Source organism: Terribacillus sp. JSM ZJ617, assembly GCF_044383785.1.
Taxonomy (GTDB): Bacteria; Bacillota; Bacilli; order Bacillales; family Amphibacillaceae; genus Terribacillus.
The window spans coordinates 518,543-748,305 of record NZ_JBISEQ010000002.1 but is presented as its reverse complement, the minus strand read 5'-3'; the positions used below and the strand labels follow the sequence as shown (position 1 = coordinate 748,305).

Here is a 229,763-nt window from a genome sequence, read left to right as displayed (position 1 = left end):
CGACAAGACCTGGAATCCGTGCTCTGAGAGACAGCTGCGGACTAGACGGCGTTGTAACAGAAGAAGATATCGGCTTCAAAATCGGGCCGCGTATCAATGCGGTTGGACGGTTGCAGGATGCTGACCTCGCTGTCGAATTGCTGTTGGCAGCTTCGTACGAGGAAGCCGCTGAAATGGCAGAGGAAATCCAATCTCTCAACACAGAACGACAAAATATCGTTGCCAAAATAGCAAAAGAAGCGGAAGCGATGGTCAGAGAACAGTCAGAGGAAGACAGCAGCCATGTCATCATCGTTGCAAAGGAAGGCTGGAACGAAGGTGTACTTGGGATTGTGGCCTCGAAACTAGTCAGAACCTTCGACCGGCCGGCGATTGTGCTCGCGATTCATCCGGAAAAAGGTACGGCGAAAGGTTCTGCCCGAAGTATTGATGCTTTTGATTTGTTCCACCATTGTATGCAGGTTCGGAATCACTTCATCGCTTTCGGGGGACATGCCCAAGCGGCCGGGATGACATTAGAGCTGGAACAATTGGATAAACTGCGAAAAGCTTTGAATCAAATGGCAGCAGAATCGCTTTCAGCGGAAGATTTCAAACAAACGCTTGCGATCGACTTGTCGGTTACAGTGGAAGATGTTTCAATCGATTTGATCCGGGACATGGCTCAGCTCTCGCCTTTTGGAATGCAAAATCCAAAGCCGCTTGTGAAGCTTACTTCACCAATGCGGGAAGTAAAGCTCATCGGAGCAAATAAAAACCATCTCAAGTTCGTATTTGCAGAGGAAAGCGTGCAGTTAGACGGTGTATGCTTTGGTCAGGGAGATCTTTACCCATTCCTCACTCCGGCAGATGATCTGGAAGTTGTCGGGGAATTGTCTATCAATGAATGGAATGGCAGACAAAAACCGCAAATCTTGATTGAAGATATCGCAATTCGCTCTTGGCAGCTATTTGATCATAGAGGCAGCAAGCAGCTGAAGAAGGCTGTTCAAATCAAAAACGAAGAAGAGACAGCTGTGGTGCGATTCCGGCCGAATACGGATTTAAGCTGGCTGTCTGATCAGATTCGTGTTTTGGATTTTGAAACAGAAGGCCTTGCAAATGCGGCAGGCAATATCAGGGCTGTCATATTCGCTGATATGCCTCGACGTATGACGGATATCACGTATGTCTTGCAGCATATACAGCCAGATTTGATATATGCGTGCTATGATGTGAAAGAGAACGCCTACTTACAAGGTTTTCCAGATCGTGATCAATTCAAAGTGTTCTATGCGATTCTGCTAAAGCAGAAGACTATGATGTACAGCCAGCTAGTGGATTATCTGAAAAACAGCCGAGGATGGAGTCCTGAAAGGACCAAGTTTATTTCCGACGTGTTTTTTGAGCTGGAATTTGTTAAACTAGATAAGGATCAAATTTCAATCAACCCAAATCCTTCCAAGCGTGATCTGGCTGACTCTGAGGTCTACCAGGGATTGAAGGAAGCGATAGAAGTCGAGAAGATCTTATATTATTCCGGCTATAAAGAATTGAAAGCGTGGCTGGAACGCGTACTTGAACGCGGGGAAGTTATCGAGGAGGAAGCAGTAAATGGATTATAAAAAATATATTACAGTCGTAGAGGACTGGCCGAAACCAGGTATCCGATTCAAGGATATCACTACTTTGATGGATAATGGTCCGGCTTATAAATCAGCGGTAAATGAAATCGTGGAATTCGCTAAAGATAAAAATGTGGACTTGATCGTCGGTCCAGAAGCGCGCGGCTTCATCGTAGGCTGCCCGGTATCGTATGCGCTGGATATCGGCTTCGCCCCTGTCCGTAAGGAAGGCAAGCTTCCTCGTGAAGTTATCAAAGTCGCTTATGGACTTGAGTATGGTGAGAATGTACTTACAATCCATAAAGATGCTATCAAACCAGGTCAGCGCGTCCTTATTACAGATGACTTGCTGGCAACTGGCGGTACAATCGAAGCAACAATCAAGCTTGTTGAGGAATTAGGCGGTATTGTTGTCGGATGTGCGTTCTTCGTGGAATTGTCATATCTAGACGGCAGAGATAAGCTGGATGGCTATGAAGTACTTACATTGACTAGCTACGAATAATATTGAACAGAACAGGAGTGCCTCATTCGGGGCACTCTTTGTTTCATTTTAAGAAACAGATACTTGTCGAATAGATTGGATATTTGTTAAGCTTATAAAAATAACATGTGACAGTTCAGAACCCTCGTCGCTTATGCAGACGATGAGAAGGAGTTTAATTAAAGAGATGCCAAAGGAAAAAGTTCTCACGGCCGAAGAGGTCATACAAGAAGCAGCACGATATCTGTCGGACGAGCATATCGATTTTATCCGGAAAGCGTATGAGTTCGCCGAAAAAGCGCATGAAGGACAATTCCGCCGTTCCGGTGAAGCTTATATCATTCATCCTGTTCAAGTGGCCGGAATCCTTGTTCATCTGGAACTCGATGCCGAAACGATTGCAGGCGGCTTCCTGCACGATGTAGTAGAGGATACACCTGTTACGGTCGAAGAGTTGGAAGCAGCTTTTAATGCCGAAGTAGCAATGCTCGTAGATGGTGTTTCCAAGCTTGGAAAAATTAAATACAAATCAAAACAGGCACAGCAAGCTGAAAATCACCGGAAGATGTTCGTTGCAATGGCAAAGGATATTCGGGTCATCCTGATTAAGCTTGCTGACCGTTTGCATAATATGCGTACACTGAAGCATCTGTCACCTGAAAAGCAGCGCCGGATTTCTAATGAGACACTCGAAATCTTTGCACCGCTTGCACACAGACTCGGAATCAGTACGATCAAGTGGGAACTCGAGGATACCGCACTTCGCTATATGAATCCTCAGCAGTATTATCGAATCGTCCACCTTATGAAGCAAAAGCGCGATGAACGGGAAAGCTACATCGGTGACGTGATGGATCAAATCCGCAGTCAGCTTAGTGATATAAACATCGATGCTGATATATTCGGACGGCCGAAACACTTGTACAGTATTTACCGGAAGATGGAGTATCAGCATAAGCAGTTCAATGAAATCTATGACCTGCTTGCGGTTCGAGTCATTGTGAAAAGCATCAAAGACTGTTATGCCGTTCTTGGCGTAATTCATACATGCTGGAAACCGATGCCGGGCAGATTCAAGGATTATATTGCGATGCCAAAGCTTAACCTTTACCAATCCTTGCATACGACTGTCATCGGGCCAAAGGGCGATCCGCTCGAGGTACAGATCCGTACGGAAGAAATGCATGAGATAGCAGAATACGGTATCGCAGCTCATTGGGCGTATAAAGAAGGCAAACAGCTAAACACGAGCACGCAGAAGAAATCATTTGAAGAAAAGCTGACATGGTTCCGTGAGATTCTTGATTTCCAGAATGAATCCGAAAATGCGGAGGAGTTCATGGAATCGCTTAAACTCGATCTTTTTAGTGACATGGTTTATGTGTTCACACCAAAAGGTGATGTTATCGAACTTCCTTCAGGTTCCGTTCCGATTGATTTCGCTTATCGAGTTCATACAGAAGTAGGCAATCATACAGTTGGCGCCAAGATCAACGGTAAGATGGAACCGCTTGAGTATAAACTGAAAAATGGCGATATAGTGGAGATGATGACTTCCAAGCACTCTTACGGGCCTTCCCAGGACTGGGTCAAGCTTGCCCAGACAACTCATGCACGTAATAAAATAAAACAGTTCTTCAAGAAGCAGCGCCGGGAAGAGAATGTGGCAAAAGGCAAGGAGCTAGTGGAAGAAGAAGTAAAACAGTCTGGCTTCGATATGAAGCTTGTATTTACTCCGGATAACCTTCGCAAGGTAGTCGAGAAATTCAACTTCACGTCCGAGGAAGATATGTATGCAGCTGTCGGTTATCAAGGTATCACAGCAGCGCAAATTACGACTAGACTAACTGAGAGCCTGCGCCGTCAGTACGAAAAAGAAGAAGTGATGGAGAAAACGATTGAAACAGCGAAGATGGCAAGTGCGTCCAAATCCGCTGCCTCAAGCCGTAAGCGGGATTCCGGGGTGCGTGTCGAGGGTGTGGATAATATGCTTGTCCGTCTTTCCAAATGCTGCAACCCTGTACCGGGTGACGAAATTATCGGCTATATAACGAAGGGAAGGGGAGTCTCTGTCCATCGTTCCGACTGTCCGAATATGCAGACAGAAGATGCACAGACGCGTAAGCTGCATGTCGACTGGGAAAACAATGCCACCATTTCCAAGCAATATCATGTGGATTTGGAGATAACAGCCTTTGATAGACATGGATTGATGAATGAAGTACTGCAAGCTGTCAATGAGACCCGCACACAAATTACTGCTGTCGATGGCAAGTCCGACCGGAATAAGCTGGCAACAATCCATCTGACAATTTTGATTCATAATATCGGTCATCTCCGTAAAATCGTAGAGCGGATCAAACAAATTAAAGATATTTATACAGTTACGAGAATGCTGCAATAGAGAAATGAGGCGCAAGAGATGAAAGTAGTAGCACAGCTCGCAAAAGAAGCCAGCGTCACTGTACGTGAAGAGATTATCGGGAAAATCGGCAAAGGCTTCATGCTGCTTGTAGGCATCACACATGAGGATACGGAGGCGGATCTTGATTATATCGTGAATAAGCTGATTCACCTTCGCGTCTTCGAAGATGCTGACGGAAAGATGAATGAGTCGCTCCTTCAAATCGGCGGTGAAGTTTTATCTATTTCCCAATTCACATTGTATGCTGATACACGGAAGGGACGCCGGCCCAGCTTCACTGACGCAGCAAAGCCGGATATTGCCATGAAGCTTTATGAACAATTTAATCAAAAGCTTATCGAAGCAGGCATTCACGTGGAAACTGGGGAATTCGGTGCGCATATGGACGTACAGCTCATCAATGAAGGCCCGATTACCATTATCTTGGACAGTGCAGATCGACCGAACAAGGAAGCATAATGCTTTCTTGTTTTTTTGTATAAAGAATGGTTGAACCGAGAATACTAGTTGTAAATCCGAAAAAGGTGTGATCAGCTTGCGTAGCAGTGATGCACAGCAGCGTGTATTCGCCGCAGCCCGGCTGGATGCCGTCCGGCTTCGAGGTGAACCAGCTTCTATGATCGACGATCCGGTTATACCGAACTTCATAGGATCACCAAACAGTATGGAACGAAAAAAATTACAAGAACGACTAAAACAATCTTGACAATCTTTCTTACAAACATGTACTATTATTACAATCTAAAGAAACCGGAAATCCGATGAGGGAAAGAGTAAGTCGAAATCACTGTGACCAGAGATCAGGCGTCATTGGCTGTAAGCGCCTGGCACAGCTTCGAACTGAAAGACATTCCTTAGGATCACTGTCGAACAACGCAGTAGACAGTGACGTAGCAGGCGTTAACTGACCAAGGTGGGATACAGCTGTATCCAACTAGGGTGGCAACGCGGGAAAAACTCCCGTCCCTTGTGTTATAAGGGACGGGGGTTTTTTGTCGTTATTTTTGGAATCCGGGGATTGGGTCATTAGTCGAGGAGGTTTATCACATGGATATGAAAGCGCCAAGAGGTACACAGGATATCTTACCTGGTACATCAGAAAAGTGGCAGTATGCTGAAAAAGTACTGACAGATCTGGCAAGCAAATTCAACTACAAAGAAATCAGGGTGCCGATTTTCGAACACACGGAGCTGTTCCTTCGCGGTGTAGGGGAAACAACGGATATCGTACAGAAAGAAATGTACACATTCAAGGATAAAGGGGACCGCAGCTTGACGCTTAGACCAGAAGGAACGGCATCCGTCGTTCGCGCTTTTGTGCAAAACAAGCTATACGGTCAGCCGGAACAACCGACGAAGCTATTTTATTATGGACCGATGTTCCGCTACGAGCGACCGCAGCAAGGTCGCATGCGCCAGTTCGTTCAATTCGGTGTCGAAGCCTTGGGAAGTGAAGATCCGGCAATCGATGCGGAAGTAATCAGCTTGGCTATGAGCGGCTATCAGCAGTTAGGTTTGAAATCATTGAAACTGATCATCAACACGCTCGGAGACAAAGAAAGCCGTGATGCACACCGCACCGCTTTGATTGATCATTTCACACCTGTCAAAGAAGAGCTCTGCAGTGACTGTCAGAACCGTCTGGAAAAGAACCCATTGCGTATTCTTGATTGTAAGAAGGACCGGGAGCACCCGAAAGTAAAAAGCGCACCATCCATCCATGATTTTCTTAATGACGAATCCAAAGCATACTTTGACGCTGTTAAAGCAAACTTGGATGCAATCGGCATTCCTTATGAAGTAGATCCGAATCTTGTCAGAGGCCTGGATTATTACAACCACACAGCATTTGAAATCATGAGTAATGCAGAAGGCTTCGGTGCCCTTACGACGCTTACGGGCGGTGGCCGTTATAATGGTCTTGTCGAAGAAGTTGGCGGTCCATCCACACCAGGTATTGGCTATGCACTAAGTATTGAACGTCTATTGTTTGCATTAGAGGCAGAAGGTATCGAATTGCCTGTTAAGACTGGAACAGATGTTTACGTCGTAGCACTTGGTGAAGAAGCTGTCCAAAAAGAAGCTGCAAGACTGACATATCAGCTGCGCTTAGCTGGTGTGACAACAGATAAGGATTATCTTGGCAAGAAAATGAAGGGCCAGTTCAAAGCTGCTGATCGCCAGCAGGCGAAGTTTGTTGTTGTTCTCGGTGAGGATGAGCTGGAGAAAGGCGTCATCTCCTTGCGTAATATGCAGGAAGGACAGCAGACTGAAGTAGCAATCAAGGAATCTGTTGATACAATCAAACAACAGCTGGATGGAGGAAAAGCGGATGAGTGAAAGACAAAAGGCAGGCCTGCTGCGAACGAGCCATGCAGGCGAAACAGTAACAATCAAAGGGTGGGTACAGAAACGGCGTGACCTGGGCGGATTGATTTTTGCTGATATCCGGGATCGTTCCGGAATCGTGCAAGTCGTTTTCAACCCTGATGTATCCAAAGAAGCATTAGAAACTGCTGAACAAATCCGCTCAGAATTCGTTGTGAGTGTTACTGGTAAAGTCGTAGAGCGCGAGGATGCTACGAAAAATCCAAACATGGCAACTGGTGAAATCGAAATTGTTGCAGAAGAAATCAGTATCTTGAACAAAGCGAAGAGTCCGGCATTCCAAATCGAGGATGATGTGGATGCATCCGAGGATGTCCGCTTGAAATACCGCTATCTGGATTTGCGGAGAAAACCGCTGCAGGAGACATTCCGTCTTCGCCATCAGGCAACGCAAGCGATCCGCAATTTCTTGAACGAAGAAGAATTCTATGAGATGGAAACGCCGATTCTGACAAAAAGCACACCAGAAGGAGCGCGCGACTATCTTGTACCAAGCCGTGTGCACCCAGGTGAGTTCTATGCGCTTCCGCAATCTCCGCAGTTATTCAAACAGCTGCTCATGATTTCAGGCTTCGAGAAGTATTATCAGATCGCTCGCTGTTTCCGTGATGAAGATTTACGTGCGGACCGTCAGCCGGAGTTCACTCAAATCGATATCGAGACTTCATTCATGTCCACAGAAGATATCATCGGCATGACAGAACGTATGATGAAGCGTGTCATGAAAGAAGTGAAGGACGTTGAAGTTCAGGTGCCATTCCCGCGCCTGCCTTACGCAGAAGCAATGGAACGCTTCGGCTCTGATAAGCCAGATACACGTTTTGGGCTTGAATTGGTGGATGTACGAGAAGCAGTGAAGTCTGCTGACTTCAAAGTATTCCAAGATGCAATCCAAAACGGCGGCCGTGTCAGTGCAATCAACGTGAAAGGACAGGCGGCGAACTTCTCTCGTAAAGATATCGATGCATTGACTGACTTTGTTAAGATATATGGTGCAAAAGGACTTGCATGGGTCAAAGCAGAAGCCGACGGTTCTTTGAAAGGACCAATTGCGAAATTCCTTGACGAAACTGTCCAAGGCCAGCTGAAGGACGTTCTTTCTGCTGAAGCAGGTGACTTGCTGGTATTCGTTGCTGATAAGACGAAAGTGGTCTTTGATAGCTTAGGAGCATTACGGAATAAACTTGGTCGTGAGCTTGGACTTATCGATGAAACCAAGTTCAACTTCCTTTGGGTGACAGATTGGCCTTTATTTGAATACGACGAAGAAGAGGGCCGTTATTATGCAGCGCATCATCCATTCACGATGCCAGCGGCAGCTGATATCGATAAGCTGGAAACAGATCCTTCTTCTGTCAAAGCAGAAGCGTATGACATTGTCCTTAATGGCTATGAACTGGGAGGCGGCTCGCAGCGTATCTACCAAATGGATCTGCAAAACCGGATGTTCGAAGTGCTTGGCTTCACGAAGGAAGAAGCACAGGAACAATTCGGATTCCTGCTGGATGCTTTGGAATCAGGAGCTCCTCCACACGGCGGAATTGCACTTGGTTATGACCGTTTCATCATGCTGCTATCCAACAGCACGAACCTTCGGGATACAATCCTATTCCCGAAAACTGCTTCTGCGACCGATCCATTGACAGATGCTCCAGATCCAGTAAGCAAAAAGCAGCTGGATGAGCTGTATTTGGATATCCAAAAAAAATCAGCAGGGCAGGAAGCATAATAGGCAGACTTTCCAGTTGAAAACTCTGTTTATCCATGCTAATATAGTTTCATAAACAAATAGCAATCCTGATGTGTACGTTCTTCATATGTTTTGACCGATTACAATGAAGTACGGGAGCCCGAAAGTCTTCGTGCGGCATGCAAGCCTCCATAGAGTGGACGCATAAAGTGCGAATCAGGGCACCCACCTGCGGAGAGCGGGTTCAAAACTTCAATAGGACGGCACGATCGGGATTGCTATTTTCCGTTAAAAATGAACAAAGCAGCACACACCCTACTGGGGTATGTGCTGCTTTTTATTTAGCAACTTGTTCCAAGTTTCCGTTTTTGTCCATCCGAAAAGCCGGAGGAGCAAAAGCATCCTGGTCGTCGAAGATAACCATTTTCCTAGCACGATCCATGATCTGGATGAGCACCTGATAATCAGCTTTCATCGTTTTCAGCTGATTTTTCAAGCTCTCGCATTCTTCTGTAAGCTTTTCGTTTACTTGACGGAGATTATGGTTCTCCGCTTCCAGCTGGTGTATGGTATGCCGGCTTGTTTCACTAGTTTGATAACCTTGCTCCAAAGATTGCAGATAGCCGATTACTTGAGACAGATTCAGTTCAGCCGTTTGCTCGCTGCTGTCATTCTCTGTTTCGGTATGTTCACCGACTATGAATGTCTCTTGTGCAATTTCTGCTTCGAAGCGGGCTGTTTCTTCATCCATTGTAATTGGGAAAGCCTGTTGTGTGTCCATCACGGACATTACCGGTACTGGCTGATGAACGGGTGCAGCAGCTGGCTTTTGTGCTCTTTGTTCTGCGCGCTTTTTCTCCTTGCGCTGGCGCTTGGCAATTGCAACGGCCTGTTCATAGCGATTGCGGATTTCTGCGTTCCATCGGAAACCGCAAGCTGCTGAGGTGCGATTCAGTTTGTCGCCTACTTCATCGAAGGCTCTCAGCTGCGTGCTTCCTTCCCGAATATGCCGAAGTACGGTTTCGGCGAGCAGTAAGTCGTCTTCATGACTCCATGCATCTTGTCTTACTTTAACCATATGGGCTAACACTCCATTTCTTATCTGTTAATCTACAAACATAGAAAGTAATAAAAACTGTTAGCCACATTGTTGCCACAGACTGCTGCCCGTATACCTGTAACCTTATTTTCTTTTTGTTACGCGTTCATAGACTTGTTTGAGAGCTTGTTCAAACTTGCCGGTGTCAGTTGGTTCGTAATACCTTCTGTTCTTAAGAAGGTCAGGTAAGTATTGCTGCTCTACCCAAGCTCCTGGATAATCATGCGGGTATTGGTATCCGACTCCGCGGCCCATGTGTTTAGCCCCTTGATAATGGGCATCTTTCAGATGAGCAGGAACCTCGCCGACTTTGCCTGAACGTATATCCGACAGCGCAGCATTGATGCCTTTGTACGCGCTGTTTGATTTAGGAGATAAACAGAGTTCTACGATTGCATTTGCCAAAGGAATACGTGCTTCCGGGAAGCCTACGCGTTCAGCTGCCTCTACTGCTGCTAAAGCTCTGGGACCGGCTTGCGGATTGGCGAGTCCAATATCTTCATAGGCACATACAATCATCCGGCGGCCGATGCTGTCGAGATCTCCTGCTTCAATCAAACGAGCCAGATAATGTAAAGCTGCATTGACGTCGCTGCCGCGAATGGATTTTTGAAAAGCACTAAGTACATCATAATGGGCATCACCATCTTTATCATGAGAAAAGCTTTTCTTCTGCATGCAAGCTTCTGCTACTTCCAAATCAATGTGGACAGTCCCATCTTGTGCCGGTGTAGAGTAAGCGGCAAGCTCCAGCCCATTCAACGCTGCCCGCAAATCTCCTCCTGATGCACTTGCAAAATGCTCCAATGCTTCTTTCGTTATATCCAGCTGCATGCTGCGCAGCCCTTGTTCAGAATCATCCACTGCGCGCCCGAGTGCCTCTTTTACATCTGCTGGTTCCAGACTGTTCAGTTCGAACAGATGAGATCTGCTTCGGATTGCCGGATTTATAGAATGATAGGGATTACTCGTTGTGCACCCGATCAATGTAATCAAATTACTCTCGACATGCGGAAGAAGGAAATCCTGCTTCGCTTTATCAAGACGATGAACTTCATCCAGTATGAGAACGAGCTGGCCGCTCATCTTCGCTTCCTCTACCGCGATTTCCATATCCTTTTTCTTGTCCACTACCGCATTCAGCAGCTTGTACCGGATCTGGACGCTGGAAGCAAGCGCGATGGCCATCGACGTTTTCCCCGTACCTGGAGGACCGTAAAGGATCATCGAACTCAAACGGTCCGCCTCCACCATCCGCCGGATCATCTTACCTTCACCGACGAGATGTTTTTGGCCGATGATCTGGCTGATATCCTTCGGCCGCATGCGATATGCTAATGGTTGTCTGGCCATATTTATTCCTCCATCCTGTTTCTGCTTGTCTTAGCGTATCCAGCGACCGGGGAAAATGCAAGCCACTTGCTATCCATGTTATAATATTTTCTGGTATAATAATCGTTATTGTTTTGAAATCCGAACATTACTGAGGCAGTTATGAGGAGTTTTAAGAGATGAAAATATCGACTAAAGGACGATATGGATTAACTATCATGATCGCATTAGGAAAGCATTATGGAGAAGGACCAGTCTCCTTGAAGACCATTGCGACTGAAAATAAATTGTCCGAGCATTATTTGGAGCAGCTCGCTGCACCGCTTAGGAATGCCTGTCTGGTCAAAAGTATCCGTGGCGCCAAGGGCGGCTATATGCTCGCATCAGCCCCATCAGAGATTACGGCCGGCGATATCATCCGTACGCTGGAAGGTCCGATCACACCTGTTGAGGGGATCGAAGAGGAGGAGCCGGCGAAGCAGCAGCTTTGGCTGCGCATCCGCGATGCCGTCAGGGACGTATTGGATACGACAACTTTAGAGGATCTATGCCGTCATGGAGATGATGAGAGCCAGGATCCGTATATGTTCTATATTTAATGGAGGCAAGCAGTTATGAAACCAATCTATCTTGATCACGCGGCAACATCTCCAATGCACCCGGATGTCATCCAGGCGATGATTCCGGTCATGGAGGGCACATTCGGCAATCCTTCCAGTGTTCATGCATTGGGAAGGGAAGCACGCCATATCGTGGATGTTGCACGTGAGAAGGTTGCAGCAAGTATCGGTGCAACAGATAAACAGATCATCTTCACGAGCGGGGGCACAGAGGCGGATAATATGGCACTCATCGGTGTGGCGAATGCTTGCCGTGAACAAGGTAAGCATATTATTACGACTGCAATCGAGCATCATGCTACACTACATGCAGCCAACTATCTGGAAAGTCAAGGCTTCGAGGTGACATACCTGCCTGCTGATGCGTCTGGAGCAATTAAGCTTGCCGATCTGCAAGCAGCACTACGACCGGACACGATACTTGTCTCTGTGATGATGATCAATAATGAAACAGGTGTCATGCAGCCAATCCAAGCGATTGGTGATCTGCTACAATCCCATCCTGCTTACTTCCATACAGATGCTGTCCAAGCCTATGGAACCGAGGAGATTGATGTCCATATGCTCGGAGTTGATCTTTTGAGTGTATCGGCGCATAAAATCAACGGACCAAAGGGAATAGGCGCTTTGTATGCAGCCGATGGTGTGCGTATCAAACCAATCACCTATGGCGGGGAGCAGGAGCGCAAACGCCGTGCGGGAACAGAAAATGTCGCCTCCATCGTCGGTTTTGGCAAAGCAGCAGAATTGGCAATGCAAAAAAGAACGGAACGTAAAGCAGCGTATCAGCTGCTTCAAGATACGTTCATTTCTGAATTGAAGCTTTCAGGAATCGACTTTTTCATCAATGGAGAGGCAGGTCAGCGATCCGCTGGGATAGTCAATATCAGTTTTCCGGGAACGAATGTAGAATCTCTGCTGATGAACTTCGACTTATCCGGTGTTACTGTATCAAGCGGCAGTGCGTGTACAGCAGGCTCCGTCGATCCGTCGCATGTTCTGAAAACGATGTACGGTGAAGATGACCGTGTTACAAACAGTATCCGTTTCAGTTTCGGATATGGCAACACAGCTGAATCCGTCGCAGAGGCTGCCCAGACAGTCGCTGCTATTATAAAACGACTAACAAAAGGAAAGGAGTGACAAAGATGAAAGAAAACAAAGATATTCGTGTCGTCGTCGGTATGAGCGGCGGTGTCGATTCTTCCGTTGCTGCCCTTTTGCTCAAACAGCAAGGGTACGACGTAGTCGGCATCTTCATGAAAAACTGGGATGATACGGATGAAAATGGCTTCTGTACCGCTACAGAAGATTTCGAAGATGTTAAAAAAGTTGCTAACCAAATTGGTATTCCATATTACGGGGTGAACTTCGAAAAGCAGTATTGGGATAAAGTATTCACATACTTTCTTGAGGAATATAAAGCTGGCCGTACGCCTAACCCAGATGTAATGTGCAACAAAGAAATCAAATTCAAAGCTTTCATGGATCACGCGATGTCTCTTGGAGCCGACTATTTGGCTACAGGACATTATGCGCAAGTCGAAGAGCGTGACGGCAAAACTGTTATGCTCCGCGGTCTGGATGAAAACAAAGACCAAACGTATTTCCTGAACCAGCTGACAGAATCAACTCTTTCTAAAGTTATGTTCCCGTTAGGCGGAATGGACAAGAAAGAAGTGCGCCGTATTGCAGCTGAGAACAATCTTGCAACTGCGACGAAGAAAGATTCCACTGGTATCTGCTTCATTGGTGAGCGTAATTTCAAAAGCTTCTTAAGCGAGTACCTGCCTGCACAGCCTGGTGTCATGTCCACATTGGATGGGGTTGTGAAAGGGAAACATGACGGTCTCATGTATTATACGATCGGACAGCGTCAAGGTCTTGGTATCGGCGGCGAAGGCGAACCATGGTTCGTTGTCGGAAAGAACCTGAAAGAAAACATTCTTTATGTGGAACAAGGCTTCGATCATGACAGTCTGTACTCCGATGCCTTGATTGCTACTGAGATGAGCTGGGTTTCCGAAACAGAACTAGCAGAACCGATTACGGTAACGGCTAAATTCCGTTACCGTCAAAAAGACAGCAAAGTGACGGTAACACCGATCGGTGAAAACAAAGTACGTGTCGATTTCCATGAACCGCAGCGCGCAATAACACCAGGACAAGCAGTCGTCTTCTATGATGAGGATGTATGTCTTGGCGGCGGTACGATCGATGATATCATCAAGAACGAACAACAGCTTGAATACGTCGGTTAAAACAGAAACCCTTGTCTTATGGCAAGGGTTTCCCTTACATAGAGGAGTGAAAGAATGGATCATATTAAATCAGGAATAGAAGCTTTGCAGAAGCAGGATTTAGAGGGAGCTGCCAAGCATTTTAATATTGCTATCGAAGAAAACCCAAACGATCCAGTTGGATATGTCAATTTTGGCAATTTGCTGATGCGGATGAATGATTTAGAGAAAGCAGAACGCTTCTTCCGCCGTGCCATTGAGCTTGATGAGAGAGCTGCAACTGCTTATTACGGTCTGGGGAGTATGTATTACACTGGTGAAATGTATGAGAAAGCAATTCAGCAGCTGATGGAAGCAGTGAAGCTCGGCCTGGATGAAGGGGATGTTCATTATCTCCTTGGTATGTCCTTACAGCAGTCTGGACAGGAAAAGCTTGCACTTCCTTATTTGCAGCGTGCCGCAGAGCTTGAGGATCGCGATGCTGCTATCGTTTTCCAGTACGGATTGGCACTTGCAACCGCAGGGGAAATCGATACCGCACAACAAGTGCTGCTTGACCTGCTGGAATGGAGTCCAAAGCATAGTGATGCCCTTTATAATGTAGGTGTAGCGTATTTGTATCAGCAGCAGTTTGAACAAGCGCTCGCATATATGGATAAAGCGCTCGAAGCACAGCCTGATCATGAGATGGCCATGCACGGAAAGGCGCAAATAGAACTGATTATGGAGCAAATCGAGAACGAAGAGTAAGGAGTACAGGCGTATGGAATATGGGGAGACTGCCGAAAGCCCAAAAGGCTTTGTGAAAGGTGAATTATTGCATACGATTTTCCGGAAAGAAGAAGAACAGTTTTCCATTATCCGGATCAAGGTATTGGAAACCAACGAGACGATCGAAGAAAAGGATATCGTCATCAAAGGATATATCGGAGAACTGGACCAAGGCGAGCCTTATCTGTTTTATGGTTCGATGGTCAGTCATAAACGATTCGGTGAACAGTATGAAGTGACGGAGTACAAGCGGTATGTACCCGAAACGAAGGACGGGCTCATCCAATACCTATCCAGTGATCTGTTTTATGGAATTGGAAAGCGGATTGCGGAGAGAATTGTAGCGAAGCTGGGTGAAAATGCGATAGCGGATGTTCTATCGAATCCGGATTTGCTGGATGGTATCCAAGGACTGAACGATGAGAAGAAGGAGCGCTTCCTCCACGACCTTCGTACACATCAAGGCTTCGACCACGTGATGGTGCATCTGTCGAAGTACGGCATCGGGCTGAAGCTTGCACAGAAAATCTATAAAGTATACCGGGATGAAGCAATCAAAGTATTGGAGAAGGATCCGTACCAATATGTATTTGATATTGAGGGATTTGGTTTCCACCGGGCGGATGAAGCTGCTCGAAAGAATAACCTGGCGATGGACCATGACAGCCGGCTACAAGCCGCATGCTTGATGGTGCTGCAAGACAGCATGCAGGCAGGTCATGTTTATTTGCCGAATGAAGAAGTGCTAAAACAGGCCGCAGTCCTACTTCGCAGTGCGCAATTCGGTATTAGTGCAGACCAAATCGAAGAACAGCTTGGTGTTTTGCATGCACAGAAAAAGGTTGTCAAACAGGAAGATCGTGTTTACCATCCGATGCTTTACTTTGCGGAAACTGGTTTTTGCAGCCATATGCAGCGCTTAACGGAAAAAGATACTGAGACGGAAATTGTTCAGGCAGAGCTCCTGAAGATAATTGGCAAGCTTGAGGAAGCGGAAACGATCAGTTACGGGAAAGAACAGTTCGAAGCAATCGAGCAGGCGCTGCAATCGAAGGTGATGATCTTGACCGGGGGACCTGGAACAGGTAAAACGACGGTTATCAAAGGATTCATCAAAGCGTATGCGGAAATACACGAACTTTCGCTTGATCCAAAGGACTATAAAGATAAAGATGAGAGTTATCCATTCGTCTTGACTGCTCCAACCGGACGTGCGGCTAAGCGGATGCATGAGTCAACGAATATTCCGGCCAGCACGATCCACCGGTTGTTGGGTTGGGACGGTAACGACTCATTCGAGCGGGATGAAGATAATCCGCTAGCTGGAAGGCTGCTGATCGTCGATGAATTTTCCATGGTCGATATTTGGCTGGCAAACAGATTGTTCAAAGCTATTCCGGATGATATGCAAGTACTGCTTGTCGGAGATGAAGATCAGTTGCCTTCAGTTGGTCCTGGGCAGGTACTGTCGGATTTACTTCGTTCAGAGGCTGTACCGCGTGTGATGCTGAAAGATGTGTATCGACAGAAAGAAGGCTCCAAAATCATCACGATTGCCCATGCTATCAAGAACGGGACATTATCACAAGAACAACTGGAAAAGGACAAGGATTTCAACTTCATTCCTTGCCGGGAGCATCAAGTGGTAGATGTCATCACTCAGATTGTTGGCCGTGCCGTCGAAAAAGGCTGGGATATGCGTGATGTCCAGCTGCTGGCTCCGATGTATCGTTCGCAGGCAGGTATTCATGAATTGAATAAGCAGCTGCAGCAGCTGGTCAATCCCAAGGACAAGCAGAAGCGGGAGATGGCAGCAAAAGACGTTATTTTCCGAAAGGGTGACAAGGTCATCCAGCTTGTCAATGATCCGGAAGAAGGTGTCTTCAATGGAGACATTGGAGAAGTTGTCGCTTTGTTCCGCGAAGAAGAAAATGTCGAGCAGAAGGAGCAGCTTGTCGTTGCATTCGAGGAGAAGGAAGTCGTCTACGAAAGCAAGGATTTATCGAATTTGATGCATGCGTATTGTATCTCGATCCATAAATCCCAGGGCAGTGAATTTCCAATCGTTATTTTGCCTGTCGTGCCAGGATATCGCAGAATGCTCCGCAAAAATCTGTTGTACACGGGGATTACGAGGGCACAGCGTTCTTTGATTCTAGTTGGGGAAAAACAGGCATTTCTGCAAGGAATTCAAACAGAAGATACGAACCAGCGCTATACTTCCCTCGTGGAACATCTGGGTGGCTTCCACGAAGCAGGGGATGACATCGATCGGATGCTGCGTGAGGCAGAAGCAGAGCAGGAAGATATCTCTCCATACGATTTCATGTAGTATATACAAGGAAATAATTGGACATTCTAACATGTAAAAAGGATTTGGAGTGATCCAACATGTTGAAATGTCCGAATTGCAGCAGCAAAGATATCGGAAAGATAGGACCGGAACAATATTATTGCTGGGGCTGTTTTATTGAATTGTCGTATAAAGATGAGATGCTCTCCCTGCATCAAGTAGAGGAAGATGGCTCGTTGAGTTCCCTTGATGATTTGTTCACAGATGAAGAACGGAAATGCGACGGCGCATCATTCTAGTAATATGAAAGAGGCATCCCGTCTTTATCGTGTTCTTCTTTGGATGGTGACGATAGTCGTCGCCTTGCTGCTTTGTTTTCTGCTGATCAAGCTATACCCATTTTATCGTTCATTTCTCCTATTTTTAGGCGGACTATTCCTGCCTTTCATCATTGCAGGTTTGATTGCTTATTTGCTTCATCCGATCATCGATTTTCTTGCATCGTGGCGACTGCCGCGCTGGCTGTCCATTTTGGTTATATATACGCTGTTTTTTGGTCTTACTGGATTCCTGCTGTACAAAGGCTTCCCGGTATTGATCAGCCAGGTAAAGGAATTCAGTCATAATTTGCCGGCATTGACACAGCGCTATGATCATTATGTGCAATTCATGTATGAACGGACAGCGTTCCTGCCGGAAACTGTGCATGATCAAATGGACGCTGTTTTACGCGGCTTGGAACAGCGTGCAGAAGTATTTCTAAAAGATCTCTTGCATATATGGAATAAGCTGCCGCAAGTAGTCATTTTTCTTGTCGTTACACCAGTCATCGTTTTTTATATGCTGAAAGATACGGATAAAATTGGCAATGCTGGTCTCTCGCTGCTGCCGCGCCGTTACCGCAGCAGAGTTAAAAGCTTAGTGCTGCGTATAGATAATAATCTAGGCTACTATATTCGCGGAGTCCTGCTTGTGAGCTGCATTGTCAGTCTTTTGACTTGGACTGCATTCACGCTGATCAAACTGCCATATTCCTTGGTGCTCGCTTTATTGGTAGGAGCAACGAACATCATCCCATACTTCGGTCCGATCATTGGGGCAGTTCCTGCTATACTCGTCGGCATAACTATCAGTCCGAAAACGGCTCTCCTTGCTGGAATAATGGTTTTTATCATTCAATTGATAGAAGGGAACCTGCTTTCTCCCTTCATCGTCGGAAAAAGCATCCATATCCATCCGCTTCTGATCATTTTTGCTTTACTAGTAGGCGGGGAGCTTGGGGGTATAATCGGTATGATCGCTGCTGTTCCTTGTCTGACGATAATCAAAGCCTGCTTGGATACAGCAAAGGAGACGGATGTTTGACAAAATCCGCTTTTTTATCTATACTAACGCTTAGATTTATAGCGAAAAGCGATGAAGGTACAAGTACATGACGTCCTTTTATTAAGAGAGGAGATTCCTTGGCTGGAAGAATCTCCATAAAAGTGTGATGGAAAGCTATACCGGAGCTCTGAGTTAATCCTTATCGGCTGCGCACCGTTATCCGCGTCTAAAGGTGATAGACCATTTTCCGGTCTATAATCAGGGTGGTACCGCGATCATACTCTCGTCCCTGCATATGGCAGGATCGGGAGTTTTTTGTGTGTTTACATAATAAAGGAGGCATTTTTATGGAAAGATTAACGTCTGCTGAAGTAAGACAGAAATTCCTCGATTTCTTCAAGGAGAAAGGACATAGTGTCGAGCCGAGTGCTTCACTTGTGCCGATAGAAGATCCTTCGTTGCTATGGATCAACAGTGGCGTAGCAACACTGAAGAAATATTTTGATGGCCGAGTTGTGCCAGAGAATCCGCGTATCGTGAATGCCCAGAAAAGCATCCGTACAAATGATATTGAGAATGTAGGCTTTACTGCCCGCCATCATACGTTTTTCGAAATGCTTGGAAACTTCTCGATCGGAGACTATTTCAAGAAGGAAGCAATCCTTTGGGCATGGGAGTTCCTAACAGATAAAAAGTGGATTGGTTTTGATCCGGAACGTCTATCTGTAACGGTTCACCCGGAAGATGAAGAAGCGTATCAAATGTGGCGAGATCTTGTTAAATTGCCGGAAGAGCGTATCATCCGTACAGAAGAAAACTTCTGGGATATCGGAGAAGGCCCGAGTGGTCCGAACTCTGAGATTTTCTATGATCGCGGAGAAGAATACGGCAACGATTCATCTGACCCAGAGCTTTATCCAGGCGGTGAAAATGAGCGCTATCTGGAAATCTGGAACCTTGTATTCAGTCAATTCAATCATAATCCGGATCACACATACACACCGCTTCCGAAACAGAACATCGATACAGGGATGGGTCTGGAGCGTATGGTTTGTGTCATTCAGGATACGAAGACGAACTTCGAAACAGATCTTTTCATGCCAATCATCGAGAAGACAGCGACGTTTGCGACAAAAGCGTATGGTGAGACAGCAGCAGACGATACGGCATTTAAAGTTATTGCCGATCATATCCGGACTGTATCCTTCGCTATCAGTGATGGCGCGCTTCCTTCCAACGAAGGTCGCGGCTATGTACTACGCCGTCTGATCCGTCGCGCAGTACGCTATGCGAAGAACATCGGTATTGAAAAGCCGTTCATGAAACAGCTAGTACCGGTCGTTGGTGATATCATGGATGCCTTCTACCCGCAAATACTCGAAAAACGTGAATTTATCGAGACAGTCATTCAGACAGAAGAAGAGCGTTTCCATGAAACGCTTGCGGATGGTCTGACTATCCTGAACCGGATCGTAGCAGAAGAAAAGGAGAAAGGCAGCAATGTCTTCCCTGGAACCGAAGTATTCCGTCTCTATGATACGTATGGCTTCCCGAAAGAGCTGACAGAGGAATATGTCAGTGAAGAAGGCTTCACAATCGATGAAGCAGGTTTCGAAGAAGAAATGAAGCAGCAGCGTGAACGTGCGCGTGATGCACGCCAGAAAGTGAACAGCATGCACGTGCAGGATAGCGTTTTGCAGGAAGTGGAAGCAGAAAGCACCTATGTCGGTTATGATCGTACAGAAACAGATACAGCTATCCTTGCGATTGTAAAAGATAAGCAGCTTGCTGATGTAGCGGTTGAGGGAGACGAAATTTTCTTCATCCTGGAAGAAACGCCATTCTACGCAGAAAGCGGCGGACAAGTAGCCGATGAGGGCTGGGTGACGACCGAGACAGCGACAGTATTCGTACAAGCAGTCAAGAAAGCGCCAAAAGGACAAAATCTGCATCAAGCAGTAGTAAAGCAAGGACAGATTCAAGTGAAGGAAATCGTCCATGCAAAGGTTGATACAAGCAGACGTCAGCACGTAGTAAAGAACCATACTGCTACGCATCTATTGCATCAGGCTCTAAAGGATGTATTAGGTACACATGTCAACCAGGCAGGATCTTTAGTTGCGCCTGATCGTCTTCGATTCGACTTCTCTCATTTCAATGCGGTCACAAAAGAAGAATTGGAAAAGATAGAGGAAATCGTCAACGGAAAAATCTGGGATGAACTTGCTGTCAGCACGTCTTATCAAAGCTTAAGCGATGCGAAAGAGATGGGCGCGATGGCGCTGTTCGGTGAGAAATACGGTGATGTTGTACGTGTCGTTCAAATCGGTGATTACAGCCTGGAGCTATGTGGCGGTGTACATGTTCGAAACACGTCCCAAATCGGCCTATTCAAGATTGTTTCCGAAAGCGGTATTGGTGCTGGCACGCGCCGAATCGAAGCAGTCACTTCAAAAGAAGCTTACAGGTTCACACAGCAGCAGCAGCAGATTCTTTCACAAGCTGCAGCAGAACTAAAAACATCAAACGAACAAGTACCTTCCCGAATTGAAGCGTTATTTGCGGATCTTAAGGAAGTTCAGCGTGAGCGCGACAGCCTGCGCAGCAAACTGTCCCAGCTCGAAGCTGGCAACATCTTGGATAAAGTAAAAGAAGTAAAAGGTGTTAAAGTGCTTGCAGAACAAGTGGATGTAGCAGATATGAACCAGCTGCGCGGTATGGTCGATGATCTGAAACAAAAGCTTGATAGCGGTGTTATCCTTCTGGCAGCAACAGCTGAAGGCAAGGTACAGCTGGCCGCTGGTGTATCCAAGGACTTGATCGGACGCGGTCTGCATGCAGGCAACCTGATTAAAGAAACTGCCAAACGCTGCGGCGGCGGCGGTGGCGGCCGTCCGGATATGGCGCAGGCTGGCGGTAAGAATCCGGAGCAGGTTCCTGATGCACTTGCATATGCGGCAGTTTATGTCGAAGAGCAGCTTTGATTTTCCAAATCCGACAGAAAAGTATATACTGAAAAAAAGACTGGCAATTTAAGCGAGGTGGCTTCACTTGAGTTCGATGGATAAAACGATGAAATTCAACTTTCCGGAAGAACCGATGGACGAGAATGTCCGGGAAGTACTAATGTCCGTATACGAAGCATTGCGGGAAAAAGGATACAATCCGATTAATCAGATTGTCGGCTATCTGCTGTCTGGGGACCCAGCTTATATTCCCCGGCATAAAGATGCCAGAAACCTGATCCGCCGCATGGAGCGGGATGAGATTGTGGAGCAACTGGTAAAATTTTATCTGGAACAGAATAAATCATGACTGACATACTAAAGACGATGGGATTGGATGTCGGATCCAAGACGATCGGTGTGGCAATCAGCGATGGACTTGGCTGGACGGCCCAGGGTCTGACTACAATCCATTGGAATGAAGCAGATTTTGAAACAGCAAGGAATGAATTGGAGCAGATCATTCAGCAGCATGATGTACAGAGAGCTGTCATTGGCTTGCCGAAGAATATGAATGGTACAATCGGTCCCAGGGGAGAGGCTTCACAAGTCTTCTCCCAATGGATCAATGAGGAATTCAAGATCGAAACAGTGCTTTGGGACGAGCGTCTGACGACGATGGCAGCTGAACGAGTACTGCTTGAAGCCGACCTCAGCCGTAAGAAACGCAAGAAAGTAATCGATAAGATGGCAGCAGTCATGATTCTGCAGGGCTTTCTGGATTCGAAACAATAAGGAGTGTAGCCATATGGCATTGGAAGAAAAAGAACGTATCATCATCCCGGACGAAAACGGGGAAGAACATTTATTCGAAGTCTTGTTCAATTTTGACGTGGATGAAACAGGACACTCATATATTGCGGTCGTACCGGCTGAACAAGCTGATGCGGACGATGAAGTCGAAGTGTTCGCTTTCCGCTATGAAGAAAAAGGCGATGACAAGGATCTGACATTATTCCAGATCGATACTGAGGAAGAATGGGAAATGGTCGAAGAAATGCTGAATACACTTACTGATGAGGAAGACGGCATCTAATTTGTAATAGGCAGTCCTCTCTTTCCGATAAGGCAGAGAGGATTTTTTCTTGCAGCTTTATCCGCATAAATTGTCGGACGGGTGGAGACCCGCTTGACGTTTGTTGTATAATAAGGCGGATAAAGGAGGAAAGATAGCTTGACTGCCTCGAATGATGATCTTTTTCAACAGAATCGGGACAGAAGAATGGAGGAAGCAAGCGTCGTGCGGAAAATAGTTTTAATGATCATATCCGTAATAATCGTACTTCTATTGATTGGTGCACTCGGAACCTTTATCTACGTGAATGCCAGTATGAAAGCTGTCGATTCAGACAATGATACAACACAGGTTGTCGAAGTTCCTATGGGAGCTACTGCTAGCTCAATCGGTAAATCCCTGGAGGAGCAAGGTCTGATTAAAAATGCTTTCATCTTCAGGCTGTATGTGAAGTTTTCTGGTGAAGCCAACTTCCGCGCGGGGAACTATGAGCTTTCCCCTTCCATGTCCATGCAGCAGGTCGTCGATGAATTGAACGATCCAGAGGCGGGGAATACCCCCTCTGCATCTGCTGCTGTTCCGGAAGGATCCGATATCGAGGAGATCAGCGTTATCCTGTCTGGGTCATTAGGAATAGACCAGCAGGCTTTCCTGGATAAGATGAAAGATGAAGCTTATATCAAACAGCTCATTAGTGAATATCCGGATTTTCTGACGGAGGATATCTTGAATAAAGATATACGTTATCCGCTTGAAGGATACTTATTTGCGGCTACTTATAACTTTACATCCTCAGATGACATCACTGTAGATAAGGTGGTTCATATGATGCTGGATAAGTCTCAGCAGATTATTTCACCATATTTGGATGGATTCAAACAAAAGAAATTGAGCGTGCATGAAGCGTTGACATTCGCTTCGCTTGTCGAGAACGAAGCAAGGAATGAAGATGAGCGGAAAAAGATTGCCGGAATCTTTTATAACCGTCTGGCAGACGATATGAGGCTGCAGACGGATCCTACTGTGCTGTATGCATTAGGAGAGCATAAATCCCGCGTGTATTACAAGGATTTGGAAGTGGATTCACCTTACAATACATATCAAATAAAAGGGCTTCCTGTCGGCCCGATAAGCAACTTCTCAGAGAATGCGCTCGAAGCCGTCGTCCAGCCGGAAGAATCCGATTATTTGTATTTCCTCGCCGGAGACGATGGAGAAATTTATTATGCACGGACATTCGATGAACATGAAGAATTGATTGAGAAGCATATGCACTTGGATGAGTAAGCAGGTAAAGTGAGGAATTAATATGTTACAAGCAATAATGGGTTACTTGGAAGAGCATGTGGAGGCTTCACCTGAATGGGCTAAGAAATTGGAGGAGCTTGCTGCAGAAGACCGTGTACCGATAATGGAGCCGCTTGGGATACAATTTTTGATGCAGCTGATTCGGCTTCATCAGCCAGACAAAATATTGGAAATCGGGACAGCAATCGGCTATTCAGCTCTAATGATGCGTCACGCGAAACCAGATGTCAGCATCGTGACCGTCGAACGTGATGACGTACGTTACGACCAGGCCGTCACCCATATCCAAGCGCAAGGCGCTCAGGATGAAATTTTGATCCTTAAAGGCGATGCATTCGATTTGGAAGAGACAATCAAAGCGCATGCGCCGTACGATTTTGTCTTCATCGATGCAGCCAAAGGGCAATATCAACGTTTCTTCGAAGCTTATAGCGAGATGCTCAGTGAGCGAGGTGTCATTGTCAGTGACAATGTTCTATTCAAAGGGTATGTGGCAGACGATAGTGAAGCTACACCACGCAAAGCTAATATCGCAAAGAAGATCCGAAAATATAACGACTGGTTATTCGAGCATGAAGCGTTCCACACGACGATCCTGCCGGTAGGCGATGGAGTAGCTGTCAGTGTGAAGAAGAAATGAACGAGGCAGTAGGAAGAGGAGTAGGAGCAATGGCAAAGAAACCTATCATTATCGGTGTTGCAGGAGGATCTGGATCAGGGAAGACGTCTGTTACAAGATCCATCTACAAACGGTTTACAGATAAGACAATTCTAGTGATCGAGCAGGACTCGTATTACAAGGATCAATCTCATCTTCCGTTCGAAAAACGTCTCAATACGAACTATGATCATCCATTCGCCTTCGATAATGAACTGCTAATGCAGCATTTACAGGCACTTGGTGAGCAGCAGGCGATAGAGAAGCCGATCTATGATTACAAGATCCATACACGTTCTGAAGAGACAATACCAGTTGAACCGAAGGACGTTATCATTCTGGAAGGAATACTGATCCTCGAGGACGAGCGACTGCGTGATATGATGGATATAAAGGTGTTCGTTGATACAGATGCAGATCTCCGGATCATCCGCCGTTTGCTGCGTGATATTAAGGAACGCGGACGGACAATTGATTCTGTTATCGAGCAGTATGTGAATGTAGTACGTCCGATGCATTTGCAATTCATCGAACCAACAAAGCGGTATGCAGATATTATCATTCCAGAAGGCGGAGAAAACCACGTAGCCATCGATTTGATGTCTGCGAAGATCGAAACGATTCTCTCCGGCCGCACTACATGACTCGTACAGATAAGTATTGAATTTTCGGCAGGAATCTGCCATAGTATGGAATATGCATGAAAACGCTATAGAAGTAAGCAAAGGGAAAGAATCTTTTAGAGCTCAAGGGGTGGTTGAATTGGCTACAGAAAAACAATATTACATGACAAATGAAGGTTTGGCGAAGCTTGAGGAGGAGTTGGAGTATCTAAAAACAACTCGTCGTCAAGAGGTTGTCGAGCGTATTAAAATCGCGCGCGGCTTCGGTGACTTGTCCGAGAACTCCGAATATGATGCGGCAAAAGACGAGCAAGCATTCGTCGAATCCAAAATCGCTACAACAGAAAACATGATCCGCAATGCAGTGATAATCGAAAGTGATACAGATAATCCTGATATGGTTGGAATGGGTAAAACCGTTACCTTCATTGAACTGCCTGACGGGGAAGAGGAAAGCTATACTATCGTCGGAAGTGCAGAAGCAGATCCGTTCGAAGGTAAAATCTCAAACGATTCTCCGATTGCAAAAAGCCTGATTGGCCATGAAGTCGGTGAAGAATTAAGTGTCTCCACACCAGGTGGCGACATCCAAGTCAAAATTACTAAAGTAGAATAGACATAAAACAAAAGCTGCTTCCGAATGATATGGAAGCAGCTTTTGTTATTGAGCCAGATGAATTGACTCTGCAGATGATTTCTCGAACGGGAAAAAGGGTATAAGCTTTTGCAGGATAAAACTTTCTTTGTCGAGTGCCAGCAGAAATGAAAAAACAACTTGTTCTTTCACACTAGTGAAAGACAAACAGCATTCTTCCGGTAAGAAGATTGAGAAGGTCTCGGCTTCCTTGTCGTAGCCGACATACTCGAACGATTCGTGCCCCCAAAGGTTCGTATCCATTCTTGTCACTTTCATCACGTTTATCTTCCTCCTCTTCCACAGGAATCATGATGACTGATCAAAGTAGTCCTACCTGCTTTTCTAATTTATATAGTTAGATATATATGCACAGAATCCTTCCGGTATGTCAAAATTAGAGATGCTTCAACAAAATCATCAAAAGAAAATGAGCTTATAATATGACTTTGGCTTCGCCTCAGTTCATAGTATAATAGAGACCAATGAGGAGGGATGAGCATGGCGGATGATAATCAGGATTTTTCCAGATTGAATAATAGAAACAGACGCAGAAAACCTAGGAAGTGGCTTAGTGTTGTCCTGGCAATTGCTGGTGTCGCCCTAGTCGTCGTGCTGCTCGTAGCAGTTTTAAATGATAAACCGGCAATGGAAAATCAAACAGCTGACGAACAGAATCAAAAATCCATCGCAGAACAACTCCAAGGCAATAATGATTCTAGCAATGGCGAAGATACAGAGCAAGCTGATGAAGAGAAGCAGGATGACGACGAGAAAGAAAAGGAAGACAAAAAAGAAGCTGAACCTTCAGATGATAATGTGAAGGAAGCGTATTCGAAGGACTGGGAGCCGGTAGGCACCGAGCAGTCCGGGACTCATACGACAACCTTTGAAAAAGGCACGCAGGACTGGAATGAAATGATGCAGGCCGTTGGAGGAGCAGTTGGACTGGATCCAGCCTCGATGACAGCTTGGTGGGTAGAGAACAATGGCAATGGCGGTAATGATGTCATTGCAACAGTCTCTGCAACTGATTCAGAAGAGACATTCCGTGTATTTGCAAGCTGGGTGGATGGAAAAGGCTGGCAGGCAACAAAAGTGGAAGTACTGAAAGAAAACGATAGGAAGAGTTAAAGGAGCAGGCAGAATGACAATCGGGATCATTGGAGCAATGGATGAAGAAGTAGCATTACTGAAAGAAACAATGGCAAACAAAAAAGAGGTCATTGCAGCAGGGTATGAAATCACGGAAGGCACACTATCTGACAAACCAGTTGTCCTGCTTAAATCGGGAATCGGAAAAGTGAATGCAGCACTCGCTGCATCTATGCTGATTGAACGATATGCACCGGAAGCAATCATCAACACTGGTTCAGCGGGCGGATTTGCTTCGAATCTGGAAGTAGGGGATATTGTCATCTCTGATTCGGTCGTTCACCATGACGTGGACGTAACAGCATTCGACTATGTTTATGGTCAAGTACCGCAAATGCCGCCAGCTTTCCAGGCAGATCAGGAGCTGGTTCAGCTAGCCAAGAGTGTTATCGATCAATTCCCTGATACGAACGCTGAAATCGGCCTTATTGCGACCGGCGATAGTTTTATGTCTGATCCAGAACGTGTAGCATTTGTCCGGGACAAGTTCCCAGCTATGCTGGCAGCGGAGATGGAGGCTGCTGCAGTGGCTCAGGTTTCGTATCACTACGAAACACCTTTTGTCATTGTACGGGCGTTGTCTGATATTGCAGGCAAGGAATCGTCTGTATCATTTGATGCTTTCCTTGACCAAGCTGCTCGCAATGCAGCGACATTGATCATGAAAATGGTTGAACGATACTAACACTTATGACAGCAATTACCAGGTAATTGCTGTCTTTTTTTGTGTTACAATGTTGCTAGATTGGAAGAGGAGGCGACAAGATGAATAAAAGACAACAGCAGTTGATTGACAAGATTGCAGATTATCGTCGTTTTGCATTGGCGCTTCTGATTCTTGGCAGTTATTTATACATTGGTTCGGTTATCAATGTTTATTTGGCACCTACAGACAAAGCAGATATCCTATTTGCTATGACTGGCGGATGCGTCATTACAAGCATACTGATCTGGTTTGCAATAGAAAGATGGAAAAAACAATTAGAAAGCTAAAAACTCCGGTATAAAACCGGAGTTTTTTTTAATCCCATATATTCTCCCAAGCATAAGCTCCTCCTACAAAAAGCAGGACAAGAAAGGCAGCAATAAGCACGCTGGTGCTTGTTCGCTGCTGATAATGACTGGGTGAGTAGCTGTTCGCATACATATTGGTAACCTCCTTCTTAACAGAATAGTAAGGTATAGCATATGCTTTTATGTGCGATGCTGTCGGTAGTATTCATGGAAAATTTTCATCAGTGCACGTTTTTCGATGCGGGAAACGTAGCTGCGGGAAATATTTAATTTTTTTGCAATTTCACGCTGTGTCATATCTTCTTCGTTATTAAGTCCATAGCGGCTGACTATTACTTCTTTTTCACGTCCATCCAGGATATCAATATATTCCTTTATTTTCTCGACTTCCATATTCAACTGGATATACTCAATGATATCCTCATTGTCTGCTTGGAGAATGTCGATAAGGCTGATTTCGTTACCCTCTTTATCCTGACCTATGGGATCATGCAGGGAAATATCCTTCTTGGTCTTCTTCAAGGCCCGTAGATGCATAAGGATTTCATTTTCGATACACCTAGCTGCGTATGTAGCGAGTTTTGTGCCTTTATCACTCGAATAGCTTTCGATCCCTTTAATCAGTCCGATTGTACCGATGGAAATGAGATCCTCCGAATCTTCGCCAGTGTTTTCGAATTTCTTTACGATGTGAGCAACCAGACGCAGGTTATGTTCAATTAACTTGTTACGGCTTGTTTCATCCCCTTGCTGCATCCTTTCGATATGCAATGCTTCTTCCTCGGGTGGGAGAGGCTGAGGGAATGCATGGTTCTTTACATAGGAAACGAAAAACATCGCTTCCTTTACTAGAAGTCCGATAGCACCAATAATACTCATTTCATTGCACCTCCTGTACACTCTCAAAGATTGCCTATACACTCACTTTATGTGAAGGAGTCTCAGAACGTGTCTGTCCAGAAGAAAAAGAAAAAGTGAATGCCCAAGGGCATTCACTTTGATTTTCGTTGCTGTTTTTGTCTTCGCTTTTCCCTATCGATTGCTTCCTGGTATTGATCCTTCAACGTTCCGTATGGTTTTGCTCCGCGAAGGTGAGCAGCCCTGGATATCAGATGACTTGCGACAGGGGCTGTGAGAAAGATGAACAGAACACCAAGGATTAATTTTCCGCTTATAATTCCGTACTCGGTGTAGTGGAAGATAAAAGCACCGATGAGAATTCCGGCAACACCAAGTGTAGAACCTTTACTCGCTGCGTGAAGCCTTGTATAAATATCAGGGAAGCGCAGAATACCAACAGATGCAGTGAACATGATAAATGTACCGCCTGACAGAAATACGATTACAAGGATATTCAGGATGATTTCAATCGTCTTCTGTATCAATTAAATCACCCTTTTCCAAATAGATTGCAATTGCTACTGTTCCTATAAATAGCAGGATTCCGATCAATAATACGATATCATTGAAGTTAGGTGTAATTAGGATGATAGCAAGCAAGGAAGCGAAAGCCATTATATTTACACCTATGGCATCCAAAGCGACAGCACGGTCAGCATTTGTCGGTCCTTTCATTACACGAATGATTAATAAGAGGATAGAGACACTTAGAGCTATCAGGCAAATGATAGAGACTATCTGAATAATATCAGCAAAATTATTTTGCAGTGCGCTCATCGTGTCACCTCCATGATGTGCTTCTCAAAGCTATTTTTGATGGCATGCACAGCATCTTTCATGTCAACGATATCCATGGCATGAATATAGAGCTCCTTTTTATCAGGTGAAACAGCCATAGTAACAGTACCGGGAGTAAGTGTGATCAGAGTTGCTAATAGGGTAATTTCCCAATCTGTTTTTAATTCTGTCTCGAGTGTAAAGATACCTGGGTTTATATCCAGGCGCCTTGCATAGACAAGTTTTGTGATTTCGAAATTGGAAAGAAAGAGCTCTTTAATAAATATCAGCGCCAACACCAGTATCTTGTATCCCCGCCATAAATAGAACGGACCTTTAAGGAAGCGGCGCAGCAGGAATAATAAGGCGATACCAACGATATAACCAGTTACGAATCCGGCAACACTATATGACTCCCCGAGGAACATCCACATGAAGGCAATCAATAGGTTTATACAGACTTGAAAAGCCATCTAACGCTCCCCCTTCAATACGAGATCGATATATTCCTGTGGATGAAGCAAATAGTCGGCAATTAGCTGAACGGTCGGCAGAATCGCTTCTGCTCCAACACCTAGGAATACTGTGAATAGCATCAAAAATCCAGCTGGTAATAGCCGACGTGTACTGTGACGTGTTTGTTGTGTTTTTGCTTCGCCCTCCCCCCAGAAAATGGAGATAAAAGCTCTAACGATCGAAAGCAATATAAGTAAGCTCGTGAGCAGCATAATGATAACAGTAACTGTTTCGCCTTTTTCGAAGGCACCTCTTACCAAAAGCAGCTTTCCGATGAACCCACTGAATGGCGGAACACCTGCGAGTACAAGACCGGCAAGGAAGAACATCCAGCCAAGGACAGGGTGTGAACGGATCATTCCGCCCATTTTGTTGATGTCCGAAGTGCCGGCTGCTGCTGCAATCGTACCAGCCAGCAAGAATAGCGCTGCCTTTACAATCATATCCTGCAGCAAATAATAGATGCTTCCGCTCAGACCATCATGATTGAAAATCCCGATTCCAACCAGCATGAACCCGATAGCAGGAATGATATTATAAGCAACAATCAATTTGATATTACGGGATGCCAAGGCCCCAATTACGCCGAACAGCATAGTCAGATTTCCGACCCATATGAACAGCTGATCCATAATTTCAGGCTGCTGATGGAAGATGAGCGTAAATGTACGGATGAGGGAATACACACCGACCTTCGTTAAAAGTGCTCCAAATAAAGCTGACACGACTGGGTTTGGAACGATGTAGGAGTGCGGCATCCAGTAATAGAGCGGAAATGCAGCACCCTTGGTCGCAAAGACAAAGAACAGCAGTATGGCAACCGTCGTGATTATGCCTGGCTGATCAGAGGCTGCTGCCCGTTCAGCCAGCTGCGCCATATTCACTGTACCCAGCACAGCATATATGTAGGAAACAGCGGTAACAAATAACATGGAAGAAAACAAATTGATCAGGACGTACTTGATCGATTCACGCAGCTGTACTTTCTTCCCTCCATGTGTAATCAAGGCATAAGATGCCATCAGCAGGACTTCAAAGAATACGAACAGGTTGAACAAATCCCCTGTTACAAAAGCCCCTGATACCCCAGTTACAAGTAAAAATACAAAGGTATAAAAATAGAAGCCTTCCTGTTCCTCCGAAACGGACGCTGGTGCATACCATACGACAGCTAGAAGAATGATGGAAGTGGTCAGAACAAGTAAAGTACTCAAAGGATCCAGTACAAGGATGATACCGTATGGAGCGATCCAATCTCCTGCTTCCAGAACAATACTGCCATCAAGTAGGACTCTGTAAAGGAGCAACCCCATTGTGATCAGATGGACGATTGCAAAGAGCATTGCCAATCGTCTAGTGAGCAGAATCCGGTTTTGGATGAATGCCAGCAGTATACCAGCTAAGAATGGAATCAATATTGGTAAAATAGCAAAATTAGTCATGATCATTACCTCTTAATTCTTCCATATTATCCGTGCCGTTCGTTTTTACTGCCCGATAAGCTAGGACAAGAAGCAGGCTGGTGACACCAAAGCTGATAACGATGGACGTCAGTATCAGTGCTTGCGGCAACGGATCGGTATAATTCTCCGTTCCTTCAGTAAGAACAGGAGCGGCACCACGCTTCAACTTGCCCATCGTCAAGATGAACAGGTGCGCAGCGTGTGACAGAAGGGCAGTCCCGATGATGATTCGGAGGAGCTGCCTCTGCAGCATGTTGTAAACCGCAAATCCGAAGAGGATGCCGGCTAGTACAATCATGATAATTTCCATCAGCGATCCCCTCCTTTTTGACGCAGTTTGATCAGGGAATAGATTCCCAAAGCTGCAATAGCCAGTACAGTGATTTCAAATAATGTATCCAATCCACGGAAATCGACAAGGATGACATTGACGATATTATCGCCGCCTCCCAGTTTGTAGGAATACTTGATAAAGTAATCCGAAATGCTAGGGGAGAGGCGCTGACTGTATGCAGCCAAGCCGACGAACATCATCATAAGGCCGCAAAGAGAAGCGATGATGATATTTGTGATTTTTTTGGACGTTTTCTCTTTTCTTTCTCGTTTCATTTCCGGCAAATGACGGAAGCACAGCAGGAACAAGACGACAGTGATTGTCTCGATACTAAGCTGTGTCAGTGCAAGATCAGGTGCTCGGAACAAGACAAACAAAATGGACAACCCGTATCCTACAACGCCCAAGATGATCACGGCAGTCAGCTTTTTCTGTGATACAGTGCTTCCGAAGGCTGCAGCGATCATGATAAATGCAACGGCCAGCTCTGGCAGGCTTTGAGGAAGCGAGACGGGCGAAGTATCAATATGTCGCAAATCAAAGGAGTTCGTTCCGAACAATATCAGTAAGGTTACAATCGAGATGACACTTATAATGATTGCATTATATTGTCGGATAGAGCCACTTACGATTCGGTCATTCAATCTTTTTGTTTGTTTTTCACTAGCTGACAGAAGCGATGCATAAACGATATTTCCAGATAACTTTCCTGGCAGGATGTTGTATAGAGCCATCCAATATTTCCTGGTGGCATAAAATACAATACCTAATACGACCACGATCAGAGACATGATAAATGGTGGCACAAAACCATGCCAGAAATGGATGGAATGTTCATTCATTGCTTCACCATAAACAGCATTCGCTGCTGGCTGAAGCAAATGACGGCTGAACCAATTCGGGAAGATACTGATCAATAGAACTCCCAAAACGAGCAGGACAGGTGTTGCCAGCATCCCGAATTTCGGATCATGGGCTTTTTCAGCAGTGGCTTTCTCTGCATTCCCCGTAAATGTACGAAAGTAGAAGTACATGCTGTACACAAATGTGAAGATACTGCCTGCAACAGCTGCATAAGGTACGATAGTAGCTAATACAGCTGCAAAGTCTGTTCCGAACGCACGGTCGGCTGTCAAATCCCAGGAGCTTGAAAAGAACTCCTCTTTACTATAAAAACCGTTTAGAATTGGCAGCGGCACACCAGCCATAGAGAAAGATGCCAGTATGCTGATTATTCCTGTAACTGGCATGAGCTTCCAAAGTCCGCCGAGCTTTCGGATATCCCGGGTCCCTGTTTCATGGTCGATAATGCCGACAGCCATGAACAAACTTCCTTTAAATGTTGCGTGATTGAGAATATGGAATATAGCAGCAAAGATGGCTGCTTCTGTTCCGTAGCCGATCATCGCCATAATCATGCCAAGCTGACTGATGGTGGAATAAGCTAATATCCCCTTGAGATCTGTCTGCCTGACTGCCATATAAGACCCCCAGAACAAAGTGACGAGACCGATTATAGATACTGCAATGAAAAATGCTTCGCTTTCTTTAAATACGGGAGTAAAGCGGAGCAAAAGGAATAGACCGGCTTTAACCATTGTAGCGGAATGCAAGTATGCACTAACCGGTGTCGGGGCTTCCATCGCATCTGGCAGCCAGATATGGAATGGAAACTGGGCAGATTTCGTACAGGCAGCCAACAGCAGCAGCACAATAATCATCGGGAACCAATCACTTGCAAGGATAAGGTCTCCCTGTGTCAATATCTCACGGATACTCGCAGACCCCGTAACCAAGTGTAGAAGCACCAATGCACCGAGTAACGAGAATCCACCTAGGAATGTGATCAGCATGGATTTCAGAGCGCCGTCTGTGGAAGCTTTTCTAGTGAACCAGAAACTGATCAAAAGGAAAGAAGATACAGAGGTGAGCTCCCAGAAGGTGTAAAGGGCATAAATGTTATCTGAAGTGACAATGCCGAGCATCGCTCCCATGAACAGAAGCAAATAAACATAGAAGGACCCTAGCCGTTCCTCTCGGTTAAGATAATAGATGGAATAAAAAGCTACAAGAGCACCGATACCGCTAATCAGCAAAGCAAAGAAAAGAGCCAGTCCATCAGTATAGAATGTTAAATCCAGTCCAAGTGACGGTATCCAGCTGTAACGATACAGTGTATCAGTTTCCCCGCTGACAAGCAGAACGAGAAAATATAGGAAGATGGAGAGCGATGTAGCGAACACCGCATATCCGGTATGTATCCTGTATTTGAATTTCGCGAAGAATGGGATGCACATAGCAATTATAAATGGCATCAGAATGGCAACGATCATATTATGGCAGTCCTCCTCTTTGATTTTGGCTCTTAAGAACTTCTTCTATTTTAAATAAGTGCTAAAAAATCCTATACCCAATTGTAAAGTAATTCAACCATACACTGCAACAGACACAGCTCCCTTTCAGAAAGAAAAAAGCCTTGCCGTAGCGGCAAGACTGAGGGAGACGATGTCTAGCTGGTATAACGGATCTTATGCGATAAGCCCCGTGACTGGATTTCTTTCTCTATTAGATGAATAAACTCTTGGCTCAAGTGGAGTTCGTTCGCCTTGTGGTAAGATTCGATCAGCAATTCATCAGACAGATGTTCCATCTTGCATTCCTCCTGATTGGAGATATCTTACTATCTTGCAGATCTTCTGTACGTGGGTTGGGGAGTTGAATAAGTTATTAATAATGTATCACGAAAAAAATAGGGGGACAAGACGATAGTTATCTACATAAAACTGTTCATAACCTGTAGATAAAGTGTTTATAAATATGCAGAATTGATTCATATTGCGGTTGGTTATGTGGACATAGTTATCCACAAGAAGAAGAATGTAGAGATTTGTCGAAAGGTTTTGCTTCTGATTTCTTGCCTATGGCATAAAGAAAGGTCGAAAAAAAGAGGAACAATGAAAGATTTTTTTGAAACCGTAGCAAAAATGTCTTATGATGGGTAAGTAACTGTTGAAGTGTACGAGATCGGAGGAAATCCACAATGCTAAAGAAGTTCTTGCCGAACGAGCATGTGAAAAGCATTTTTGATATAAAGCCAGAGAAATTGAAAGCGCAAGGAATCAAAGGTATCATTACGGATCTGGATAATACCCTTGTTGCATGGGATGTTGCAGATGCTACGCCGGAAGTGACCAATTGGTTCAAGGAAATGCGCGCACATGATATTAAAATTACGATTATATCTAATAATAATGAGCAACGAGTGAAACTGTTTTCTGAACCCTTAGAAATTCCTTTCGTCTATAGCGCAAGAAAGCCGCTGGGACGTGCCTTCAAGCAGGCTGTCAAGCAGATGAACCTCGAGAAGGGCGAGATTGTAATGATTGGTGATCAGCTCCTTACAGATGTATTAGGAGGCAATCTGGCTGGTTTCTATACGATAGTTGTGGTGCCAATCGTCAAAACAGACGGAAAAATCACCAGAATCAATCGGATGATCGAACGACGGATACTCAACTATTTCAGAAGAAAAGGAAAGATCACATGGGAGGAATGAATGTGGAAGAATTGATTTGCCAAGGCTGCGGAGCGCCGATTCAAACAGAAGACGCATCCTTGCCCGGTTATATCCCTGCTTCAGCACTAGGGAAAAATGATGAGGTCATCTGTAAGCGCTGCTTCCGGCTCAAGCATTACAATGAAGTCCAGGATGTTGCAGTGACGGACGATGACTTCTTTACGTTGATCAGCGAAATCAATAACAAAGATGGTATTGTCATTAAACTAGTTGATATATTCGATTTCAACGGGAGTTTCATTTCCAGCATCAAGCGGCTTGTAGGAGACAAACCGATTATCCTTGTTGGGAATAAAGTGGACCTTCTTCCGAAATCGACAAACCACGAACGTGTGAAACAGTGGCTGCGCGGGGCAGCTAAAGAGTATGGTATCCAGGTGGCGGATGTGCATTTGATTTCCGCAAAACGGGGTATCGGAATGGCGGAGCTGGAAGATAGCATCCAGGATTTGCGCGATGGACAAGATGTATACGTGGTCGGCAGTACGAATGTCGGCAAATCTACGTTCATCAATGCTTTGATTAAACATTCTACAGGCATAAATGATGCAATCACCACTTCATATTATCCTGGTACAACACTTGGATTTATTGATATCCCTCTGGATGATACAAGCTCCCTTTACGATACACCGGGAATTGTCAACCGCCAGCAGATTGCGCATTATGTGACGGAAAAAGACTTAAAAACCATCACACCTAATAAAGAAATCAAAGCTCGTATCTTCCAATTGAACGATATGCAGACATTATTTATTGGTGGTTTGGCACGAATCGATTTCGAAAAAGGGGAAAGACAGCCATTTGTCTGCTATTTTTCTAATGCGCTTGTTATCCATCGTACGAAGCTTGAGAATGCGGATGCGCTTTATGAGCGTCAAAAAGGGGAATTGCTCACACCTCCATATAAGGAGCAGCTTGAGAACTTTCCATCTTTCCGAAAATCAACATTCAGGATAAAAGATCAAAAAACGGATATCGTCATTCCAGGACTAGGATGGATAACGCTGTCAGGTGAACCTGCTTCAATTACAGTCCATACACCAGAAGGAGTGCCGGCAACGATCCGCAGATCATTAATCTAAGGGGGAACGAGAAAATGAGAATATTGAAGTTAGGCCTTATCGGCCATCCAGTGGAGCATTCTTTATCACCATGGATACATACACAATTCATGGAACAGGCTGGTATCGAAGGAGAATACAAGTTATATCCGATCGAACCAGGTGTTTTTGATGAAAAAATTACTGCATTAATGCAAAGCGGGATTGATGGCTTCAATATTACAGTTCCATATAAACAGCGCATCATTCCATTCCTTGATGAGCTCGATCCAGATGCAGCGAAAATCGGGGCTGTGAATACCGCAGTACGAAAGAACGGCAAATGGATCGGGTATAATACGGATGGAGCGGGCTATGTGCGTGCATTGGAACAAGTGATCCTCTCGAAAGACTCCTTGCATGTGCTTATGCTTGGCGCAGGGGGAGCTGCTCGCGGAATATACCGGGCACTGGTTGCTAAGGGTTTCCGCTATATCGATATCGCCAATCGCACTGTTTCCAAAGCTGAGCAGCTGCTTCAATTACAGGAACCGGAAACCATTACCGAGATTCTGTCTTACGAGGAAGCGCAACAGAAATTGGGCAGCTATGACATTATCATCCACACGTCCAGTGTGGGAATGAGCCCGCATGATCAAGAGCAGATCATGTCATTAGCCAACTTGAAGCCTGAAGCGGTGGTTAGTGATATCGTCTACAAACCGATTGAAACGATGCTGCTTCGCAGTGCCAAACAGCAGGGAGCCATTATTCATCATGGCCATAGCATGCTTTTATATCAAGCACAGTACGCATTTGAAATCTGGTCGGGACAGCAAGTCATGATCGGGGACTTATTGAATCAGCTGGAACAAAGATTAACGGAGGAATAATATGTTAACAGGTAAACAAAAAAGATATCTTCGCGCACAAGCGCATCATTTGAAACCAATTTTCCAGGTAGGGAAAATCGGTGTGAACGATAACATGCTCGTCCAAATCGGCGAAGCATTGGAAAAAAGGGAATTGATCAAAGTGAGTTTGCTTCAGAATTGTCTGGATGAGAAAGAGGACGTTGCTGCAGCAATCGAAGAGGGGACAGGTGCCTCTATCGTTCAAATCATCGGCAGTACAATCGTCCTTTATAGAGAATCAGAAGATAATAAACAGATCAAGCTGCCGTAAAGGAGTAAGACATGAAAAAAGTCGGATTATTGGGGGGGACATTCGATCCGCCCCATCTCGGACATTTGTTCATTGCGCAGGAAGTTCAGCACAGACTTGGACTGGATGAAGTCTGGTTCATTCCTGCCCACGAAGCACCGCATAAAGAAAAGTCCCATACCGATGCGGTTCTGCGTCTCGAGATGGTGCAGGCGGCTATTGCGGATAATCCTATTTTCCGTATGGATCCGATTGAGGTGGATCGTTTAGGTAAATCCTATACATTTGATACAATAAAACTGTTGCAGGAAATGCACCCGAATACTGCATTCCATTTCATCATCGGTGCTGATCTGGTGGAGAGTCTGCACACGTGGCATCGTATCGATGATTTAATTGAGATGCTGACATTCGTAGGCGTCGGCCGGCCTGGATATGAGCTGGTGACAACTTATCCTGTCACTTATGTCGATATACCGGAGCTTGAGATATCATCAACCATGATCCGGGAACGAGTCGAACAGGGAGCTCCAGTACACTATCTTATTTCAGGCGCAGTGTTCGATATAATAAAGGAGCAAAAGCTGTATGCAGAGAGATAAGGCATTAGCGATCGTTGAAAAACAATTAAAGAAACCACGGTATGATCATACTATCCGTGTAATGGATACAAGCATCAGGCTGGCCAAACAGTATGGTGCAGATGAAAAAAAAGCAGAACTAGCTGCTATTTTTCATGATTATGCGAAGTATCGGCCACTTGAGGAAATGAAACGCTGGATCTTATCAGAACAGCTGCCGAAAGACTTGCTGGATTATCACCATGAATTATGGCATGGTCCGGTAGGAGCGCTGATGGTAAAGCGCGAAGTCGGTATTAGCGACCCGGAGATACTGCATAGCATCACGGTACACACAACTGGATGTGTTGGTATGTCCGTACTTGATAAAGTAGTATTTCTTGCAGATTATATTGAACCAGGCCGTGCTTTTCCCGGCGTGGATGATGTACGTAAAATTAGTGAGAAGAATTTGGATAAAGCGTGCTGGATGGCTTCCCGGAATACGATCAATATGCTCGTCTCGTTAAACAGGAAAGTATACCCGGACACGTTCCATGCTTATAATGATTTATTAAACTCTACTGGAGGTAACACATAAATGGAAACTATTGATTTAGCACAAATAGCAGCAAATGCTGCAGATGCGGTAAGAGGGGAAGACGTTGTCCTATTGGAAATGAAAGAGGTCTCCTTGATTGCTGATTACTTCATGATTTGTCATGGAACGAGCGAACGCCAAGTGCAAGCTATCGCCAGAAGAATAAAAGAGAAAGCCGAAGAAGCTGGCGTGGAAGTGAAGCGTTTGGAAGGGTTGGAACAGTCAAGATGGGTGCTTGTCGATCTTGGAGATGTAGTTTGCCATGTATTCCACATCGATGAACGCAGATATTATAATTTAGAACGCCTGTGGGGAGATGCGCCGCAAGTGGAACCGGTATTCTCCCAAGAAAGCTGATGGCCGCATACGAGCGGCTTGCCGCCGTATATGAACGTCTGATGCAGGATGCGCCTTATGAGCCGTGGCAGCAATTCATGCAGCAAATATTCCAAAAGCATGCCCAGATCGAGATCAAAGAGATAGCAGACTTAGGCTGTGGAACAGGATATGTCACCAGACAGCTTGCAAACGCAGGCTATCAAATGACAGGGATTGATCAATCTGAAAATATGCTTGCCTATGCTGCTTCCCGTGATACGAATCAGCAAGTGCGCTGGATACAGCAGGATTTGCGGGAGCTGGAGTCGATTAAAGCGGATGCTGCAATCAGTATGTTTGATGTGGTCAACTATATAACGTCACCGGAAGATGTAAAGCAAGCTTTCTCCAGGGTATGGCAGATGCTTGCTCCTGGCGGTGTTTTCTTGTTCGATGTCCATAGCATACGCCATATGGAAGAGGACTTGGCCGGTGAGGTTTTTGCTGAAATTCATGATGACCTTTCTTACACGTGGTTCTGTGAAACCGGCGAAGAGAAAGGAGAGGTATTCCACGACCTCACTTTCTTTACAAAAGAAACTCACTCGGATAAATACGATCGTTTTGATGAATATCATCATCAGCGTACATATTCCATTGAAACGTATATCTCCTGGCTTGAGGAAGCAGGCTTCCAGGTGTCAGGGGTATACGGTGATTTTGATATAGAACGGACAGAGCAATTGGAAGAAGCAGATCGACTATTCTTTGCATGTTTGAAAAACCAGGAGGCATAATGCTGCTACCTGGTTTTTTTATGCAGGAAAAGCGGAGTATGTGTCGAAATGTTAGTTGTACAATCCCTTCTGAATTGCTTCCTTTTCTTCACGGAATTTGCGATGAGTTGCTTGGAATAATTGAGGAAACTGTTCTGTTGTTTCCTTCTCCAGCACTGCGATTCCTTCTCCTGTAATACCGCCTTTCACACAAACCTTTTTTATCAGTTCATCCAATGTATAGTGCCCGTTTGCCAAGAGAGTTCCTAGTCCGATCAGCATCTCCGAAGTTAAATGAGTGGCTTGTTCTTTGCTGATTGCTGTTTCCTCCACTGCGCCATCGATAAATCGCTGCGCAAGGTAGCTGAAGAAAGCCGGTCCGCAGGAAACAATATCTGAAGCTACTCTCGTTATATCCTCTGGAATATAAAGTGGATTAGAATAGCTGCTGACTAAATCGATCAGTGCGGCTTTATTACGATTTGACAGACTTGTTCCGAATGTCAGCAAAGTCGTTCCCGCTGCAGCTCTGTTCGTAATACTTGGGATGGCCCGTGCTACCTGACATGGTACAAGAACTTCGAGATCTTCAATGGAATACGGACTAGTGATGGAGACTAGTACTTGATCCGGCTTTAATATAGGGTGAAGCTCGTGACAGACACCAGGCAAGTGAGGCGGGCGCACACAGAGAAACAAAATATCAGCATATTCCGCAATGTGGCTAATGGAATCAGCCACATGGATGGATGGATAAGCTTCTTTCCACTTCGCAGTTTTTTCAGCAGAACGGTTTAAAATCATAATGTCTTCCTGGTTGATGGATCCGGAGTTTACCCACGTCTCCAGCAGCATACCTCCCATATTTCCAACTCCGATTATTCCCCATTTCGTCATTCTAAACTCCTCCTCTGCCCATTTTCTGCTTGTTGCCCATTTACGCTGTTATCAAACTTATGCTTTAACGATATAGATTATGAAAGGAGATTTATGGTGCAAATCGTCAAACAATATAGCTGGGCTATCATACTCGCTGCTGCAGTATGTGTGGTTTTAGTCATATGGATCCGGGAGCCTAAGGGTGATGCTGCTGTTCAGCAGCTTGAAGAACCTGAAAACCCTTCTGAGAATCAGTTGTTGCTTGCAGAAACACCAGCTGAAAAAGAGCCGGTGCCTGATCACAGGAAGTTTGTAGTAGATATAAAAGGAGAGGTTCAGAACCCCGGAGTATACGAGCTTGCTCCAGACAGCCGTGTGGAGCAGGCGATAGATGCAGCTGGCGGGCTGACAGATAAAGCGGAGGGGAGGAGTATCAATCTGGCCCAGCAAGTGGCAGATGAACAGGTTATTTATGTTGCGGCTATCGGAGAAGGAGCGGATTTACCAGCTCAATCTGCGGGGACGAATGCTTCATCGGACAAAATCAATATCAACCAAGCAGACAGCGAGGAACTGACGGAGTTGAACGGCATTGGGGAAGCAAAAGCGCAGGCTATCATTGCTTTCCGGGAGGAAAACGGTCCTTTCACTTCTATTGAGCAGCTTACAGAAGTACCCGGCATCGGGGAGAAATCATTAGAGAACATGAAGGAACAGATCAGCTTGTAGAGCTGTTGACGGATGAGAAGGGGGATTGTACACTTACTCTAGAAAAGGAAAGGTGGCGAAGCGTCATGGAACGAATCGCATGGAATCAATACTTTATGGCGCAAAGCCATTTGCTGGCATTGCGCAGCACCTGTCAGCGTCTGATGGTTGGTGCGACTGTAGTCCGAGATAAACGGATCATCGCCGGCGGTTATAATGGCAGTGTCACTGGCAGCAAGCACTGCGTCGATGAAGGTTGCTACGTAATCGATGGTCATTGCGTGCGGACAGTACACGCAGAAATGAATGCCCTCTTACAATGTGCGAAATTCGGTGTACCAACCGAAGGAGCTGAAATTTACGTTACACATTTTCCGTGCTTGCAATGCTGTAAAGCCTTAATTCAAGCTGGTATCAAAACTGTCTATTATGCGAATGATTACAAAAATCATCCTTATGCGGTAGATCTTTTTGCTGAAGCAGGTGTCAAGACGCAACAGGTAGAGCTTGATGCAGTTGTAGTGGATACGAAGCCGCAGGAAACTCAAAACCTGATGGAAAAAGTAGTGGAGAAGCTCAAGCAGCTGGACGATACCGAAAGTCTGCAGCTTGCTGAAGAAGCTGCTTCTCGTTATCAGCTTCCAACCAAAGAACGGATATGATCGGAAGATGGCATATTGTCGCGCTGGCAGCCCTTGGCGGGATGCTGGCGCATTCCTTACATTTCTCCATCTTGCTGCTAATAGTTGTTTGGCTATGCCTCATGTATTACACAAGGCGAATACAATTTACACTCCTGCTTCTGTCCTCGCTTGCTTCACTGTTATTTTTCGGCAACAGTATCCTCGGCCAAAAAACACCCCCTGAACTACCGCTGGATAAGCCAATTCAGCTCACCTCCGCTATATCAGATATCTCCGAAACAAATGAGCGGATTCAATTCACTGCAGAAGATCCTTCTGGTTCCCCTTCTATCCAAGTGACCTATTTCAAACAAGAAGCTAATGAAGTATTAACTGGTTTATCTGCAGGTGCTAAATGTGTCATCAAAGGCAGAATTATCCAGCCAGATCCAGCTACTAACCAAGGACAATTTGATTTTAAGCGTTATTTACGGCGGCAAGGTATTTTTTACGAAATAGAACTTCAAAATCTCCAGGATATCTCTTGTACTGGAACATCACGATTCAATCAGCTGTTAAAGGCGAGAACTGTGTTTTTAGAAAAAGCGGATAAGAACCTTGATTCTCATACCGCCGCATGGGTGCAGGCGATGATTGCTGGGAAAGACAGCAATTTGGATGAGGGGACGGTAGAGCTTTTCAATCGCTGGAGCTTGTCACATATCCTTGCCATCAGCGGCATGCATATCGCATTATTTTCTGCAATCCTCTTCTTCCTCTTCACAAAACTCCAGATTCTAACGATAGAGAAGACCTATTGGTTTTTATTTGTCTTTTTGGCTGTTTATCCCGTATTTGCAGGCGGGGAACCGTCGGTTTGGCGTTCTGCTTTAATGGTGATGCTCATCATGGTGCTGATGCGCTTTCGCATTAGGCTGCCTATCATCGATAGCATCAGTATCGTTTTCTTACTTTTACTTGTCCTCGACCCGCATTATCTATACCATATTGGTTTTCAATTTTCGTTTCTTGTCAGCTTGGCATTGCTTTTATCGGCCCGCCTTTACACTGGCTCTTTTATAAGTGCGCTGCTGGAAACAAGCCTTTTAAGCCAGCTCGTCATCCTTCCTCTGCAGGTCTCCCAATTCTACTTCTTGAATCCATTGTCTGTTTTAATGAATCTCTTTGCCATTCCGTTCTATACGTTTATTGCTATTCCTCTTTTGCTGTTAATAAGTATCCTGCTATACCCTTTGCCACAGTTTGCTGCTCTTCTAGGGGAGTGTTTTCGTTTTCTAAATGAATTATTGATCCGATTTATTGAATGGGTAGATGTTGCAGCTTTTTATCCTTGGGTAACAGGCAAGCTTCCAATTGGTATCTCTATAGTTTATTTTCTGATTCTTGTTCTATTTTGCTCAGCGTGGGAGAAAGGCAGGCGAAGGATTGCTCTTTGTTATGGTGCTTTACTTACAGCAGTTCCGCTTGCTGCAGCGCTGCTGCCTTATACGAGCAGTACAGGATATGTCACGATGCTCGATATCGGGCAAGGAGATGCATTTGTCATCGAATTACCTTATCGCAGAGGTGTTTATTTAATTGATGCAGCTGGCAGTGTCGGAACAGACTTTAAGCCGACTGATAAGAATTTCAAGCAGGTAATCAAACCATATTTGTATGAGCGGGGAATTGCCAAAGTCGATGGCATCTTTGCTTCGCATGCGGATCATGATCATATCGGGAGTATCGGTAAGCTGACAGAGGAATTTCATGTGGATTGGGTACGTACTTCTGTCTATTTTGACCGTTCAAAAGCAAAATCTTGGGATTCGGATATAAAGATATTACCTTGGAAAGCTGGAGAGATGATCCGTCTTCCGGGCTGGGAAATCCAGCTGCTGGCTCCTTCACGTGATAAAAAGGATCCCAACAAGAATTCGCTTGTCATGTATACGGTGCTGGGCGGAAAGAGCTGGCTTTTTACGGGTGATATTGGCAAAGAGGAGGAAAAGGAAATCATCCGGAGTTATCCGACTTTACGAGCGGATGTACTGAAGGTCGGACATCATGGCAGCAATACTTCGACTGATCCAGCGTTTCTCCAGCATGTGAAGCCGGAGACAGCGCTGGTTTCGGCTGGCCGGAACAACAGATATGGCCATCCGTCTCCAGAAGTTGTTGATGCATTGTCACAACAAAACATCCGTATCTGGCGTACAGATACGGATGGGGCGGTCGTCTATGCCTTCTCAGGGAAGACAGGCACATTTAGCCCGTTCCTCCCATAAGATACGGTAGTTATAAATGAGGCAAATGAACTTACCACAGGCAGCAGGTACTTACCTCGATTAGCAAGAGTTGTCACCAATAACTTGCATGATTAAGGATAACCTAGAGGTAAGAAAACACCGCTTCGCGTTACAGCCTCCGGAGCTGGATAACAAGAGCGTTCATATAGATTGGGGGGGAACGTATTATTGTTCTCCTCTGTTCCACCTTGCGTTAATTCCTATTTGCCGATACGATAAACAATAGGATTACGTAGGAGTGAGAACATGTCATATACTGACGCTTTAAAAGCAATCAAGAAAAAGGATTTTTCACCTATATACTTACTATATGGCACCGAGTCCTATTTCATGCAGGATATAAAGGAAAAAATAGAGAAACAATTCGCCCTTTCCGATGGAACGAATGTTTCCGTCTACGATTTGGAGGAAACCCCAATCCAGGAAGTTATTGCGGATGCAGAGGAATATCCTTTTTTCAGCGAACAAAAATTAATTCTCGCTTACAACCCTTTCTTCCTGAAAGCGAAGCCGGATAAGTCGGCAGTGGATCATCGTTTGGAAAGCCTGGAACAGTATGTAGAGAATCCAGCAGCTTGGACGACACTCGTTTTATTAGCTCCATATGAGAAGGTAGATGAGCGGAAGAAAATCATCAAGAGCATCAAAAAGACAGGGCAAGCTGTGGCTTGTCTGCCGGTAAAAGAGTGGGATTTGTCGGATTGGATCGTCACGTTAAGCAAAGAGCATCAAATTGTGCTGGAAGATGCAGTTGCTGATTTGCTCATCCAGGAGGCTGGAACAGATCTTTCCATGCTGCGCGGAGAGATCGAAAAGCTCGCACTTTATGCAGGCGAGGGAAGTACGGTAACCTTGGAGATGGCAGAATCACTTGTTTCCCATCAACAGACAAGCTCTGGATTAAAGCTGGTTGACAGCTTGATGGCGGGTGACTTAGCAAAGGCGATTTACATCTTTCATGATCTGATCAAGCTTAAGGAAGAGCCGATTGCATTGATAGCATTGCTTGCATCCCAATTCCGGACGATTTTACATGTCAAGCTTCTCAAGCATAAAGGATACAATCAAGCAAAGATGGCAGAAGTAACGAAGGTTCATCCATTCGTGATCAAGCTTGCATTGAAGCGGGAAGCAAACTTCTCGGAAGAAGAATTGAAACATATTCTGTTCTTAGCCGCTGAAACGGATGCGGATTTGAAGCAGGGACGTATGGAGAAGAACCTTGCCTTTGAACTGCTGCTTCAGCAGATAGTAACAATACGAAAAAAAGCCCGGATGGTTTAATAAACCGCCGGGCTTTTTTCTATTAAAAAACGATTCCCTTAAGGAATCGTTCTTCTAAAGCATATTATGCGCCAAGAGCGTTAACTTTTTTAGTCAAGTTAGACTTCTGACGGTTAGCTTTGTTGCGGTGGATGACACCACTTTGTGCAGCTTTATCAATTTTGCTTGAAGCTGTTAGAAGAGCTGTTTTAGCAGTAGCAGCATCGTTGTTGGAAACAGCAGTTTCCACGTGTTTCACTGCAGTACGCAAATCGCTTTTCAAAGCTTGGTTTCTTAGACGAGCATCGTTGTTTACACGAACGCGTTTAATCGCTGATTTAATATTTGCCATGTTTGATTCACCTCCGGCACATTTCATCTTACAACAAAAGCCATTGTACCAAAGCAGAGCGATGTTTTCAACAATTCTTTTCACTGATGGTGTCACTTTTCGTATGATTTGCTGTTAATCTGCTTATGCTAATGCTGACATTTGTGAAAAGTGGAGGGATGATTTTGATCAAGCAGCTGCAAGTACGGACGGATTTGGCTATCGAAGCAAAGGATCTTTATACATCGAGTGAACAGAAGCAGGGGACAGCAGCAGGTATTTCGGTAACAGAGAAAAAGACAGAAGGTATCACCGTCAATTATGTACAAGTAAATGAAGAAGGCGCAAAGCAGATCGGAAAGAAACCAGGCATCTATATTACGATTCATACCGAGGCAGTAAAGAATCAGGACACGAAACAGGAAGAGGAGACAGCACTTGTACTTGCGAAAGAACTGGAACAAATGCTGACTGAAAACAATATTCCTACTAATGCGACAGGTTTAATTGTCGGACTTGGAAACTGGAATGTGACACCGGATGCTTTGGGACCGGAAGTGATTGAGAAAATCATGGTCACCAACCATTTATTCAAGCTGCAGCCAGAATCAGTGGAGGAAGGCTATCGGCCGGTCAGTGCGGTATCACCTGGTGTGATGGGAACCACTGGTATTGAGACTAGCACCCTTATCCACGGAATAATTGAAAAAACGAAGCCGGACTTCGTCATAGCAGTAGATGCTTTGGCGGCTCGTTCGGTCAGTCGTGTGAATAGCACAATCCAATTATCCGACACAGGTATCCATCCAGGCTCGGGTGTTGGCAACAAAAGGAAAGAGCTGAGCAAAGATACGCTTGGTATTCCTGTTTTCAGTATTGGCGTTCCAACCGTCGTCGATGCGGTCACCATTACGAGTGACACAATCGATTATCTCTTCAAACACTTTGGGAGAGAATGGAAGGAAAAAGACAAGCCGTCAAAAGCACTTGTGCCGGCAGGGATGCGTTTTGGAAAAAAGGAACTAACAGAAGAAGATTTACCAAGTGAGGAACAGCGTCAGGCGGTCTTCGGGATGGTTGGCGGTCTTAGTGAAGGGGAGAAGCGTCAGTTGATCCATGAAGTGCTGACTCCTCTTGGGCATAATCTTATGGTAACACCGAAGGAAGTGGATGGTTTTATTGCCGATATGGCCCATGTCATAGCAGCTGGCATTAATGGCGCTCTGCACGAAAAGGTCAATCCGGCGAATCTCTCGGATTACACACGCTGATTTCTTTCAGAGGTTCTACTTCGAGCTTCTCTCTCATAGATTCTAGTAGAGTTCAACTAGATTCAAAAAGAGAGGAGCTTCTTTCTTGGGAAAAAAGAAGAACAGCTTTAAGCGAAAGCGTTCAGGCGTACTGTTCATATATAAGCGGACACTTATCCTTGTCGGCTCCATCCTTTTTCTATTGACCGGTATAGCGGCGCTAACTTCTGCTGGGCCGGCGTACCGGCTGTCCTCACAAGCCATTACAGATTGGACAAGACAGCTTGACAGCAGCATATATTTGCATATACTCGGAAACGAAAATAAGGTTTTCGAAAGTGTTAGACCAGAAGAAGCTCCATCTATACAGATATCTGCCATTCTTATGCAAATGCTGACAACCATTAAACCGGATGATCCGAGGACTCTGCTCGGCTCCGAAATACCAGGATTCTCACTATATGAAAACCAGATTGTCATTGCAGGAGAAGGGACAAACTATACGAACCTTCCGATTGAGTCGGCGCAGCCGGATCATATTATCGAACAAGAGCCTGTACAAGTGAAGGAAGAAGAGGCTCCGCCAGAGAAAGAGGAGCAAAACCCGACGGAAGATAGTCAGGAACAAAAAGACGAGGAACCTGCACCTTCCACAGGGGAAAAAGATGTTGTTTATATCTATCATACACATAATCAGGAGTCCTATCTGCCTTCATTGGATGCGCAGCAGGAAGATAACGCTTATAACAAAAATTCTAACGTTACCGATGTTGGGGAAGCAATGGCAAAGCGGCTGGAGGAGCTGGGTATCGGGACAATAGCTGACCAGACTGATATAGGAGCTATTTTGAATGAAAATGGCATGGCTTATCATCAATCCTACGATGCCTCAAGAGGAGTGGTGGAAGCTGCTGTAGCAGAAAACAAGGATGTTTCTTTCGTTTTCGATATTCATCGGGACAGCTTGAAACGGAAAGACACGACCAAGGAAATCGAAGGTAAAACATATGCAAAAGTCGTCTTCGTCGTCGGCGCAGAGAATAAGGAATTTGAAAAGAACTTGAAGCTGGCAACGGATCTGCACAAGAAGATTGAAGCCGAATACCCAGGCTTGAGTCGTGGTGTCATCACGAAACAAGGCGCTGGAGTCGACGGTGTTTATAATCAGGATGTATCTGACAAAGCAGCTCTCCTGGAAATAGGGGGGGCGGAGAATACACTGGAGGAAGCGACGCGTACGGCGGAAATTTTTGCCGAGATATTTGCGGATTATTACTGGGAAGCAGAAAAAGTTCAAGGAGGCCAAGCAGGATGAAATATGTAGTAATTGTTCTCACGATGCTGACGTTGTTCTTTGGCGGTATTTTGATAGGGATGGAAAAAGAGGATGTACAGCAAATAGAACAGCCCCCTGCTGCAGGACTGCAGGAAGGAAAGCTGACTGCATCTGCTTCATTTGATGGTACGAAAGAAGAGCCCGTGTTCGAAAATACTGCACCAGTTTCGGATGAAGGGGCAGACAGCTCCATCGTACAGCAGCTGGCAAGCGGTCTTGGAAGTCTGTTCACAGGTATCTGTTCGGTTATCATCACAGCGATCGAACAGCTTTCCAACGCTTTGTTCGGCTGAAGCAAAAGCGCTTAAAAACATTGAATAAACAGGGCGCAATTGCTATAATCAATGCTAGTTATTGTTACGGCTGCTTCTTATGGAGGCAGCTTCGGACAATTTAGGAGTGATTTTGATTGGTAGAGACAAACAGACGAAATCAGCAGCATGTGCGGAATTTCTCGATCATTGCCCACATCGATCACGGGAAGTCTACACTGGCTGACCGTATTCTCGAGAAGACGAAGGCTCTTACTGCGCGTGAAATGAAGGCGCAGTATTTGGATGCAATGGATCTGGAAAGGGAGCGCGGCATCACTATCAAGCTGAATGCAGTGCAACTTGAATACGAACGGGAAAATGGCGAGAAATATATTTTCCATTTGATAGATACACCGGGACATGTCGATTTTACATATGAGGTATCCCGGAGTTTGGCAGCCTGTGAAGGTGCCATCCTCGTTGTGGATGCAGCTCAGGGTATCGAAGCCCAAACATTGGCCAATGTATACTTGGCGATGGATAATGACTTGGAAATCATTCCGGTTATCAATAAAATCGATCTACCGAGTGCCGACCCGGAAAGGGTTAAGCAGGAAATCGAGGATGTCATTGGCATTGATGCGAGTGATGCTATTTTGGCATCCGCTAAAGCAGGAATTGGTATAGAAGAGATTTTAGAAGCGATTGTCGACCGGATCCCGCCGCCGAAAGGGAATGAGGATGCGCCGTTAAAAGGTCTGATCTTTGACTCTTTGTATGATTCCTATCGCGGTGTTGTCGCGTATACGTGTATCAAAGAGGGTTCTGTAAAAGTAGGCGACAAAATCCATATGATGGCTACAGGCAAGGAATTTGAAGTCAATGAGGTCGGTGTTTTTAATCCAGCGCCAGTTAAAAAGGACGAGCTAGTCGTTGGTGACGTTGGTTATTTGACTGCCTCTATTAAAAATGTAAGTGATACGCGTGTAGGGGATACCATTACATTAGCCAATAATCCAGCCAGTGAGGCACTGCCCGGCTATCGCCGCTTGAATCCGATGGTTTATTGCGGATTGTTCCCGGTTGATGCGAGCAACTACAATGACTTGCGTGAAGCACTGGAAAGACTGGAGCTGAACGATAGTTCCCTGCAATATGAAGCGGAGACTTCCCAGGCGCTAGGTTTCGGATTCCGTTGTGGCTTCCTTGGTCTATTGCACATGGAGATCATCCAGGAACGTATCGAACGAGAGTTCAATATTGATTTGATCACGACAGCACCAAGTGTTATCTACAATGTCGTCATGAATGATGGCAGCGAAGTGCGTGTCGACAACCCGGCGGCTTTGCCAGATGCACAATCACGTACGGAAGTGCAAGAGCCATACGTAAAAGCGACAATCATGGTACCGAATGATTACGTTGGTACAGTCATGGAGCTATGCCAGAAAAAACGCGGTGATTTCCAGGACATGCAATACTTGGACGATGTCCGTGTAAATGTAGTTTATGAAATCCCGCTCTCTGAAATCGTGTATGACTTCTTCGATCAGCTGAAATCCCAAACAAAAGGGTATGCAAGCTTCGATTATGAACTCGTAGGTTACAAGGCATCCGATCTGCAGAAGATGGATATTCTTTTGAATGGCGATACGATAGATGCTCTATCCTTCATCGTACACCGTGATTTTGCCTTCGACCGTGGTAAGGCAATAGTAGAAAAGCTGAAGGCGTTAATCCCGCGCCAGCAATTCGAAGTGCCAGTCCAGGCTGCAATCGGGAACAAGATTGTTGCCCGTTCCAATATTAAAGCGATGCGTAAGAATGTCTTGTCCAAGTGTTATGGAGGAGATATATCACGTAAACGTAAATTACTTGAAAAGCAAAAAGAAGGTAAGAAACGGATGAAGATGGTCGGTTCCGTGGAAGTGCCACAGGAAGCGTTCATGGCCATCCTGCAGATGGACGACGAATAAAAAACAGACAACCCTTGTCCTTATCAGACAAGGGTTTGTCATTGCGGAAGGAGGCAGCATGATGAACGAAGTAAAATCCGCGTATATCCATATACCTTTCTGTGAACAGCTTTGTCATTACTGCGATTTCACGAAGTTTTTCTATCGGGAAGATAGTGCAGATGAATATGTAGAAGCATTACGGAAGGAAATGGAGCATTACATTCCAAACAGACAGCAAATGAATACGATCTTTGTAGGTGGCGGAACACCAACCGCTTTGAATATGCAGCAGCTGGAGCATGTGCTGAAGAGTGTTGACAGCGCATTTGATGTTCACGCAGCCAGAGAATATACATTTGAAGCAAATCCCGGGGATCTATCATTAGAGAAGGCAAAGCTGCTTAAGCATTACGGGGTAGATCGAATCTCCCTTGGCGTTCAAGTGTTCGATGATAAACTTCTCGAAGCAATCGGCCGTGTTCACCGCGTCAAGCATGTATATGAAAGTCTTGATCTATTGAAACAGGCTGGCTTTGACAATATCAGCATCGACTTGATTTATGCGCTGCCGGGACAAACATTGGAGCAGTTTGGGCATACTGTGGAAGAAGCCTTGCAGTTCGATCTGCCGCATTATTCTTCTTATTCGCTTCAGATTGAGCCTAAGACGGTCTTTTATCAGCGGTATAAAAAGGGTACATTGAAAAAGGCGCCGGAAGAATTGGAAGCTAATATGTACAATCTGCTGCGCGATCAAATGAAGGCACATGGCAGAGAACAATATGAAGTGAGCAATTTTGCGCTTCCTGGTAAGGAAAGCCAGCATAATCTTGCATACTGGAACAATGATTTCTATTATGGACTTGGTGCAGGGGCACATGGGTACTTGCCAGGACGCCGCGTTATCAATATCCGTCCGCTTCCTGCTTATCTGAAGCAAGCGAATGAAAATGGTATACCGGTTCTGCATGAGGAGCCGATTGGCCGTAAAGAGCGTATCGAGGAAGAGCTTTTCCTTGGTCTTCGCAAGAAATCAGGAGTGAACAAAGCGAGCTTCCGAGACAAATTCGGTATCGAGCTTACTGAGGTTTACCGTAAGCCTCTGGATCTGCTGATCAGTAAAGGATGGCTCATTGAAGATGCTGAACACGTTGCTATGACTGAGGATGGATTTTTGTTCGGAAACGATGTATTCCAAGAGTTCCTTTTAGAAGAAGAACCGGCAAGCGTTTCGAATTGACAATTTTTCTAGGCTTTGTTACCTTATATGTATATTTAGCACTCCCTATTATCGAGTGCTAATCGAGGTGATGATCATGCTGACAGAAAGACAGCTGCGTATCCTTCAGGTCATAGTCGATGATTTCATTGAAACGGCGCAGCCGATTGGTTCGCGTGCTATCTCCAATAAGCAGGACGTTGCCTATAGTGCCGCAACGATTCGTAATGATATGGCTGAGTTGGAGCAGCTTGGCTTGATCGAGAAGACGCATACCTCATCCGGAAGAATACCTTCTGAAAGGGGCTATCGCTTCTACGTGGATCATCTACTGACACCGTTTCATTTGACGCGGCAGGATACGTCAGCGATCAAACAGACATTTTCGACGAACATACGTCAGATGGAAGAAGTCGTACAGCAATCCGCAGCTCTGCTTTCAGAGCTTACCAACTACACAAGTATCATATTGGGACCGGAAATGCTGGAGACGAAGCTCAAGCATATTCAGATTCTTACTTTGTCCGATTTTAGTGCTGTCATGATTCTGGTGACAGACACAGGGCATGTAGAGCATAAATCTTTCCGGATACCAGATGGGATGGATCATGCTGAGATGGAAAAGGTAGTGAATATCCTGAATGACCGTTTAGCTGGTGTACCGCTTATGATGGTGCCTGGCAGACTGAAGTCTGAAGTGCAGGAGCTGCTCAAGCAGCATACCGTCCATTTTGATACGATGTTCGCTTATCTGCGCTCCTTCATGGAAACGGAACAGCCGCTCAAGCTCTATTTCGGCGGTAAGACAAACATATTGATGCAGCCCGATTTTCAGGACTTGAATAAGCTGCGGAGCCTTTATACGATGATTGAAGAAGAAGGCGAGACGATTGCGCGTCTTCTCAAAGGAGAGCAAAATGGTCTGCATGTATCCATCGGCACAGAGAACAAGCTGGATGCGATGCAGGATTGCAGCTTTGTCACTGCGAGTTACACAGCGGATGGCTTACACATGGGAACCGTCGCCTTGCTGGGTCCGACCAGAATGGAGTATTCCCGGGTAATGTCGTTGATGAATGTTTTATCTAGCAAACTGACCAGCGCCTATCAGGACTGGCAGAAATGAGTTGAATATGGCTTGCTATACAGCAAGCCTTTCATATAAGCAATGTTTTTCAGGAGGTGACCATCATGGCAAATGAAAAAGAAAAAGTGAATGAAACCGAAGAGCAGGAAGCTGTTGAAACAGAAGTGGTTGATGTAGCCCCAGCTGAGGAATCCGAAACTAACGATGAAGGCAGCGAGCAACTAGCACAGCTCGAACAAGAAAAAAACGAGATGTACGACCGTCTGCTGCGCTTGCAGGCTGAGTATGACAATTTCCGCAAGCGTACACAGAAGGAAAAGGAAGCTGCCAGCAAATATAGATCTCAGGATTTGGCGGAAGCCTTGCTCCCTGTTGTCGACAACCTGGATCGCGCCCTTCAGACTGTTCAGGACGAAGAAGCGAATAAAGGTTTTGTCGATGGTATCCGCATGGTGCATCGTCAATTATTAGATGCATTCGACAAGCAAGGTATCGAGACGATTGAAACTGTAGGACAGCCATTCGATCCTCATCTGCACCAAGCTGTCATGCAGGTGGAAAATGATGAATACGAACCAAATACTGTCGTACAGGAATTGCAAAAGGGCTATAAGCTGAAAGACCGTGTCATTCGACCGGCTATGGTCCAAGTGAATCAATAAAGCACTACATATGCTGTAGAGGAGGAAAAATACAAAATGGGTAAAATCATTGGTATTGACTTAGGTACAACAAACTCTTGTGTGTCCGTAATGGAAGGTGGAGAAGCTCGCGTTATCCCGAATCCGGAAGGTAACCGCACAACTCCATCCGTTGTAGCATTCAAAAATGGAGAAAGACAAATCGGTGAAGTGGCGAAGCGTCAAGCGATCACGAACCCGAACACAATCCAATCCATCAAACGTCATATGGGTACGGATTACAAAGTGGAAATCGAAGGTAAGTCTTACACGCCTCAAGAAATTTCTGCTATCATCCTGCAGTACATTAAATCTTTCGCTGAAGATTATCTAGGTGAAACGGTTGATAAAGCTGTTATCACAGTTCCAGCATACTTCAACGATGCAGAACGCCAAGCAACGAAAGATGCTGGTAAAATTGCAGGTCTTGAAGTCGAGCGTATCATCAACGAACCGACAGCAGCTGCGCTTGCTTATGGTATCAATACAGAAGAAGATCAAACAATCCTTGTTTATGACCTTGGCGGCGGTACATTCGACGTTTCCATCCTTGATATCGGCGATGGTACATTCGAAGTAGTTTCCACTGCGGGTGATAACCGTCTTGGCGGTGACGATTTCGACCAAGTGATCATCGATCATCTTGTAGCGGAATTCAAAAAAGAGAACGGCATCGATCTTTCCAAAGATAAAATGGCAATGCAGCGTTTGAAAGATGCAGCTGAAAAAGCGAAAAAAGATCTTTCAGGTGTTACACAAACACAAATCTCACTTCCGTTCATCACGGCTGGTGCAGAAGGTCCGCTTCACTTGGAGCTTTCCCTATCACGTGCGAAATTCGATGAGCTTTCTGCTGATTTAGTTGAGCGAACAATGGGACCTACTCGTCAAGCTCTTCGCGATGCTGATCTTTCTGCAAGCGAAATTGATAAAGTTATCCTAGTCGGTGGTTCTACACGTATTCCGGCTGTAGTGGAAGCAATCAAAAAGGAAACTGGCAAAGATCCTTCCAAAGGCGTTAACCCGGATGAAGTAGTTGCACTCGGTGCAGCAATCCAGGGTGGTGTCCTTCAAGGTGATGTGAAAGACGTCGTACTTCTTGACGTTACTCCACTTTCCCTTGGTATTGAAACAATGGGCGGCGTGTTCACCAAATTGATCGAGCGCAATACGACAATTCCGACAAGCGCATCCCAAACATTCTCTACAGCAGCGGACAACCAGCCTTCTGTAGATATACATGTACTTCAAGGTGAACGTGAGATGGCAGCTTACAACAAGACGCTTGGCCGTTTCCAACTGTCGGATATCCCGCCAGCACCACGCGGTGTGCCGCAAATCGAAGTTACCTTTGATATCGACTCAAATGGTATCGTTAATGTTCGTGCGAAAGATCTTGGAACAAACAAAGAACAATCCATTACAATCAAATCTTCTTCAGGTCTTTCTGATGAAGAAGTAGAAAAAATGGTGAAAGAAGCGGAAGAGAACGCGGAGGAAGATAAAAAACGTCGTGAAGAAGTAGATCTTCGCAATGAAGCGGATCAGCTAGTCTTCCAAACGGATAAAACGTTGAAAGATCTTGCTGAAAATGTTTCTGAAGAAGATAAACAAAAAGCAGAAGCAGCGAAAGAAGAACTGAAGAAAGCATTGGAAGGTACTGATATTGAAGATATCAGAGCTAAAAAAGATGCGCTTTCCGAGCAGGTTCAAGCATTGTCTGTCAAATTGTATGAGCAAGCAGCACAGGCCCAGCAAGCACAGCAAGCGCAAGGCGGAGAAAAAGCAGATGATGATGTCGTAGATGCTGATTTCGAAGAAGTAAACGACGACAAAGACAATAAGTAAAAACTAGTTTCACCCGACAAGTCAAAGCCGCTTTCCGAGCAGCTTTGACTTGTTACATGTTTACAGTGTTTGCTGCCTATAGGGCTTAATGGTATGATAAAATTTATGTATAAGAGAGAGTCGGGAGAGTGATTGTCAGTGAGTAAGCGGGATTACTACGATGTGCTTGGCGTCGGGAAAGATGCCTCGAAGGAAGAAATTAAAAAAGCATATCGCAAACTTGCGCGCCAATACCACCCAGATGTGAATAAGGCGGAAGATGCAGCCGATAAGTTCAAAGAGGCAAAAGAAGCCTATGAAGTACTCGGCAATGAACAAAGGCGTACCCAGTATGATCAATTTGGCCACGCAGGCCCGCAGAGCCAAGGCTTCGGGGGAGCTGGAGCGCAGGATTTTGGCGGTTTTGGCGACATTTTCGATATGTTCTTTGGCGGCGGCGGACGCCGCAGCGATCCGAACGCACCACGCCAAGGCGCAGATCTGCAATACAGTATGACGCTCAGCTTCGAGGAAGCTATTTTTGGTAAGGAAACAGATATTGAGATTCCGAAAGAAGAGGAATGTGATACTTGTCACGGTTCAGGAGCCAAACCAGGCACCAAGCCGAAGACTTGTACGCATTGTAACGGAAGCGGACAGCTTAATGTCGAACAAAATACACCATTTGGCCGTGTTGTGAACCGTCGCGTATGTAATACATGTAATGGAACAGGTAAGATCATTCCAGATAAATGTAAGACTTGCAGTGGTTCCGGCCGTGTGCGTAAACGCAATAAAATCCATATCAAAGTCCCTGCGGGAATTGACGATGGCCAGCAAATCCGTGTATCCGGTAAAGGAGAAGCGGGTGTCAATGGAGGACCTCCAGGAGACCTTTATGTGGTCATTCAAGTACGCAGTCATGAGTTCTTTGACCGTGAAGGCGATAATATTTATTGTGAAATGCCTATTACATTTGCTCAAGCAGCACTTGGTGATGAAATTGAAGTGCCGACAGTTCATGGCGCAGTGAATCTTAAAGTTCCAGCAGGTACGCAAACAGGACGTACATTCCGTTTGAAAGGCAAAGGATCACCGAATGTGCGCGGGTATGGTCAAGGGGACCAACATGTGAAAATTCGTGTTGTAACACCTACGAATTTATCGGATCGTCAGAAGGAGCTATTGCGTGAGCTCAACGATATAAGCGGTAATGACCCAACCGACGAACAGCATGACAATATTTTCACACGTATGAGACGTGCGTTCAAAGGTGAGTCTTAATAAAAGGAGTGACGTGTACGTGAAATGGGCGGAGCTGTGTATCCATACTACGAATGAAGCGATTGAGCCAATTTCGAATATCCTGCATGAAGCAGGTGCCAGCGGTGTTGTAATCCAGGATCCAGAGGACTTGGTCAAAGATCATAAAACGACGTTCGGTGAAATCTATGCGCTGGATCCAAAAGATTATCCAGCAGAAGGCATCTTTGTGAAAGCATATTTGCCTCTTAACAGCTTTTTGAATGAATCGGTGAATGAGATCAAAGCAGCGATCACAAATCTGAAAGAATATCAGATTGATATTGGTGCAAACGACGTGACAGTCAGTGAAGTAGATGAAGAGGATTGGTCTACCGCTTGGAAGAAATATTACAAACCGGTGAAGATCTCCGAAAAGTTCACCATCATACCTACATGGGAAGAGTATACACCGGTAGCAAGTGATGAAGTGATCATGGAACTTGATCCTGGCATGGCTTTTGGTACAGGGACTCACCCGACGACGGTACTTAGTGTACAGGCAATCGAACGTTATATAACTAAAGGCGACATTGTCATTGATGTTGGTTCTGGTTCTGGTGTACTGAGCATCGCTGCCGTACTGCTCGGTGCTGAGCATGTACATGCATTCGACCTCGATGATGTGGCGGTAAACAGTACCAGGGTCAATGCAGAGCTGAATCAAGCAACTGACCGTATTACGGCCAGTGCGAACAATTTGCTCGAAGGCGTTGAGGTGGAAGCGGACGTTATCGTATCGAATATCCTTGCTGAAATCATTTTGAAATTCACAGATGACGCGTATAAATTGATCAAACCAGGTGGTCTGTTCATTACGAGCGGCATTATCAGCCAGAAGAAAGGCGACGTAAAAGAAGCCTTGATAAAAACTGGTTTTGATATTGTTGAAGTCAATGAAATGGAAGATTGGGTTGCCATCATTGCAAAGAAGAATTAAGGCAGAGGTGAGCATATGCAACGCTATTTCGTAGAAGCTGCCAATTGGCAGGATAACCGGATTACGTTGAATGGACAGGACGCTCATCATATCAATCGGGTGATGCGGATGAAAACAGGCGATAATATCATCTGTGTCCATCCGGATGGGCATGCCGCAAAATGTGAGATTGACGAATTGGTGTCAGATCATGTTACTGTCTCCGTAGTCGAAAAAGTCGATATGGATACTGAAATGCCAGTATCAGTAACGATTGCCCAAGGGCTTCCCAAGGGTGACAAACTGGAATGGATCGTGCAGAAAGGAACGGAATTGGGTGCAGCTGCATTTGCTCCTTTCCAAGCTGCTCGTTCCGTTGTAAAATGGGACGAGAAAAAGAAGGACAAAAAACGGCAGCGCCTTGAAAAGATTGCCAAAGAAGCTGCCGAGCAGTCCAGCCGTTTGATAATACCGGCAATAGAGGATGTGCAAACCTTCCAAATGCTGCTTGATAGCAGCGATACATACAAGCACAAATTGTTCGCTTATGAAGAAGCAGCAAAAGGATTGAAGGCAGAACCGCTTCGATCTGTTTTCCAGCACATTTCCCCATCAGACAATGTGCTTGTCGTAATCGGACCAGAGGGCGGATTCAGTGAATCAGAAGCTGATGCGCTTCAAAATGCAGGTTTTGCACCTATCAGGCTCGGACCTCGAATTTTGCGCACAGAGACCGCTCCACTGTATATGTTGGCTAGTCTATCGTACCATTTTGAAGAATGAGGTGTTTTACCATGCCTACAGTGGCATTCCACACATTAGGTTGTAAAGTGAACCATTATGAGACGGAAGGTATTTGGCAGAAGTTCAAAGCCCAAGGCTATGAAAGGGTGGATTTTGATCACCAGTCAGACGTGTATGTTATCAACACTTGCACGGTTACGAATACTGGAGATAAAAAAAGCCGCCAAGTCATTCGCCGGGCAGTACGTAAAAATCCTGAGGGCGTCATTTGTGTAACCGGTTGTTATGCGCAAACGTCCCCTGGTGAAATCATGGAGATTCCGGGAGTGGACATCGTAGTTGGTACGCAGGGCCGGGACAAGATGATTGAGCATATCGAGGAATTCAAGGTGAAGAAGGAACCGATCAACGGAGTTTCGAACATCATGAAAAACCGTGTTTTCGAGGAAATGGATGTACCAGCCTTCACCGACCGTACGCGTGCATCGTTGAAAATCCAGGAAGGCTGCAACAACTTCTGCACTTTCTGTATCATTCCTTGGTCCCGCGGATTGCTGCGTTCCCGTAACCCTGAGGACGTCATGAAGCAGGCTCAGCAGCTTGTGGACGCTGGTTACAAGGAAATCGTCCTTACAGGGATTCATACAGCAGGATACGGCGAGGATATGCAGGATTACAATTTTGCTAAATTGCTGCGGGAATTGGAGGCGAATGTACGTGGATTGAAACGAATCCGTATTTCCTCCATTGAGGCAAGCCAGATTACGGATGAGGTCATTCAGGTACTGGATGAGTCTGAGAAAATCGTGCGTCATTTGCATATCCCGCTTCAATCTGGATCTGATTCCGTTTTAAAACGCATGCGCCGCAAGTATTCTTCAGACTTTTACCGCAGTAAAATCGATAAAGTGAAGAAAGCTTTGCCTAACCTTGCCATTACGAGTGATGTGATTGTCGGCTTCCCGGGTGAGACAGAAGAGGAATTCATGGAAACATATCGTTTCATTCAAGAAATCGGTTATAGCGAGCTCCATGTGTTCCCTTATTCCAAGCGTACAGGAACACCTGCTGCACGTATGGCAGACCAAGTGGACGACGAGACAAAGAATGAGCGTGTCCACCGTCTGATTACACTTTCGGATCAGCAAGCGAAAGAATATGCTTCTCAATTCGAAAATGAAGTATTGGAAGTCATTCCAGAAGAGCTTTTTGACAAAAACGAATCCGACACATTATATGTCGGCTATACAGATAACTATTTGAAAGTGAAATTCGAGGCAACACCGGACATGATCGGTAAGATTGTCCGTGTCAAGCTGACTAAGGCTGGCTATCCGTATAATGAAGGCCAATTCGTCCGGGTAATGGATGATGAGGAAGCAAGTGTAACTATCTAAACTTGACTATAAAAGGAGTTATTTCTCTTGGAAAATATCGCTGGATATATTGATCACACACTTTTAAAGCCTGATGCTACAAAGGAACAAATCGATGTAATTGTTGAGGAAGCGGCAACCCATAAATTCGCTTCTGTTTGTGTAAATCCGTACTGGGTTTCTCATTGTGCAGAACAGCTTAAAGGTACAGATGTGAAAGTATGTACTGTTATCGGATTCCCTCTTGGCGCTTCGACTAGCGCGGTAAAAGCTTTGGAAACAAAGGACGCTATTGAAAAAGGTGCTGGTGAGATCGATATGGTCATCAATGTCGGTGCTTTGAAATCAGGCGATTTAGAGACTGTTGAATCTGACATTCGTGCAGTTGTGAAAGCAGCAGCAGGTGTACTGACGAAAGTGATTATCGAGACTTCATTATTGACTGATGAAGAAAAAGTAACAGCTTGTGAGCTTGCTGTAAAAGCTGGAGCTGATTTCGTCAAAACTTCCACTGGTTTTTCCGGCGGTGGTGCAACAGTGGAAGATATCAAATTGATGCGTAAGACAGTCGGCCCGGACATCGGTGTAAAGGCCTCCGGCGGTGTGCGTGACCGCGAAGCTACACTGGCTATGATCGAAGCAGGTGCTACTCGCATCGGTGCCAGCGCAGGTGTTCAGATCATCGCAGGCGTTGCTGGAAGCAGCGATTATTAAGAAGGAATTATGAAATGTGCGGTGATTATGCACCTTTCTATTGACCAGGATTTAGCATTATATTATAATGAGCAAAGACATATGCAGCAGTGCATATGAGTTAGCACATTGTTGTATGCTTCGGAGGGAGGGAAATTAGCATGTCAAACACTACTCGCGTTCGCAAAAACGAGTCTCTTGAAGATGCTCTTCGTCGCTTTAAGCGCACTGTTTCTAAAAGCGGTACTCTATCTGAATACCGTAAGCGTGAATTTTACGAAAAACCTAGTGTACGTCGCAAGAAAAAATCTGAGGCGGCTAGAAAGCGTAAGTAAGCAAAGAGGGTGCAAAGAGATATGTCATTAACAGAACGTCTGAACCAGGATATGAAGACTGCCATGAAAGCAAGGGATAAAGAAACGCTCAGCGTAATCCGTATGGTGAAAGCTGCCCTGCAGAATGAAGCAATTCGTACTGGAAATGACACGCTGTCAGAAGATGAAGAACTTACCGTTTTATCTCGTGAGGTAAAACAACGAAAAGATTCCCTCCAAGAATTCCAAGAAGCTGGACGCGATGATCTTGCCCAGAAGCTTGAAGCCGAGCTTCAAGTCCTGAAAGATTATATGCCCGAACAGCTTTCGGAAGAAGAACTTGAAGACATTATTAAACAGACCATCACGGAGGTAGGAGCTACTTCCAAGAAAGACATGGGCTCAGTCATGAGCGCTGTTATGCCGAAAGTTAAAGGCAAAACCGATGGTTCTTTAGTTAATAAAATCGTGAATAAGCACTTGTCTTAACTGATAGTTATATGAATATCTAAAAGGAAAACCCAATCATGAATGATTGGGTTTTCTGCTTTTTTACGAAAGTTTATCTACATATGAAACCTTTTCTTTATCCAAGCGTATAAGTTAACGTACATAACAACTGTAAACGAAACCAGGAGGATTTCTATGCTGCAATATATCACACTTCCAAGTCTTCAAACAGCGATGCACAGCTTCGGCGAAACAATGCAGACGTGGATCACTTCTCCGGTTCTTGTGACAATCCTGCTTTCCATAGCTTTTGCTGGATTGGCTGTCGAAATGTTCACACCCGGCTTTGGAGCGGGTGGGATACTTGGAATCATTGCTGGAGGAATGTTTCTTTACGGTCATATTGCGGCAGGACTAGCAACCAATACGGATATTCTGCTTTTGACTGCAGCCATCATTTTACTTGTCTTGGAATTATTCGTACCTGGAGGCATAATGGGCATACTTGGTATGATCGGGTTACTATGGGCGCTTTTTTCTATGGCGGCTGATAGAACCGATATGATGATGAGTGTAAGTATTGCATTCGTGGTCACCGTTTTGGCTGTTGTATATGTTATTCGCATTGTCGGATTTGAAAAAGGGATGTTCAAGCCGATGATACTCCAGGAAACACTCAAGCCGGATACGCTTCCTAGCTTGACAGTCCTGATTGGTAAACGTGGTGTAGCGAAAACACCTTTGCGCCCGTCAGGTACAGCCGATATTGATGGCAGGGTAATGGATGTCATCACTGAAGGCAGGTATGTTGCCAAAGGATCGGGAATAGTTGTTATCCGTACAGAAGGCACGAAAATCATCGTCAGTCCTGTGACGAACAAGGAGGAAACAGAATGAATCAAGATATACTAGTACCGATTATTATTGCTGCAGTCATTTTGATTGCATTGATTATTTTATTCACTTTCGTACCAGTTGCATTATGGATCAGTGCCCTGGCAGCAGGTGTCCGTATCAGCATATTCACATTGGTAGGGATGCGTTTAAGACGTGTTATCCCATCACGTGTCATCAATCCATTGATTAAAGCCCATAAAGCAGGCTTGAAGGTTGATACAAACCAGCTGGAGAGTCATTATCTGGCAGGAGGTAATGTCGACCGTGTCGTCAATGCACTTATTGCAGCACACCGTGCGAATATCGAATTACCATTTGAACGCTCAGCAGCAATTGATCTAGCTGGTCGTGATGTATTGGAAGCTGTGCAGATGAGTGTCAATCCGAAAGTGATTGAAACACCGTTTATTTCAGGTGTGGCGATTGATGGTATCGAAGTGAAGGCGAAAGCCCGTATCACCGTGCGTGCCAATATCGACCGACTTGTGGGTGGTGCCGGAGAGGATACCATCATCGCGCGTGTAGGGGAAGGAATTGTCAGTACCATCGGTAGCTCGACCAACCATAAGAATGTATTGGAAAACCCGGATAAAATCTCACATAATGTGTTAGAACGCGGTTTGGATTCCGGTACGGCATTTGAAATTCTCTCCATCGATATCGCAGACATTGATATCGGTAAAAACATTGGGGCGATGCTTCAAACGGATCAGGCAGAGGCAGATAAGAATATCGCCCAAGCCAAAGCTGAGGAACGTCGTGCGATGGCTGTAGCACAGGAGCAGGAAAACTTAGCCCGCGTACAAGAAATGCGTGCCAAGGTAGTAGAAGCAGAAGCGGATGTTCCGCTTGCTCTTGCTGAAGCACTGCGTTCAGGTAACATGGGCGTGATGGATTATATGAACTACCAGAACATCAATGCAGATACAACAATGCGAGACAGCATTGGTGACTTGTCAAATAATGACGAGGAAGAACGTTAAGTTTTAGAAAGGTGGCAGGTGCATGTTTGACATTTTGCAATTTCTCGTGCCGTTAGCAATTGCTGCCATTGCTTTCTTTTTTAACTCCGCAGGTAAAAAAGGAGATCAAGATAACGATCCCCGACGCACGCAGCCTCCGGTCAAGAACTGGAAGGAAAAGCAGCCTCGTGCAAGCAGAGAGGATCGTCAGCAGAAACAGAGGCCAGTTAAAGCACCAGAACTGATTCAAGCCGAGCAGAAAGCAGATGAATATAGAAAGCAGACGACGGAGGCAATTCAGCAAGCTCTGGAAGTGCGCAGTGCCTCCTCTGTCCGTCGTCAGGATAATAAAGACCAAACTCTAGCTAAGCCAATCAAGCTGAAACGGCCTACTAGCAGACAATTAGCAGAACAGGTTCTCTGGTCTGAGATACTCGGAGAACCACGTGCGAAAAAACCGCATCGCGCATTCAACAAGCGAGTCCAATAATGGGCTCGCTTTTTTCGTGCATCAGACTGTTCTCACTTGCCTCTTAGCAACATAGAATGTGCAGAGGGGAGCTGATGGAAATGAAAAAATGGCAGCAGCGGATCGGAAATTGGTTCACCGAGCATTTGGATATGCCTGCTGATGTGGTGCTTGAACTCCCTCGGATTACGACAATCGGCCATTTTCATGCATATATCGAAAATCACAGAGGGCTTGTGCTTTTTTCTGATAACGAACTTAGGCTGCGTCTCAACACAGGTTTCCTCCGGATAACAGGGGAATCATTCGTACTGAAAGTCATGCTTCCAGAGGAAATCCTGCTCGAAGGCAAAATGAAGGAATTCAAATTCATTGAATCATAAGGCAAGCGGATCGGGGAGGTACGTATGAAGAAGCACACACAGGATATTTATTTTACTGGATATGTGACCGTACTGATAAAAGGGGACAGACCGGAGCTATTTTTTAATCAGCTTGTACAGGAGAAGGTTCTTGTCTGGGATATCATCAAAAAAGACAGTCAGACATGTGAAGCGAAGATAAGGAAACAGGATATAAGCAAGCTTCGCATGCAGCGAAGAGGGACAGGCTACAAAATTCAGTTCCGCAGCAAGCATGGGTTTCCTTTCCTCTTCACTGCATTGCTGCATAAGAAACCGTTGCTGCTCGGTATAGCCATCAGCATCCTGTCTATTTTCTTTCTCTCCAATACAGTCTGGAAAATTGAAGTGAAAGGCGTAAGCCCGGAGTTAGAGCATCAAATCGAAACACAGCTGGATGAGTACGGCGTGCGTTTAGGTGCCTTCAAGCTGACGCTTGGCGCTCCAGTTGATATCCAGCAGCGTTTGTTACAGGATATTCCGGATCTTCTGTGGATAGGAGTGCAAGAGAAAGGGACAACCTATGCATTGGAAGGTGTACCGAAAACAATCGTTAAAGAAGAAGCACAACCAGGACCTCGGCACCTTGTGGCAAAGAAAAAAGGCGTTATCGTCGACATGTTTGTATCAGAAGGAGTGCCGCAAGTTGGGGTGCATGATTACGTAGAGCCTGGAGATGTGCTCGTTTCCGGTTTGATCGGGAATGAACCTCCTCCTATTGACAAGGATCAAAAGGATAAGACAAAGCAGAAAGATACACGTAAGCATGTTGCAGCGACTGGTAATGTCATCGCACGGACGTGGTATAATGTGTCTGCAGCAGTTCCGCTTGAAGAAACATATACTGTTCTTAGCGGTAAACAGGAAAATAAATATGCAATTCGGATTGGAGACGATTTCCAGTTTCCGGTTTGGGGGTTCGGGGAAACTGGGTTCAAGGATTCCCAGGAACAGACTGCTGTACGCCATCTCCGGTTCCTCCGCTGGGAGCTGCCGATCGGGATGAGTAAAACGACGGAGTACGAACGGGTCACGAAACAAGTGAAACGGACAAAAGAGGAAGCGAGTAAACAGGCTGAAAAATTAGCCAAACAGGATTTACAGCTCCAAGTTGGTGCTGATGCTGACATTATTTCTCAAAAAATTTTACATGAGACTGTCGAGAATGGTAAAGTTAAATTAATCTTATACTTTCAAGTAAATGAAGATATTGCAACATCTCAACCTATATCTCAAGGAGATTGATTATGCCCGAAGACGTAAAACGTGTGAATTTGCAATTAAAAGATACTAATGAAACATTAGCTCTGTTCGGCACGGAGGATCGCCATCTGAAGCAGATCGAAGAACATTTCCGTGTTTCCATTGTCACGCGTGGGGAAGAAGTTCGCGTAACTGGACCAGAAGAAGAAGTCCGCACGACAGAGGAGTTGCTGCAAGCGTTGGCTGCTGTCATTCGGCGCGGCATTCCGATTGGAGAACGCGATGTGGTGTACGCTATTGAGTTAGCCAAAAAAGATAAACTGGATCAATTCGAAACATTATTTGATGATGAAATAACGAAAAATGCAAAAGGCAAGTCAATTCGTGTCAAAACACTCGGCCAGCGGAATTATATCAATGGTATCAAGTCCAATGACTTGGTCTTTGGTATAGGACCTGCTGGTACAGGTAAAACCTATTTGGCAGTTGTAATGGCTGTCAATGCTTTGAAAAAAGGTATCGTAAAGCGTATCATTTTGACACGGCCGGCAGTGGAAGCAGGCGAAAGCTTAGGATTCCTTCCAGGTGACTTGAAGGAAAAGGTAGATCCGTATTTGCGCCCGTTGTACGATGCCTTGCATGATGTACTCGGCTTAGAACAGACGACTCGTCTGATTGAGCGTGGAACGATCGAAATCGCTCCGCTTGCTTATATGCGCGGACGTACACTGGATGATGCTTTCGTTATCCTGGATGAAGCCCAAAACACAACAAACGCCCAGATGAAAATGTTCCTCACAAGACTCGGTTTCGGGTCCAAGATGGTCATCACAGGCGATTTGACTCAGATCGACTTGCCGAAAGGTGCTCTATCTGGTCTGCGTTCTATCGAGACAAAGCTCAGTAATGTAAAAGGTATCTATTTTACCTACTTAAAGCAGACAGACGTAGTGCGTCACCCGCTTGTGCAACGAATTATCGAAGCTTACGAATCAGAATAAAAAGGAAAGAGGCCCGGCTTCGGGTCTTTTTCGGTTTAAGCGGATAGGAGGGCAGAGTGTGGCTAGAAAGAAGTTCAGGGAACTGTTTAGAAGAAAATCAGAAGCTGGTGAACGTGCATTCATTTTGATTGGAGCAATATTGCTCGGATGCTTCTTCTTTGTTACGACAGCTTCCAATGTGACAACGAAGAATTATGACGTCCAGATTTATGATGCAGCAAAAGAAACGATACGTTCACCGATTACCATCGAGAATGAAGCCGAGACGGAAAGACAAAGACAGGAAGCCAGCCAGCAAATAGATGACCGCTATACTGTATCCTCTGAAATAACAGAAACGAAAACAGATGCGGTTGAAGAGATTTTCTCTGCGATCGGACAAGCAGATGAAGCCGACCAGCCTATCGACCAAAGAGTCGAGTCAGTCAAGAATCTGCTTTCCGAATCTGTTAAGGAAGATTTGACAGACAGACAGCTGGAACAGCTGCTCCAAATACCGTCAGACGAAAGAGAAATCAGTGAAAAAGTATTCGTCGACACGATGACTGGATATCTTGAAGATGGGGTAAAACGCGATGAAGTACAGCAGACGAAGGAAGAGATGGGAGAAAGAATCGGTTATGCAGATGTGTCTGCAGGCGCTAAGCAAGCACTCCGTTCGCTGACTAGCTTTGCTATTGTACAGAATGCATCCTTTGACGCACAGGATACAGCCTCAGCAAGAGCAGAAGCCCAGCAGAGCGTAGCTCCTGTCATGATTCGTGCAGGCCAGATCATCGTCCAGGAAGGACAGACGATCACGAACGATGTTTATGAAGAACTGAAGCTCGTAGGTCTATTGAACAATACTAGGAATGTCCTGCCGCTTGTCGGTCTGGTACTATTCGTGGCTCTTTTAACCGGTGTTCTGGCATATGAAACAATACATACATTAAAAAAACGGACTAGACCGAGTAAGTCTGTCCTTTTGTTTTCGTTTTTGCTTATTTGTATGTCTGCCCTACTGTTGAAGTTGGTCAGTGCTCTTGGAACAACTGATCTGCATTACTATTTACTGCTTCCTGCAGCGTTTGCGGCAGTTTTGTTCAGGCATTTACTGAGCGAACGGTTCGCTATCGGATATGCCATCGTGTACAGTATATTGGCTGGAATCATCTTGAACGATGAAATACCTGGATCTTTAAACATGGAGGCGACACTTTACTTCCTGTTCGCCCAGCTGGCAGCTGTCTATTCCATTCGAAATGTAAAGGATAAAGCAGCGATGGCAAAAGCACTTCTTTTGCTGGCAAGTGTGCAAGTGATTAGTGTATTGTTATTCTTATTCTTCGCATTCGAAAAATATGCTTGGGATGCGGTGCTGCTTTATGTTGGTTATGCCGTTTTGTCAGCTATATTGACAGTCGTACTTGTAGCTGGTATTCTGCCGTTCGTCGAAGCCGGATTCGGTGTCCTTTCCGAAACGAAGCTTTTAGCATTATCGAAACCGAATCACCCATTACTGAAAAAGATCCTTACTGATGCTCCTGGGACATATCATCATAGCATCATGGTAGCCAATTTGTGTGAAGCTGCATGTGAAGCAATCGGAGCAGATGGCCTGCTAGCCAGAGTCGGTGCGTATTACCATGATCTTGGCAAAACACGACAGCCGCAGCTTTTCATTGAAAACCAAATGGGCCGAAAGAATCCACATGACAAGTTATCACCGCGGCAAAGTGCTGAAATTATCATTCGCCATCCATTTGATGGGGCACAAATGCTGCAAAACAACCATTTCCCAAAGGAAATTGTTGATATGGCCGAACAGCATCATGGGACATCGCTTTTGAAGTTTTTTTACTACAAGGAAAAGGAATATAATAAAGACGTAAAGGAAGAAACTTATCGCTATCCAGGTCCAAAACCATCGACGAAAGAGACAGCGGTCCTATCGATTTGTGATTCTGTCGAAGCAGCAGTTCGATCCATGAAAGAGCCGACTCAGGAAAAAATCGGCACCTTGGTAGATAATATCATCAAGGATAAGCTAATGGATGGCCAACTAGATTGTGCGCCGTTGACTTTACAGGAATTGCAAGTAATCAAAGAAGCGATTTGTCAGGCGCTTACGGGAATATTCCATTCCAGGATCGAATATCCGGATGAAGAAAAAGTGAAGGAGGCAAACTAATGCATATTGATTTCCATGATAAAACGAATAGCGTGACAGCAGATTATGTAGATCTGATTGATCGGCTTATCCAATACGCAGCAGATGCAGAGAAAATAACAGAAGAAGCGGAGATGTCCATCACATTTGTGGACAATGCTGAAATACAGGTGATCAACCGTAATTACCGTCAAAAGGATGTACCGACAGACGTCATATCCTTTGCCATGCAAGAAGAAGGGGAAGGCGAACAGCAAATAATCGGAGAAGAAATCCCGATTGTTTACGGTGATATCATCATCTCTGTCGACAAAGCGAAAGAACAGGCAGAAGAGTATCAGCATAGTGTGGAGAGGGAACTTGGTTTTCTCGCTTTGCATGGCTTCCTGCATCTTTTAGGATATGATCATATGAATGAGGCAGATGAGAAGAAGATGTTCGGCCGACAAGAGGAGATTTTGAATGGCTTCGGACTCAAACGGGAAGAAAACTAAGTCTGGCATCGGATTCCGCTATGCGTGGAATGGGATACGCTGGACTTTCCTCGAGGAGAGGAATTTCCGTATTCATACAATCGCAGCAATCATCGCCCTGATAACAGGCGTGATTCTCCGGATCGACCCAGCGGAATGGGCGGCTATCCTTTTAAGTATCGGTTTCGTCATTGTGACGGAGATGATTAATACAGTCGTCGAACTTATGATGGATCACCTATCGCCCGAACAAAGCAAGGCAGCAGGTCTCATCAAGGATATTGCAGCAGGTGCCGTCCTCATTGCGGCTATCACTGCCATTTGTGTCGGTCTTGTCGTTTTCGTTCCGGAAATCATTTCTGTATTGTGAGGAAAACCGTCCATGTAGATGGACGGTTTTTTTACTCTCATTGGAGCATCGTCTAGCTGCGGGAGTCAGGGACTGCGCCGTAAGCGATAAATCCCTGCGTAAGAGAAGAACACCTTACTCCGGGCTTTCTCACTTACTTCTTCGTCCCTAACCGACTCTCTCCGCTTTTGGTTTTCCGTCTAGCTGCGGGAGTCAGGGACTGCGCCGTAAGCGAGAAATCCCTGCGTAAGGGAAGAACACCTTACTCCGGGCTTTCTCACTTACTTCTTCATCCCTAACCGACTCTCTCCGCTTTTGGTTTCGTCCAGCTGCGGGAACCAGAAACTGCGTTGTAAGCAATGAATCCCGCCGTGGGGAAATCACCCACTCTGGGCTCCTTTGCTTACCACTTCGTTTCTTAACGGTTCCCTCCGCTTTTGATTTTTTTAACCCCTTTTGTCGAATGGGTGAAGTGGCGGGGGATTTGTAGTAAGATAGAGATACAACATTTTTATAGTACTCGAGGTTTTTGTCGTACTAGTACTTGGAGGAATATAACAGCATGGAGAAAGAATTTCGCTCAGGTTTCATTTCCATCATCGGGAGACCCAATGTTGGGAAATCAACTTTATTAAATCGTTTTGTCGGTCAGAAGATCTCTATTATGAGTGATAAGCCGCAGACGACGCGCAACCGGATTCAAGGGGTGCTCACGCAGGATGATGCACAATTCATCTTTATTGATACGCCTGGAATCCACAAACCGAAGCATAAGCTCGGAGATTTTATGGTGAAGACAGCAGAGAACACAATGAATGAAGTGGACGCTGTCATGTTCATGGTCAATGCCGAGGAAGGCTATGGCAGAGGGGATCAATTCATCCTTGAACGACTGCAGAAAGTCAACAACCCGGTTTTCCTGGTACTGAATAAAATTGATAAGGTCCATCCGGATAAGCTGCTCGAACTTATCGAGCTGTATAAGGACAAGTTGGACTTCACAGAAATTGTCCCAATCAGTGCGCTGGAAGGCAATAATACGGCGCATTTACTTGAAACGTTAAAAGGTTATCTGCCAGAGGGGCCGCAGTATTACCCGGAAGACCAAGTGACGGATCACCCGGAGCGCTTCGTTATAAGTGAGCTCATTCGTGAGAAGGTACTACATTTGACACGGGAGGAGATACCGCATTCGATCGCTGTTGTCATTGAAGCAATCGAGAATCGCCACAGCACGACGGAGAAGGTATTTATCCAAGCTACGATCATCACGGAACGAAAATCCCAAAAAGGGATCATCATCGGAAAGCAGGGCAGTATGCTCAAACAAGTCGGTAAGCTGGCGCGTAGAGATATAGAGATGCTGCTTGGCAGTAAGGTATTTCTCGAGCTTTGGGTTAAAGTGCAGCCTGATTGGCGGAATAAGCAAGCGCAGCTCAATGATTACGGTTTCAGCCGTGAAGAATATTGATAGCTGGTAATATTTGAAGCACATGGATTGAGGAGAAGGTGTCATCCTAACTAGGAGAATGTTTTGTATATTCATTTCTTAAAAAAAGCATAGAAAGGTGGACTTCCTGTGATTGATTTCCATTGGCAAATCTTTAGCAAGACCGGGAGTATCGAAACCTACTTATTGATGAAAGAAATCGAAACAATGTACAATTCACTATTACCTCCGGAGCAAAATAACATCATTGAGCTCCCGACTTATAATCGGCTTCAATCTAAAATGTAAGCAACTGGACTGGGGAGAGAGCGTTGCTCCAAAACGTAGAAGGAATCATCCTGCGCACACAGGATTATGGGGAAACACATAAAATCATTACCATATTCACAGAAGATCGCGGCAAGATCGCTGTGATGGCAAGAGGTGCAAAGAAACCGAAAAGCAGGATGGCTGCCATTGCGCAGCCATTCATCTTTGGGTCATTTCTAGTACAGCTTGGCTCGGGCATGGGAGCCATGCAGCAAGGAGAACCTCTGCAAAGCTTCCGGTCGATCCGTGAAGATATCGTCAAAACAGCTTATGCGTCTTATATAGCGGAAATGACAGACAAGCTGACAGATAATAATAAGCCTGATCCTGATTTATTTCGCCAGCTGCTGCAGGTGATGGAGTGGATCAATGACGGCAAGGATGCAGATGTTTTGCGAATCATCTATGAATTGAAGATGTTCCGCCGCGGTGGTTTTGCGCCGACAGTGCATCAATGCGTTAATTGCGGAAATACGGAGCTGCCTTTCCGGTTTTCCGTACCGGAAGGCGGTATGCTTTGCAGACGCTGTATGCATCTTGACCCGGATGCATATGTATTATCAGAAAAAGTAACGAAGCTTCTGCAGCTATTTTCGAGTATCGATATTTCCAGGATTGGCAATATATCGGTGAAGCCAGAAACTAAAAGGCTTCTAAACGAGCTGCTTGATACTTATTATGATCGGTACGGTGGTTATTTCCTGAAAAGCAAGAAGTTCCTTGCACAATTAGATAAACTTCAATAAAGGTTTGTTGACAATTAGTGCGGCCTTTTAGTATGATAGTAACAAAATCGACGGCTTGCGTTGAAGAAGAGTAGTATCCGTCCGGTCCTTTGCATAGCGAATCTGGGATAGTGAGAGCCAGAACAAAGACAGACGGAGAAGGCGCTTTGGAGCAAAAGGAAAAAAGAGTGGCTTCCATTTGGGAGCAATTAGGGTGGAACCGCGGTAATCCCGTCCCTATGCTGTTTAAGCAGCATAAGGACGGGATTTTTCTTTGTCCATCCAGACGTTGATGAAAAGAAGATGGAGGGAATCCGATGAATATCCAAAATATGATTTTGACGTTACAAAAGCATTGGTCAGACCAGGGCTGTCTATTGATGCAGGCGTATGATGTAGAAAAAGGGGCAGGAACAATGAGCCCTATGACTTTATTGCGCAGCCTTGGACCTGAGCCGTGGAACGTAGCTTATGTGGAGCCTTCCCGACGCCCAGCTGATGGCCGATACGGGGAAAACCCGAACCGTTTATACCAGCATCATCAATTCCAGGTGATCATGAAGCCTTCACCAGACAATATCCAGGAACTATACTTGGACTCTCTTCGCAAGTTGGGCATCGATCCATTGAAGCATGATATTCGCTTTGTTGAGGATAACTGGGAGAACCCGACACTTGGTGCCGCTGGACTTGGCTGGGAGGTTTGGCTTGATGGTATGGAGATCACGCAGTTCACGTATTTCCAGCAAATCGGCGGCTTGGAAGCAAAACCCGTTTCCGTTGAGATTACATATGGTCTGGAACGACTTGCTTCTTACATTCAAGATAAAGAGAATGTTTTCGAGCTCGAATGGACAGATGGCGTTACAGTAGCTGATATCTTCAAGCAGCCGGAGTTTGAGCATAGCACATATACTTTTAAAGAATCTGATACAGACATGCTGTTCCAGCTGTTTGATATGTACGAAAAAGAAGCGAAGCGGATCATGGATCAAGGGCTTGTCTTCCCTGCGTATGATTACGTGTTGAAATGTTCCCACACATTCAACTTGCTCGATGCCAAAGGCGCCATCTCAGTGACAGAGCGAACTGGTTATATCGGCAGAGTACGTAACTTGGCCAGATCCATTGCGAAGAGCTATGTAGCAGAACGGGAACGACTTGGCTTCCCAATGCTGAAAGAAGGAGCGGATGAGCATGCAAAATAAGGATGTACTTTTCGAAATTGGCTTAGAAGAAATGCCAGCACGGTTTTTGCCTGGCACGATTGAGCAGTTGGAAACCAAGACGACAGCATGGCTGAATGAGCTGGGTCTCTCCTTTGAAAAGGTACTTGTACAAGCAACACCGAGACGTGTGGCTGTTTCAATCCTAGCACTTTCCGATAAGCAGCCTGACATCGAAGAAGAAGTGAAAGGACCTGCACTTCGAATCGCAAAAGATGAAGCAGGACAATGGTCGAAGGCAGCACAAGGTTTCACGCGCGGCCAAGGTGCTTCAGTTGATGATATCTATACGAAAGACGTGGATGGAACAGAATACATCTTTGTGAAGAAGTTTGTCAAAGGTCAGCATGCTACAGACTTGCTGCCAGCTTTCAAAGATGTACTGTTAAGTCTGCATTTCCCTAAGAATATGCGCTGGGGATCCGGCAGCTTGCGTTATGCACGACCAATTCGCTGGATCGTAGCACTGTATGGTGAAACGGTCATTCCAATGGAGATAGCGGGAACAGCATCATCAAATCTTACTTACGGTCATCGATTCCTTGGAAAAACAGCTACAATTGATAATCCTTCTGTTTATGCATCTGTACTGGAAGAGCAATTTGTTATTGTAGATCAGAAGAAGCGCCAACAGATGATCATCGATGGTATTCGTCAATTGGAAACTGCAAACGGCTGGCAAATTCCAATTGATGAAGATCTTTTGGAGGAAGTGCTGTATTTGGTGGAATACCCGACTGTATTCCATGGCGATTTTGCTGCCAGCTTCCTGGATTTGCCGCAAGAAGTGCTGATTACGAGCATGAAGGAACATCAGCGTTACTTCCCAGTCACAGACACGTCTGGGCAGCTTTTACCGCATTTCATCGGTGTACGTAATGGAAACAGCGATCATTTGGAGAACGTAGCACGCGGAAACGAAAAGGTGCTTCGTGCCAGACTTCAGGATGCCGAATTCTTCTATGCGGAGGATAAAGCGCAGCCGATTGAGAAAGCGCAAGAAAAGCTGTCTAAAATGGTGTATCAAGTGGAACTCGGTACCTTGCAGGATAAAGTGGACCGAGTGACGAAGATTGCGAGGATGATTAGTGAAGCTGCAGCTATCGATTCGGAAACGTCAGCTCGGGCAGAGCGCGCTGCAAGCATCGCCAAATTTGATCTTGTGACGAATATGGTGAACGAATTCACTGAACTTCAAGGTATCATGGGTGAGAAATATGCGCGCCACTTCGGCGAAGCTGAAGAAGTAGCCCAAGCAATTCGCGAACAGTATATGCCGCTTTCCTCCCATGGAGAGCTTCCTGAGTCTGTGGAAGGTACGATTGTCAGCATTGCCGATAAATTGGACACAATCGTTGGAAGCATGGTAATCGGCAATGTTCCGACTGGTTCACAGGATCCTTATGGTTTACGCCGTCAAGCAATTGGCATCATCCAAATGCTGTTGAAGACAGACTGGCAGATCACGGTAGAAGAGATAGTCGATCGCACAGTGGAATTGTTTGAGCAGCAAGCTTTGCCGACTGTTGAAAAGGATACTTATACAGAAGATATTCGCAATTTCTTCTACCAGCGTGCTTCTCAATTGCTGAAAGAGGAAGGTATCTCTCATGATGTTGTGGAAGCCGTTCTTTCTGTACAAATCGGTAACTACCCGTACACACTTGCTAAAGCGAAAACATTGCAAGTATTGCGTCAGGATGAGAGCTTCAAACCAATTCAGGAAGCATTGGGACGCGTCATAAACCTTGCTAAAAAAGGTGCTGATCACGGGGTAGAGGAAGCGTTATTCGAAAATGAATACGAGCGGCAGCTATACAGCAAGCTCGCTGAGAACAAAAAAGCTTATATGGAAGCTGCAAGCAACCGTCAAGCGAAAGAAGCTCTGTATACGCTGGCAGCGTTCGCTGACACTATCCATGCATTCTTCGATCATACTATGGTCATGGCAGAGGATGAAAAATTAAAAACGAACCGCTTATCATTATTGAACCAATTGGCTGCACTAATTCTCAGCTATGCAGATGTGACAAAAGTACAGTGGAAACAGGTCCAATGAGGGCAGTTCTTGGATAGAGGTGATGAACATGGATTTGTCTAAAAGACAACAGCAGATTATCGCGATTGTGAAAGAAGCGGGTCCGATTACAGGAGAACAGATCGCGGAGCGGCTTAATCTGACACGGGCGACTTTGCGTCCAGATTTGGCGATCCTGACAATGGTAGGTTTCCTGGATGCAAGACCGCGTGTTGGTTACTTCTATACGGGTAAAACAGGTTCAGAAATCATTACAGAAAAACTGATGAAATACAAAGTAGAGACCTTCCAATCGATGCCTATTGTCGTCAAAGAGGATGATTCAGCTTATGACGCGATCAGTGCAATGTTCCTGAGTGATGTCGGAACGCTTTTTGCAGTCGATCAAGACAACAATCTCGTTGGAGTCGTTTCTCGTAAGGATCTACTGCGAGCAAGTATCGGCAATCAGGTACTGCAGGAAATTCCGGTTCATATCATCATGACGAGGATGCCGAACGTAGCCGTTTGTTATCCGGATGAATTGCTGGTGGAAGCGGCCAATCGGTTGATTGATAAACAAATCGACAGTCTTCCGGTCATAGAAAGATCAACTGAGGCAGGTGCCAAAGTAGTTGGACGTATTACAAAGACAACGATCACAAAGGCTTTTGTGGAACTTGCTCGAAATGAACTTATGTAAATATAACCAGGAGGGGAACCGATGGAGAAACCAATCGTCTATGTTGTATCAGATTCTGTAGGGGAAACAGCAGAGCTAGTCGTAAAAGCAGCATTGAGTCAGTTTAATCTGGAAGAGCCGTTTGCTTTGCAGCGAGTTCCCTACGTAGAGAACACATCCATATTGGAAGAAACGCTGAAACAAGCAAACGAACGTCCATCAATCATCGCCTTCACGATGGTCAATCCGGATTTCCGGGCTTTCCTTACTAGCGGAGCACAAAGGCACGGTATACCTTGCATCGACCTGATGGGGCCGCTTATGGATGCGATGGCTGATATGTTCCATCAGAAACCAAAGCTTCAGCCAGGCCTTGTCCATCGTCTTGATGAAGATTATTTCCGCAGAATTGAAGCGATCGAATTTGCGGTTCGTTATGACGATGGACGTGATCCACGTGGTATCGCAAGGGCTGATATCGTACTCATTGGTGTATCGCGCACTTCCAAAACGCCATTATCACAATATCTTGCGCATAAACGTCTGAAAGTCGCCAATGTACCGATTGTCCCGGAAGTAGATCCGCCTCGGGAACTTTTCCAAGTGGATCCTTCTAAATGTATCGGTCTACGCATCAGTCCTGAGAAGCTAAACGATATCCGCAAGGAACGTCTAAAAGCGCTCGGTCTGGGGGATCAAGCGAGCTATGCCAATATCGACCGAATCAATCATGAACTGGAACATTTTGATAAGATTGCCGAGCGTATCGGCTGTCGTGTGATTGATGTTTCCAATAAAGCAGTTGAAGAAACTGCCAATAGTATCTTGACTGTCCGCAACCAACAGGATTAAGTTAATACAAAGTTAGTGTTAAGATTCTGTTTATCATGTTGACGGTCCTCCGGTAAAATCTTTACGATAAAAACAGAAGAGGTAACGGCAGGCATCTGTTGTTGCCTCTTCTGTTTCGTAAATGACGTCTACAAGGAGACCTAACATGAAAAAACAACAGCAGATCCAATCGATCTATCTGATGAGACTCTTGGCAATGGCACTTGTCGTGCTCGTCCATGTGACAGGTGCTTATGCTACTGTTCTTCCATTTGCAGGCGATGCGTACGAGAAATATCATTTTTTGAATAGGATCATCCGGATAGAAGCAGGATTGTTTATAGCTATTACTGGTCTGGTTTTCTTTTATCAATACAAGCATAAAAAACTGACAAAGACCTTATGGAAAAATTATTACAAGAAGCGAGTCAGCTTTATCCTGATTCCTTACATCATTTGGGCTCTTGTGTACGAAGTGCATAAAGTGATTCTCGGCTTCGGAGATCTCCATCCAACAGCTATCGCCAAGCGGATACTCTTTGGAGAAAGCTACTATCAGCTGCACTTTATATTTCTCATTGTTCAAATATATGTCGTCTTGCCTTTGCTGATTTGGCTGGATCACAAAATTGCTATCTTTAGAAAATATATGTTTGTGTTCGGCGGCTTGCTGCAATTAGGCTATATTGCCCTGCAGACGTTCGTGCCATTGAGCACTTTTCCGTTATTTCTGCAATTAATGGGTACGTTATTGCTCGGAGGATGGATTGGCATCCACTATGATAGGGAAAAAGCGAAAAGCAGACGCTGGACTACGTGGGGATGGCTGCTGATCAGTGGTATAGCAGGATCATTCATAGCGGTTTATTATTATTTCTCCGGGACTCTCGGTGCCTTTGAATGGAACAACATTCTATATGAGAGTGTAAATTATGTTTTCCTTATAACAGGCTGTTACAGCATATTCCGGATTGCTGAATCTTTGGCAGACAAGCTTTCGACGTCAACATTAACCAGATTACAGCAAATTGCGAGCTATTCTTTCGGTTACTATCTGCTGCATCCACTCATTCTGGATTATGTAACAATAACAATCCCTGCATACAGCAACTATTTATTTCATATACAGATGATGCTACGTTATCTGGCTGTAATGGGAGTTTGTTTTTTGATCATTTATCTTTGTCATCGCTTTGTGCCTTTTGCTTCGTTATTCTTTGGTAAATTACCAGGAAACAGCAGTCTGCCGAAGCAATCTAAGGCTTCCTGAACGCCAGTTAAAATAATGGCTTTTTTAATTACTTTGTATTATAATTAGTTTTTGTGAAAAAATGTTGTTAGTATGAAAAAAGTTTAATTGGTAACCCTTGAGGTAAAAAGCTTTATAAAAATTTTACGAAAAAGGAAGGATTCCGCATTTTATTGTAGAATTAGTGAGACATGAAATCACATAACCCTATTGTCTATGTGGATGCAGATAGCTGTCCTGTCAAGAAGGAGATTGTTTCTGCATGTGCAGCCTATCACGTTCCTGTCCGATTCGTAACCACAATCAATCATCTGAGCAGTGATTCAGATGCCTCCTGGGTGGTTCTTGATCCAGTGGATCAGGCGGTGGATTGGTATATTCTGAACCATATAACGTCTGGAGCTTGTGTTGTAACGCAAGACCTAGCTTTGGCTACTTTGCTCACAGCCAAGGACGTAACAGTCATCACACCTCGCGGAGAGCTGATTACGGAGGACGATGCCGATGAGATCCTTCTAAGAAAGCATATGCGAATCCAAAATCAACGACAGGGCAAACGAATTAAGGGACCTTCCAAGCTGACAGCTGCCGACAGAAGAAGATTCCTTACTATTTTTTCGTCTTTTTGTCGAAAAATGCAGGAATCAGACGGAAGTTGTTGAATTATATAGGTTGGTGATGTGAAATGGCTGGTGCAATACCAGAAGAAATAGTCGAGGAAGTCCGCAAGTCAAATGATATCGTCGATGTGGTCGGCGAGCATGTCCAATTAAAGAAACAAGGCCGGAACTACTTCGGGCTTTGTCCATTCCATGGTGAAAAATCACCATCATTCTCCGTGACCCAGGAAAAGCAGATTTTTCATTGTTTCGGTTGTGGAAAGGGAGGAAATGTATTTACCTTTCTAATGGAATTGGAAGGCCTGTCCTTTTCCCAGGCTGTTCAAAAGCTTGCAGAGAGAAGCGGGACAGAGGTACCTGCCTCTGTAGCAGCACAGCAGGAACGCGGGCAATCCAGGGAAGAGCAGACTGCACTTGAGGCGAATGAATGGGTCGTCAAGCTCTATCATAACTTGCTGCGCAACACGAAAGAAGGTAAGACTGGTTATGAATATCTTCTCGGCCGCGGTTTGACTGATGAGACGATTGACACCTTCCAGTTAGGCTTTGCACCAAACAGCAGAGACTTTACTGTAAAATTCCTTGAAGGAAAAGGATACAAGCCGCAAGAACTGCTTCATACAGGTCTTTTTTCAACCGATAAAGAAAATAAGCCTCAGGATCGCTTCCGGGGGCGCGTTATTTTCCCGATACGGAACCATCTCGGTAAGACAGTAGGCTTCGGTGGCCGTACACTAGGTGGAGGTCAGGAACCGAAGTACTTGAACAGTTCCGAAAGTGAGCTTTTCCAAAAAGGAAGAATGCTGTTCAATTTCGACTTAGCCAGAAGTGAAATTCGTAAGACGGGTCAGGTCGTTGTATTCGAGGGTTACAATGATGTGATTGCAGCGCATCAAGCAGGTGTCAGAAACGGGGTTGCAACGCTTGGGACATCTCTGACAGAGACCCAGGCAAGGCTTTTAAAGCGGTATGCAGAGCAGGTCGTCATTTGTTATGACGGCGATAAGGCGGGGTTTGAAGCGACTTACCGGGCTTTGCAAATACTGCAGAAAACTGGCAATCATGTGCGTGTTGCTATGCTTCGGGACGGTCTGGATCCAGATGACTACATCCGTGAGCATGGAGCAGAGAAGTTCAAACGATCCATCATCGATGCAGCACTGACGGCTATGTCCTTCATGATGCACTACTTGAAGCAGGACTTCAACCTTTCACTTGAAGGAGATCGCCTGCAGTATGTAGAAAAAGTATTGGATGAGATTGCGCAGATTGAAAGCTCTGTAGAACGGGAACACTATCTGCGGGAGCTGTCTAACGCAATGGACCTTTCCTTGGATACGCTTGTCACCGATCTTGAGCCCAGACTCCGCAAACGGGAAAGCAAGAGAGGGGCCAGCAATTCGGCTAAAGCACCGGCTCCAAAGCAGCAATCCCGTCGAAATTATGAAAAAAAAATACCAACTGCTTTTCAGACGGCAGAAAAACAGCTGCTGGCGCATATGCTTAGAACAGCGGCAATTGCGGATAAAGTGCAAGAAGAGTTAGGGGCTTCATTTATAACGGATCAGCTCCAGGTGATCGCCACCCATCTGTATGCTTTTTACGAAGAAGGCAATGATGCGGATGTGAGCCAGTTCGTATCATCGCTGGAGGATCCTTCCTTGCAGCAGCTGGTCATCCAGGCAGCAATGCTGCCGGTAGTCGAGGATATCAGTGATCAGGAGATCAGTGATTATATCCGCACCATTAAACGCGAGCAAGTGAATAAGACGGATATTAGCCAGCTGCTGGCCGAACAGAGGCAAGCCGAACAGGAAAATGATCCCATTCGGGCAGCACAGATAGCCATGAAAATCATGGAAATACGAAGAACTTTAAAAAGTTCTCTGTAACAATAGATAGCTTGATGTTTTGGAAGGAGGAGGACTTATGGCAGAGAATAAGCCAGCAGGTTCTAAAGTGAATGAGACTGAAATGACATTGGAGCAAGCAAAAGAACTCCTTGTTGAAATGGGTAAAAAGCGTGGAGTCCTTGCTTATGAAGAGGTAAGTGAGCGTCTTGCAAGCTTTGAATTGGATTCCGATCAGATGGATGAGATCTACGAGCACTTGAACGAACAAAATGTGGAAGTGATTGGTGAATCCGACCAAGACCCGAATATGAAACAAATTGCGAAAGAGGAAGAATTCGACTTGAATGACCTAAGTGTACCACTGGGCATCAAGATCAATGACCCTGTCCGTATGTACTTGAAAGAAATTGGCCGCGTCGATTTATTGTCAGCAAAAGAGGAAATTGCGCTGGCTGAACGTATTGAAGCTGGAGATGAAGTGGCAAAACGCCGATTGGCGGAAGCGAACTTACGTCTAGTAGTAAGTATTGCAAAACGTTATGTAGGACGTGGAATGCTGTTCTTGGATTTAATCCAGGAAGGTAACATGGGTCTCATTAAAGCAGTTGAAAAATTTGATTATCGTAAAGGTTTCAAATTCAGTACGTATGCTACTTGGTGGATCCGTCAGGCAATCACTCGTGCAATAGCTGACCAAGCTCGTACAATTCGTATTCCTGTGCATATGGTGGAAACGATCAATAAGTTGATCCGTGTGCAGCGTCAGCTCCTGCAGGATCTAGGGCGTGAGCCGTCTCCAGAAGAGATTGGTGAAGAGATGGAGCTTACACCGGAAAAAGTACGTGAAATCCTGAAAATTGCTCAAGAACCTGTATCCCTTGAAACACCAATTGGTGAGGAAGATGACTCCCATCTTGGGGACTTTATCGAGGATCAGGAAGCAACTTCTCCTTCTGACCATGCAGCATACGAATTGCTGAAAGAACAGTTGGAAGATGTACTTGATACTTTGACTGACCGGGAAGAGAATGTGCTTCGTCTGCGTTTCGGACTTGATGACGGAAGAACAAGAACACTTGAAGAAGTCGGCCGGGTATTCGGCGTAACCAGAGAGCGTATCCGTCAAATCGAAGCTAAAGCATTGCGCAAGCTTCGCCATCCAAGCCGTAGCAAACGCTTAAAAGATTTCCTAGAATAAGAAGGCTTTCGCTCAGCTATCATGTGTGTAACCGCATGTGGCTGGGCTTTCTTATTGCTCTTAGGAATACATACATTTTACAAAAATTGAAAGCCGAATGCAAATTCTCTCAGCAAAAAGTGTGGGAGGATATTTTACAAAAAACACGTATATTTGACAAAGGAGTTGGATATAATGAACGTTTTATCATTGTCAGAGCGGCTTTCAGCAGTCGCTGCCCATTTGCCGAAATCTGCGCATTTTGTCGATGTTGGATCTGATCATGCCTATCTACCTTGCTATGTATGTTTGCAGGATCCATCCAGCAAAGCTGTGGCAGGAGAAATTAATGAGGGACCATACCGCAGTGCTCAGAAACAGGTGAAGCTTCAAGGCTTAACAGATCGAATAGATGTACGAAAAGGTGATGGACTTGCAGTTGTTCAACCAGACGAGGTACAACAAGTCGTTGTCGCAGGTATGGGCGGTCCCTTGATTGCATCAATTTTAGAACGAGGCAAAGAAAAGCTTGGTCGTGTAGAACAGCTTATTGTTCAGCCCAATATAGATGCCAGAGCTCTGCGTAAATGGTTCCAGAAAAATGGATTCATCCTGCAGAAGGAACAAATCTTAGAAGAAGCAGGCCATATTTATGAGGTGTTGGTAGCTGTTCGTGAGGGAAAGAGTATTTATCACGAGGATGCAGATGTACGTGAGAAGGAGCTTTTGTTTGGTCCTGTCTTATTGAAGGAAAAAAATGAAGCTTTCCGGGCAAAATGGCTGGACTACAAGCGGAAGCTGGAGCGCAATGTGGCGAACATGCAGCATGCTCAGCAAGTTGATGAAGCTAAGCTTGCTTCCTTCAAAACAGAGCTTAGATGGCTGGAGGAGGAATTAAATGACTGATAATCAGAAGCGTATAGCAGACGTGATTGCGTATTTCGAGTCATGGTGCCCGCCTTCGCTTGCAGAAAAGTGGGATAATGTCGGGTTGCAAGTTGGAACGCTTGATCAAGCTGTTTCGGGTGTGCTGACGACATTGGATGTAACCGAAGCCGTTGTAGACGAGGCTATCTTGCATAATGCCAATCTGATTATTGCACATCATCCATTATTATTTGCACCTCCAAAGAAATTGGATATCGACACGCCTAAAGGACGCGTCATTCAGAAGCTTTTGAAGCATGATATAACTGTGTATGCAGCGCATACGAACCTCGACATTGTCGAAGGCGGTGTCAATGATTTGATGGCAGATGCATTGGGGCTTGAACAAAAGCGTGTGTTCCTTCCTTCGGGGCATCAAATTTTCAAAAAATTGATTGTGTTCGTTCCGAAAACACATGAACAAAACGTGAAGGATGCATTGCATACGAACGGAGCCGGAAACGTAGGTAACTATGAGAAGGTAAGTTTTGTTTCAGAAGGCAGCGGGTATTTTCAGCCGAATGCGGACGCCCAGCCATTCATCGGTCAAGCAGGAGAATTAGAACGCGTAGAAGAGGTTCGTATCGAAATGCTTGTGCCTGAAGAGAATGTAAGTAAGGCAGTAGCTGCTATGATAGAAGCACATCCTTATGAGGAAGTCGCTTACGATGTTTACCCTGTTGAAATGGAAGGGAAGGCTTATGGATTAGGAAGAACCGGTATACTGCCTTCTCCCATGACCTTGCACGAATTGGCTCAACTGGTGAAACAGCGGTATGATGTCCAGCATGTACGATTCACGGGTGATGCTTCTGCCTCAGTAGAAACAGTAGCTGTACTCGGAGGAAGCGGCCGGGATTATATTGATCAGGCAATGCAGCAAGCTGATGTATATATAACGGGTGATTTAACTTTTCATGAAACACAGGATGCAATGCTTGCAGGTCTTTGTCTTATTGATCCCGGTCATTATGCAGAGAAGATTATGAAGCAAAAAGTGGCAGATTATCTACAGCATGCATTTTCAGATGTACCAGTACGTGCTTCGCTGGTAAACACAGATCCTTTCAAGGGCATATAAAAAACCGAGTCCAGCCGGACTCGGTTTTCTTACGCTTTCTTAACTTTTACCTTCGGAAGGATTTTCTTCGGATCAACATTGAATTCCAGCTTCACATCTTCCAGGTTCGCTGGATCAAATTTCTCGATAAAGTTGATAACTTCCTTTGTCACAGGAGTAGGAGTAGAGGCACCAGCAGTAATAGCAACTGTTTCGACTCCCTCCAGCCATTCCAGCTTCAACTGGGAAAGATCTTCGATACGGTATGCTTTCGTACCAGCAATCTCTTGAGATACTTGTGCGAGGCGATTGGAGTTGTTGCTTCGCGGATCGCCGACAACCAGTGTCAGATCAGCATCTTTCGCCTGTTCGGCAACTGCTTCCTGGCGCACCTGTGTCGCCATGCAAATTTCTTGGATCATTTCTGTTTGCGGGAATTTCTCTTTCACAAGCTGCATGACATCGTAGACATCCCACTGACTCATTGTTGTCTGATTGGTAACAATAAGTTTCGGTGCATCCAATTCAAGTGCTTGTACGTCTTCTTCGGTCTGGACAAGGTGAACTTTACCAGGAGCGACGCCGATAGCACCTTCTGGTTCCGGGTGTCCTTTTTTACCGATATAGACGACTTCATAGCCTTCTGCTACTTTTTCGCGGATCAGATCATGTGTACGTGTCACATCCGGGCATGTAGCATCAAGGACAGTCAGACCTTTTTCATGTGCGCGCTGTTTCACTTCAGGAGAGACACCATGAGCAGTGAATACAACGGTACCGCTGTCTATTTGTTCTAAAAGCTCCATTCGGTCCGAACCATCGAGTGTGATGACACCTTCCGTTTCAAATGCATTGGTCACATGGGCATTATGCACGATCATGCCGAGAATATAGATCGGCCGGGGAAGATTCTCATCCCGTACGGCATTCTGCGCTATCACCATGGCATCTACCACACCGTAGCAGTAACCTCGTGGCGCTATTTTAATTACGTTCATTCGCTGTGTTTCCCCCTTCTCCGTTTGCACGGGACATCTATTTCTGGGTCTTCTCCATTATAAAGGCTATTAAGGAATATGACAAAGATTGTTTATTATCTTCGAGTAATCGTGCAAAATATGACAAAGTCCTCTATAATATAAAAGGAACAGAATGACCAAAAGGAGTTACACATGAAAAATCACCAATTTAAACAATACGCGCTTCTGCCAACAGTCAATGAAGCGATTGATAAACTAGGCTTTGCCAACCCAACACCGATCCAGGAAAAAGTCATCCCGGCAGTTCTGCGGGGCGAGAGTGTTATCGGCCAATCCCATACTGGATCTGGTAAGACACATTCTTATTTGATCCCGTTGTTCAGTAAATTGAAGGAAGCCGAGCAGCATGCACAATTCGTTGTCACAGCACCGACACGCGAACTTGCTATCCAGATTTATGAGGAAGCCCGTCATTTCATAAAACTTGCCGGTAAAGAGAACGATTGGCATGCGAAGCTATTCATTGGCGGAACAGACAAGAAAAGATCAATCGAGAAATTGAAAACACAGCCGCAGATCGTCATCGGTACCCCAGGAAGAATCCTGGATCTGATGGAGGAGCAGGCACTGGACTTATATCCAGCTACCAGCTTTGTCCTTGATGAAGCAGATTTGATGCTTGATTTAGGCTTTATTAAAGAAGTTGATCAGATTTTGACACGTATGCGTCAGGATGTACAACTGCTTGTCTTCTCAGCGACAATTCCAGAGCGTTTGCAGCCGTTCCTGAAAAAGTACTTGGAAAATCCAAAGCACTTTGAAATTGGCGGCCATCTATCTCCAGAAACGATGGAGCATCGCTTAGTTCCGATGCGGCACCGTGATGAAGCAGAAATGATCATGAAAATAGCTAGTGTCATCCAGCCATACATGGCCATTATTTTCGTGAATGGAAAGGACGCAGCCAATGTCCTTGCAGCAGAGCTTACGGATAAAGGCTTGCAGGTCGGTCTTCTTCACGGCGGACTTACACCTAGGGAACGAAAACGCGTACTTCGCGATATTCAGGAACTGCGTTTCCAGTATCTTGTTGCGACGGATTTGGCAGCACGCGGCATTGACATCAAAGGTGTCAGCCATGTCATTAACGCCCAGCTTCCGAAAGAAGAACCATTCTATGTTCACCGTGTAGGAAGAACTGCACGTGCTGGTATGGAAGGGACTGCAATCAGTCTTTACAATGATTATGACTTAGAACTGATTCAGAAACTGGATAAGAAAGGTCTTGAATTTACGACCTATGACATTGCCAATGGAGAATGGAAAGAACTGAAAGCGTGGAACGAACGGGTTACACGTAAGAAAACTGAATCTGATAATGAATCCCAAGCTTGGAAGCAAGTACGTAAACCGAAGAAAGTAAAACCGGGCTACAAACGGAAAATGCAGTATCAGAAAAATAAAATCAAGAAGAAGCTGGACCGACAAGATCGTTTTAAGCGAAAGTAAGGAGAAAGTGGATTTATGATAATCGGATCACATGTTAGTATGAGTGGTAAGAAAATGCTCTTGGGATCGAGTGAAGAAGCTTATTCTTATGGCGCTAACGCCATGATGATTTACACAGGGGCACCGCAAAACACAAGAAGAAAAGCGATTGAGGAGCTTAACATAGAAGCTGGCCGGGCGCATATGAAAGAGCATGGCATTACAGATATCGTAGTACATGCTCCTTATATCATTAATGTCGGCAACTCGATCAAGCCGGAGACATTCGAATTGGGTGTGAACTTCCTCCGCAGTGAAATAGAACGGACAGAAGCTATTGGAGCGAAGCAGATTGTGTTGCACCCAGGTGCGCATGTTGGCGAAGGAGTCGCTGCGGGTATCCAAAAGATTATTGAGGGTCTGAATGAAGTGCTCGTAAAAGACCAGAATGTTCAGATTGCCTTGGAAACAATGGCTGGAAAGGGCTCTGAAGTAGGATCCAACTTTGAGGAATTGGCACGTATCATCGATGGCGTCACACATAATGACAAGCTTTCCATCTGCTTCGATACTTGCCATACGCATGATGCAGGCTACGATATTGTGAATGATTTCGATGGTGTATTGGATCAATTCGACAGAGTGATTGGTCTGGACAGGCTGAAAGTTCTCCATGTCAACGACAGTAAAAATGAACGAGGAGCCAGAAAAGACCGTCATGAGAATATCGGATTTGGTCATATCGGCTTCGATGCTTTGCGGTATATCGTCCATCACGACCAGCTGCAGCAGCTGCCGAAGATACTGGAAACACCATTCGTTGGAGAAGATAAAAAGAACAAGAAAGCACCGTATGCGCATGAAATCGATATGCTCATGAACAACAGCTTCAACCCTAATTTAAAAGAAAATATCATGGCTTAAGGAAATACCCCGAAGCAGCATTTGCTGCTTTGGGGTATTTTTTACAATTTGATGCCGTGCTCTTTTGCCAGCTGCAGGAAGATTTGATGGGTTTTTTGGGCGGTCTGTGTGTCGGTGATCTGTGCGAGCGCTTTTAGCATCTGCAGCCGATCAGATTCCTTAAATGGATCTAACTTGTTCTGCCGCAGAAATTGAACAATCTGGGATGCTTGCACGGGTGTAAGAGGCACTTGGTATTCTTGACTTTGCTCCAGGATTTCGTCAACGGTCAAATTTCGCAGCTTATTCAGCACCAGTTTATGAACAATGAAATTCATTTGAAACCTCCAGCTCTAAGATGTGGATGAAGCGTGCTAATTCCTTTATCTACCTGGTAAGTTTATGCCGGATCCACACAAAATAGAACCATACCTTACCCCAGATAAGGAGGTTTCACATGGATAAGGAACAATTCGATCAAGATGTAAACAGTAAGCGTGATGTCGAGACGGCAGCAGAGATTTCTCCTTCTGAAGAACGTTATCGACGCACTGAAAAAGAAGGCAGTCAGCAAACGACTGATTCCGGAAAAATGTTCGGCTATATCGCCTTGATCTTATCTGTTGCGTCTTTCTTTTTTGCACCGATTCTTGTCGGAGCAGCTGGTATCGTCTTCGGCGTATTGGCAAAGAGAAAGGGCGCAGATGTATTAGGGAATATCGCCTTGATCATAAGTATCATAGCAATTGTCATTTCTTTATTTACAGCACCGTATGTATAAAAAAAGCTGACTCCTTCTGGAGTCAGCTTTTTCTTATGCTTCAGCTGCTTCTTTTTCTTTGGCTGTTTGTTCTGCAAAATATTCTTCAGCAAGCTTATCAATTTCAATTTTCAGTTCATCTACCATTGTTTCCTCAGGTACTTTACGGATGATTTCACCGTGGCGGAACAGAAGACCCTCTCCACGTGCACCAGCAATACCGATATCCGCTTCACGAGCCTCACCAGGACCGTTTACTGCACAACCGAGTACAGCTACTTTGATAGGTGCTTTAATAGTGCTGATGTACTCTTCGACTTCATTTGCAATACTGATCAAGTCAATCTCAATACGGCCGCAAGTAGGGCAGGAGATTAGAGTGGCAGCATTGGATGAAAGGTTGAATATTTTAAGAAGCTCACGAGCTACTTTAACTTCTTCAACTGGATCTGCACTTAAGGAGATACGCATCGTACTTCCGATACCTTTGCTTAAGATAGCTCCCAAACCAGCAGCACTTTTCACCGTACCGGCAAATAGTGTTCCTGATTCTGTAATACCAAGGTGCAGCGGATAAGGAATTACTTCTGCCGCTTTTTCATATGCTTCGATAGCCAATGATACATCAGATGCCTTAAGGGAAACGATGATATCATGAAAATCAAGCTCTTCGAGAATCTTAATATGATGCAATGCGCTTTCTACCATTCCATCAGCAGTTGGGTAGCCGTATTTTTCTAGGATATGACGCTCCAGGGAACCGGCGTTAACACCGATACGAATCGGGATACCTTTGGCTTTGGCTGCGTTTACGACAGCTTCGACTTTCTCCCGTTTTCCGATGTTACCAGGGTTGATCCTGATTTTGTCCGCTCCGCCTTCAATTGCTGCCAGAGCCAATTTATAGTTGAAATGAATATCTACAACTAGTGGGATATTGATGCGCTTTTTGATTTCAGGAATCGCATCAGCTGCACGCTGATCCGGACATGCTACCCGCACTACTTGGCAGCCTGCTTCCTCAAGACGCAGTATTTCCGCTACAGTAGCTTCCACATCATGCGTTTTTGTTGTTGTCATAGACTGGATGACAACCTCGTTTTTACCGCCGATCGTGATGTTGCCAACATTGACCTGACGGGTATCTTGTCTGTGTATTAATGCCATTTATATATCGCTCCTTTGATTATCGCGAGGAAAACAGGGATATATCCTTATATTTTCCCATTATAATGCTAATACTGCTAAATTAGAAGTAACTAGGCTCAACTTTAATAAAATCTTCATCTAAGATAATGGGGGAAATAATAGGCAGATCCTGCATCCAGTGCATACGGATCCTTCCCGGGATTCAATTCCTCGAAATCCACGATCACCTGTTCCATCGTAACGCGCAAGTCGTTATTGTTCAACTCATTTGCTACAGAAAGTAGTGTGTCTCCTTGTTTTACCTGCAGAAGCACTGGCTGAAACGTCTCTTGGTTCGATTCCTGCTTTTTATCTTGTACCGGCTCTTCCGTGTTTGGTTCTGCTGGTGTGGCAGGTACCGGACTGCCTATTGTGAGATCCTTCCAAATGCTCATGAATAACGCACAGCAAAACAGAAAAATACCGATCCGTTTCCACATATATTCTCCTCCGCTCTGGGTACTTGTATGTTAAGTATTAGGCATAGGAAGGAAAATACCTTTAGGATGAAACAAAAAGGATCTTTGCTCGTATATAGATAGTAGGAGAAAGGAGTATGTGCATGCTTGATTATAATTGGATTCCGGTCTTCATGACTGGACTCGGTACGATGTTTCTTATAGGTGAAATTTTAGTGAAAACCAAAGGTATCCTCTTTTTATTAGGGGCAGGCTTTATCAGTACATTCTTTATAAGTTATTTGGATCCCTCCGCTATATGGTATATGCTTCCGTTGTATTTTATCGGGATGCTATTGATCGTAATCGACGGAAAACTTTTGAATGACGGTACGCTCAGCGTCATCGGTTTACTGACGATGCTTTTAACAGTTGGATTCACAGCACCGAATTGGACAGCAGGTATCTATGCAATTATTGGAGTCATTGTCGGAGCAGTTGGTTCCTTCGTTTTCCTAAAGGCATTCCCAAAACGGGATATGTGGGGGAAAATAGCTTTGCTTGATACACTGAGTTCCGAAAAGGGATATAACTCGATGAATGAGACGTACGCTGCCCTTGTAGGACAAGAGGGAGAAGCGATAACCCCGATGCGTCCCTCAGGCACAGTGCGGGTGGACGGCCGGGAGTTTAGTGCTGTCACGGATGGGAAATGGCTTGATCGAGGAAGCAGAATCAAAGTAACAAATGTGAGCGGAGCGAGAATCATGGTAGAGAAAGTAGAAGATGATACGAAATAATTTACAAAAAGAGCTAAATAAATTGTAAATTTCCATACAAGACCTTTACAAGCCTTCTGACAAATTCAATAATTAAGTAGGAAACAATGTGAAGGGAAGGAATGCTTGCTTTGTCTAATTGGGAATTTATCATCTTTGAATTTATCGGCGGTTTGGGCTTGTTCCTTTTTTCTATCCGTTATCTTGGGGATGGGCTGCAGCGGGCTTATGGCAAACAGCTGCAGCTAGCCATGCACAGATTCACTGTCCATCCGCTTGTGGGAGTGCTGTCAGGCCTTGTCGTGACAGTTCTTATCCAAAGCAGCACTGCAACTAGCATACTAGTTGTCGGACTGGTCAACGCCGGTTATCTCACATTAAGACAGGCTGTTTCTGTCCTCATGGGAGCGAATATCGGAACGACTTTGACGGCGTTTTTTATCGGAATCGATTTGATTAAATTCGGCCTGCCGATCATGGCGCTTGGAGCGTTCCTGATTTATTTCTTTGTCAATCAGCGTACACAGCAAATCGGGAAAGTGTTATTTGGAGCCGGGGGTATATTCTACGGACTGACTTTGATAGGCGAGGGGCTGCATCCTGTCCTGGACATGGAAGCATTCCAGTCGTTAGCTGCAAGTATGCACTCGAATCCGATAACCGGAGTTGCGATCGGGACATTCACAACCATTGTAGTGCAAAGCAGTGGCGCTACAGTTGCGATCCTGCAGGAGCTCTATGCACAGAATGGAATCGATTTGAAGGGAGCTATGCCTGTTCTCCTCGGAGATAATCTGGGGACGACTCTGACGGCTATGCTTGCCGCGATTGGTGCCACAGTTCAGGCAAAACGGGCTGCGCTCAGTCATGTTATGTTCAATGCCATTGGTATGGTTGCTTTTCTCTTGATTTTGCCTTTATTTGTAGATATTGTAGCGTGGATGCAGCAGGCATTCGAACTGAATGATAAGCTCACAATCGCAAGCGCGCATGGATTCTATAACGTTGCGAGCACATTACTTTTGCTACCGTTTCTCGGTTCATTCGTCTGGCTTATCACAAAAATAATTCCTGGTGAGGAAGAGAAGCCGATGGCATTGAATAACCATCTTGATCCGTTATTCATTCAGCAATCTCCTGTTCTTGCATTGGAGCAAGCGAAGCTGGAGGTGCTGCATATGGGCAGACTTGCGGTAGATGGATTGGAACAAGCAAGTACATATGCGAATAATCATGAAAGGCAGTTCGCTGATTTGGCTATGCAGCTGGAAAAGGAAGTGAACCGAAAGGATCGGGAGATCACCGATTATCTCTCGAAGATTTCCACTAACACGTTATCAGAGGAAGAGAGTATCATGCACGCAGCTCTCCTGGATGCAATTCGGGATATCGAACGTATCGGAGACCATTTTGAGAATGTTGTCGAGTTCGTCGATTTTCAAATTTCAAGTAACATTAAGCTGACGAGAGAAGCACAGCAAGAACTGAACAGCATGTTTGATTTAACGATCATGACAGTGAAACAGGCCCTCGAGGCATTGGACAAGCAGGATCGGGAAACAGCGCTGGCAGTCCTTCAAAAAGAAGATAAAATCGATAAAATGGAACGTGCTTACCGGAAGTCGCATCTTATTCGTCTGAATGAAGGGAAATGCGCCGGTTCCGCGGGAATAGTATTTGTGGATATTATCAGTAATCTGGAGCGGATCGGCGATCACTCTGTGAATATAGCCCAGCTGATTTTAGGTGAGTAGACAGGAGGAATAATCTCCTGTCTTTTATTTTTTGCTTGCACAAATATGAGCAGACATGCTATAGTATTCCTGTCAGTTAACAAGAACTAAAAAACATAATAAAAATTTATGTAAAAACAATTGACAAGTTTTTAAATGCATGATAAATTATATAACGTCGCTAATACATAAAGTAATTGCGAATACATAACTTATCACATTATTCCACAGTAGCTCAGTGGTAGAGCTATCGGCTGTTAACCGATCGGTCGCAGGTTCGAATCCTGCCTGTGGAGCCATGGCGGTGTAGCTCAGCTGGCTAGAGCGTACGGTTCATACCCGTGAGGTCGGGGGTTCGATCCCCTCCGCCGCTACCATATATTTCATTTAAGTCATGGCGGTTGTGGCGAAGTGGTTAACGCACCGGATTGTGGCTCCGGCATTCGTGGGTTCAATCCCCATCAATCGCCCTTTCATACTTAAACCGGACCCTTAGCTCAGTTGGTTAGAGCTATCGGCTCATAACCGATCGGTCGCAGGTTCGAGTCCTGCAGGGTCCACCATTTGAAGAATTTCATATGAAACATCGCGGAGGAATACCCAAGTTTGGCTGAAGGGATCGGTCTTGAAAACCGACAGGGGCTTAACGGCTCGCGGGGGTTCGAATCCCTCTTCCTCCGCCATATCTTGGCTCGGTAGCTCAGTCGGTAGAGCAACGGACTGAAAATCCGTGTGTCGGCGGTTCGATTCCGTCCCGAGCCACTCCCTAAACAGCCGTTCAGATGAACGGCTGTTTTTTTTGTGCGTTAAAAAAAGAAGAAGCTGGGAAGAATATACAAGGCTCTTGAAGCAAAATGCTTGCCGTTTCAGACAAGCTTTGGTACGCTTTACGAAAAGGTAATCACCTTTGAATTACATATCATTTAAGGAGGAATAATCATGGCTAAATTTGAACTACCAGAATTGCCTTACGCATACGACGCACTTGAGCCTCATATCGATAAGGAAACAATGAACATCCACCACACAAAACATCACAACACATATGTGACGAAGCTAAACGACGCAATCGCAGGAAAAGCTGACTTGGAAAGCAAATCCTTGGAAGAGCTTGTTGCAGGTGTTAACGAACTTCCTTCTGACGTACAGACAGCTGTACGCAACAATGGTGGCGGCCATTACAACCACAGCCTATTCTGGAAGCTTCTTTCTCCAAATGGCGGCGGTGAGCCAACTGGCGAAGTAGCAAGTGCCATTGCAAACAAATACGGTACACTAGATAAATTCAAAGAAGAATTCGCAGCTGCAGCAGCAGGCCGTTTCGGTTCTGGCTGGGCTTGGCTTATTGTAGAAAACGGTGAAGTGGATATCGTTTCTACGCCAAACCAAGACAACCCTGTAATGGAAGGCAAGACACCAATTCTTGGCCTTGATGTATGGGAGCATGCATACTACTTGAAATATCAAAACAAACGCCCTGATTACATCAGTGCTTTCTGGAACGTTGTAAACTGGGATGAAGTAGAGCGTCTTTACAGAGAAGCAAAATAAGACGGTTATTTAAAAAGATATCAGCATTTAGCTGGTGTCTTTTTTTGTGCATATCTCTTTTCGGATGGCAGATACTAAGTAGCAGTAAAAGGAGATGGCATTATGAAGCCGAACTTATTTACCGCGGATTCTGCCAGGAAAGAGCTGCATGTGCTGCTAATTATCGGGGCCCTTTACTCTCTCGGTATCTTTCTGTCGAATACGTTCGTCAATATTTACTTATGGAAACAGACCAATGATCTGATCAATATTGCGGTGTACAATTTAGCGATTTATGTTGCTCAAACAATTCTCTTCACATTATCCGGGAGCTGGGCAAAACGAATCGACCGAGTCATCATACTCCGCATAGGGGTATTTTTCCTTAGTGTGTTTTTCCTTCTTGTTTTATTCACGGGGGAAAAAGCAGCTTCTTATAACTTGCTTCTTGGTGCGGTGCTTGGAATAGGCTATGGGATGTACTGGCTGGCTTATTCCGTTCTTACTTTCGAAGTAACAGAACCAGAAACAAGAGACTTTTTCAATGGCGTATCAGGTCTATTGCAATCTTTAACAGGTATGATCGGTCCGTTTGTTGCCGGTTATATCATTACCAGAATGAATAATTCTCATGGCTACACACTGATTTTCGCTGTATCGTTCTTTTTGTTCCTTTTGGCCGTCATATGTACAGCAGGGATCAAAAGAAGAGGGGCAGAAGGTAAATTCGGGCTGATGCAAGCATGGAAGGAAGTCAAACATGATGCTGCTTGGCGCAATACAGTGCTTGCACATGTGTTCCAAGGTGTGAGAGAAGGTATCTATACATTCATCATCTCCGTCTGGGTTTTTATCGTTACAAATAGTGAGCTTTCGCTTGGTACGTTTAATCTTGTCTATTCCGCATTTTCGTTTATCTTCTATTATATAGCAACCCGTTATATTAAAAGCCGGCAAAGAAAGACGGCTATCTTCCTTAGTGGTGTTGCGCTTTCACTAAGTGTCGTGCTTCTATTGGTTGAGCTTAATTTTACTACTTTGCTGATTTATGCTGCTATCATCGGTGTTTTCTATCCGATTCTCTATGTGCCTTATTTGTCCCTTTCGTATGATGTGATCGGTAAGGCGAGGGATGCTGCAAAACTGCGGGTGGAATATATAGTCCTTAGTGATGCAGCAACAAACATAGGCAGGATTGTATCTGTTGTGCTTTTGCTTATCGGGGTAGGGATCTGGGCAGAAGCTTCCATTCCTTACCTGATGTTCATTCTTGGAACAGGACCATTTTTCATCTACTTTTTCACGAGGCATATCAAGAGCTTCGCAACAGCTGCTTCGGTTAAGAAGCTTCCGAAAAATGAAATTGCAGGAGATGACAATCGCTGACAGTCTATAGTAGAAGCGGACCGAGGATGATGATATAATGGGACCAGTATGTAAGAATGGGGGAACATTATGTCTAAAAAAAGGAAGAAGAAGCGTGCGCTGCTTCCTTTCCGTCTCAATGTTTTGTTTGCGATTGTTTTCCTGCTGTTCTCAGCCTTGGTTCTGCAGCTCGGAGTTGTGCAGATAATCAATGGGGAAGAGCACCAGGCAGTATTGGAAGAGACGACAAATGATATCGCTGAAATTTCTGTTCCGCGCGGAATGATTTATGATAGCGAAGGAAATGTGATTGTCGGGAATGAGCCAGTCTATTCGATCACATATACTCCGCCTAAAAATGGAGATTCTTCTGAAAAACGTTTGGAGATTGCCACAAAGCTTGCCGATATCATCAAAATGGATGATAAGGCAATCGACAAGATTACCGAGCGTGAGTACAAAGAGTATTGGTATGTATTGAACTCAGACGAAGCAAACAGCAGGATCACTGCTTCAGAAAAAGAGACCCTTGATGACTCAGAAGTTTACGATCTCACTTTAGATCGGATAACGGAGGATGACTATAAGGAACTTGAGAGTGATGATCATGCCAAACAAATTATCGCCATCAAACGTGAAATCGACAGCGCTACAGAGCTTGTGCCGCATGTAATCAAAAATAAAAATGTCACCGAAGAGGAATATGCGACGATTGCGGAAAACATGGGCGAATTGTCCGGCATCAATGTTGCGACCGATTGGGAGCGTTATTATCCGTATGATGGTTCCCTCAGTGGTATCCTTGGCGGGATCAAGACCGGTATCCCAGAAGGAGAAGAGGATTATTATAAGTCACGCAACTACCAGCTTAATGACCGGATTGGTACGAGCGGACTTGAGAAGGAATATGAAAGTCTCCTGAAAGGTGACAAAAAGCGTGTCCGCTACGTAACGGATAACAGCAACAACATCGTGTCCCAGGAGGTAATCTCTGAAGGGCAGCGCGGTCAGGATCTTCAATTGTCCATCAATATGGACTTCCAGAAAGAACTGGACAAGATTGTGCGTGAAGAGTTAAAAGGTGCAATAAACAAGCATCCTGGTGCAAATCGCTATATGGAAGATGCAATGGCGGTAATGCTTAATCCGAATACAGGTGAAATTTACGCCGCAAGCGGTCAGCATTATAACCGGGAAGATAATAAGTATGAATCTGCTGATATGAATACCGTCTTCAGCGCAAATGCAGTTGGTTCCACTGTTAAGGGAGCGACATTGCTTGCGGGTTATCAAGAAGGTGTTATCGATATGGGAGACAGATTCTATGATACACCGATGAAGATTAAAGGTACTCCAGTAAAATCTTCTTATAAGAATATGGGGTCAATCAATGATTTACAGGCATTGCAAATGTCTTCCAACGTTTATATGTTCAATGTAGCATTGCGAATCGGGGGAGAATATAATTACAAGGCGAATCAATCTGTAAATTTCGATCATGATGCATTCCGGAAATTACGGAACTATTATAACCAAGTAGGTTTAGGTGTTGAAACAGGTATTGATTTGCCATCTGAATCAACTGGTTACGTTGGTACAACAGGACAGGCGGGTAACCTGCTTGACTTCTCGATTGGGCAGTTCGACACGTACACAACTATGCAGCTGGCCCAATATGTTTCTACCATCGCAAATGGCGGATATCGTATAAAACCGCATTTTGTAAGTGAGATTCATGAACCTTCGAATGAGAAGGATAAACTAGGTCCATTAGCTGAAACAAAGTCACCCGAAGTACTGAATAAAATAACGGCAACTGATGAACAAATCGAACAAGTAAAAAAAGGGTTCAAGATGGTGTTTCAGACGCAAAACGGAACTGCCTATAGTCATTTGAGTGAGAAAGCAAAGACTTATGATATTTCCGGTAAGACAGGTACGGCTCAGACTAGTATCAATGGCACAGAATTAGAAAACCTTACATTGATTGGATATGCAGATTCTGAGAACCCTGATATTGCCTTCGCTATCATGGTGCCAAACACTGGCGTAATTAATGGCGGTGGACAATATCCTATTACCTACAATATAGCCAACCGCGCACTTGAATACTATTATGAGCATACAGCTCCGGACGATGAAGACAAAAACGAATAATAATTATACCCAAAGAACCACTCCAATAAACGGGGTGGTTCTTTTTTTTTCAACAAATTAATACTTAAATTTACACAACCTTTACATTCCGTTTATTTTTCCTTAATAGAGACAAGTTAATATTGTACTTGTAAGGCAAATGAACTAATCGAATCACTTAGGGGGAAAATTAAACATGAAGAAGATGAAACTATCTGTATTGCTTGCAATGTTCGCACTAGTTATCGGTGTACTTGCAGCATGTGGCGGTAACGCTGGCGGCGAAGAAACAGAAGGAAACACAAGCGGGAACAGCAATAGCGGCGGCGGAGAAGCTTCTGAAACTTCCATCGTTGTAGCAGGTTCCAGTGCGATGCAGCCTCTAGTAGCAGCAGCAGCTGAACAATACAAAGCTGATAACGCTGATGCAGACATTCAAGTTCAAGCAGGTGGTTCAGGTGCTGGACTAAGCCAAGTTCAGGAAGGTTCTATCGACATCGGTAACTCTGATGTATTCGCTGAAGAGAAAGAAGGCATTGACGCTGGAACTCTTGTTGATCATCAAGTAGCAGTAGTTGGTATGACTGCAGCTATCAACCCTAAAGCAGGTGTGGATGATCTTACAAAACAGCAGCTAATCGATATCTTCACTGGTAAGGTTACGAACTGGTCTGAAGTAGGCGGAGAAGATCAAGAAATCACACTTGTTAACCGTCCTGATTCTTCTGGTACACGTGATACTTTCGTGAAATACGCACTTGATGGCGAAACGCCGGCAGAAGGTATTACAGAGGATTCTTCCAACACTGTTAAGCAAATCGTTGCTGATACAGATGGAGCAATTGGCTACTTGGCACTATCTTACTTCGATGACGATACTATCGTAAAAGCTAAAATCGATGGTGTTGAAGCTACAAACGAAACAATCGGATCTGGTGACTTCCCAATCTGGGCTTATCAGCACTCTTATACAAACGGAGAGCCTGAAGGCCTAGCGAAAGAATTCCTAGATTATATGCTAAGCGACGAAGTTCAAACTACAATCGTACCTGAACAAGGCTACGTTCCAATGACTGACATGAAGGTTGAACGCGACGCGGAAGGAAACATTACTGAAAAATAATATCTAAAACATAAGGTAGATGCAGTGACATACTGCATTTACCTTACTGTGGTTATAAATTAGCTATCACAGACAGCGGGAGGCCTTTTTTAGGGTGTTCCTTTCCGCTGTTTTCATGAGGAGTTGTAGAAGTTGGCAAAAGCATCAGTATCTCCATCAGCTGAAGAACGGCTGATACTAACTAAGAAAAACAGACGGTGGGACGAAGTACGCGGACGTTCCCTCGTTACTATATGTGCAGTAATTATGATTGCTGCTACCATTGCAGTTACTGTTTTCCTTGCGCAAAAAGGACTTCAGTCATTTACTGTCAATAATATTAATCCAATCGCATATTTAACTAGTGCGAACTGGAACCCAACAGGTGGCGAGAATGCATCATTCGGTATATTTCCATTTATTTTCGGCTCATTAGCCGTTACTTTCCTATCAGCTCTAATTGCAGCGCCACTAGGCATCGGGGCAGCGATATTCATGTCTGAAATCGCACCGAAATTTGGTAAAAAAGTACTGCAGCCGGTTATTGAATTATTAGTAGGTATACCTTCTGTAGTATATGGTTTCATCGGACTAGTTGTCCTAGTGCCATTATTGAGAGATCATTTTCCAGGTATCGGGTTTAGTTTGTTTGCAGGTGTCATCGTCCTTACAGTTATGATTCTCCCTACGGTTACTACTATAGCAACAGATGCCATGCGCTCATTGCCGAACAGCTTACGGCAAGGTTCACTTGCGCTAGGCGCGACACGCTGGCAGACAATTCGTAAAGTATTGATTCCGGCAGCATTACCATCACTGCTTACAGCCATCGTATTGGGAATGGCACGTGCATTCGGCGAAGCATTGGCTGTACAAATGGTTATCGGTAATACACGAGATATTCCGGGCAGCATTTTTGACACAGCTGGAACATTGACAACAATTGTTACATTGAATATCGGACATACGACATATGGCAGCATTGAGAATAATACACTTTGGTCTATGGGTCTCATCTTGCTGATCATTTCGTTCGTATTTATCTTTATTGTCCGTTACTTGTCCGGTAGGAGGAAAATCTAATGAACAGCAGAATCACAGATCGTATCGCAACAGGTGTATTTTACACGATCGCAGCAATCATGGTTGCATTGCTGCTTTACCTATTCTATTTCATATTATCTAATGGATTGCCACAGGTGACATGGGATTTCTTGACGTCTCCTTCCAGCTCCTATCAAGCTGGCGGCGGTATCCGTGACCAATTATTCAACTCCTTGTATATCCTGTTTATCACAATGGTCATCACAGTACCACTAGGGGTATGTGGCGGGATTTACATGGCAGAATACGCAAAACCAGGCAAAATCACGAATTTTATCCGTACGTGTATCGAGATGCTGGCTTCTTTGCCTTCTATCGTCGTAGGTTTGTTTGGTCTTTTGATCTTTGTAAACATCACTGGCTGGGGCTACACAATCATCGGCGGTGCTTTGGCACTTACTATCTTTAATATTCCAGTAATGGTGCGAGTAACAGAGGATGCGATCCGGAGCGTACCGAAAGAACAGAAAGAAGCGAGCTTAGCTTTAGGTATTACAAGATGGCATACAATTAAGACAGTTATACTTCCCTATGCTTTCCCAGGTATTCTAACAGGTGCAATTCTAGCTTCCGGCCGTGTATTTGGAGAAGCAGCGGCATTGCTTTATACAGCAGGCCTTTCAACACCGACACTTGATTATGGAAACTGGAATCCATTCGCAGAGAATTCTCCGCTGAACATTTTCCGACCAGCTGAAACACTTGCCGTTCACATCTGGTCTGTTAATACACAAGGACTTATTCCAGATGTACGTGAAGTAGCTAATGGAGCATCAGCGGTTCTAGTCATTGCTGTACTTGTGTTCAATCTCCTCGCTAGATGGTTGGGCAGTGTCATCCATAAGAAGCTAACAGCAGGTAAATGATGAAGAGAGGAGTTCGTGACATGAACTATACAGCAGATAAACCAACAGAAACGAAAACAGAAGATGATATGGCTGCATCCACTACAAGAGCTTCCAAGAAAGAAGTCGTACTTGATGTAAAGGATCTCAGCATTTTCTACGGTAATAATGAAGCGGTGAAACGGGCAAATATGGGTATCGAAAAGAACGCAGTAACAGCACTGATCGGACCTTCCGGCTGTGGAAAATCTACGTTCATCCGCTCCATCAATCGGATGAATGACTTGATCCCTTCCAGCCGAGCAGAAGGTGAGATCATTTATGACGGAATCAATATTCTTCGTGATGATATCAATGTTGTTGCATTGCGTTCTGAAATCGGCATGGTGTTCCAAAAACCGAACCCATTCCCTAAATCCATCTACAACAACATTACACATGCATTGAAATACAATGGTCAGAAAAATAAGAAGGTCCTAGACGAAATTGTTGAGGAAAGCTTGCGCAAGGCTGCTTTATGGGATGAAGTGAAAGACCGTCTGCATCAATCAGCTTTGTCTTTATCCGGTGGTCAGCAGCAGCGTCTGTGTATCGCACGTACGTTGGCAATGCAACCGCAGATTCTCCTATTGGATGAACCTGCATCTGCGCTTGATCCAGTATCCAATTCCAAGATTGAAGAACTTATCCTTCAGCTGAAAGAAGATTATAGTATTGTCATCGTTACACATAACATGTCACAGGCATCTCGTGTATCTGATAAGACCGCCTTCTTCTTAAATGGGGATGTCGTAGAATACGATGATACGAAAAAAATCTTCACTAATCCTTCTGAAACGAAAACAGAAGAATATATTTCCGGTAGATTCGGGTAGGAGGAACGACAGCTATGCAAGTGGCAGCAGAGAAAGAGACAATTTTCCAAGTGAATGATTTGAACCTATGGTATGACGACTTCCATGCATTGAAGGATGTTAGCCTGGAAGCGTTGAATAATGAGATTTATGCTATTATCGGTCCATCCGGTTGTGGTAAATCCACTTTCATCAAGACACTTAATCTAATGATCAATATGGAGCCAGGTGTCCGTATGACTGGTGAAATCAATTACAAGAACAAAAACATCCTTGATTCCAGAGTTGACTTGGTGGATTTACGTCGTAAAGTAGGGATGATTTTCCAAAAAGGTAACCCTTTCCCGCAGTCAATTTACGATAATATAGTGTATGGACCAAAAATTCACGGTGTTAAGAAGAAAAGTGAATTGGATGAAATCGTAGAAACCACTTTGAAGGATGTTGCACTTTGGGATGAAGTAAAGGATCGCCTGAAGTCTTCTGCAATGGGTCTTTCCGGTGGTCAGCAGCAGCGTTTGTGTATTGCGCGTGCGCTTGCAACGAAACCGGATGTCGTCTTGATGGATGAACCGACATCTGCATTGGATCCGATTTCCACTTTGAAAATCGAGGAGCTTATGACGGAGCTTAAGAAAAAGTATTGTATCGTCATCGTGACACATAATATGCAGCAGGCTTCCCGTATTTCAGATAAAACAGCCTTCTTCCTGCATGGTCGTGTTGTGGAGTCGGCGGAAACGGGTAAGATATTCTCTAACCCGGAAGATAAGCGGACTGAAGATTATATTAGTGGACGTTTCGGTTAATTACGTATTGGAGGAGAACGTATGGTAGCGAGAGAGCAATTTTCAGCAGATTTGGAATCAATCCAGAAATCAATTATTTCTTTTGCATATGAAGTAGACACAGCTTTGAAGCAAGCTATAGACGCATTATATGAGCGAGACAGTGATCTAGCTTATAAAGTAATTGAAAATGATGATTTATTGAATGAACGCGATCAGGAAATAAATGAAGCTACGATCCAATTAATTGCGATGCAGCAGCCTGTTGCGACAGATTTGCGACGCTTGGTTGCTTTCCTTCGTGTATCTTCCGACTTGGAGCGGATGGGTGACCATGCAAAAAATATCGCGAAAAGCGTAAACCGATTGAATGTATTAAGCCCGTATGACATTCCACCGGCAATCCGTGATATGCAGGAAGTTGTCAGTAAAATGATTCATAGTGCTGTACAAGCCTTTGAAGAAGAAGATATCACTAAAGCGAAAAAGTTGGCTGATTTGGATAATGTGGTAGACAGTATGTACGGTGAACTATTCCGTGACATGCTGGATGAGCGTAAGGCGCAGTCTGGGAAACATCAACAGACGATGCAGCTTGTCTTTGTTGGGCGCTTTGTTGAGCGTGTAGGAGACCATATAACGAATATCGGAGAAAGTATCCTATATCTTGTTAAAGGTACTGCAGTTGATTTAAATAAATAAGAAGCAGCGGCATATGCCGCTGCTTCTTATTTTGTCATCAATTTAGCAATGTCATCGTATCCCATATCGGAACTTAATTGATAGTTGCCGACTTGCAGTGATTCACTTGCTTCTGTAATGTCCAAATACGTACGGAATGCGGATGCATCCTCGATAATACTGGCTTTTTGAAGTGCAGATGCTACGTCTTCGCTAGTCATGCCAGTTTCCAGCTTAAGAGTAAATGTTTTTTGCTCTTCTTTTTCTGGCTGTTCCGGTGTTTTCTCTTGTGCATCCTTAAGCTGATCATAATCTTTTTTAGTCAGCACATGGTAGTCGTTTTCTTCAAGCTCTTTTTTCATGTTATCTATACTTGGCTTTACAGTTTCGACTGCAGCTGAAGCTGTTGCAGTTTCTTCCGTTTTAGGATCTTCACTAAAATGAAACGCAAGCATACAAATGCCTGCTAAGAGAAGAGCAGTTGCGAACCCTCGGATCACTTGCTTCATAGCTGAACTCCTGCCTGTTTAGCGATGCGGTATACATCTTCCTCAGCCAGACTTGTCTGCGTGGCAATTTCCTTAATGGAATATCCTTGCTGCTGAAGCTTCAAAATTTGCTGAAAGATAGCGGGTTTTTGTGACGCCTTATTTTGTTTGGGCTCATGCTGTACAGTCGGCAGCAGCTCTTCTTCCAGAATCTTGACTTTCTTATTCAACGTATATGTTTCTTGCATAGTCGAAAGGGTCAATTGTTCAATTTGTTGATCCAGTTGTTTGAATTTATCTTGCATGAAAAAAGAGAAAATCCATAATATGATACCGGCTGCAACAAAAGCGATAGCAGCAATTAACATGTTAGTATAAACCTCCTACTTATTGCTAACCTAGTTATACCATATCAAGCAGATGCAGGATATATAGTTTTCGACAATTTTCACTTTTCTTCTGAAATAGTTATCGTTAACGGTTGCTTACCTTACATAATTCTGCTATTATTAGATGGTCTGAAGATCGTTAAGTTTTCATACACTTATTTAAGATTGTTGGGAGGGATTATACATGCGTGTAAACATTACTCTCGCCTGCACAGAAACAGGAGATCGTAACTACATTACAACAAAAAATAAGCGTAAACATCCAGAACGCATGGAGCTTAGAAAATATAGCCCACGCTTGAAAAAGTATACGCTGCACCGCGAAACAAAATAAGCTCGACTAAAAAACTCCCCCTTCATTTGGCGGGAGTTTTTTTACATAGTAAGGAGGCAGGGAAGATGGGAGAAAAAGAAAAACTTCGACAGGAAGGACTACGTTTGCTGAAGGAAATGCCGCTTACAGATAAGCTGCATGTTGAGCATCGGCTTGCAGAGCTCCTCTTTGCTTCTTCCATCTGGAAAGATGCAAAAAGCATTGGCCTGACGATGGCCCTGCCGCATGAGTGGGATACAACGAAGCTTATCCAGCAAGCATGGCTCGAGAAGAAGAGAATATGTGTCCCACTTACAATTGAAAACCGAGGTATGCAGTTTTACCACATCGAAAGCTATAATCAATTAACGGACGGAGCGTTTGGCATCAAAGAACCGATCGCCGAACGTTGCGAACCGGCTTCGAAGGATGAAATGGATCTTCTGATAGTGCCCGGCCTTCTTTTCGATACATCAGGTTATAGGATTGGTTATGGCGGCGGATATTATGATCGTTATCTAACCGATTATCAACATAAGTCTTTGTCTCTTGCAAGCAGCCGGCAGATTAAGCAGTCACTGCCTGTTGGACCATTAGATCTTCCGGTGGACCATCTTTTGACAGATGATGGTTTTCTGTTATAACCGAATAGGAGTATTCGGCTTAGGGTTAAACTAGGCTTATCCCAGAGGAAAGGAAGAGTGCAGATGTGGAAATCCCTCATCACAACATTAACGTTGGCAGCAAGTGTCGTATTCTTGATACGAGAGCGGTATCGAGTGCTGAATGCACTTTTAGCCGTAACGGTTCTTCGCAAAGGTCTTATACGGCTTTCAATGGGATTTGAGCCCCTACGTTCCCGTATGCTCCCGATTTTATTTAAACGCTCAGTGTAAACTGGGCGTTTTTCCATGACTTTTTTGATAAACTGTAGGCAAGAGGGGGAGAGGTATGACCTACAACGAAGAAACGGCCTATTATAAGATGATCAATCATTTGTTAGCCGTTCATGGTTTTACATTGGCGAGAGCTGAAGACGACTTAAGAGTTTGTTGGCTCGAGAAGAAGCAGAATGGTATCACCCATGTTGTGAAACTTAATTATAGAACCTTTACTTGGGCAAATCATTTAAAACAGGATATTTTGAAAACGGCGAATCAGATACAGAATATGAGCAAAGGATTGTTCGCCAGGAAGACGCGTATCTATAATGTCTATTTTGGTGAACAGGAACCTGCGGATGATTGGTCGAAGCTAAAAAAACCTATGATCATCAAAAGTAAGCGTCCTATCCCGATGCAGCTTTATTATTTAGATGGCAGCTCATATGAAAAAGAGTCGGAGAAGCTATTTCGTCATTTGAAGCTTGATGACAAGGTTTCTTTGACTTCTGCTGATGAACATGAGCTTGAGGTGGAGAAGAGCAGACTCCGCAGCTTGCTTGTTCAGCAGCAGCAGGCAGACCAAGCCGTCTTTCATCGAAAAAAGCCGCTTTTGGTCTTTATACTTATCGGAATTTGTGTCGTAATGTTCCTCTTGGAAACACTGCTTGGAGGCTCGACCGACTCTGCAGTGCTTATTGAGCTCGGAGCGAAATACAATCCATTGATTCTAGCCGAAAATGAATGGTGGCGAATCATCTCCTCGATGTTTTTACATATCGGGGCCTTGCATCTTTTGACAAATATGCTGTCATTGTATTATCTCGGTACATTGACAGAGCAGATATTCGGTCATCGTCGTTTCTTCTTCATCTACATTTTAGGAGGAATCATAGGCGGACTGGGAAGCTTTGCTTTCTCAGATAGTCTTAGTGCAGGAGCATCAGGTGCGATTTTCGGATTGTTTGGAGCGCTGATATATTTTGGTGTTGTTTATCCGAAATTGTTCTGGCGTACGATTGGGAACGGTTTGATCGTCATCCTGCTTATTAACTTAGTGATCAGTTTCTCTGCTAGTCATGTGATTGATGTATTCGCGCATCTCGGCGGCTTGGCAGGAGGCTTTGCCAGTGCTTTGCTCGTTGGCTTGCCTGGTAAAAGAAATACAAGAGCGCGCATTGGCGGTACACTTTTGTCCATTGCATTTATTGCTGGTCTCATTTGGTATGGATTTACTGGACCAGTAAATGATGCACTGCGTCACGTTCTTAACGTGGAAGATGCACTAAGACAAAACGATTATTCTTCTGTGATTTCCGATGCGACCCTAGCTTTGAGTGAAGGGGAATCTGTATATGAACCGATGCTTTTATTCAATCGTGGTTTAGCTTACTACAAGACTGGTGACATGGATAAAAGCGCACAGGACTACGAGCGACTGGTGGCATTAACCCCGGAGGATCATGCTGCTCATTATAATTTGGCGCTTGTCCTCCAGGCAGAAGGAAAATTGGAGGAAGCTATGAAGCATGCAAAGAGAGCAGTCGAGCTTAAGCCTGATGACAGCCAGTATGAACAGCTCCAACAGAATCTCTCTCAATAATATTGCAGCAGCTCTCTGTGCTGACCTGTCTCATCCTGATAGAGGACGCGCAGATGCTTTCCTGATTTATCAAACAGCAAAAGCGGGATATACGTAGCTGCTGTGCCTTTTTCCACTGCTGGACCAATCGGCAGTATATAATTTTGATACAGTCCTTCCCATAGCCTGCTGATAATCTCCTGTCTTTCCTTATCTTCTGAAAGTCCTGGGATTTTCGTTAAGTCGGCTGTCGGCAGAGCGGTGAGTGGTAGCTCGGTGTATTGACTTGCTGGAATGGATAATTGTTGTTTCGCATCGTTCCAGACTTGCTGAAGTGTCCGGCTCGTTTCTGTTTTCGCAATCTGACGTGACTGCATTTCTTTTTCATTTTTTGGAAATGAGAAAAGTTCGTGCGTACCAGATGTGTAGGAGCGAACACCGGACATTTTGAATGTGCTGGTAATTTGATTCTTATGCAGTTCAGCAAAATGAAAAGAAACTGCATCGAGCTGCTTATTCGGCTGAAGTCTATGTGTCTTCTCCTGTGTAAGCCGACTGGCGGGGTGCTGCCATTTATTCATTACGCCAACCAATCGGCCATTTTCGTATAAGAGGCCGACATCTTGCCGTAAGTATGCTTCGGTATCGAGTGTGCTTATCAGACGCCAATGGATGCGCCGGAAATCGACTTTCTTCATGGAAGTCGATGTATCGATAAAAGCAGCAGAGCTATCAAGCGGAAAGTGCTGAATGACAGGCTGCGGCTGCTGCATACGAATGATATAAGTGGAGAACAGGACGATGGAAAAAAAGACGCATCCAATTATAAGCCATTTTCGCATTTGTTTTCCTCCTCATTGGACAAACTCTCGCTTATTGATACTATGTAATAGACCGATATGTTATGAAAGAGGGGATACGAATGAAGCGAATAGATCGAATATCAGAAACATTGGAAAATCTAGTGCATATACCAAGTCCTTCAGGTTATACGGAACAGGCGATTGACTTTTGCCGCAGTGTGGCAGATTCACTTGGATACCATTCAAAGGTGACGAATAAAGGCAGTCTACTTATTACGGTACCAGGTAAAGACACAGCTCACCACCGACTGCTGACTGCGCATGTTGACACACTAGGCGCCATGGTCAGAGGGATAAAAGCAGATGGTACATTGTCCTTGGCAATGATAGGGGGATTCCGCTGGAACAGTGTCGAAGGGGAATATTGTACGATACATAGCAAAGATAATGCCTTCACTGGCACAATACTGATGCATCAAACATCTGTTCATGTTTATAAGGAAGCTGGAGAAGCAAAACGGGACGAGAAGAACATCGAGGTCCGCATCGATGAACAAACAACATCTCGTGGCGAAACAGAAGCTCTCGGGATTCGTGTAGGAGATTTCGTGTCGTTCGATCCGCGTTTTGTTCGTACTGACTCAGGATTCATTAAATCAAGACATTTGGATGACAAAGCAAGTGTCGCAATTCTGCTTGAATTGCTAAGAGGACTGAAGGAAGAAAACCTGCAGCTGCCATACACCACACATATGCTTATTTCTAATAATGAGGAGATTGGTTATGGAGGAAATTCAAGCATTCCATCGGAGGTAGTGGAATATATCGCAGTCGATATGGGAGCGATCGGAGACGGTCAAGCCACTACAGAATATGATGTATCCATCTGTGTAAAAGATTCAAGCGGACCTTACCATTATGCATTGAGAGAACAGCTTGCAGAGCTCGCTCAATCCAATGGTCTGCCATATAAGCTGGATATATATCCATACTACGGATCGGATGCATCAGCCGCGATACGTGCAGGATACGATATCCGCCACGGTCTTATCGGACCTGGTATTGCTGCATCCCATGCATTTGAACGCACACATGAAAGTGCTTTGACTGCTACATATACTTTGCTGGATGCTTATTTGAAGAGCGATATGTTTTAATTGTAAAGAATTGACTTGAAGTCAACCGGCTTCAGGTTATTTTTTTTACATTAAGGCATATTGTTAAGAAGGTGTGAACGTAGTCTTAAATCATTTTCAATTTTACGTGAAGGTTGTTATAATAACTTAGGTGATGTGTATGAAAACGGTTTATGATGTGATGCAGCTATTGAAGACGTATGGTATTTTCGTATACATCGGAGACCGCAAGCTCGATTTGACGATGATGCTGGAAGAGCTGCGGGAGCTGTATGACAATAACCTATTGTCATTAGAGGAATATGGACAAGCAAATTTGATTCTTAGAAAAGAGATAAGTGCTTTATCGGATAGTCGAGAAGGAGCGGGAAACAATGAGTAAGGACGGACTATTGGTCGGTGTCGATATCGGCGGCACAACAATTAAGCTCGCCATCATCGATGGAACGAGCGAACTAGTTGAAAAATGGGAGATCAAGACGGATAAATATGAGCAAGGTCTGCACATACCGAAGCAGATCTGGGAAACAATCCAAGCAAAGCTAACAGAACGTGGCATTGCAAAGGAAACAATCCAAGGCATCGGTGTCGGAGCACCAGGGTTCGTTGTCCCGCGTAACGGTGTCATCGCAGAAGCAGTCAATGTCGGCTGGCGTGATTTCCCTCTTTCTGCTGAGCTTGGCGTACTATCCGGATTGCCTGTTTTCATCGACAATGATGCTAACTTGGCTGCGCTCGGCGAAGTGTGGAGAGGTGCAGGTGCACAGCAGGATAATATCATTGCCATCACACTAGGCACAGGTGTTGGAGCAGGTATCATTGCTAATGGCCATATCGTGAATGGAATAAATGGTACGGCAGGAGAAATCGGCCATGTCACCGTCGAAGAGAATGGTGCCCCGTGCAATTGCGGGCGAAAAGGCTGTTTAGAGACTATCTCCTCTGCGACAGGTATCAGCCGTTTGGCAACAGAGGCTGCTGCTGCGCATCCAGAGAGCGGCTTGGGAAGAAGGTTTGCAGAAAACGGTCGCGTTTCTTCCAAAGACGTCTTCGAGCTGGCTGCCGAAAATGATGCAGAAGCGCAAAAGATTGTGGACAGATCGACCAGCGTCCTGGCAAAAACGTTAGCTAACGCTGCTATCCTTACCAACCCTTCCCGCATCATCATCGGGGGAGGCGTATCCAAAGCAGGGGATGCTTTGATGGAACCTATCAGGGAAGCGTTCGTGAAAGCTGCCCTGCCGCGTACAACATATGAATGTGAAATCGTGCCGGCACAGCTCGGCAATGATGCAGGTGTCTACGGTGCTGCTTACTTAGTCAAACAGCACTTGGAAGAGACCGCAAAATAAATAAAGAAATGCGTGCATGGCAGCAGCGCAAGTTGCTGCCATCTGTTTTACGCTTGGTTCTATAATGAGGAGGATTTTTACTTGAAACGAACATTCACTGCACCATTATATATTTTGGCGACAGTTTTGTTTGGACTGAAGACGTATATCATTTATCGTTTCTTATTCAACATCAGCTTGGATAATGCGATGCAGGAATTCATTCTGCTGCTGAATCCGTTTGTCAGTGCCTTTTTAGCTTTTGGTCTCAGCGTTTTATTCTCACGAAAATGGCAGATGCGGTATATCCGGATCATCAGCCTCGTGGGTTCTATCATCTTGTACATCAACTTGATTTTTTACCGACACTTCAGTGATTTCCTTACAGTGCCGGTCCTCATGCAAGGAAGCAATGCCGCTGACCTTGGCGGCAGTGTATTAAGCCTCATTTATCCACAGGACATTCTGCTGTTCTTGGATTTGGCTATTATCTGGTTCCTCAGCTATCGTTTTAAAGAAACAATGACGGTTGAATACCTTCGCAGAAAGAAAGTATCAACAATGGCGGCTATAGCTGCGGTTGTCGTAATAAACATCGGACTTGCGGAAGCAGAACGCCCGCAGCTGTTTACACGCGGATTTGACCGGGAATATCTGGTCAAGAATATCGGTTTGTTCAACTTCCATGTATATGATGCAGTCATGCAATCAAAGACGGAAGCGCAGCGCGTGTTTGCGGACGGAAATGAACTTCCTGAGATTCTTTCTTATGTAAATGAAGAAGTGGAAACAGAGAAGTCAGCTAAATTCGGGCAGGCAGAAGGAAAGAATGTCATCTTCATCTCCCTTGAATCCATGCAGAGCTTCCTGATCAACAATGAGCTGAACGGGGAAGAAGTCACACCATTCCTCAACAGCCTGACAGAAGACAAAGACACGTATTACTTCGAGAATTTCTATCATCAGACAGAACAGGGCAAAACATCTGACTCTGAATTCTTAGTTGAAAACTCCTTATATCCGTTACCTCGGGGAGCAGTATTTTTCACTCACGGTCAGAATGAATACAACGGAACACCTGAAATTTTAGGACAAAGCGATTACACAACTGCGGTATTCCATTCGAACAACTCCAGCTTCTGGAATCGGGATGTCATGTATGACAGCCTGGGCTATGACACCTTCTATGATGAAAACAGCTATGACGTCATCACCGAAGGAGAAGACCAAAATACAGTTGGATGGGGCTTGATGGATAAACCATTCTTCGAACAGTCGATTCCATACCTTCAGGAAATGGATAAACCGTATTATTCGAAGTTCATCACTTTGACGAACCACCATCCGTTCGATTTGCCGGAAGAAGAAGCGACTATTGATCAGTTTGACTCCAACTCCCAGACACTGAATAAGTATTTCCAAACAGCGCGCTACACAGACGAAGCAGTACAGAAATTCTTTGAGCAGCTGAAGGAATCGGGTGAATATGAAGATTCCATCATCGTGATGATGGGAGATCACTATGGCATCAGTGAATATCATAATAAAGCGATGAGTCAATATTTAGGTAAAGATATTACACCGTACCAGCAAATCCAAAACCAGCGTGTGCCGTTCTTCGTCCATATTCCTGGCGATGGAAATGGTCAGGTAATGGAGAAGGTAGCTGGCCAGATTGATGTGAAACCAACCATCCTGAGTCTGTTGGGTATCGACGCTAAACACGACATCCAATTTGGTAATGATGTGTTTGCAGAAGATCGCAAAGATTTCACAGCTCTTCGAAATGGAGATTTCATCAGTGAGGATTATGTGTTCACCAATGATATGTGCTACGACAGACTGACTGGTGAGCCAGCTGACAATATAGAAGGAGAAGAAGCAGAGATATCCGGTGAGACCGGTGAACAGATAGAAAGCGTCTGTGAACCGATTCAGGAACAAGTAACGAAAGAACTGAATTACTCCGATCGGATTATCTATGGTGACTTGCTCCGGTTCTACGATTTCCAAGAAGGTAAGGAAAAAGCAAGTTAACAAAAGGATCGCTGCATAAGCAGCGATCCTTTTTTAATGAATTATAATAAGTTCGTAATAGAAACTAATGTGATGACGACCACAGAAATAAATGTGAAGATCGCCTGTTTCATTTGTCTTTTTTTACATTCTGTAATTAGTGTGCAAACACAAAGAAATGCAATAAAAAACAAGATGATCGAAAGAATCACTTGCTTGCCCTCCTATGAGCAAAATAGTTGGTTACCTGCTATACTTGTGGTAAAGAATGCTTGGCAAATACATACTATATAGTAGTACACACATATATGCTTGTCGAGCCTTTTTTAAAAGAAATCGCAGGGAGGAGCAGATGAATAAAATGAAAATACATACTTTAAGTCTTGGACCGATGGGAACAAATTGTTACATACTGGAATCGAAGAACGACTGCCTGATTGTTGACCCAGGCGGAGATAGCGTCAAACTGATTGAATGGATCAAACAGAAAGAACTGCGACCACAGGCTATTCTACTGACACATGCTCATTTCGATCATATCGGAGCGGTCGATGATGCGCGGGACATCTATCATATTCCTGTGTATCTGCATGAAGAGGAAGCTGATTGGCTAGGTGATCCAGGTAAGAATGGTTCAAAAATGTTTCCAGTCAAGCAAATAACAGCGAGAGATGCGGATGTGAATCTGAAGCCAGGTAATATGAGGTTTGGACATTTCGAATTTGAAGTACGTCATACACCAGGGCATTCTCCTGGAAGTGTGAGCCTTGTCTTCCATAAAGAAAAGTATGCAATCGTCGGTGATGCGCTGTTTCAGCGTGGCATTGGACGAACAGATCTTTATCGAGGTGATCTGCCGACCTTGATGCAAAGTATTACCGATCAATTATTGTCACTGCCTGACTTCTATGAAGTATACCCGGGTCATGGTCCAAAAACGACGATAGGGGAAGAACAGGCGAAGAATCCTTTCCTTATATAAAAGAAGATCCCGCCATTTTGGCGGGATCTTTATACTGGGCTAGCTGGGTTCGAACCAACGATAACGGGACCAAAACCCGCTGCCTTACCACTTGGCTATAGCCCATCGTACATAGACTATTTTGCACTAGATTGTCCATCTTATACGTCATGTAGGATATTTTTTATAATAAGTGACCGATTCCAGACTTTCATCTGTTTTGATTTCGTATCGTACAAGTAGGTGCTGTTCTTCTCTATTAATGGTGATATGAGCTTCCAAAGCTTTGTTATGGATTTCAATGGTTTGATCATCGTCATCTGGTTTTAGATTCGGAAGATAGTGGTTTTCGACTGTTTTGAAAGCGATAGATGCAGCTTGCTCTAATTTATACTGTTCGAAAAGCATGTCAGTCGATTGTACTTTCGTTTGAAGAAGCATACTGCCTGAAGTTAGTAGGAGCAGAAAGAAAGCTGTCAGAAACAAGAGGAATGGATGAAGGAACCCTTGTTCATTCCATATCAATACGTTTCTCATATGACAATCCCTCTTTTCCTTTGACAGTTATGACAATCGAGCTGCCATCCTGGATGAATTCTAAATCTTCAATATGGTGCAAGTAGATTTCATGTCCTTTCTCATCAACTTGTCTTCGAATCATATCTTTATATTGCTCAAAAACTGCTGTTCGACCTTGCTGATCCTGAATGTAAAGCTTATCTTCCGCGGTATTTACAGCAGCGCCTTTGTGCACTTCCATTGATATGAAGTGAAGTGCCTGTCTGACAGACACAGCTTCTGATTTTGTGTCTTGAACCAAAGGAGTCAGAAGGGGAGGGACTGAAACGAGAATCAGAATCAATATGCCCAATGCAATTATTGCTTCAAGAAGCGTGAAACCTTTATTATTCGAGATAACCATATAGGCAGCGATTCTCCTTTCGCCCTTTTACTCTTAGGTCAATGCAGCCTTTTTTAAGTCCATCCTCGATACTGAATCTTAATGCGATAAATAGTTTATCGTCTCTAAAATACTGATCTTTTGGTTCGGCCTTTGCGAGTTCATTTTGGAGAAGACTATAATAAAACGTACGTTTTTCCTGAATGTAATGTTCCTTTTTCACGTCAATCCATAACGGAAGCAGAAGCGTACATAGCAGCAGAAACATCGCGAAACTGAACAATGCTTCCAGCAGCAGAAAACCATCTTGATTATCTGCTTTCTTCATAGCGCCCTCTTCCTTTCCCAAGCGGAAATACAAGTTTATCGGTTCCGGCAGGAGTACGTATAGTGAAATTACCAGGAGCAAGTGCTGTACCTGTTTGATTGAACCCGAATGACAATGCACTGGGATAAATAGTAATCGCATAGCCTTCAGGTATTTCCTGGACTAACAGAACTTTCTTCAATCTGCTTGAATAGATTTCATATTTACCTTTATCTAGGTACAGCTTAGCTGACCTGTCGAATTGCGTGTATTGCTGCAAATAAAGCAAATCTTGTTCCAGCCGATTTTTGAATTGTTTTGCTTCTGCTTCCACAAATAAGTGGGAATACACACCTGTTCCGATGCTAATCAGTAAAGAAGCGAGACCGAGTACTATAATCAATTCAAGCAAACTGAAACCTTTTTGTTTATGAGCCTGATGCATTCGTTAAAGAAACCTCGCCTCCAGGGCTTAGTACCAAGGAACGCTTACCACCCTGACATGTCGTTTCAGTCAAGTAGCCATCTTGGAGCTGTGCAATCGAGGTTGGGGCGGTCCCATTGTCTATCTTATACGTTTGCACTTGACTTTCAGCTAATTTTAATAGTGCCTCACAGCCCTGCGTTTGGACCCGGTCATTTTTATCAGCTAAGTTCGGCACGATAAGAATCATCAACACGGAGATAACAAGCAAAACTATAAGCATTTCTATTAATGTGAATCCTTTTTCATTTCGCATCAGTTAACCTCTTTCTATAGTGTATGAACCATCTGAAACATAGGGAGAAGCAAAGATAGATAGACAATAATGATGCATAGTGCCATGATGCAAAGCAGAATAGGCTGGAGCAGATAGAGGACAGTTTTTGTTCGATCTTCCATTTTAGTTGTCATGATCTCTGCATACATCAGCAAATCTTTTGATTGTGATGATACATCATTTTCTTTCACCAAAATACTTTGAAGCTGGGCATCAAGCAGTGGAAAACTTGGCAGACATTCCTTCAATGTATATCCTGAGGTCAGCTGGGATAGTAAGACACTGCTGTACAACTGAAGCATGTCATGATATTGCTGTTTTGATAGAAGCTGGAGACTTTCATACAGGGAAAGTCCCGCTGAAAGAAAATTACCAAGCTGAATGGCGAACTGGAAGCTTGTCCTTGTGCGGGCTATACTGTGAATGACAGGTATGCGCTCCAAGTAATAGCGTTTCTTTGCGGGTGGCCAGCGTTTCTTAAAGGATCCTTGTAGGAAATATAGACTGATTCCGATCACACCGAGGAGTAAGCTTGCATACAAAAGTAAATTCACCAGATTGGAGAAAAAGCGGAGAAGGGTTGCTGATTCTGCAGAATATGCAAAAAGAGTTAGAAAAGAAGGATAGACATAAAGCTTAACAAAAAGAAGCAGCAGCAGAATACTCAATAGAAGAAAGATGGGGTAACGAGTGACTTTCTTGAACTTAGTAAGCTGCTGTATTTGTTTTTGCATTGTAGTGTAGCTTCTTGCCAATGCATCTTCCAAGTTTCCGTCATGATGTGCCACATAAAAGTGAATGACGATTAACGATGAAAAACGAGCGTGTGAAAAGGCTTCGTCCAGTCGCAAACCTTGCCTAAGACCTTCCTGAAGAGTCTGTGTAGCCGTTCGCCATTGCGGCTGCCAGTGAAGGAAATCAAGCGAGCGAGCCATATCATATCCTTGTGTTCTGAGTCGGTGAAGCTGCTGGAGGAAAAGCATCTGCTGTTCCATAGACAGTTTGTCATCCTTCTTGAAGTTGATAATTTTCTTTCGTGATAAAACCATATGCATAGGCTTTCCTCCTAAGTTTTGCGAATGTCAGGAAAGATGTTTTATTCGTTTTCAGCATGCGGCTGATTTGTGAAGAGTCGGCCAGCTCCATAATGGCCGCACGTGAAGGATGGGGCGTTGTGATAGGAAGAAGTTCCAACGATGCGACACCAATTAACGTATGATGCAAGTCAGCTATGGGAATTCCCATTTCCTTCAAGCGGTGAATAGCGCCTGCTGCATTTTTGGCATGGAGCGTGCTTATGACAAGATGTCCAGTCCTTGCCGTTTCGAAGGCGAAGCTGGCTGTGGATTCATCGCGGATTTCTCCGATCATCAGCACATCAGGATCATGCCGCAGCGCTGCTTTTAATCCTGCTTGATACGTAAGGCCGGCCTTCTCATTCACTTGCACCTGCAGCATGTTTTCCATTCTTTTCTCAATCGGATCCTCCAATGTGATAGCCTGACATGCTTTGATTCGTAATAAATCCTGCAGGATGCTATACATTGTCGTCGTTTTCCCGCTGCCTGTCGGGCCTGTGAACAGGAGAATTCCTGTACTTTCCAGCAATAGTTGCCGCAATGAACTTATTTGGAACGGAAATAAAAACAACTGGTCGAGCAAGGGTGCATCACTTTGGGGAAGTATACGAATTGCCAAGCTTTCTGTTTGTTTCAGCGGCAGGGTAGATAGACGAAGAGAATATTGCTTTTGTCCCTTATACGAAAATGGCATTGCCCCATCCTGAGGTTTTTGCATCTCTCCGATATCCATACCGCTGACAAATTTATAGTAAGCAATCAGCTTGCGAAAACTCGGAGTCGATAAGCGACTGTGCAGGACACGCTTTCCGTGTATCCGTATGAATACGCTTGTTTCATCTTCTTCCGGTGTGAAATGAATGTCTGACGCCCGCTGCTGTATCGCTTCTTCCATCAAACTAGCCGCAAAAACTGAAGGGCTATCCAGCACTTATATCACCTCCTTTGCAGTTACAATACTACAAAGTCATAGCAGCGGTCATATTGCGAAAATAAAGGAAACACAGTGCATTGGAGGACAAAATTCATTTCTGCTAATTAAGAAAGAGAACTTCACGTATGTTGTATGGAACGAAATGAAATTGGTCACGCTACTAGTAAAAGTAGAGGGGGCTAAGCACATGTCTTCCAATGATTATTTCCGATTCGTAACCCAGGAGCTGGTGAAAAAGATGGATGCACCGAAGCAGGAGAAGAAACAGAAGGAAAAAGAAAAACACCAGCTGCACGGAAAGTGGTTTGGTGTTCTGCCATTTGCTTTCAAGCTGTTCTTCCGTAGTCGTAAAAAGTAAGAGGCCTGAACATGATTCAGGCCTCTTTTTTATGGAGCAGTTTCTGTACGGTTTCTTCGGATAGATAGAAGATGCCGGCATTGATTGTCTCCATTTGAATGGATGGGACTAGTCTTTTATGCACTGCATCCAGCTCGTTCTTATATAGTGCAGCTCTTTCTTCGCGGATTTCTTCTTCGAGCTCTTCCTGAGCGCTTTGATCAAAAAAGTGTGCCAGCAATTCTTCTTCTTGTTTGAGCGTTTCTGCTGTTTCTTTCACCCAGCTGTCATCAATAGTATCCAGATAGGTATGCATATAGCTGCTTATCCGTTGGTAGCCGCTTTGGTATCGGATGATAGGGGAGAGGCAATAGCATTGATCGCTGATTTGCTGTCTGAATTCCACCTGGGAGAAGTTCTCCATCCAATCGGTTGCGAGCTGGCCATTCAGTAACTGTAAGCCAACAGAATGTGTTTCCGTACGTTTGCGTTTACCGGAAAAGTGGACGCTCATGTTGCGGATTAGCCACGGGTATAAAGGTGTCCGGGAAGCTGTATCTACCTTTTCATAAAGACGAGCTACTTGGGCGGAGTCGCGGATCAGACGGAATATCTTGTGCAGTCGAGGGCTGCCGAAATGAATATGCTCTGCTTTCTCAGCTGTCTCGTTTGGGTCGGTCAGAAGGGTGAGCTCCATAGGATCACCTTCTTGGCCAAGTCTTTTCTTATAGCGCCAATAAAACGGCCGATTCATCAATTCTTCATCCAGTTCTGGAGTCAATAGGAACCGAAGCAGCCCCTCTTTTTCCTCAAGAAGCTGACAGCCGTTAGATAGGAAAAATTTCCGCAGAAACTGGTGGAGTGTTTGTCTATCCATGTAATTTATCCCTTTCCAGCTGTTCACCCGTCTCGGTGATTACCGCAGTCAAATTATCCAGCTTTACTTTTATTTCTCCTTCGGAACGGGAGTCAGCAAATATCCGCTTAATCTCTTTTTCCACATCGGAAACTTGCAGTTCGGCAAGGATATGATCTAGATTCCCGATTACCCGCTCGAATAAGTTGATTTTCTTATAAAGCAATTCCAATATGTGTGCTTCAAGCGTGTTCCGTACGGCAAAATTATAGATTTGTACATCCTTCTGCTGACCAAAACGATGGATCCTTCCAATGCGCTGCTCCAGCCGCATCGGGTTCCATGGCAAATCATAATTGATCATATTACTGCAAAATTGGAGGTTGATACCTTCGCCGCCAGCTTCGGTCGCAATCAGTACTTGTGCGTGTTTTTCGAACAGCTCGCGCATCCAATCCTTTTTACCGGCCTTGAACCCACCTCGGAATGGAACGGAGGATATGTCGTGCTGCTTCAGCGTCCACTGCAAGTAAAATTGCGTTGCCCGGTATTCGGTAAAGATGATGAACTTTTCTCCTGGAGGAGCAGCCTTGATCAGCTCGACCACTTTCAGTGCCTTGCTATGCTGCGGCAGCTTTTCAATCTCTTTCATAACGGGCAAATACACATTACCGGTTTCCGGATTTTCCTCGACCATCTTTTTCATGGACAAATATGCCGCTTCCCTGGAGCTGCATAGCTCGCGGAGCAGGGTTATTTTTGCAAAGGTTGCTGCAGCACTGGTGGAGTCTTGCATATTTTCATATACCTGTCGCTCTTGTTCGGTAAAATCAATCCAAATCGTCTCCACTTTCCGCTTTGTCCATTGCAGTCCCGTTTCTTCCCGTCGGTTGCGGACCATCACTTTACGGATAAGCTCCTTCAAGTAATGATGCTCTTCTGCATCTCTTCGGTCATCTCCATATGTATCTTTGAATTGCTTGTAGCTGCCAAGGTAGCCAGGCTTTAGCAAGGATACAAGATTGTAAATATCACTTAGCTTGTTTTGGACAGGCGTTGCAGTCAGCAGCAGGCAATATTTCTTTTTGAGCGATTGGATGAACGCATAGTTTCTTGTCTTATTGTTTTTCAGTTTATGCGCCTCATCGATCAGCACGAAATCATAGTCCTGCTCCAAAATGATCTCCCGGTGAGGGGAGCGCTTTGCCAAGTCGATGGAGGAGACGATCACATCATAATGCTCCCACACATATTGCTTACGCTGGGAGGCTGCCGGAATATGAAATTTTGTGTTCAATTCGTTCACCCATTGGTTCACTAAAGATGCCGGCACGAGCAGAAGTACTTTTTTCACCAAGCCTCGTATCATTAATTCTTTCAATACGAGACCTGCTTCAATCGTTTTCCCCAGACCAACTTCATCTGCCAGGATGGCGCGTCCATTCATTTCTTCCACAACTCGCCGGCTTGCTTCCAGCTGATGGGGATGGAAGGTCATATGCGGCAGATAGCCAGGTGCAACCAACCCGGTAAATGTATCGATATTCGTTTCCTTGGCCGCTGTATAAGCCATCTTGAAATGCTCCCATGATGCTGTTTCTCCTTCTTGCTGCAATTTATCATCCATCATGTCGAGGAAAGGTTTATCATCTTTTATATGCACCTGCATTGTGATTTCATCTCCTTATTCTTCGGAGTTTCGTTTAAAAAGCTTAAAAAGGTAGACACATCGTAAAAATGTTATGTTATAATGAGGCTGAAACCAGACATTATCAATATTTTTTATTAAAATGTTTGGATTTTGCTTTTTTATAGGTTGATTGTCTGTTAGTATGCCCGCGTTTTCCAATTTCATAAACCGCGAGTGAATGTTGGAGGAGAGACCGCTGTACAGCGGCGCCGAAGGAGCAAATATTGAGTGAATCTCTCAGGCAAAAGAACTCCAGCACGACGCAACTCTGGAGAGTGCTTCCGTAGTAGAAGCCACCCAAGAAGCAACTATGGTCCAAGGACGATAAGAAACTTTCTGGTAAATGGACAGAGCCCCTCAAAGCTTTTTCGAGGTGGCTCTGTTTTTTGTTGCGAGGTACATAAGAGAGGAGCAAGATGATGAGTGAGTTGAGAAGAACCCCGCTTTATCCTGCTTACGAGGCAAACAGCAAGACGATCGATTTCGGGGGATGGGAACTGCCAGTCCATTTCAGCAGCATCCAGGAAGAACATCATGCAGTGCGGCAGGCGGCCGGTTTGTTCGATGTTTCCCATATGGGTGAGATTCTGGTTGAAGGACCAGCTAGCAAAGACTTTCTGCAGTTTGTCCTGACAAATGACATTGAACTGCTCGTTCCGAATAAAGCGCAATACAGTGTCATGTGTTATGAAAATGGCGGAACAGTAGACGATTTAATCGTTTATATGCTGGAAGAGAACCGTTATCTGCTAGTTGTGAATGCCAGCAATACAGCAAAGGACTTGGAGTGGCTGCTTTCTCATAAACGAGATGGTGTCAGTATCGAAGATCAATCAGATGCTTATATGCAAGTTGCCCTGCAAGGACCTCATGCAGAGCAAATACTGCAGAAGCTGACAGATGAAAAATTGTCGGAAATTTCATTTTTCCGATTCGCTTTTCCAGTGCATCTGGAAGGGGCGGAAGGAGATTTCCTAATCTCACGCACAGGCTACACTGGCGAAGATGGCTTTGAAATCTACGGACCGGCTGCAAGCGGGCAAGCTGTCTGGGAGCTTTTGCTGGAAAACGGTCAAGCATACAATCTTCAGCCAGTTGGTTTGGGTGCAAGGGATACCTTACGCTTTGAAGCGAATCTGCCGCTGTATGGGAATGAGTTGTCGAAGGACATTACGCCGATCGAGGCGGGAATTGGATTTGCAGTGAAAACGAATAAGTCTGCCGAATTCATCGGAAAAGAGACCTTGAAGAAGCAAAAAGAGAACGGAGCGAACCGGAAGCTCGTCGGCATTGAAATGCAGGAAAAAGGGATACCGCGCCATGGTTATCCAATTTTCAGCGGTGACGAACAAATCGGTGAGGTAACGACAGGAACAAAGTCACCGACACTGGATAGTTATATCGGCCTTGCACTCGTACAAGCGGATGCTGTCGAAGAAGGCAGTCTGGTGGAAGTGCAGATACGAAAGAAACGGCTGCAAGCCAAGGTAGTTGCAACACCATTCTATAAACGGAAATAGAGGGAGGATACAGCATGGATTTCAGGTACTTACCGATGACAGAGCAAGACAAAGAAGAAATGCTTCAAACGATAGGCGTGAAAGACACGGAGGAGCTGTTCTCTGATATCCCCGAGGAAGTTCGCTTGAAGGGACCGCTTCAGATCAAGGAACCGAAAAGTGAAGGGGAATTGAAAGCTGAACTGGCAGCTTTGGCAAGTCGTAACGTGACGATGAAAACACATGCTTCCTTCCTTGGAGCTGGTGTGTACGATCATTACATTCCTTCGATTGTGGATCATGTTATATCGAGATCTGAATTCTATACAGCTTATACGCCGTATCAGCCTGAAATTTCCCAAGGAGAGCTGCAGGCAATCTTTGAGTTCCAGACGATGATTGCTGAGCTGACTGGAATGGATGTTGCGAATAGCTCCATGTATGATGGCGGAACTGCACTTGCAGAAGCAGCGACATTAAGCGCTGGCCATACGCGGAAGAAGAAAATCATTGTATCAGAAGCGGTTCATCCGGAATCTCGACAAGTGATCGATTCTTATGGAAGAGGGCAGCATTTGGAAATTGTCACAGTTCCTCATAAGGATGGCTTGACCGATTTAGAAGCACTGGAAGAAGCTGTGGATGAGGATACGGCTAGTGTCATCGTGCAATATCCGAATTTCTTCGGACAGGTCGAACCGTTAGCTGTTATTCGCAAAATCATAGATGCACAGCCGAAAGCGATGATGGTTGTCTCCAGCAATCCGTTGGCTTTAGGATTCTTGACTCCGCCAGGCAGCTTCGGAGCAGATATCGTTGTTGGGGATACACAGGTATTCGGTATCCCGGCGCAGTTCGGCGGTCCTCACTGCGGCTATTTCGCAAGCTCAGCGAAATTGATGCGCAAGCTGCCAGGAAGACTTGTCGGACAGACGAAAGATGAGGAAGGCAGACGTGGTTTCGTTCTGACACTCCAAGCACGTGAGCAGCATATCCGCCGGGACAAGGCCACATCGAATATTTGCTCCAATCAGGCATTGAATGCTTTGGCTTCTTCAGTTGCCATGAGTGCACTAGGCAAAAAAGGTGTAGCTGAGATGGCTCACTTGAATATCCAAAAAGCACTTTATATGAAAAAGCAGCTTGAAGCACACGGGCTGCAAGTCATCTTCCAAGGTGCCTTCTTTAATGAATTGGTAATTAAAGTAGAAGATGATGCGGATGCACTGAATGATCATCTGGTTACACAAGGGTTTATCGGGGGGTATCACTTGGGACGGATTGATGATCGTTTGAAGAACCACATACTTGTAGCTGTGACGGAGCAGCGCACAAAAGAACAGATTGATACATTTGTAAGAGAGGTGGCTGCAGTCCATGCAAAACAATACTGATTTCCCATTGTTATTCGAACAAACGAAAGCAGGCAGGACAGGATACAGCTTGCCGCCGCTGGATGTTCCGGAAACGGATCTTTCAGAAGTTTTCGAGTCAGAATATATTCGAAGCGAACCAGCAGCGCTTCCAGAATTGAGCGAGCTGCAGATCATCCGGCATTACACAGCTCTTTCAAGAAGAAACTATGGCGTTGATTCCGGATTCTATCCGCTCGGCTCTTGTACGATGAAGTATAATCCGAAAATCAATGAAGATGTCATCAGAATGGATGGATTCAGCCACGTTCATCCGTATCAGGATCACAAAACGGCACAAGGTGCACTGGAGCTTATGTTCGATCTGCAAGAGCAGCTGAAGGAAATTACCGGTATGCACGAGGTTAGCTTGCAGCCTGCAGCAGGAGCTCATGGAGAGTGGACTGGACTGATGATGATCCGTGCCTTGCATGAGAAGAATGGCGAGACGCAGCGTACGAAGGTTATCGTGCCGGATTCGGCGCATGGAACAAACCCTGCTTCGGCAACTGTTGCTGGATTCGAATCAGTAACAGTTAAATCAAATGAAGAAGGACTAGTTGACTTGGAGGATTTGCGTCGAGTCGTTGGAGAAGATACAGCAGCGCTGATGCTTACGAATCCGAATACACTCGGTCTGTTCGAAAAGGATATTTTGGAAATGGCCAAGATTGTCCATGAAGCAGGCGGTAAATTGTATTATGATGGTGCAAATCTGAATGCCATCATGGGTTATACAAGACCTGGAGATATGGGCTTTGATGTTGTGCACTTGAATTTGCATAAAACATTCACCGGCCCGCATGGCGGCGGGGGACCAGGATCGGGTCCTGTCGGCGTTTCGGAGGAGCTTGCAGCCTTCCTGCCGAAGCCGGTTGTCCGCAGACAAGGGGAAGGAATCATCCTTGACGAAGATCGTCCAGATTCTATCGGACGAGTGAAGCCATATTACGGAAACTTCGGTATCAACGTACGTGCGTACACGTATATCCGGACGATGGGACCAGAAGGACTGAAACGTGTAAGTGAATATGCGGTCCTGAATGCGAATTACATGATGCGTCGCTTGAGTGAAGCATTCGATCTGCCATACACCCAGCATTGTAAGCATGAATTCGTTCTTTCCGGGCGCAGACAGAAAAAGCTGGGTGTCCGTACGCTTGATATCGCGAAACGATTGCTTGATTTCGGGTACCATCCACCGACTATTTACTTCCCGCTCAATGTTGAGGAAGCACTAATGATCGAGCCAACCGAAACAGAAGCGAAAGAAACATTGGATAGTTTCATTGATACGATGCTGGATATTGCTGCAGATGCAGAACATAACCCAGAGATTGTACAAGAGGCGCCGCATACAACAGTCGTCAGCAGAATGGATGAAACGACTGCCGCCAGAAAGCCGATTCTTCGCTATACACCTACACCAGAATGAAAAAAGAGCTTTGCACACATAATGTGCAAAGCTCTTTTAATCACCTTTACGTTTGATCTTACCGCTCCAGGCTTTGAAACCGCCTTTTAGCTGATTAAGATCCTGATAGCCTTTTTTATGCAGCATTGCTGCAGTACGAACAGTACGTGTACCGTTTTGGTCATACATATAAACAGGCTTGTCCTTGCGGATTTCAGCCAAACGGTAGCGAAGCTGGGTAAGTGGGATATTCCGTGCACCTAGGATGTGTCCGCCGTCGAATTCCTTCGGCTCACGTACATCAATCAGCTGCGCTTTACGGTATCCAGCTTTGAATTCTTCCTCTGTAAGAGTTTTCAGGTGTTTCTTCTGAATGAAATAGCGGATTACACTATATGCGATGAATACAATCAGTGCAACTCCAATAACTAGTACTGCTTCCATGTCATTTCCCCCATCTGCTGATACTCCAACTTACATTATAGCAAGCAGGCGCTTATTTTCAAAGATTTTTTATAGCTGTTCATATAAGTGTAACACTTTTGACCCGCTTCAACTTTGTTGGCTTGTTTGTCCGCTGGAAAAGGTGTATCATATTAAGATAGAAGTTGCAGTGGATTGAATGGAGGAGTTTTATGCCTACACCGAGCATGGAAGATTATATTGAACAAATTTACATATTAATGGAGAAAAAAGGATATGCCCGAGTGTCCGATATAGCAGAGAATCTGCAGGTACATCCGTCTTCTGTTACGAAAATGGTGCAGAAGCTGGACAAAGATGAATATCTGAAATATGAAAAGTACCGTGGCTTGATTCTTACTGATAAAGGAGAGCAGGTCGGCAAACGGCTTGTCTATCGGCATGAACTTTTGGAAGACTTCCTGCGAATAATCGGTGTCGAGGAAGAGAATATTTATCAGGATGTAGAAGGTATCGAGCATCATATGAGCTGGAATTCAATCGAGCGGATCGGTGATCTTGTTCAGTACTTCCAGGAAGATAATGAACGGAAAGAAGCATTGATCAAAATACAGCAAAAACAGAAGTCTTAACAGAAACCATCCAATTTGGATGGTTTTTTTGTTCTAAAAAAGCACTTTCCTGATTAGGTATAATAAAAAGTCATCATGGAGCGTGCTTATGAAAATAGACGGTGTTTTCTCAGGCGGCGGGGTGAAGGCTTTTGCATTCATCGGTGCTATACAGGCTGTGGAGAAGGAGAAATACGAGTTTGAAAATGTGGCTGGCACCTCTGCTGGTGCTATTGTCGCCGGCTTGCTGGCAGCAGGCTACAGCGGGGAAGAAATGGAAGCATTGCTTCAAGAAACGGATATCAGTAAATTCACCGATCCTATTAAGCTTACAAGATATATTCCCTTTGCCAACTGGCTGACGCTTTATTTTAAGATGGGCCTGTATAAAGGAAATGCATTGGAACGCTGGCTTTATGAGGCATTGGCAAGAAAACAAGTGTATACTTTTCATGATTTGAAGCCTCGAACATTGAAAGTGATCGCAGCAGATGTAACGTTAGGCAGGTTAATCGTTTTTCCGGATGATTTGAACGAGACATATGGAATCGATGGCGGAAGTTTCCCGGTAGCCCGGGCTATTAGGATGAGTGCAGGTATTCCGTACATATTCATGCCGGCAAAACTTCTCTATAACAATCGGAAAAGAAGTCTGCTGCTCGACGGCGGAGTGCTGAGCAACTTCCCGCTTTGGACACTGGAAGGGGAGGAGCGTCTATTGAGGCGGCCTATCCTGGGAATGAAGCTGAGTGAAGCAGTACAAAAAATTCCGGTCCAGAAAGTTCATCAATCTTTTGATCTGTTTTATGCGCTTTTTAAGACGATGAAGGTAGCGCATGATATGCGTCATATAAATCAGGAAACAGCAAGGGACATCATCTTCATTCCGGTAGAAGGTATCGGAATGGCCGATTTCGATATATCAGCTTTGGAAAAGGAGAAGCTGATAGCAGTCGGCAAAGAGAAAGCAGAGCACTTTCTAAAACGCTGGCCATAAAAAAAGTCGGGCATCAGATGCTCGACTTTTTGCGTTTCTGTTTGTTTCCTTCGATGACACGAAGCTGCGGACCGCGTGAGCGATCCTTTACCGGACGTTTTTTTCTGGCAGCGGAAGCTTTTTTGATACTAGCTGCTGGTTTAGCTGGTTTGCTGACAGGGCGGGCTTTTGGCTGCTTGTATTTCTGTTTGGACTGCTTTACTGCTTTCTTATATTTCTGCATATCACTGCTGCTGCCGCTGCCGCCTGCAGCGGAGCGGCCACGCAAGCGTGTAAGAATGAAGTAGAGTAATGCACCAAAGAGGACGGCACCTCCGATCCAAACGAGCACGTTTTGGAAGAATGCTCCTGGATTTGTCACGAGCTGCATGCTGACACCGATGACAGCAAGACCAATCAAAACAAACACGATGATGGAAGACCCAGATCTACGCAACCCATTTTCCTCCTTTCCATGCCTTGATGGTGACATGGTTTCGTTATCTTACTATCTTTATACCACTATTCACCTGTACAGAATCATTTTCAAGCACTTTTTTGAAAGAAGCCAGGGCAACTTCCACTTGATCATCCTTTGGCTCTTTTGTCGTGACCAGCTGCAGCCATAGGCCTGGATAGCCAAGGAAGCGAAGAACAGGGATATCACGAACCTTATTCGTCAGCTGCAGTACCTCGAAGGACAGACCGATGACAAGCGGCAGAAGCAGGATACGGTTCACCATACGCCACCATAGCGGATCTGTGGCAACGAACATATACACAATCACCCCGACTATGACAGTGAACAGCATAAAGCTTGATCCGCATCGATAATGAAGCCTGGATTGCTTTTGTACATTCTCTACCGTAAGAGGCAGACCGTTTTCGTAACAGTTGATCACCTTATGTTCAGCGCCGTGATATTGGAATACACGTCTGATCAATGGTGTCAGGGAAACGAGATAAACATAGGCAAGAAGCAGGATAAGCTTCAGGAAACCTTCCAGTGCAACTTGTTCGAACCTGGAAGGAAGCCACTTGTCGAAGAAATCCGCGACGAGTGCAGGAGTCAGTGTGAAGATCAATTTCCCGAAGATAAAGGATAGTACACCAACGGCACCGATACCAATGATCATTGCCAGCTTTGATTTTTTCTCCTCTGGAACTATCTGTGCATCGTCCTCAGGATTGACCCCGTAACGTTCTGAAGAAAAGTTCAGATGCTTCGTGCCATTGGCGCTAGCGTGTATGATCGCTGCGATTCCTCGCAGTATAGGTATCTTTTTCAGCTTGGATAATTTCGGATTGTCTTGGCGTTCGACGGTTAAGTAGTCTATGCTCTCGTCATTTCTGCGAACGGCAGTAACGAAGCTGTTTTTTCCCGCAAACATGACACCTTCAATGACGGCTTGCCCGCCATAGGTATTGGTTTGTTTATCTGACATTATTTCACCAGCCTCGTTTCGATTTCCTTCTATTTTACTAAAAAAATACAGATAACACTAGATGGCATCTGTGATTAAAATCGTTTGGTTAAGGCATGCTACGTATTGAGGTGAATTTTATGCAGCAAAACCGCAAAACCGCATCACGTTTTAATAGAAGTGCCGTCGCTACCGGATTCGTCGGCGGCGTGCTTTGGTCAGCCATCGCATGGGTAGCATACTTCTTTCATTTTACCGACTTGTCTGTGGCGGATTTCGTCCTCCGTTCCTGGGTTTGGATGCCTTGGGCTGACACTTGGGTGGCTGAGCTGATCAGCATTTTCATAGTCGGTATTCTATCCATCTTGATTGCCTACTTGTATTTCCTGTTCTTGAAAAAACAGCAAGGAATCATCCCCAGCTTAATTTTCGGTGTGGTGCTCTGGGTTCTTGTCCAGTTGGTGCTTGCCCCGATTATCCATGGCGTGGATAGTGCATTCCAAGCAGATCGGAATGCAAATATCACGACAATGTGCTTGTATTTGCTTTATGCTGTATTTATCGGATACAGCATCAGCTTCGAATACCAGCAAAGTGAAGCATACCAGGATAATTAAGCATTTCGAATTTTCAATCACAAAGCCTTCGTCTTATGTTACACTATGTGAAAGTTAAAATAATGTAACCAAAGGATGAAGAACGTGAATCGCTTAATGTTGATCAATGGACCGAATTTAAATTTGCTCGGAACGAGGGAACCTGGTATTTATGGAAGTCACACGCTGTCTGACGTAGTTGCGGAAGTTAAAAAAGTGACAGACAGCTTTGGATATGAACTGGAGGACTTTCAATCGAATCACGAAGGTGCGATGGTCGACAAGATTCAGGAGGCTGGCCGTACTTGCAGCGGAATTATCCTGAATGCCGCGGCCTACACGCACACTAGCATCGCTATCAGGGATGCAATTGCGAGTGTCCCGATTCCGGTACTGGAAGTGCATATATCGAATATCCATACGCGGGAGGAATTCCGTCATCATTCGATGCTGGCATCCGTGTGTAAAGGTCAGGTCGTCGGTTTAGGTATTAAAGGATACCGATATGCGGCTTTAGCGCTGCTGGAGAAATAAAGGGAGAGGAAGAAACAGATGGAGAAATTAGAGAAATTACGTGCCTTAATGGAAAAGAAGAACTTGGACGCATTCATCGTAACGAGTGCACAGAACCGCCGATACATATCAGGCTTTACCGGAAGTGCAGGCCTTCTTATCATCACTAAATCGAAGCAGCTGTTCCTCACTGATTTCCGTTATATTGAGCAGGCAACAGAACAAGCTCCTGATTTTGAGATCATCGAGCATAAACAGTCCATCATTCAGGAAGCTTCTGCACAGCTTCTTAAAGAAGGTGCTCAGCAAGCTGGATTTGAGCATGAAGATGTTACTTTCGCACTGTACCAGCAGTTTCAGAATGCTGTACATGCAGACCTCATTCCTGCATCAGGCTTGATTGAGGAGCTGCGTCTGATCAAATCAGAGGCAGAGCTTGCTATCATGAAGACCGCTGCCGAGATTGCCGATGCAGCATATACACATATCCTTACTTTCGTGAAGCCAGGCATGAAGGAAATCGAAGTTTCCAACGAGCTTGAGTTCTTTATGCGCAAGCAGGGCGCGACACAATCCAGTTTCGATACGATCGTCGCTTCCGGATACCGTTCCGCATTGCCGCATGGTGTAGCATCAGATAAGGAGATTCAAAAGGGCGAATTGGTTACGCTTGATTATGGTGCCCTTTACAATGGATATTGCTCGGATATCACCCGAACTTTTGCAGTAGGTGAGATAAGTGACAAATTACGTGAAATTTATGATATAGTACTAGAGGCGAATCTTCGAGGAGTAGCAGGCGTGAAACCAGGTATTACTGGTAAAGAAGCCGATGCGCTCACACGAGACTATATCTCCGAAAAAGGCTACGGTCAGTACTTCGGACATTCAACCGGACATGGGCTCGGTATGGATGTACACGAATCGCCAGCTCTATCCTTCCGTTCCGATACGGTATTGAAGCCGGGAATGGTTGTTACAGTAGAGCCGGGGATCTACATACCGGAAGTAGGCGGATGCCGAATTGAGGATGATCTCGTGCTGACAGCTGATGGCAGTGAACGCCTGACGTTCTCCACTAAAGATTTAATTACTTTGTAACAGCCGTTTTTCGAAGGAGGAAAACAATGATTTCAGTAAACGATTTTCGTACGGGCTTAACAATCGAAGTAGATAATGGCCTGTGGCAGGTTATCGATTTCCAGCACGTAAAACCAGGTAAGGGTGCGGCATTCGTACGTTCTAAGCTGCGTAATTTGCGTAATGGTAACATCCAGGAAAAAACATTCCGTGCTGGAGAGAAAGTATCTCGTGCACATATCGAACATAAAAAGATGCAATATCTTTATGCTTCTGGTGAAACACATACTTTCATGGACACCGACACATACGATCAGCTGGAACTATCTACAGCGCAGATCGAATATGAGCTGAAATTCCTGAAAGAGAACATGGAAATCAGTGTTATGACTTTCGGTGGTGAAACACTTGGTGTAGATCTTCCGAATAACGTAGAATTGAAAGTTGTAGAAACAGAACCAGGTATCAAAGGTGATACTGCAAGCGGCGGTACGAAACCAGCTATCGTAGAAACTGGTTTGAGTGTGCAAGTACCTTTCTTCATCAACGAAGGCGATGTACTTATCATCAACACTTCAGATGGAAAATACGTATCACGTGCATAAGACAGCGAGAGGGCCTCTTCCCAACATGGGAAGGGGCTCTTTTTTTGTGGCATAAACCATTCAGAGGCACATACATTACAGTATGGACAACGTGTCCAATCGAAGTTAGAGGTGAGCAGAATGAAGGAAATCCAGAAATTGTTTCGACCGCCTTTACAAGCTCTCTTGTCAGAAAAAGTAGGGAGACGATGGGACAAGCTGCAGGAAATTCGCTGCCGGACGAATCAGCAGCTTGAGTTGTGCTTCGATGACGGAACTGAATGGATTAAAGCTTCGCTAATGGAGGCTGCAGATGCTCGGTTCATGCTGAATCAATTGAGTGATTTTTCTTTATATGCACTTGAAAATGAATTGCGAGAAGGTTATATCACCATTGCAGGAGGGCATCGCGTCGGATTGAGCGGGCAGGTCAATACAGAGGGCGGTGTCGTAAAAGCTCTTAAGCATATATCCTCCTTCAATATAAGAATTGCCAAAGCAAGACCAGGAGCAGCGGGAAAAATCATGTCTTCCTTGTACAAGCCTGACGGCACTTGTCGCCATACGCTTATCATAGGACCGCCGAAGTCTGGTAAAACGACCATTCTTCGTGATATAGTCCGTTCTCTATCAACAGGCTGGCAGCAATATCCGGCGTTGAAGACTGCAGTCGTTGACGAACGCTCTGAAATTGGAGGAAGCATCAATGGCATACCGCAGCATGATCTTGGAAAAAGGACGGATATCATGGATGCCTGTCCGAAAGCAGAGGGTTTAATGATGCTGATCCGATCGATGTCCCCTGATGTAATAGTGGCGGACGAGATTGGAAGCGAACGGGATGTCCAGGCATTGCAGGAAGCCTTGCATGCAGGTGTGAGGATCGTATGCAGTGTTCACGGTGACAGCTTGGATTCCATCCGTCAACGTCCTTCTTTAAAGCCCTTATTCGAACAGAAAGTATTCGAACGCATCGTCATTTTGAAGAAGGGCATGTCTCCTGGCGTAGTACAAGCTTTGCTGGAAACAGCTAGCCCGGCAGGTGCAAACGCATGAAGTGGATAGGAGCAATACTTGTGCTTATTGCCGCAACTTGGGTAGGTTTCGAGCTGTCCCGCAAACTGCAGCAGCGACCAAAGCAAATCCGCCAGCTGATCAGCAGTCTGCAGGTGATGGAGGCAGAAATACTCTACAGTCAGACAAGCATCATTGAAACAAGCGAAAATCTGGCCAAACAGGTTCCGTATCCGGCAGCTTCCTTTTTTCAATCTTTATCTGATAAGCTGCAGCTGCATCCGGCAGGTCTCTATGACTGCTGGGAAGAGACGACAGAGGCTTGGATAGGCACAACAGCACTGAAACCCGCTGAAAAGGATGTTTGGCTGCAATTCGGCCGTACACTTGGCCAGCACGACTTTGAACAGCAGCAAAAGCATATCCAGCTGGCCAGAACCCACCTGGAACGGGAGCTGGAGGAATCAGAAGAAGCGAGTCAGCGTTATGGAAAAATGATCCGTAACCTTGGATTCCTGACAGGTTTGCTGATCGTACTACTGCTTATCTGAACGAGGTAGGAAAGGAGTCCGCTATGCTCGGAGAAGCAATGATTCTATTTCAAATCGCAGGTATCGGGATGATCGTCGCAATCATTCATACTGTACTGAAGCAAATGGGAAAGGAAGAGATTGCACAATTCACGACACTGATGGGTTTCATCCTGGTACTGCTCATCGTCTTGGGCAAATTATCGGAACTATTCCAGCAGATCAAGTCGGTGTTTTTATTCCAGGGATGAGGCGATTAAGATGGATATCATTATAATCGTATCCATTGGCATTGTAGCAAGTTTGCTTGCCTTGATTGTAAAAGAACAAAATTCATCGATTGCATTTTTTGTTGTCGTGGTGACGGGCATCATCATTTTCCTGTTCATCCTGCAAAAGATTACTGGCATTCTGCTTCTGATTGAACAGCTGGGTGAACGGGCAAATGTGGAAGGTCTTTATATCAAAACGATCTTGAAAATCATCGGCATTGCTTATATCACGGAATTTGGTGCGCATCTAACACGAGATGCCGGATTATCAGCAATTGCTGCAAAAATAGAGCTTGCCGGAAAAATCATTATCATAACGGTGGCCATACCGATTCTGACAGCGGTCATCGAGACAATCATGAGTTTCATGCCGGGCGGATAAGGAGCTGGATACGTTGAAACGCTGCTTGGTATTTCTTTTTGCTTTGTTTGGTGTTCTTGCACTTCCATCAGCTGCTTTTGCGGAGACAGGCCAAGCAGAAGAACAGGAGGCTGCGATCACAGCATTCGACAGTCTGCCGACTGAAGAACTCACGGGTTATTGGGAGCTTTTATCAGACAAGTACGGCCAGTTTATACCAGAACTGGAGAAAGGCTCTTTCGTTGATTTTATCAAGCAGCAAGGAGATATCTCCATCCAATCATGGTTGAAGGGGCTTTTTGAATATCTGCTGTATGAGCTGCTGCTCAATGGAAAGCTGCTTGGTATCTTGATTCTTTTAACTTTATTCAGCAGCATCCTCCAGACAATCCAAACCGCATTCAATAAAGGTTCAATCAGCAAAGTCGCTTATTTGATCGTATGTATGGTCCTTCTGACACTTCTTTTGAACAGCTTCCGTTTGTCGGTGAATTACGCAATGGAAGCTATCAATGGTATGAGTGATTTCATGCTGGCTTTGATTCCGCTGCTGCTTGGATTGATGGCTTCGTTTGGCAGTTTATCTGCCGTTGCTTTCTTTCATCCTATCATTGTTTTCCTTATCCACGCCAGCGGGCTATTGATCGCAAAGATAATCATTCCATTATTCCTCATGAGTGCTCTCTTGCATCTAGTCAGTACAATCAACAAAGAGTATCCAGTAACCCAGCTCGCCGATTTATTGAAAAACATCGGACTATGGCTGTTGGGTATTTTCTTTTCTGTCTTTCTTGGTGTCATCTCCGTCCAAGGTGCCGTTACAGCGGTACAGGATGGTGTAGCGATGAAGACAGCCAAATTCGTTACCGGAAACTTCATACCTGTCATTGGCCGTATGTTCACCGATGCTACTGATACTGTGCTTAGTGCTTCACTGCTTCTGAAGAACGCAATCGGGATTGTCGGGGTGCTGATCGTTTTGGCAATCTCGTTGTTTCCGGCAATCAAGATTCTCGCTATCGCACTTATCTACAAAATTGCCGCAGCCTTGCTGCAGCCGCTAGGTGACGGACCGATCATCAAATCGATGCAAGTGATGAGTAAGTATATCCTTTATATATTCGCTTGTCTGCTCGTAGTCGCGTTCATGTTCTTCATTGCCATTGTCATCATTGTGGCTTCGAGCAATGTCACATTAATGCTGAGATAGGAGCTGGTCACTTGGAAGCCTTGCAATCATGGGTGATGCAGATCATTCTGTTCATCCTTCTCGCTTTTGTACTGGATATGGTTTTACCAGATACCGATATCCGCAAATACGTCAAGCTGGTCATGGGGCTCATGCTGCTCCTGTTATTCCTTAAACCAGTTTTCGCATTATTCCAGGTAGATTCAACGAGAGCGGTGCAAGAAGCAATGGAAGGCTTTGCTGCTTTGACAGACGCCCCCTCGATAGAAAATTCAATAGAAGAGAAGAAAAGTGAAATAGATTCCGTACAGCGCGCATATATTGAGGAACAGATGGCTGTCCAATTGAAGGACCAAGCAAATCCAACGCTGCAAGAGAAGTTTCATATGCAAATTACAGACATCGCAGTGGCCTTTAAGGAGGGAGAGGATGAGGAAACGACCGAAGCAATCGATTCCATCCAAGTAACGGTGCAGGATACCGACCAGGGATTACCGGAAGGAGAAATCAGCGACGTCGTCATCGACAGTTCCCGTCCTATCGAAGCAAATGAACAGACCGAGGACATGGAGAGAGTGAAATCCTATCTGGCCGAAATCTGGGAGCTTGAAGATCTGCCACTTGAGGTCACCCAAAAAGGGGGGACAGGATGAAGAAATTACTAGACAAGCTTTCCGAACAGTGGAAGCTGAAAGATTCCCAGAATAAGAAACCGACAAAGCTTGGATATTTGGTCATTGTCGGACTGCTAGGTGCTTTGCTTTTACTCGTAAGCGGCTTATTCACGGGACAGAAGGAGCCAGATGGACAAAACACCAAGCAGATTCAAAATGAATCAGCAGCAGAAACAGAAGAGACTTTCGCAAAGAAAGAAACCGACGCTTCTTCGGCTTCGACTACAGATTTGGAAGCAGCGTACGAGCAAGACCTGGTCGGCCTGCTGGAAAAAATCAAAGGTGTTTCCGAAGTGGAAGTAATGGTCAATCTGAACAGCACCCATCAGAAGATTTATGAAAAAAATCTGATCATCGGCCAGCAGACATCCGAAGAAACCGACCAAAATGGCGGCGAACGGGTAGTGGAGGATGAAAATGAGGAACAGCAGGTAGTGCTCGTCAGACAAGGAGATCAAGAAGTGCCGCTGCTGGTTGAAACAAGAAAGCCAGAAGTGAGAGGGGTGCTTGTTGTTGCAAAGGGGACAGAACAAGCAACAGTTCAGGAATGGGTTGTGGAAGCTGTATCACGAGTGCTGGATGTACCGACACATCGAATTTCGGTCATGCCGAAAAATTAAGGGGGAATTGGGATGTTGAAGAAACAAACAGTATGGCTATTGACGATGCTGAGCTTGCTGATCGTATTAAGTGTCTATTATATGACTTCTCCGAACGGGGACGAACTGGCTTTTATAAATGATAAAGCGGATGAAAGTGGGACGAGCACAACAGCCGGCGACTCTGGGGAAACTGGTTCCAAAGAAGAAGGAGAAGCCGATGTAACGACTGAACCGGCTAATGTAGATGAACTATTTGCCAGCATCCGGATGCAGACAATGGATCAGCGAAGCGAAGCAAAAACGAGACTTGAAGAAATTGTTGCCAGCTCTTCCACAAGCACAGAAGAAAAGAATGAAGCAGTCAGCCAAATCGAACTGATGGAGCAATTCGCATCGAAAGAGTCCATCCTGGAAGAATCAATCATTGCAGAGAAAGGCTATGAGGAAGTGCTTGTCCGGGCAGAAGATGGACATGTACAGGTTACCGTAAAAGCCGACAAAATGACAGCACAAGAAGCCAATAGCATCATGCAGATGGCTGCAGATGAATTCGCAGGTGCCAACGTGGATGTAAAATACATTCCGCAGAAATAACCAGGGAGGAGCATTCATGGAATGCTCCTTTTTCTATAGGAGGGTGTTTAGTACGATTTTGTTTAGAGTGGTGGTATGCTAGGGTATGATTAGCAGCAGGCTATACATAAGCAGGGAGAAGGCGTAAGCAGTGAAGACAGTATTCAGTTATATTAAACCTTATTGGCTCATAATCGTAACTTCATTGGTTTTTATCATGATGGAGCTTTCCGTTGAACTTGTGCAGCCATTTCTTTTGCAAAAGCTCATTGATGACGGCATTGCCGCTGGCAATAATGGACTTGTAATCGAGCTGGGCCTGGGAATGGTGGCCATTGCAATTATAGGATTCGGAGCTGGAATCATCAATATTTTCTTTGCCGATCATCTTGGTCAAAGTGTTGGAAAAGAGCTGCGGGATCAAATGTATGAAAAGGTCCAGCAGGCGGAGCTTCAGGATATCCAGCATTTTGGCACCAGTACACTCTTAACCAGACTGACAAATGATGTCAACCAAATTCAGCTTACTATTGTCATGTTCTTCCGTTTCATGATCAGGGCACCTTTCCTGATTATCGGAGGAACCGTTATGGCATTTGTAGTGAATGCCAGGATTGCACTTATACTACTGATTGTCATTCCTATTCTGCTGATTTTTCTGCGTTTCATCATGAAACGGAGCATCCGTTATTTCGGGACTGTGCAGCGCGGTGTGGATAAAGTTAATCATGTGATGCGTGAAAACCTTGTCGGGCTCCGGCTTATCAGGATTTTTGCCCGAGAGGAGCATGAACAAAATCGCTTTGAGCAGGCTAGCAATGAGCTGCGTCAGAATATGCTGAAAGCATTTCGCTATACGGAATTGTCGGTACCTTTGCTCACTTTGGTGATGAATATCGCTATTTTGGCCATTTTATATATTGGCGGCATACAGCAGCAAACGAATGTCGGCGATATAGTTGCGATCGTTAACTATGCAACAAGGATTACAGGAGCATTGAGTGTTGTCGGCATGCTGATTACGTTTTATGCACGGGCAAAAGCATCCAGCACACGAATTGCTGCAATTCTGGAATTGGATCCTCCTTCAGATGATGGAGAGACGACATCTGAAACTTATCGCGGAAAGATAGACTTAGAGCAGGTAAGCTACAGATATCCAAATGGTAAAGTACCGGTCATTGAAGATTTCACGATGAAAATCAATCCTGGTGAACGTGTCGCTATATTAGGGGAAACAGGCTCCGGCAAATCAACTTTATTGCATCTTATGATTGGTTTATACGAACCTGACAACGGAAGAGTATTGGCAGACGATACACCTTTATCTAGCTTGGACAGCAGGTCTTTTCGCCGACAAGTCGGTTTCGTTTCCCAGGATGTCCAATTATTTTCTGGTACAATCCGGGAGAATATCGCCTGGGGAGTACCTGATGCAAGCGATGAAGCAATTATACGTGCTGCAAAGGATGCGCAAATTTATGGCACGATTAACAAATTGCCAGATAAGCTGGATACCAAACTCGGGCAAAATGGAATCAATCTTTCGGGCGGACAAAAACAGCGGCTTACGATTGCGAGAGCATTGCTGTTACAGCCGTCACTTCTTCTATTGGATGATAGTACAAGCGCTCTGGATTTGCAGACAGAACGCAAACTATTGGAGGTGCTCAAGCGCTACCACTGTACGACGGTACTTGTCACACAAAAGCTTAGTACAGCGATGCAGTGTGATCGGATCTTAATCGTAGAAGAAGGAAAGCGAACTGCATATGGCACAGCAGATGAGCTTTTGGAGCAATCAGAGCTGTTCCGTGAGATTCGGGCTTCCCAGCAGCAGAGGGAGGCGACATTATGAAAAAGTTATCGGAAGCGTTCAGATATAAACGGCCGGCATATAATGCAAACGCTCGTAAACAGAAAGCAAAAGTAGAAAATCCTAAAGATACTCTGCTAAGAATTTGGCAATACATGCTTCACGAGAGACGTCTGCTTTTCAGTACGCTAGGTATGATTATTGTAAGCTCTATTCTGGCGTTGGCTGGTCCTGTCATTCTGGGGCATATCGTTGACAGATTTGTAAGTGGGGATTATACGGCCGGATATCTTCTGCAGCAATTGAGCTGGCTGCTGCTGATTTATTTCACTGTTGCTGTCATGACATTTTTGCAAGGCTACTGGATGATCACCATCTCGCAAACAGCTGTGTACTCGATCAGGAAGGATCTTTTTGTCCATCTGCAGAAATTGAAGCTTGCTTTCTTTGATAAGCGGCAGCACGGAGAGCTTATGAGCCGGATGACGAATGATGTGGATAATATTTCGACGACGCTGAATACGTCGATGGTTCAGATCGTATCCAGTATCATTACCTTTATCGGTATACTCGTTGTAATGGTCATGCTTAGCCCAGTACTTACGATCATCACGCTGCTCGTTGTACCCATCATGTTCATCGGCATCAAATGGATCACTAACCGAACCCGGCATGCTTTCAGAACACAGCAGCAAGCTGTCAGCAGTGTGAACGGTTTTGCAGAAGAAAGTATATCCGGCCAGGCAGTCATTAAAGCATATGCTCAAGAGAGCAAAGTGACGGATATTTTTCGCAATAAAACAGAACAACTGCAGCATGCGGGATTCTGGGCTCAAACTTTTTCCGGCTTCATTCCGAAGTGGATGAATATGCTGAATAACATTAGTTTTGCGGTCATTGCCGGCGCTGGTGCTCTCCTTATTGGGTATGGACGTGCGGGTATAACTGTAGGGACGATTGTCATCTTCCTGGAATACTCAAGGCAATTCACTCGGCCGTTGAATGACTTGGCGAACCAATTTAATTCCTTGTTCTCGGCTCTTGCCGGTGCAGAACGGGTTTTTGGGATTTTGGACGAGCAGGAAGAACACGAAGAAACGGCGAAACAAACAGTATCTGAACTTCGAGGAGATATACGCTTTGAGAATGTGACATTCACGTATGAAGGAGAACCTGCCTTGAAGGATATCAGTTTCTCTGTTCAGTCGGGGCAAATGGCAGCATTCGTCGGCCCAACCGGATCTGGGAAAACAACTATCATGAATTTGATTGCTGGTTTTTATCAGCCTGATCAAGGGCAGGTAACAATAGATGATAACCCGCTTCCTGAGCTGGATTTTGACAGCTACCGTAATCGAATCGGCGTTGTCTTGCAGCAGGATTTCTTGTTCAAAGGTACTATCCTTGAGAATATCCGCTATGGTAAATTGGATGCTACAGATGATCAAGTGATAGAAGCAGCCAAAGCAGCCAATGCTCACCGGTTCATTACCAGACTTCCGGAAGGATATGAAACGGTAGTGGGGCAGGATGGCGGCGGTCTTAGTCACGGGCAGCGTCAGCTGCTGTCCATTGCCAAAGCGTTATTGAAGGATCCGGATATCCTCTTGCTGGATGAAGCAACATCCAGTATTGATACGATTACAGAACTCAGGATCCAGCAAGCTATGAAAGTGTTGATGGAGGGGCGTACAAGTATTGTAGTGGCGCATCGACTTAATACAATCGAACAGGCCGACAAGATATTTGTGCTGCAGGATGGCGAAATTAAAGAACAAGGGAGCCATCATGAGCTGATGGAGCAAAAAGGCTTCTATTCTGCACTGCAGAATGAGAAAACACAGCATGCTTCGAGCAGCTGATACTCCCCGATTAATCGTAGGTGTTGCGATTTTTTTAACGTTTGCGTAAAATATGTTAGTGATTAAATCTGTAGGAATCATTTTGCAGGACCATTGTAAAGGAGTGCCAATATGCTTAAATTAGAAGAATTGAAAGAACTTATCACCTTAATTGACCAATCTTCAATAGATGAATTCGATTATGAAACTGAAGGGGAAAAAGTCTCCCTTCGCAAAAACAAAGAAGTTGTACAAGTTGCAGCGGCACCAGCGCCAGTTCAGCCGGCCGTAAGTGCTCCGCAGGCACCAGTATCTGCTGCGCAGCCTGAGCCAGCAGCGCAAGCTCCAGAAGCAGCTGCAAAGAATTATGATTACGAAATCACATCATTGATGGTCGGTACTTTCTACAGCAAACCAAATCCTGATTCTGATGTTTTCGTAAGCGTCGGTGAGCGAGTGGAGAAAGATACAGTTGTATGTATCGTGGAAGCGATGAAACTATTCAATGAAATCACTGCAGACGTATCTGGTGAAATCGTAGAAGTACTAGTGGAAAACGGAGAGCTTGTTGAATATGGACAACCTCTGTTCAGAGTGAAGGCTAACTAAGGGGTTGACTCGTTGTGATTAAGAAATTATTGATTGCCAACCGAGGTGAGATTGCTGTCCGGATTATCCGTGCCTGCAAAGAGATGGATATAGAGACGGTCGCAATCTATTCGGAAGCAGACAGAGAAGCATTACATGTACAGCTGGCGGATGAAGCCTATTGTGTCGGTCCGGCAGCAAGTAAAGAAAGTTACTTGAATTTCTCGAATATCATTAGCGTAGCGACGCTGACTGGTGTCGATGCAATCCATCCTGGATATGGATTTTTAGCAGAGAACCCAGATTTTGCAGAGCTATGTGCCGAATGCAACATTACATTCGTTGGTCCTAGTGCGTATGCCATCAACAAGATGGGAACAAAGGACGTTGCTCGTGAAACGATGCGGGAAGCTGGTGTTCCAGTAGTGCCCGGTTCAAACGGTATCGTTGCAGACGCAGAAGAAGGCAAGCAAGTTGCAGAACAGATTGGCTATCCAGTCATCATCAAAGCGACAGCTGGCGGAGGCGGTAAAGGTATCCGAATCGCCCGTACGGAAGAAGAACTTGTAAAAGGAATCAGTGTTACGCAGCAGGAAGCAGCTACAGCTTTCGGCAACCCTGGTGTCTACTTAGAGAAGTACATAGAAGATTTCCGTCATGTGGAAATCCAGGTGCTTGCGGATAACCATGGCAATGCTATCCATCTTGGGGAACGTGATTGTACGGTACAGCGTCGTATGCAGAAGCTGATCGAAGAATCTCCTTCTCCAGCAGTTTCACCGGAAATCCGAGCGAAAATGGGTGAAGCAGCAGTGAAAGCAGCCCTTGCGGTTGATTATTCTGGTGCTGGTACAATTGAATTCATTTTTGATCGTAAAGATCATACATTCTATTTCATGGAAATGAATACACGTATTCAAGTGGAGCATCCTGTGACTGAGCTTGTGACAGGCGTGGATCTTATCAAGGAACAGATTCATATTGCCAACAATGAGCCATTACGTTATGCGCAGGAAGATATCACATTCAACGGATGGGCTATCGAGTGCCGTATCAACGCAGAGAATCCATTCAAGAACTTCATGCCTTCACCAGGTAAAATCGATCTTTACCTTGCACCAGGCGGTTTCGGTGTACGTGTGGACGGAGCAGCTTATCAGGGCTATTCTATTCCGCCATTCTATGACAGTATGGTGGCGAAGCTGATCACGTTCGGCAAAACACGTGAAGAAGCAGTTTCCAGAATGAAGCGCGCTTTGAGTGAATTTGCTGTCGAAGGTGTGCATACGACGATTCCGTTCCATTCACGTATGATGGAGCACCCGGTGTTTGTAGAAGGGGATTTCAACACGAACTTCCTTGAAAATTACACAATCATGGAGTAAATAACCTAAAGGATGTGAGATCTTTGCAGGAGCAATCCTTCGTATCGATTGGTCATAAGGGAGCACTTGGCAACGTCATGCTTTCACCTGCTGTGATTGAGGTGATTGCCGGAATTGCAGCAAGTGAAGTGAAGGGCGTTATGGCAATGAGGGGCGGCTTTGCCACTGGTGTGGCGGAAAAGCTCGGCAAGAAGGCACATGGTAAAGGTATCAAGGTTGAACTCACGGAACAAGGAGTGGCAATCGACGTCTTTATTACGGTCAGTGCCGATTGCAGGATGCCCGAGGTAGCCAAAGACATTCAGCAGCATATCCGTCAGGCGCTGCAGACGATGACGGCACTTGCGACCAAAGAGATCAATGTCCATATAGTAGGTATACAACTCGATCAAAAAGCGGACACTGTCGAATAGACTGTTTTCGCTGGAAAAGACCTTGGCTGGTTCGGCCCTGAGGTCTTTTCTTTTGTTCAAAGATAGATTTAAGCCTATATATCATGTTATGATTTGATGAGATGAGTTAAAAGGAGATAGAATATGAAACGACGTACGGCACGGGAAACTGCCTTCCAAGTCCTCTTCCAGATGGACATGAACGATATTCAGCCAGAAGAGGCTGTGGAAAATGTATTAGGAGAGCCTTTGCAGAATGCTTTTTTGGCCAGTCTTATTAATGGCGTAATCGAGCATAAAGCTGAAATCGATGCAAAAATTGCCGAGCATTTAGAGAATTGGTCATTCGATCGGCTAGCGAGTGTGGAAAAGACAGCATTGCGTATCGCAGTATATGAGCTTCTGCATCATTCAGATGTACCACAAGGCGTAGTCATCAACGAAGCGATCGAGATTTCGAATCTATTCGGAGATGAGAAATCGGGCAAATTCGTTAACGGCGTACTATCTAGAATTATCAAAAAATAAGGGAGCGGATGAGCATGACAGCAGAATTAATCTATGGAAAAGAACTTGCAGCAACGATTCGGGAAGAACTGAAACAAGAAGCAGCAGCACTGAAAGAACAAGATATTCTGCCTCATCTGACCGTTGTCTTAGTTGGAGACGATCCTGCCTCCAGATCTTATGTAAAAGGGAAAGAAAAAGCATCAGCCGAAATCGGTATCAGTTCTGATTTGATTGAACTGCCAAGTTCTACAACGCAGACGGAGCTGCTGGATCTTATTCAGCGTTTGAATTTGGATACGAATGTGAACGGCATTCTAGTCCAATTGCCTCTTCCGGCACATATCGACGAACAAGCAGTTATCGACAGCATTGATCCAGAAAAAGATGTAGATGGCTTCCATCCTGCCAATGTTGGCAAAATGATGCTTGGAGAAGATACATACTATCCATGTACACCATACGGAATCATCCAAATGCTGAAGTCGAAGGATGTTGAGATTGCAGGTAAAACTGCTGTCATCGTCGGCAGAAGCAATATTGTCGGCAAGCCGATCGGGCAGCTGCTTTTGAATGAGCATGCTACTGTGATTCATACGCATTCACGCACACCGGATCTTAGAAGCTTCACAAAACAAGCAGATATCCTTGTGGTGGCAGTAGGACGTGAGCATATGATCAAAGCAGAAGATATCAAAGAAGGCGCCATCGTCATCGATGTAGGTGTGAACAGGAATGCAGCAGGCAAGCTGACAGGAGATGTCGATTTCGAACATGCGAAGGAAGTTGCCTCTATCATAACACCAGTGCCGGGCGGTGTAGGTCCGATGACGATCACGATGCTGATGCTTAATACAATCAAAGCAGCAAGACGCCAAGCAGCAGCGGTAGTGTAAGGAGCAGGTAAAGTATGAGTGATGACCGTTATTTGACCGTGACTGCCCTGACACGCTATATGAAGCGGAAGCTGGAAACGGACAAACATTTGAAGGATATTTGGCTAAGGGCTGAAATATCAAACTTCAAGCACCACAGTCGCGGTCATATGTATATGACATTGAAGGATGATGGAGCACGGATACAATCTGTCATGTTTGCAAGTCAGAACAAAGGAATGAAATTTGTTCCCGAAAACGGAATGACCGTTTTGATCCGCGGAGAAATTGGCTTATATGAGCCGCAGGGCCAATATCAGCTTTATATTCAGCATATGGAGCCAGATGGAGTGGGAGCGCTGTATCAAGCTTATGAACAGCTGAAAGAGAAGCTGGAAAGAGAAGGTTTATTTTCTGCTGCTCACAAGAAACCGCTCCCAGCTTATCCGGAGCATATTGGAGTCATTACTTCCCCGACTGGTGCAGCCGTAAGGGATATTTTGACGACCATCAAAAGGCGGTATCCAATTGTTAAAGTGACGGTTCTCCCTGTATCGGTACAAGGTGATCGATCAGCTCCATCACTTGTGCAAGCTCTCTCTTATGCAGAAGAGCATGACTTTGACGTGCTGATCATCGGAAGAGGCGGCGGCTCGATCGAAGAGCTTTGGAGCTTTAATGAGGAAATCGTCGCACGCGCTATCCACCGGGTGAGTATTCCGATAATTTCCGCAGTCGGGCATGAAACGGACTTTACCATCAGTGATTTCGTTGCCGATGTCAGGGCAGCTACCCCGACCGGTGCAGCTGAATTGGCTGTTCCAGCCCGAGAAGAATTGCTGCACCGCTTAGCCCAGCTCTCAAACAGGATGCATTATGTTATCCGTCAAGGCTACACCCAGGAAGCAAACAGATTGGCAAAACTTCGAGGTTCCTATGCATTCCGCTATCCTGAGCAGCTTCTCAGGCAGAAGGAGATAGAGCTGGACAAGCTTTCCGATCGTCTAAGCAGAGCAGCTGCGACTGCGGTATCAGCACGACAGCAGCAATTTACCACTTTGGTTAATAGGCTTTCACTTGTTCATCCAGGAAAACAGGCGCAGAACTACGGACAGCAGCTAACTGCCCTGCAAGCCAGGCTGAAGCAAGCGATGGAAAAAAGGCATGAAAGCGAACAACAGAAGTTTCTGCATCAGATCAATAAGCTTTCTTTATTGAACCCATTGGAAACGATGAAGCGAGGATATAGTATCTCGTACAAACAAGATACCCTTCTAAAGAGCGTGAATCAGGTTACTAAAGGCGATGATGTGCAAATCCATCTGGAGGACGGCACAATAGATTGTATCGTCAAGGAAGTGAAGGAGGATACAAATGGCTGAGGAGAAAAAACAGAGCTTTGAAGAAGCAATGCAGCAGTTGGAAGAAATTGTGAGCAAGCTGGAGCAGGGGGATGTCCCGCTTGAACAGGCGATCGGCTATTACCAGGAAGGTATGAAGCTTTCCAAAATTTGTGGCGATAAGCTCGAACAAGTCGAGAAGCAGATGGTGGAAATCGTGAATAATGCCGGCGAAACCGAGCCATTCACTGTTCGGGAGGAAGAATAAGTGAATGAATTGTTGCAGGATTATTTGAAAGCAGAGCAGCACCGCTTAAACGAGTACATGATGAACTTGCTCGAAAAAGATAACATGCTACCAGACTCTCTAGCGCAATCTGTTTTATATAGCATGCGGGCTGGAGGCAAGCGGCTGCGTCCGATTCTTATGCGAGCAGCATTTGAATCCTTCGGCGGACATGGCGATAAAGTCCTTCCAGCCGCTGCTGCACTTGAAATGGTGCACACCTACTCGTTGATTCATGATGATCTGCCTGCAATGGATGACGATGATTACCGACGCGGACAGCTTACGAACCATAAGAAATTTGGGGAAGCAACAGCGATTCTTGCAGGTGATGCACTTCTTACAAGAAGTTTTTCTGTCATCGGGCAAGCTGCAGGGTTACAGCCAGAGGAAAAGGTATACCTGATGTCTTATTTATCCGAAGCTGCTGGGCCAACTGGCATGATTGCTGGACAAGCATTGGATATGGAAGCGGAAGATAAAGAAAGTACGCTTCATGAATTAGAGCAAATACATAATTTAAAAACGGGTAAGTTATTAACATATGCGATTGTTGCCGGAGCCTATTTAGCCGGGGCAAAACCGGAAAAACTTGAGCTGATGAAACAGTTCGGTACCTATATCGGTCTTATTTTCCAGGTTCAGGATGACATTTTGGATGTTACAGGTGACGCATCTGTCCTCGGAAAACCAGTCGGCAGTGACGAAGGGAATAAGAAGAGCACGTATCCAAAGCTGCTAGGACTTGACGGAGCAAAGGCGCAGATGGACAAATACGTCAGCTTGGCTCACCAGTGTCTGGAGCAAGCGGATATCAAGGATTCCAGATTGCATGAGCTTACCGTATATCTAAGTAGAAGGACGAGCTGACTGTTATTGATTGTAAGCTGCTAGCCAACTGTGATATATTGCTACTAGGAATATAGGACAGAACTGATACGTACGAACATAGAAAACGCCGTTATCACATATGTGCTAGCGGCTCTTTTTAAATAGGCTCCTGCACGGCCGAAGTGCAGAAAATGTCTGATATTGATGTAGGGGAGATAGAAACAGGGTATAAACCTACAGGATTGATTTCTTCGTCCGGCACAGAAATGTACCTATTCATACTATGCTGTCAGGCTGATCAAGCCGGTGACAAAAGGGGAAGGTTATATGGATTTAACAGCAATTAAGAACCCGGCATTCTTGAAGGAAATGTCAAATGAGGAGCTAAAAGAACTTGCAGCTACCATCCGGACATTTCTGATTGAGAAGCTGTCCGTCACAGGGGGACATCTAGGTGCGAATCTTGGTGTCGTGGAACTCACACTAGCTCTGCATAAAGCATTCAACAGTCCGCAGGATAAATTTATCTGGGATGTAGGGCATCAAGCATACATTCACAAGATACTGACCGGCAGAACAGCAGACTTTGAAACACTACGCCAATATAAAGGCATGTGCGGCTTCCCGAAACGGATCGAGAGTGAGCACGATGTATGGGAGACAGGACACAGCTCTACGTCACTTTCTGCTGCAATGGGTATGGCTGCAGCAAGGGATATGATGGATGAGGATTATGAGGTCGTACCGGTTATTGGAGATGGTGCTCTCACAGGCGGAATGGCATTGGAAGCGCTGAACAATATAGGTGATGAAAAAAAGAACATTACTGTCATCCTTAATGATAACGAAATGTCTATCGCGAATAACGTTGGTGCACTGCATCATGTTCTCGGCAGAATGCGCAGTGCAGGGAAGTACAAGCGGGCGAAGGATGAAATGGAAACGCTGCTTAAAAAGATTCCTGCTGTGGGCGGCAAGCTGGCTAATGCTGCAGAACGGATGAAAGATAGCATGAAGTATTTTATGGTTCCCGGCATGTTTTTCGAGGAACTGGGATTCACCTATTTCGGACCTGTTGATGGCCATAACTTCCAAGACCTTGAAGAAGCGATAAATTACGCCAAGAAAACAAAAGGACCGAAAATCATCCATGTTGTTACCCAAAAAGGGAAAGGGTATCATCCTGCTGAAAGTGATAAAACAGATAATTGGCATGGAGTCGGCCCATACAAGATTGAATCCGGTGAAAAAATCAAAAGCTCCGCTACAGCTCCTGCTTGGAGTAAGGTGATCAGTGAAGCCGTCCTTGAGAAAGCACGTACGGATAAAAGGATTGCAGTCATTACTCCCGCTATGATTCTTGGTTCCAAACTGGAAAACTTCAAGAAAGAGATGCCGGATCGTCTTTTTGATGTCGGAATAGCAGAGCAGCATGCCACAACAATGGCAGCTGGAATGGCGACACAAGGAGTAAAACCTTTCCTTGCTATTTACTCCACTTTCCTGCAGCGGGCATATGACCAACTGCTTCATGACATTGCAAGACAAAACCTGAATGTTTTTGTCGGAATCGACCGAGCTGGTTTTGTTGGAGCGGATGGGGAGACGCATCAGGGGGTATACGACATATCGTTCCTGCGAGCAATGCCCAACTTCACCATTATGATGCCGAAGGATGAGAATGAAGCACAGCATATGGTCCATACTGCTTTGGCGCATGAAGAAGGGCCGATAGCCTTGCGTTACCCACGCGGAAATGCACTTGGTGTTCGAGTAGATGACACAACTCATGCATTGCCTATCGGAAGCTGGGAAGTGCTAAGAGAAGGAACGGATGCGGTTATCCTGACATTTGGGACAACAATTCCACTGGCAATGGAGGCAAGTGAATCACTCGCCGCTGATGGTATTTCTGTTCGCGTCGTGAACGCCCGTTTCATCAAACCGATGGACGAGGCCATGCTTCATGAGATTTTCTCTTCGGATTTACCGATCCTGACTGTGGAAGAAGCTGCACTTAAAGGCGGTTTCGGCAGTGGTGTGATGGAATTTGCTGAGGAGAATGGCTACAATGCTTCTTCTGTCAGACGAATGGGTATACCTGACTACTTTGTTGAACATGGCAGTGTTCCTGAACAAATGGAGGAAGTCGGATTAACGAAGGAAAATGCAATCGACAGACTCCGTAAAATTGTAAGAATGAATGAAGAGCAAAGGGCTTGAGTGAATGGCAAAAGTGAGATTGGATGTTCTCCTCGTGGAGAGAGGACTTATTGAAACTAGAGAAAAAGCAAAAAGGACGATCATGGCTGGACTCGTATATTCTGGCCAGGACCGTCTTGATAAACCTGGTATGAAAGTTGACGAAACAGCTGACTTAACTGTAAAAGGCAAAGTGATTCCGTATGTAGGACGAGGCGGATTGAAGCTGGAGAAGGCTTTGGATTATTTCGCAATCAGCGTCGAAGGCCGGACAATGGTTGATATCGGTTCCTCGACGGGCGGTTTCACTGATTGTGCTTTGCAGCGCGGTGCTGCGCGCAGCTATGCGATTGATGTCGGTTATAATCAGCTTGACTGGAAGCTGCGGAATGATCCGCGTGTCGTAGTAATGGAGAGAACGAATTTCCGTTATGTCACACCAGATATGCTGACAGAAGGACTGCCGAATTTCGCGTCAATTGATGTTTCTTTCATTTCCCTGCGATTGATTTTGCCTGCATTGAAGGGTATTCTAGCGCCAGGCAGCGATATTGTCGCGTTGATTAAACCACAGTTCGAAGCAGGTCGTGAACAAGTAGGCAGGAAAGGAATCGTACGAGATCGGAAAGTGCATTTAGAAGTACTGGAGGATACATTGAAATTCAGTGAATCGCTCGGTTTTCAGTATGAAGGACTGACTTTTTCACCAATAACTGGCGGGGACGGCAATATCGAATTCCTGGCTCACTTAGCTTTGGAAAAGGATACTGCAGGTGAATTCCCTGATACAGAGGCAATTAGAGCAGTCGTCGACGATGCGCATCAGCAACTATCCGCGAAGAAAGGCGTGTCGGAGGAAGCGATGGAGGAAGACAATGAGTAAAATTCAACGACATATCAAAATTCGCGAGTTGATCACAAACAACGATATTGAAACACAGGACGAGCTGGTTGACCATCTGAAGGATTTAGGTTTCAATGTGACGCAGGCTACTGTGTCCCGAGATATCAAGGAACTGCACCTTGTCAAAGTTCCAACCTTCGAGGGAGCTTACAAATACAGCTTGCCTGCTGACAATCGGTTCAATCCGCTTGAAAAACTCAAGCGGCTTATCATGGATGCTTTTGTAAGTATCGATACGACAAGTCATTTTATTGTACTTAAAACACTTCCTGGTAATGGGAATGCACTTGCAGTTCTTTTGGATAATCTGGATTGGGATGAGATTCTCGGTACGATCAGCGGGGATGACACGATTCTGATCATTTGCCGTACAGAAGCTGATACAGAATTTGTGAAAGACAAACTGCTGGCCATGCTGTAAACGGAAGTGAAATGAGGGGATACCATGCTTACAGAACTTTCGATTAAGGATTTTGCAATTATTGACCATATTCGGATACATTTCAAAGAAGGGCTTACTGTGCTGACTGGAGAAACGGGAGCAGGTAAGTCTATTGTCATTGATGCAGTCCAGCTGCTCAGCGGCGGTAGAGGATCGGTTGAATTCATCCGACACGGCCAGAAAAAAGCAGAGCTGGAAGGTCTTTTTATCATTGACTCACCCGATCACCCTATTTATGCGGTAGGTGCCCAATTTGGTGTGGATATTGATGATGGAATGGTTGTGATGGAACGTACAATGACGACAAGCGGAAAAAGTATTTGCCGTGTAAATGGCAAGCTGGTGACTTTGGCTATATTGCGTGAATTCGGCAAATCATTGATCGATATCCATACGCAGCACGAAACCCAATCCTTGATGGATGCTGAAAAGCATATCGAGCTTTTGGATTTATATGATGCAGAAGCAATCGGCAAGGCAAAGGAAGCTTATACGCTTCAATTCAAAGAACTTCAAAAATTGAAAAAACGTTATAAAGAATGGAATACGAACGAACAGGAAATGGCCCAGCGTCTTGATCTGTTGAAATTTCAATACAATGAATTGAAAGAAGCAGAGCTTCAGCCTGGTGAAGATGAACAGCTTACGGAAGAGCGTACAAAGCTGATGAATTATGAACGTATTTATCAAGCCCTTCATGATGCATATAATGCGCTATACGGAGAGCAAAAGGGTTTGGACTGGGTTGGACATGCTTTGGCTAGTCTTGAATCCGCTAGTTCTTATGATGAAGATATCCAGAAGCATCATCAGATGATCAGTGAACAATATTATCTGATGGAGGATCTCACATTCCAGCTGAGCAGTCAGCTTGATTCGCTTTCTTACAACCCAGAACGATTGAATGAAATTGAAATGCGTTTGAATGAAATAAACCGATTGAAAAAGAAATATGGACAATCCGTCGAAGAAATCCTGGAATATGCAGCAAGTATCGAGGATGAAATCGATCAGATTCAAAATCGTGACTCCCACATTCATCAGCTGGAGCAGCAGATTGCCGATCTTGGTGAAGACACAATGCTAGAAGCAAAACAGCTTCATGACCTGCGTGTACAAGCAGCTGTCCAGTTAACAGACGCAATTCATGATGAGCTGAAGGATTTGTATTTAGAGAAAGCGCGTTTCCATGTCGACGTACAGTTAAAGGCTGGTAGGTCTGGTGATCCAGAATTGAATGGCATGCCTGTCCAATTGACAGCAGATGGCTTTGACGCGATTACATTCCATATCTCTACCAACCCGGGAGAACCCTTGAAGGAGTTGCACAAAGTAGCTTCAGGCGGGGAATTATCCCGTATCATGCTAGCTCTGAAGCGTATTTTCTCCAGGCATCAAGGTGTGACGAGTGTCATTTTTGATGAAGTGGATACAGGTGTCAGCGGCCGTGTTGCCCAAGCGATAGGGGAGAAGATTTACGGTATCTCTGTTGGCTCACAGGTATTATGTATCACGCATTTGCCGCAGGTAGCTTCCATGGCGGATACGCATTTATTAATTGAAAAGCATGTAGAAAACAACAGCACGCATACGTCAGTGACTGAGCTCGGTCAAGACACTGCTGTTGAAGAAATCAGCCGAATGATGACCGGAACTGTGCTTACAGAAAAGACCAAAGAGCATGCAAGAGAACTGATAACCCTTGCTGGACAATACAAACAATCATAATCCTGCCATACATGGCAGGATTTTTCTTTTAAATAAAGGAAAAGATAGGCGCTTTTTCTGATGTTTTCTGGGTTTAAAAAGCCTCTGTAAAAGTCAAACTAGAAGTACATAAACAAGCATGAACTGCTGTGGGGTAGGACTTCTAGGAGATGAGAAAATGAAGAATAAGGTAGCAGCACTGCGCATCGCCATTGGTCTTTGTCTGCTGGCTCTAGTATTAGCCGCACCATTGACAAAGCCAGTACAGTCCTTTTTGAGCATACCCAAAACAATGACTTTGTTTTCAAATAACGATCCTTCTGATGCTCTTCCAGCCTTTGGTGACGGTAAGGCTATAGAAGCCATCGATCAAGATGCCTTTAAGGGCCAGTCAACAAGCAAACAAGATCTCGTTTACACGGTAGGAAGTATACCTGTAAAAAAGGTATCTGTTGATGTATTGTCAGATATCCGCATTGTACCTGGAGGACATTCAGTAGGAGTCAAGCTTCATACATTAGGTGTTCTTGTAGTCGGTCACCACCAAGTAAGAACCGCCGAAGCAAGTGTATCTCCTGGAGAAGATGCGGCTATCTATACTGGGGATATTCTGTTGAAGATCGATGAGAAGGAAATCCACAGGATGGAAGAAGTTGCTCCGCTGATCGAAAAAGCTGGTAAAGAAGGTAAGCCTGTCAGCATTGAAGTGAAACGCGGCAGCCAAGTTTTGACTACTGAGCTTAATCCCGCGCTGGATGATAAGGATAAACAGTACCGAATGGGTCTCTATATCCGTGATTCAGCAGCCGGTATTGGTACAATGACCTTCTATGATCCTGCATCGAAGAACTATGGTGCATTAGGCCATGTCATATCGGATATGGATACACAAAAGCCTATTGAGATTCATGACGGTACAATCGTCAGATCTAATGTAACAAGCATTCAAAAAGGAAACAATGGCAAACCTGGGGAAAAACTCGCTGAATTCAGCATGAACCGCAATTATATCGGAACCATCACGAAGAATAGCCCTTTTGGTATTTTCGGCAAATTGGAAAGTGATATGCGTCAAAATGAAGAGGAAAAAGCACTGCCAATTGCTTTAAGCGAGGACGTAAAGAAAGGACCAGCAGTTATCCGGACTGTAGTCGATGGTGAGAAGATAGAAGAATTCGACGTGGAAATCGTCAATAGCGTACCACAGGATCATCCTGCAACAAAAGGTATGATCATCAAAGTTACAGACAAACGTCTGCTTGCTAAAACAGGTGGAATCGTGCAAGGGATGAGTGGAAGCCCGATCATTCAGGATGGTAAGCTTATTGGAGCAGTTACGCACGTATTCGTTAATGATCCGACGTCCGGTTATGGTGTCCATATTGAATGGATGCTGCAGGAAGCAGGTATCGACATTTACAAAAGCGATAAAAAAGCAAGCTGAAAAAGGCAATTCCTGTTCGTTTTCGAATAGGATTGTCTTTTTCTTTTTCAAGTCATACGGTATACTGTAAAGACAAGAAACACCTGTTCGGAACACTCTGCGTCGTATGCTGTCGAATGATGGACGGTATTTCATACTTTGGAAATAAAAGTGAGGTTTTTTTCAATTTGGCAGGAATTGACCTTGATGTGTCGAAACTATAACGTGGAATCATAAGGGATATTAAGGGAGGAAGCTGGGAATGGATAAGATAAAAGCAGTTTTGGTCGATGACAATCGAGAGCTTGTGCAGCTTATGGAGGAATACTTTGAAGACCAATCCGATATAGAGGTAATTGGAACAGCTTATAATGGAAAAGATTGTTTAGATATGCTGGAAGATATCCAGCCTGATGTCATCGTACTCGACATCATCATGCCGCATGTCGATGGACTGGCTGTTCTTCGTACATTGAGGGAAAGAACATCCGCACCGATGCCGCATGTGATCATGCTAACGGCTTTCGGTCAAGAAGAAGTGACAAAGAAGGCAGTGGATCTCGGTGCTGCTTATTTCATCCTTAAGCCCTTCGATCTTGAGAACCTGGCAGCACAGATCCGTCAGGTAAGCGGAAATGGCGGAAGTTATGATTCAAGTCCGATTCGTGTCACAAAAGAGAAAAAACGTGATAAAAAACCGAATTTGGAAGCAAGCATCACCAATATCATCCATGAAATCGGTGTGCCGGCACACATCAAGGGTTATATGTACCTGCGTGAAGCAATCACAATGGTCTATAATGATATTGATTTGCTCGGTTCGATTACGAAGGTTCTTTATCCGGACATTGCCAAAACATATAATACAACAGCTTCCCGAGTGGAAAGAGCAATCCGCCATGCTATCGAAGTAGCCTGGAACCGCGGAAACATGGATTCCATCTCCTCCCTGTTCGGATACACTGTCAGCATCTCAAAAGCGAAGCCGACGAATTCTGAATTCATTGCAATGGTAGCAGATCGTCTGCGGCTTGAGCACCGTGCCAGTTGAAGCTGAAATAGATCGATCGTAATCCAAAAAGACCGAAAACGGCTTTGCTTTAGCTATAAATACTATATTTTAAAGTGTTAACGCTTCTGTTTATCGATCGCCGATAAAGGGAGGCGTTTTTATTTTGGTTATTCCTTTTGGAATAGTTGACTAACAGCCATTCCAAGGGTATACAATAGGACTATCATCAAGGAGAGGAAGATACATACGAAGAACAACAAGTATTATAATTCATTACCTCCTCCTTATTTTGTCAGAAAAAGTGTTCGAGGAGTTTTATTCTATGATTACTGCATTAATAGGGATTTTAATTGGTACAGGATTGTCATTTCAAACAGCTGTGAATTCGCAATTGAGGAAGTTTGTTATTTCTCCGTATTTGGCTTCCATGATCTCATTCGTGATTGGGGCTCTATCTTTGGCCGTTATAACTTTGATAACAGGTTCACCGCTAGGAATATCATGGGGATTCATTTCCCAGCAGCCGGTTTGGATTTGGCTCGGCGGTGTCCTAGGAGTAATTTTTCTTACAGTCAACATTTTGCTTTTCCCTAAATTGGGCAGTGTACAAACAGCAATCATGCCTATCTTAGGACAAATTATTATGGGGATGCTGATTGATAATTTTGGATGGTTCCATTCTATGGAGGAACCATTTGATATGTATCGGATAATAGGTATAGTTTTAGTCATAATTGGTGTGTTTTTAGCTATTGCCATCCAGGAGTTAAGATCAAGAGGGGAAAAGAAGAAAGAAAAAAATCTGAATCTGTGGATCTGGCGTCTAGTCGGAATAGCATCAGGAATGCTGATGTCAACTCAGGTAGCGATAAATGGGCAGCTTGGCATAGTTCTGCATTCTTCCATACAAGCGGCTTTTGTCTCCTTTTTCATTGGTGCACTTACTTTGATTATTGTAGTCGCCTTGAAAGAACGCACTTTTGCAGGGATAAAAAATCCAATAAAGCAAAAAGCCTCGTGGTGGGTCTGGCTAGGTGGATTTTTAGGAGCAGCATATGTATTAATTAACATTTACTTAGTAGGTCAAGTGGGGACAGGGCAGACTGTTGTTTTAGTTCTCTTTGGACAAATTGCTGGAAGTTTGCTGATTCAGCGATTGGGATTGATGGGCTCTTATAAAGCTCAGATTGATTTCATACAGATAGTTGGTCTTCTTATGATCTTGGCTGGAGTAATATTCGTAAGGATGTTCTAACCACAAAAGTAATCTCGTTCGTATTTGGAGAAGAAAAAGCTTGCATTATCATGTTATTGATAATGCAAGTTTTTTTATGTTATTAGTTAATCATAATATAATTATGTAAACTTATTATATCATTTTCTGTATTTAGATGGATTTTTGCAAAAAAACAAAATAAATACAGGTAAATAAAGACAAACAAAAGAATTTAGTGTATAATCCTGTCGTAAGGCAAAATGTAAGCGCTTTATAAAAAGGGTGGTTTTAAATACTGCCGCAATGTATAGGAGGGAATGAACAATGGCAGCAAAACAAGGAAGTTTAAAGGCTACAATTACAGTTGCGATGTCCAATTATTTGGAGGCTGGTTCAATTGTTGCCGGAGCTGGTGGTTTGACATTATGGATGGAGTACCTGAATTTGAATGATGCAAAGCTGGGTCTGCTAGGTGCATTGAGTGCCAATGGCTTTGGATCGGCGATTGGGGCTTTTCTTGGCGGTATCTTGGTGGACAAGTTCGGCAGGAAGTTTATTTATAAGTATGATTTGCTTGTGTACATGCTGGGGATTTTGCTGATTACTTTTTCATTTAATTTCCCGATGCTCCTTGTAGGTTATGTTGTGACAGGAATCGCTGTCGGAGCGGCAATTCCAGCTGCTTGGACATACATAGCGGAAGAAGCTCCCAAGGGTGAGAGGGCGGCTCGTGTCGGCTGGGGACAATTTGCTTGGTCAATTGGTCCTGCGATAACGCTGTTTCTGTCAGTTTTGCTGGCGCCTTTAGGTTTGCTTGGCAGCAGAATCATCTTTGCACAGCTCTTTGTCGTGGCTCTCATAACATGGATCATGCAGCAGCAGATCAATGAGTCGACAATCTGGACGGAGGAAAAAGAAAAGAGCCGCAAAGAAACAGGTAAGCAGGATGTTTCGTGGAAGCAATTGTTTACCGTTCAAGCAAATCTAAAAGCGATTGTACTGCTTGTTGGCATTTATGTTTTCTGGAATCTTGTTGCGGGGGTCATGGGTTATTTCATGCCGTATATTTACGAAACAGTCGGCGGCTTATCTGCATCACAGGCCAACTTATTGCAAGGCTTCCTTTGGACGTTAACTGTGGCAGCAACTTATTTCGTCTTCATCAAGCTCGGTGACCGGGTAAATCGTAAGCTTCTTTATGGAATCGGAGCGGGTATGGGCATCTCTGCTTGGCTGGTTCTTACGTTTGGCGGTATGGGCATGTTCGAGCTGTTCACATTTGTTGTACTTTGGGGGATTGCAGCTGGATTCGGGGCACAGGCATTTTATGGCCTTTGGGCTGGAGAACTGTTCCATACACGTTACCGGGCAAAGGCACAAGGTTTCATCTTTGCACTGGCACGGATAGCAGTTGGATTGATTTCCCTTGTTGTTCCTTTAATGATTAGTTCTCTTGGATTCCAGGCAGCTGGTTTGATTATGATTGGATTCCTCGTTATCGCAGCCGTCGTTGGTTTAATCATGGCACCAGAAACAAGAGGGAAATCATTGGAGGAAATTCAGGAAGAGCGGTATGGAAGTGTAGAAGAGAGACGGCGTCATGCGAGAAATTAACAAAACAAAAATAAACAAATAAAAATAAAGATAAATACACACAAGAAAGTAAATCTGTTATATAATGAATTCATAATTTGAAAGCGCTTCATCAACTGTAGAAGGAGTGGTAAAATTGGTACAGAATAAATGGAATGAATCTAATGCAAATCAGGTCGAAGGGCTCGATGAACTCGTATATAGATCGAATTTAATTGGTAGTGATCGTACTGTCTGTAACTGGGGTGGCGGAAATACATCCATGAAAACTACGATCGAGGACTTCCGCGGACGTCCGGTAGAAGTTATGTATGTGAAAGGAAGCGGTTCTGATTTAGCATCCATGGGCGCGCATAATTTCACCGGATTACGGATGGAGGATATTCGCCCATTGTTTGAAAGGGATTCGATGTCTGATGAAGAAATGGTTGCTTATTTAAGTCAATGCATGATTGATGCTAGTCATCCGCGTGCTTCCATTGAAACACTGCTGCATGCGTTCCTGCCATTCAAGCATGTCGACCATACACATCCTGACAGCATCATCAGTCTATGCTGTGCAGATAATGGTCAGGAAATCGCGAAAGAAATATTCGGTGAGCGATTCGTCTGGGTTCCTTATATCCGTCCTGGATTCACTTTGTCTAAAATGATCGCAGAAGCAGTTGCAGCAAACCCGCAGGCAGAACTAGTTCTGATGGAAAAGCATGGCTTGGTCGTTTGGGGAGAGACAGCGAAAGAGAGTTATGATCGGACGATTGCTGTCATCAATGAAGCAGAAAGCTATATTCGACAAAAGCAATCGGAAACAAAAGCTTTTGGCGGAGAGAAGGTTGCCGCTTTGGATAAACAAAAACGACAACAGCTTATTACGAAAGTGATGCCAATCATCAGAGGTGCAGTGAGCGGAGAAAAGAAAATGATTCTAAGCTTCGACGATAGCGAAGATGTGCTCGAATTCGTGAACAGCGAACAAGTACAGCAGTTGAGTCAGATAGGAGCGGCGTGTCCGGATCATCTTGTACATACAAAGCGAACGCCTTTGTACATTGCATACGATCCATCTGCTGAGGATGCTGAGACATTGAATCGAAAAGTAGAAGAAGGCATCCAAAACTTCGCGAAAGAATACGAGGATTATTTCAATCGCCTCGCTTCAGAGGGAGATGTGATGTTCGAAGCTGTACCTAGAGTCGTGCTCATTCCGGGTGTAGGGATGGTGACGACAGGCAAGGACAAGAAAGCTGCGGATATCAGTGCTGCTTTGTATCATCGCGCAATTGCAGTGATGAAAGGAGCAACAGCACTCGGTGACTTTGTTTCCTTGTCTGAAGCAGAATCCTTTGCTGTGGAGTACTGGCCATTGGAGCTGTATAAGCTGTCCTTGGCACCACCTGAAGCAAGGTTCAGCCGCTCAGTCGTTCTCGTCACAGGCGGTGCCGGCGGTATCGGCAGTGCAACATTGCGTGTCTTCCTGGAGGGTGGTGCTCATGCGGTTGTGACCGATATCAATCTTGAAGGTGCAGAAAAGGTCGCTCAAGAGCTAAATGAAACATATGGAGCGGGACGTGCGATAGCGGTCAAAATGGATGTAACCGATGAAACTGCTATCACTGAAGCGTTCGAGAAAGCGGTTCGACAATTTGGCGGAGTAGATCACATCGTCAATAATGCAGGTCTTGCTACAAGCAGCCCATTCGATGAAACGACATTAAAAGAATGGCAGCTTAATATGGATGTATTGGGTACAGGATATTTCCTCGTTGCCCGTGAAGCCTTCCGATTGATGAAACAGCAAGGTATTGGCGGGAGTATGGTATTTGTCGGATCGAAAAACTCTGTTTATGCCGGCAAGAATGCAGCGGCTTACAGTGCAGTGAAAGCAATGGAAATGCATTTGGCTAGATGTATTGCTGCAGAAGGCGGCAGCTATGGGATTCGGGTAAACGGTGTCCTTCCTGATGCTGTGCTGCAAGGGTCTGCGATCTGGGGGTCTAAATGGCGTGAGGAACGGGCAGCTGCTTATAATATTTCACCAGATGAATTGGAAGAGCATTATCGTAAACGGACGACACTTGGTGTGAATATTTATCCAAGTGATATTGCGGAATCCATTGCTTTCTTCGCCTCAGATGCAGCGCAAAAAACAACTGGCTGCATGATAACAGTGGACGGCGGCGTACCGGCTGCCTTCACTAGATAGGGGGATATCGCATGCATATTGCGGTTGATATCGGTGCGTCAAGCGGGCGGCTGGTCTCTGCTGAACTAAAAGACGGAAAGCTCGTCATCCAGGAGATCCACCGTTTTGCGAATGGCTACCAGAAACAAGGAGACCACCTCTGCTGGGATATTGATCATCTGGAAGAACAGATTTTAAGAGGGTTGGAAATTGCCAAGCAGCAAGGTATCGCTTCATGTACGCTCGGAATTGATACATGGGCAGTGGACTACGTGTTGTTAGGGGAAAATGGTGAGCGATTGCGCGATGTGATCGCTTACCGGGATTCCCGGACAGACGGTGTGATGGAACAGGTGTGGGAAGAGGTATCAAAAAATGAGATTTACCGAAGAACAGGCATCCAGTTTCAGCCCTTCAACACAATATATCAGCTCTTCACAGAAAGCGAGGAGCTGATTCAAGAGACTGAAACGATTTTGCTTGTTCCAGATTATCTGAACTACAGACTTACCGGGAAAAAAGTGATGGAAGCGACCAATGCTTCTACAATGCAGCTGTTACAGCCGCTTACGAAGGGTTACAATACAGATTTGCTTGCTTTAACAGGTTTCCAATCTGAACAGTTTGCTCCTCTCATTGAAGCCGGCACAATTATCGGTGATCTCAGCGCCACTCTAAAAGAACAATATGACCTTCCTGTTTGTACTCTTATTGCTGTAGGGTCGCATGATACAGCTTCTGCAATTGCCGGGGTGCCTGCTAATGGGGAACGATGGGCATATCTTAGCAGCGGCACCTGGTCACTGATTGGGACTGAGCGAAAACAGCCGATCCTGGAGGACAGAAGTTTAGAGAAGAATTTTACGAATGAATGGGGCATTAACAATACGTATCGGTTCTTGAAAAATATCATCGGCATGTGGGTGATACAGGAAATCAGAAGAGTATATCCGGTTGATTATAATTTTGGCGAGATGGTTGAGGAAGCAAAGCAGACTAACCTGAAACAGATAGCTTCAGTCAACTTGAATGATGCAAGATTTCTAAAGCCAGACAACATGATTGAGGAAATCCAGGACTATTGCCGAGAAACGGATCAATTTGTACCTGTAAGTATCGGAGAGCTCAGCCTGACAGTGTTCCATAATCTGGCTATTGCTTACAGCGAAGCTTTGAAGGAGTTGGAAGCTCTGACAGGAGAAAGCATTCAAACGCTGCACATAGTCGGCGGCGGGTCACAGAATAATGTGCTGAATCAGCTGACAGCAGATTATAGCGGATTACAAGTAGTTGCTGGTCCTACAGAAGCGACAGCTCTTGGAAATTTGATTGTACAGATGATAGCCGCAGGTGAGCTGGATTCGTTGGATGCTGGCCGACAGCTTATCCGTGAATCCTTTCCAGTCGAGACGTTCTTGCCAGCCGGTCGTGATGTAACCGGAGAAAACAGGAGGACAATCCATGATTCGAAAAGCTAGTGTGATGTACGTTTACCGGGATAAATTCGATGAATACAAAGAACGCCATGATAAGCTATGGCCAGAAATGGAGCAGGTTTTGAAGGAGCATGGTGTCAGCAACTACAGTATCTTCCTGCATGAACCAACTGCTATGTTATTCGCCTATTTGGAAGCAGAATCAGAAGAAAAGCATGCTAGCATAGCCCAAACAGAAGTGTGTCAGCGATGGTGGACATATATGCGGGATATCATGGAGACGAACCCTGATAATAGTCCAGTCAGTGAAACGGTGAACGAGGTATTTCATTTAGATTGAGGAGGAAAACATATGACAGTAATTAAAGCGTATGAACTGGCAAAATCGATGTATGAGGCATTAGGAGTCGACGTAGAAGCTGCATTGAACAAATTGAAAACGGTACCAATCAGTATCCATTGCTGGCAGGGAGATGATATCGGCGGGTTCGAAGTGCAGCAGAATGAGCTGTCAGGCGGAATCGATGTGACAGGTAATTATCCTGGAAAGGCTACAACGCCGGAAGAACTGCGCGCAGACCTTGAAATGGCATTACGTCTCATTCCAGGCAAGCATCGTATCAATTTGCACGCAATTTACGCAGAAACAAACGGTCAGCACGTGGAGCGTAATGAAATTAAGCCGGAACATTTCCGGAACTGGGTAGAGTGGGCAAAGCAGCATGATCTAGGACTGGATTTCAATCCGACGATCTTTTCCCATGAAAAAGCAGCCGATGGTCTAACCCTGGCCCATCCGGATGAAGAAATCCGCCAATTTTGGATAGAGCACTGCATCGCATCACGCCGAATCGGGGAGTATTTCGGAAAAGAGCTTGGTTCAGCCAGCCTTACGAATATCTGGATCCCAGATGGCTATAAGGACGTACCAAGTGATCGGCTAACGCCAAGAGAACGCCTGAAGCGCTCACTCGATCAGATTTTTGCTGTCGAAATTGATGAAAAATACAATATCGATGCTGTAGAAAGCAAGCTGTTCGGCATCGGCTCGGAGTCCTATGTTGTCGGCTCTCATGAATTTTACATGGGTTACGCTTTGACTCGCGGCAAGCATTTGCTGATGGATACTGGGCATTATCATCCGACGGAAATGGTTTCGAACAAGCTCAGCGGTACGCTTCCATTTACAGATAAAATCGCTTTGCATGTATCACGTCCGGTACGCTGGGACAGCGACCATGTAGTGACGTTTGATGACGAGCTGAAGGAGATTGCCCATGAGCTGGTCCGTAATAACACGCTAGATACGATACGGATCGGGCTTGATTTCTTTGACGCCAGTATCAATCGTGTCGCTGCTTGGGTAATTGGTACCCGCAATATGCAGAAGGCTCTTCTTTATGCATTGCTGACACCGCATGCAGAGCTGAAAGAATATCAAGAGAGGGGACAATTCACAGAAAGACTTATGCTGATGGAAGAGCTGAAAAGTTATCCATTTGGCGCAGTATGGGATTATTTCTGCCAGGAAATGCAAGTACCGCGCGGGACGGCGTGGCTGCAGCATGTCCAGGAGTACGAAAGAAACGAAATGGCTCAACGGTAACACGTTAGATTATGCTACACTATAATCAAAACGTGATAAAGGCAGGAAAAGGGATGTTAGTTGCAGAAAGACAAAGGAAGATCGTAGAACTGGTCAACGAGCGGGCCAGTGTTAGAGTTACCGAACTCAGTTCTCTCTTTCATGTAACCGAGGAGACGATACGGCGTGACCTTGAGAAGCTTGAAAAGGAACAGCTATTGCATCGCAGTCATGGCGGGGCAGTCCGCATAGAAGAAGGTGCAACCGAGATTGCCCATGAAGCGCGTGAAGTGATGCGAATGCAGGAAAAGCAGGCGATTGCCAAAGCAGCAGTTTCGGAAATCCAGGCTGGAGAGCGGATCATACTGGATGCCAGTACAACAGCATGGTATATGGCAAAGGAATTGCCAAATATGCCGCTGACGATCATAACCAATAGTATCAAGGTGGCGCTTGCTTGCAGTTTAAAGGACCAAATACGAGTCATTTCGCTCGGCGGACAGCTGCTATCGAAATCTTTATCCTTCGTAGGGCCGCTGACAGAAAGGTCATTGACAACTTATTATGTGGATAAAACTTTTCTTTCCTGTAAAAGCGTGCATCTCGAACATGGTCTGAGTGACTCGAATGAACAGCAGGCTATCGTAAAGAAAAAGATGATCGAGATTGCAGGCAAAACAATTTTGTTAGCTGATTCAAGTAAATTCGGGAAGAGGGCTTTTGCGACTATTACCGAACTTGGGCGGATTTCAAAAGTCTACACGGATGCAGGAATCGATTCTGCAACTAAAAGCTATTTTGAAAAACAGAACATGGAGTTCCAGGCTGTGAACTAATCAACTGACCCCGCAAGGTAAGCTTTGCGGGGTTGCTAAGGATGGTATTATGCAAAAAAGATCGCTCGTCCTGCTTATTCTGTTGATTTTTGTAAGCGCTTGCAATAAAAAGGAAATACTCTATGTGCAGGAAACGCCGTCAGAGCCGCATCCGGAGCTAACGGAACAAATCGATATTGCCATTGTGCCGAAAGTGATGGAAATTCCTTATTTCCAGGCTGTACAACAGGGAGTGGAGGAAGCGGCGAAGTCCTCTGGCGCTACTGTTCATTTTAAAGGACCGGCAACAGCTGATCCTGCTCAGCAAGAAGAAATCATCCGTACATTCATAAAACAAGATGTTGACGTTTTGGCAGTAAGTGTCATAGATCCAGATAGATTGACACCTGTATTGGCAGAAGCCAGACGGCAAGGTATAACGGTTCTGACTTGGGATGCGGATGCTCATCCCGAAGCCAGGGACTATTTTATCAACATGGTAGATGCAGAAATGCTAGGTGAGCATTTGCTGGACAGCCTAGCTGCTCAAATCGGGGAGGAAGGCGAGTATATCGTTCTTTCTGGTTCACAGTCTTCGCTCAATCAAGAAGAATGGCTGCATTGGATCAAGCAGCATAATCGAGCCTATTATCCGAATCTGATTCTTCGAGAAGTAGCGTATACGAATGATAGTCCTGTCACAGCATACCAGGAATCTAAACGAGTGGTGAAAGCCTATCCAGATTTGAAGGGCATAATTGGGATCGCTTCTCTAGGCCCCCCGGCAGCAGCGGCCGTTTTGAAGGAAGAAAATTTATCAAATGATATCGCTATCGTCGGTTTGGCATCCCCGCGTGACATGAATGAACACTTGAAAGAAGGCAATGTCCAAGGTATCACCTTGTGGAGTCCGAAGAAACTCGGTTACTTGACTGTCATGATTTCGAAGCTGATGCAAGAGGATGCGGTAATTGAAGACGGCATGCTCATTGACGGTGTAGGCAGGATTCAAGTAAAGGGAGAGCAGATCATTATGGGGGAACCGATAGACTTTACGGCGGAGAATGTGGATCAATATGATTTTTAAAGAGAAAATCCGTAATCTGTCATTAATGCATAAACTGTTGCTTTCTTATACATTGCTTACCATCATACCAGTCGCACTGCTCGGTTTTTTTATCTACACAGCATATACGCAAGCAGCAGAAGAACAAATCGGGGCGCTCGTACCGCAAATGCTTGAGCAGGCAAGTCAGCAGATTGACCGTAATGTACAGGATGTTGCGAATATGCCCGAAAGACTTTATCAATCTCAGCAGATGATAGAAATATTGAGAGAGGATAGTTTCCAGTCCCATGCTGAAGCAATGCAGGAGCAATACATGATGGAACGTTATTTATCCAGCAGTTTCCTTCATAGCAGTTCTTCTGATTTGCTCGGGGTTTTCGTCTTCTCTAAAAACAGGGTTTTCGCAGCCGCAGCCAAAAGTTATAGCGGTTTTTCTAAAAGTGAAGCAGCTGTTTATGGTCAAAGCTTGGAGCTTGAAAAAGGAAGTATGATTCTTCTTCCGCAGGATACAAATCTTGTCTTCGAGAATAATGCTGATTATCTGTTAATTGGTGTGCCGCTGCAGGATCGTGATAACCAAGCTTATCTGGGTACGATGTTTCTTGCGTTGGATGTAGCGTTTGTCGATCGCATCACAGGTACGATTAAAGAACAAAACGCAGCCAGAATCATGCTTTTGGAACAGGAATCCGGAAGAATAGCTTATGATTCGAAAAGGGAGAAAAGCGATCAAATTATTCCGAAGGATCTTTATCCGATAGATAACGGAAGCTTTCTGCAGGATGGAAAACTGATCGGCATCACTCCAGCCATACAGCAGGATTATGCTTTGATCTATGAAATACCCACAGAAAAGCTGTTTGCCAAACAGCAGCAAACACGCACCATCTCGATTGTACTTTTTCTTCTATTCATTTTATTCAGTGTGTGTTTGTATACATTTGTTGCCTATAATGTCTCACAGCCTATTAAGCGGCTGATGGATAACATGCGCAGCGTCCAAAGCGGAAAGTTTCAGCAAACGCTGCCGGTTACGAAGCAGGATGAGGTTGGCAGGCTGACAGAAAGTTATAACCATATGGTTATGGAAATACGTGATTTGATCCAGAAGAATTATATGATCAAACTTAAACAGCAGGAAGCTGAATTGTATGCGCTCCAAACACAGATAAATCCACATTTTATTTTCAATACACTGGAAACGATCAATTACGCGGTAGAAGCTGGAGAGCAGGAAGAGGTCATCGATATTATAACGACGCTTGGCAGAATGCTGCGGTATTCCTTGGATAATGGCGTCAAATTTGTATCACTTGCGGATGAAATCGGGCATGTCGAGGATTTCCTGTCCATCCAGCAGTTCCGTTTTTATGACAGGCTCACTTGGAAGACGGATTATCCTGACATCTCAGCTTCTGTGCAGGTTCCAAAATTCATACTTCAGCCGATTGTAGAGAACAGCATTAAATATGGCCTGGAAACCAAGACTGCTATTCATATTGATATCAAGATGAATCAAACACCTGATATGCTCATTTTGACAATAAAAGATGATGGGCCAGGCTTCGATCCGGCAGTCAAAGCAGAGCTCGAAGAAGAACTTAGTCTGGAACCAGGTATAACGTCAAAATCTGCGCACTATGGGTTAAGCAATGTTGCCAATCGAATCAAGATGCTGTATGGAAACGACTACGGTGTCTCATTGGAGAACAATCAAAAGGGTGCAACTGTAAGGCTTTACTTGCCATTTCGCCATGTATCGGAAAGGGGAAGTCTCGATGCAGAATTTGCAAATCATGATCGTGGAAGATGAATATCGAATCCGTGTAGGGCTAGAGCGTTTCATCAATGATCAGCCGCAATGCACGATCATTGGTACATATGCCAATGGGCAAGAGGCGTTGGATGGCTGGAAACATGGGAAGGCAGCTGAAGTCATTTTGACAGATATCAAGATGCCGATCATGGATGGATTAACGCTGATTACAGAGTTAAAAGAGGCGGGCTACACAGGAGAATTTCTTGTTTTGAGCGGTTTCGATGATTTTCAGTATGTGCAGCAAGCATTACGGAATCAAGTTGCCGATTATCTTTTGAAACCAATCGATAGGAAGCAGCTGCAAGATCGGCTGCAGCTGCTATATGTTAAAAAGCAAGAAATGGAACAAGAGCTGGAACGGGAAAGTCAGAAACAAGAGCAGCTTCAGCTGCTTCGAGCACTTTCGGACGAAAGCAGCTTGGCAGACACACAGTGGACTGAGATATTCCCGTCAGGAACGTATTACACGTGCCGATTACAGCTTCAAAACTTCCATCAGCAAAAAGTGAAACGAGATCCTGTTCGATTCCATCAGGAGCTTAGTGCGGTTGTCCGGATATTGAATGCAGAGCTGTCAAAACAATGGTCAGCTTCTTCCTTTTGGTGGTGGTGGGATCAGGAACAAAGCTTTGGTTTACTTGTACATACAGCGGAGGGAAATACTTCTAAAATTATCGATCATCTTGTTCGGACTTTGTCTCATCGATCCTTTTTCAATGTAACAGCTTCACCAGGACAGATACTGCACGAATTGGAATTGCTTCCTGCGGCGATGGAAGCAGAACAGATGGAGATAAAACTCCAACCTGTTTCTGCAGAAGTTCCATATACAGAAACCATTAATGTGAACATCCAGAATATCTTGCATACACTGCGTTTTGCTTTTAAGCAGTTTGTATTCGATGATTTGGATACTGCTTTAAAACAGTTAAAAGAAGGACTCTCCGCAGCTGAGTCGCTTGAGTCGGCAATAGCAATCCTACAATCAGCGGGTATTGAGATGCTGCATGATGTCAGCAAGCGCTTGCCAGTCAATGACGTTAACCGAATGCTGCAGAAATTAGGGAGGAACACGAACCAAGCTTTATCAGCACCGGAAGTGCTTCAAGGATTTGAAAATTGGACTAGAGATCTGGCAGGCATGTGTACAAAATTGGATAAACATTCAGATCTTGCTGCTGTGGAACAGGCGAAAGCGTTCATCCATCACCATGTGCAAGAAGCAATAACGATTGAACAAGTAGCGGCACATGTCTATATGAATCCAACCTACTTTTGTGCTTATTTCAAAAAGCACACGAAAGAAACTGTATTGCAGTATGTCACCAAACAGCGGCTTGAGCTTGCCAAACGCAGGTTGGAGGATACAGATGATAAAGTGACGAAAATTGCTGATTCTGTCGGATACCATGATCACAAGTATTTCAGCAAACTGTTTAAGAAACATACAGGATTCGCTCCTTCTGAATATCGACGCTTGCGTCGATAAGACAATAACAGAAGAATAACCTCCTATTCCGAAAGACGTCCCCTTCTCGAAGCGGGACTTTTTTCATACTCTTTATGTAAGCGCATTCATCAGTAAAGGAGGTCAAAAAATGACAAGTGAATATGTACTTGAAATGAAAGGGATATCAAAAGCCTTTCCTGGTGTGAAGGCTCTTAACGATATGCAATTCCAGCTGAAGAGGGGTGAAATCCACGCCTTGATGGGCGAAAATGGTGCGGGAAAATCCACTTTCATCAAAATCATCACTGGCGTCCATCAACCAACGGAAGGCGAGATGCTTTTGGAGGGCGAGCAAGTGTCTTTCCAGAATCCTAAACAAGCTCAACAGCAAGGAATAGCGGCAATTTATCAGCATGTGACAAGTTATCCTGACTTGTCTGTAACCGAAAATATCTTTATGAATCATGAAATCAGGCACCCTGCATGGAAGACGCTGAATTGGCGGGAGATGCATAAGCAAGCGCGGCAGCTGCTGCGTGAGTTGGGCAGCAGCTTGGACCCTAAAGCTCAAATGAATACGCTAAGCGTGGCACAGCAGCAAATTGTCGAGATAGCTAAGGCGATAAGTACAAAGGCGAAAATAATCATCATGGATGAACCAACCGCAGCTCTGACGGCTAGAGAAAGTGAAGAGCTGTATCGTATTACCGAAAAGCTGCGGGATGAAGGCACTTCTGTCATCTTCATTTCACACCGTTTCGAGGATATGTATCGACTCGCCAGCCGTGTGACAGTGCTGCGCGACAGCAATTATATCGGCACTTGGGATGTAGAAGACATTTCGAATGAAAAATTGATTGTCGCGATGGTCGGCAGGGAAATCAATCAGATTTTCCCTGATAAGAAGACCAGTGCAGGAGAGACAGTTTTGGAAGTGAAGAACTTGTCTAAGCTAGGTGAATTCGATGATATCAGCTTCTCTATCAGAAGCGGCGAGATACTTGGTATGACTGGTCTGGTTGGGGCTGGAAGAACAGAAGTATGCCAGGCTATATTCGGCATAACAGCCTTTGATAAAGGAGAAATTCTGCTAAGCGGCAGTCCGATACGCAATAAAAATCCCCAGGAAGCTATGAAAAATGGTATCGGCTACTTGGCAGAAGATCGATTGGATCAAGGTCTCCTTGTGGATTGGAGTATTGAAAAGAATATAACACTAGCCAATTTAACTGATTTATCGACCTTTACGTGGATCCACAGTGATAAGGAGAAACAGCAGGCCAAAGAATTCGGTGAAAAAGTGCATATCAAGGCCACGAGTATCTTTGACTTGGTTAGTTCCCTTTCGGGAGGCAATCAGCAGAAGGTAGCTGTAGCGAAACTGCTGACAAAGGACTTGAAAGTGATCTTGCTGGATGAACCGACGAAAGGTGTCGACATCGGAGCAAAGGCAGCCATCTATGAAATCGTCCAACAGCTGGCCGAAGCCGGGTATGCGGTTCTATTCGTTTCTTCTGAAATGCCTGAGATCCTCGGTATGAGCGATCGGATCATAGTAATGAAAGAAGGCAGGATTGCAGTCGACTTCGTTAACAGGGGAATTACGCAGGAGATGATTTTGGAAGCAGCAATGGGCGAAGAGCAAGTACAGGAGAAAAGCGGTTAAAGAAGGAGGGGTCACAATGGAAATCAAAACAGAGAATCTAGAATTGGAGAAGAAAAATCCGCTGGCACTGTTTTATCAATTCCGGGAGCTCGGACTGTTATTCTTCATCGTTATTTTATGTATCGGAGTACAGTTACGCAATCCTTCTTTTTTGACGGGAGAAAACATCCTTGACATGGCGACCAATACGTCAATCCTTGTCATCCTCGCGCTTGGGATGATGATTGTTCTGATCACAAGGGGAATTGATTTGTCGATAGGAGCTGTTATTGCGCTTTCCGGTATGCTGACTGCGCAGCTTGTGGCAGCTAATCCTTCTGTAAACCCGTTCCTTTGCCTACTTATAGGCACTGTAATTGGTGCTTTCTGCGGAATGATCATTGGAGTGCTGATTGCAAAAGTCGGATTGCTGCCTATCATAGCAACACTAGCATTGATGAACATCTTCCGGGGTCTTACGTTCTTGGTGAGTGATGGGGAGTGGGTTAGCTCTTATCAAATGTCGGAAGGCTTTGTGGAAATTGCAACTGGAACTTTCCTTGGACTGAATCATTTGATCTGGATTGCGGCGATCTTCTGCCTCGTATTCTTTTATTTTCTCAATTACACACGTACTGGTCGCCAGATCTATGCGGTCGGCAGTAATCCGCAGTCTGCTGCTGTGAGCGGTATTAAACAAGGACGTATCTTATTCCTGGTTTATACCATCACGGGAGGATTATCCGGACTCTGTGGTGTGTTGTGGGTATCCAAGTTTGCCTCGGCCCAAGGAGATACAGCCTCGGGTTATGAGCTAACAGTCATTGCTGCATGTATTCTGGGTGGGGTCAGCATTGCTGGCGGCTCTGGTAAGCTCGCTGGTGTCCTGCTCGGAGCAATATTATTAGGTATTTTGAACAATGCGCTGCCGCTATTGAATGTGTCACCGTTTTGGCAGAACGGCATCCAAGGCTTTATCATCCTGCTAGCGGTTATCGTAAATGCCATCGTGAAACGCCGTGTCGAACGAACTCATCTGCTTAGGAGGGCTGGCTGATGGAACAAAAGAAACAATCATATCAACCTCGTACTCTGGAAACGAATCTGCCGTTCTCCTGGAAACGCCTTTTCTTCCAATGGGAGTGGATGCTTTTAGTCATTTTGGTTGCAGTGCTCCTGCTTGGAAGCAATCTGTCACCTTACTTCCTGAATTATCCGAGTCTGCGGGATGGGACGATGGTTTTCCTCGATAAGGCATTAATCGTCTTTCCGATGGCGATGATTATGATCATGCGGGATATCGATATTTCTGTAGGTTCAACTGTTGCTTTATCATCAGTCGTCATGGCCACGCTTTACACAAGTGCAGGTCTTCCGATGGAAGTTGCCATCATTGCCTGTCTGGCAACGGGAGCTATATGCGGCCTGGTCAATGGACTTTTGATCGTGAAATTCAAAGAGCTTTCGGCAGTTATCGTTACACTCGGTACCATGATCCTTTACCGGGGAATTGCTTACATCATTTTGGAAGACCAAGCAGCAGGAGGTTTTCCTGAATGGTTCGGATTTTTTGGGTGGGGTTATGTTTTCGGAATACCGTTTCTGCTGATTGTATTCGCAGCGTTGGCTCTACTTTTTGGTATCGTACTGCACAAGACGACTTTTGGAAGAAAGGTTTTTGCTATCGGAAACAATCCGACCGCCAGCCGTTTTTCTGGTATCAAGGTAGATAAGGTCAAGGTGATCGTCTTTATGCTGGCAGGCTTGCTGGCTGCTGTGACGGCTATATTCCTTACATCAAGGATGGGCAGTACGCGGCCGAACATTGCTACCATGTATGAATTGGATATCATTGCAATGGCGGCGCTTGGCGGTGTAAGTACGGCAGGAGGCAAAGGGCGGGTGCTCGGTGTCGTCATAGCCGTCTTCATCATCGGCTATTTACAATATGGACTTGGGCTTATCAATCTTCCAAGTCAAATGTTTTTGATCATTGTAGGAGCATTGCTCATCCTGTCAGTTGCCATTCCGAAGCTAGGCGGGATGATGAAAAAGAAGTGAGTATTCCAGCGCTTGCTGATACTAATAGATAAGAAGGGGAGACTGAGATGAAAAAGTGGAGCAAATGGATCGCTATGATGCTATTAGTATGTTTGCTGGCTGCCTGCAGCCAAGGAGCACCAGAATCAAGTGGTGCATCTGGTGGAGGGTCAGACGATGGACCAAAGAAATATGCTTTCGTATTTAAAAATACAGGAAATCCTTATGGTGAGAAAATGCTGGATGGATTTGAAAGCACAATCGAGGAATTAGGCGGAGAAGTAATTCTGCGCTCACCAGATCAGCCAACTGCGGAAGGCCAAATTCAGATTATTGAACAGCTTATCACGCAAAAGGTGGATGTCATCGCGGTAGCGGGGAATGATCCAGATGCATTGGAGCCGGCATTGAAAAAGGCAAAGGATCAAGGAATCAAAGTTTTGTCCGTCGATTCAGCAGTCAACGCTGCCAGTCGAGATATCCATGTGAACCAAGCTAACCCGGAACGGATTGGCCGCGTACAAATCGAAGCAGTTTCTGAAATGATCGGCGGCGAAGGCCAGATCGCAGTTCTAAGCGCAACGAGCCAGGCTACGAACCAGAATACATGGATCGAGTGGATGAAGAAGGAACTTGAGAAAGATGAATATAAAGATATTGAGCTTGTAAAAGTAGCTTACGGAGACGATTTGCGTGATAAAAGTGTATCTGAAACAGAAGCGTTGCTTAAATCTTATCCTGATTTGAAGGCAATCATCGCACCAACGACTGTTGGTATTGCTGCAGCAGGTAAAGTGCTTACAGACAAAGGTTTGGAAGGGGAAATCGCTTTGACCGGCCTTGGCTTGCCGAGTGAAATGGCGACCTACATTGAAAGCGGAGTCAGCCCTTGGATGTATTTGTGGAATCCGATCGATGTAGGGAAGGGTGCTGCTTACGCTGCTTATGAATTGGGTGAAGGCAACATCTCTGGTGAACTAGGAGAGAAAGTAGATTTACGTGATCTTGGTGAAGTGGAAGTCGTCGAGGACGGAGAAGGCACACAAATCATGCTTGGAGACCCATTCAAATTTGATAAATCAAATATCGATGAATGGAAGGATGTATATTAAGAACAATAGCCGGGGACTTAGATCTCCGGCTTTTATACATATAAGGATTTATAACCATTGGAATAGCCTATCCCTTGCTTCTCAAGCTCTAGCGTATAACATGGATCTAACACAAAAGGAGGAGGCTGAACATGGATTTAGGATTGAAAGGTAAAAAAGCTCTTATTACTGCCTCTGCGTCGGGGATTGGAAAAGCCATTGCACACATTGCGTGTTAATGGAGGATTTATATAAGATAGTGAAGAAAAGCGCATGTTGCAGGAGCTTTTCAAAATATAAATTCCAAGGAAATAAGATAAGAACAGAGAGCAGCAACGTTCCGCATATGTATAGATTCTTTATTGACACGGCTCTAACAGTTCAAAAGGAAGAGTATCAAACGTAAAAAGGAGACAAATTAAATACTATCGCCATTTCTTATAACATGAAAATAGAGGAGGATAAATAATTGGGTTATGAATTAAAAACAAAGGAAACAGACAGTAGCGTGCTAGATTTCATCGAAGCTGTAGAAAATCCTAAAAAAAGAGAAGATGCTTATAAGCTGCTGGATATTTTTACAGACACAACAGGCTTTGAAGCCAAAATGTGGGGACCGAGCATTATTGGTTTTGGTTCTTATCACTACCGTTATGCAACCGGACACGAAGGTGACGCCCCGCTTGTTGGGTTTTCACCGAGAAAGGCCAATATTAGTTTGTATCTGGCTCCTGGTGAACCTGATAGAGAAGAGCACTTGCAGAAGCTTGGTAAGCATAAGACTGGGAAGGCATGTGTGTATATTAATAAAACAGCAGATATTGATGAGGATGTTTTAAGAGACTTGATTGGAGATTCGGTGGATTTTCTAAGAAAAACCTATCCCGAATCCTAATGAGGAAAAGGTCAGCTGGCTCAAAGAGCTGGTGATGTATTTTGAAAGCGAAATCATTAATAGCTGACAAGTTTAATATGTACGACCATTAGGGGGAGAATGCATGAGGAAAGCAAGAATTGGATTATATTCGGTAGGGCTGGAGGCTTATTGGGGTCAGTTTCCGTCATTGAAGGAACGTTTGCTCGGGTATAACCAGTATGTAAGCGAACAAATCGAGCAATGGGCAGATGTATGTAATTTCGGTTTGGTAGATTCTGAGCAAGCTGGCAGGATGGCAGGAGAATATTTTCAAGTGAATCAGGTGGACCTTATTTTCTGCCACGCAGCAACGTATTGTACGAGTGCTTCCATCCTGCCGATTCATCGAATTTGTTCTGCGCCTGTCATTTTCCTGAATCTCCAGCCGACTCGTCAAATCAATTATGCAGAGACGTCTACTGAGGAATGGCTTGTGCATTGCGGCGCTTGCCCAGTGCCTGAATTCGCGAATGCTTTTCACCGTGCTAACATTCCGTACCATGTTGTGAATGGTTTGCTTGGACTTTGGAAGACTCCATCTGTTTCCAAAGCAAATGAAGTGACAGCTGAGGAACCGGAGGCAATCGCTGCTTGGAAACAAATCAAGGAGTGGACGATGGCTGCATCTGTGAAGCGCAGCCTGCAATATAGCAACTTCGGTTTTCTCGGAAACACATACAGCGGTATGCTTGATATGTATAGTGATTTTACGATGCTGCAGGCACAGCTTGGCATTCATGTAGACGTATTGGAAATCGGCGATTTGAAAGAGCAGTTAGAGCAAGTGTCTGATAAAGAAGTGGAGGCTAAAAGGGCCGAAATAGAAAATGTGTTTACAATCAGTGACGATTCGCACAGTGATCCGATTGCCAAGAAGCCCACAGAAAACCAATTGAATTGGGCGGCTAAAATAGCTGCAGCGGAGGAGGGGCTTGCTGATCAAAGAAACTTGGATGCTTTGACTTACTATTATCACGGTGCGCCAGGCAGTGAGGAAGAAGCGTTACAGGCAGGAATGATTGTTGGGAACAGTCTTCTGACAGCCAAGCATATCCCATGTGCTGGAGAAGGGGATTTGAAGACAAATATAGCAATGAAAATCTGCGACTTACTCGATGCTGGAGGCAGTTTTGCAGAAATTGTGCTCACGGACTATGCAGAAGGAACGATCCTGCTGGGGCATGATGGTCCGTTCCATATTGCTATAGCAAAGGATAAGCCTATATTGCGCGGAATGGGTCTTTATCATGGAAAGCAGGGAACTGGAGTGGCAGTAGAGGCGAAAGTGAAAGCTGGTCCGATTACAACATTAAATGTCACCCAGACAGTTGAAGGGAAAGTCAAATTTATCATCAGTGAAGGAAAAGCAATAGATGGTCCAATCATGCAAATTGGAAATACGCAGACGCATATCAGCTTCGATGAGCATCCAGATGCGTATATGACCAGATGGTTCAAGGAAGCTCCGACACATCATTGCGCACTGGCGATCGGGCACATTGCTTCTCAGTTGGAGAAGATATCCATATTGCTTGATATAGAGTATGTCATTTTGTAATTCTTTCCCTTAGAATTGCTGGAGTTCTAACTTTAGTGACGACATTAGTTAACAATATTATTATTATGTCAACTAATGTCGTCACTTTTTTCTCAAAATTATGTCTTTCACCTAGCCAGCGGAAGAAACTCTGTGATACTATTTTACCTAAGTAAAGAAAAAGCGTAATGGAGAGAGACACATGAAGGTAGCAAAATTTGGTGGTAGTTCAGTAGCAAGTGCGGAACAGCTCCGCAAAGTAGCGCAAATCGTGAAAGCTGATCAGGAGCGGAAATTCATTGTCGTTTCTGCGCCAGGTAAACGCGACAAAGCTGATACGAAGGTGACGGACTTACTTATTGCAATAGGAGAAGCACATAGCAAAGGGGAGGACGTCAGTACACAGGTAGAAAAGGTGCTGTCGCGTTTCCGGGTCATCGTTGAGGAATTGGAGCTGGATAATAACTTGGTCGAGCAGATAGAGGATCAGCTAAAAGGTATCCTGGCCGATTCGATACCTGCAGTTAATACAATGGATGCGTTGAAGGCAACGGGTGAAGATTCTCTTGCCAAAGTATTCAGTGCTTATCTCAATAAATTAGGAGTGCAAGCAGCTTATGTGAATCCCCAAGAAGCTGGTCTGCTAGTGAGAGAAGAGTTAGGCGGTGCTCGAATATTGGATGAGAGCTTTGAGCTTTTATACAAGCTTCGTGACCGTGATGGAGTGCTTGTCATTCCAGGTTTCTTCGGCTACACAAAAGAAGGGAAGCTTGCAACATTCCCAAGAGGCGGGTCGGATATTACTGGTTCTATCGTAAGTGCCGGAGTGAAAGCTTCCTTATATGAAAACTTCACCGACGTGGATAGCGTGTACAGTGTAAATCCGAATATCGTCGATAATCCAAAAGAGATCAACACGTTGACATACCGGGAAATGCGGGAGTTGTCTTATGCAGGTTTTTCAGTTTTCCATGATGAAGCGCTGATTCCTGCTTTCCAAGCTAAAATACCAGTATGTGTGAAAAATACAAACAATCCATCTGCGCCTGGTACGATGATAGTTGCCGAAAGGGAAGTGTCGGGTAATCCAGTAATCGGAATCGCCAGTGATACAGGCTTCTTGAGTATCTATATCAGCAAATACTTAATGAACCGCGAGCTAGGGTTCGGGCGGAAACTGCTGCAAATACTTGAAGAAGAAAATATTTCCTTCGAGCATGCGCCATCTGGTATCGATGATATGAGTGTCATTCTGCGTGAAAGTCAGCTGCCTCCAGACAAAGAAGCGGTAGTTGTCCGTCGTCTTAAAGAGGAACTCAAAGCAGATCAAGTATCGATTGATCGTGATCTGGCGATGATCATGATAGTCGGACAAGGTATGATTGAGACAATTGGCGTTTCGAGTACTGCGACGAAGGCGTTTAGTGATGCGAATATAAACATCGAAATGATCAACCAAGGCTCTTCTGAAGTATCCTTGATGTTCGGAGTCAAAGCACGTCAGATTAATGAAGCAGTGCAATCTTTGTATCAAGCATTTTTCCAGAATTAAAAAATCCGGACAACGCCAAAGTAGGCGTTGTCCGGATTTTTTAATTTATCTCTGTAGAGCTGGAGTCGGGTTGCTCTTTCGTTCGGACTTTCAGGTAACTTACTTGCAATTAGCTAATAGCGCTTTCAATCTTTTGAAAGGGCTTTCTATTTCTTCTTTTTACTTCAATTCTCCGAAAATCCCAAGAATTACTGTTTGCCTGGTTGCTAAAACCTTCTTCGCCATTCTTTTTGATAGCTCAGTAATCTATTAATACAGAATCAGTGGTAGCTGTAGGTCACTACTGTGATATCGGTGTTTCCATACCTACTCCATACTGCAGAATAAAAGAAGCTATTGTATGAAACTCAATGGACGAATGCTATAAATGTTTTGCTTATGCAAGGGTTGGTGATCCTTTAATAGCGTCAGGATTTTGCTTAGCTGGACGAATGAAACAAAGAAATACATAAATGAAATTCTTTGCAATACGAAATACGTAAAAGTGCGCGGATATATTCGGGGTCTTTTGACGGAATAAAAGACTGCGTCAGGGGTATGATTTAGTTATAACTTCGGATAAAAAGCCACTCCTTGCATGCTAAAAATCTTATTATTGCTAATTTCTGCAGACTAGTTTAGTCTATATATGTGCAAAACTTTGCAGGATGTGATCATATTGAAACATTTACTCGTTGTTGGGGCCGGAGAAGAAGCAGTCCAATTCATCAAGCTGTTCCAACGAAAAAAAGGCTTCCGGATAATCGGGATGCTAGTCAAACAGCCTAGCGCCATTGTGAAATATCAAGCTGAGCGATTAGATACCCCTCTTTGGAAAGACGTGACAGCGGAAGCGCTTGATCATGTCGACTTTGTGCTGGAAACAACAGAGAGATTAGCGGATTATCTTGAACCGACTACCTGCAAGGCGGAGATCATATCCGGACAAAGTGCACAGCTGATACTAGCATTCTCAACTCAAGAAGAGACAGAGAATACTTCTACATATAATAACCAGCAATTTCGCAGTAAAACGCTGGAGTACTTGCATGAGGGGGTCTTGTGCGTCAATCGCCAGGACGAAATTATATATATAAACGAAGCAGCTGAAAAACTGCTTGGCAGCAAGAAGAGCCAATTGTTGGGGAAACCGATAGCAACTGTTATGCCAGATTCCAAGCTGCCAGAAACCATTCGGAAAAGGGAACGTTATGTGGATGAACAGCTAAGACTCCCTTCCGGTATCGAGATTGTCTATACCTGTGCTCCGATGGAAAACGATCAAGAGGAAGTAACCGGTGCTTTTACGGTTATGAAGAAAACGGTCGATATCGTTGCTTTGGCAGAAAAGCTTACTGATGTCAGAGAAGTGAAGTCAATGCTGGAAGCTATCATCGACTCCTCGCAGGAGGCAATCAGTGTCGTAGATGAAAATGGAATTGGTTTGATTGTTAATCCTGCCTATACGCGTCTGACAGGATATACTCCTGAGCAGATTGTCGGAAAACCGGCAGTGACAGACATCATGGAAGGGGAGAGCTTGCATATGCAGGTTCTTCGGACACGCAGACCAGCTACGGGTGCCCGGATGCGTGTCGGTAAGCATGGTAAGGAAATGATGGTCAATGCGGCACCAATCATTGTTGATGGGAAACTGCGCGGGAGCGTGGGGGTCCTGCACGATATCTCGGAGCTGCATGAACTGCAGGATGAAGTGCAGCGGGCCCGGAAGATTATCCGCAGTTTGGAAAACAAATACACACTGAAGGATGTCATATCTGATTCGGAAACGATGCAGGTAACACTTGAACAAGTCAAATTCGCTGTCAATGCGGACGCGCCTTGTCTTTTGCGTGGAGATGCCGGTGTAGGCAAGGGTATGTTTGCAGCAATCATTCATAATGAAAGCAAACGACGACATCGGCCGTTTATCCGTATCGATTGCACAGTCGGTGATGAAGAGAGTTTGGAAAAACAGCTTTTCGGATCTCTGCGCAACAGTCACTCTACTGGAATGATAGAAAAAAGTGACGGCGGTACGCTGTTTCTTGATGATGTTGATGGTATGCCGCTTCGTATTCAGGAGAAGCTCTCGGATTTCATGGCTACAGGTAAACTGCAGCGCACTTCCGGTAAGTCGAAAAAAGTGGACGTCCGGATAATAGTCAGTGCTCGTCATCCTTTAGAACGCGCAGTATTTGAAAAACGATTTTATGAGCCTTTTTTTGAAAGACTGAAGCGTATAACAATCTATATACCGGCTTTAGCCGAACGGATGAAAGATTTCGAGGGATTGTTATCCACAATTGTCCACAAGCAGAATCAGCTGCTGCAATGTTCGGTTCAATCTGTTTCTGAAGCATCAATAGACGTATTGAAAGACAAGAAATGGTTCCATAATGTAAAAGAGCTGGAAACAACCATAGCCCAAGCGATGACATTTATGGAGAAGACGGAACATGTTATCCTTCCGAAGCATCTGCAGATGTCTTCCTTGGATCAGCAATCCTTAGCGGGCACGTTGCAAGAACAGGTGGAGAACTTGGAGAAAAAGCTGATTGAATCTGCTTTGCGGGCAAACGACTTTAACAAAAAAGCGACGGCAGATCAGCTTGGAGTGTCGATTCGTAATTTATACTATAAGATGGATAAATATGATTTTGATAGAAGTGGCATGCAAGATTTTTCATAATGGGGAAGGAAGAATACGATGCATAAGTTTACCGCTCTTGAAAAAATGGCAGCTGCGAAGCAAGGATTTTCGATTGCAATCGCAGCTGCGGACGACCCTTCCATTCTTAAGGCAGTAAAAAAAGCGACCGATCAGCAGCTGGCAACATTTCTGCTGTATGGAGATATTGACCGGCTAAAGCAGTATATAAAGGAAGAACAGCTGACAGAAGAGAAAATCACGTGTATCCATGCATCTTCTGCAGACAGAGCCGCGGATATGGCGATAGAAGCCTGGAAATCAGGCAAAGCGGATTTTCTGATGAAAGGGATTGTCAGTACTGACGTGCTGGCAGGTAAGATCTTGAAAGATAAAACGACGCTCAAGCCAGGGAGCATCCTGTCCCAGCTCGCCATTTTCGATATTCCTTCTTATCATAAACTGCTTTTCCTGACGGATGCAGGTATCAATATCGCACCTTCGCTGGAAATGAAGAAGAAGATTTTGGATAATGCCGTATCTACCTATGTTAAGATGCTCCGCGCAGAACCGAAGGTCGCCGCACTTGCCGCTACGGAAAAGGTGAACTCGGCGATGCCGGCGACAACTGATGCGGCCCTGCTATCTGTCATGCAGCAGCGCGGACAGATTAAGGATTGCACGATTGACGGGCCTCTCGCACTCGATAGTGCATTATCTGCCCAATCTGCTGCCATCAAGAAAATAGATTCACCTGTTGCGGGAGATGCTGATATCCTATTGGTACCGGAAATCGAAAGCGGAAATATGCTTTACAAATCATTCACTTATACAGCAGGAGCCGTAAGTGCTTCTTTACTTATCGGAACAAATTCACCTGTCATCCTTACATCTCGCGCGGACGACAGCACTAGTAAATATTATGCAATATGCTTCGCGATAGCGGCAGCATCACTTGCCTAGGAGGAACTAAGATGAAGATCTTTGAAACGTTGGAACAATACGATTACGAACAGCTAGTCCTTTGCCAGGACAAAGAATCCGGTTTGAAAGCGATTATCGCAATTCATGATACAACTCTCGGTCCGGCTCTTGGCGGTACTAGAATGTGGACTTATGCAACTGAAGAAGAGGCAATCGTTGATGCACTTCGTCTGGCAAAAGGCATGACGTACAAAAATGCTGCAGCTGGCCTGAATCTTGGCGGAGGCAAAACCGTTATTATCGGGGATCCGAAAAAAGACAAGAACGAAGCGATGTTCCGTGCATTCGGACGTTACGTACAATCTTTGAATGGACGCTACATTACAGCAGAGGATGTTGGTACTACAGTAGAGGATATGGAACTTATCCATACTGAAACGGATTTCGTAACAGGTATCTCTGCTGAATCTGGATCTTCAGGCAACCCGTCGCCAGTAACAGCTTATGGCGTATACAAGGGAATCAAGGCATCTGCTAAAGAAGCATTTGGTGATGACAGCTTGGAAGGAAAAACAATTGCTGTCCAAGGTATTGGGAATGTTGCTTATGCTTTGTGTGAGCATCTCCATGCAGAAGGTGCCAAGTTGATTGTTACTGACATTAACAAGGAAGCCGTACAAAAAGCAGTAGAAGCATTCGGAGCAACAGCGGTAGATCCTGATGATATTTATGGTGTCGAATGTGATATCTTTGCTCCTTGTGCTCTAGGCGCAGTAATCAATGACGATACATTGCGTGTATTGAAAGCGAAAGTGGTAGCTGGAGCTGCGAACAACCAGCTGAAAGAAGAGCATCATGGACAGATCCTTTTCGAACGCGGCATTGTGTACGCGCCAGATTATGTGATCAACTCTGGCGGTGTTATCAACGTTGAGGACGAATTGCATGGCTACAACAGAGAGCGCGCGCTTCGTAAAGTAGAGACAATTTATGACAGCTTGCAGCGCGTATTCGAAATCGCTAAGCGTGATGACATTCCGACTAGTATTGCTGCTGATAGAATGGCTGAAGAAAGAATTGAAACAATGCGCAGATCCAGAAGCCAATTCCTGCGTAACGGTCATCATACTTTAAGCAGAAGATAAAAACGAGGGGGAAACCGCGTGCAGACAGCAGAAAACCGTATTTTAGCTATTAATCCAGGTTCTACTTCTACGAAAATCGGTGTGTTTGATGACGAGCATAACATTTTTGAACGAGTGATCCGCCATGATTTAGAAGACATCGGCGGATACGAAAGAGTAATGGATCAGTACCAGTTTCGGAAACAAATCATCTTGGATGCATTGGATTTCGAAGGTATTAACGTGTCCAAGCTAACTGCGGTCTGTGCACGCGGCGGACTGCTCCGTCCGCTTGAGGGCGGTACATACCGTGTGAACGAAGCGATGCTTGCTGATCTGAAAGCGGGCTATAATGGTGAACATGCCTCCAATTTGGGAGGATTGATTGCTTATGAAATTGCAAGCAGCCTTCAGATACCGGCTTTCATAACCGATCCTGTCGTGGTTGATGAATTGGATCCGCTGGCACGGCTTTCCGGTTTGCCTGGTGTGGAGAGAAAGAGCATCTTCCATGCATTGAACCATAAGGCTATTGCACGTAAAGCGGCAGCTGCCAAAGATAAGAGCTACGAGGAATCGAATATTATTGTCGTTCACCTTGGTGGCGGCATTACTGTCGGTGCGCATCATCATGGACGCGTGATCGATGTGAACAATGGTTTGAGCGGGGAAGGACCTTATACGCCTGAACGGGCAGGGACAGTTCCTGCCGGGGATTTAATAGAGCTGGCGCTGAGCGGTTCCTACACAAAGGATCAGCTGATGAAAATGCTGACGACCAAGGGCGGATTCATGGGTTACCTCGGAACTAATGATGGAAGACTTATTGCTGACAGGATCAAAAAAGGTGATCAAGAAGCAAAGATGATTTTTGAAGGCATGGTGTATCAAACAGCGAAAGAGGTCGGGGCAATGAGCGTTGTTCTCTCAGGGGAAGTAGATGCCATTGCAGTGACTGGAGGTCTTGCACATGACGAGCTGTTCATCTCGATGATGAAGGAACGGGTGAGCTGGATTGCCGATGTGCTTGTGTATCCAGGCGAAAACGAGCTTCGTGCCCTGACAGAAGGCGCGCTTCGTGTCATGCGAAAAGAAGAAGCGGCGAAAGTTTATGTCGTATAGGAGGCAGAAACAATGGTAAGAGAATATGACATTGTCATCTTAGGAGGCGGTACGGGCGGTTACGTGGCCGCCATCCGTGCTTCCCAGTTAGGGTTAAAAACAGCAATAGTGGAAAAAGCAGAGCTTGGCGGAACTTGCCTGCATAGAGGATGCATCCCATCCAAGGCATTGCTCCGTTCGGCTGAAGTCTACCGGCAAACAAAGGAAGCAGCAGCTTTCGGTATACATACATCAGATGTGCGTCTGGACTTTTCAGGGGTACAGCAAAGAAAAGAAAAAATCATCGATCAGCTGCATCGCGGGGTTCAGCATTTGATGAAAAAAGGGAAAATTGACGTTTTCCAAGGATACGGCCGTATTCTTGGACCTTCCATCTTCTCTCCAACGGCAGGAACAATTTCTGTGGAATTTGCTGACGGCAGTGAAAATGAGATACTACTTCCGAAGAACGTAATCGTTGCGACAGGTTCCTCTCCGCGTTCCTTACCAGGTATCGATTTTGATGAATCAAAAATCCTTAGTTCTGAAGGCGCGTTGGCGCTGCAGGAGCTTCCGGAAAGCATGACAATTATCGGGGGAGGTGTAATCGGGATCGAGTGGGCATCGATGCTTCATGATCTCGGTACAAAGGTTACCATACTCGAGTATCAGGACCGTATTCTTCCAACAGAGGACGAACAGATCAGCAAGGAAATGTTTAAGCAGCTTAAAAAGCGAGGCATCGCAATCCATACGAATGTGCAAGTGGAGAGTGCTGAAGCTGGTGACAGCAGTGTGACAGTCACAGCACAGATGAATGGGGAAGAGCAGGTTTTTGTGTCTGATAAAATTCTCGTCTCTGTTGGCCGTGCAGCAAATGTCGGGGACATCGGGCTCAAAAATACCGATATCCAGCTATCAGAGCAAGGGTTTATCCAGACAAATACTTTTTACCAAACGAATGAATCCCATATTTATGCAATCGGTGATGTGATTGGCGGTATGCAGCTGGCACATGTTGCCTCCAGGGAGGGCATGATTGCGGTTGAGCATATCGCAGGTGTTCAGACGGAAAGCTTGGATTACAGCATGGTTCCGGCTTGTGTCTATAGCTTCCCGGAAACGGCAAGCGTCGGATTGACAGAGGCACAAGCGAAAGCAGAAGGTCATAGTGTCAAGACTGGGAAAATGAGTTTCCAAGCTATCGGAAAAGCTTTGGTATATGGTGAGACAGAAGGCTTTGTTAAGATAATCGCCGATGAAAAGACGAACGATTTGCTTGGTGTTCACATGATTGGTCCACACGTGACTGACATGATTTCAGAAGCTGCGCTTGCCAAACTGCTTGATGCGACACCTTGGGAAATTGGTCAGACGATCCATCCGCATCCGACACTCTCGGAAATTATTGGAGAAGCGGCACTTGCGGTCGATGGAGAGCAAATCCATGGCTAAGATATTGAAGAAAGGGGGAGCGGCGATGTCAGAAACAAGACATGCTTCTCTTGGAATATCAGACGAAAAAGTATTGGAAATGTATAGATGGATGCTCCTGGCAAGAAGAGTGGATGAACGTATGTGGCTCTTGAACAGAGCCGGTAAAATACCGTTTGTTATCTCTTGTCAAGGACAGGAAGCTGCACAGGTTGGTGCTGCAATGGCGCTGGATAGGGAGATTGATTATCTTTTGCCCTATTACCGCGACTTAGGATTGGTAATGCCATTTGGTATGACTGCAAAGGATTTGATGCTTTCCGCGTTTGCGAAAGCCGAAGACCCTAACTCAGGCGGCCGCCAGATGCCTGGGCATTTCGGGAAAAAATCTTCTCGAATCGTTACTGGTTCTTCACCAGTGACAACACAGGTGCCGCATGCTGTCGGTTTTGCGCTAGCTGCCAAAATGGAGAAGAAACAGCTCGTCAGCTTTGTGACTTTAGGTGAGGGTTCTTCAAACCAAGGTGATTTCCACGAAGGCTTGAATTTTGCAGGTGTTCATAAATTACCGGTAATTACGATGGTTCAAAACAATAAATATGCCATCAGTGTTCCGCAGGAAAAACAGCTCGGCTGCGTCAATGTGTCCGACCGGGCTCAAGGATATGGCATGCCTGGATTCACGATTGACGGAAATGATCCTTTAGCTGTTTATCAAACAGTGAAAGAAGCGCGTGAGCGTGCACTGAATGGGGAAGGACCGACGCTCATCGAAACAGTGGGCTACCGTCTTACACCGCATTCCAGTGATGACGATGATATGACATACCGTGAAAAGCAAGAAGTCGAGGAAGAACGCAAAAAAGACGGCTTGCTGACATTCGGTGCGTATCTTCGTGAAGTTGGCGTGCTGACGGAAGAATTGGAAAACCAAATGGAAGAAGAAATCAAACAAATCGTAAATGAAGCAACAGACTATGCTGAGCATGCTGAAGATCCGGAACCGGAATCCGCATTGCTTCATGTGTATGCCGATTAAGGGGGAGAAACAATGCCAGTAATGTCCTATATCCAGGCAATTACGCAGGCGATGCGTGAAGAAATGGAAGCAGATGAAAAAGTATTCGTATTAGGAGAAGATGTCGGAAAAAAAGGCGGTGTGTTCCGAGCTACAGATGGCTTATATGATACATTCGGGGCAGACCGCGCATTGGATACACCGCTAGCTGAATCGGCAATAGCCGGTGTTGCAGTAGGTGCTGCCATGTATGGGTTAAAGCCGATTGCTGAAATGCAGTTCGCTGATTTCATCATGCCGGCAGTTAACCAAATCGTCTCAGAAGCAGCGAAAATCCGTTATCGATCCAACAATGATTGGACTTGTCCGGTTACGATACGTGCTCCATATGGTGGAGGTGTACATGGTGCTTTGTATCATTCCCAATCCGTGGAGGCGGTTTTCGCAAACCAGCCTGGATTGAAAATTGTGATGCCTTCGACGCCTTATGATGCAAAAGGTCTTTTGAAAGCAGCAATCCAAGACCCGGATCCAGTATTGTTCTTTGAGCATAAACGTGCTTATCGTCTTATCAAGGGTGAAGTGCCCGCTGATCCTTACACACTGCCGATCGGAAAAGCAGATGTGAAACGCGAGGGTTCCGATATTACCGTTATCACGTACGGGTTATGCGTCCATTTCGCACTGCAGGCAGCCGAAAAGCTTGCTGCAGAAGGTATAGAAGCACATATCCTCGATTTGCGTACCATTTATCCACTTGATAAAGAGGCAATCATCGAGGCAGCTTCCAAGACAGGGAAAGTTTTGCTGATAACAGAAGATAACAAAGAAGGATCGATAATTGGAGAAGTTGCAGCTATCATCGGAGAGAATTGCCTCTTCGATTTGGATGCTCCGATTCAGCGACTGGCGGCACCGGATGTGCCGGCGATGCCTTATGCGCCTAGTACAGAGAAATACTTCATGGTCAATCCTGCAAAAGTGGAAGCAGCCATGCGGGAATTAGCGGAATTCTAAACGAGGTGTAATGATGACGATAGAAAAAATAACAATGCCAAAGCTTGGTGAAAGTGTTACAGAAGGAACGATCAATACTTGGCTTGTCAAACCAGGCGACCAAGTAAGTAAATATGATGCCATTGCGGAAGTAATGACAGATAAAGTCAATGCAGAAATCCCCAGCAGCTTCACGGGTGTAATCAAAGAATTGATTGCATCTGAAGGTGATACGGTCGAAGTAGGGGCTCTGATTTGTACAATCGAAACAGAAGAAGCAGGGCATAAAAAGGAAGCAGAAGCAGATCCAGCTCCTTCAGCAGAAGAATCAACAATCAGCAACGCTTCTGCTGATACTGCGATGAAATCACGTTATTCTCCTGCGGTCATGCGGCTTGCCCAAGAAAATGATCTAGACCTTACAGCAATTAACGGCAGCGGAAAAGGCGGACGAATCACCCGTAAGGACATCGAAGCAATCATTGCCTCAGGTGAAAAGCCGCAAAAACAAGAGCAGAAGCAAACAGCAGCTGCAGAGGCTCCATCATCTGTTCGTGAGCAGCCAACTGAATCAGCACAAGTGACACAAACAGATGCTGCTGGTAAATCCATACCAGTTACAGGTGTTAGAAAAGCCATCGCAAACAATATGGTTAAAGCGGCAACTGAAATTCCGCATGCATGGATGATGGTGGAAGTAGATGTTACCGACCTGGTTGCCTACCGTAATAAGGTGAAGGATACCTTTAAAGAAAAAGAAGGATATTCACTTACTTTCTTCAGTTTCTTCGTAAAAGCTGTCGCGCAGGCGCTAAAAGAATTCCCGCAGCTGAATAGCTCATGGGCTGGCGATAAAATCATCCAGCACGACGAAGTCAATATTTCCATTGCAGTAGCGAAAGACCAGGAATTGTTTGTTCCAGTTATTCAATCGGCAGATGATCTAAGTGTAAAAGGTATCGCAAAACAAATTACAAACCTTGCCAAGAAAGCTCGTACAGGCAAACTGACAGCTGCTGACATGCAAGGAGGAACGTTTACGGTGAACAATACTGGCTCCTTCGGTTCAGTGCAAAGCATGGGGATCATCAACTATCCGCAAGCAGCGATATTGCAAGTGGAATCGATTGTAAAGCGACCAGTCATCATCAATGATATGTTCGCTGCCCGGGATATGGTGAATCTGTGTCTCAGCTTGGATCATCGCGTTCTTGATGGGCTCATTTGCGGACAATTCATGGCTAGAGTGAAAGAGATTCTGGAGAACGTATCCGAGTCAACGATGCCGGTTTACTGAGAAGGTCATAGAAATTGAAAGAGACTGAAATTGCTGATACACTTAAAACAGTGTAAAAGGAGGAATACCGATGGCAGATTTCAGAATGTATATGAATGATATCGTAACAACTGCTAGGAAGGATCTTACCGATGCAGGATATACGGAATTAACTACACCGGAAGAAGTGGATTCCACACTTAAGAACTCCGGGACGACACTTGTAATGATCAACAGCGTTTGCGGATGTGCCGGCGGAATTGCTCGCCCGGCAGCTGCGCATAGTCTGCATTATGACAAACGCCCTGATCAGCTTGTGACAGTTTTCGCAGGTCAAGATAAAGAAGCGACTGAAAGAGCAAGGGAATATTTCACTGGCTTTCCGCCAAGCTCTCCGTCATTTGCTTTCTTGAAGGACGGCGAAATCGTTACAATGATCGAACGTCATGACATCGAAGGTCATGAGCCAATGGAGGTAGTCAATAAACTGCAATCATTGTTCGATGAGCATTGTAAAGAAGTTTGACAGAAAAAGTCCCCATCCATTTGGATGAGGGGCTATTCTGCTTTTGATCACTTTTGATGAGGAGTACCATTGTGAGAATAGGTTACCGAACGATTAAGACGGCCGTAGGAACACCGCTTGCGATATGGATAGCGGAGCTTCTGCAGCTGGAAAACAGTGTTTCAGCAGGTATCCTGACGATTTTATGTACCCAAGTAACAAGGAAGAAATCTTTTCTGGCCGCTTGGCATCGAGTGGCCGCCTGTCTGCTGGCAATCGTACTGTCATTCGTCATATTCGAGACAATCGGCTTCCACCCGATCAGCATAGGCATTCTGCTGCTTGTCTTCATTCCGGTCACTGTCATGCTGCGAGTCTCACCTGGAATCGTCTCAAGTGCTGTTATCATTTTGCACTTATATAATTCCCATAATATCACGCTGGATTTGATCATCAATGAGATTATACTCATAACAGTCGGAATAGGCGTGGCTCTCATTGTGAATTTGTATATGCCCAGCCTGGAAGCAACGATCCGGCGGAAGCAGATTATTCTGGAGCGTAATTTCACGAAGATTTTAGAAGAGATTGCTTTGTATCTGCGTGATGGTGACCAGTCATGGTCAGGAGAAGAAATCACTCAGACCGAAAAGGTACTGAAGGAAGCAAACCAGCTAGTCGGCAGGGATGTGGAGAATCATGTACTCAGGTCAGAGCATCCGTATTATGATTACTTTGAGATGCGTACAAAGCAATTTGCCATACTGAAAAGAATCCTGCCCCTTATCAGCAGGCTTCCGGAGACGTCTTATTCCCAGTGTGGGCAGCTGGCTCATTTCTTTTCCGGTCTTGCTGATTCCGTGCACCCGGGTAATACAGCAGTCTTGTTCCTGGAAGAACTCGAGTCATTACGGCAGTCTTTTGATGAGGATCCCCTCCCTAAGACAAGAGAGGAATTCGAAACGCGAGCCCACTTGTTACAGTTGTTGTATGAAATGGAGAATTACCTGGAGCTGAAACAATCGTTCAAAGAAAGCGATGTGCAACATAGAAATAGACAGAAGGAGCAACAATAAGCACATCACCATTTGAAAAGGGGATGTGCTTATGCGGACGTTGCTAATAGCTTTCACCTGTCTGTCAATTTTGTCTCCGTTATGGCCATTCGGTGAGAATCCTATGCCGGGAAGGCCGCTAATCATTGTTAATAAAACAACAAACCAGCTTGCTTTTTTGGATAAAGGGGAAGTAATCAAGGTTTATCCTGTAGCTACTGGAAAGAAGCCGGAGTCGACACCGGAAGGGATATTTCTCACTTTGTTCAAAACGGAATACCCTGGCTACTCCCGAAAAGGAATTGCTGGGGGAGACAAAGACAACCCGCTAGGAAGCAGATGGATCGGTTTTAACGCTAATGATACGCAAGGTCGTACTTTCGGAATTCATGGGACGAATAGACCGGAGTCAATCGGCAGCCGAGTCTCAGCAGGCTGTATACGGATGCGAAACGAAGATGTTGAAGAATTGTATAAACAGGTTCCTGTCGGGACGAAGGTAAGAATAATGACAGGCTGGAAGTCATTTGAAGAAATTGGGATAGAAGATGGAGCTATTTTGTCTCCTAGAAGACAAAATAGCTCAGGGTGATTGCGAGAGTGGAAATAAGCATCGTGAATATCATCAAGTAAACCATGAATTTCATTGCGATATTTTGTTTGGATCTTTTTTTATTATGCTTGGCCAATGGAATGGAGCCCCCTTATCTGTTTATGTCCATTGTACAGGGAAGCGGGTAAGGGGACAAGGAGAAACCAATAGATAGAATAGGAGTACATAATCATGATAAATATAAATGAAAATCGTTTAGTTGAAGAGTTCTTTGAATTGGTTCAAGTTGACTCGGAGACAGGTAACGAGAAAGAGATTGCTGAAGTGTTGAAAAGAAAATTCACTGAACTAGGTGTACAAGTGCAAGAAGATGACTCAATGGCGAAAACCGGCCATGGAGCAAATAACTTGGTTTGTACCTGGAAAGGGAATGTCGAATCCGCTGAAACAATCTATTTTACTTCTCATATGGATACAGTGGTTCCCGGTCAAGGTATCAAACCACAGATCAAAGACGGGTACATTACGAGTGACGGAACAACGATTCTCGGTGCTGATGATAAAGCTGGACTGGCTGCTATTCTTGAAACAATCAAAGTTTATAAGGAACAGGAGTTGCCTCATGGCACTGTTCAATTCGTGATAACAGCAGGTGAGGAAGCTGGTCTTATTGGAAGCCGCGCGCTTGATTCATCCCTGCTCACTGCTTCGTTTGGGTATGCCATTGACAGTGATGGCCCTGTTGGTGACATCGTTGTTGCAGCACCAACCCGTGCCTCTGTGCTTGCAAAAGTATATGGCAAGACTGCGCATGCAGGTGTGGCACCTGAAAAAGGAATTTCAGCCATCACAGTAGCTGCCAAAGCAATTTCTAAAATGCCGCTTGGTAGAATCGATGATGAAACTACTGCGAATATAGGCAGATTCGCTGGAGGCAAACAGACGAATATTGTTTGTGATTTTGTCGAAATACTGGCAGAAGCTAGGTCGCTTGAAGCAAGCAAAATGGAAGCACAAGTACTGAAGATGAAGCAGGCATTTGAACAAACAGCTGAAAGTATGGGTGCACGTGCGGAAGTAGAAATCAAAGTTGAGTATCCAGGCTACAAACAAAAAGCTGGCGACCGTGTCGTTGAAGTAGCTCGCACAGCTGCGAAAAGCATCGGGCGTGACAGTAACCTTACAAGAAGCGGCGGCGGCAGTGATGCAAACGTGATTGCGGGCTTCGGTATCCCGACTGTCAATCTGTCTGTCGGCTATGAAGAAATTCATACGACCAATGAACGCATACCAGTAAGCGAATTGGTTAAAACAGCTGAAATGGTTGCTAGCATCATCCGTGAGGTTGCGAACAGTTGATAATAGGAGGCTCATGCCTCCTATTTTATATGTAAACATGTTATAATAAGAACGACAGTTCGCATTGAGAGGAGGGACAGCATGCAGCCAAAAGGAAGGGCGATTTTCCATGTGGATATGAACAGTTTTTATGCTTCGGTTGAAATGGCATTCGATCCATCACTCCGCGGAAAACCGCTTGCCATCTGCGGAAATCCTGCCGAGCGGAAAGGTATCGTCGTAACCAGCAGCTATGAAGCGAGGAAGAAGGGTGTTCGTACGACGATGACACTTTGGGAAGCTAGACGCCTATGTCCGGAATTGCTCGTGCTGCGCCCAAACTTTGAACGGTATCGGAAAGCATCCAGTGAAATGTTCAAAATCCTGCAGGAAGTGACGCCAGTCATTCAACCGGTTTCCATAGATGAAGGATATATGGATGTGACGGATTGTGCCCATTTGGGATCTTCGTTGGAGATCGCCCAATCGCTTCAGGAGCGTATCATGAAAGAGCTGGATCTACCTTGCAGTATCGGGATCGCTCCGAACAAATTTCTTGCAAAGATGGCTTCGGACATGAAGAAGCCGCTTGGTATCACAGTATTGCGAAAGCGGGATATACCTGAGCTGCTATGGCCGCTTCCAATCGAAGAAATGCACGGGGTCGGAGAGAAGACTGCAGAAAAGATGCGCTCACTCGGTATTAAGACGATTGGTGACTTAGCTCAAAAGGACATCTACCAGCTGAAACGTGTTTTCGGTGTAAACGGGGAGAGGCTGGCTAATCGGGCCAATGGCTTAGATGACAGACCGGTCGATCCAGAAGCAGTGCACAGCTTCAAAAGCATCGGGAGCTCGCAGACGCTTCCGCACGATACGACAGATGATAAAGAATTGGATAAACTTCTGCTGGATTTGTCCAAAAGTGTGGAAAAACGGATGCATAGGAAGGAAGCAATCGCAAAAGGTATTCAGCTGATGATCCGTTATCATGATCGTAAGACGATCACGCGCAGTATGAAACTGCCAAATTTCTTGGAATCGGCGCATGACGTATTCAGTCATGCGCAGTCCTTGCTGCAGAAGCATTGGAACGGGGAACCAATCCGTCTGTTAGGGATCAGTGTATTTGATGTGGCAGAGAAGAAAGAAGTCGGGAAACAGCTTGATTTGTTCACATATGAAAAAGAAGCATCAAAAGAGGGGTTATATCAAGTAATCGACCAGCTGACAGCAAAGTTTGGGAAAAATCCTTTCCGTACTTTACACTCATCGTCGTCAGATAGCATGAGGACAAGCTTTCAAAAGGATTTTCTTGATGACTATACAAAATAGCAGCGATTCTTATGAATCGCTGCTATTTTTTGGTATATCAAAAACGCGCATATCTTCTGCTAGCTCTGTTTCCAGAAAAACAGTCCGTGCTTGTTCTGTCAATATCTGTGCATCGTCTTGATGATATCGTGCAGATATATGCGTCAGGATTAATTTTTTAACATTTGCATCTCTGGCCAAGCTTGCTGCTTGTATAGCTGTAGAGTGCCCGTAAGCCTTCGCCATTTCCGGTTCATCTGCTGAAAAGGTTGCCTCATGAACGAGAATATCAGCATCTTCCACAGAGTCCTTAAGCTCTGGCAGATAGGTTGTGTCACCTAAAATAACTATTTTCCTGCCTGGCTTATCCGGACCGACAACATCCGATCTTGTGATCAGCTGCCCATCAGGCAATTCAGTGATTTCCTGATCTTTGATCAGGCGATAAATCGGCCCGGGGGAGATGCCCATTTGTCTGAGCTTGTCCACTTTAAGTTCTCCTTGCACGGCTTTTTCCTCCACAATATATCCGAGACATGGAATACCGTGGGAAAGCTTAACAGCATCGACTGTCCAGCCTTCATCCTCGAAAATTCGCCCGGGCTCAATCTCATGGATGATGAGGGAACTTGCCACATTACTTCCGCTGACACGCAAGGAGACTTCGATAAATTCCTTGATGCCTTGCGGGCCGTAGACTTCCAGCTGTAGGTCGGACTGCTGGAACGAACGGGTTGATAACAAACCAGGCAATCCATATATATGATCCCCATGCATGTGGGTGATGAAGATTTTTTCGATTTTACCCGGCTTTAACGGTGAGTAAAGCAGCTGATGCTGGGTAGCCTCGCCGCAATCGAACATCCAGACTGCTTGCCGCTCCTGTGGCATTGACAAACAGATGCTCGTCACATTCCGATCTTTTGACGGCAATCCTGCACCTGTTCCAAGAAAATGTAATTCCATAATAAAAAGCCTCCTGCAGTTACCAGCCTCGTTTATACATGGCTGGTGCTTCCAATCTATAATTCAGCTGTTCGGCAGCTTCGAGCGGCCAATAAGGATTTCGCAGCATAGCGCGCGCAATGAAGACAAGATCGGCGCGTTCATTTTGCAATATTTCCTCAGCCATTTGTCCGTTTGTAATCAAGCCGACAGCAGCAGTATCGACAAGAGCATGCTTCCGTATCCGTTCTGCATGAACTACTTGATAGCCCGGATACACAGTGGATGGACCATCTGGAACGACTCCCCCTGTGCTGCAATCGATTAAATCGACACCTTGTCGTTTCATTTCAATGCTGTAGTAAATGAAATCATTTATACCGTTTCCACCTTCTGCATATTCATCAGCTGAAATACGGACGAACAATGGACCATCCCAAGCCTGTTTGACCGCATCGAGCACTTCTCGGAGAAAACGGTACCGATTTTCACGAGCTCCGCCATAGGCATCAATTCGCTTGTTTGTAAGTGGAGATAGGAACTGATTGATTAAATAGCCATGAGCAGCATGGATCTCAATTACATCGAATCCTGCTTCCTTCGCACGAATTGCAGCCTTACGATAAGAATCGACCAATTCGTTTATCTTTTCTTCTGTCAAAGCTTCCGGTGCGACGGATTCGCCATCCCACGGCAAATTACTTGGTGCGACAATTGGATCTTCCGCTCTTGATTTCCTGCCGGCATGACCAAGCTGGATGCCGCTTTTGCTGCCATGCGCTTGAATTCTTTCACTGATGGTGCGAAGTCCTTCTATATGTTCATCAGACCAGATGCCAAGATCCTGATCAGAAATTCTTCCTTCTGGTGTAACAGCCGTAGACTCCAAGAAAACAAGTCCAGCTTGCCCAATCGCCCTGCTTTCATAATGGGTGATATGGAAAGGAGTGACTTTGCCATCTTTTTCTTCGACGCTGTACATGCACATCGGGGAGACGACAATGCGATTTTTAAAGGTACAGTTTTTGTATGTGATTGGTTGAAATAATTTAGGTGTAGCCATTGTAGGACCTCCGATTGTTTGATTAACTAGTGATATAGCCCTTTTGCAATTCTAGTGCACGATCTGGCACATCCGAGATGATAACATCACATTTCGCTTCAAGAGCACGTAGTATATAAACTGGCTGGTTGACTGTATATACCCGAATCGGTACATTATGCTGCTCGCACTCTTGAATAAGTTTTTTGTTCAGCAAACGGTATTTTGGGTGTAAGGCTTTCGCACCGATTTCTTCCATCAATGAAAAAAGCTGACGGGGACGCCTTGAAGTAAGGAAGCCTGTATCTATACCATCATCCAGATCAGATATACGACGGATAGTATCCGCGTTAAAGCTTGATATGATCGTCCTGTCTTTCATTCCATGATCCGAAAGGCGCTGTAAGACGATTTCCTCGATACCAGGGTATGGATACTTATTCGTTTTCAGCTCCAGATTGAGTAGCATAGGAGTCTTTTTGATCCATTGCAGAAACACATCTAATGAAATGATTCTTTCACCAGCATAGTCGCGTGAGAACCAAGCTCCAGCATCCGCCTGGAGCAATTCTTCATATGTAAGCTTCCGAATCAAACCACGTTTATTGGTCGTGCGATTGATGCTTTCATCATGAATGATGACTGGAATTTGGTCTTTCGTCAGCTGCACATCGGTTTCGATGCCATCAGCCTGCATCAGTTCTGCCAGCCGAAAAGCGGCCATCGTATTTTCCGGTGCATATTTGCTGGCACCGCGATGTGCAAATATTTTGGTAGACATGGTTTCACCCCGAACTTGGACGTATAGTTGAATTGTGCGAGAAAAACTGGCAAAAGTCAATTTGAAAGGACGTGCATGCATGAAACAGTGGCAATCGAAGGACGAATTAATAGCACTACTGGCAGAGCTTGTTGAAATCGAGAGTATTACAGGTTCTCCAGAAGAAATCCGTTTTCCGGAGCATGTTCATGCCCTTTTGGAACAAAAGCTTTATTTCCAGCAGAACCCAGCTCATTTGCAGCTTCATCCGCTGAAGGACGGCCGTCAGCTCCTCACAGCATTAGTTAAGAAATCTGACAAAAAAGATACTATTATCTTGCTCAGTCACTTTGATGTCGTCGGAACAGAGGATTTTGGCACCTACCAGCATCTTGCCACAAAGGTGCATGACCTGACTGCGGCTTATTTGAATGATGAAGTGGAGCTGCCTTCTTATATAAAAAAGGAAATGCATCAGGGAGAATGGCTCTTTGGCAGAGGAACGATGGATATGAAAGCTGGTCTGGCAATCCATCTTTCTATGCTGGAACGCGCGATGGATGCTGCGTTCGACGGAAATATCCTATTGTTGACTGTGCCCGACGAAGAAGTGAATTCTGCCGGAATGCTGCGCGCACTTGAAATTTTGCAGCAGCTGCAGACAACTGAGGAGCTGGTATACAAATTATGCATGAACGGAGAACCTGTGTTCAGCAAATACCCAGGTGATACAGGTAATTATATGTATAGCGGATCCATAGGAAAAGTGCTTCCAGGTTTCTTTTGCTATGGTAAGGAAACGCATGTTGGTGAACCGTTTGGTGGTTTGAATGCTAATCTGATGATCAGTTATTTGTCACAGGAATTGGAGCTTCAGGAATCCTTCATAGAAGAAGTGGACGGAGAAGTGACTCCGCCGCCAGTTAGCTTGATGCTGCGCGATTTGAAGGAAGCATATTCTGTGCAGACGCCTGTATCTGCAGTCACGATGTACAACGTATTGTTTTTAGAACAATCCATTCAAGAGATCAATATGAAATTAAAGCAAGCAATGGAGCGAGCTGCTAGGAAAATAGAGACACATTATCAACAGAAAGCAAATCTTTCTGCGGCTAAATCGAGTGCTTTTCAGCCAATAGCTTTCCAAATTAAGACTATGTTTTATGAAGAACTTTATGCGCATGCGGTCAAACGGTTCGGGAAGGCGGAAGTGGAAAGAAGACAAAACAGGCTCGTAACGACGCGTAAGGAAGGGGACCGGGATTTTTCGACTAAGCTTGTGAAAGAGCTGGTTAGCATGTGTCATGATCTGGCACCTGTCATCGTTCTTTTTTACAGCCCGCCATTTTATCCTGCGGTTTCCTCTAAAAAAGATCCCTATGTAAGGCAATTGATTTCTAATATCCAATCAGAGGCAAAAGCGACCTATTCGGCTGATCTGAAAGAAGTACAGTTTTTCCCGGGTCTTTCAGATTCAAGTTTCATTGGCAAGCCTACATCGCGTACAGCGATACAGGATTTGATATCTAACATGCCGCTGCAGCAGAAAGGCTTCACTTTGCCAGCTGACTTGATGGAAGGGCTGCAAATGCCAGTGCTTCATTTAGGACCATACGGTAAGGATGCACATCAGTGGACAGAGCGGCTGGAAGTGACCTATAGTTTTGGCAAGCTGCCTGACTTGATGGAAAGTGCCATCCGGTTTGCTTTCCGTACATAATCATCCTGTAAGAAGGGTAAACAGAAAGAGGTACTGCATATGGGAGCAAGTAAGAAAAGCCTGTTGATAACAGGAGCCTCAAGCGGCCTTGGAAGGGAACTGGCCGTTGAAGCTGCGGCTGCCGGCTATCAATTGCTGCTTGTTGCAAGATCCGAGGAAAAGCTAAAACAGTTAGCTATTGAGCTGAAAGAGCGATTCCAGATAAATAGTACGATTTACAGGGCGGATCTGAATGACCCTGAAGAATGGCGTACTGCATTGCTGCAGATTGTAAGGGAGAATCAGCATATTGATGTATTGATCAATAATGCGGGAGTGGGGTATTTCCGTCTCTTTAAAGATACAGATCAAATACAGATAGAAACGATGATGCGAGTCAATTCCCTGGCAGCTATGGAGGCTTCAGCAGCCATACTGCCAGGTATGATGAAGCAGGGGGCAGGACATGTAATCATGATCGGTTCGATGGCTGGTAAAGTAGCCACGCCAAAAGCTGCAGTATACGGTGCAAGTAAACACAGCATCATCGGCTTCAGTAATGGACTGCGCCAGGAGCTGAAGCCATATGGGATCCATGTGACGACTGTTAATCTAGGACCGATGGATACAAACTTTTTTGACACAGCTGATCCGAGCGGAAGATATCGCCAGGCGAGCGCCCGTTATATGCTGCAGCCTGATAAAGTAGCTCGTAAAGTCATCTCAAGCATCGGGAAGAACAAGCGTGAAATCAATCTGCCTGGCTGGATGGGCATCGGAAGTAAGGTGTATCAGCTGGTGCCGGGAGTGGCAGAGAAATTGCTCGGCGGTCAATTCAACAAGAAATAAGGAGGAACATAACATGAAATTAACAATCACAGACACAGCCTGGGAAAAAGTACAAGCATTGCGGGAAGAGGCACATCGATACCTGGTTTTATACTTTGATACGGTAGGAGTAGGATGTAAATCGAATGGCATTCCGACAGTCCGATTTGCTGAAAAACCGCGCTCTAGGGACATCGAGGTGGAGAGCGAGACAATACCGGCATTGGTGGATAAGCAGCAGGAGGTATATTTCGCCGAGGAAGTGAAGCTGGATTTCAGTAATAATGTGTTCCGTCTATCCAGTAAAGAAGGATTTTTGAATGCATTGATTCCGCAGGCACATCTGACACATACTGATTTTCTAGATGAAGAACCGGAAGCTGGCAGGGGAGATTCCTGCTGACTTCCGGTTTTTCTTTATCGGTGGCTCGTATACTGAATTGACCGGGTGACTTGCTGAAGCAAATCGTAAGTTTCATGAGATAATGGAACAGTGGAGAGTGCGGCATTCTGCTTTACCTGATCCAATGAACTTGCTCCCATAACGGCACTAGCCAAAGCAGGATGCTGAAGAACATAACGCACAGCTAGAGAGGTGACGGAGGTATCCTCCTGCTCAGCCAGCCCACGCAGTTTTTCGCTTGCAGCCAGCAGCTCGTCGTATGTGTGTGTCAAATAGCCATCTGCTCCTTTTTGTTTTACCTTTTCACTGGCGTTGTCACTCAGCATGCCTTTAGCAACACTGCCGCGCGCAAATACACTGATTTCGTTATCTGCCAGTAAATCAAGTACTTGTTCCTCTGGGCGTCTGTCCAGCAAGCTGTACTGCATCATGACGCTGATGATATTCGACCGTTTGACATATTCACGGATGACATTCGGTCGAATGGAAGAAATACCGTAATAGCGGATGAGTCCTTCTTTTTTCAGCGTTTCGAATGCATCAATTGTCTCGTCAATATCATCCTCCATCGTTCCGCCATGAAGCTGATAGAGGTCTAAATAATCCGTTTGTAACCTGCGAAGGCTTTCTTTGATCTGCGAAACAATATATTGCTTGCTCGCATCCCAATGCCACGACTCGCCTCCGGGATCCAGCCGGTTCCCGACTTTGCTGGCAAGGATCACTTTGTCTCGTCTGCCTTTGAAAGCTTTACCGACAATCTCTTCATTTTTGCCTTGATCATATAAATCTGCTGTGTCGAAATAATTAATACCTAAATCATGCGCTTCGTGAAGCAGCCGTATTCCTTGCTGTTCGTCTGTACCGATGCTCATCGTCCCGAATGAGATTTCAGAAACTTGAAGATCAGAAGTGCCTACTCGTCTTTTCTGCATCAAACAGTCCCACCTTCCTTTTTTTCCTACGTGTTTAGTGTAAGCGTAAGCAGTTCAGCAGACAACTTATGTGTCCTGGTCAAGCTATGGTAAGATGGAAGAAGCGATATAAAGGAGTGTACATAATGAAGAAATTCGAAGAAAAGACAATCGATACATCCGCCATCTATGAAGGAAAGGTGATTTCCTTGAGAGTGGATACAGTTTCCTTGCCGGACGGGAATACTTCCAAACGGGAATTGGTTAAGCATCCTGGCGCTGTAGCTATCATTCCTATAACAAGAGAAGGAAAAATCATATTTGTCGAGCAATACCGTAAAGCGCTGGAAAAATCGATAATTGAAATTCCGGCAGGCAAGCTGGAGCCTGGTGAAGAACCGGAAGTGACAGCAGTAAGAGAGCTTGAAGAAGAGACAGGCTATACAACTCAAAAATTAAAAAAACTTGGCTCCTTCTATACATCCCCAGGCTTTGCCGATGAATTGCTTCATGTATACGAAGCTGATAATCTCGAGCTCCTTACCCAAAAGGTAGCAGGTGATGAGGACGAATTTGTCGAGCTGATGGAACTGACGCTTGAGGAAGCGGAGGAACTTGTAAAAGAGGAGCGGATTCATGATGCGAAAACTATGTATGCTTTGCTGCATCTCCGCTTGAAACGCGCTAGTAACTAACAGTTCTATCAGACAAGCTTCCGTCATAGATTCTAGTAACTAGACTAGAATACGGAGGCAGATAAGATGAAAAAGCGGGAGTTCATTCTCTTTCATCATTTAAAACAGCATGCAACAAGTTACTTGTTCATGCTTGTACTATTCCTGATTGGAATCATATTCGGTGCGATTGTTGTCAACAGCATGAACTTTACGCAAAAGGAAGACTTGTTTTACTATTTGGAACGATTCTTCGCACAGCTTCAGCAAGGACAGGTGATCAGCAAGCAGGAGATCCTCCAGTCGAGTTTTCTCGCCCATCTCAAGTTTCTGCTGTTTCTGTATGTACTTGGCCTGTCCATCATCGGGATACCAATCATCTGGATGCTGCTGTTCAGCAAAGGACTGATGATGGGATTCAGTGTAGGATTCCTTGTCAACCAGCTGGGATGGAAAGGCCTGATCCTTGCAGCAGCAGCTGTTGCTCCGCAGAATTTAGTAGTCATTCCGCTTTATCTCATAGCGGGCACTAGCGCGATGCTATTTTCTGTTACACTTTTGCGTAAGCTCATCGCCAAACGGTCACCATTATCATTAAGACGCTATTTTTTCCAATACAGTACCATTTTCCTGATGCTTATTGCAGGGTCTGCTGCAGCATCCATCATGGAAACATTCCTTGCGAACCCGCTTCTGTCAATGCTTGTTAATGATTTGCTGTGAGTGAAACTAATAAGAATGATTATAATTAGCTGTTTATAATAATTATAATTTGACACCTTTTTCGCAATCAGTATATAATAAGTGTGGGATTACGAGGGAGGAATTCACTTGGAACACCGCATTGAACGCATAAAGAAGCAATTACATGCGCAGAGCTACAAGCTGACACCGCAGCGGGAAGCGACGGTACGTGTGCTGCTGGAGCGAGAAGAGGACCATTTAAGCGCTGAAGACGTCTACCTCCTCGTAAAGGAAAAGGCACCGGAAATCGGTTTGGCTACTGTATACCGTACACTGGAATTATTATCAGAATTGAAAATTGTTGATAAAATAAACTTCGGGGACGGCGTTTCCCGCTATGACCTTCGCAAAGAAGGGGCAACGCACTTCCATCACCACCTTGTCTGCATGGAATGCGGATCCGTTGAGGAGATTGATGAAGACTTGCTGGAGGACGTAGAGAAGATTGTCCAGAGTGATTGGGGATTCAAAGTAAAAGACCACCGGCTTACATTCCACGGTATCTGCCGCGTCTGTCAGGCTAGTGAGAAGGAAGAAGAGCTCGAAGCAGCCGCTGTGCAAGTGAATCGAACATCATAAGCAGATGAAGCCTTTCCAAGTATATGGAAAAGGCTTTCTTTCGTTTCACTAACCAATTTACAAAACAACGGGAATGAGGTAACGTTATCCTGTACGTATAAATTCCGCTTTCTTTGGCATAGTCTGTTACAAAGACAAGTCTCAAGAAAGGGGAAATGTACATGAAGCGGTTCGTCTTCGACACTTGTAAGCTTCTGCTCGTATTTGTAGCCTGCTCCGCATTCTTCTATTTTGGATTGCGATTCATCCATAGTGAATACGAGAGCTATCACCGTTATGACCCTCCAGAGGGTAATGCAGTGAAAGTAGCAGCAATGGAGCAGGAAAGTCTAGTGGATAGGATGACGTTATTTTTCCGGTTAGGAGAGTAGGATACATGCAAGAAGCGCTGGATGATTTTATCCATTATCTGCAGATCGAACGGGGTCTTTCGGAGAATACACTGCAATCCTACGCCCGAGATCTGCGTACATATGCAAGATATCTCCAGGAAAATGAAGTGAAAGAGTGGGCACAAGTGACTCGCGCCAAGCTGACTGCTTATTTGCGCTGGCTGCATGATGAGGGGAAATCAGCTGCGACGATAGCACGTACATTATCCAGCATTCGACTCTTCCATCAATTTATGCTGCGCGAATACGGACTGAAGGAAGATCCGAGCATACATATCGATACACCGAAGAAAGAACGTAAGCTGCCGAAGATACTTTCTTCCGATGAAGTAGACAAGCTGCTCACATGTCCAGGAACAGATATATTGACGATCCGGAATCGTGCGATGCTGGAAACACTTTACGCAACAGGTCTGCGGGTTTCAGAGCTATTGGCATTGGAACTGGATGATCTTCATCTGGAAATGGGCTTTGTCCGCTGTTTCGGGAAAGGATCGAAGGAACGGATCGTCCCGCTTGGGGATATGGCCAAGGCGAGACTGGAAGACTATTTAAACCGGTCCCGTAAAATGCTGCTGAAGTCCAAAGCAAGCGACATCTTGTTTGTGAATCATCATGGAAACCCATTATCGCGACAAGGATTTTGGAAGGTATTGAAACAGATAGCCCGGGAAGCTGGGATACAGAAAGAAATCACCCCTCACACACTGCGCCATTCATTTGCGACGCATCTGTTGGAGAATGGGGCTGATTTGCGTGCTGTTCAAGAAATGCTCGGTCACGCAGATATCAGTACGACACAGATTTACACGCATGTGACAAAAACAAGACTGAAGGATATTTACAAAACACATCATCCTCGGGCTTGAGCAATAAACTAGGAGGCATTTAACTTGGATTTCAAACGCGTATTTCTTATAGTAATGGATTCTGTCGGCATCGGGGAAGCACCGGATGCGGAAGCTTTCGGTGATAAAGGAGCGGATACGCTCGGCCACATCGCTTCTCACCGCGGCGGATTGCAAATGCCGAATATGGCAGCACTTGGTCTTGGCAACATTCGAGAAGTAGAAGGTATACAAGCTGTCAAACAGCCAAAAGCTTTCTATACAAAAATGCAGGAAGCATCAAATGGCAAGGATACAATGACTGGACACTGGGAAATTATGGGCCTTCGTATAGATCAGCCTTTCCGCACGTTCCCGGATGGTTTTCCAGATGCGTTGCTTGATGAACTGAAGCAGCGGACTGGTCGCGGTATCATCGGAAATAAACCAGCTTCCGGTACGGAGATATTGGATGAGCTCGGTGAACAGCATATGGAAACGGGCGATATGATTGTATATACGTCTGCTGATTCCGTTTTGCAAATCGCTGCCCATGAAGATATCATCCCGCTAGATGAGCTGTACAAAATCTGTGAAATCGCTCGTGAAATGACATTGGATGATCCCTATATGGTAGGACGTATCATCGCTCGTCCATTCATCGGTAAACCAGGCGCTTTTGAACGTACTTCGAACCGCCATGATTATGCTTTGAAGCCTTTTGGCAGAACGACGATGAATAGTTTGCAGGATGCGAAATTCGATGTCATTGCATTAGGAAAGATTTCCGATATTTACGATGGCGAAGGCGTGACAAAGTCCGTCCGTACAAAGGACAATGATGATGGTATGACGAAGATTGTCGAAAGTATGGATGAAGACTTTACAGGCATCAGCTTCCTGAACCTGGTCGATTTCGATGCAAAATACGGTCATCGCCGCGACCCTGAGGGCTACGCACAAGCGCTGGAGGATTATGATAAACGGCTTCCGGAAGTACTTGATAAACTGAAAGAAGACGATTTGCTTATTATTACAGCTGATCATGGTAATGACCCTGTTGCTCCTGGGACAGACCACACACGGGAATATGTGCCATTGATTGCTTACCACACTGGAGCGGATCAAGGTGAGGAATTGGAACTGCGCAATACATTTGCAGATATCGCTGCAACGATAGCAGATAATTTCGGTATCGAAATGCCAGAGCACGGAACTAGCTTTTTACAAGCATTGAAAAAGGGGAAATGAACATGCAGGCAGAAGCAATCAAACAGGCAGCAGATTATATTAAAGAGAAATTGACTGCCACACCTAAGATAGGTCTCATTCTTGGATCAGGGCTTGGAGTACTGGCTGATGAAATCACAGAATCGACAGTTGTACCTTATGGTGATATTCCAGGGTTCCCAGTATCGACGGTCAGCGGACATAAAGGACAGCTTGTCATCGGCAAGCTGGAAGGGCAGGATGTAATTGCTATGCAAGGCCGCTTCCACTTCTATGAAGGGTATCCGATGGAGCTAGTAACTTTACCTGTCCGTGTAATGAAGGCTCTTGGTGTACAAGCATTGATTGTCACCAATGCAGCCGGCGGCATCAACGAAAGCTTCGAGCCGGGCGACTTGATGCTGATCACAGATCATATCAACAATATGGGAACAAATCCGCTTATTGGACCAAACGACGAAGATCTGGGAGCTCGTTTTCCGGATATGTCTTCTGTCTACAGCAAAGAGCTTCTTGGCTATGCGCGTGAAGTAGCGGCTAAAATCGGTCTTGGAGTGAAGGAAGGCGTTTATGTCGGCAACACAGGTCCTTCTTATGAAACAGGTGCCGAAGTGCGGATGCTCCGTGTTTGGGGCGGAGACGCTGTGGGTATGTCTACGGTTCCGGAAGTGATTGTTGCAAGTCATGCAAAAATGGAAGTCTTGGGTATCTCCTGTATCTCCAATATGGCAGCTGGTATCTTAGATCAGCCGCTTACGCATGATGAAGTAATCGAGACAACGAGTCAAGTAAGGGAAGATTTTCTTCGTTTCGTAAAAGAAATTGTCAAGCAGCTTCCAATAAAATAAAGCAGGTGAACGGATATGAGAATGGTTGATTTAATTACAAAGAAAAGAGACGGCGGCACGCTCTCCAAAGAAGAGGTAGCCTTTTTCGTCCATGGTTATACAAAAGGAGACATTCCTGACTATCAGGCCTCTGCCTTCTTGATGACTGTCTATTTTAATGGCATGACAGAAGAAGAAACAGCTTGGCTGACAGAAGAGATGGCCAATTCCGGTGAAACATTTGACCTTAGCAGCATCGAAGGTAAAAAGGTCGATAAACATAGCACAGGCGGTGTAGGAGACAAAATCACCTTGATTACTGGGCCGCTAGTCGCCAGCATCGGAATTCCAGTTGCGAAAATGTCAGGCCGCGGTTTGGGTCACACTGGCGGGACATTGGATAAACTTGAATCCTTCAAAGGCTTCTCAATTGATTTGAGCCGCGAGCAATTCATGGGATTGGTGAATGAAAACAAACTTGCGGTTGCGGGTCAGACGGGCAACTTGGCACCCGCTGATAAAAAGCTATATGCGCTGCGTGATGTTACAGGCACGGTTAACGCGATTCCGCTAATCGCTAGTTCCATCATGAGCAAAAAGCTGGCATCTGGTGCGGAAGCGATCGTCCTGGACGTGAAAACAGGATCTGGTGCTTTCATGAAATCATTGGATGACTCCAAAAAATTGGCGGAAACAATGGTTAAAATCGGGAAGAACCTCGGTCGACAGACTGTAGCAGTCATTACGGATATGAACCAGCCGCTCGGTTTTGAGGTTGGAAACAGCAACGAAGTAAAAGAAGCAATCCAAGTATTAAGCGGCGAGAAGATAACAGATCTACGTGAAATTTCCGTTGAATTGGCAGCTCATATGGCGCTTTTGGCTAATAAGTTCTCAAGCTACGAGGAAGCACGTAAGCATCTGGAAGCCTGCTTGGATAACGGAACTGCACTAGCAGCTTTCCGTACGTTCATTGGGGCTCAGGGCGGCGATACAGCGCTTGTCGATAATCCGGAGCTTCTCCCTCAGGCGGATCATCATATTGAGGTCAAAGCACCTGCTGCTGGCTTCGTTCACAGTATTGATGCTGAAGGAATCGGAACGGCAGCGATGTACCTAGGGGCTGGCCGTGCAACAAAAGACGATGACATCGATCACGCAGTTGGTATCACCCTGAAGAAAAAGCAAGGAGATGCTGTTGAGCAAGGCGAAACGATAGCAATCCTGCATGCGCGTGATGCACAAGCTGCTGATTCTGTAAGTAAAGTCTTGGCTTCATATACAATCAATGCAGCGCAGCCAGAAAAAATGGAACTGATTTACGACGTCATTTCCTAATGTTAAAGCAGTCCTTTTGAAGGGCTGCTTTTTTTGTGTGCAATTTATTAATAAATCATTTCATTTGGGAGAATCTAACTGTATTACCGTAAACGGAGGAACCTTAAATGAAAAAAATGAGTCTAGTAAGTTTGCTTATCGCGTTCGTTATCAGTCTTATGGCGTTGCCGCCACAGACTTTTGCTGCAAAACAAGAGGAGAAGACAGCTAAATCATCCATCTTGATCGAACGAGATACCGGTCGTGTCCTGGCGGGTGAGAATATGGAGGAACAACTCCCCCCTGCCAGTATGACGAAGATCATGACGATGCTTTTGATTATGGAAGAAATCGAAGTCGGCAAGCTGCGATATGATGAAAAAGTCAGAGCGAGTGAGTACGCAGCGAGCATGGGCGGCTCACAAATTTTCCTTGAACCTGGAGAAGAAATGACAGTGAAGGATCTCTTAAAAGGTGTAGCTGTTGCATCAGGTAACGATGCAAGTGTGGCATTGGCGGAGAAGATCGCAGGTACCGAGGATGGATTCGTCCAAAAAATGAACGAGAAGGCAAGAGAACTCGGACTGACTCATACGAAGTTCCAAAATGCTACCGGTCTTCCAGCAGAAGATCACTATTCGACAGCTAAGGATATGGCATTGATGGCCAGAGCATTGCTTGGACATGAAGAAATCACTGAATTCACAAGTATTTATGAAGATTATCTGCGCAAGGATTCTGACGATCCATTCTGGCTTGTCAATACGAACAAGCTCGTGAAATTCTATCCCGGAGTCGACGGCTTGAAAACCGGCTTCACGAGAGAAGCAAGATATTGTCTCACCGCAACTGCAAAGAAGGATGGGATGAGGGTGATCGCGGTCGTAATGGGTGCCGAGTCTCCTAAACAGCGTAATAATGAAGTGTCTCAGCTGCTCGATTATGGCTTTAACCAATACACAGTTAAGCAGCTTTACAAACAGGATCAGACTGTGGCCAAGCTTGATATGCTGAAGGCTCGCGATAAGGACGTTCCAGTTGTGACAGCCTCACCTGTATCGCTGCTTGTCAAAAAAGGAGAAAATCTTGGAGAATTGTCTTCGAAAATCGTATATAAACCAGAGCTCTCCCTTCCTCTGAAAGCAGGGGAACAAGTAGGTGTGCTGGAAGTAAAGGCTGATGGAAAACGTATTTCTTCAACGCCGCTTATCATGAAAGAAGATGTACCAAAGGCGAGCTATTGGCTGCTGATCAAACGCAGCTTTGATGATGTGGTGAAATTCCGCTGATTCTGACTAAGATCTACGAGTTTCTTCTAATTTTGTCACTCGAAAGGTATTCGCCTTTTTCTGCAGAAATCTATATGCAGACAAGGGAGGAGAAAAGCTATGGGGTTGACAGTTGATTATGAATTGAAGGAATCCATCTTGCTGGCACGTCTAAACGGGGAGCTCGATCATCACACAGCGAGCGAATTAAAGGAAAGCTGGCAGCTTGCCCTGCAGCAGCCTGGAATCAAGCATATGGTCCTGAATCTGGAATCTCTTTCATTTATGGATAGCTCGGGTCTAGGTGTCATTCTCGGCAGATATAAAGAATTGAAAGCAGAAGGAAGGGAAATGGTCGTCTGCAGTCTGACACCGGCTGTAGACAGACTGTTTCAGCTATCCGGTCTATTCAAGATTATCCGATTTGAAGAAAATGAGCGCTATGCGCTGGAAACTTTCGGGGTGGTATTATCATGAACACGAATATGATGCGGTTCTCTTTTTCAAGTCAAAGCAGGAACGAAGCTTTTGCCCGTGTAACAGTAGCATCCTTCGTATCTCAGCTGGACCCGACAATGGACGAGCTTACCGAAATCAAAACAGTCGTATCTGAAGCTGTAACTAATTCCATCATCCATGGCTATAATTCAGATCCAGATCAGATGATTACAATAATTTGTACATTGTCTGATGATGAAGTGGAATTGATCATCCAGGATGAAGGCGTCGGTATTCCGGATGTCGATGAAGCAATGGAACCCCTTTACACATCAAAGCCTGATCTGGAACGCTCCGGTATGGGTTTTACCATCATGGAAAATTTCATGGATCATGTGTATGTGCATTCTGCTGAAGGTGAAGGCACAACAGTAACGATGAACAAGCAGTTCAATCGAAGCAAAGCCATGAGTCAGTAGGTGGGGCAGATGGATGTATATTTGAAACAGCAGAAGGTAAAAGAACAATTGACCGATAAGCAAGTAAAAACATACATCCAGTTAAGTCAGAATGGTGATAAAGAAGCAAGGGATATCCTTGTTGAAAGAAATGTACGGCTCGTCTGGTCTGTCGTCCAGCGTTTTATAAATCGCGGCTATGATCCGGATGATTTGTTCCAGATCGGCTGTATCGGATTAATCAAATCGATTGATAAATTTGATTTGTCATATGACGTTCGATTTTCGACATATGCGGTTCCGATGATCATCGGTGAGATTCAGCGCTTCATTCGAGACGATGGCAGTCTGAAGGTTAGCCGATCGCTGAAAGAAACAGCTAATAAAGTAAGAAAGAAAAAAGAAGAAATGACAAAAACGCTCAATCGAGTACCCACTATCCAGGAAATTGCCAAGGAGCTGGAGTTGGAGCCGGAGGATATCATCCATGCGGAAGAGGCTGCAAAGCTGCCTCATTCGATTCATGAGACTGTTTTCGAAAATGATGGAGATCCAATCACCTTATTGGATCAGATTGCCGAACAAGATGATAACTGGTTCGATAAGCTTGCCTTGCAAGAAGCGATCCAAGCACTAGGTGAAAGAGAGCGTCTTATCGTGTATTTGCGTTTTTACAAAGATCAGACGCAATCGGAAGTATCCGAACGGCTTGGAATTTCCCAAGTCCAGGTTTCCCGGCTTGAAAAGAAAATATTGGCTGCCATCAAAGAGCAGCTGGAAAAGTAGCTTTTGCACCTTGTGCAGAAGCTTTTTTTATTGCCTGTAATTACCAGCATGTTTTCCTTCGCTTTTCCCATACTAAGTACAGAAACCCTTCTTCATAGGAGGAGAGGTGCATTATGCCAGCTATTGTATATATCCGGTTCATCCGGAAAATCACTACTGATCCAGAATCTGTGATCAAGCTCAAAGATATCGCACATATCGCAAATGCAGGAGACTATAAGGAGCGCATGCTTGATACGGTCATCCACCGGATTACAAAGAAAGACAGCAATATTGTTGTCCTCGATTGCTTCTCGGTCTTCCAGCAGCTGATGAAGCTATTCCCTGAGCATGAACTGCAGCTGATCGGTGCGGAACAGACCATTGTCCATGTCCAGCATACAACAAAACGCATTGTATGGCCGCTCGTCATTCTTATCTGGCTGCTTTTGTTCATAGGATCGGCAATGACGATCATGAATTTCCATTTTGATGTTGCGATGGAGCCGGTGCAGCAGCAAATCCATTTCTTATTGACAGGGGAAAGGCTTGTGCATCCGCTATGGCTCCAAATTCCATACAGCATTGGCATCGGAGTAGGGATGATTCTCTTTTTCAACCATGTATTCAAAAAACGTTTGAATGAAGAGCCTAGCCCGCTTGAGGTGGAAATGCACAAATATCAGCGTGATATGGATGTTTATGTAGCTTATCACGAAAACGAATTGGAACAGCAGCATGTGGATCGCCATAGTTGAATTGGTGATTGGACTCAGTGCCGGGCTAGCAACTGGAGCAGGATTTGTCGCATTTTTGACTGTACTAGGTATTATCCCAAGGTTGGTGCAGCTAAGTAAAACCCATCATTTCCTGATTTCTTATGAAGCAGGTGTAACTGCCGGTGCTTTTGCCGGAACTATTCTTTCCTTCCACTATTTCCATTTTCATGCGCCGATTCTGCTGATCACGCTGTGGGGTCTTTTGCATGGAATATTTGTCGGAATGCTTGCTGCGGCTCTGACAGAAGTATTGAATGTATTTCCGATACTGACTAGACGAATCGGTCTGGATGGCAGTCTTATCTGGTTCTTCATGGCAATCGTCCTGGGGAAAATCACCGGATCCTTGTTCCAATGGCTTTTACTTTCCTATTAATCAAAGAGGTGACATCATGGATTCCAAGTTCAAGAAAGAAAATTACAGCAATACAGCGAAAACGTATTATCCGAAAGTCCCCTACGTGAGAAATTGTTTAAAAGCTTTCTTTGTCGGCGGTTTTATCTGTCTTATTGGAGAACTGCTGACTAAATTTTACATGCAAGTTTTTGATATGTCCCAGCAGGAAGCCGGAACGCCCACTGTCACAACACTGATACTTATATCTGCGATATTGACAGGGCTCGGGGTCTATGACCGAATCGCACAATTCGCCGGCGCAGGATCAGCGGTTCCGGTAACCGGATTCGCCAATGCCGTGACCAGTGCTGCCTTGGAATATAAATCGGAAGGGTATGTGCTCGGAGTAGGTTCCAATATGTTCAAACTTGCTGGCAGTGTTATTGTATTCGGGGTTACGTCGGCTTATATCGTCGGAATCATCCGGTATGTATTCAGCCAGCTGATTGGGGGATAAAGAAAATGGTGAAAACAGGCAAGCAATCCTGGACGCTGAACCAGCGCGTTTATATTCAGGAAACAGGAACAAGTGTAGGACCGAAGGAAGCGAGAGGACCTTTAGGAAGCTCCTTTGATAAATCCTACGATAATCTTTACTGCGGAGAAGATAACTGGGAAATGGCAGAAAGAAAGCTTCTGCAGGATGCTATACAAATAACGCTGGAGAAAGCTGGTTTAAAGCAGCAGCATATTGATATGTTCATCGCTGGTGATCTTTTGAACCAAAATGTGAGTGCTAACTATACAGCACGTGATTTGGATATGAGCTACCTCGGTATGTTCGGAGCCTGTTCCACTAGTATGGAAACGCTGGCGGTAGCGTCACAATTGGTCGATGCAGGAGTGGCAGACCGCATTTTAACAGCTGTCTGCAGCCATAATGCAACAGCAGAGCGGCAATTCCGTTTTCCGACTGAATATGGCAATCAGAAACCTGCTACAGCAACGAGTACAGCAACTGGAGCTGGTTGTGCGCTTATAAGCCGTGAAAAGAGCGAAATCCGAATTGAAGGGGCAACTATTGGTAAAGTAGTCGATTTTGGTGCAACAAATGCATTCGATCTTGGAAGTGCAATGGTTCCGGCAGCATATGACACAATCAAACGCCATTTTAGTGATTTTGGCACTACACCTGCGGATTATGATTTGATCGTGACTGGTGACTTGTCGAGTGTCGGTTCCCCTATTTTGAAAGATATGCTCCGCAGTGATGGAATAAACATTGATGCCGTACATAAAGATTGCGGCAATTTGCTTTATAACAGCGATCAAGGAATGCTCGCTGGCGGAAGCGGTACGGCTTGTTCTGCCATCGTAACGTATAGCCATCTTCTGGATGAGATGCGGAAGGGAACTTATAAACGGATATTGGTGACTGCAACGGGTGCTTTAATGAACCCGACATTGCTGCGGCAGAAGGAATCCATACCAGCAATTGCACATAGTGTCGTTCTCGTAAGGGAGGAGGGGTAAGCATGGACTTTTTTTGGGCATTTGTAGTCGGCGGATTGATTTGTGTTGTCGGTCAGCTGCTTTTGGATGTTGCTAAATTGGATGCTGGACATGTGATGAGTACCTTCGTCGTACTAGGCTGTGTGCTGGATGGATTTGATCTGTATGATAATTTGATTTCATTCGCAGGTGCCGGCGCTTCGGTCCCTATCACCAGTTTCGGCCACTCTTTACTTCATGGTGCAATGGAACAAGCCGACAAACATGGTTTTTGGGGCATTGCACTAGGCATGTTTCAGCTGACATCCGCAGGTATTGCTGCGGCAATTCTTTTCGGGTTCCTAGTGTCTGTATTCTTTAAACCAAGGGGATGAGCCCTTTATGAAGAGAGTAATACTGGTTACAGACGGAGACGCTTATGCAAAACGCACAATCGATTACTTAGCTGGTAAAATAGGCGGAACGTCTCTATCTTACTTGGCTGATAATCCGATGACAGTGGATGCGAAAGCCATGATCGATGCCATCCATGCTGCAGAAGTCGAACCGGTTTATGTCCTGCTTGATGATGGAGGTGTACCAGGTGTGGGCAGTGGTGAATTGCTGCTCCAATCGATTATTGATGATGCGGAAATTGATGTGATTGGTGCCTTGGCGGTTGCATCTCATACGCAGAACCGGGAGTGGAGCCGCGTCAGCTTTTCCATCGACCAGGATGGGGAATTACAGCCATTCGGCGTCGATAAGGAAGGCGTCATTACAGAGGAAATCGGACGTATTAATGGCGATACGGTATATCTGCTGGACCAGCTTGATCTCCCTTTAGTAGTCGCGATCGGAGATATCGGGAAAATGCATGGGAAAGACGCAATCGAGATTGGCTCCCCAATAACAGAACAAGCGATCCGCCTCATTCTAGAAAGGGAGGGAAGCAGAAATGGCAGATGAACAAAAAATGCCCATTCCGTCTAAGGTCGATGACGTAAATGAGTTTATGAAGGAACGTGTAGGTGTAGGTGTCTCCTTCGACGTTGGTCATCGTACCTTGATCATTCTCAAGAAAAAAGTGGAGATTTACTATACGACCGGTCTTGCGGATGCTGAAGTTGTGCAGCGTGTACTTTCTAAATTGATGAGTATCAATGATGACGAAAAGAACACGAACAAAATCCCTGAAATCATCGAAAACCGACTGGTACACATGCAAGTGAAGCGGACTGAAAGCATTGATGATTGTGTCGATCAGTTCTTATCAGGTTTGATCGTTGTATTCATCGACGGCTGTGACTTTGCTTTTGTTGTCGATACAAGATCCTATCCAGGAAGACAGCCAGAAGAGCCCGACACGGAGAAAGTCATTCGTGGTCCTCGTGACGGGTATACGGAAAATATCATTATCAACACTGCTTTAACACGCAGAAGGATTCGTGACGAACGGCTTCGGCTGGAAATGATGCAAGTAGGAGAAAGATCGAAGACGGATATTTGCATCGCTTATATCGAGGACGTCGCTGACCCTAAATTAGTGAAGCTGATAAAAAAAGAATTGAGGGAAATCGAAATCGATGGACTTCCAATGTCGGATAAATCAGTGGAAGAATATCTCGTGAAGCAAGGAAATAGACCGTTTCCGCTTGTGAGATATACTGAGAGACCAGATATTGGCGCCGTCCATCTTTTTGAGGGGCACGTGCTTATCATTGTTGATACGTCACCAAGTGTCATCATCACACCTGCAACTTATTTTTCCCATTTGCAGCATGCTGAGGAATACAGGGAATCACCAGCACCAGGAACATTCATACGCTGGGTCCGCCTGATAGGTATCTTTGTTTCACTATTCCTCCTGCCGTTTTGGTATCTGATCACGGTTCATCCGGAACTGCTGCCGCAAAGCATTGATTTTATCGGTCCCAATAAAGATGATGGACATATACCATTATTCCTGCAAATACTGCTAGCGGATCTTGGTATTGAATTCCTCAGACTTGCTGCGATCCATACTCCGACCCCGCTATCTACGGCAATGGGTCTAATCGCGGCTATCCTGATCGGGGAAATAGCCATCAATGTAGGGTTGTTCACTCCCGAAGTAATCCTTTATGTAGCGGTTTCTGCTGTCGGTTCCTTTGTTACGCCTAGCTTTGAGCTTAGTGTATCAAACAAAATAACGAGAATCTTTTTCCTGGTTGCAACTGCTATATTCGGGGTTCCAGGGTTCGTCATCAGTATCACATTGGCTATATTGATTCTTGTAGGCACCAAATCACTTAATACGCCATATATGTGGCCGTTCATTCCTTTCAATTTGAAAGCACTGTTGGAAATTGCATACCGTACACCGGTTCCGCTTACAAAATATCGTCCAACAATTACCAATTCTCCTGATAAAACTAGGGCTCCGAATTCTTAGTTGCTAGAAAAATGAGAATATGGTACGTTTACTCTATCTATTTTTTACGACAGTACGGGTAGTGTAGCGTGTGATGCGAAAGCTCATCTTCTTCCTATGCGGAAAGATGGGCTTTCGTTTTTATGCTTATCCGATGAAGCCGTTGTTTGGAGGTTATTTTATGCAGCATCCTTTTGTAATCAATGATCAGCACATTTTGGAAATAGGCGGAGTGGATGCCGTCACATTAGCTAAAAAATATGGTACACCCTTATTCGTATATGATGTTGGCATTATCCGAAAAAATGCCAAGGCATTCGTCGAAGCGTTTGAAACATTGGGGGTCAAAGCGCAAGTAGCATATGCCAGTAAGGCTTTCTCTTCAGTTGCCATGGTGCAGGTAGCGAAGCAGGAGAAACTCAGTTTGGATGTGGTTTCCCGCGGCGAGCTGCATACTGCTCTGAAAGCTGGTTTCCCGACTGAGAAAATCCATCTGCATGGCAATAACAAGAGCTATGAAGAACTTTCCATGGCTGTTGAACATGATATTGGCTGTGTGGTTGTGGATAACTTCCATGAAATCGCCTTATTGGAAGCAGTATTGAAGGAACAAGGAAAACAGATGGATATCCTGCTGCGCGTCACACCAGGCATCGAAGCACATACACATGATTATATCTTGACTGGCAATGAGGATTCGAAGTTTGGCTTTGATATCAGCAATGGACAAGCTGAAGAAGCATTTCGCAGAGTAAAGGACAGCGAAGTGATCAGAATGAAGGGGCTGCATTGTCATATCGGTTCCCAGATCTTTGAAACTGACGGGTTCCTGATGGCAGTAGACAGACTGTTTGAGCTCATTAAAGCTTGGCAGACTGATTATGGATATGCACCTGCAGTACTTAATGTGGGCGGCGGCTTTGGTATCCGTTATACGGAAAACGACGAACCGCTTCCATTGTCTGATTATATCCATGCACTGGTAACACGAATCAAAGCGGCATCCGATGAAGTGTCCATCGACATGCCGGAAATTTGGATTGAGCCAGGGAGATCGATTGTAGGGAATGCGGCAGTTACCCTTTATACAATCGGTTCAGTAAAAGAGATTCCTGGTGTGCGCAAATATGTTTCTGTCGATGGCGGAATGACGGATAATCTTCGTCCTGCACTTTATAAAGCTGTATATGAAGCGAAAATCGCTAACCGCGCAGATGAGGAAGCAATAGAAACAGTTTCCATTGCAGGCAAGTGCTGTGAATCAGGTGATATGCTTATTTGGGATATTGATCTGCCAAAAGCAGAGGCTGGAGACTTGCTTGCGGTTTTCAGTACTGGAGCATATGGCTATGCGATGGCAAATAACTATAACCGCTTTGGCAGACCTGCTGTCGTCTTTGTGGAAGATGGAGTTGACAGACTAGTTGTCAGAAGAGAAGAAGCTGAGGAATTGACAAGGCTGGATCTTTCTTATGAATAAAAAAAAATCCTGTATGCATCATGCATACAGGATTTTTTTTTTATTCTTCGTCGAAAACTTCTACAGTTTCCATTGTGTCGCCGTTTCTCATGTTACGAGCAACTTCAAGACCTGAAGTTACTTTTCCGAATACAGTATGAACACCGTTCAAATGCGGCTGTGGCTCGTGCACGATAAAGAACTGGCTGGAGCCTGTATCTTTACCAGCGTGCGCCATGCTCAAGCTGCCGGCTTCATGCTTATGGGGATTTCCTTCTGTTTCACATTTGATTGTTGTACCGCTGCCGCCGGCACCAGTGCCAGTCGGGTCGCCGCCTTGGCTTACGAAGCCTGGGATGACACGGTGGAACGTTACGCCATTATAGAAACCGGAATTTGCGAGCTTCTCGAAGTTCGCTACTGTGTTTGGTGCTTCCTCCGGATATAATTCGAATTCAATTTTATCGCCATCCAGCATCAGGATGTAACCTTTTTTAGCCATTTGCTTGTCCTCCTAAATTGAAGTGAGTATGTACTCGTCATGATTCTACCACATAAACCCTCACTCCCGCCAGATTCTGCTTCTATCCTTTGTATGGAGTATGGAATGTAGGAGAAACTATCATGGAATTTCCTTGTTGTAGTCCGGCAGAAAGTATATGGGAGAAATACAGGAAGTAAAGTTGACAAAAAACGTAGATAGGTTTTAAATAAGACTACGTACGGCAGGAGTTGAAAAACAGTTGCAGGATAGTGACAAACAAGAGAAGGTGCTTTTCTGGATCATGATGGGGGCTAGTTTGCTTTTTCTTCTCTCTATGGCCAGAAGGTTATTTTCTTAATGAGGGGTTATTATGCTAATACGATACAAGAAGTCAATGGAAAAAATCGCAATGGGACTTTTATCTTTTATGCCCGATGTAAAAGAAGTGAAAAAATTGCAGCAGACAATTCAGGAATACAATAACAATCCGAATTGGCACTTGTTTCTTTGGAAAGATGAAGATGATATCCTCGGTGCGCTGGGAGTCGTAATCGATGAGGATAAGGCTATCGTGCAGCATATTTCGGTCGATCCATCTCACCGGGGCAATGGCATCGGTAAACAGATGGTTTGTGAATTACGTAATATGTATTCGCCGATGCATCAAGTCACAGCGACGGATGAAACAAAGAATTTCCTTGAGAAATGCGAAACAGAAGCTTAAAATAAAAACCAGCCTCCTAAGAGGGCTGGTTTTCTTTGTGCGCTCGGCTTATAGCCAAGCAGCACCTACGATAATTAGAAGAATGAAAAGCACAACGATCAAAGCAAATCCTCCGCCGTAGCTACCCATGGTGAAATTCCTCCTTTATAAGTTAAGACTCAGATAAAAGCCAGATGTCTGAACATTTATCTTACGGTATAAGGTATGACGGAAAGTAAGTCAGGGTATGGGCGGTAGTGAACTTTTTTCGGAAGGAGGAGATTTTGTGCAAGGATACAGTGTGAAACTGGATGGATTTGAAGGCCCGCTCGATCTGCTCCTGCATTTGATTAATCAATACGAAATTGATATTTATGATATACCGGTGGCTGTGATCACCGAGCAATATATGCACTATATACATACGATGCAGCAATTGGAATTGAACATTGCCAGTGAATATTTGGTGATGGCGGCAACGCTTCTGGCTATGAAAAGCCAGCTGCTTTTGCCGAATCAAGCAACACTTGATGAAGAATCAGCGATGGAGGAAGAAGATCCTCGGGATGAGCTGATGAACCGCTTGATTGAATATCGTAAGTTCAAGGAAGCAGCAGAAGATTTGAAAGAGAAAGAGCTGTCTGCTGACAAGCTTTATACGCGGCCGCCAGCTCCGCTTCCGGACAAGCCGGAACTGAAACCGCTCGAGCCAGGTGAAGTTACTGTTTATGATATGGTAGCTGCTTTGCAGCGTGTTTTCCGCAGAAGGGAATGGAGTCAGCCGCTTGATACGAAAATTCAGCGCGCAGAAATTATGCTGGAGGATCGGATGGGAGAAGTGCTGCAATCTGTTAAAGCCAGGAAAGAAGGGGTCGATTTCTTCGAATTATTTCCGGAACGGACGAAGCAGCACATCGTCGTTACCTTTATGGCTATATTGGAATTGATGAAAAAACAGCAGATTTTCTGTAAGCAAAAACGGCATTTTGATGAGTTAATCGTATTTGAAATGGGGATGCACGATGGAAGTACCGTATAACAGTATTTTGGAAGGGCTATTGTTTGCAGCCGGAGATGAAGGATTGACAAAAAAACAGCTCATGCATGCATTGGAAATAGGAGAAAAAGAAGTTGAAAGGGAATTAGCAGCTCTGAGGGAAGCCTACGAATCACCAGATCGCGGTTTATCCATCATGGAAATGAAAGGTGCCTACCATCTGACAACCAAATCAGAGCATGCAGCTTATCATCGGAAACTGCTGGATTCGCCGCAAAACAGCAAATTATCTCAAGCAGCGCTCGAGACGCTTGCTATCATTGCCTATAAACAGCCAATCACAAGAGTCGAGGTCGAGGAAGTGCGCGGGGTTAAAAGCGAGAGGCCGATTCAGACACTTGTTGCCAGAGGTTTCATAGAAGAAAGCGGCCGTAAGGAAGGTATAGGCAGACCGATTTTATATGTTACGACACTTGCTTTCCTTGCTTACTTTGGTTTGCATACATTGGATGATCTGCCTCCTCTGCCGGAAGGAACCGATGACCCGGAAGGAGCCGCAGACCTGTTCTTCGAAGATTTTCCTGCCGAATCGAATTGACAAGATTCCCTTAGCTGGATGGGCACATATGCTAGGGCGAGGTGAGTGATCTTGAACAACAGAAATTATCTGGAAGCATTGCTGGAATGGAGCAAGGCAATGCAAGTACATGTGGTGGAGACTTCAATACAGGAATGGGAAGCCGACCTTCGTGAGCTGCAGCATAATTTGCAGCATACGCTTTTAGACTCCGAAAATATTGCACAGGAGGCAGTATTGCAGTTTCGTCAGGATGCAGAGAGGATTGCAGCCCGGGCAGGGCAGGCCAGCCGCCAGAATAGTGTCAGATGGGGGCAGCACAGACTTCCGCCGCTTCCTTACCGCTTTGATGCACTGGAGCCGCACATCAGCAGGGAAATCATGGAACTGCATTATACAAAACACCACCAATCCTATGTTGATGGTCTTAATAAAGCAGAAGAAATGCTTTACCTGAATCGGGGGAACAAAACCAGCTCGGACTATAAGCATTATTTAAGAGAGCAATCCTTCCATGGTTCTGGTCATTTCCTCCACACGATTTTCTGGTACAATATGTCGCCTAATGGCGGCGGAGAACCTTCCGGACAGCTGGCGCAGCAGATCCGGAGAGACTTTGGTTCCTTCCAGAGGTACAAGGAAATGTTTTCAAAGGCTGCTGACAGTGTGGAAGGGGTCGGCTGGGCCATTCTTGTTTGGGAGCCCAGGTCGCACCACTTAGCTATTCAGACGCTTGAAAAGCACCAGCACTTCAGTTTGGCAGATACTATTCCTTTGTTAGTCTTGGATATGTGGGAGCATGCCTATTATCTACAGTATAAAACAGAGAAAAAGAAGTACGTGGAAAATTGGTGGAACGTCGTCAATTGGGCGAATGTCGCCCAAAGATTCCAAACTGCCAAGCAAGTGAACTGGGCACCATTTTAAGAAAAACCCCTATCCAATAAGGATAGGGGTTTTTCACTTATTCATAAGCTTGTCTTCTGTGCATACACTGATGATAGATGATTAAGGGAGGGTTTGAAACATGTTCAAGCGCGTTCTGGTTGTAATGACTGCCATAATCCTCTGTTTGATGCTCCTGCCAGGGCAAGCGGCCGCAAAACCTGGCGTATCTGCAGATGCAGCAATTCTGATGGAGCTTTCTACTGGCAGGGTTTTATATGAAAAAAACGCATCTGAGCCGAAAAGAATCGCCAGCATCACAAAAATCATGACTGCTATTATCGCGATAGAATCTGGAAAGATGGATGAAGAGGTCCATATCAGCAAAAATGCTGTATATACGGAGGGATCCTCTATTTATCTAGAGGAAGGAGAGGAAATCCCGTTAAAAGATCTTGTTTATGGGCTCATGCTTCGATCCGGTAATGACGCAGCCGTAGCCATAGCTGAACATGTGGGCGGCAGTGAAGAAGGGTTTACCCACTTGATGAATGAGAAAGCGGCATGGCTTGGCATGCAGGATTCCCATTTTGATAATCCGCACGGCCTGGATACAGAGACACATCACAGTTCCGCTTATGACATGGCGTTATTGACGAAGTATGCGATGCAAAATGAGATATTCCGTAAGATCAGCGGAACGAAAACATATAAAGCAGATACCAAGATGTATGCCTGGGGAAACAAAAATAAAATGCTCACGCGTTATTACGAATACTCTACCGGCGGTAAGACAGGTTATACGAAAAAGGCAGGTCGGACACTTGTGAGTACCGCTGAAAAAGATGGAATGGAACTGGTGGTTGTTACGATAAATGACCCGGATGACTGGCGGGATCATATGAATCTTTTTGAATGGGGATTCGATGAATTTGAGCTTACCAAGCTAAAACAGTCTGGGACTGGCACTTCCCTAATCTATCCGCTTTCCGAACAGGAGAAGAAACAAGCGCATACGAAGACACAGCTCCTGAAACAGGACAAGCAAAAGGAAAACCAGCAGATTGGTGCGGATATTTATTATCTGGATGAAAAGAAAATCGGTACAGTGCCGATCTTCGCAGTTCCAGAGAAACCGACACTGGCCGGTAAGACAAAGCAAGTGTTTGACGATCTGGCGGGTGTCCGCTTATGGTGAATTATATATGGGCAGTCATGGCGATCGGCGGTATTATTTATGCCATGATCAATGGGACGATGGATGAAGTGAATAAGGCAATATTCAAAAGTGCAGATGATGCAGTCGTACTTGCCATCAGTTTGATCAGCGTGATGGTGTTTTGGCTCGGCATGACGAAGATAGCAGAAGCCGCCGGACTTTTAAAAGGTCTGGTACGGCTGTCCAAGCCGTTCATTGCCAGGTTGTTTCCAGACATTCCGAAGGATCACCCGGCAATGGGATATATCCTGTCCAACCTGACTGCTAATTTCTTTGGTTTGGGGAATGCAGCGACACCAATGGGAATAAAAGCGATGGAAGAGATGAAGAAGCTAAGCGGCAGTCCCAAAGCGAGCCGTTCCATGATAACCTTCCTGGCTATCAACACATCCAGTTTGACGCTGATTCCAACGACAGTGCTTGCTGTGCGGATGAAATATGATTCGCAATCACCAACCGAGATTGTCAGCGCTACCTTACTGGCTTCGATCATCTCTTTCATTGGAGCCATTCTGATTGATAGGCTCTTTTATGAAATCAGGAGACGGAAGGAGCGGCATGTATGAGTCTGCTTACTACCGCCAGTATGTGGATCATTCCTTGTCTCATTCTTGTTGTACTAACTATCGCGACTGCGAAACGACTCCCGACTTACGAACTGTTTGTGGATGGCGGCAAGGAAGGTATCGGTTTGGCTATCTCGATACTCCCTTTTCTGCTCGGAATGCTAGTCTCGATTGCGATTCTTCGGGCTTCTGGTGCATTGGATGCCATTATCGGTCTGATTACACCTTTTTTGAGCTTTATCGGAATGCCTGCTGATATCGTCCCGCTGGCACTCGTAAGGCCGATCAGCGGAACAGCAGCACTCGGAATGACAACAGAACTGATTGCAACCCATGGTCCGGACTCTTTCATTGGCAGATTGGCTTCCGTGCTTCAGGGAAGTACGGATACCACCTTTTATGTTCTGACAGTCTATTTTGGTGCCGTTGGTATCCGTAAGATGGGGGATGCATTAAAAGTTGGACTGTTAGCTGATGTTATTGGTATAATGGCATCAATAATAGTAGTAACGATTATATTCGGAGCATGAGAGGCGTTGACAACCGTTAACGCTCTTTCTTTTGTTCCTGATGATAAAAAGTGAGGATCAGTAAATGGATAAACAAGCAGAACGCCTGCAGAAAGTAATTGCCCACAGCGGGATTACATCAAGAAGAAAAGCCGAGACGATGATTTTGGAAGGCAAAGTCAAGGTAAATGGCAAGGTTGTGAAGGAACTTGGTATCAAAGTGACCGATAGAGACACTGTAGAAGTAAATGGAATACCGCTTGAAAAGGAAAAGTCTGTCTATTATATGCTTTACAAACCACGCGGCGTCATTTCAAGCGTGCAGGATGAGAAAGACCGGAAAGTAGTGCTCGACTTGATGCCGGAAGTATTGGAAAGAGTCTATCCAATTGGCCGTCTTGATTATGACACATCAGGTTTGCTGCTTCTGACGAATGACGGAGAGTTTGCCAATATGCTCATGCATCCAAGCCAGAAGATCGACAAAGTGTATGTTGCCAAAGTCAAAGGTATCCCTACCCCGGATGAATTAAAACAGCTGAAACGCGGCATTATGATTGACGGACATAAATGCAAAGCTGTTTATGCGAAGCTGATGAGTGCTGACAGAAAGAAGAATACAAGCCTTGTTCAAATTATCCTGCATGAAGGACGCAATCGCCAGGTGAGAAAAATGATGGAAAGAATTCAATTTCCTGTTCAGAAGCTAAAGCGCGAAAGATATGGTTTCTTGACACTTGAAGGGCTTCAGCCGGGTGCATATCGTAAGCTGACACCAGAAGAAGTACATCGGTTCAAAATGGAATACAAAGAAAAAAGTAAATAATTTGTCAAAATTGCTGGCTGGAAGACATGCTATACTTGGCAAAGAGGTGAGGATACATGACACCTATTCGTAAGAGGCGTTTCATTGTACGTCTGACTGTGCTTGTCTTATTGGCTGGCCTTGTTTTGACAGCGTGCTGGCAGCTGTTGGGAGAAGGAAAGGCAGAAAAGGTGGATGCAGGACAACAGGCACCTGCATTCAAGCTGACGGATATGCAGACTGGCCAAGAGTTTAAACTATCTGATATGCGCGGCAAAGGTGTCCTAGTCAATTTTTGGGCAACTTATTGCGAGCCTTGCAAGCAGGAAATGCCTTTGTTCGAAGAGGCATCCCATACATATGAAAACAAAGATGTGATTCTTGCTGCTGTCAATGTGGACGAAAGCAGCGTTGTCATTGATCGTTTCCGAAAGCAGTATGATCTTACTTTCCCAATTTTGCAGGATAATGGACAAGTGATGGAAGCATATGGAGTAGATGCGCTGCCGGCTACGTTTTTCATCTCAGCAAATGGAACAGTCAGCAGGACTGTTTATGGGCCGTTGGAAAAGGAGCGGCTGGAGGAATATTTAGATGGGATTGTGCCTTGAGAAAAGAGGCGATGTTTGTGCAGAAATGTTCTAAATGTAAGCATGAAAACGAAAAGTGCGACCATTGCGGAAGCTACGTAAACGAAAAAATGGACATGCGCTATGAAAATGCAGACCGCCGTTCCCAGCAGCGCAACCAGACGATGATCGATAAGGTTTGGCGTTTTTTCGCATCTGTGCGGAACGGTATGTATATCCTCTTCCTGACTTTGCTTGCAACGGCGCTCGGCACCATTCTTCCGCAGCGGGCATACATACCTATTGATAGACTGGCTCAGGAATTTTATGAATCAGAGTATGGCAACTTTGGGAGTCTGTATTATGCATTCGGTTTTGATCAGTTATACAGCTCATGGTGGTATATGACGCTCCTCGGGATGCTTGGTGCAAGTATCCTGATTGCCAGTATCGACCGGTTTTTCCCTTTGTACCGTGCATTGAAGCTGCAGCCAGTGAAGCGCAAGAAACATTTCCTGATAAGTCAAGTGTATGTTCGGAATATGGAAATCAGTGATCATGAGATCTTGTTAAAGCAAATACGGGCAAGACGTTATCGTATCCGCCAAGATGGACAGGATTATCTGGCTGAGAAAAACAGGTTTGCCAGGTGGGGTCCATATGTGAATCATATCGGGCTGCTCCTGGTGCTGCTGGCAGCTTTCCTTAGGCTGTTTCCTTATTTTTATCAAGATGAATTTGTATGGATAAGGGATGGTGAAACAGCGGTAGTGCCCGATACCGATCAATCATTGTTTATCAAAAATGAACAATTCAATGTCGATACATACGATAAGGATGATCCAAAGTTCAAAGCTGCTATCGAACAAGAAGGCAGGTCGATCCCGAAAAGCTTCACAACAGATATCATTGTTTACGAAGGTGAGGATCATATAGCCGGTGATACTCCTGGTTTGAAGGTATTGACACAATTGAAGGTGTCCGTGAACCATCCAGTCAAAGCAGCTGGGTTTACGATCTATCAATCAGGCTATCAGCTGAATGAGTTCAGCAGTTTGACTCTCCGCGCTGAAAATGAAGAAGGTATATTAGCTGATTTTAAAGTCGATACCGATAATCCCCAAGCGAATTATACGCTTGATAACGGTCTTCAAGCAACATTAGTTGATTATTATCCGGATTATCAATTGGACGGGGACAAAATGACTACTGCATCAAAATACCCTCGAAACCCTGCATTCGTTTTTGATATTTCAAAAGACGATAATACGCAAAGACTTTTCATAGCAATCGATGAGGTTGTTTCGGAGACAGAAACGAACAAATACAACGTACGTGCAGTGGCTTATGATACGCATAATGTGACTGGATTGTCCGTGAAACGCGATTTGACTTTACCAGTATTCCTGCTCGGAGGACTCATTTTCATGATCGGTCTTGTCCAGGGACTTTATTGGCAGCATCGCAGGATCTGGCTTCAAAGACAACCTGATGGATCCTATCTTATTGCAGGACATACGAATAAGCATGCGTCCTCCTTTGAAAGAGAATTGGATAGTATCTTCGACAATTATGATAAAGGAGAGAGCAGCTGATGGAAAAGTTATCTATCATTAGCGGTCATTTGCTGGAAGCTGCTTTTATCAGTTACCTGCTTGGTATCATCTTATTCACATGGTCAGCTGCAAAGCATAGGCATGACCTTATTGAGCGGATTGCTTGGTCTGTCACTGCTGCCGGATGGATTGCGCAGCTCGGTTTTTTCATCCTTCGATGGGTGTACAGCGGACATGCACCGGTAAGCAATTTATTTGAATTCATGACCTTCTTTGGCATGATGCTCATATTGGTTCTGCTGATGATGTATCGGTTTTACCGCTACCCGATTTTAGCGGTAACGGCATTGGTGATCAGTATACTGATTATTGGATGTGCAGCCATGTTTCCCCGGGAAGTAGCACCGCTTGTGCCTTCGCTGCAAAGTCATTGGCTGTATATTCATGTAACAACGGCTGCACTAGGGGAAGCCATACTTGCTGTCAGCTTTTTCGCTGGTTTTCTTTATATCCTGCATGAAACGAATCAAGACAAACAGCATAAGAGGGTATGGCTGATTGAAAGTATAATCGTTGTTATATTATCAGTTGCAGGCTACATGCTGCTCGCTATTCTTTTCCGAACATTCGGATATACTGCTAGTGTGACGACAGCAGAGGCAAGCATGATCTATCAGCTGCCACCTGTCTTTGTTCCAAATGATACGATATCCTCACCATTTCCGATCGGTATTTCTGTTCCCGACTGGCTGCGCGGTGAAAATGCGGCAATGAAGCTAAATACAATCTGCTTGTCCTTGCTCGCTGGTTGTGTACTTTATGTTCTCATTCGTCTCTTTACTAAAAGGAGAATCGGAGCAGCACTGCAGCCGCTAGTGCGCAGAATGCCTAAGGATATGCTGGATGATATCGGCTATCGTTCTGTAGCAGTCGGTTTTCCTATCTTCACACTTGGTGCGCTTATCTTTGCGATGATCTGGGCCCAGCAGGCATGGGATCGCTTTTGGGGATGGGATCCAAAAGAAGTATGGGCGCTGATTACGTGGCTTTTCTATGCTGCTTATTTACATATACGTATGCTGAGAGGCTGGCAGGGCATACGATCAGCATGGCTCGCAGTGATCGGCTTTTGTATCATCATGTTCAATTTGCTGGCAGTAAATTTGCTTATCGTAGGATTACACGCGTATGCTTAACATAAAAAGAGAAAAGGGGAAGGACCATGGAAACAGAAGCACATATTCTTGTAGTAGACGATGAAGAAAGAATCCGCAGACTCGTGCGCATGTATCTGGAGAAAGAAGGCTACACGCTTGATGAAGCCGCTGACGGAGACCAAGGACTTCAAATGGCAAACGAGACAGACTATGATGTTATCCTATTGGATGTCATGATGCCCGGCAAGGATGGAATAGAGGTTTGTCAGGAGATCCGTAAAGAAAAAGGCACGCCGATCATCATGCTGACTGCCAAGGGGGAAGAAGCTGACCGAGTAGAAGGCTTTGAAGTCGGTGCGGATGATTATATCGTGAAACCTTTCAGTCCTCGTGAAGTCGTTCTGCGTGTAAAAGCACTATTGAGACGGTCTTCCACGACTAAATATTTGCATACCGATGCAAAAGCGAAGGACTTGCTTGTATTCTCCCATCTTACTATCGATAAGGATGCCCACCGTGTGACGGCGGATAATTCGGAAGTTACATTGACACCAAAGGAATATGAATTGCTGCACTTCCTTGCTTCGACACCAGATAAAGTGTACGGCCGAGAAGAGCTGCTCAAACAGGTTTGGAAATATGAGTTCTTCGGAGACTTGCGTACAGTAGATACACATGTCAAAAGGTTACGTGAAAAATTAAGCAAGGTTTCAGAAGAAGCTGCTAGCATGATTGTGACAGTGTGGGGTGTCGGATACAAATTCGAAGCGGATAAAAGCTGATGCTGTGGGGAAGTGTTGTTAACAAGTTATGGCTGACTATCCTGGTTCTTGTGTCAGTCGTCCTTGGTCTGCTTACTTTTTTGCTGCTGGAGTTCTTCGGTAATTTCCACATTGAAGAGGCCGAAGAAAGCCTTATGCAGACAGCTACGAAGGTGTCCATTTTACTGGAAGAAATCGATGACCGAAATACCGTCTACGATACTGCAGAACGTGTGCAGGATCCGAATTCCCGCATAGCTATCCTACAGAATGATGAGCTTTGGATATCAAATCCAGATGAGGCGGAGCCTTTGCCTAATGTTGACCAGCAATGGCTGCTGAATGATGATACATTAAATAAAGCTGTAACAGAAGGAGAAGATGTTTCCAAACAGCTTATCTTGCCTAATACCGATAGAAGCGTAATCGTTGTCGGTACACCGCTGCAAGATGGTTCTGGTGCGGTCTATGTCTATCAATCACTATCTGTCGTAAAAGAGACAGGTAATCAGACGACACAGATCATCCTCTTGGGAGCAGGGATCGCATTCGTGCTGACAACCGTGTTTGCCTTTTTCCTATCATCCAGAATCACGAAACCACTGATTAAAATGCAGGATGCAGCACTGAACGTCGCCAGAGGTGAATTCGGGACAGAAGTTCCTGTCGTTACACATGACGAGATAGGCATGCTGGCAACTGCTTTGAACAAGATGGGTAAACAGCTGGAATTCAATATCAACGCACTAAGCCAGGAAAAAGAGCATCTTGCCCGTGTTGTAAATGCCATGGTGGATGGCGTCGTCATGATCAATCGGCAGGGTGAACTAACCGTGACGAATCCGCCGGCTGAAGCATTTATCCATGATTGGCAGTTTGAGAATGGCGAAACATTTCATGAAGTGCCAGGTGTCTGGCTTGAGATCATGGAAAGTGTTGTCTCAACTGCATCGGAGGTTACACGAGAGGTGACGATCCAGGGACGCGAATGGGTGATTATAGCAACGCCCCTTTATGATGATGCAGCTATTCGCGGTGCGGTCGCTGTCGTTCGGGATATGACACAGGAACGAAGATTGAATAAGCTTCGCGAAGATTTTATAACGAATATCACGCATGAACTGCGCACTCCGATTTCCTTACTGCAAGGCTATAGTGAAGCAATCATCGATGATATCGCCGATACAGTCGAAGCAAAAAACGAGCTGGCTCAAATCATCCACGATGAATCTTTGCGAATCGGAAGACTCGTCAATCAGCTGCTTGACCTTGCTCGGATGGAAGCAGGCGATACAAATCTCGTGATGGAAGACGTAGAAATAAATCCTTTCCTGGAGCGGATTGTCCGTAAGTTCCAAGGCTTGGCCGATGAAAGGGAAATCAAACTTGGGCTCGTCAATGCAGTGGATAAACGCACCTATCATTTTGCGCCTGATGCACTGGAGCAAGTACTGACGAATTTGATTGATAATGCCATCACCCATACAGAGCATGCAGGTGCTGTACAGGTATTGGTATCCGACGATAAAGATCAGCTTGTTATAATCGTCAAAGACTCTGGGAGCGGGATACCGGAAGAAGATTTGCCTTTTGTATTCGAACGATTCTACAAGGCCGACAAATCGAGAACAAGAAAAACCGCTAAAACCGGAAATGGCTTAGGACTTGCTATCGCTAAAAATATCATTCAAGCTCACAATGGTACTATCAAAGTGACGAGTAAACTCCGTGAGGGAACAACCTTTACTATTCGTCTCCCGCAGGATACAAACCTGACATAATATGATAAAATAAGCTGAATCAAAGCGTACAAGGTGTCGAACAGACTTGATAGGGAACACGGTGTGATTCCGTGACTGTCCTCGCAGCTGTGATTACCGCCGAAAAGAATATATCCACTGTCCTATTGGATGGGAAGGGTTCTTAGTAGATGAAGGTATCAGTCAGCAGACCTGCCCTGTGTGCTTGTGTTTCACCGCTTCGAGGACTGAGCGGTTGGAGCGGCAGCTTCTAATGCTCTTTCCTTTATTAAAAGGGAGGATTTTTTTATGAGAAAAGCACTACATATGTTATCTGCCTTATTGCTGGCAGCAGGCATACTGGCTGGCTGCGGGACGACTGAACAGCCGCAGCAAAACCAGCAGGCAGAGCAGAAGACCGAACAGCAGGTCACTATCACCTTATCTGAAGATGGAGAAGAGATTTCATCCAAGGAAGTCAGCTTCGAGGAAGGCGACAATCTTTTGGATGTAATGAAAGAGAACTTTGAAATCGAGGAAGATGGTGGATTCATCACGGCAATTGATGGCCATTCCCAGGATGAAAATGCCAATAAATACTGGCTTTTCACGGTTAATGGGGAAATGTCACCAGTTGGAGCGAACGAGGTTGAACTGAAAGACGGCGATGAGGTTGTCTTTGATCTGCAGAAATCTTAATGTTTACAACACGTAAGCTGACGCTGCTGGCAATGCTGACGGCACTTGCTGCGGTAGGCAGGATATATGCGAATGTGCTGTTTCCGTTTCTGCCGAACATGCAGCCGATGACGAGTGTTATCATCATTTGTTCGCTTTTGCTGGGTCCGGCTGCAGGTGTTATTATTGCTGTTTTGTCCACGCTGTTATCCAATATGATACTAGGAATGGGTTTGTGGACATTATGGCAGATGCTCGCTTGGGGGCTGATCGGTCTGACATTCGGACTGATAGGCAAGCTATGGAATGACCCGCCACTAATTGTCATGACGGCTGCCAGCGTTTTGACAGGCTATGTATATGGCTTCTTGATATCACTGCCGAATGTATTCATAATGGAACATTTTCTGGCGTACTATCTTGCGGGCATAAGTTTCGATACGATGCATGCAATCGGTAATGGAATTTTCTTTTTCATATTGTACCCTGTTCTGCGAAAGCTGTTCAGCAAGTGGATTCCTGCAGAAGGAAAAAGAACCACTTCCTCTTAAAGGGAAGTGGTTCTTCATATATGGGATAATGCTTCTTTTGCGATAATCAAATCACTTAGTTTAATCGACTCGGTCGGACACTCTTCAAATGCCTCTGTTACATCTTCCTGCAATTCCTCCGGTACAGCAAAGGTACCAGTATTGCGGTCGAGCAGGACAAATGCCAGACCTTCATCATCATAATCGTATACATCGGGCGCGACAGCTCCGCATGTACCGCAGGCGATACAAGTATCCTGATCGACATATGTATACATTGCCATCCCGCTTTCCCCCTTCCGCTTTCAACAAAGCTGCTTCTTGCTTTATACTAAGTGTAGCGCGTCCCGAAACGGAATACAAGCTTACAGAAAGGTTGATTGCCATGCTTCTGGCTTCTATCATTATACATGCCGTTCAGCCCATCAGGCATGAACGGAGTTCGGCGTCCATCTATCATCTTCTGCAAGGCAAGCGTTCCGCCCAAACATTGCAGGATGCCCATATGTACGGTCTTACCCATCTGTTTGGCATCTATCCGAAGCTATCCAGACAGTTTTTCGACCAGGTGGCCGAGAATGCCATGCAGGAAGAAAGCCAAGATATACTAAAGAATCTGCCATATTTCAATGGTATGACCTATCAGACTCAAACAGAGCCATTCTTATATCGGCTGCTTCTGCTCGTTCAGCTGCTTTCCAATCAAGCGAAAGAGGAGAAGCAGTATATACCTGTAACGGATAATCCAGCTATCCAACATTGGATAAGGCAGTTGTATCGACAGGAACAGCATCACTTGGATGATTGGCGAAACGGAGTATATAAGGAGCTATATGGATTGCTCGGGAAACTGCCGCAAATACAGGCAGATTTATTCGTTGACCGATTGACCGGCTACCATCATATCGGCTTGACTACTGTTCAGTTGGCAGAAAAATATCACGTGCATGAAACAGATGTGCTCCTATATCAGACGTCGACTGTCCACCATTTTTTACAGCATGCTGAGAGCGATGGGGCAGCTTATCCATATCTTGCTGCACTCATGGATAGACCGCAGCAGCAGATCCGTTCCATCACAACTACTGCGCAAAAGACTCGGACAATGCTTGAACGTGGTATGTCAGTAGAGCAGATCGCTTTAGTCAGAGGTTTGTCAGAGAACACAATTAAAGATCATATTGTGGAAATCACCTGGATAGATGGAGAAGCACTTTCCAGTAAATTCATTTCCGATAACGATGCTAGTATCATTTTAGCGAGCGCTATGCAGGCTGGTACAAACAAACTAAAACAAATACATGCTTTGCTGGAAGGGAAATATGATTATTTTCAGATCAGATTGGCATTAGCATTACGGAAAGAACAGGAGGTGAAAGCATGAAAGCAGATTTGCAAAAGGCATTGCAGAAGTTCTATGGCTATGATCAGTTCCGTACTGGGCAGGAGGAGATACTGGGAAGTGTCCTAGAAAACCACCATACATTGGGAGTTTTGCCGACAGGAACGGGGAAATCTATCTGTTATCAGCTGCCTGCTTTCATGCGGAGCGGACAAGTCATTGTTGTTTCTCCCCTCCTGTCTCTGATGGAAGATCAAGTGAAACAGCTGCGTGCCAGAGGTTTCAAGCGAGTAGCTGCACTGAATAGTTTTCTTGGGTTTGAAGACAAGCAGCAGATCATGCGGAAACTTCAGCATTATGATCTGCTGTATGTTTCTCCGGAGATGCTGCAAAACGAATTGCTGATTAATCGTTTGCAGACACTGCATATTCAATTGTTTGTAGTGGATGAAGCCCATTGTATTTCGCAGTGGGGGCAGGAATTCCGGACGGATTACCTTCGCTTGGCAGAAGTGATCCGAAACCTGGGCAGTCCGCCAGTACTTACATTGACGGGAACTGCTACTCCAGAAGTCCAAGCGGATATTCAGCATTTGCTTGGGGATCTGGACATGGATAAGCATATCTATCCGATGGATCGGGAAAATATCTCTTACTTCGTAAAGGAAGTACAGGACCAGCAGGAAAAGAATGAAACGATGCTAGCTTTGCTGAGAAAGATTCAAGCTCCGACAATCATTTATTTTTCAAGTCGAAATATGGCCGAAAGTACGGCAGCTATCATTCGGGCAAATATGCCGGACATGCCGTGTGCGTACTATCACGGAGGCATGGAGAATGAAGACAGGATATTGATCCAGCAGCAGTTCCTTGCCGGCCAGCTGCAGATCATCTGCTGTACGAGTGCATTTGGTATGGGAGTGGATAAAGAAGATGTTCGTCTGATCGTTCATTATCATTTGCCAAGTGATAAGGAATCTTTCATTCAGGAGGTCGGCAGAGCGGGACGTGATGGCGAGGAAAGTGTAAGTGTTGTTCTTTATAGTCCGGGCGATTGGCAAATACCCATCCACCTGATTGAGCAGGACCTTCCAGAGCAAGCTTCGATTCAGCAAATGCTGCGTTTCCTTTATCAGCGTGTAAAAGCAGGTCATACAGAACTTCCATCTTACGAGCTGCTCATCCAGCATATTCCGATTAGTGAGACGCAATGGCGATTTTTACTTTATCAAATGGAGAAACATGATATAGTTAAGGGAAATCATCTGCATTATAAGGTAAATGCCTGGAAGGAATTCCTTAACCAGATAGAGAAGTTTGTTGGAGACAGGAAAAGGCATAAGCTGAAGCAGCTGCAGCGTATGAAGGAATGGGTTTATACAGATACATGCAGACGCCAAGTGCTTTTTGCTGATTTTCAGTCTGAAGTGCGCCCAGCAAAAGGCAGATGCTGCGATAACTGCGGTGATACCCTTGCGGAATGGCAGGCAGGTTTGACGAATGCACAGCCGGAACGTACTGGCTGGCGGGAGCAGCTGCATCACCTCCTGCAGCAGTAAAAAGGAAATGGAAGGATGGACACTTCATGGCAAAGACAGAAGAGAAGGATCAGAATCTGGAGGAGCTGGTGGCATCCGTGACACAGTCTCAGGGTGCCGAGGAATTTAAACCCGATCAAGAAGAATCGGAACCAGCAGTTCAGCGTATCGATGTTCTTAATTTACCCCCACGCCGGACAGTCCATGACGGGCAGCGGACAAGCTTCCGCCTGCGCTGGAATGGAGGTATTGCCAGGTTCATCCTCCTGACGGTCATCGTGCTGGCAGTAATAGGATTTATTCTGTTGTACACAGATGTGCCGCTGTCGATACCAGCCCTATTTTAGTCCGTTTTCAGTTTGGACAACAAGGGTATTTTTAACTCAAAGATTAATATACTAACTATACGTACAAATCCTTTCTGTTCGAGGTTGTAAACTATCACGAAAATGGACGCTCCCATTGGGAGAGTGCCGCGTACAAAACATAAAGCGAATCATATGCTATCTATATCTAGAATGGCATCCAAGGGGGAAAAGTGATGAAGTTAGAGCGCGTTTCATTAAATCAATTCAAGATCTTTCTTACCTTCGACGATTTAATCGAGAGAGGCTTGACTAAAGAAGATCTGTGGCATGATCTTCCAGGCGTTCATCAGCTTTTTCACGATATGATGTATGAAGCAAGCGATGAATTGGGCTTCGAATTGGAAGGCACACTTCTTGTTCAAGTGCATATTCTTCAAGCACAAGGGATGCAGATCATCGTAACACAGTATCCACAGACGGAAGACTTCGAAGAAGAAGAGGATTATATCGAGATGAAAGTGACACTTGACGAAAGCAGGGAGCTTATCTTCTCATTCACAGATTTTGAGGACATCATCAGCGTTTCACGTCAGCTGGACCAAATCGGCATTGAAGATGCCGCTGTGTACTTTATGAACGATCTTTACTATATGGAAATTCGAACGCTGCTCCATCCTGCGGCGCGGGAAAACTTGATTGCAGTCATGTCGGAATTCGCTAACCCGAGTATTGTCACCTCGGTTCGGCTGAATGAATACGGCAAAAAGATTTTCGATAAGGATGCAATACGGCAGATCTGCACGTATTTTGCATAAGTTGCCGAAGATACCGGAGCATCTGCCGGTATCTTTTTGATTTTTGATTAAATACACGTTTCTCATTATCCATCTGGCTGCTTTTTTGTTAGAATGGAGGGGAAGATTCGATGTGGTAATATCGCTAAACAAGATGGGGAAACATTTAGGAGGTACAGAACAGTGGCCGACAACGCTGCGGAATCTACCAACAACAAGCATAGGGACGTATTAGAATCGACACAGAGGGTCGTACAAACGGCTTTGCAGAAACTGGGC

245 protein-coding genes, 7 tRNA genes, 1 other RNA gene, 2 riboswitches and 2 other annotated features (2 of these 257 running past the window's edge) are annotated in these 229,763 nt (G+C 45.0%); of the genes, 211 read left to right on the top strand and 42 right to left on the bottom strand.

Features of this window, described 5'->3' with window-relative positions; translation table 11 throughout:
- The 8 genes from recJ to ssrS all read left to right on the top strand — a co-directional run.
- Positions 1-1,604 carry the 3' portion of a single-stranded-DNA-specific exonuclease RecJ gene (recJ, locus tag ACH6C1_RS10075; protein WP_374076733.1) on the top strand. It extends 742 nt beyond the left edge of the window, so only the last 1,604 of its 2,346 coding nucleotides appear in the window; its start codon lies off the left edge, out of view; the stop codon is at positions 1,602-1,604.
- The gene (locus ACH6C1_RS10070; protein WP_095222428.1) at positions 1,594-2,109 is read left to right on the top strand and encodes an adenine phosphoribosyltransferase; all 516 of its coding nucleotides are present in this window, start codon (positions 1,594-1,596) and stop codon (positions 2,107-2,109) included. Before recJ ends, ACH6C1_RS10070 begins: the two co-directional genes overlap by 11 nt.
- 166 nt (positions 2,110-2,275) lie before the next feature.
- Positions 2,276-4,492 (top strand): RelA/SpoT family protein, encoded by a 2,217-nt coding sequence (locus ACH6C1_RS10065; RefSeq protein WP_095222429.1) that lies wholly within the window; start codon positions 2,276-2,278, stop codon positions 4,490-4,492.
- An 18-nt stretch (positions 4,493-4,510) separates the two neighbouring features.
- Complete coding sequence (gene dtd / locus ACH6C1_RS10060; RefSeq protein ID WP_374076731.1) at positions 4,511-4,972, top strand: D-aminoacyl-tRNA deacylase; 462 nt, start codon at positions 4,511-4,513, stop codon at positions 4,970-4,972.
- Between the two features lie 76 nt (positions 4,973-5,048).
- A complete protein-coding gene (locus tag ACH6C1_RS10055) occupies positions 5,049-5,219 on the top strand; it encodes a hypothetical protein (RefSeq protein WP_374076729.1) in 171 nt (56 codons plus the stop codon).
- Between the two features lie 46 nt (positions 5,220-5,265).
- Positions 5,266-5,484 (top strand) — a binding site (T-box leader).
- 76 nt (positions 5,485-5,560) lie between these two features.
- Entirely contained in the window at positions 5,561-6,853 is a 1,293-nt protein-coding gene (hisS, locus tag ACH6C1_RS10050) for a histidine--tRNA ligase (protein WP_374076727.1), read from the top strand.
- The gene (aspS, locus tag ACH6C1_RS10045; RefSeq protein WP_374076725.1) at positions 6,846-8,630 is read left to right on the top strand and encodes an aspartate--tRNA ligase; all 1,785 of its coding nucleotides are present in this window, start codon (positions 6,846-6,848) and stop codon (positions 8,628-8,630) included. Before hisS ends, aspS begins: the two co-directional genes overlap by 8 nt.
- Before the next feature lie 62 nt (positions 8,631-8,692).
- Positions 8,693-8,871: non-coding RNA, 6S RNA (gene ssrS / locus ACH6C1_RS10040), on the top strand.
- A 57-nt stretch (positions 8,872-8,928) separates the two neighbouring features.
- Here ssrS and ACH6C1_RS10035 read toward each other — a convergent pair.
- Together ACH6C1_RS10035 and ACH6C1_RS10030 are read right to left on the bottom strand one after the other, a co-directional pair.
- Complete coding sequence (locus tag ACH6C1_RS10035; RefSeq protein ID WP_374076723.1) at positions 8,929-9,669, bottom strand: RsfA family transcriptional regulator; 741 nt, start codon at positions 9,667-9,669, stop codon at positions 8,929-8,931.
- Positions 9,670-9,774: 105 nt separating this feature from the next.
- Complete coding sequence (locus ACH6C1_RS10030) at positions 9,775-11,043, bottom strand: replication-associated recombination protein A (protein ID WP_374076721.1); 1,269 nt, start codon at positions 11,041-11,043, stop codon at positions 9,775-9,777.
- A 158-nt stretch (positions 11,044-11,201) separates the two neighbouring features.
- On the opposite strand from ACH6C1_RS10030, the gene cymR reads away from it, so the two are divergent.
- From cymR to greA, 15 genes are all read left to right on the top strand, one after another.
- Positions 11,202-11,621, top strand: a complete 420-nt coding sequence (gene cymR, locus ACH6C1_RS10025) for a cysteine metabolism transcriptional regulator CymR (RefSeq protein WP_095218180.1) — start codon at positions 11,202-11,204, stop codon at positions 11,619-11,621.
- Positions 11,622-11,636: 15 nt separating this feature from the next.
- Entirely contained in the window at positions 11,637-12,785 is a 1,149-nt protein-coding gene (locus ACH6C1_RS10020; protein WP_374076718.1) for a cysteine desulfurase family protein, read from the top strand.
- A 5-nt stretch (positions 12,786-12,790) separates the two neighbouring features.
- Positions 12,791-13,903 carry a tRNA 2-thiouridine(34) synthase MnmA gene (mnmA, locus tag ACH6C1_RS10015; protein ID WP_374076716.1) on the top strand — a complete coding sequence of 371 codons (1,113 nt, stop codon included), beginning with the start codon at positions 12,791-12,793 and terminating at the stop codon, positions 13,901-13,903.
- 54 nt (positions 13,904-13,957) lie between these two features.
- Positions 13,958-14,632: a tetratricopeptide repeat protein gene (locus ACH6C1_RS10010; protein WP_095222438.1), complete on the top strand. Its 675-nt coding sequence runs from the start codon at positions 13,958-13,960 to the stop codon at positions 14,630-14,632.
- 13 nt (positions 14,633-14,645) lie between these two features.
- On the top strand, positions 14,646-16,985 hold the full coding sequence (gene recD2, locus ACH6C1_RS10005) for an SF1B family DNA helicase RecD2 (protein ID WP_374076711.1): 2,340 nt from the start codon (positions 14,646-14,648) through the stop codon (positions 16,983-16,985).
- A 59-nt stretch (positions 16,986-17,044) separates the two neighbouring features.
- Positions 17,045-17,245, top strand: coding sequence for a hypothetical protein (locus ACH6C1_RS10000; protein WP_093727763.1), 201 nt, complete (start codon positions 17,045-17,047; stop codon positions 17,243-17,245).
- Positions 17,211-18,311: an AI-2E family transporter gene (locus ACH6C1_RS09995; RefSeq protein ID WP_374076709.1), complete on the top strand. Its 1,101-nt coding sequence runs from the start codon at positions 17,211-17,213 to the stop codon at positions 18,309-18,311. The genes ACH6C1_RS10000 and ACH6C1_RS09995 overlap by 35 nt, the downstream gene beginning before the upstream one ends.
- A gap of 42 nt (positions 18,312-18,353) precedes the next feature.
- Positions 18,354-18,566, top strand: a binding site (T-box leader).
- A gap of 53 nt (positions 18,567-18,619) precedes the next feature.
- Positions 18,620-21,256, top strand: coding sequence for an alanine--tRNA ligase (gene alaS / locus ACH6C1_RS09990; RefSeq protein ID WP_374076707.1), 2,637 nt, complete (start codon positions 18,620-18,622; stop codon positions 21,254-21,256).
- 67 nt (positions 21,257-21,323) lie between these two features.
- Positions 21,324-21,587 (top strand): IreB family regulatory phosphoprotein, encoded by a 264-nt coding sequence (locus ACH6C1_RS09985; protein ID WP_038561551.1) that lies wholly within the window; start codon positions 21,324-21,326, stop codon positions 21,585-21,587.
- Positions 21,584-22,012 (top strand): Holliday junction resolvase RuvX, encoded by a 429-nt coding sequence (ruvX, locus tag ACH6C1_RS09980; RefSeq protein WP_095222442.1) that lies wholly within the window; start codon positions 21,584-21,586, stop codon positions 22,010-22,012. Before ACH6C1_RS09985 ends, ruvX begins: the two co-directional genes overlap by 4 nt.
- Positions 22,013-22,025: 13 nt before the next feature.
- Complete coding sequence (locus ACH6C1_RS09975; RefSeq protein ID WP_095222443.1) at positions 22,026-22,313, top strand: DUF1292 domain-containing protein; 288 nt, start codon at positions 22,026-22,028, stop codon at positions 22,311-22,313.
- Between the two features lie 138 nt (positions 22,314-22,451).
- Entirely contained in the window at positions 22,452-23,579 is a 1,128-nt protein-coding gene (gene mltG, locus ACH6C1_RS09970) for an endolytic transglycosylase MltG (RefSeq protein ID WP_286160698.1), read from the top strand.
- Between the two features lie 22 nt (positions 23,580-23,601).
- Entirely contained in the window at positions 23,602-24,240 is a 639-nt protein-coding gene (locus tag ACH6C1_RS09965; RefSeq protein ID WP_374076703.1) for an O-methyltransferase, read from the top strand.
- 29 nt (positions 24,241-24,269) lie between these two features.
- Positions 24,270-24,902 (top strand): uridine kinase, encoded by a 633-nt coding sequence (gene udk, locus ACH6C1_RS09960; protein ID WP_095222445.1) that lies wholly within the window; start codon positions 24,270-24,272, stop codon positions 24,900-24,902.
- A 118-nt stretch (positions 24,903-25,020) separates the two neighbouring features.
- Entirely contained in the window at positions 25,021-25,497 is a 477-nt protein-coding gene (gene greA / locus ACH6C1_RS09955) for a transcription elongation factor GreA (RefSeq protein ID WP_095218169.1), read from the top strand.
- A gap of 45 nt (positions 25,498-25,542) precedes the next feature.
- Here greA and ACH6C1_RS09950 read toward each other — a convergent pair whose 3' ends face one another.
- Complete coding sequence (locus ACH6C1_RS09950) at positions 25,543-25,797, bottom strand: hypothetical protein (protein WP_095222446.1); 255 nt, start codon at positions 25,795-25,797, stop codon at positions 25,543-25,545.
- A gap of 219 nt (positions 25,798-26,016) precedes the next feature.
- Here ACH6C1_RS09950 and ACH6C1_RS09945 point away from each other — a divergent pair, with 219 nt between their 5' ends.
- From ACH6C1_RS09945 to ACH6C1_RS09935, 3 genes are all read left to right on the top strand, one after another.
- On the top strand, positions 26,017-26,649 hold the full coding sequence (locus ACH6C1_RS09945; RefSeq protein ID WP_176465687.1) for a YrrS family protein: 633 nt from the start codon (positions 26,017-26,019) through the stop codon (positions 26,647-26,649).
- Positions 26,650-26,662: 13 nt separating this feature from the next.
- Positions 26,663-27,355 carry a 5'-methylthioadenosine/S-adenosylhomocysteine nucleosidase gene (gene mtnN, locus ACH6C1_RS09940; RefSeq protein ID WP_374076700.1) on the top strand — a complete coding sequence of 231 codons (693 nt, stop codon included), beginning with the start codon at positions 26,663-26,665 and terminating at the stop codon, positions 27,353-27,355.
- 80 nt (positions 27,356-27,435) lie between these two features.
- Positions 27,436-27,663: a YrhC family protein gene (locus tag ACH6C1_RS09935; RefSeq protein ID WP_095218166.1), complete on the top strand. Its 228-nt coding sequence runs from the start codon at positions 27,436-27,438 to the stop codon at positions 27,661-27,663.
- 28 nt (positions 27,664-27,691) lie between these two features.
- On the opposite strand, the gene ACH6C1_RS09930 is transcribed toward ACH6C1_RS09935, so the two are convergent.
- From ACH6C1_RS09930 to sda, 9 genes are all read right to left on the bottom strand, one after another.
- Positions 27,692-27,817: a hypothetical protein gene (locus ACH6C1_RS09930; RefSeq protein ID WP_374076697.1), complete on the bottom strand. Its 126-nt coding sequence runs from the start codon at positions 27,815-27,817 to the stop codon at positions 27,692-27,694.
- 47 nt (positions 27,818-27,864) lie between these two features.
- Positions 27,865-28,563: an RNA polymerase sporulation sigma factor SigK gene (gene sigK / locus ACH6C1_RS09925; RefSeq protein WP_095222449.1), complete on the bottom strand. Its 699-nt coding sequence runs from the start codon at positions 28,561-28,563 to the stop codon at positions 27,865-27,867.
- Positions 28,564-28,676: 113 nt separating this feature from the next.
- Positions 28,677-29,069, bottom strand: coding sequence for a monovalent cation/H(+) antiporter subunit G (gene mnhG / locus ACH6C1_RS09920; protein WP_374076695.1), 393 nt, complete (start codon positions 29,067-29,069; stop codon positions 28,677-28,679).
- Positions 29,050-29,361, bottom strand: coding sequence for a monovalent cation/H+ antiporter complex subunit F (locus tag ACH6C1_RS09915; protein WP_366247208.1), 312 nt, complete (start codon positions 29,359-29,361; stop codon positions 29,050-29,052). Before ACH6C1_RS09915 ends, mnhG begins: the two co-directional genes overlap by 20 nt.
- Positions 29,358-29,834, bottom strand: a complete 477-nt coding sequence (locus ACH6C1_RS09910) for a Na+/H+ antiporter subunit E (protein WP_374076693.1) — start codon at positions 29,832-29,834, stop codon at positions 29,358-29,360. The genes ACH6C1_RS09915 and ACH6C1_RS09910 overlap by 4 nt, the downstream gene beginning before the upstream one ends.
- Entirely contained in the window at positions 29,835-31,319 is a 1,485-nt protein-coding gene (locus ACH6C1_RS09905) for a Na+/H+ antiporter subunit D (RefSeq protein WP_374076691.1), read from the bottom strand. It abuts the gene before it with no gap.
- Positions 31,312-31,650, bottom strand: coding sequence for a Na(+)/H(+) antiporter subunit C (locus tag ACH6C1_RS09900; protein WP_374076689.1), 339 nt, complete (start codon positions 31,648-31,650; stop codon positions 31,312-31,314). The genes ACH6C1_RS09905 and ACH6C1_RS09900 overlap by 8 nt, the downstream gene beginning before the upstream one ends.
- Positions 31,650-34,007 carry a hydrogen gas-evolving membrane-bound hydrogenase subunit E gene (gene mbhE / locus ACH6C1_RS09895; protein WP_374076687.1) on the bottom strand — a complete coding sequence of 786 codons (2,358 nt, stop codon included), beginning with the start codon at positions 34,005-34,007 and terminating at the stop codon, positions 31,650-31,652. Before mbhE ends, ACH6C1_RS09900 begins: the two co-directional genes overlap by 1 nt.
- A 176-nt stretch (positions 34,008-34,183) precedes the next feature.
- The gene (gene sda / locus ACH6C1_RS09890; RefSeq protein WP_038561505.1) at positions 34,184-34,324 is read right to left on the bottom strand and encodes a sporulation histidine kinase inhibitor Sda; all 141 of its coding nucleotides are present in this window, start codon (positions 34,322-34,324) and stop codon (positions 34,184-34,186) included.
- Between the two features lie 390 nt (positions 34,325-34,714).
- On the opposite strand from sda, the gene ACH6C1_RS09885 reads away from it, so the two are divergent.
- The 8 genes from ACH6C1_RS09885 to ACH6C1_RS09850 are packed head-to-tail and all read left to right on the top strand — an operon-like array spanning position 34,715 to position 39,734.
- Complete coding sequence (locus ACH6C1_RS09885; RefSeq protein ID WP_374076685.1) at positions 34,715-35,230, top strand: YqeG family HAD IIIA-type phosphatase; 516 nt, start codon at positions 34,715-34,717, stop codon at positions 35,228-35,230.
- Between the two features lie 2 nt (positions 35,231-35,232).
- Positions 35,233-36,336 (top strand): ribosome biogenesis GTPase YqeH, encoded by a 1,104-nt coding sequence (gene yqeH / locus ACH6C1_RS09880; RefSeq protein WP_374076683.1) that lies wholly within the window; start codon positions 35,233-35,235, stop codon positions 36,334-36,336.
- A 14-nt stretch (positions 36,337-36,350) separates the two neighbouring features.
- Positions 36,351-37,187 (top strand): shikimate dehydrogenase, encoded by an 837-nt coding sequence (gene aroE / locus ACH6C1_RS09875; protein ID WP_374076681.1) that lies wholly within the window; start codon positions 36,351-36,353, stop codon positions 37,185-37,187.
- Between the two features lies 1 nt (position 37,188).
- Positions 37,189-37,479: a ribosome assembly RNA-binding protein YhbY gene (gene yhbY, locus ACH6C1_RS09870; RefSeq protein ID WP_095222457.1), complete on the top strand. Its 291-nt coding sequence runs from the start codon at positions 37,189-37,191 to the stop codon at positions 37,477-37,479.
- Positions 37,480-37,490: 11 nt separating this feature from the next.
- The gene (locus tag ACH6C1_RS09865; RefSeq protein ID WP_374076678.1) at positions 37,491-38,060 is read left to right on the top strand and encodes a nicotinate-nucleotide adenylyltransferase; all 570 of its coding nucleotides are present in this window, start codon (positions 37,491-37,493) and stop codon (positions 38,058-38,060) included.
- On the top strand, positions 38,047-38,619 hold the full coding sequence (gene yqeK, locus ACH6C1_RS09860; RefSeq protein ID WP_095222459.1) for a bis(5'-nucleosyl)-tetraphosphatase (symmetrical) YqeK: 573 nt from the start codon (positions 38,047-38,049) through the stop codon (positions 38,617-38,619). Before ACH6C1_RS09865 ends, yqeK begins: the two co-directional genes overlap by 14 nt.
- Entirely contained in the window at positions 38,620-38,976 is a 357-nt protein-coding gene (rsfS, locus tag ACH6C1_RS09855) for a ribosome silencing factor (RefSeq protein ID WP_095222460.1), read from the top strand.
- A complete protein-coding gene (locus ACH6C1_RS09850; protein WP_374076675.1) occupies positions 38,976-39,734 on the top strand; it encodes a class I SAM-dependent DNA methyltransferase in 759 nt (252 codons plus the stop codon). The genes rsfS and ACH6C1_RS09850 overlap by 1 nt, the downstream gene beginning before the upstream one ends.
- 51 nt (positions 39,735-39,785) lie before the next feature.
- Here the strand turns inward: ACH6C1_RS09850 and comER are convergent, their stop codons facing one another.
- On the bottom strand, positions 39,786-40,610 hold the full coding sequence (comER, locus tag ACH6C1_RS09845) for a late competence protein ComER (RefSeq protein WP_374076673.1): 825 nt from the start codon (positions 40,608-40,610) through the stop codon (positions 39,786-39,788).
- A gap of 93 nt (positions 40,611-40,703) precedes the next feature.
- On the opposite strand from comER, the gene ACH6C1_RS09840 reads away from it, so the two are divergent.
- From ACH6C1_RS09840 to holA, 4 genes are all read left to right on the top strand, one after another.
- Positions 40,704-41,321 carry a helix-hairpin-helix domain-containing protein gene (locus ACH6C1_RS09840; protein ID WP_374076671.1) on the top strand — a complete coding sequence of 206 codons (618 nt, stop codon included), beginning with the start codon at positions 40,704-40,706 and terminating at the stop codon, positions 41,319-41,321.
- Positions 41,322-41,386: 65 nt separating this feature from the next.
- A complete protein-coding gene (locus ACH6C1_RS09835; RefSeq protein ID WP_374076669.1) occupies positions 41,387-41,962 on the top strand; it encodes a ComE operon protein 2 in 576 nt (191 codons plus the stop codon).
- On the top strand, positions 41,959-44,211 hold the full coding sequence (locus ACH6C1_RS09830; RefSeq protein ID WP_374076667.1) for a DNA internalization-related competence protein ComEC/Rec2: 2,253 nt from the start codon (positions 41,959-41,961) through the stop codon (positions 44,209-44,211). The genes ACH6C1_RS09835 and ACH6C1_RS09830 overlap by 4 nt, the downstream gene beginning before the upstream one ends.
- A 267-nt stretch (positions 44,212-44,478) precedes the next feature.
- Positions 44,479-45,516 carry a DNA polymerase III subunit delta gene (gene holA, locus ACH6C1_RS09825; RefSeq protein WP_366247195.1) on the top strand — a complete coding sequence of 346 codons (1,038 nt, stop codon included), beginning with the start codon at positions 44,479-44,481 and terminating at the stop codon, positions 45,514-45,516.
- 64 nt (positions 45,517-45,580) lie between these two features.
- Here holA and rpsT read toward each other — a convergent pair whose 3' ends face one another.
- A complete protein-coding gene (rpsT, locus tag ACH6C1_RS09820) occupies positions 45,581-45,847 on the bottom strand; it encodes a 30S ribosomal protein S20 (protein ID WP_095222467.1) in 267 nt (88 codons plus the stop codon).
- Positions 45,848-46,005: 158 nt separating this feature from the next.
- Here rpsT and gpr point away from each other — a divergent pair, with 158 nt between their 5' ends.
- The 37 genes from gpr to ACH6C1_RS09635 all read left to right on the top strand — a co-directional run bounded on the left by gpr (position 46,006) and on the right by ACH6C1_RS09635 (position 83,289).
- Positions 46,006-47,097, top strand: coding sequence for a GPR endopeptidase (gene gpr / locus ACH6C1_RS09815; RefSeq protein ID WP_095222468.1), 1,092 nt, complete (start codon positions 46,006-46,008; stop codon positions 47,095-47,097).
- 85 nt (positions 47,098-47,182) lie between these two features.
- A complete protein-coding gene (spoIIP, locus tag ACH6C1_RS09810; protein WP_374076664.1) occupies positions 47,183-48,391 on the top strand; it encodes a stage II sporulation protein P in 1,209 nt (402 codons plus the stop codon).
- On the top strand, positions 48,388-48,705 hold the full coding sequence (locus ACH6C1_RS09805) for a hypothetical protein (protein WP_374076662.1): 318 nt from the start codon (positions 48,388-48,390) through the stop codon (positions 48,703-48,705). The genes spoIIP and ACH6C1_RS09805 overlap by 4 nt, the downstream gene beginning before the upstream one ends.
- 116 nt (positions 48,706-48,821) lie before the next feature.
- Positions 48,822-50,642, top strand: coding sequence for a translation elongation factor 4 (gene lepA, locus ACH6C1_RS09800; protein WP_366247191.1), 1,821 nt, complete (start codon positions 48,822-48,824; stop codon positions 50,640-50,642).
- A gap of 61 nt (positions 50,643-50,703) precedes the next feature.
- Positions 50,704-51,864: a radical SAM family heme chaperone HemW gene (hemW, locus tag ACH6C1_RS09795; protein WP_366249922.1), complete on the top strand. Its 1,161-nt coding sequence runs from the start codon at positions 50,704-50,706 to the stop codon at positions 51,862-51,864.
- 76 nt (positions 51,865-51,940) lie between these two features.
- Entirely contained in the window at positions 51,941-52,969 is a 1,029-nt protein-coding gene (gene hrcA / locus ACH6C1_RS09790) for a heat-inducible transcriptional repressor HrcA (RefSeq protein WP_095222472.1), read from the top strand.
- 65 nt (positions 52,970-53,034) lie between these two features.
- Entirely contained in the window at positions 53,035-53,592 is a 558-nt protein-coding gene (grpE, locus tag ACH6C1_RS09785; protein ID WP_374076659.1) for a nucleotide exchange factor GrpE, read from the top strand.
- A 36-nt stretch (positions 53,593-53,628) separates the two neighbouring features.
- Positions 53,629-55,458 carry a molecular chaperone DnaK gene (gene dnaK / locus ACH6C1_RS09780; RefSeq protein WP_374076657.1) on the top strand — a complete coding sequence of 610 codons (1,830 nt, stop codon included), beginning with the start codon at positions 53,629-53,631 and terminating at the stop codon, positions 55,456-55,458.
- A 138-nt stretch (positions 55,459-55,596) separates the two neighbouring features.
- Positions 55,597-56,721: a molecular chaperone DnaJ gene (dnaJ, locus tag ACH6C1_RS09775; protein ID WP_374076655.1), complete on the top strand. Its 1,125-nt coding sequence runs from the start codon at positions 55,597-55,599 to the stop codon at positions 56,719-56,721.
- Between the two features lie 19 nt (positions 56,722-56,740).
- Positions 56,741-57,679 carry a 50S ribosomal protein L11 methyltransferase gene (gene prmA, locus ACH6C1_RS09770; RefSeq protein WP_374076653.1) on the top strand — a complete coding sequence of 313 codons (939 nt, stop codon included), beginning with the start codon at positions 56,741-56,743 and terminating at the stop codon, positions 57,677-57,679.
- Positions 57,680-57,694: 15 nt separating this feature from the next.
- Complete coding sequence (locus tag ACH6C1_RS09765; RefSeq protein WP_374076651.1) at positions 57,695-58,441, top strand: 16S rRNA (uracil(1498)-N(3))-methyltransferase; 747 nt, start codon at positions 57,695-57,697, stop codon at positions 58,439-58,441.
- Between the two features lie 11 nt (positions 58,442-58,452).
- Positions 58,453-59,799, top strand: coding sequence for a tRNA (N(6)-L-threonylcarbamoyladenosine(37)-C(2))-methylthiotransferase MtaB (gene mtaB, locus ACH6C1_RS09760; protein ID WP_374076649.1), 1,347 nt, complete (start codon positions 58,453-58,455; stop codon positions 59,797-59,799).
- A 27-nt stretch (positions 59,800-59,826) separates the two neighbouring features.
- Positions 59,827-60,492 carry a deoxyribose-phosphate aldolase gene (deoC, locus tag ACH6C1_RS09755; RefSeq protein WP_374076647.1) on the top strand — a complete coding sequence of 222 codons (666 nt, stop codon included), beginning with the start codon at positions 59,827-59,829 and terminating at the stop codon, positions 60,490-60,492.
- Positions 60,493-60,632: 140 nt separating this feature from the next.
- A complete protein-coding gene (rpsU, locus tag ACH6C1_RS09750) occupies positions 60,633-60,806 on the top strand; it encodes a 30S ribosomal protein S21 (RefSeq protein WP_077308578.1) in 174 nt (57 codons plus the stop codon).
- A 21-nt stretch (positions 60,807-60,827) separates the two neighbouring features.
- Positions 60,828-61,274 (top strand): GatB/YqeY domain-containing protein, encoded by a 447-nt coding sequence (locus ACH6C1_RS09745; RefSeq protein WP_095222480.1) that lies wholly within the window; start codon positions 60,828-60,830, stop codon positions 61,272-61,274.
- A gap of 156 nt (positions 61,275-61,430) precedes the next feature.
- Positions 61,431-62,132: an NfeD family protein gene (locus ACH6C1_RS09740; RefSeq protein ID WP_374076644.1), complete on the top strand. Its 702-nt coding sequence runs from the start codon at positions 61,431-61,433 to the stop codon at positions 62,130-62,132.
- Positions 62,129-63,115: a flotillin-like protein FloA gene (gene floA / locus ACH6C1_RS09735; protein ID WP_095222482.1), complete on the top strand. Its 987-nt coding sequence runs from the start codon at positions 62,129-62,131 to the stop codon at positions 63,113-63,115. The genes ACH6C1_RS09740 and floA overlap by 4 nt, the downstream gene beginning before the upstream one ends.
- A 22-nt stretch (positions 63,116-63,137) precedes the next feature.
- Positions 63,138-63,584, top strand: coding sequence for a hypothetical protein (locus ACH6C1_RS09730; protein ID WP_374076642.1), 447 nt, complete (start codon positions 63,138-63,140; stop codon positions 63,582-63,584).
- Between the two features lie 80 nt (positions 63,585-63,664).
- Positions 63,665-63,946 (top strand): sporulation protein YqfC, encoded by a 282-nt coding sequence (gene yqfC, locus ACH6C1_RS09725; protein ID WP_176465689.1) that lies wholly within the window; start codon positions 63,665-63,667, stop codon positions 63,944-63,946.
- Between the two features lie 24 nt (positions 63,947-63,970).
- Positions 63,971-65,209, top strand: coding sequence for a sporulation protein YqfD (yqfD, locus tag ACH6C1_RS09720; RefSeq protein ID WP_374076639.1), 1,239 nt, complete (start codon positions 63,971-63,973; stop codon positions 65,207-65,209).
- 2 nt (positions 65,210-65,211) lie between these two features.
- The gene (locus ACH6C1_RS09715; RefSeq protein WP_095222486.1) at positions 65,212-66,168 is read left to right on the top strand and encodes a PhoH family protein; all 957 of its coding nucleotides are present in this window, start codon (positions 65,212-65,214) and stop codon (positions 66,166-66,168) included.
- 58 nt (positions 66,169-66,226) lie between these two features.
- A complete protein-coding gene (locus ACH6C1_RS09710; RefSeq protein ID WP_374076637.1) occupies positions 66,227-68,341 on the top strand; it encodes an HD family phosphohydrolase in 2,115 nt (704 codons plus the stop codon).
- Positions 68,341-68,814, top strand: coding sequence for an rRNA maturation RNase YbeY (ybeY, locus tag ACH6C1_RS09705; RefSeq protein ID WP_095222488.1), 474 nt, complete (start codon positions 68,341-68,343; stop codon positions 68,812-68,814). The genes ACH6C1_RS09710 and ybeY overlap by 1 nt, the downstream gene beginning before the upstream one ends.
- A complete protein-coding gene (locus ACH6C1_RS09700; RefSeq protein ID WP_374076634.1) occupies positions 68,783-69,163 on the top strand; it encodes a diacylglycerol kinase family protein in 381 nt (126 codons plus the stop codon). The genes ybeY and ACH6C1_RS09700 overlap by 32 nt, the downstream gene beginning before the upstream one ends.
- A 541-nt stretch (positions 69,164-69,704) precedes the next feature.
- Positions 69,705-70,613, top strand: a complete 909-nt coding sequence (gene era, locus ACH6C1_RS09695) for a GTPase Era (RefSeq protein WP_366247178.1) — start codon at positions 69,705-69,707, stop codon at positions 70,611-70,613.
- A 108-nt stretch (positions 70,614-70,721) separates the two neighbouring features.
- Positions 70,722-70,880: a YqzL family protein gene (locus tag ACH6C1_RS09690; protein WP_095222491.1), complete on the top strand. Its 159-nt coding sequence runs from the start codon at positions 70,722-70,724 to the stop codon at positions 70,878-70,880.
- A 23-nt stretch (positions 70,881-70,903) separates the two neighbouring features.
- Complete coding sequence (recO, locus tag ACH6C1_RS09685) at positions 70,904-71,647, top strand: DNA repair protein RecO (protein ID WP_366247177.1); 744 nt, start codon at positions 70,904-70,906, stop codon at positions 71,645-71,647.
- Between the two features lie 296 nt (positions 71,648-71,943).
- Entirely contained in the window at positions 71,944-72,834 is an 891-nt protein-coding gene (glyQ, locus tag ACH6C1_RS09680; RefSeq protein WP_366247176.1) for a glycine--tRNA ligase subunit alpha, read from the top strand.
- A complete protein-coding gene (gene glyS / locus ACH6C1_RS09675) occupies positions 72,824-74,911 on the top strand; it encodes a glycine--tRNA ligase subunit beta (protein WP_374076631.1) in 2,088 nt (695 codons plus the stop codon). The genes glyQ and glyS overlap by 11 nt, the downstream gene beginning before the upstream one ends.
- Before the next feature lie 28 nt (positions 74,912-74,939).
- Positions 74,940-75,572 carry a transcriptional regulator CcpN gene (gene ccpN / locus ACH6C1_RS09670; RefSeq protein WP_095222495.1) on the top strand — a complete coding sequence of 211 codons (633 nt, stop codon included), beginning with the start codon at positions 74,940-74,942 and terminating at the stop codon, positions 75,570-75,572.
- Positions 75,573-75,593: 21 nt separating this feature from the next.
- A complete protein-coding gene (locus ACH6C1_RS09665; RefSeq protein WP_095222496.1) occupies positions 75,594-76,403 on the top strand; it encodes a pyruvate, water dikinase regulatory protein in 810 nt (269 codons plus the stop codon).
- Positions 76,404-76,548: 145 nt separating this feature from the next.
- Positions 76,549-77,652: an acyltransferase gene (locus ACH6C1_RS09660; protein WP_374076629.1), complete on the top strand. Its 1,104-nt coding sequence runs from the start codon at positions 76,549-76,551 to the stop codon at positions 77,650-77,652.
- 170 nt (positions 77,653-77,822) lie between these two features.
- Positions 77,823-78,293, top strand: a complete 471-nt coding sequence (locus tag ACH6C1_RS09655) for a YaiI/YqxD family protein (RefSeq protein WP_095222498.1) — start codon at positions 77,823-77,825, stop codon at positions 78,291-78,293.
- Between the two features lie 23 nt (positions 78,294-78,316).
- Complete coding sequence (gene dnaG, locus ACH6C1_RS09650; RefSeq protein WP_374076627.1) at positions 78,317-80,143, top strand: DNA primase; 1,827 nt, start codon at positions 78,317-78,319, stop codon at positions 80,141-80,143.
- A gap of 37 nt (positions 80,144-80,180) precedes the next feature.
- Entirely contained in the window at positions 80,181-81,302 is a 1,122-nt protein-coding gene (gene rpoD / locus ACH6C1_RS09645) for an RNA polymerase sigma factor RpoD (protein ID WP_038561388.1), read from the top strand.
- A gap of 174 nt (positions 81,303-81,476) precedes the next feature.
- On the top strand, positions 81,477-82,187 hold the full coding sequence (locus tag ACH6C1_RS09640; RefSeq protein ID WP_374076625.1) for a tRNA (adenine(22)-N(1))-methyltransferase: 711 nt from the start codon (positions 81,477-81,479) through the stop codon (positions 82,185-82,187).
- Positions 82,180-83,289 (top strand): Nif3-like dinuclear metal center hexameric protein, encoded by a 1,110-nt coding sequence (locus tag ACH6C1_RS09635; RefSeq protein ID WP_374076623.1) that lies wholly within the window; start codon positions 82,180-82,182, stop codon positions 83,287-83,289. Before ACH6C1_RS09640 ends, ACH6C1_RS09635 begins: the two co-directional genes overlap by 8 nt.
- Before the next feature lie 29 nt (positions 83,290-83,318).
- Here the strand turns inward: ACH6C1_RS09635 and ACH6C1_RS09630 are convergent, their stop codons facing one another.
- On the bottom strand, positions 83,319-84,266 hold the full coding sequence (locus tag ACH6C1_RS09630; RefSeq protein ID WP_366247169.1) for a 4-hydroxy-3-methylbut-2-enyl diphosphate reductase: 948 nt from the start codon (positions 84,264-84,266) through the stop codon (positions 83,319-83,321).
- A gap of 174 nt (positions 84,267-84,440) precedes the next feature.
- Here ACH6C1_RS09630 and ACH6C1_RS09625 point away from each other — a divergent pair, with 174 nt between their 5' ends.
- Together ACH6C1_RS09625 and ACH6C1_RS09620 are read left to right on the top strand one after the other, a co-directional pair.
- The gene (locus tag ACH6C1_RS09625; RefSeq protein WP_374076621.1) at positions 84,441-85,757 is read left to right on the top strand and encodes a DEAD/DEAH box helicase; all 1,317 of its coding nucleotides are present in this window, start codon (positions 84,441-84,443) and stop codon (positions 85,755-85,757) included.
- A 15-nt stretch (positions 85,758-85,772) separates the two neighbouring features.
- Positions 85,773-86,660: a deoxyribonuclease IV gene (locus ACH6C1_RS09620; protein WP_374076619.1), complete on the top strand. Its 888-nt coding sequence runs from the start codon at positions 85,773-85,775 to the stop codon at positions 86,658-86,660.
- Between the two features lie 41 nt (positions 86,661-86,701).
- Here ACH6C1_RS09620 and ACH6C1_RS09615 read toward each other — a convergent pair whose 3' ends face one another.
- The gene (locus ACH6C1_RS09615) at positions 86,702-86,977 is read right to left on the bottom strand and encodes a DUF2624 domain-containing protein (RefSeq protein ID WP_374076617.1); all 276 of its coding nucleotides are present in this window, start codon (positions 86,975-86,977) and stop codon (positions 86,702-86,704) included.
- 119 nt (positions 86,978-87,096) lie between these two features.
- Between ACH6C1_RS09615 and ACH6C1_RS09610 the strand changes: the two genes are divergently transcribed.
- The gene (locus ACH6C1_RS09610; RefSeq protein ID WP_374076615.1) at positions 87,097-87,420 is read left to right on the top strand and encodes a DUF4190 domain-containing protein; all 324 of its coding nucleotides are present in this window, start codon (positions 87,097-87,099) and stop codon (positions 87,418-87,420) included.
- Positions 87,421-87,453: 33 nt separating this feature from the next.
- Here the strand turns inward: ACH6C1_RS09610 and ispG are convergent, their stop codons facing one another.
- Positions 87,454-88,566, bottom strand: a complete 1,113-nt coding sequence (gene ispG, locus ACH6C1_RS09605; RefSeq protein ID WP_374076613.1) for a flavodoxin-dependent (E)-4-hydroxy-3-methylbut-2-enyl-diphosphate synthase — start codon at positions 88,564-88,566, stop codon at positions 87,454-87,456.
- Between the two features lie 116 nt (positions 88,567-88,682).
- Positions 88,683-89,027 carry a type IV pilus assembly protein FimV gene (locus ACH6C1_RS09600; RefSeq protein WP_374076611.1) on the bottom strand — a complete coding sequence of 115 codons (345 nt, stop codon included), beginning with the start codon at positions 89,025-89,027 and terminating at the stop codon, positions 88,683-88,685.
- A 122-nt stretch (positions 89,028-89,149) separates the two neighbouring features.
- On the opposite strand from ACH6C1_RS09600, the gene ACH6C1_RS09595 reads away from it, so the two are divergent.
- From ACH6C1_RS09595 to phoU, 17 genes are all read left to right on the top strand, one after another.
- Positions 89,150-89,785: an NfeD family protein gene (locus ACH6C1_RS09595; RefSeq protein ID WP_374076609.1), complete on the top strand. Its 636-nt coding sequence runs from the start codon at positions 89,150-89,152 to the stop codon at positions 89,783-89,785.
- A gap of 110 nt (positions 89,786-89,895) precedes the next feature.
- Entirely contained in the window at positions 89,896-91,518 is a 1,623-nt protein-coding gene (locus ACH6C1_RS09590) for a Na/Pi cotransporter family protein (protein ID WP_374076607.1), read from the top strand.
- Between the two features lie 203 nt (positions 91,519-91,721).
- Positions 91,722-91,796: transfer RNA gene (locus ACH6C1_RS09585), tRNA-Asn, on the top strand.
- Position 91,797: 1 nt separating this feature from the next.
- A tRNA-Met gene (locus ACH6C1_RS09580) sits at positions 91,798-91,874 on the top strand.
- 20 nt (positions 91,875-91,894) lie between these two features.
- Positions 91,895-91,967 (top strand) — tRNA-His (locus tag ACH6C1_RS09575).
- A gap of 16 nt (positions 91,968-91,983) precedes the next feature.
- Positions 91,984-92,060 (top strand) — tRNA-Ile (locus ACH6C1_RS09570).
- Positions 92,061-92,087: 27 nt separating this feature from the next.
- Positions 92,088-92,180 (top strand) — tRNA-Ser (locus tag ACH6C1_RS09565).
- Between the two features lie 6 nt (positions 92,181-92,186).
- A tRNA-Phe gene (locus tag ACH6C1_RS09560) sits at positions 92,187-92,259 on the top strand.
- Between the two features lie 177 nt (positions 92,260-92,436).
- Positions 92,437-93,048, top strand: a complete 612-nt coding sequence (locus tag ACH6C1_RS09555; RefSeq protein ID WP_095222516.1) for a superoxide dismutase — start codon at positions 92,437-92,439, stop codon at positions 93,046-93,048.
- 102 nt (positions 93,049-93,150) lie between these two features.
- Positions 93,151-94,413: an MFS transporter gene (locus ACH6C1_RS09550; protein WP_374076605.1), complete on the top strand. Its 1,263-nt coding sequence runs from the start codon at positions 93,151-93,153 to the stop codon at positions 94,411-94,413.
- A 69-nt stretch (positions 94,414-94,482) separates the two neighbouring features.
- A complete protein-coding gene (locus tag ACH6C1_RS09545; protein WP_374076603.1) occupies positions 94,483-96,549 on the top strand; it encodes a peptidoglycan D,D-transpeptidase FtsI family protein in 2,067 nt (688 codons plus the stop codon).
- 175 nt (positions 96,550-96,724) lie between these two features.
- Positions 96,725-97,651: a phosphate ABC transporter substrate-binding protein gene (locus tag ACH6C1_RS09540; protein ID WP_095222519.1), complete on the top strand. Its 927-nt coding sequence runs from the start codon at positions 96,725-96,727 to the stop codon at positions 97,649-97,651.
- Positions 97,652-97,783: 132 nt separating this feature from the next.
- Complete coding sequence (pstC, locus tag ACH6C1_RS09535) at positions 97,784-98,713, top strand: phosphate ABC transporter permease subunit PstC (protein ID WP_095222520.1); 930 nt, start codon at positions 97,784-97,786, stop codon at positions 98,711-98,713.
- Positions 98,713-99,600, top strand: a complete 888-nt coding sequence (pstA, locus tag ACH6C1_RS09530) for a phosphate ABC transporter permease PstA (RefSeq protein ID WP_095222521.1) — start codon at positions 98,713-98,715, stop codon at positions 99,598-99,600. The genes pstC and pstA overlap by 1 nt, the downstream gene beginning before the upstream one ends.
- Before the next feature lie 68 nt (positions 99,601-99,668).
- A complete protein-coding gene (gene pstB, locus ACH6C1_RS09525; RefSeq protein ID WP_366249921.1) occupies positions 99,669-100,454 on the top strand; it encodes a phosphate ABC transporter ATP-binding protein PstB in 786 nt (261 codons plus the stop codon).
- 14 nt (positions 100,455-100,468) lie between these two features.
- Positions 100,469-101,242: a phosphate ABC transporter ATP-binding protein PstB gene (pstB, locus tag ACH6C1_RS09520; RefSeq protein ID WP_095222523.1), complete on the top strand. Its 774-nt coding sequence runs from the start codon at positions 100,469-100,471 to the stop codon at positions 101,240-101,242.
- A gap of 21 nt (positions 101,243-101,263) precedes the next feature.
- Positions 101,264-101,923, top strand: coding sequence for a phosphate signaling complex protein PhoU (gene phoU, locus ACH6C1_RS09515; RefSeq protein WP_095222524.1), 660 nt, complete (start codon positions 101,264-101,266; stop codon positions 101,921-101,923).
- Between the two features lie 26 nt (positions 101,924-101,949).
- On the opposite strand, the gene ACH6C1_RS09510 is transcribed toward phoU, so the two are convergent.
- The gene (locus ACH6C1_RS09510; protein WP_374076599.1) at positions 101,950-102,411 is read right to left on the bottom strand and encodes an endolytic transglycosylase MltG; all 462 of its coding nucleotides are present in this window, start codon (positions 102,409-102,411) and stop codon (positions 101,950-101,952) included.
- On the bottom strand, positions 102,408-102,758 hold the full coding sequence (locus tag ACH6C1_RS09505) for a hypothetical protein (RefSeq protein WP_366247158.1): 351 nt from the start codon (positions 102,756-102,758) through the stop codon (positions 102,408-102,410). Before ACH6C1_RS09505 ends, ACH6C1_RS09510 begins: the two co-directional genes overlap by 4 nt.
- Before the next feature lie 205 nt (positions 102,759-102,963).
- On the opposite strand from ACH6C1_RS09505, the gene rpmG reads away from it, so the two are divergent.
- The 4 genes from rpmG (at position 102,964) to ACH6C1_RS09485 (ending at position 105,576) form a co-directional block, all read left to right on the top strand.
- Positions 102,964-103,113: a 50S ribosomal protein L33 gene (gene rpmG, locus ACH6C1_RS09500; RefSeq protein ID WP_038561326.1), complete on the top strand. Its 150-nt coding sequence runs from the start codon at positions 102,964-102,966 to the stop codon at positions 103,111-103,113.
- Between the two features lie 65 nt (positions 103,114-103,178).
- The gene (locus ACH6C1_RS09495) at positions 103,179-103,736 is read left to right on the top strand and encodes a 5-formyltetrahydrofolate cyclo-ligase (RefSeq protein WP_374076596.1); all 558 of its coding nucleotides are present in this window, start codon (positions 103,179-103,181) and stop codon (positions 103,734-103,736) included.
- A gap of 63 nt (positions 103,737-103,799) precedes the next feature.
- Positions 103,800-103,988, top strand: a complete 189-nt coding sequence (locus ACH6C1_RS09490; protein WP_141234134.1) for a hypothetical protein — start codon at positions 103,800-103,802, stop codon at positions 103,986-103,988.
- A 55-nt stretch (positions 103,989-104,043) separates the two neighbouring features.
- Positions 104,044-105,576 (top strand): rhomboid family intramembrane serine protease, encoded by a 1,533-nt coding sequence (locus ACH6C1_RS09485; RefSeq protein WP_374076594.1) that lies wholly within the window; start codon positions 104,044-104,046, stop codon positions 105,574-105,576.
- On the opposite strand, the gene ACH6C1_RS09480 is transcribed toward ACH6C1_RS09485, so the two are convergent.
- Positions 105,570-106,397, bottom strand: coding sequence for a hypothetical protein (locus ACH6C1_RS09480; RefSeq protein WP_374076593.1), 828 nt, complete (start codon positions 106,395-106,397; stop codon positions 105,570-105,572). The two genes, ACH6C1_RS09485 and ACH6C1_RS09480, sit on opposite strands and share 7 nt — an antisense overlap.
- Before the next feature lie 80 nt (positions 106,398-106,477).
- On the opposite strand from ACH6C1_RS09480, the gene ACH6C1_RS09475 reads away from it, so the two are divergent.
- From ACH6C1_RS09475 to ACH6C1_RS09455, 5 genes are all read left to right on the top strand, one after another.
- Positions 106,478-107,515 (top strand): M42 family metallopeptidase, encoded by a 1,038-nt coding sequence (locus ACH6C1_RS09475; RefSeq protein WP_374076591.1) that lies wholly within the window; start codon positions 106,478-106,480, stop codon positions 107,513-107,515.
- 139 nt (positions 107,516-107,654) lie between these two features.
- Entirely contained in the window at positions 107,655-107,876 is a 222-nt protein-coding gene (locus ACH6C1_RS09470) for a YqgQ family protein (protein ID WP_095218046.1), read from the top strand.
- Positions 107,869-108,846 carry an ROK family glucokinase gene (locus ACH6C1_RS09465; protein ID WP_374076589.1) on the top strand — a complete coding sequence of 326 codons (978 nt, stop codon included), beginning with the start codon at positions 107,869-107,871 and terminating at the stop codon, positions 108,844-108,846. Before ACH6C1_RS09470 ends, ACH6C1_RS09465 begins: the two co-directional genes overlap by 8 nt.
- 81 nt (positions 108,847-108,927) lie before the next feature.
- Entirely contained in the window at positions 108,928-110,862 is a 1,935-nt protein-coding gene (locus tag ACH6C1_RS09460; RefSeq protein WP_374076587.1) for an LTA synthase family protein, read from the top strand.
- Between the two features lie 331 nt (positions 110,863-111,193).
- On the top strand, positions 111,194-111,823 hold the full coding sequence (locus ACH6C1_RS09455; RefSeq protein WP_374076585.1) for an MBL fold metallo-hydrolase: 630 nt from the start codon (positions 111,194-111,196) through the stop codon (positions 111,821-111,823).
- Between the two features lie 34 nt (positions 111,824-111,857).
- On the opposite strand, the gene ACH6C1_RS09450 is transcribed toward ACH6C1_RS09455, so the two are convergent.
- From ACH6C1_RS09450 to comGA, 8 genes are all read right to left on the bottom strand, one after another.
- A tRNA-Gln gene (locus ACH6C1_RS09450) sits at positions 111,858-111,928 on the bottom strand.
- A 42-nt stretch (positions 111,929-111,970) separates the two neighbouring features.
- Positions 111,971-112,339, bottom strand: coding sequence for a hypothetical protein (locus ACH6C1_RS09445; RefSeq protein ID WP_374076583.1), 369 nt, complete (start codon positions 112,337-112,339; stop codon positions 111,971-111,973).
- Positions 112,314-112,724, bottom strand: a complete 411-nt coding sequence (comGF, locus tag ACH6C1_RS09440) for a competence type IV pilus minor pilin ComGF (RefSeq protein ID WP_374076581.1) — start codon at positions 112,722-112,724, stop codon at positions 112,314-112,316. Before comGF ends, ACH6C1_RS09445 begins: the two co-directional genes overlap by 26 nt.
- Entirely contained in the window at positions 112,708-113,031 is a 324-nt protein-coding gene (locus ACH6C1_RS09435) for a hypothetical protein (protein WP_374076579.1), read from the bottom strand. Before ACH6C1_RS09435 ends, comGF begins: the two co-directional genes overlap by 17 nt.
- Positions 113,015-113,455 (bottom strand): prepilin-type N-terminal cleavage/methylation domain-containing protein, encoded by a 441-nt coding sequence (locus ACH6C1_RS09430; RefSeq protein WP_374076578.1) that lies wholly within the window; start codon positions 113,453-113,455, stop codon positions 113,015-113,017. Before ACH6C1_RS09430 ends, ACH6C1_RS09435 begins: the two co-directional genes overlap by 17 nt.
- Entirely contained in the window at positions 113,439-113,750 is a 312-nt protein-coding gene (gene comGC / locus ACH6C1_RS09425; protein ID WP_095222536.1) for a competence type IV pilus major pilin ComGC, read from the bottom strand. The genes ACH6C1_RS09430 and comGC overlap by 17 nt, the downstream gene beginning before the upstream one ends.
- 14 nt (positions 113,751-113,764) lie before the next feature.
- Positions 113,765-114,826: a type II secretion system F family protein gene (locus ACH6C1_RS09420; protein WP_374076575.1), complete on the bottom strand. Its 1,062-nt coding sequence runs from the start codon at positions 114,824-114,826 to the stop codon at positions 113,765-113,767.
- A complete protein-coding gene (gene comGA / locus ACH6C1_RS09415; protein WP_374076573.1) occupies positions 114,777-115,781 on the bottom strand; it encodes a competence type IV pilus ATPase ComGA in 1,005 nt (334 codons plus the stop codon). Before comGA ends, ACH6C1_RS09420 begins: the two co-directional genes overlap by 50 nt.
- A gap of 190 nt (positions 115,782-115,971) precedes the next feature.
- On the opposite strand from comGA, the gene ACH6C1_RS09410 reads away from it, so the two are divergent.
- Entirely contained in the window at positions 115,972-116,142 is a 171-nt protein-coding gene (locus ACH6C1_RS09410; protein ID WP_084160700.1) for a YqzE family protein, read from the top strand.
- Positions 116,143-116,158: 16 nt separating this feature from the next.
- Here ACH6C1_RS09410 and ACH6C1_RS09405 read toward each other — a convergent pair whose 3' ends face one another.
- Positions 116,159-116,998: a YqhG family protein gene (locus tag ACH6C1_RS09405; protein ID WP_374076571.1), complete on the bottom strand. Its 840-nt coding sequence runs from the start codon at positions 116,996-116,998 to the stop codon at positions 116,159-116,161.
- Positions 116,991-118,646, bottom strand: a complete 1,656-nt coding sequence (locus tag ACH6C1_RS09400; protein ID WP_374076569.1) for a DEAD/DEAH box helicase — start codon at positions 118,644-118,646, stop codon at positions 116,991-116,993. The genes ACH6C1_RS09405 and ACH6C1_RS09400 overlap by 8 nt, the downstream gene beginning before the upstream one ends.
- A gap of 195 nt (positions 118,647-118,841) precedes the next feature.
- Positions 118,842-118,930, top strand: a riboswitch (glycine riboswitch).
- 156 nt (positions 118,931-119,086) lie between these two features.
- On the opposite strand from ACH6C1_RS09400, the gene gcvT reads away from it, so the two are divergent.
- From gcvT to gcvPB, 3 genes are read left to right on the top strand one after another with little or no spacing between them, the layout of a single operon-like run.
- Complete coding sequence (gene gcvT, locus ACH6C1_RS09395; RefSeq protein WP_374077184.1) at positions 119,087-120,187, top strand: glycine cleavage system aminomethyltransferase GcvT; 1,101 nt, start codon at positions 119,087-119,089, stop codon at positions 120,185-120,187.
- A 14-nt stretch (positions 120,188-120,201) separates the two neighbouring features.
- A complete protein-coding gene (gene gcvPA, locus ACH6C1_RS09390) occupies positions 120,202-121,560 on the top strand; it encodes an aminomethyl-transferring glycine dehydrogenase subunit GcvPA (RefSeq protein ID WP_374076567.1) in 1,359 nt (452 codons plus the stop codon).
- The gene (gene gcvPB / locus ACH6C1_RS09385) at positions 121,544-123,013 is read left to right on the top strand and encodes an aminomethyl-transferring glycine dehydrogenase subunit GcvPB (RefSeq protein ID WP_374076565.1); all 1,470 of its coding nucleotides are present in this window, start codon (positions 121,544-121,546) and stop codon (positions 123,011-123,013) included. Before gcvPA ends, gcvPB begins: the two co-directional genes overlap by 17 nt.
- Before the next feature lie 36 nt (positions 123,014-123,049).
- Here the strand turns inward: gcvPB and ACH6C1_RS09380 are convergent, their stop codons facing one another.
- The gene (locus tag ACH6C1_RS09380) at positions 123,050-123,436 is read right to left on the bottom strand and encodes a rhodanese-like domain-containing protein (RefSeq protein ID WP_095222543.1); all 387 of its coding nucleotides are present in this window, start codon (positions 123,434-123,436) and stop codon (positions 123,050-123,052) included.
- A gap of 191 nt (positions 123,437-123,627) precedes the next feature.
- Between ACH6C1_RS09380 and mntR the strand changes: the two genes are divergently transcribed.
- A complete protein-coding gene (gene mntR, locus ACH6C1_RS09375; RefSeq protein WP_374076562.1) occupies positions 123,628-124,047 on the top strand; it encodes a transcriptional regulator MntR in 420 nt (139 codons plus the stop codon).
- Positions 124,048-124,135: 88 nt separating this feature from the next.
- Complete coding sequence (locus tag ACH6C1_RS09370) at positions 124,136-125,023, top strand: patatin-like phospholipase family protein (RefSeq protein ID WP_374076560.1); 888 nt, start codon at positions 124,136-124,138, stop codon at positions 125,021-125,023.
- Between the two features lie 13 nt (positions 125,024-125,036).
- Here the strand turns inward: ACH6C1_RS09370 and ACH6C1_RS09365 are convergent, their stop codons facing one another.
- Both ACH6C1_RS09365 and ACH6C1_RS09360 read right to left on the bottom strand, forming a co-directional pair.
- Positions 125,037-125,459, bottom strand: coding sequence for an SA1362 family protein (locus ACH6C1_RS09365; RefSeq protein ID WP_374076558.1), 423 nt, complete (start codon positions 125,457-125,459; stop codon positions 125,037-125,039).
- Between the two features lie 43 nt (positions 125,460-125,502).
- Positions 125,503-126,447: a DUF1385 domain-containing protein gene (locus ACH6C1_RS09360; protein ID WP_095222547.1), complete on the bottom strand. Its 945-nt coding sequence runs from the start codon at positions 126,445-126,447 to the stop codon at positions 125,503-125,505.
- A 119-nt stretch (positions 126,448-126,566) separates the two neighbouring features.
- Between ACH6C1_RS09360 and ACH6C1_RS09355 the strand changes: the two genes are divergently transcribed.
- The 56 genes from ACH6C1_RS09355 (at position 126,567) to ACH6C1_RS09080 (ending at position 186,565) form a co-directional block, all read left to right on the top strand.
- Positions 126,567-127,043, top strand: coding sequence for a YqhR family membrane protein (locus tag ACH6C1_RS09355; protein ID WP_366247140.1), 477 nt, complete (start codon positions 126,567-126,569; stop codon positions 127,041-127,043).
- A gap of 84 nt (positions 127,044-127,127) precedes the next feature.
- Entirely contained in the window at positions 127,128-127,556 is a 429-nt protein-coding gene (gene aroQ / locus ACH6C1_RS09350) for a type II 3-dehydroquinate dehydratase (protein ID WP_093879611.1), read from the top strand.
- An 18-nt stretch (positions 127,557-127,574) separates the two neighbouring features.
- Entirely contained in the window at positions 127,575-128,636 is a 1,062-nt protein-coding gene (locus ACH6C1_RS09345; protein ID WP_374076555.1) for a M24 family metallopeptidase, read from the top strand.
- A gap of 26 nt (positions 128,637-128,662) precedes the next feature.
- Positions 128,663-129,220, top strand: coding sequence for an elongation factor P (gene efp / locus ACH6C1_RS09340; RefSeq protein WP_095222551.1), 558 nt, complete (start codon positions 128,663-128,665; stop codon positions 129,218-129,220).
- 120 nt (positions 129,221-129,340) lie between these two features.
- On the top strand, positions 129,341-130,255 hold the full coding sequence (gene spoIIIAA / locus ACH6C1_RS09335) for a stage III sporulation protein AA (RefSeq protein ID WP_374076552.1): 915 nt from the start codon (positions 129,341-129,343) through the stop codon (positions 130,253-130,255).
- Positions 130,252-130,764, top strand: a complete 513-nt coding sequence (gene spoIIIAB / locus ACH6C1_RS09330; RefSeq protein WP_374076550.1) for a stage III sporulation protein SpoIIIAB — start codon at positions 130,252-130,254, stop codon at positions 130,762-130,764. The genes spoIIIAA and spoIIIAB overlap by 4 nt, the downstream gene beginning before the upstream one ends.
- A 23-nt stretch (positions 130,765-130,787) precedes the next feature.
- Entirely contained in the window at positions 130,788-130,994 is a 207-nt protein-coding gene (gene spoIIIAC / locus ACH6C1_RS09325; RefSeq protein WP_038561221.1) for a stage III sporulation protein AC, read from the top strand.
- A 4-nt stretch (positions 130,995-130,998) separates the two neighbouring features.
- Positions 130,999-131,397 (top strand): stage III sporulation protein AD, encoded by a 399-nt coding sequence (spoIIIAD, locus tag ACH6C1_RS09320; protein WP_245609722.1) that lies wholly within the window; start codon positions 130,999-131,001, stop codon positions 131,395-131,397.
- A 13-nt stretch (positions 131,398-131,410) separates the two neighbouring features.
- Entirely contained in the window at positions 131,411-132,586 is a 1,176-nt protein-coding gene (spoIIIAE, locus tag ACH6C1_RS09315) for a stage III sporulation protein AE (protein ID WP_366247136.1), read from the top strand.
- An 11-nt stretch (positions 132,587-132,597) separates the two neighbouring features.
- Positions 132,598-133,218 (top strand): stage III sporulation protein AF, encoded by a 621-nt coding sequence (gene spoIIIAF / locus ACH6C1_RS09310; RefSeq protein ID WP_374076547.1) that lies wholly within the window; start codon positions 132,598-132,600, stop codon positions 133,216-133,218.
- Complete coding sequence (gene spoIIIAG, locus ACH6C1_RS09305; protein WP_374076545.1) at positions 133,215-133,859, top strand: stage III sporulation protein AG; 645 nt, start codon at positions 133,215-133,217, stop codon at positions 133,857-133,859. Before spoIIIAF ends, spoIIIAG begins: the two co-directional genes overlap by 4 nt.
- A gap of 12 nt (positions 133,860-133,871) precedes the next feature.
- Positions 133,872-134,435, top strand: a complete 564-nt coding sequence (locus ACH6C1_RS09300; RefSeq protein ID WP_095222557.1) for a SpoIIIAH-like family protein — start codon at positions 133,872-133,874, stop codon at positions 134,433-134,435.
- Positions 134,436-134,565: 130 nt separating this feature from the next.
- A complete protein-coding gene (locus ACH6C1_RS09295; protein ID WP_374076543.1) occupies positions 134,566-136,272 on the top strand; it encodes an ABC transporter ATP-binding protein in 1,707 nt (568 codons plus the stop codon).
- Positions 136,266-138,092 (top strand): ABC transporter ATP-binding protein, encoded by a 1,827-nt coding sequence (locus ACH6C1_RS09290; RefSeq protein ID WP_374077182.1) that lies wholly within the window; start codon positions 136,266-136,268, stop codon positions 138,090-138,092. The genes ACH6C1_RS09295 and ACH6C1_RS09290 overlap by 7 nt, the downstream gene beginning before the upstream one ends.
- Positions 138,093-138,203: 111 nt before the next feature.
- The gene (accB, locus tag ACH6C1_RS09285) at positions 138,204-138,680 is read left to right on the top strand and encodes an acetyl-CoA carboxylase biotin carboxyl carrier protein (protein WP_366247132.1); all 477 of its coding nucleotides are present in this window, start codon (positions 138,204-138,206) and stop codon (positions 138,678-138,680) included.
- Between the two features lie 14 nt (positions 138,681-138,694).
- Positions 138,695-140,044 (top strand): acetyl-CoA carboxylase biotin carboxylase subunit, encoded by a 1,350-nt coding sequence (gene accC / locus ACH6C1_RS09280; RefSeq protein ID WP_095222561.1) that lies wholly within the window; start codon positions 138,695-138,697, stop codon positions 140,042-140,044.
- Between the two features lie 23 nt (positions 140,045-140,067).
- On the top strand, positions 140,068-140,457 hold the full coding sequence (locus ACH6C1_RS09275) for an Asp23/Gls24 family envelope stress response protein (RefSeq protein ID WP_176465695.1): 390 nt from the start codon (positions 140,068-140,070) through the stop codon (positions 140,455-140,457).
- 123 nt (positions 140,458-140,580) lie between these two features.
- Complete coding sequence (gene nusB, locus ACH6C1_RS09270; RefSeq protein ID WP_095222562.1) at positions 140,581-140,964, top strand: transcription antitermination factor NusB; 384 nt, start codon at positions 140,581-140,583, stop codon at positions 140,962-140,964.
- A gap of 14 nt (positions 140,965-140,978) precedes the next feature.
- Entirely contained in the window at positions 140,979-141,839 is an 861-nt protein-coding gene (gene folD / locus ACH6C1_RS09265; protein ID WP_366247130.1) for a bifunctional methylenetetrahydrofolate dehydrogenase/methenyltetrahydrofolate cyclohydrolase FolD, read from the top strand.
- A gap of 14 nt (positions 141,840-141,853) precedes the next feature.
- A complete protein-coding gene (gene xseA, locus ACH6C1_RS09260; protein WP_374076539.1) occupies positions 141,854-143,200 on the top strand; it encodes an exodeoxyribonuclease VII large subunit in 1,347 nt (448 codons plus the stop codon).
- Positions 143,193-143,426, top strand: a complete 234-nt coding sequence (locus ACH6C1_RS09255) for an exodeoxyribonuclease VII small subunit (RefSeq protein WP_374076537.1) — start codon at positions 143,193-143,195, stop codon at positions 143,424-143,426. Before xseA ends, ACH6C1_RS09255 begins: the two co-directional genes overlap by 8 nt.
- Positions 143,427-144,314: a polyprenyl synthetase family protein gene (locus ACH6C1_RS09250; protein WP_374076535.1), complete on the top strand. Its 888-nt coding sequence runs from the start codon at positions 143,427-143,429 to the stop codon at positions 144,312-144,314.
- A 288-nt stretch (positions 144,315-144,602) separates the two neighbouring features.
- Positions 144,603-146,498 carry a 1-deoxy-D-xylulose-5-phosphate synthase gene (gene dxs / locus ACH6C1_RS09245; RefSeq protein WP_374076533.1) on the top strand — a complete coding sequence of 632 codons (1,896 nt, stop codon included), beginning with the start codon at positions 144,603-144,605 and terminating at the stop codon, positions 146,496-146,498.
- A gap of 4 nt (positions 146,499-146,502) precedes the next feature.
- A complete protein-coding gene (locus ACH6C1_RS09240) occupies positions 146,503-147,360 on the top strand; it encodes a TlyA family RNA methyltransferase (RefSeq protein ID WP_374076532.1) in 858 nt (285 codons plus the stop codon).
- A complete protein-coding gene (ahrC, locus tag ACH6C1_RS09235) occupies positions 147,353-147,802 on the top strand; it encodes a transcriptional regulator AhrC/ArgR (protein WP_038561172.1) in 450 nt (149 codons plus the stop codon). The genes ACH6C1_RS09240 and ahrC overlap by 8 nt, the downstream gene beginning before the upstream one ends.
- 24 nt (positions 147,803-147,826) lie before the next feature.
- Entirely contained in the window at positions 147,827-149,551 is a 1,725-nt protein-coding gene (recN, locus tag ACH6C1_RS09230; RefSeq protein WP_374076530.1) for a DNA repair protein RecN, read from the top strand.
- 157 nt (positions 149,552-149,708) lie between these two features.
- Positions 149,709-150,974 carry a SpoIVB peptidase gene (spoIVB, locus tag ACH6C1_RS09225; protein ID WP_374076528.1) on the top strand — a complete coding sequence of 422 codons (1,266 nt, stop codon included), beginning with the start codon at positions 149,709-149,711 and terminating at the stop codon, positions 150,972-150,974.
- A gap of 241 nt (positions 150,975-151,215) precedes the next feature.
- Positions 151,216-152,004 carry a sporulation transcription factor Spo0A gene (gene spo0A / locus ACH6C1_RS09220; RefSeq protein WP_374076526.1) on the top strand — a complete coding sequence of 263 codons (789 nt, stop codon included), beginning with the start codon at positions 151,216-151,218 and terminating at the stop codon, positions 152,002-152,004.
- Between the two features lie 283 nt (positions 152,005-152,287).
- The gene (locus ACH6C1_RS09215; RefSeq protein ID WP_374076524.1) at positions 152,288-153,220 is read left to right on the top strand and encodes a DMT family transporter; all 933 of its coding nucleotides are present in this window, start codon (positions 152,288-152,290) and stop codon (positions 153,218-153,220) included.
- 285 nt (positions 153,221-153,505) lie between these two features.
- The gene (locus ACH6C1_RS09210; RefSeq protein WP_374076522.1) at positions 153,506-154,795 is read left to right on the top strand and encodes an MFS transporter; all 1,290 of its coding nucleotides are present in this window, start codon (positions 153,506-153,508) and stop codon (positions 154,793-154,795) included.
- Between the two features lie 115 nt (positions 154,796-154,910).
- A complete protein-coding gene (locus tag ACH6C1_RS09205) occupies positions 154,911-156,977 on the top strand; it encodes a bifunctional aldolase/short-chain dehydrogenase (protein WP_374076520.1) in 2,067 nt (688 codons plus the stop codon).
- Positions 156,978-156,988: 11 nt separating this feature from the next.
- The gene (gene rhaB / locus ACH6C1_RS09200; RefSeq protein ID WP_374076518.1) at positions 156,989-158,434 is read left to right on the top strand and encodes a rhamnulokinase; all 1,446 of its coding nucleotides are present in this window, start codon (positions 156,989-156,991) and stop codon (positions 158,432-158,434) included.
- A complete protein-coding gene (gene rhaM, locus ACH6C1_RS09195; RefSeq protein ID WP_374076516.1) occupies positions 158,418-158,732 on the top strand; it encodes an L-rhamnose mutarotase in 315 nt (104 codons plus the stop codon). Before rhaB ends, rhaM begins: the two co-directional genes overlap by 17 nt.
- Before the next feature lie 12 nt (positions 158,733-158,744).
- Complete coding sequence (rhaA, locus tag ACH6C1_RS09190) at positions 158,745-159,998, top strand: L-rhamnose isomerase (RefSeq protein ID WP_374076514.1); 1,254 nt, start codon at positions 158,745-158,747, stop codon at positions 159,996-159,998.
- Positions 159,999-160,051: 53 nt separating this feature from the next.
- A complete protein-coding gene (locus ACH6C1_RS09185; protein WP_095222575.1) occupies positions 160,052-160,813 on the top strand; it encodes a DeoR/GlpR family DNA-binding transcription regulator in 762 nt (253 codons plus the stop codon).
- 49 nt (positions 160,814-160,862) lie between these two features.
- On the top strand, positions 160,863-161,879 hold the full coding sequence (locus ACH6C1_RS09180; protein ID WP_374076511.1) for an autoinducer 2 ABC transporter substrate-binding protein: 1,017 nt from the start codon (positions 160,863-160,865) through the stop codon (positions 161,877-161,879).
- On the top strand, positions 161,869-163,674 hold the full coding sequence (locus ACH6C1_RS09175) for a cache domain-containing sensor histidine kinase (RefSeq protein WP_374076509.1): 1,806 nt from the start codon (positions 161,869-161,871) through the stop codon (positions 163,672-163,674). The genes ACH6C1_RS09180 and ACH6C1_RS09175 overlap by 11 nt, the downstream gene beginning before the upstream one ends.
- Positions 163,640-165,169 carry a response regulator transcription factor gene (locus ACH6C1_RS09170; RefSeq protein ID WP_374076507.1) on the top strand — a complete coding sequence of 510 codons (1,530 nt, stop codon included), beginning with the start codon at positions 163,640-163,642 and terminating at the stop codon, positions 165,167-165,169. The genes ACH6C1_RS09175 and ACH6C1_RS09170 overlap by 35 nt, the downstream gene beginning before the upstream one ends.
- Positions 165,170-165,278: 109 nt before the next feature.
- Positions 165,279-166,796, top strand: a complete 1,518-nt coding sequence (locus tag ACH6C1_RS09165) for a sugar ABC transporter ATP-binding protein (protein ID WP_374076505.1) — start codon at positions 165,279-165,281, stop codon at positions 166,794-166,796.
- Between the two features lie 16 nt (positions 166,797-166,812).
- Positions 166,813-167,832 (top strand): ABC transporter permease, encoded by a 1,020-nt coding sequence (locus tag ACH6C1_RS09160; RefSeq protein ID WP_374076503.1) that lies wholly within the window; start codon positions 166,813-166,815, stop codon positions 167,830-167,832.
- Entirely contained in the window at positions 167,832-168,836 is a 1,005-nt protein-coding gene (locus tag ACH6C1_RS09155; RefSeq protein ID WP_374076501.1) for an ABC transporter permease, read from the top strand. The genes ACH6C1_RS09160 and ACH6C1_RS09155 overlap by 1 nt, the downstream gene beginning before the upstream one ends.
- Before the next feature lie 47 nt (positions 168,837-168,883).
- A complete protein-coding gene (rhaS, locus tag ACH6C1_RS09150; protein WP_095222582.1) occupies positions 168,884-169,927 on the top strand; it encodes a rhamnose ABC transporter substrate-binding protein in 1,044 nt (347 codons plus the stop codon).
- Between the two features lie 448 nt (positions 169,928-170,375).
- Positions 170,376-170,801 carry a DUF1801 domain-containing protein gene (locus tag ACH6C1_RS09145; protein ID WP_374076498.1) on the top strand — a complete coding sequence of 142 codons (426 nt, stop codon included), beginning with the start codon at positions 170,376-170,378 and terminating at the stop codon, positions 170,799-170,801.
- 103 nt (positions 170,802-170,904) lie between these two features.
- Positions 170,905-172,380 (top strand): L-arabinose isomerase family protein, encoded by a 1,476-nt coding sequence (locus ACH6C1_RS09140; protein WP_374076496.1) that lies wholly within the window; start codon positions 170,905-170,907, stop codon positions 172,378-172,380.
- 181 nt (positions 172,381-172,561) lie between these two features.
- A complete protein-coding gene (locus ACH6C1_RS09135; RefSeq protein WP_374076494.1) occupies positions 172,562-173,911 on the top strand; it encodes an aspartate kinase in 1,350 nt (449 codons plus the stop codon).
- 658 nt (positions 173,912-174,569) lie between these two features.
- Positions 174,570-176,582, top strand: a complete 2,013-nt coding sequence (locus ACH6C1_RS09130) for a sigma 54-interacting transcriptional regulator (protein ID WP_374076492.1) — start codon at positions 174,570-174,572, stop codon at positions 176,580-176,582.
- Between the two features lie 18 nt (positions 176,583-176,600).
- Entirely contained in the window at positions 176,601-177,503 is a 903-nt protein-coding gene (locus tag ACH6C1_RS09125) for a phosphate acyltransferase (protein WP_374076490.1), read from the top strand.
- A gap of 11 nt (positions 177,504-177,514) precedes the next feature.
- A complete protein-coding gene (locus ACH6C1_RS09120) occupies positions 177,515-178,609 on the top strand; it encodes a Glu/Leu/Phe/Val family dehydrogenase (RefSeq protein ID WP_095222588.1) in 1,095 nt (364 codons plus the stop codon).
- 18 nt (positions 178,610-178,627) lie between these two features.
- Entirely contained in the window at positions 178,628-179,710 is a 1,083-nt protein-coding gene (gene buk / locus ACH6C1_RS09115; RefSeq protein ID WP_095222589.1) for a butyrate kinase, read from the top strand.
- A gap of 12 nt (positions 179,711-179,722) precedes the next feature.
- A complete protein-coding gene (gene lpdA / locus ACH6C1_RS09110; RefSeq protein ID WP_374076488.1) occupies positions 179,723-181,144 on the top strand; it encodes a dihydrolipoyl dehydrogenase in 1,422 nt (473 codons plus the stop codon).
- Positions 181,137-182,162: a thiamine pyrophosphate-dependent dehydrogenase E1 component subunit alpha gene (locus tag ACH6C1_RS09105; RefSeq protein ID WP_374076486.1), complete on the top strand. Its 1,026-nt coding sequence runs from the start codon at positions 181,137-181,139 to the stop codon at positions 182,160-182,162. The genes lpdA and ACH6C1_RS09105 overlap by 8 nt, the downstream gene beginning before the upstream one ends.
- 12 nt (positions 182,163-182,174) lie before the next feature.
- On the top strand, positions 182,175-183,158 hold the full coding sequence (locus ACH6C1_RS09100) for an alpha-ketoacid dehydrogenase subunit beta (RefSeq protein WP_366247101.1): 984 nt from the start codon (positions 182,175-182,177) through the stop codon (positions 183,156-183,158).
- Positions 183,159-183,171: 13 nt separating this feature from the next.
- Positions 183,172-184,434 carry a dihydrolipoamide acetyltransferase family protein gene (locus ACH6C1_RS09095; protein WP_374077180.1) on the top strand — a complete coding sequence of 421 codons (1,263 nt, stop codon included), beginning with the start codon at positions 183,172-183,174 and terminating at the stop codon, positions 184,432-184,434.
- 70 nt (positions 184,435-184,504) lie between these two features.
- A complete protein-coding gene (locus tag ACH6C1_RS09090; protein ID WP_095222593.1) occupies positions 184,505-184,939 on the top strand; it encodes a BrxA/BrxB family bacilliredoxin in 435 nt (144 codons plus the stop codon).
- Positions 184,940-185,007: 68 nt separating this feature from the next.
- On the top strand, positions 185,008-185,994 hold the full coding sequence (locus tag ACH6C1_RS09085; protein ID WP_374077178.1) for an aromatic acid exporter family protein: 987 nt from the start codon (positions 185,008-185,010) through the stop codon (positions 185,992-185,994).
- Positions 185,995-186,025: 31 nt separating this feature from the next.
- Positions 186,026-186,565, top strand: a complete 540-nt coding sequence (locus tag ACH6C1_RS09080) for a L,D-transpeptidase (protein WP_095222594.1) — start codon at positions 186,026-186,028, stop codon at positions 186,563-186,565.
- Here the strand turns inward: ACH6C1_RS09080 and ACH6C1_RS09075 are convergent.
- A complete protein-coding gene (locus ACH6C1_RS09075) occupies positions 186,540-186,599 on the bottom strand; it encodes a hypothetical protein (RefSeq protein WP_366249913.1) in 60 nt (19 codons plus the stop codon). The two genes, ACH6C1_RS09080 and ACH6C1_RS09075, sit on opposite strands and share 26 nt — an antisense overlap.
- 158 nt (positions 186,600-186,757) lie before the next feature.
- On the opposite strand from ACH6C1_RS09075, the gene ACH6C1_RS09070 reads away from it, so the two are divergent.
- Positions 186,758-187,885 (top strand): M20/M25/M40 family metallo-hydrolase, encoded by a 1,128-nt coding sequence (locus ACH6C1_RS09070; RefSeq protein WP_374076483.1) that lies wholly within the window; start codon positions 186,758-186,760, stop codon positions 187,883-187,885.
- Positions 187,886-187,966: 81 nt separating this feature from the next.
- Complete coding sequence (locus tag ACH6C1_RS09065; protein WP_374076481.1) at positions 187,967-189,199, top strand: DNA polymerase IV; 1,233 nt, start codon at positions 187,967-187,969, stop codon at positions 189,197-189,199.
- A gap of 9 nt (positions 189,200-189,208) precedes the next feature.
- Here the strand turns inward: ACH6C1_RS09065 and rnz are convergent, their stop codons facing one another.
- The 3 genes from rnz to ACH6C1_RS09050 are packed head-to-tail and all read right to left on the bottom strand — an operon-like array spanning position 189,209 to position 191,946.
- Positions 189,209-190,144, bottom strand: a complete 936-nt coding sequence (rnz, locus tag ACH6C1_RS09060; protein ID WP_374076479.1) for a ribonuclease Z — start codon at positions 190,142-190,144, stop codon at positions 189,209-189,211.
- A 19-nt stretch (positions 190,145-190,163) separates the two neighbouring features.
- Positions 190,164-191,186 carry an NADPH dehydrogenase NamA gene (gene namA, locus ACH6C1_RS09055; protein ID WP_374076477.1) on the bottom strand — a complete coding sequence of 341 codons (1,023 nt, stop codon included), beginning with the start codon at positions 191,184-191,186 and terminating at the stop codon, positions 190,164-190,166.
- A gap of 22 nt (positions 191,187-191,208) precedes the next feature.
- The gene (locus ACH6C1_RS09050) at positions 191,209-191,946 is read right to left on the bottom strand and encodes a glycerophosphodiester phosphodiesterase (protein ID WP_366247095.1); all 738 of its coding nucleotides are present in this window, start codon (positions 191,944-191,946) and stop codon (positions 191,209-191,211) included.
- 79 nt (positions 191,947-192,025) lie between these two features.
- On the opposite strand from ACH6C1_RS09050, the gene ACH6C1_RS09045 reads away from it, so the two are divergent.
- Genes ACH6C1_RS09045 through ACH6C1_RS09035 form a run of 3 tightly spaced genes read left to right on the top strand, consistent with a single transcriptional unit; the run spans position 192,026 to position 194,855 of the window.
- Positions 192,026-193,645, top strand: a complete 1,620-nt coding sequence (locus tag ACH6C1_RS09045; protein ID WP_374076475.1) for a M20/M25/M40 family metallo-hydrolase — start codon at positions 192,026-192,028, stop codon at positions 193,643-193,645.
- Positions 193,646-193,684: 39 nt separating this feature from the next.
- Entirely contained in the window at positions 193,685-194,473 is a 789-nt protein-coding gene (locus ACH6C1_RS09040) for an SDR family NAD(P)-dependent oxidoreductase (protein WP_374076473.1), read from the top strand.
- A gap of 13 nt (positions 194,474-194,486) precedes the next feature.
- Positions 194,487-194,855, top strand: coding sequence for an iron-sulfur cluster biosynthesis family protein (locus tag ACH6C1_RS09035; protein ID WP_374076471.1), 369 nt, complete (start codon positions 194,487-194,489; stop codon positions 194,853-194,855).
- A 14-nt stretch (positions 194,856-194,869) separates the two neighbouring features.
- On the opposite strand, the gene ACH6C1_RS09030 is transcribed toward ACH6C1_RS09035, so the two are convergent.
- A complete protein-coding gene (locus tag ACH6C1_RS09030) occupies positions 194,870-195,790 on the bottom strand; it encodes an aldo/keto reductase (protein ID WP_374076469.1) in 921 nt (306 codons plus the stop codon).
- 125 nt (positions 195,791-195,915) lie between these two features.
- On the opposite strand from ACH6C1_RS09030, the gene ACH6C1_RS09025 reads away from it, so the two are divergent.
- The 20 genes from ACH6C1_RS09025 to lysA all read left to right on the top strand — a co-directional run bounded on the left by ACH6C1_RS09025 (position 195,916) and on the right by lysA (position 211,788).
- Positions 195,916-196,464, top strand: a complete 549-nt coding sequence (locus ACH6C1_RS09025) for an NUDIX hydrolase (protein ID WP_374076467.1) — start codon at positions 195,916-195,918, stop codon at positions 196,462-196,464.
- Between the two features lie 66 nt (positions 196,465-196,530).
- Entirely contained in the window at positions 196,531-197,166 is a 636-nt protein-coding gene (gene spoIIM, locus ACH6C1_RS09020; RefSeq protein WP_374076465.1) for a stage II sporulation protein M, read from the top strand.
- Positions 197,167-197,274: 108 nt separating this feature from the next.
- A complete protein-coding gene (gene fur / locus ACH6C1_RS09015) occupies positions 197,275-197,766 on the top strand; it encodes a ferric iron uptake transcriptional regulator (protein WP_095222605.1) in 492 nt (163 codons plus the stop codon).
- A 161-nt stretch (positions 197,767-197,927) separates the two neighbouring features.
- The gene (locus tag ACH6C1_RS09010) at positions 197,928-198,137 is read left to right on the top strand and encodes a DUF4227 family protein (RefSeq protein WP_095222606.1); all 210 of its coding nucleotides are present in this window, start codon (positions 197,928-197,930) and stop codon (positions 198,135-198,137) included.
- Positions 198,138-198,142: 5 nt separating this feature from the next.
- Complete coding sequence (gene xerD, locus ACH6C1_RS09005) at positions 198,143-199,027, top strand: site-specific tyrosine recombinase XerD (protein WP_095222607.1); 885 nt, start codon at positions 198,143-198,145, stop codon at positions 199,025-199,027.
- A gap of 24 nt (positions 199,028-199,051) precedes the next feature.
- Positions 199,052-200,236 (top strand): phosphopentomutase, encoded by a 1,185-nt coding sequence (gene deoB, locus ACH6C1_RS09000; protein ID WP_374076462.1) that lies wholly within the window; start codon positions 199,052-199,054, stop codon positions 200,234-200,236.
- 2 nt (positions 200,237-200,238) lie between these two features.
- A complete protein-coding gene (locus ACH6C1_RS08995; protein WP_374076460.1) occupies positions 200,239-201,063 on the top strand; it encodes a purine-nucleoside phosphorylase in 825 nt (274 codons plus the stop codon).
- A gap of 15 nt (positions 201,064-201,078) precedes the next feature.
- A complete protein-coding gene (locus tag ACH6C1_RS08990; protein ID WP_374076458.1) occupies positions 201,079-202,380 on the top strand; it encodes a pyrimidine-nucleoside phosphorylase in 1,302 nt (433 codons plus the stop codon).
- 107 nt (positions 202,381-202,487) lie between these two features.
- Positions 202,488-203,648, top strand: coding sequence for a D-alanyl-D-alanine carboxypeptidase family protein (locus ACH6C1_RS08985; protein WP_374076456.1), 1,161 nt, complete (start codon positions 202,488-202,490; stop codon positions 203,646-203,648).
- Between the two features lie 99 nt (positions 203,649-203,747).
- On the top strand, positions 203,748-204,104 hold the full coding sequence (spoIIAA, locus tag ACH6C1_RS08980) for an anti-sigma F factor antagonist (protein WP_093728299.1): 357 nt from the start codon (positions 203,748-203,750) through the stop codon (positions 204,102-204,104).
- Positions 204,101-204,544, top strand: a complete 444-nt coding sequence (gene spoIIAB / locus ACH6C1_RS08975) for an anti-sigma F factor (protein ID WP_095222613.1) — start codon at positions 204,101-204,103, stop codon at positions 204,542-204,544. The genes spoIIAA and spoIIAB overlap by 4 nt, the downstream gene beginning before the upstream one ends.
- A 9-nt stretch (positions 204,545-204,553) precedes the next feature.
- Positions 204,554-205,309: an RNA polymerase sporulation sigma factor SigF gene (sigF, locus tag ACH6C1_RS08970; protein WP_374076453.1), complete on the top strand. Its 756-nt coding sequence runs from the start codon at positions 204,554-204,556 to the stop codon at positions 205,307-205,309.
- Between the two features lie 113 nt (positions 205,310-205,422).
- Positions 205,423-206,046 (top strand): stage V sporulation protein AA, encoded by a 624-nt coding sequence (locus tag ACH6C1_RS08965; RefSeq protein ID WP_095222615.1) that lies wholly within the window; start codon positions 205,423-205,425, stop codon positions 206,044-206,046.
- Entirely contained in the window at positions 206,027-206,443 is a 417-nt protein-coding gene (locus tag ACH6C1_RS08960) for a stage V sporulation protein AB (RefSeq protein ID WP_095222616.1), read from the top strand. The genes ACH6C1_RS08965 and ACH6C1_RS08960 overlap by 20 nt, the downstream gene beginning before the upstream one ends.
- Before the next feature lie 16 nt (positions 206,444-206,459).
- On the top strand, positions 206,460-206,921 hold the full coding sequence (gene spoVAC, locus ACH6C1_RS08955) for a stage V sporulation protein AC (protein WP_095222617.1): 462 nt from the start codon (positions 206,460-206,462) through the stop codon (positions 206,919-206,921).
- Positions 206,922-206,926: 5 nt separating this feature from the next.
- Positions 206,927-207,937, top strand: coding sequence for a stage V sporulation protein AD (gene spoVAD / locus ACH6C1_RS08950; RefSeq protein ID WP_374076450.1), 1,011 nt, complete (start codon positions 206,927-206,929; stop codon positions 207,935-207,937).
- 2 nt (positions 207,938-207,939) lie between these two features.
- Positions 207,940-208,290, top strand: coding sequence for a stage V sporulation protein AE (gene spoVAE, locus ACH6C1_RS08945; protein WP_095222619.1), 351 nt, complete (start codon positions 207,940-207,942; stop codon positions 208,288-208,290).
- A gap of 7 nt (positions 208,291-208,297) precedes the next feature.
- Positions 208,298-208,864, top strand: coding sequence for a stage V sporulation protein SpoVABEA (gene spoVAEA, locus ACH6C1_RS08940; protein ID WP_374076447.1), 567 nt, complete (start codon positions 208,298-208,300; stop codon positions 208,862-208,864).
- Positions 208,854-210,329, top strand: a complete 1,476-nt coding sequence (locus ACH6C1_RS08935) for a spore germination protein (protein WP_374076445.1) — start codon at positions 208,854-208,856, stop codon at positions 210,327-210,329. The genes spoVAEA and ACH6C1_RS08935 overlap by 11 nt, the downstream gene beginning before the upstream one ends.
- 160 nt (positions 210,330-210,489) lie before the next feature.
- Complete coding sequence (gene lysA / locus ACH6C1_RS08930) at positions 210,490-211,788, top strand: diaminopimelate decarboxylase (protein ID WP_374076443.1); 1,299 nt, start codon at positions 210,490-210,492, stop codon at positions 211,786-211,788.
- A 40-nt stretch (positions 211,789-211,828) separates the two neighbouring features.
- On the opposite strand, the gene ACH6C1_RS08925 is transcribed toward lysA, so the two are convergent.
- Positions 211,829-212,269: a peptidylprolyl isomerase gene (locus tag ACH6C1_RS08925; protein WP_095222623.1), complete on the bottom strand. Its 441-nt coding sequence runs from the start codon at positions 212,267-212,269 to the stop codon at positions 211,829-211,831.
- A 352-nt stretch (positions 212,270-212,621) separates the two neighbouring features.
- Here ACH6C1_RS08925 and ACH6C1_RS08920 point away from each other — a divergent pair, with 352 nt between their 5' ends.
- Entirely contained in the window at positions 212,622-212,975 is a 354-nt protein-coding gene (locus ACH6C1_RS08920; protein WP_095217955.1) for a GNAT family N-acetyltransferase, read from the top strand.
- Positions 212,976-213,023: 48 nt separating this feature from the next.
- Here ACH6C1_RS08920 and ACH6C1_RS08915 read toward each other — a convergent pair whose 3' ends face one another.
- Positions 213,024-213,104, bottom strand: a complete 81-nt coding sequence (locus tag ACH6C1_RS08915) for a YjcZ family sporulation protein (RefSeq protein ID WP_038561009.1) — start codon at positions 213,102-213,104, stop codon at positions 213,024-213,026.
- 136 nt (positions 213,105-213,240) lie between these two features.
- Here ACH6C1_RS08915 and ACH6C1_RS08910 point away from each other — a divergent pair, with 136 nt between their 5' ends.
- The 14 genes from ACH6C1_RS08910 to ACH6C1_RS08845 all read left to right on the top strand — a co-directional run bounded on the left by ACH6C1_RS08910 (position 213,241) and on the right by ACH6C1_RS08845 (position 225,523).
- Entirely contained in the window at positions 213,241-213,993 is a 753-nt protein-coding gene (locus ACH6C1_RS08910) for a segregation/condensation protein A (protein WP_374076440.1), read from the top strand.
- On the top strand, positions 213,977-214,549 hold the full coding sequence (gene scpB, locus ACH6C1_RS08905; protein WP_374076438.1) for an SMC-Scp complex subunit ScpB: 573 nt from the start codon (positions 213,977-213,979) through the stop codon (positions 214,547-214,549). Before ACH6C1_RS08910 ends, scpB begins: the two co-directional genes overlap by 17 nt.
- 51 nt (positions 214,550-214,600) lie before the next feature.
- Positions 214,601-215,455 carry a superoxide dismutase gene (locus ACH6C1_RS08900; protein ID WP_374076436.1) on the top strand — a complete coding sequence of 285 codons (855 nt, stop codon included), beginning with the start codon at positions 214,601-214,603 and terminating at the stop codon, positions 215,453-215,455.
- A 100-nt stretch (positions 215,456-215,555) separates the two neighbouring features.
- A complete protein-coding gene (locus tag ACH6C1_RS08895; RefSeq protein WP_374076434.1) occupies positions 215,556-216,611 on the top strand; it encodes a D-alanyl-D-alanine carboxypeptidase family protein in 1,056 nt (351 codons plus the stop codon).
- A complete protein-coding gene (locus ACH6C1_RS08890) occupies positions 216,605-217,198 on the top strand; it encodes a nucleoside recognition domain-containing protein (protein WP_374076432.1) in 594 nt (197 codons plus the stop codon). Before ACH6C1_RS08895 ends, ACH6C1_RS08890 begins: the two co-directional genes overlap by 7 nt.
- Positions 217,195-217,728, top strand: a complete 534-nt coding sequence (locus ACH6C1_RS08885; RefSeq protein WP_366247076.1) for a spore maturation protein — start codon at positions 217,195-217,197, stop codon at positions 217,726-217,728. Before ACH6C1_RS08890 ends, ACH6C1_RS08885 begins: the two co-directional genes overlap by 4 nt.
- A 64-nt stretch (positions 217,729-217,792) precedes the next feature.
- A complete protein-coding gene (locus ACH6C1_RS08880) occupies positions 217,793-218,533 on the top strand; it encodes a pseudouridine synthase (RefSeq protein ID WP_095222629.1) in 741 nt (246 codons plus the stop codon).
- Between the two features lie 56 nt (positions 218,534-218,589).
- Positions 218,590-219,123: a thiol-disulfide oxidoreductase ResA gene (resA, locus tag ACH6C1_RS08875; RefSeq protein WP_374076429.1), complete on the top strand. Its 534-nt coding sequence runs from the start codon at positions 218,590-218,592 to the stop codon at positions 219,121-219,123.
- Between the two features lie 17 nt (positions 219,124-219,140).
- On the top strand, positions 219,141-220,676 hold the full coding sequence (gene resB, locus ACH6C1_RS08870) for a cytochrome c biogenesis protein ResB (protein ID WP_374076427.1): 1,536 nt from the start codon (positions 219,141-219,143) through the stop codon (positions 220,674-220,676).
- Positions 220,676-221,833, top strand: coding sequence for a c-type cytochrome biogenesis protein CcsB (gene ccsB / locus ACH6C1_RS08865; protein WP_374076425.1), 1,158 nt, complete (start codon positions 220,676-220,678; stop codon positions 221,831-221,833). Before resB ends, ccsB begins: the two co-directional genes overlap by 1 nt.
- A gap of 26 nt (positions 221,834-221,859) precedes the next feature.
- On the top strand, positions 221,860-222,576 hold the full coding sequence (locus tag ACH6C1_RS08860) for a response regulator transcription factor (protein ID WP_095222633.1): 717 nt from the start codon (positions 221,860-221,862) through the stop codon (positions 222,574-222,576).
- Positions 222,576-224,336: an ATP-binding protein gene (locus ACH6C1_RS08855; RefSeq protein ID WP_374076423.1), complete on the top strand. Its 1,761-nt coding sequence runs from the start codon at positions 222,576-222,578 to the stop codon at positions 224,334-224,336. The genes ACH6C1_RS08860 and ACH6C1_RS08855 overlap by 1 nt, the downstream gene beginning before the upstream one ends.
- A 14-nt stretch (positions 224,337-224,350) precedes the next feature.
- A riboswitch (cobalamin riboswitch) is annotated at positions 224,351-224,529 on the top strand.
- A gap of 74 nt (positions 224,530-224,603) precedes the next feature.
- On the top strand, positions 224,604-224,993 hold the full coding sequence (locus ACH6C1_RS08850) for a DUF4430 domain-containing protein (RefSeq protein WP_374076421.1): 390 nt from the start codon (positions 224,604-224,606) through the stop codon (positions 224,991-224,993).
- On the top strand, positions 224,993-225,523 hold the full coding sequence (locus tag ACH6C1_RS08845) for an ECF transporter S component (RefSeq protein WP_374076419.1): 531 nt from the start codon (positions 224,993-224,995) through the stop codon (positions 225,521-225,523). Before ACH6C1_RS08850 ends, ACH6C1_RS08845 begins: the two co-directional genes overlap by 1 nt.
- A gap of 14 nt (positions 225,524-225,537) precedes the next feature.
- On the opposite strand, the gene ACH6C1_RS08840 is transcribed toward ACH6C1_RS08845, so the two are convergent.
- Positions 225,538-225,786: a ferredoxin gene (locus ACH6C1_RS08840; RefSeq protein WP_095222807.1), complete on the bottom strand. Its 249-nt coding sequence runs from the start codon at positions 225,784-225,786 to the stop codon at positions 225,538-225,540.
- A gap of 101 nt (positions 225,787-225,887) precedes the next feature.
- Here ACH6C1_RS08840 and ACH6C1_RS08835 point away from each other — a divergent pair, with 101 nt between their 5' ends.
- The 5 genes from ACH6C1_RS08835 to ACH6C1_RS08815 form a co-directional block, all read left to right on the top strand.
- Complete coding sequence (locus ACH6C1_RS08835) at positions 225,888-226,886, top strand: YpbB family protein (protein WP_374076417.1); 999 nt, start codon at positions 225,888-225,890, stop codon at positions 226,884-226,886.
- Entirely contained in the window at positions 226,883-228,403 is a 1,521-nt protein-coding gene (locus ACH6C1_RS08830) for a RecQ family ATP-dependent DNA helicase (protein WP_374076415.1), read from the top strand. The genes ACH6C1_RS08835 and ACH6C1_RS08830 overlap by 4 nt, the downstream gene beginning before the upstream one ends.
- Positions 228,404-228,429: 26 nt before the next feature.
- On the top strand, positions 228,430-228,729 hold the full coding sequence (locus ACH6C1_RS08825) for a hypothetical protein (protein ID WP_374076414.1): 300 nt from the start codon (positions 228,430-228,432) through the stop codon (positions 228,727-228,729).
- Positions 228,730-228,923: 194 nt separating this feature from the next.
- Entirely contained in the window at positions 228,924-229,505 is a 582-nt protein-coding gene (locus ACH6C1_RS08820) for a genetic competence negative regulator (RefSeq protein ID WP_095222640.1), read from the top strand.
- Between the two features lie 162 nt (positions 229,506-229,667).
- Positions 229,668-229,763 carry the start of a Glu/Leu/Phe/Val family dehydrogenase gene (locus tag ACH6C1_RS08815; protein ID WP_374076412.1) on the top strand. It continues 1,176 nt past the right edge of the window, so only the first 96 of its 1,272 coding nucleotides appear in the window; the start codon lies at positions 229,668-229,670; its stop codon lies beyond the right edge, outside the window.

What these genes read in the sequence shown, in the direction of transcription:
- gcvT (WP_374077184.1), top strand. Translation starts at nt 119,087, where the DNA reads ATGAGTGAGTTGAGAAGAACCCCGCTTTATCCTGCTTACGAGGCAAAC.
- ACH6C1_RS09865 (WP_374076678.1), top strand. Translation starts at nt 37,491, where the DNA reads ATGAAAAAAGTCGGATTATTGGGGGGGACATTCGATCCGCCCCATCTC.
- ACH6C1_RS09090 (WP_095222593.1), top strand. Translation starts at nt 184,505, where the DNA reads ATGGCAGATTTCAGAATGTATATGAATGATATCGTAACAACTGCTAGG.
- ACH6C1_RS09175 (WP_374076509.1), top strand. Translation starts at nt 161,869, where the DNA reads ATGATTTTTAAAGAGAAAATCCGTAATCTGTCATTAATGCATAAACTG.
- ACH6C1_RS09850 (WP_374076675.1), top strand. Translation starts at nt 38,976, where the DNA reads ATGGCCGCATACGAGCGGCTTGCCGCCGTATATGAACGTCTGATGCAG.
- sda (WP_038561505.1), bottom strand. Translation starts at nt 34,324, where the DNA reads ATGGAACATCTGTCTGATGAATTGCTGATCGAATCTTACCACAAGGCG.
- ACH6C1_RS08885 (WP_366247076.1), top strand. Translation starts at nt 217,195, where the DNA reads ATGAGTCTGCTTACTACCGCCAGTATGTGGATCATTCCTTGTCTCATT.
- ACH6C1_RS09665 (WP_095222496.1), top strand. Translation starts at nt 75,594, where the DNA reads ATGGAGAAACCAATCGTCTATGTTGTATCAGATTCTGTAGGGGAAACA.
- yhbY (WP_095222457.1), top strand. Translation starts at nt 37,189, where the DNA reads ATGTTAACAGGTAAACAAAAAAGATATCTTCGCGCACAAGCGCATCAT.
- rnz (WP_374076479.1), bottom strand. Translation starts at nt 190,144, where the DNA reads ATGGAATTACATTTTCTTGGAACAGGTGCAGGATTGCCGTCAAAAGAT.
- ACH6C1_RS09830 (WP_374076667.1), top strand. Translation starts at nt 41,959, where the DNA reads ATGATCGGAAGATGGCATATTGTCGCGCTGGCAGCCCTTGGCGGGATG.
- ACH6C1_RS09470 (WP_095218046.1), top strand. Translation starts at nt 107,655, where the DNA reads ATGAAAACGGTTTATGATGTGATGCAGCTATTGAAGACGTATGGTATT.
- ACH6C1_RS09065 (WP_374076481.1), top strand. Translation starts at nt 187,967, where the DNA reads ATGCAGCCAAAAGGAAGGGCGATTTTCCATGTGGATATGAACAGTTTT.
- ACH6C1_RS09630 (WP_366247169.1), bottom strand. Translation starts at nt 84,266, where the DNA reads ATGAACGTAATTAAAATAGCGCCACGAGGTTACTGCTACGGTGTGGTA.
- spoVAC (WP_095222617.1), top strand. Translation starts at nt 206,460, where the DNA reads ATGGATTCCAAGTTCAAGAAAGAAAATTACAGCAATACAGCGAAAACG.
- gcvPB (WP_374076565.1), top strand. Translation starts at nt 121,544, where the DNA reads ATGCAAAACAATACTGATTTCCCATTGTTATTCGAACAAACGAAAGCA.
- aroE (WP_374076681.1), top strand. Translation starts at nt 36,351, where the DNA reads ATGAGAATATTGAAGTTAGGCCTTATCGGCCATCCAGTGGAGCATTCT.
- ACH6C1_RS09405 (WP_374076571.1), bottom strand. Translation starts at nt 116,998, where the DNA reads ATGGATAGACAAACACTCCACCAGTTTCTGCGGAAATTTTTCCTATCT.
- era (WP_366247178.1), top strand. Translation starts at nt 69,705, where the DNA reads ATGGAGAAAGAATTTCGCTCAGGTTTCATTTCCATCATCGGGAGACCC.
- rpmG (WP_038561326.1), top strand. Translation starts at nt 102,964, where the DNA reads ATGCGTGTAAACATTACTCTCGCCTGCACAGAAACAGGAGATCGTAAC.
- ACH6C1_RS09540 (WP_095222519.1), top strand. Translation starts at nt 96,725, where the DNA reads ATGAAGAAGATGAAACTATCTGTATTGCTTGCAATGTTCGCACTAGTT.
- ACH6C1_RS10035 (WP_374076723.1), bottom strand. Translation starts at nt 9,669, where the DNA reads ATGGTTAAAGTAAGACAAGATGCATGGAGTCATGAAGACGACTTACTG.
- ACH6C1_RS09170 (WP_374076507.1), top strand. Translation starts at nt 163,640, where the DNA reads ATGCAGAATTTGCAAATCATGATCGTGGAAGATGAATATCGAATCCGT.
- ACH6C1_RS09900 (WP_374076689.1), bottom strand. Translation starts at nt 31,650, where the DNA reads ATGGAAATTATCATGATTGTACTAGCCGGCATCCTCTTCGGATTTGCG.
- alaS (WP_374076707.1), top strand. Translation starts at nt 18,620, where the DNA reads ATGGAAAGATTAACGTCTGCTGAAGTAAGACAGAAATTCCTCGATTTC.
- ACH6C1_RS09360 (WP_095222547.1), bottom strand. Translation starts at nt 126,447, where the DNA reads ATGTCAGATAAACAAACCAATACCTATGGCGGGCAAGCCGTCATTGAA.
- rpsT (WP_095222467.1), bottom strand. Translation starts at nt 45,847, where the DNA reads ATGGCAAATATTAAATCAGCGATTAAACGCGTTCGTGTAAACAACGAT.
- ACH6C1_RS09255 (WP_374076537.1), top strand. Translation starts at nt 143,193, where the DNA reads ATGGCTGAGGAGAAAAAACAGAGCTTTGAAGAAGCAATGCAGCAGTTG.
- rhaM (WP_374076516.1), top strand. Translation starts at nt 158,418, where the DNA reads ATGATTCGAAAAGCTAGTGTGATGTACGTTTACCGGGATAAATTCGAT.
- ACH6C1_RS09930 (WP_374076697.1), bottom strand. Translation starts at nt 27,817, where the DNA reads ATGTATGCGAACAGCTACTCACCCAGTCATTATCAGCAGCGAACAAGC.
- ACH6C1_RS09120 (WP_095222588.1), top strand. Translation starts at nt 177,515, where the DNA reads ATGAAGATCTTTGAAACGTTGGAACAATACGATTACGAACAGCTAGTC.
- hemW (WP_366249922.1), top strand. Translation starts at nt 50,704, where the DNA reads ATGAACGAAGTAAAATCCGCGTATATCCATATACCTTTCTGTGAACAG.
- ACH6C1_RS10065 (WP_095222429.1), top strand. Translation starts at nt 2,276, where the DNA reads ATGCCAAAGGAAAAAGTTCTCACGGCCGAAGAGGTCATACAAGAAGCA.
- ACH6C1_RS09545 (WP_374076603.1), top strand. Translation starts at nt 94,483, where the DNA reads ATGTCTAAAAAAAGGAAGAAGAAGCGTGCGCTGCTTCCTTTCCGTCTC.
- folD (WP_366247130.1), top strand. Translation starts at nt 140,979, where the DNA reads ATGACAGCAGAATTAATCTATGGAAAAGAACTTGCAGCAACGATTCGG.
- ACH6C1_RS09600 (WP_374076611.1), bottom strand. Translation starts at nt 89,027, where the DNA reads ATGTGGAAACGGATCGGTATTTTTCTGTTTTGCTGTGCGTTATTCATG.
- ACH6C1_RS09615 (WP_374076617.1), bottom strand. Translation starts at nt 86,977, where the DNA reads ATGAATTTCATTGTTCATAAACTGGTGCTGAATAAGCTGCGAAATTTG.
- dxs (WP_374076533.1), top strand. Translation starts at nt 144,603, where the DNA reads ATGGATTTAACAGCAATTAAGAACCCGGCATTCTTGAAGGAAATGTCA.
- ACH6C1_RS09740 (WP_374076644.1), top strand. Translation starts at nt 61,431, where the DNA reads ATGCTGCAATATATCACACTTCCAAGTCTTCAAACAGCGATGCACAGC.
- comGF (WP_374076581.1), bottom strand. Translation starts at nt 112,724, where the DNA reads ATGGTTATCTCGAATAATAAAGGTTTCACGCTTCTTGAAGCAATAATT.
- spoIVB (WP_374076528.1), top strand. Translation starts at nt 149,709, where the DNA reads ATGAAGAATAAGGTAGCAGCACTGCGCATCGCCATTGGTCTTTGTCTG.
- mbhE (WP_374076687.1), bottom strand. Translation starts at nt 34,007, where the DNA reads ATGATCGTTGCCATTCTGATGCCATTTATAATTGCTATGTGCATCCCA.
- ACH6C1_RS09140 (WP_374076496.1), top strand. Translation starts at nt 170,905, where the DNA reads ATGAGGAAAGCAAGAATTGGATTATATTCGGTAGGGCTGGAGGCTTAT.
- ACH6C1_RS08995 (WP_374076460.1), top strand. Translation starts at nt 200,239, where the DNA reads ATGCAGGCAGAAGCAATCAAACAGGCAGCAGATTATATTAAAGAGAAA.
- ACH6C1_RS09660 (WP_374076629.1), top strand. Translation starts at nt 76,549, where the DNA reads ATGAAAAAACAACAGCAGATCCAATCGATCTATCTGATGAGACTCTTG.
- sigF (WP_374076453.1), top strand. Translation starts at nt 204,554, where the DNA reads ATGGATGTATATTTGAAACAGCAGAAGGTAAAAGAACAATTGACCGAT.
- ACH6C1_RS09905 (WP_374076691.1), bottom strand. Translation starts at nt 31,319, where the DNA reads ATGACTAATTTTGCTATTTTACCAATATTGATTCCATTCTTAGCTGGT.
- ACH6C1_RS09915 (WP_366247208.1), bottom strand. Translation starts at nt 29,361, where the DNA reads ATGAGCGCACTGCAAAATAATTTTGCTGATATTATTCAGATAGTCTCT.
- ACH6C1_RS10070 (WP_095222428.1), top strand. Translation starts at nt 1,594, where the DNA reads ATGGATTATAAAAAATATATTACAGTCGTAGAGGACTGGCCGAAACCA.
- ACH6C1_RS09475 (WP_374076591.1), top strand. Translation starts at nt 106,478, where the DNA reads ATGAAGCGAATAGATCGAATATCAGAAACATTGGAAAATCTAGTGCAT.
- ACH6C1_RS08820 (WP_095222640.1), top strand. Translation starts at nt 228,924, where the DNA reads ATGAAGTTAGAGCGCGTTTCATTAAATCAATTCAAGATCTTTCTTACC.
- spoIIAA (WP_093728299.1), top strand. Translation starts at nt 203,748, where the DNA reads ATGGGGTTGACAGTTGATTATGAATTGAAGGAATCCATCTTGCTGGCA.
- ACH6C1_RS09430 (WP_374076578.1), bottom strand. Translation starts at nt 113,455, where the DNA reads ATGCATCAGGCTCATAAACAAAAAGGTTTCAGTTTGCTTGAATTGATT.
- spoVAE (WP_095222619.1), top strand. Translation starts at nt 207,940, where the DNA reads ATGGACTTTTTTTGGGCATTTGTAGTCGGCGGATTGATTTGTGTTGTC.
- ACH6C1_RS08855 (WP_374076423.1), top strand. Translation starts at nt 222,576, where the DNA reads ATGCTGTGGGGAAGTGTTGTTAACAAGTTATGGCTGACTATCCTGGTT.
- ACH6C1_RS09370 (WP_374076560.1), top strand. Translation starts at nt 124,136, where the DNA reads ATGAAAATAGACGGTGTTTTCTCAGGCGGCGGGGTGAAGGCTTTTGCA.
- ACH6C1_RS09655 (WP_095222498.1), top strand. Translation starts at nt 77,823, where the DNA reads ATGAAATCACATAACCCTATTGTCTATGTGGATGCAGATAGCTGTCCT.
- recN (WP_374076530.1), top strand. Translation starts at nt 147,827, where the DNA reads ATGCTTACAGAACTTTCGATTAAGGATTTTGCAATTATTGACCATATT.
- spoIIIAC (WP_038561221.1), top strand. Translation starts at nt 130,788, where the DNA reads ATGCTCGGAGAAGCAATGATTCTATTTCAAATCGCAGGTATCGGGATG.
- ACH6C1_RS09040 (WP_374076473.1), top strand. Translation starts at nt 193,685, where the DNA reads ATGGGAGCAAGTAAGAAAAGCCTGTTGATAACAGGAGCCTCAAGCGGC.
- spo0A (WP_374076526.1), top strand. Translation starts at nt 151,216, where the DNA reads ATGGATAAGATAAAAGCAGTTTTGGTCGATGACAATCGAGAGCTTGTG.
- dnaG (WP_374076627.1), top strand. Translation starts at nt 78,317, where the DNA reads ATGGCTGGTGCAATACCAGAAGAAATAGTCGAGGAAGTCCGCAAGTCA.
- ACH6C1_RS09465 (WP_374076589.1), top strand. Translation starts at nt 107,869, where the DNA reads ATGAGTAAGGACGGACTATTGGTCGGTGTCGATATCGGCGGCACAACA.
- ACH6C1_RS09505 (WP_366247158.1), bottom strand. Translation starts at nt 102,758, where the DNA reads ATGTTAATTGCTGCTATCGCTTTTGTTGCAGCCGGTATCATATTATGG.
- ACH6C1_RS09495 (WP_374076596.1), top strand. Translation starts at nt 103,179, where the DNA reads ATGGGAGAAAAAGAAAAACTTCGACAGGAAGGACTACGTTTGCTGAAG.
- ACH6C1_RS08895 (WP_374076434.1), top strand. Translation starts at nt 215,556, where the DNA reads ATGTTCAAGCGCGTTCTGGTTGTAATGACTGCCATAATCCTCTGTTTG.
- ACH6C1_RS09240 (WP_374076532.1), top strand. Translation starts at nt 146,503, where the DNA reads ATGGCAAAAGTGAGATTGGATGTTCTCCTCGTGGAGAGAGGACTTATT.
- ACH6C1_RS09180 (WP_374076511.1), top strand. Translation starts at nt 160,863, where the DNA reads ATGCAAAAAAGATCGCTCGTCCTGCTTATTCTGTTGATTTTTGTAAGC.
- ACH6C1_RS09420 (WP_374076575.1), bottom strand. Translation starts at nt 114,826, where the DNA reads ATGCATATGGTTTTATCACGAAAGAAAATTATCAACTTCAAGAAGGAT.
- xseA (WP_374076539.1), top strand. Translation starts at nt 141,854, where the DNA reads ATGAGTGATGACCGTTATTTGACCGTGACTGCCCTGACACGCTATATG.
- spoIIIAA (WP_374076552.1), top strand. Translation starts at nt 129,341, where the DNA reads ATGAAGGAAATCCAGAAATTGTTTCGACCGCCTTTACAAGCTCTCTTG.
- ACH6C1_RS09095 (WP_374077180.1), top strand. Translation starts at nt 183,172, where the DNA reads ATGACGATAGAAAAAATAACAATGCCAAAGCTTGGTGAAAGTGTTACA.
- yqfC (WP_176465689.1), top strand. Translation starts at nt 63,665, where the DNA reads ATGAAAAAATGGCAGCAGCGGATCGGAAATTGGTTCACCGAGCATTTG.
- ACH6C1_RS09445 (WP_374076583.1), bottom strand. Translation starts at nt 112,339, where the DNA reads ATGAGAAACGTATTGATATGGAATGAACAAGGGTTCCTTCATCCATTC.
- ACH6C1_RS09885 (WP_374076685.1), top strand. Translation starts at nt 34,715, where the DNA reads ATGCTAAAGAAGTTCTTGCCGAACGAGCATGTGAAAAGCATTTTTGAT.
- aspS (WP_374076725.1), top strand. Translation starts at nt 6,846, where the DNA reads ATGAGTGAAAGACAAAAGGCAGGCCTGCTGCGAACGAGCCATGCAGGC.
- ACH6C1_RS09485 (WP_374076594.1), top strand. Translation starts at nt 104,044, where the DNA reads ATGACCTACAACGAAGAAACGGCCTATTATAAGATGATCAATCATTTG.
- ACH6C1_RS09490 (WP_141234134.1), top strand. Translation starts at nt 103,800, where the DNA reads ATGTGGAAATCCCTCATCACAACATTAACGTTGGCAGCAAGTGTCGTA.
- rhaA (WP_374076514.1), top strand. Translation starts at nt 158,745, where the DNA reads ATGACAGTAATTAAAGCGTATGAACTGGCAAAATCGATGTATGAGGCA.
- ruvX (WP_095222442.1), top strand. Translation starts at nt 21,584, where the DNA reads ATGACTGACATACTAAAGACGATGGGATTGGATGTCGGATCCAAGACG.
- ACH6C1_RS09345 (WP_374076555.1), top strand. Translation starts at nt 127,575, where the DNA reads ATGGAGAAATTAGAGAAATTACGTGCCTTAATGGAAAAGAAGAACTTG.
- ACH6C1_RS09745 (WP_095222480.1), top strand. Translation starts at nt 60,828, where the DNA reads ATGTCATTAACAGAACGTCTGAACCAGGATATGAAGACTGCCATGAAA.
- ACH6C1_RS09185 (WP_095222575.1), top strand. Translation starts at nt 160,052, where the DNA reads ATGTTAGTTGCAGAAAGACAAAGGAAGATCGTAGAACTGGTCAACGAG.
- ACH6C1_RS09635 (WP_374076623.1), top strand. Translation starts at nt 82,180, where the DNA reads ATGACTGATAATCAGAAGCGTATAGCAGACGTGATTGCGTATTTCGAG.
- ACH6C1_RS09215 (WP_374076524.1), top strand. Translation starts at nt 152,288, where the DNA reads ATGATTACTGCATTAATAGGGATTTTAATTGGTACAGGATTGTCATTT.
- ACH6C1_RS08860 (WP_095222633.1), top strand. Translation starts at nt 221,860, where the DNA reads ATGGAAACAGAAGCACATATTCTTGTAGTAGACGATGAAGAAAGAATC.
- ACH6C1_RS08985 (WP_374076456.1), top strand. Translation starts at nt 202,488, where the DNA reads ATGAAAAAAATGAGTCTAGTAAGTTTGCTTATCGCGTTCGTTATCAGT.
- rhaS (WP_095222582.1), top strand. Translation starts at nt 168,884, where the DNA reads ATGAAAAAGTGGAGCAAATGGATCGCTATGATGCTATTAGTATGTTTG.
- ACH6C1_RS09995 (WP_374076709.1), top strand. Translation starts at nt 17,211, where the DNA reads ATGAAGAACGGAAATGCGACGGCGCATCATTCTAGTAATATGAAAGAG.
- ACH6C1_RS09455 (WP_374076585.1), top strand. Translation starts at nt 111,194, where the DNA reads ATGAATAAAATGAAAATACATACTTTAAGTCTTGGACCGATGGGAACA.
- ACH6C1_RS08890 (WP_374076432.1), top strand. Translation starts at nt 216,605, where the DNA reads ATGGTGAATTATATATGGGCAGTCATGGCGATCGGCGGTATTATTTAT.
- ACH6C1_RS09625 (WP_374076621.1), top strand. Translation starts at nt 84,441, where the DNA reads ATGAAAAATCACCAATTTAAACAATACGCGCTTCTGCCAACAGTCAAT.
- ACH6C1_RS08830 (WP_374076415.1), top strand. Translation starts at nt 226,883, where the DNA reads ATGAAAGCAGATTTGCAAAAGGCATTGCAGAAGTTCTATGGCTATGAT.
- ACH6C1_RS08840 (WP_095222807.1), bottom strand. Translation starts at nt 225,786, where the DNA reads ATGGCAATGTATACATATGTCGATCAGGATACTTGTATCGCCTGCGGT.
- ACH6C1_RS09480 (WP_374076593.1), bottom strand. Translation starts at nt 106,397, where the DNA reads ATGCGAAAATGGCTTATAATTGGATGCGTCTTTTTTTCCATCGTCCTG.
- comER (WP_374076673.1), bottom strand. Translation starts at nt 40,610, where the DNA reads ATGACGAAATGGGGAATAATCGGAGTTGGAAATATGGGAGGTATGCTG.
- xerD (WP_095222607.1), top strand. Translation starts at nt 198,143, where the DNA reads ATGCAAGAAGCGCTGGATGATTTTATCCATTATCTGCAGATCGAACGG.
- ACH6C1_RS09835 (WP_374076669.1), top strand. Translation starts at nt 41,387, where the DNA reads ATGGAACGAATCGCATGGAATCAATACTTTATGGCGCAAAGCCATTTG.
- ACH6C1_RS10000 (WP_093727763.1), top strand. Translation starts at nt 17,045, where the DNA reads ATGTTGAAATGTCCGAATTGCAGCAGCAAAGATATCGGAAAGATAGGA.
- ccsB (WP_374076425.1), top strand. Translation starts at nt 220,676, where the DNA reads ATGGAAAAGTTATCTATCATTAGCGGTCATTTGCTGGAAGCTGCTTTT.
- spoVAD (WP_374076450.1), top strand. Translation starts at nt 206,927, where the DNA reads ATGGTGAAAACAGGCAAGCAATCCTGGACGCTGAACCAGCGCGTTTAT.
- ACH6C1_RS09035 (WP_374076471.1), top strand. Translation starts at nt 194,487, where the DNA reads ATGAAATTAACAATCACAGACACAGCCTGGGAAAAAGTACAAGCATTG.
- ACH6C1_RS10010 (WP_095222438.1), top strand. Translation starts at nt 13,958, where the DNA reads ATGGATCATATTAAATCAGGAATAGAAGCTTTGCAGAAGCAGGATTTA.
- ACH6C1_RS08835 (WP_374076417.1), top strand. Translation starts at nt 225,888, where the DNA reads ATGCTTCTGGCTTCTATCATTATACATGCCGTTCAGCCCATCAGGCAT.
- ACH6C1_RS09125 (WP_374076490.1), top strand. Translation starts at nt 176,601, where the DNA reads ATGCATAAGTTTACCGCTCTTGAAAAAATGGCAGCTGCGAAGCAAGGA.
- ccpN (WP_095222495.1), top strand. Translation starts at nt 74,940, where the DNA reads ATGGATTTGTCTAAAAGACAACAGCAGATTATCGCGATTGTGAAAGAA.
- scpB (WP_374076438.1), top strand. Translation starts at nt 213,977, where the DNA reads ATGGAAGTACCGTATAACAGTATTTTGGAAGGGCTATTGTTTGCAGCC.
- ACH6C1_RS09010 (WP_095222606.1), top strand. Translation starts at nt 197,928, where the DNA reads ATGAAGCGGTTCGTCTTCGACACTTGTAAGCTTCTGCTCGTATTTGTA.
- lysA (WP_374076443.1), top strand. Translation starts at nt 210,490, where the DNA reads ATGCAGCATCCTTTTGTAATCAATGATCAGCACATTTTGGAAATAGGC.
- holA (WP_366247195.1), top strand. Translation starts at nt 44,479, where the DNA reads ATGTCATATACTGACGCTTTAAAAGCAATCAAGAAAAAGGATTTTTCA.
- recD2 (WP_374076711.1), top strand. Translation starts at nt 14,646, where the DNA reads ATGGAATATGGGGAGACTGCCGAAAGCCCAAAAGGCTTTGTGAAAGGT.
- spoVAEA (WP_374076447.1), top strand. Translation starts at nt 208,298, where the DNA reads ATGAAGAGAGTAATACTGGTTACAGACGGAGACGCTTATGCAAAACGC.
- udk (WP_095222445.1), top strand. Translation starts at nt 24,270, where the DNA reads ATGGCAAAGAAACCTATCATTATCGGTGTTGCAGGAGGATCTGGATCA.
- sigK (WP_095222449.1), bottom strand. Translation starts at nt 28,563, where the DNA reads ATGAGTATTATTGGTGCTATCGGACTTCTAGTAAAGGAAGCGATGTTT.
- dtd (WP_374076731.1), top strand. Translation starts at nt 4,511, where the DNA reads ATGAAAGTAGTAGCACAGCTCGCAAAAGAAGCCAGCGTCACTGTACGT.
- ACH6C1_RS09045 (WP_374076475.1), top strand. Translation starts at nt 192,026, where the DNA reads ATGAAACAGTGGCAATCGAAGGACGAATTAATAGCACTACTGGCAGAG.
- ACH6C1_RS08880 (WP_095222629.1), top strand. Translation starts at nt 217,793, where the DNA reads ATGGATAAACAAGCAGAACGCCTGCAGAAAGTAATTGCCCACAGCGGG.
- dnaK (WP_374076657.1), top strand. Translation starts at nt 53,629, where the DNA reads ATGGGTAAAATCATTGGTATTGACTTAGGTACAACAAACTCTTGTGTG.
- yqeK (WP_095222459.1), top strand. Translation starts at nt 38,047, where the DNA reads ATGCAGAGAGATAAGGCATTAGCGATCGTTGAAAAACAATTAAAGAAA.
- cymR (WP_095218180.1), top strand. Translation starts at nt 11,202, where the DNA reads ATGAAAATATCGACTAAAGGACGATATGGATTAACTATCATGATCGCA.
- ACH6C1_RS09155 (WP_374076501.1), top strand. Translation starts at nt 167,832, where the DNA reads ATGGAACAAAAGAAACAATCATATCAACCTCGTACTCTGGAAACGAAT.
- rhaB (WP_374076518.1), top strand. Translation starts at nt 156,989, where the DNA reads ATGCATATTGCGGTTGATATCGGTGCGTCAAGCGGGCGGCTGGTCTCT.
- ACH6C1_RS09730 (WP_374076642.1), top strand. Translation starts at nt 63,138, where the DNA reads ATGTTTGACATTTTGCAATTTCTCGTGCCGTTAGCAATTGCTGCCATT.
- namA (WP_374076477.1), bottom strand. Translation starts at nt 191,186, where the DNA reads ATGGCTACACCTAAATTATTTCAACCAATCACATACAAAAACTGTACC.
- ACH6C1_RS09555 (WP_095222516.1), top strand. Translation starts at nt 92,437, where the DNA reads ATGGCTAAATTTGAACTACCAGAATTGCCTTACGCATACGACGCACTT.
- ACH6C1_RS09380 (WP_095222543.1), bottom strand. Translation starts at nt 123,436, where the DNA reads ATGGAAGCAGTACTAGTTATTGGAGTTGCACTGATTGTATTCATCGCA.
- ACH6C1_RS09620 (WP_374076619.1), top strand. Translation starts at nt 85,773, where the DNA reads ATGATAATCGGATCACATGTTAGTATGAGTGGTAAGAAAATGCTCTTG.
- ACH6C1_RS09135 (WP_374076494.1), top strand. Translation starts at nt 172,562, where the DNA reads ATGAAGGTAGCAAAATTTGGTGGTAGTTCAGTAGCAAGTGCGGAACAG.
- glyS (WP_374076631.1), top strand. Translation starts at nt 72,824, where the DNA reads ATGCAAAATAAGGATGTACTTTTCGAAATTGGCTTAGAAGAAATGCCA.
- ACH6C1_RS08850 (WP_374076421.1), top strand. Translation starts at nt 224,604, where the DNA reads ATGAGAAAAGCACTACATATGTTATCTGCCTTATTGCTGGCAGCAGGC.
- hisS (WP_374076727.1), top strand. Translation starts at nt 5,561, where the DNA reads ATGGATATGAAAGCGCCAAGAGGTACACAGGATATCTTACCTGGTACA.
- ACH6C1_RS09610 (WP_374076615.1), top strand. Translation starts at nt 87,097, where the DNA reads ATGGATAAGGAACAATTCGATCAAGATGTAAACAGTAAGCGTGATGTC.
- yqfD (WP_374076639.1), top strand. Translation starts at nt 63,971, where the DNA reads ATGAAGAAGCACACACAGGATATTTATTTTACTGGATATGTGACCGTA.
- glyQ (WP_366247176.1), top strand. Translation starts at nt 71,944, where the DNA reads ATGAATATCCAAAATATGATTTTGACGTTACAAAAGCATTGGTCAGAC.
- ahrC (WP_038561172.1), top strand. Translation starts at nt 147,353, where the DNA reads ATGAGTAAAATTCAACGACATATCAAAATTCGCGAGTTGATCACAAAC.
- ACH6C1_RS09025 (WP_374076467.1), top strand. Translation starts at nt 195,916, where the DNA reads ATGAAGAAATTCGAAGAAAAGACAATCGATACATCCGCCATCTATGAA.
- ACH6C1_RS09510 (WP_374076599.1), bottom strand. Translation starts at nt 102,411, where the DNA reads ATGAAGCAAGTGATCCGAGGGTTCGCAACTGCTCTTCTCTTAGCAGGC.
- ACH6C1_RS08845 (WP_374076419.1), top strand. Translation starts at nt 224,993, where the DNA reads ATGTTTACAACACGTAAGCTGACGCTGCTGGCAATGCTGACGGCACTT.
- ACH6C1_RS08825 (WP_374076414.1), top strand. Translation starts at nt 228,430, where the DNA reads ATGGCAAAGACAGAAGAGAAGGATCAGAATCTGGAGGAGCTGGTGGCA.
- ACH6C1_RS09935 (WP_095218166.1), top strand. Translation starts at nt 27,436, where the DNA reads ATGAATAAAAGACAACAGCAGTTGATTGACAAGATTGCAGATTATCGT.
- comGC (WP_095222536.1), bottom strand. Translation starts at nt 113,750, where the DNA reads ATGCGAAATGAAAAAGGATTCACATTAATAGAAATGCTTATAGTTTTG.
- ybeY (WP_095222488.1), top strand. Translation starts at nt 68,341, where the DNA reads ATGCATATTGATTTCCATGATAAAACGAATAGCGTGACAGCAGATTAT.
- ACH6C1_RS09070 (WP_374076483.1), top strand. Translation starts at nt 186,758, where the DNA reads ATGATAAATATAAATGAAAATCGTTTAGTTGAAGAGTTCTTTGAATTG.
- ACH6C1_RS08925 (WP_095222623.1), bottom strand. Translation starts at nt 212,269, where the DNA reads ATGGCTAAAAAAGGTTACATCCTGATGCTGGATGGCGATAAAATTGAA.
- mntR (WP_374076562.1), top strand. Translation starts at nt 123,628, where the DNA reads ATGCCTACACCGAGCATGGAAGATTATATTGAACAAATTTACATATTA.
- ACH6C1_RS09595 (WP_374076609.1), top strand. Translation starts at nt 89,150, where the DNA reads ATGCTTGATTATAATTGGATTCCGGTCTTCATGACTGGACTCGGTACG.
- ACH6C1_RS09975 (WP_095222443.1), top strand. Translation starts at nt 22,026, where the DNA reads ATGGCATTGGAAGAAAAAGAACGTATCATCATCCCGGACGAAAACGGG.
- mtnN (WP_374076700.1), top strand. Translation starts at nt 26,663, where the DNA reads ATGACAATCGGGATCATTGGAGCAATGGATGAAGAAGTAGCATTACTG.
- lpdA (WP_374076488.1), top strand. Translation starts at nt 179,723, where the DNA reads ATGGTAAGAGAATATGACATTGTCATCTTAGGAGGCGGTACGGGCGGT.
- ispG (WP_374076613.1), bottom strand. Translation starts at nt 88,566, where the DNA reads ATGGCATTAATACACAGACAAGATACCCGTCAGGTCAATGTTGGCAAC.
- ACH6C1_RS08990 (WP_374076458.1), top strand. Translation starts at nt 201,079, where the DNA reads ATGAGAATGGTTGATTTAATTACAAAGAAAAGAGACGGCGGCACGCTC.
- ACH6C1_RS09355 (WP_366247140.1), top strand. Translation starts at nt 126,567, where the DNA reads ATGCAGCAAAACCGCAAAACCGCATCACGTTTTAATAGAAGTGCCGTC.
- gpr (WP_095222468.1), top strand. Translation starts at nt 46,006, where the DNA reads ATGATTTTGATCAAGCAGCTGCAAGTACGGACGGATTTGGCTATCGAA.
- ACH6C1_RS09910 (WP_374076693.1), bottom strand. Translation starts at nt 29,834, where the DNA reads ATGGCTTTTCAAGTCTGTATAAACCTATTGATTGCCTTCATGTGGATG.
- ACH6C1_RS10020 (WP_374076718.1), top strand. Translation starts at nt 11,637, where the DNA reads ATGAAACCAATCTATCTTGATCACGCGGCAACATCTCCAATGCACCCG.
- spoIIM (WP_374076465.1), top strand. Translation starts at nt 196,531, where the DNA reads ATGAAAAAGCGGGAGTTCATTCTCTTTCATCATTTAAAACAGCATGCA.
- ACH6C1_RS09965 (WP_374076703.1), top strand. Translation starts at nt 23,602, where the DNA reads ATGTTACAAGCAATAATGGGTTACTTGGAAGAGCATGTGGAGGCTTCA.
- ACH6C1_RS09300 (WP_095222557.1), top strand. Translation starts at nt 133,872, where the DNA reads ATGTTGAAGAAACAAACAGTATGGCTATTGACGATGCTGAGCTTGCTG.
- ACH6C1_RS08935 (WP_374076445.1), top strand. Translation starts at nt 208,854, where the DNA reads ATGGCAGATGAACAAAAAATGCCCATTCCGTCTAAGGTCGATGACGTA.
- pstA (WP_095222521.1), top strand. Translation starts at nt 98,713, where the DNA reads ATGAACAGCAGAATCACAGATCGTATCGCAACAGGTGTATTTTACACG.
- nusB (WP_095222562.1), top strand. Translation starts at nt 140,581, where the DNA reads ATGAAACGACGTACGGCACGGGAAACTGCCTTCCAAGTCCTCTTCCAG.
- gcvPA (WP_374076567.1), top strand. Translation starts at nt 120,202, where the DNA reads ATGGATTTCAGGTACTTACCGATGACAGAGCAAGACAAAGAAGAAATG.
- ACH6C1_RS09945 (WP_176465687.1), top strand. Translation starts at nt 26,017, where the DNA reads ATGGCGGATGATAATCAGGATTTTTCCAGATTGAATAATAGAAACAGA.
- ACH6C1_RS08915 (WP_038561009.1), bottom strand. Translation starts at nt 213,104, where the DNA reads ATGGGTAGCTACGGCGGAGGATTTGCTTTGATCGTTGTGCTTTTCATT.
- phoU (WP_095222524.1), top strand. Translation starts at nt 101,264, where the DNA reads ATGGTAGCGAGAGAGCAATTTTCAGCAGATTTGGAATCAATCCAGAAA.
- ACH6C1_RS09840 (WP_374076671.1), top strand. Translation starts at nt 40,704, where the DNA reads ATGGTGCAAATCGTCAAACAATATAGCTGGGCTATCATACTCGCTGCT.
- ACH6C1_RS09400 (WP_374076569.1), bottom strand. Translation starts at nt 118,646, where the DNA reads ATGCAGGTGCATATAAAAGATGATAAACCTTTCCTCGACATGATGGAT.
- ACH6C1_RS09435 (WP_374076579.1), bottom strand. Translation starts at nt 113,031, where the DNA reads ATGAAGAAAGCAGATAATCAAGATGGTTTTCTGCTGCTGGAAGCATTG.
- ACH6C1_RS08960 (WP_095222616.1), top strand. Translation starts at nt 206,027, where the DNA reads ATGTGGATCGCCATAGTTGAATTGGTGATTGGACTCAGTGCCGGGCTA.
- mtaB (WP_374076649.1), top strand. Translation starts at nt 58,453, where the DNA reads ATGCCTACAGTGGCATTCCACACATTAGGTTGTAAAGTGAACCATTAT.
- efp (WP_095222551.1), top strand. Translation starts at nt 128,663, where the DNA reads ATGATTTCAGTAAACGATTTTCGTACGGGCTTAACAATCGAAGTAGAT.
- ACH6C1_RS08920 (WP_095217955.1), top strand. Translation starts at nt 212,622, where the DNA reads ATGCTAATACGATACAAGAAGTCAATGGAAAAAATCGCAATGGGACTT.
- grpE (WP_374076659.1), top strand. Translation starts at nt 53,035, where the DNA reads ATGGCAAATGAAAAAGAAAAAGTGAATGAAACCGAAGAGCAGGAAGCT.
- ACH6C1_RS09050 (WP_366247095.1), bottom strand. Translation starts at nt 191,946, where the DNA reads ATGTCTACCAAAATATTTGCACATCGCGGTGCCAGCAAATATGCACCG.
- ACH6C1_RS09805 (WP_374076662.1), top strand. Translation starts at nt 48,388, where the DNA reads ATGAAATATGTAGTAATTGTTCTCACGATGCTGACGTTGTTCTTTGGC.
- floA (WP_095222482.1), top strand. Translation starts at nt 62,129, where the DNA reads ATGAATCAAGATATACTAGTACCGATTATTATTGCTGCAGTCATTTTG.
- spoIIAB (WP_095222613.1), top strand. Translation starts at nt 204,101, where the DNA reads ATGAACACGAATATGATGCGGTTCTCTTTTTCAAGTCAAAGCAGGAAC.
- ACH6C1_RS09030 (WP_374076469.1), bottom strand. Translation starts at nt 195,790, where the DNA reads ATGCAGAAAAGACGAGTAGGCACTTCTGATCTTCAAGTTTCTGAAATC.
- spoIIIAG (WP_374076545.1), top strand. Translation starts at nt 133,215, where the DNA reads ATGAAGAAATTACTAGACAAGCTTTCCGAACAGTGGAAGCTGAAAGAT.
- ACH6C1_RS09100 (WP_366247101.1), top strand. Translation starts at nt 182,175, where the DNA reads ATGCCAGTAATGTCCTATATCCAGGCAATTACGCAGGCGATGCGTGAA.
- ACH6C1_RS09765 (WP_374076651.1), top strand. Translation starts at nt 57,695, where the DNA reads ATGCAACGCTATTTCGTAGAAGCTGCCAATTGGCAGGATAACCGGATT.
- spoIIIAB (WP_374076550.1), top strand. Translation starts at nt 130,252, where the DNA reads ATGAAGTGGATAGGAGCAATACTTGTGCTTATTGCCGCAACTTGGGTA.
- ACH6C1_RS09640 (WP_374076625.1), top strand. Translation starts at nt 81,477, where the DNA reads ATGAACGTTTTATCATTGTCAGAGCGGCTTTCAGCAGTCGCTGCCCAT.
- ACH6C1_RS10030 (WP_374076721.1), bottom strand. Translation starts at nt 11,043, where the DNA reads ATGGCCAGACAACCATTAGCATATCGCATGCGGCCGAAGGATATCAGC.
- ACH6C1_RS09105 (WP_374076486.1), top strand. Translation starts at nt 181,137, where the DNA reads ATGGCTAAGATATTGAAGAAAGGGGGAGCGGCGATGTCAGAAACAAGA.
- pstB (WP_095222523.1), top strand. Translation starts at nt 100,469, where the DNA reads ATGCAAGTGGCAGCAGAGAAAGAGACAATTTTCCAAGTGAATGATTTG.
- mnmA (WP_374076716.1), top strand. Translation starts at nt 12,791, where the DNA reads ATGAAAGAAAACAAAGATATTCGTGTCGTCGTCGGTATGAGCGGCGGT.
- rsfS (WP_095222460.1), top strand. Translation starts at nt 38,620, where the DNA reads ATGGAAACTATTGATTTAGCACAAATAGCAGCAAATGCTGCAGATGCG.
- ACH6C1_RS09165 (WP_374076505.1), top strand. Translation starts at nt 165,279, where the DNA reads ATGACAAGTGAATATGTACTTGAAATGAAAGGGATATCAAAAGCCTTT.
- ACH6C1_RS09080 (WP_095222594.1), top strand. Translation starts at nt 186,026, where the DNA reads ATGCGGACGTTGCTAATAGCTTTCACCTGTCTGTCAATTTTGTCTCCG.
- ACH6C1_RS09550 (WP_374076605.1), top strand. Translation starts at nt 93,151, where the DNA reads ATGAAGCCGAACTTATTTACCGCGGATTCTGCCAGGAAAGAGCTGCAT.
- ACH6C1_RS08965 (WP_095222615.1), top strand. Translation starts at nt 205,423, where the DNA reads ATGCCAGCTATTGTATATATCCGGTTCATCCGGAAAATCACTACTGAT.
- rpsU (WP_077308578.1), top strand. Translation starts at nt 60,633, where the DNA reads ATGTCAAACACTACTCGCGTTCGCAAAAACGAGTCTCTTGAAGATGCT.
- accB (WP_366247132.1), top strand. Translation starts at nt 138,204, where the DNA reads ATGCTTAAATTAGAAGAATTGAAAGAACTTATCACCTTAATTGACCAA.
- ACH6C1_RS09160 (WP_374076503.1), top strand. Translation starts at nt 166,813, where the DNA reads ATGGAAATCAAAACAGAGAATCTAGAATTGGAGAAGAAAAATCCGCTG.
- ACH6C1_RS09210 (WP_374076522.1), top strand. Translation starts at nt 153,506, where the DNA reads ATGGCAGCAAAACAAGGAAGTTTAAAGGCTACAATTACAGTTGCGATG.
- ACH6C1_RS09715 (WP_095222486.1), top strand. Translation starts at nt 65,212, where the DNA reads ATGCCCGAAGACGTAAAACGTGTGAATTTGCAATTAAAAGATACTAAT.
- resA (WP_374076429.1), top strand. Translation starts at nt 218,590, where the DNA reads ATGACACCTATTCGTAAGAGGCGTTTCATTGTACGTCTGACTGTGCTT.
- hrcA (WP_095222472.1), top strand. Translation starts at nt 51,941, where the DNA reads ATGCTGACAGAAAGACAGCTGCGTATCCTTCAGGTCATAGTCGATGAT.
- rpoD (WP_038561388.1), top strand. Translation starts at nt 80,181, where the DNA reads ATGGCAGAGAATAAGCCAGCAGGTTCTAAAGTGAATGAGACTGAAATG.
- ACH6C1_RS09410 (WP_084160700.1), top strand. Translation starts at nt 115,972, where the DNA reads ATGTCTTCCAATGATTATTTCCGATTCGTAACCCAGGAGCTGGTGAAA.
- ACH6C1_RS09700 (WP_374076634.1), top strand. Translation starts at nt 68,783, where the DNA reads ATGGCTTCGGACTCAAACGGGAAGAAAACTAAGTCTGGCATCGGATTC.
- pstB (WP_366249921.1), top strand. Translation starts at nt 99,669, where the DNA reads ATGGCTGCATCCACTACAAGAGCTTCCAAGAAAGAAGTCGTACTTGAT.